The sequence below is a fragment of the Flavobacterium hibernum genome (genome assembly GCF_000832125.1).
Lineage (GTDB): Bacteria > Bacteroidota > Bacteroidia > Flavobacteriales > Flavobacteriaceae > Flavobacterium > Flavobacterium hibernum.
On the sequence record NZ_JPRK01000007.1, the window covers coordinates 115344 to 346029 of the forward strand.

206 protein-coding genes and 3 tRNA genes (2 of these 209 only partly in view) are annotated in these 230686 nt (G+C 32.8%); 90 read left to right on the forward strand and 119 right to left on the reverse strand.

The window, feature by feature from the left end:
- Positions 1–366, forward strand: the 3' end of a protein-coding gene (locus tag IW18_RS07780; RefSeq protein ID WP_041517031.1) for a Cof-type HAD-IIB family hydrolase. It extends 435 nt beyond the left edge of the window; only the last 366 of its 801 coding nucleotides appear in the window; its start codon lies beyond the left edge, outside the window; the stop codon is at positions 364–366.
- Positions 367–382: 16 nt separating this feature from the next.
- Positions 383–910, forward strand: a complete 528-nt coding sequence (locus IW18_RS07785; protein WP_041517032.1) for a GNAT family N-acetyltransferase — start codon at positions 383–385, stop codon at positions 908–910.
- A 101-nt stretch (positions 911–1011) separates the two neighbouring features.
- On the opposite strand, the gene IW18_RS07790 is transcribed toward IW18_RS07785, so the two are convergent.
- Positions 1012–1530, reverse strand: coding sequence for a hypothetical protein (locus IW18_RS07790; RefSeq protein WP_041517033.1), 519 nt, complete (start codon positions 1528–1530; stop codon positions 1012–1014).
- A 504-nt stretch (positions 1531–2034) separates the two neighbouring features.
- Here IW18_RS07790 and mtaB point away from each other — a divergent pair.
- Positions 2035–3369 (forward strand): tRNA (N(6)-L-threonylcarbamoyladenosine(37)-C(2))-methylthiotransferase MtaB, encoded by a 1335-nt coding sequence (gene mtaB, locus IW18_RS07795; RefSeq protein WP_041517034.1) that lies wholly within the window; start codon positions 2035–2037, stop codon positions 3367–3369.
- A 175-nt stretch (positions 3370–3544) separates the two neighbouring features.
- On the opposite strand, the gene IW18_RS07800 is transcribed toward mtaB, so the two are convergent.
- The 9 genes from IW18_RS07800 to IW18_RS07840 all read right to left on the reverse strand — a co-directional run bounded on the left by IW18_RS07800 (position 3545) and on the right by IW18_RS07840 (position 10431).
- Positions 3545–4054 (reverse strand): hypothetical protein, encoded by a 510-nt coding sequence (locus IW18_RS07800; RefSeq protein WP_041517035.1) that lies wholly within the window; start codon positions 4052–4054, stop codon positions 3545–3547.
- 128 nt (positions 4055–4182) lie between these two features.
- Positions 4183–4899 carry a 3-ketoacyl-ACP reductase gene (locus IW18_RS07805; protein ID WP_041517036.1) on the reverse strand — a complete coding sequence of 239 codons (717 nt, stop codon included), beginning with the start codon at positions 4897–4899 and terminating at the stop codon, positions 4183–4185.
- A gap of 112 nt (positions 4900–5011) precedes the next feature.
- Positions 5012–5599, reverse strand: a complete 588-nt coding sequence (locus IW18_RS07810) for an LURP-one-related/scramblase family protein (RefSeq protein ID WP_041517037.1) — start codon at positions 5597–5599, stop codon at positions 5012–5014.
- A gap of 134 nt (positions 5600–5733) precedes the next feature.
- The gene (locus IW18_RS07815) at positions 5734–6441 is read right to left on the reverse strand and encodes an SIMPL domain-containing protein (RefSeq protein ID WP_041517038.1); all 708 of its coding nucleotides are present in this window, start codon (positions 6439–6441) and stop codon (positions 5734–5736) included.
- 81 nt (positions 6442–6522) lie between these two features.
- Positions 6523–6933, reverse strand: coding sequence for a TonB-dependent receptor plug domain-containing protein (locus IW18_RS07820; protein ID WP_041517039.1), 411 nt, complete (start codon positions 6931–6933; stop codon positions 6523–6525).
- Positions 6934–7022: 89 nt separating this feature from the next.
- Positions 7023–7979 (reverse strand): hypothetical protein, encoded by a 957-nt coding sequence (locus tag IW18_RS07825; RefSeq protein WP_041517040.1) that lies wholly within the window; start codon positions 7977–7979, stop codon positions 7023–7025.
- 2 nt (positions 7980–7981) lie between these two features.
- Complete coding sequence (locus tag IW18_RS07830; protein WP_041517041.1) at positions 7982–8482, reverse strand: RNA polymerase sigma factor; 501 nt, start codon at positions 8480–8482, stop codon at positions 7982–7984.
- 372 nt (positions 8483–8854) lie between these two features.
- The gene (locus IW18_RS07835) at positions 8855–9691 is read right to left on the reverse strand and encodes a DUF6929 family protein (RefSeq protein ID WP_041517042.1); all 837 of its coding nucleotides are present in this window, start codon (positions 9689–9691) and stop codon (positions 8855–8857) included.
- 35 nt (positions 9692–9726) lie between these two features.
- Entirely contained in the window at positions 9727–10431 is a 705-nt protein-coding gene (locus IW18_RS07840) for a TPM domain-containing protein (RefSeq protein ID WP_041517043.1), read from the reverse strand.
- Positions 10432–10659: 228 nt separating this feature from the next.
- Between IW18_RS07840 and IW18_RS07845 the strand changes: the two genes are divergently transcribed.
- The 3 genes from IW18_RS07845 (at position 10660) to IW18_RS07855 (ending at position 15058) form a co-directional block, all read left to right on the forward strand.
- The gene (locus IW18_RS07845) at positions 10660–11541 is read left to right on the forward strand and encodes a PPK2 family polyphosphate kinase (protein WP_041517044.1); all 882 of its coding nucleotides are present in this window, start codon (positions 10660–10662) and stop codon (positions 11539–11541) included.
- 196 nt (positions 11542–11737) lie between these two features.
- Positions 11738–13189 carry a PhoX family protein gene (locus IW18_RS07850; protein ID WP_089081928.1) on the forward strand — a complete coding sequence of 484 codons (1452 nt, stop codon included), beginning with the start codon at positions 11738–11740 and terminating at the stop codon, positions 13187–13189.
- Positions 13190–13285: 96 nt separating this feature from the next.
- The gene (locus IW18_RS07855) at positions 13286–15058 is read left to right on the forward strand and encodes a cytochrome-c peroxidase (protein ID WP_041517045.1); all 1773 of its coding nucleotides are present in this window, start codon (positions 13286–13288) and stop codon (positions 15056–15058) included.
- 314 nt (positions 15059–15372) lie between these two features.
- Here the strand turns inward: IW18_RS07855 and IW18_RS07860 are convergent, their stop codons facing one another.
- A complete protein-coding gene (locus IW18_RS07860) occupies positions 15373–15888 on the reverse strand; it encodes a hypothetical protein (RefSeq protein WP_041517046.1) in 516 nt (171 codons plus the stop codon).
- Positions 15889–16077: 189 nt separating this feature from the next.
- Between IW18_RS07860 and IW18_RS07865 the strand changes: the two genes are divergently transcribed.
- From IW18_RS07865 to IW18_RS07875, 3 genes are all read left to right on the forward strand, one after another.
- Positions 16078–17463 (forward strand): MATE family efflux transporter, encoded by a 1386-nt coding sequence (locus IW18_RS07865; RefSeq protein ID WP_041517285.1) that lies wholly within the window; start codon positions 16078–16080, stop codon positions 17461–17463.
- Between the two features lie 97 nt (positions 17464–17560).
- A complete protein-coding gene (locus tag IW18_RS07870; RefSeq protein ID WP_041517047.1) occupies positions 17561–17788 on the forward strand; it encodes a hypothetical protein in 228 nt (75 codons plus the stop codon).
- A gap of 39 nt (positions 17789–17827) precedes the next feature.
- Positions 17828–19765 carry an LTA synthase family protein gene (locus IW18_RS07875; protein ID WP_041517048.1) on the forward strand — a complete coding sequence of 646 codons (1938 nt, stop codon included), beginning with the start codon at positions 17828–17830 and terminating at the stop codon, positions 19763–19765.
- Positions 19766–19928: 163 nt separating this feature from the next.
- Here IW18_RS07875 and meaB read toward each other — a convergent pair whose 3' ends face one another.
- The 3 genes from meaB to IW18_RS07890 form a co-directional block, all read right to left on the reverse strand.
- Positions 19929–21026, reverse strand: coding sequence for a methylmalonyl Co-A mutase-associated GTPase MeaB (gene meaB / locus IW18_RS07880; RefSeq protein ID WP_041517049.1), 1098 nt, complete (start codon positions 21024–21026; stop codon positions 19929–19931).
- 287 nt (positions 21027–21313) lie between these two features.
- Positions 21314–21955, reverse strand: a complete 642-nt coding sequence (locus tag IW18_RS07885; protein WP_041517050.1) for an NAD(P)-dependent oxidoreductase — start codon at positions 21953–21955, stop codon at positions 21314–21316.
- Between the two features lie 56 nt (positions 21956–22011).
- Positions 22012–22419, reverse strand: coding sequence for an Rrf2 family transcriptional regulator (locus IW18_RS07890; protein ID WP_041517051.1), 408 nt, complete (start codon positions 22417–22419; stop codon positions 22012–22014).
- Positions 22420–22536: 117 nt separating this feature from the next.
- Here IW18_RS07890 and IW18_RS07895 point away from each other — a divergent pair, with 117 nt between their 5' ends.
- Positions 22537–23448: an AEC family transporter gene (locus IW18_RS07895; protein WP_041517052.1), complete on the forward strand. Its 912-nt coding sequence runs from the start codon at positions 22537–22539 to the stop codon at positions 23446–23448.
- Between the two features lie 110 nt (positions 23449–23558).
- Positions 23559–24197 carry a peroxiredoxin gene (locus tag IW18_RS07900; protein ID WP_041517053.1) on the forward strand — a complete coding sequence of 213 codons (639 nt, stop codon included), beginning with the start codon at positions 23559–23561 and terminating at the stop codon, positions 24195–24197.
- 91 nt (positions 24198–24288) lie between these two features.
- On the opposite strand, the gene IW18_RS07905 is transcribed toward IW18_RS07900, so the two are convergent.
- From IW18_RS07905 to IW18_RS07920, 4 genes are all read right to left on the reverse strand, one after another.
- Positions 24289–26538, reverse strand: coding sequence for a cation:proton antiporter domain-containing protein (locus IW18_RS07905; RefSeq protein WP_041517054.1), 2250 nt, complete (start codon positions 26536–26538; stop codon positions 24289–24291).
- Positions 26539–26699: 161 nt separating this feature from the next.
- Positions 26700–28046 (reverse strand): adenylosuccinate lyase, encoded by a 1347-nt coding sequence (gene purB / locus IW18_RS07910; RefSeq protein WP_041517055.1) that lies wholly within the window; start codon positions 28044–28046, stop codon positions 26700–26702.
- Between the two features lie 78 nt (positions 28047–28124).
- Positions 28125–28814 carry an SIR2 family NAD-dependent protein deacylase gene (locus IW18_RS07915; RefSeq protein WP_041517056.1) on the reverse strand — a complete coding sequence of 230 codons (690 nt, stop codon included), beginning with the start codon at positions 28812–28814 and terminating at the stop codon, positions 28125–28127.
- 4 nt (positions 28815–28818) lie between these two features.
- Positions 28819–29340 (reverse strand): GNAT family N-acetyltransferase, encoded by a 522-nt coding sequence (locus IW18_RS07920; protein ID WP_041517057.1) that lies wholly within the window; start codon positions 29338–29340, stop codon positions 28819–28821.
- A gap of 94 nt (positions 29341–29434) precedes the next feature.
- Between IW18_RS07920 and IW18_RS07925 the strand changes: the two genes are divergently transcribed.
- Together IW18_RS07925 and IW18_RS07930 are read left to right on the forward strand one after the other, a co-directional pair.
- The gene (locus IW18_RS07925; protein WP_041517058.1) at positions 29435–30070 is read left to right on the forward strand and encodes a hypothetical protein; all 636 of its coding nucleotides are present in this window, start codon (positions 29435–29437) and stop codon (positions 30068–30070) included.
- Positions 30063–30725 carry a TrmH family RNA methyltransferase gene (locus IW18_RS07930; RefSeq protein WP_041517059.1) on the forward strand — a complete coding sequence of 221 codons (663 nt, stop codon included), beginning with the start codon at positions 30063–30065 and terminating at the stop codon, positions 30723–30725. The genes IW18_RS07925 and IW18_RS07930 overlap by 8 nt, the downstream gene beginning before the upstream one ends.
- Positions 30726–30837: 112 nt before the next feature.
- On the opposite strand, the gene IW18_RS07935 is transcribed toward IW18_RS07930, so the two are convergent.
- The 9 genes from IW18_RS07935 to IW18_RS07975 form a co-directional block, all read right to left on the reverse strand.
- Positions 30838–31797 carry a transporter family protein gene (locus tag IW18_RS07935; protein ID WP_041517060.1) on the reverse strand — a complete coding sequence of 320 codons (960 nt, stop codon included), beginning with the start codon at positions 31795–31797 and terminating at the stop codon, positions 30838–30840.
- A 271-nt stretch (positions 31798–32068) separates the two neighbouring features.
- Positions 32069–33109: a cytochrome-c peroxidase gene (locus IW18_RS07940; protein WP_041517061.1), complete on the reverse strand. Its 1041-nt coding sequence runs from the start codon at positions 33107–33109 to the stop codon at positions 32069–32071.
- A gap of 104 nt (positions 33110–33213) precedes the next feature.
- Complete coding sequence (locus tag IW18_RS07945) at positions 33214–34014, reverse strand: MbnP family protein (RefSeq protein ID WP_041517062.1); 801 nt, start codon at positions 34012–34014, stop codon at positions 33214–33216.
- Between the two features lie 117 nt (positions 34015–34131).
- A complete protein-coding gene (locus IW18_RS07950) occupies positions 34132–34509 on the reverse strand; it encodes a hypothetical protein (RefSeq protein ID WP_240475541.1) in 378 nt (125 codons plus the stop codon).
- Between the two features lie 256 nt (positions 34510–34765).
- Positions 34766–38110 (reverse strand): preprotein translocase subunit SecA, encoded by a 3345-nt coding sequence (gene secA / locus IW18_RS07955; RefSeq protein ID WP_041517064.1) that lies wholly within the window; start codon positions 38108–38110, stop codon positions 34766–34768.
- A gap of 87 nt (positions 38111–38197) precedes the next feature.
- Complete coding sequence (locus IW18_RS07960; protein WP_007138072.1) at positions 38198–38419, reverse strand: DUF2795 domain-containing protein; 222 nt, start codon at positions 38417–38419, stop codon at positions 38198–38200.
- Positions 38420–38636: 217 nt separating this feature from the next.
- On the reverse strand, positions 38637–39206 hold the full coding sequence (locus IW18_RS07965) for a cob(I)yrinic acid a,c-diamide adenosyltransferase (protein WP_041517065.1): 570 nt from the start codon (positions 39204–39206) through the stop codon (positions 38637–38639).
- Positions 39207–39237: 31 nt separating this feature from the next.
- The gene (locus tag IW18_RS07970) at positions 39238–39567 is read right to left on the reverse strand and encodes a hypothetical protein (protein WP_041517067.1); all 330 of its coding nucleotides are present in this window, start codon (positions 39565–39567) and stop codon (positions 39238–39240) included.
- Between the two features lie 71 nt (positions 39568–39638).
- On the reverse strand, positions 39639–40325 hold the full coding sequence (locus tag IW18_RS07975; RefSeq protein ID WP_041517068.1) for an ABC transporter ATP-binding protein: 687 nt from the start codon (positions 40323–40325) through the stop codon (positions 39639–39641).
- 304 nt (positions 40326–40629) lie between these two features.
- Between IW18_RS07975 and IW18_RS07980 the strand changes: the two genes are divergently transcribed.
- A complete protein-coding gene (locus tag IW18_RS07980; protein WP_041517069.1) occupies positions 40630–41289 on the forward strand; it encodes a DUF6565 domain-containing protein in 660 nt (219 codons plus the stop codon).
- 53 nt (positions 41290–41342) lie between these two features.
- Here the strand turns inward: IW18_RS07980 and IW18_RS07985 are convergent, their stop codons facing one another.
- Positions 41343–42122, reverse strand: a complete 780-nt coding sequence (locus IW18_RS07985; protein ID WP_041517070.1) for an O-methyltransferase — start codon at positions 42120–42122, stop codon at positions 41343–41345.
- Positions 42123–42275: 153 nt separating this feature from the next.
- Here IW18_RS07985 and IW18_RS07990 point away from each other — a divergent pair, with 153 nt between their 5' ends.
- Together IW18_RS07990 and IW18_RS07995 are read left to right on the forward strand one after the other, a co-directional pair.
- Positions 42276–43367 carry a PD-(D/E)XK nuclease family protein gene (locus IW18_RS07990; RefSeq protein WP_041517071.1) on the forward strand — a complete coding sequence of 364 codons (1092 nt, stop codon included), beginning with the start codon at positions 42276–42278 and terminating at the stop codon, positions 43365–43367.
- 2 nt (positions 43368–43369) lie between these two features.
- Positions 43370–44911 carry an SDR family NAD(P)-dependent oxidoreductase gene (locus IW18_RS07995; RefSeq protein ID WP_041517072.1) on the forward strand — a complete coding sequence of 514 codons (1542 nt, stop codon included), beginning with the start codon at positions 43370–43372 and terminating at the stop codon, positions 44909–44911.
- A gap of 99 nt (positions 44912–45010) precedes the next feature.
- Here IW18_RS07995 and IW18_RS08000 read toward each other — a convergent pair whose 3' ends face one another.
- The 4 genes from IW18_RS08000 to IW18_RS08015 all read right to left on the reverse strand — a co-directional run bounded on the left by IW18_RS08000 (position 45011) and on the right by IW18_RS08015 (position 48984).
- Positions 45011–45487 (reverse strand): FKBP-type peptidyl-prolyl cis-trans isomerase, encoded by a 477-nt coding sequence (locus IW18_RS08000; RefSeq protein ID WP_041517073.1) that lies wholly within the window; start codon positions 45485–45487, stop codon positions 45011–45013.
- 89 nt (positions 45488–45576) lie between these two features.
- Positions 45577–45945, reverse strand: coding sequence for a four helix bundle protein (locus IW18_RS08005; RefSeq protein WP_041517074.1), 369 nt, complete (start codon positions 45943–45945; stop codon positions 45577–45579).
- A 117-nt stretch (positions 45946–46062) separates the two neighbouring features.
- A complete protein-coding gene (locus tag IW18_RS08010) occupies positions 46063–47925 on the reverse strand; it encodes an ABC-F family ATP-binding cassette domain-containing protein (RefSeq protein WP_041517075.1) in 1863 nt (620 codons plus the stop codon).
- Positions 47926–48018: 93 nt separating this feature from the next.
- Positions 48019–48984, reverse strand: coding sequence for a hypothetical protein (locus tag IW18_RS08015; RefSeq protein ID WP_041517076.1), 966 nt, complete (start codon positions 48982–48984; stop codon positions 48019–48021).
- Positions 48985–49130: 146 nt separating this feature from the next.
- Between IW18_RS08015 and IW18_RS08020 the strand changes: the two genes are divergently transcribed.
- A complete protein-coding gene (locus tag IW18_RS08020; protein WP_041517077.1) occupies positions 49131–50549 on the forward strand; it encodes an undecaprenyl-phosphate glucose phosphotransferase in 1419 nt (472 codons plus the stop codon).
- Between the two features lie 5 nt (positions 50550–50554).
- On the opposite strand, the gene IW18_RS08025 is transcribed toward IW18_RS08020, so the two are convergent.
- Complete coding sequence (locus IW18_RS08025) at positions 50555–51292, reverse strand: tyrosine-protein phosphatase (RefSeq protein WP_041517286.1); 738 nt, start codon at positions 51290–51292, stop codon at positions 50555–50557.
- A gap of 116 nt (positions 51293–51408) precedes the next feature.
- Between IW18_RS08025 and IW18_RS08030 the strand changes: the two genes are divergently transcribed.
- Entirely contained in the window at positions 51409–52602 is a 1194-nt protein-coding gene (locus tag IW18_RS08030; RefSeq protein ID WP_041517078.1) for a DUF5009 domain-containing protein, read from the forward strand.
- Between the two features lie 111 nt (positions 52603–52713).
- Here IW18_RS08030 and IW18_RS08035 read toward each other — a convergent pair whose 3' ends face one another.
- Positions 52714–53115: a hypothetical protein gene (locus IW18_RS08035; RefSeq protein ID WP_041517079.1), complete on the reverse strand. Its 402-nt coding sequence runs from the start codon at positions 53113–53115 to the stop codon at positions 52714–52716.
- Between the two features lie 4 nt (positions 53116–53119).
- Positions 53120–53716, reverse strand: coding sequence for a hypothetical protein (locus tag IW18_RS08040; protein WP_084607929.1), 597 nt, complete (start codon positions 53714–53716; stop codon positions 53120–53122).
- 148 nt (positions 53717–53864) lie between these two features.
- Here IW18_RS08040 and IW18_RS08045 point away from each other — a divergent pair, with 148 nt between their 5' ends.
- The 11 genes from IW18_RS08045 (at position 53865) to ftsY (ending at position 63011) form a co-directional block, all read left to right on the forward strand.
- The gene (locus IW18_RS08045; protein ID WP_052480114.1) at positions 53865–55040 is read left to right on the forward strand and encodes a BamA/TamA family outer membrane protein; all 1176 of its coding nucleotides are present in this window, start codon (positions 53865–53867) and stop codon (positions 55038–55040) included.
- 30 nt (positions 55041–55070) lie between these two features.
- Positions 55071–56234 carry a glycosyltransferase family 2 protein gene (locus IW18_RS08050; protein ID WP_041517081.1) on the forward strand — a complete coding sequence of 388 codons (1164 nt, stop codon included), beginning with the start codon at positions 55071–55073 and terminating at the stop codon, positions 56232–56234.
- An 84-nt stretch (positions 56235–56318) separates the two neighbouring features.
- The gene (locus IW18_RS08055; protein WP_041517082.1) at positions 56319–57632 is read left to right on the forward strand and encodes a dihydrolipoamide acetyltransferase family protein; all 1314 of its coding nucleotides are present in this window, start codon (positions 56319–56321) and stop codon (positions 57630–57632) included.
- Between the two features lie 216 nt (positions 57633–57848).
- Positions 57849–58619 carry a 3'-5' exonuclease gene (locus IW18_RS08060; RefSeq protein WP_041517083.1) on the forward strand — a complete coding sequence of 257 codons (771 nt, stop codon included), beginning with the start codon at positions 57849–57851 and terminating at the stop codon, positions 58617–58619.
- Between the two features lie 93 nt (positions 58620–58712).
- On the forward strand, positions 58713–59324 hold the full coding sequence (locus tag IW18_RS08065; protein ID WP_041517084.1) for a fumarylacetoacetate hydrolase family protein: 612 nt from the start codon (positions 58713–58715) through the stop codon (positions 59322–59324).
- Complete coding sequence (locus IW18_RS08070) at positions 59324–59668, forward strand: Hpt domain-containing protein (protein ID WP_041517085.1); 345 nt, start codon at positions 59324–59326, stop codon at positions 59666–59668. Before IW18_RS08065 ends, IW18_RS08070 begins: the two co-directional genes overlap by 1 nt.
- Positions 59669–59889: 221 nt before the next feature.
- Positions 59890–61143, forward strand: coding sequence for a CinA family nicotinamide mononucleotide deamidase-related protein (locus IW18_RS08075; RefSeq protein ID WP_041517086.1), 1254 nt, complete (start codon positions 59890–59892; stop codon positions 61141–61143).
- Positions 61144–61214: 71 nt separating this feature from the next.
- Positions 61215–61451, forward strand: a complete 237-nt coding sequence (gene rpmB, locus IW18_RS08080; protein ID WP_007805815.1) for a 50S ribosomal protein L28 — start codon at positions 61215–61217, stop codon at positions 61449–61451.
- Between the two features lie 27 nt (positions 61452–61478).
- Positions 61479–61661, forward strand: coding sequence for a 50S ribosomal protein L33 (gene rpmG / locus IW18_RS08085; protein WP_008253902.1), 183 nt, complete (start codon positions 61479–61481; stop codon positions 61659–61661).
- Between the two features lie 75 nt (positions 61662–61736).
- Positions 61737–61889 carry a DUF4295 domain-containing protein gene (locus tag IW18_RS22915; protein WP_007805819.1) on the forward strand — a complete coding sequence of 51 codons (153 nt, stop codon included), beginning with the start codon at positions 61737–61739 and terminating at the stop codon, positions 61887–61889.
- A 168-nt stretch (positions 61890–62057) separates the two neighbouring features.
- Positions 62058–63011, forward strand: coding sequence for a signal recognition particle-docking protein FtsY (gene ftsY, locus IW18_RS08090; protein ID WP_041517087.1), 954 nt, complete (start codon positions 62058–62060; stop codon positions 63009–63011).
- A 259-nt stretch (positions 63012–63270) separates the two neighbouring features.
- On the opposite strand, the gene IW18_RS08095 is transcribed toward ftsY, so the two are convergent.
- The gene (locus tag IW18_RS08095) at positions 63271–63801 is read right to left on the reverse strand and encodes a hypothetical protein (RefSeq protein ID WP_041517088.1); all 531 of its coding nucleotides are present in this window, start codon (positions 63799–63801) and stop codon (positions 63271–63273) included.
- A gap of 512 nt (positions 63802–64313) precedes the next feature.
- On the opposite strand from IW18_RS08095, the gene IW18_RS08100 reads away from it, so the two are divergent.
- Genes IW18_RS08100 through IW18_RS08110 form a run of 3 tightly spaced genes read left to right on the forward strand, consistent with a single transcriptional unit; the run spans position 64314 to position 65529 of the window.
- Positions 64314–64754: a hypothetical protein gene (locus IW18_RS08100; RefSeq protein WP_041517089.1), complete on the forward strand. Its 441-nt coding sequence runs from the start codon at positions 64314–64316 to the stop codon at positions 64752–64754.
- On the forward strand, positions 64735–65031 hold the full coding sequence (locus tag IW18_RS08105; RefSeq protein ID WP_041517090.1) for a DUF721 domain-containing protein: 297 nt from the start codon (positions 64735–64737) through the stop codon (positions 65029–65031). Before IW18_RS08100 ends, IW18_RS08105 begins: the two co-directional genes overlap by 20 nt.
- Positions 65032–65055: 24 nt before the next feature.
- Positions 65056–65529, forward strand: coding sequence for a hypothetical protein (locus IW18_RS08110; protein ID WP_041517091.1), 474 nt, complete (start codon positions 65056–65058; stop codon positions 65527–65529).
- 84 nt (positions 65530–65613) lie between these two features.
- On the opposite strand, the gene IW18_RS08115 is transcribed toward IW18_RS08110, so the two are convergent.
- The 3 genes from IW18_RS08115 to bshC form a co-directional block, all read right to left on the reverse strand.
- On the reverse strand, positions 65614–66033 hold the full coding sequence (locus IW18_RS08115) for a nucleoside-diphosphate kinase (RefSeq protein ID WP_041517092.1): 420 nt from the start codon (positions 66031–66033) through the stop codon (positions 65614–65616).
- Between the two features lie 238 nt (positions 66034–66271).
- Positions 66272–67543 (reverse strand): acyltransferase family protein, encoded by a 1272-nt coding sequence (locus tag IW18_RS08120; protein ID WP_041517093.1) that lies wholly within the window; start codon positions 67541–67543, stop codon positions 66272–66274.
- 197 nt (positions 67544–67740) lie between these two features.
- Complete coding sequence (gene bshC, locus IW18_RS08125) at positions 67741–69330, reverse strand: bacillithiol biosynthesis cysteine-adding enzyme BshC (RefSeq protein ID WP_041517094.1); 1590 nt, start codon at positions 69328–69330, stop codon at positions 67741–67743.
- Positions 69331–69598: 268 nt separating this feature from the next.
- Here bshC and IW18_RS08130 point away from each other — a divergent pair, with 268 nt between their 5' ends.
- From IW18_RS08130 to IW18_RS08145, 4 genes are all read left to right on the forward strand, one after another.
- Positions 69599–70876 (forward strand): MFS transporter, encoded by a 1278-nt coding sequence (locus IW18_RS08130; protein ID WP_041517095.1) that lies wholly within the window; start codon positions 69599–69601, stop codon positions 70874–70876.
- A 107-nt stretch (positions 70877–70983) separates the two neighbouring features.
- The gene (locus tag IW18_RS08135; protein WP_026984867.1) at positions 70984–71238 is read left to right on the forward strand and encodes an autorepressor SdpR family transcription factor; all 255 of its coding nucleotides are present in this window, start codon (positions 70984–70986) and stop codon (positions 71236–71238) included.
- A 3-nt stretch (positions 71239–71241) separates the two neighbouring features.
- Entirely contained in the window at positions 71242–71904 is a 663-nt protein-coding gene (locus tag IW18_RS08140; RefSeq protein WP_041517096.1) for an SdpI family protein, read from the forward strand.
- 41 nt (positions 71905–71945) lie between these two features.
- Positions 71946–73325: an alpha/beta hydrolase family protein gene (locus IW18_RS08145; protein ID WP_041517097.1), complete on the forward strand. Its 1380-nt coding sequence runs from the start codon at positions 71946–71948 to the stop codon at positions 73323–73325.
- 57 nt (positions 73326–73382) lie between these two features.
- Here IW18_RS08145 and IW18_RS08150 read toward each other — a convergent pair whose 3' ends face one another.
- A complete protein-coding gene (locus IW18_RS08150; RefSeq protein ID WP_041517098.1) occupies positions 73383–78089 on the reverse strand; it encodes a T9SS type B sorting domain-containing protein in 4707 nt (1568 codons plus the stop codon).
- 122 nt (positions 78090–78211) lie between these two features.
- On the opposite strand from IW18_RS08150, the gene IW18_RS08155 reads away from it, so the two are divergent.
- On the forward strand, positions 78212–80410 hold the full coding sequence (locus IW18_RS08155) for a B12-binding domain-containing radical SAM protein (protein ID WP_041517099.1): 2199 nt from the start codon (positions 78212–78214) through the stop codon (positions 80408–80410).
- A gap of 9 nt (positions 80411–80419) precedes the next feature.
- Here IW18_RS08155 and IW18_RS08160 read toward each other — a convergent pair whose 3' ends face one another.
- From IW18_RS08160 to IW18_RS08175, 4 genes are all read right to left on the reverse strand, one after another.
- Entirely contained in the window at positions 80420–80956 is a 537-nt protein-coding gene (locus tag IW18_RS08160; protein WP_041517100.1) for a hypothetical protein, read from the reverse strand.
- 99 nt (positions 80957–81055) lie between these two features.
- The gene (locus IW18_RS08165; RefSeq protein WP_041517101.1) at positions 81056–81820 is read right to left on the reverse strand and encodes an MBL fold metallo-hydrolase; all 765 of its coding nucleotides are present in this window, start codon (positions 81818–81820) and stop codon (positions 81056–81058) included.
- A 56-nt stretch (positions 81821–81876) separates the two neighbouring features.
- A complete protein-coding gene (locus IW18_RS08170; RefSeq protein WP_041517102.1) occupies positions 81877–82560 on the reverse strand; it encodes a response regulator transcription factor in 684 nt (227 codons plus the stop codon).
- Positions 82557–83819 (reverse strand): sensor histidine kinase, encoded by a 1263-nt coding sequence (locus IW18_RS08175; protein ID WP_041517103.1) that lies wholly within the window; start codon positions 83817–83819, stop codon positions 82557–82559. Before IW18_RS08175 ends, IW18_RS08170 begins: the two co-directional genes overlap by 4 nt.
- A gap of 163 nt (positions 83820–83982) precedes the next feature.
- On the opposite strand from IW18_RS08175, the gene IW18_RS08180 reads away from it, so the two are divergent.
- On the forward strand, positions 83983–84399 hold the full coding sequence (locus IW18_RS08180) for a DUF1573 domain-containing protein (protein ID WP_041517104.1): 417 nt from the start codon (positions 83983–83985) through the stop codon (positions 84397–84399).
- A gap of 174 nt (positions 84400–84573) precedes the next feature.
- Positions 84574–86154 (forward strand): L,D-transpeptidase family protein, encoded by a 1581-nt coding sequence (locus tag IW18_RS08185; protein WP_041517105.1) that lies wholly within the window; start codon positions 84574–84576, stop codon positions 86152–86154.
- A gap of 100 nt (positions 86155–86254) precedes the next feature.
- On the opposite strand, the gene IW18_RS08190 is transcribed toward IW18_RS08185, so the two are convergent.
- Positions 86255–86761 (reverse strand): C40 family peptidase, encoded by a 507-nt coding sequence (locus tag IW18_RS08190; RefSeq protein WP_041517106.1) that lies wholly within the window; start codon positions 86759–86761, stop codon positions 86255–86257.
- 229 nt (positions 86762–86990) lie between these two features.
- Between IW18_RS08190 and IW18_RS08195 the strand changes: the two genes are divergently transcribed.
- The 5 genes from IW18_RS08195 to IW18_RS08215 all read left to right on the forward strand — a co-directional run bounded on the left by IW18_RS08195 (position 86991) and on the right by IW18_RS08215 (position 94335).
- Positions 86991–88085 (forward strand): SGNH/GDSL hydrolase family protein, encoded by a 1095-nt coding sequence (locus IW18_RS08195; RefSeq protein ID WP_041517107.1) that lies wholly within the window; start codon positions 86991–86993, stop codon positions 88083–88085.
- Complete coding sequence (locus tag IW18_RS08200) at positions 88075–89466, forward strand: sialate O-acetylesterase (RefSeq protein ID WP_041517108.1); 1392 nt, start codon at positions 88075–88077, stop codon at positions 89464–89466. The genes IW18_RS08195 and IW18_RS08200 overlap by 11 nt, the downstream gene beginning before the upstream one ends.
- A gap of 440 nt (positions 89467–89906) precedes the next feature.
- Positions 89907–92201: a beta-glucosidase BglX gene (bglX, locus tag IW18_RS08205; protein ID WP_041517109.1), complete on the forward strand. Its 2295-nt coding sequence runs from the start codon at positions 89907–89909 to the stop codon at positions 92199–92201.
- 449 nt (positions 92202–92650) lie between these two features.
- Entirely contained in the window at positions 92651–93217 is a 567-nt protein-coding gene (locus IW18_RS08210; protein WP_041517110.1) for an HdeD family acid-resistance protein, read from the forward strand.
- Between the two features lie 161 nt (positions 93218–93378).
- Complete coding sequence (locus IW18_RS08215; RefSeq protein WP_041517111.1) at positions 93379–94335, forward strand: aldo/keto reductase; 957 nt, start codon at positions 93379–93381, stop codon at positions 94333–94335.
- Between the two features lie 77 nt (positions 94336–94412).
- Here the strand turns inward: IW18_RS08215 and IW18_RS08220 are convergent, their stop codons facing one another.
- The 8 genes from IW18_RS08220 to IW18_RS08255 form a co-directional block, all read right to left on the reverse strand.
- Positions 94413–96392 (reverse strand): glycoside hydrolase family 97 protein, encoded by a 1980-nt coding sequence (locus tag IW18_RS08220; protein WP_041517112.1) that lies wholly within the window; start codon positions 96390–96392, stop codon positions 94413–94415.
- 126 nt (positions 96393–96518) lie between these two features.
- The gene (locus IW18_RS08225) at positions 96519–97805 is read right to left on the reverse strand and encodes a glycoside hydrolase 5 family protein (protein WP_041517113.1); all 1287 of its coding nucleotides are present in this window, start codon (positions 97803–97805) and stop codon (positions 96519–96521) included.
- A gap of 318 nt (positions 97806–98123) precedes the next feature.
- Positions 98124–99347 (reverse strand): glycoside hydrolase family 26 protein, encoded by a 1224-nt coding sequence (locus IW18_RS08230; protein WP_041517114.1) that lies wholly within the window; start codon positions 99345–99347, stop codon positions 98124–98126.
- A gap of 1 nt (position 99348) precedes the next feature.
- Positions 99349–99897 carry a carbohydrate binding domain-containing protein gene (locus IW18_RS08235; protein WP_160113195.1) on the reverse strand — a complete coding sequence of 183 codons (549 nt, stop codon included), beginning with the start codon at positions 99895–99897 and terminating at the stop codon, positions 99349–99351.
- 46 nt (positions 99898–99943) lie between these two features.
- The gene (locus tag IW18_RS08240) at positions 99944–101134 is read right to left on the reverse strand and encodes an AGE family epimerase/isomerase (RefSeq protein ID WP_041517116.1); all 1191 of its coding nucleotides are present in this window, start codon (positions 101132–101134) and stop codon (positions 99944–99946) included.
- Between the two features lie 6 nt (positions 101135–101140).
- Positions 101141–102331, reverse strand: a complete 1191-nt coding sequence (locus IW18_RS08245) for a glycoside hydrolase family 130 protein (protein WP_041517117.1) — start codon at positions 102329–102331, stop codon at positions 101141–101143.
- Positions 102332–102359: 28 nt separating this feature from the next.
- Positions 102360–103751 (reverse strand): MFS transporter, encoded by a 1392-nt coding sequence (locus tag IW18_RS08250; protein ID WP_041517118.1) that lies wholly within the window; start codon positions 103749–103751, stop codon positions 102360–102362.
- A 37-nt stretch (positions 103752–103788) separates the two neighbouring features.
- Positions 103789–104925, reverse strand: a complete 1137-nt coding sequence (locus IW18_RS08255) for a glycoside hydrolase family 26 protein (RefSeq protein ID WP_041517119.1) — start codon at positions 104923–104925, stop codon at positions 103789–103791.
- Positions 104926–105231: 306 nt separating this feature from the next.
- Between IW18_RS08255 and IW18_RS08260 the strand changes: the two genes are divergently transcribed.
- The 7 genes from IW18_RS08260 (at position 105232) to IW18_RS08290 (ending at position 116499) form a co-directional block, all read left to right on the forward strand.
- On the forward strand, positions 105232–106110 hold the full coding sequence (locus IW18_RS08260) for a helix-turn-helix domain-containing protein (RefSeq protein ID WP_041517120.1): 879 nt from the start codon (positions 105232–105234) through the stop codon (positions 106108–106110).
- Positions 106111–106425: 315 nt separating this feature from the next.
- The gene (locus IW18_RS08265; RefSeq protein WP_041517121.1) at positions 106426–109617 is read left to right on the forward strand and encodes a SusC/RagA family TonB-linked outer membrane protein; all 3192 of its coding nucleotides are present in this window, start codon (positions 106426–106428) and stop codon (positions 109615–109617) included.
- 11 nt (positions 109618–109628) lie between these two features.
- On the forward strand, positions 109629–111227 hold the full coding sequence (locus tag IW18_RS08270; protein ID WP_052480115.1) for a RagB/SusD family nutrient uptake outer membrane protein: 1599 nt from the start codon (positions 109629–109631) through the stop codon (positions 111225–111227).
- Between the two features lie 17 nt (positions 111228–111244).
- Positions 111245–112324, forward strand: coding sequence for a hypothetical protein (locus IW18_RS08275; RefSeq protein WP_041517123.1), 1080 nt, complete (start codon positions 111245–111247; stop codon positions 112322–112324).
- 292 nt (positions 112325–112616) lie between these two features.
- Entirely contained in the window at positions 112617–113852 is a 1236-nt protein-coding gene (locus IW18_RS08280; RefSeq protein ID WP_041517124.1) for a glycoside hydrolase family 27 protein, read from the forward strand.
- A gap of 12 nt (positions 113853–113864) precedes the next feature.
- Positions 113865–114830 (forward strand): glycoside hydrolase family 5 protein, encoded by a 966-nt coding sequence (locus IW18_RS08285; protein ID WP_041517125.1) that lies wholly within the window; start codon positions 113865–113867, stop codon positions 114828–114830.
- Positions 114831–115425: 595 nt separating this feature from the next.
- Positions 115426–116499, forward strand: a complete 1074-nt coding sequence (locus IW18_RS08290; RefSeq protein WP_041517126.1) for an outer membrane beta-barrel protein — start codon at positions 115426–115428, stop codon at positions 116497–116499.
- 486 nt (positions 116500–116985) lie between these two features.
- Here the strand turns inward: IW18_RS08290 and IW18_RS08295 are convergent, their stop codons facing one another.
- The 5 genes from IW18_RS08295 to IW18_RS08315 all read right to left on the reverse strand — a co-directional run bounded on the left by IW18_RS08295 (position 116986) and on the right by IW18_RS08315 (position 122662).
- A complete protein-coding gene (locus tag IW18_RS08295; protein WP_041517127.1) occupies positions 116986–117891 on the reverse strand; it encodes an N-acetylmuramoyl-L-alanine amidase in 906 nt (301 codons plus the stop codon).
- A gap of 35 nt (positions 117892–117926) precedes the next feature.
- Positions 117927–118526 carry a hypothetical protein gene (locus tag IW18_RS08300; RefSeq protein WP_041517128.1) on the reverse strand — a complete coding sequence of 200 codons (600 nt, stop codon included), beginning with the start codon at positions 118524–118526 and terminating at the stop codon, positions 117927–117929.
- A gap of 42 nt (positions 118527–118568) precedes the next feature.
- Complete coding sequence (gene rimO, locus IW18_RS08305; protein WP_041517129.1) at positions 118569–119882, reverse strand: 30S ribosomal protein S12 methylthiotransferase RimO; 1314 nt, start codon at positions 119880–119882, stop codon at positions 118569–118571.
- Between the two features lie 221 nt (positions 119883–120103).
- Positions 120104–121609 (reverse strand): OmpP1/FadL family transporter, encoded by a 1506-nt coding sequence (locus tag IW18_RS08310; protein ID WP_041517130.1) that lies wholly within the window; start codon positions 121607–121609, stop codon positions 120104–120106.
- 45 nt (positions 121610–121654) lie between these two features.
- Positions 121655–122662 carry a hypothetical protein gene (locus IW18_RS08315; protein WP_041517131.1) on the reverse strand — a complete coding sequence of 336 codons (1008 nt, stop codon included), beginning with the start codon at positions 122660–122662 and terminating at the stop codon, positions 121655–121657.
- Positions 122663–122764: 102 nt separating this feature from the next.
- On the opposite strand from IW18_RS08315, the gene proS reads away from it, so the two are divergent.
- The 5 genes from proS to rpsT all read left to right on the forward strand — a co-directional run bounded on the left by proS (position 122765) and on the right by rpsT (position 125034).
- A complete protein-coding gene (gene proS, locus IW18_RS08320) occupies positions 122765–124243 on the forward strand; it encodes a proline--tRNA ligase (protein ID WP_041517132.1) in 1479 nt (492 codons plus the stop codon).
- A 76-nt stretch (positions 124244–124319) separates the two neighbouring features.
- Positions 124320–124391 (forward strand) — tRNA-Glu (locus IW18_RS08325).
- 46 nt (positions 124392–124437) lie between these two features.
- Positions 124438–124509: transfer RNA gene (locus tag IW18_RS08330), tRNA-Glu, on the forward strand.
- A 45-nt stretch (positions 124510–124554) separates the two neighbouring features.
- A tRNA-Glu gene (locus IW18_RS08335) sits at positions 124555–124626 on the forward strand.
- A 156-nt stretch (positions 124627–124782) separates the two neighbouring features.
- Positions 124783–125034 (forward strand): 30S ribosomal protein S20, encoded by a 252-nt coding sequence (gene rpsT, locus IW18_RS08340; RefSeq protein ID WP_041517133.1) that lies wholly within the window; start codon positions 124783–124785, stop codon positions 125032–125034.
- Between the two features lie 433 nt (positions 125035–125467).
- Here the strand turns inward: rpsT and IW18_RS08345 are convergent, their stop codons facing one another.
- Both IW18_RS08345 and IW18_RS08350 read right to left on the reverse strand, forming a co-directional pair.
- Positions 125468–125881, reverse strand: a complete 414-nt coding sequence (locus tag IW18_RS08345; protein ID WP_041517134.1) for a response regulator — start codon at positions 125879–125881, stop codon at positions 125468–125470.
- 4 nt (positions 125882–125885) lie between these two features.
- Positions 125886–127544, reverse strand: a complete 1659-nt coding sequence (locus IW18_RS08350; protein ID WP_240475542.1) for a PAS domain-containing sensor histidine kinase — start codon at positions 127542–127544, stop codon at positions 125886–125888.
- 222 nt (positions 127545–127766) lie between these two features.
- Here IW18_RS08350 and typA point away from each other — a divergent pair, with 222 nt between their 5' ends.
- Positions 127767–129563, forward strand: coding sequence for a translational GTPase TypA (gene typA / locus IW18_RS08355; protein ID WP_041517136.1), 1797 nt, complete (start codon positions 127767–127769; stop codon positions 129561–129563).
- Positions 129564–129690: 127 nt separating this feature from the next.
- Here the strand turns inward: typA and IW18_RS08360 are convergent, their stop codons facing one another.
- The 4 genes from IW18_RS08360 to IW18_RS08375 all read right to left on the reverse strand — a co-directional run bounded on the left by IW18_RS08360 (position 129691) and on the right by IW18_RS08375 (position 138447).
- Positions 129691–134190: a T9SS type B sorting domain-containing protein gene (locus IW18_RS08360; RefSeq protein WP_041517137.1), complete on the reverse strand. Its 4500-nt coding sequence runs from the start codon at positions 134188–134190 to the stop codon at positions 129691–129693.
- A 159-nt stretch (positions 134191–134349) separates the two neighbouring features.
- Positions 134350–136695: a T9SS type B sorting domain-containing protein gene (locus tag IW18_RS08365; protein WP_041517138.1), complete on the reverse strand. Its 2346-nt coding sequence runs from the start codon at positions 136693–136695 to the stop codon at positions 134350–134352.
- 15 nt (positions 136696–136710) lie between these two features.
- A complete protein-coding gene (locus IW18_RS08370) occupies positions 136711–137547 on the reverse strand; it encodes an ABC transporter permease (protein WP_041517139.1) in 837 nt (278 codons plus the stop codon).
- Between the two features lie 3 nt (positions 137548–137550).
- A complete protein-coding gene (locus IW18_RS08375) occupies positions 137551–138447 on the reverse strand; it encodes an ABC transporter ATP-binding protein (protein WP_041517140.1) in 897 nt (298 codons plus the stop codon).
- 109 nt (positions 138448–138556) lie between these two features.
- Here IW18_RS08375 and IW18_RS08380 point away from each other — a divergent pair, with 109 nt between their 5' ends.
- From IW18_RS08380 to IW18_RS08390, 3 genes are all read left to right on the forward strand, one after another.
- A complete protein-coding gene (locus IW18_RS08380) occupies positions 138557–139609 on the forward strand; it encodes a hypothetical protein (protein WP_041517141.1) in 1053 nt (350 codons plus the stop codon).
- A 100-nt stretch (positions 139610–139709) separates the two neighbouring features.
- A complete protein-coding gene (locus IW18_RS08385; protein ID WP_041517142.1) occupies positions 139710–140570 on the forward strand; it encodes an SdiA-regulated/phytase-like domain-containing protein in 861 nt (286 codons plus the stop codon).
- A gap of 62 nt (positions 140571–140632) precedes the next feature.
- The gene (locus IW18_RS08390) at positions 140633–141655 is read left to right on the forward strand and encodes an alpha/beta hydrolase family protein (protein WP_041517143.1); all 1023 of its coding nucleotides are present in this window, start codon (positions 140633–140635) and stop codon (positions 141653–141655) included.
- Positions 141656–141792: 137 nt separating this feature from the next.
- Here IW18_RS08390 and IW18_RS08395 read toward each other — a convergent pair whose 3' ends face one another.
- Positions 141793–145527 (reverse strand): metallophosphoesterase, encoded by a 3735-nt coding sequence (locus IW18_RS08395; protein WP_041517144.1) that lies wholly within the window; start codon positions 145525–145527, stop codon positions 141793–141795.
- Between the two features lie 26 nt (positions 145528–145553).
- Between IW18_RS08395 and IW18_RS08400 the strand changes: the two genes are divergently transcribed.
- Entirely contained in the window at positions 145554–146732 is a 1179-nt protein-coding gene (locus IW18_RS08400; protein WP_041517145.1) for a Pycsar system effector family protein, read from the forward strand.
- Between the two features lie 338 nt (positions 146733–147070).
- Here IW18_RS08400 and IW18_RS08405 read toward each other — a convergent pair whose 3' ends face one another.
- Positions 147071–149440, reverse strand: a complete 2370-nt coding sequence (locus tag IW18_RS08405) for a GAF domain-containing protein (RefSeq protein ID WP_041517146.1) — start codon at positions 149438–149440, stop codon at positions 147071–147073.
- A gap of 228 nt (positions 149441–149668) precedes the next feature.
- On the opposite strand from IW18_RS08405, the gene IW18_RS08410 reads away from it, so the two are divergent.
- Together IW18_RS08410 and IW18_RS08415 are read left to right on the forward strand one after the other, a co-directional pair.
- A complete protein-coding gene (locus tag IW18_RS08410; RefSeq protein WP_041517147.1) occupies positions 149669–150421 on the forward strand; it encodes a glucose 1-dehydrogenase in 753 nt (250 codons plus the stop codon).
- 77 nt (positions 150422–150498) lie between these two features.
- A complete protein-coding gene (locus IW18_RS08415) occupies positions 150499–151080 on the forward strand; it encodes a TetR/AcrR family transcriptional regulator (RefSeq protein ID WP_041517148.1) in 582 nt (193 codons plus the stop codon).
- A gap of 87 nt (positions 151081–151167) precedes the next feature.
- Here the strand turns inward: IW18_RS08415 and IW18_RS08420 are convergent, their stop codons facing one another.
- From IW18_RS08420 to IW18_RS08465, 10 genes are all read right to left on the reverse strand, one after another.
- A complete protein-coding gene (locus IW18_RS08420; protein WP_041517149.1) occupies positions 151168–152226 on the reverse strand; it encodes a nucleoid-associated protein in 1059 nt (352 codons plus the stop codon).
- Positions 152227–152271: 45 nt separating this feature from the next.
- On the reverse strand, positions 152272–152631 hold the full coding sequence (locus tag IW18_RS08425) for a four helix bundle protein (protein ID WP_041517150.1): 360 nt from the start codon (positions 152629–152631) through the stop codon (positions 152272–152274).
- Positions 152632–152749: 118 nt separating this feature from the next.
- Positions 152750–153289, reverse strand: coding sequence for an IS1096 element passenger TnpR family protein (locus IW18_RS08430; protein ID WP_041517151.1), 540 nt, complete (start codon positions 153287–153289; stop codon positions 152750–152752).
- A 228-nt stretch (positions 153290–153517) separates the two neighbouring features.
- A complete protein-coding gene (locus IW18_RS08435; RefSeq protein WP_041517152.1) occupies positions 153518–154117 on the reverse strand; it encodes an HPP family protein in 600 nt (199 codons plus the stop codon).
- Positions 154118–154198: 81 nt separating this feature from the next.
- Positions 154199–155476: a chloride channel protein gene (locus tag IW18_RS08440; protein ID WP_041517153.1), complete on the reverse strand. Its 1278-nt coding sequence runs from the start codon at positions 155474–155476 to the stop codon at positions 154199–154201.
- Between the two features lie 331 nt (positions 155477–155807).
- A complete protein-coding gene (gene gloA2, locus IW18_RS08445; protein ID WP_041517154.1) occupies positions 155808–156197 on the reverse strand; it encodes an SMU1112c/YaeR family gloxylase I-like metalloprotein in 390 nt (129 codons plus the stop codon).
- 2 nt (positions 156198–156199) lie between these two features.
- The gene (locus IW18_RS08450; protein ID WP_041517155.1) at positions 156200–156772 is read right to left on the reverse strand and encodes a sugar O-acetyltransferase; all 573 of its coding nucleotides are present in this window, start codon (positions 156770–156772) and stop codon (positions 156200–156202) included.
- Positions 156773–156799: 27 nt separating this feature from the next.
- Positions 156800–158284, reverse strand: a complete 1485-nt coding sequence (locus IW18_RS08455) for a hypothetical protein (protein ID WP_041517156.1) — start codon at positions 158282–158284, stop codon at positions 156800–156802.
- 45 nt (positions 158285–158329) lie between these two features.
- Positions 158330–158788 carry a YciI family protein gene (locus IW18_RS08460; RefSeq protein WP_041517157.1) on the reverse strand — a complete coding sequence of 153 codons (459 nt, stop codon included), beginning with the start codon at positions 158786–158788 and terminating at the stop codon, positions 158330–158332.
- A 12-nt stretch (positions 158789–158800) separates the two neighbouring features.
- Positions 158801–159259 (reverse strand): DinB family protein, encoded by a 459-nt coding sequence (locus IW18_RS08465; protein ID WP_041517158.1) that lies wholly within the window; start codon positions 159257–159259, stop codon positions 158801–158803.
- A gap of 155 nt (positions 159260–159414) precedes the next feature.
- Here IW18_RS08465 and IW18_RS08470 point away from each other — a divergent pair, with 155 nt between their 5' ends.
- The 8 genes from IW18_RS08470 (at position 159415) to IW18_RS08505 (ending at position 166216) form a co-directional block, all read left to right on the forward strand.
- Positions 159415–161580, forward strand: a complete 2166-nt coding sequence (locus IW18_RS08470; protein ID WP_041517159.1) for a TonB-dependent receptor — start codon at positions 159415–159417, stop codon at positions 161578–161580.
- A 441-nt stretch (positions 161581–162021) separates the two neighbouring features.
- The gene (locus tag IW18_RS08475) at positions 162022–162645 is read left to right on the forward strand and encodes a hypothetical protein (RefSeq protein WP_041517160.1); all 624 of its coding nucleotides are present in this window, start codon (positions 162022–162024) and stop codon (positions 162643–162645) included.
- 21 nt (positions 162646–162666) lie between these two features.
- On the forward strand, positions 162667–164025 hold the full coding sequence (locus tag IW18_RS08480) for a 2TM domain-containing protein (protein ID WP_041517161.1): 1359 nt from the start codon (positions 162667–162669) through the stop codon (positions 164023–164025).
- Entirely contained in the window at positions 164025–164327 is a 303-nt protein-coding gene (locus IW18_RS08485) for a 2TM domain-containing protein (RefSeq protein WP_041517162.1), read from the forward strand. The genes IW18_RS08480 and IW18_RS08485 overlap by 1 nt, the downstream gene beginning before the upstream one ends.
- 2 nt (positions 164328–164329) lie before the next feature.
- Positions 164330–164635, forward strand: coding sequence for a 2TM domain-containing protein (locus IW18_RS08490; protein WP_041517288.1), 306 nt, complete (start codon positions 164330–164332; stop codon positions 164633–164635).
- Positions 164636–164651: 16 nt separating this feature from the next.
- Positions 164652–165020 carry a 2TM domain-containing protein gene (locus IW18_RS08495; protein WP_041517163.1) on the forward strand — a complete coding sequence of 123 codons (369 nt, stop codon included), beginning with the start codon at positions 164652–164654 and terminating at the stop codon, positions 165018–165020.
- Between the two features lie 16 nt (positions 165021–165036).
- Positions 165037–165411, forward strand: coding sequence for a 2TM domain-containing protein (locus tag IW18_RS08500; RefSeq protein ID WP_041517289.1), 375 nt, complete (start codon positions 165037–165039; stop codon positions 165409–165411).
- Positions 165412–165448: 37 nt separating this feature from the next.
- Positions 165449–166216: a LytR/AlgR family response regulator transcription factor gene (locus IW18_RS08505; RefSeq protein WP_041517164.1), complete on the forward strand. Its 768-nt coding sequence runs from the start codon at positions 165449–165451 to the stop codon at positions 166214–166216.
- A 1-nt stretch (position 166217) separates the two neighbouring features.
- Here the strand turns inward: IW18_RS08505 and IW18_RS08510 are convergent, their stop codons facing one another.
- The 3 genes from IW18_RS08510 to IW18_RS08525 form a co-directional block, all read right to left on the reverse strand.
- Positions 166218–166631, reverse strand: coding sequence for a hypothetical protein (locus tag IW18_RS08510; RefSeq protein ID WP_123902524.1), 414 nt, complete (start codon positions 166629–166631; stop codon positions 166218–166220).
- Between the two features lie 128 nt (positions 166632–166759).
- A complete protein-coding gene (locus IW18_RS08515; protein ID WP_041517166.1) occupies positions 166760–167785 on the reverse strand; it encodes a COX15/CtaA family protein in 1026 nt (341 codons plus the stop codon).
- Positions 167786–168143: 358 nt separating this feature from the next.
- Positions 168144–169574 carry a CCA tRNA nucleotidyltransferase gene (locus tag IW18_RS08525; RefSeq protein WP_041517168.1) on the reverse strand — a complete coding sequence of 477 codons (1431 nt, stop codon included), beginning with the start codon at positions 169572–169574 and terminating at the stop codon, positions 168144–168146.
- A gap of 410 nt (positions 169575–169984) precedes the next feature.
- Between IW18_RS08525 and yaaA the strand changes: the two genes are divergently transcribed.
- Complete coding sequence (gene yaaA, locus IW18_RS08530) at positions 169985–170743, forward strand: peroxide stress protein YaaA (RefSeq protein ID WP_041517169.1); 759 nt, start codon at positions 169985–169987, stop codon at positions 170741–170743.
- A gap of 224 nt (positions 170744–170967) precedes the next feature.
- On the opposite strand, the gene IW18_RS08535 is transcribed toward yaaA, so the two are convergent.
- From IW18_RS08535 to IW18_RS08665, 27 genes are all read right to left on the reverse strand, one after another.
- The gene (locus IW18_RS08535) at positions 170968–172557 is read right to left on the reverse strand and encodes an MDR family MFS transporter (RefSeq protein ID WP_041517170.1); all 1590 of its coding nucleotides are present in this window, start codon (positions 172555–172557) and stop codon (positions 170968–170970) included.
- A 4-nt stretch (positions 172558–172561) separates the two neighbouring features.
- Positions 172562–173641, reverse strand: coding sequence for an HlyD family secretion protein (locus IW18_RS08540; protein WP_041517171.1), 1080 nt, complete (start codon positions 173639–173641; stop codon positions 172562–172564).
- A gap of 12 nt (positions 173642–173653) precedes the next feature.
- Positions 173654–174973, reverse strand: coding sequence for a TolC family protein (locus IW18_RS08545; RefSeq protein WP_041517172.1), 1320 nt, complete (start codon positions 174971–174973; stop codon positions 173654–173656).
- A complete protein-coding gene (locus IW18_RS08550) occupies positions 174963–175592 on the reverse strand; it encodes a TetR/AcrR family transcriptional regulator (protein ID WP_041517173.1) in 630 nt (209 codons plus the stop codon). The genes IW18_RS08545 and IW18_RS08550 overlap by 11 nt, the downstream gene beginning before the upstream one ends.
- 360 nt (positions 175593–175952) lie before the next feature.
- Complete coding sequence (gene trpA / locus IW18_RS08555; RefSeq protein WP_041517174.1) at positions 175953–176714, reverse strand: tryptophan synthase subunit alpha; 762 nt, start codon at positions 176712–176714, stop codon at positions 175953–175955.
- A gap of 188 nt (positions 176715–176902) precedes the next feature.
- The gene (locus tag IW18_RS08560) at positions 176903–177640 is read right to left on the reverse strand and encodes a carbon-nitrogen hydrolase family protein (protein ID WP_041517175.1); all 738 of its coding nucleotides are present in this window, start codon (positions 177638–177640) and stop codon (positions 176903–176905) included.
- A 6-nt stretch (positions 177641–177646) separates the two neighbouring features.
- The gene (locus IW18_RS08565; RefSeq protein WP_041517176.1) at positions 177647–178282 is read right to left on the reverse strand and encodes a LysE family translocator; all 636 of its coding nucleotides are present in this window, start codon (positions 178280–178282) and stop codon (positions 177647–177649) included.
- A 63-nt stretch (positions 178283–178345) separates the two neighbouring features.
- Positions 178346–178663 carry a gamma-glutamylcyclotransferase family protein gene (locus tag IW18_RS08570; protein WP_041517177.1) on the reverse strand — a complete coding sequence of 106 codons (318 nt, stop codon included), beginning with the start codon at positions 178661–178663 and terminating at the stop codon, positions 178346–178348.
- Between the two features lie 18 nt (positions 178664–178681).
- Positions 178682–179863, reverse strand: a complete 1182-nt coding sequence (gene trpB, locus IW18_RS08575) for a tryptophan synthase subunit beta (protein WP_041517178.1) — start codon at positions 179861–179863, stop codon at positions 178682–178684.
- 12 nt (positions 179864–179875) lie between these two features.
- The gene (locus tag IW18_RS08580; protein WP_041517179.1) at positions 179876–180508 is read right to left on the reverse strand and encodes a phosphoribosylanthranilate isomerase; all 633 of its coding nucleotides are present in this window, start codon (positions 180506–180508) and stop codon (positions 179876–179878) included.
- 171 nt (positions 180509–180679) lie between these two features.
- Positions 180680–181465, reverse strand: a complete 786-nt coding sequence (gene trpC / locus IW18_RS08585; protein WP_041517180.1) for an indole-3-glycerol phosphate synthase TrpC — start codon at positions 181463–181465, stop codon at positions 180680–180682.
- A 48-nt stretch (positions 181466–181513) separates the two neighbouring features.
- Positions 181514–182506 carry an anthranilate phosphoribosyltransferase gene (gene trpD, locus IW18_RS08590; protein WP_041517181.1) on the reverse strand — a complete coding sequence of 331 codons (993 nt, stop codon included), beginning with the start codon at positions 182504–182506 and terminating at the stop codon, positions 181514–181516.
- A gap of 89 nt (positions 182507–182595) precedes the next feature.
- The gene (locus IW18_RS08595) at positions 182596–183162 is read right to left on the reverse strand and encodes an anthranilate synthase component II (RefSeq protein WP_041517182.1); all 567 of its coding nucleotides are present in this window, start codon (positions 183160–183162) and stop codon (positions 182596–182598) included.
- 87 nt (positions 183163–183249) lie between these two features.
- The gene (locus IW18_RS08600; protein ID WP_041517183.1) at positions 183250–183693 is read right to left on the reverse strand and encodes a hypothetical protein; all 444 of its coding nucleotides are present in this window, start codon (positions 183691–183693) and stop codon (positions 183250–183252) included.
- A gap of 66 nt (positions 183694–183759) precedes the next feature.
- Positions 183760–185160, reverse strand: coding sequence for an anthranilate synthase component I family protein (locus tag IW18_RS08605; protein WP_041517184.1), 1401 nt, complete (start codon positions 185158–185160; stop codon positions 183760–183762).
- Between the two features lie 299 nt (positions 185161–185459).
- On the reverse strand, positions 185460–186740 hold the full coding sequence (locus IW18_RS08610; RefSeq protein ID WP_041517185.1) for a hypothetical protein: 1281 nt from the start codon (positions 186738–186740) through the stop codon (positions 185460–185462).
- Between the two features lie 209 nt (positions 186741–186949).
- Positions 186950–187516: a YceI family protein gene (locus IW18_RS08615; RefSeq protein WP_041517186.1), complete on the reverse strand. Its 567-nt coding sequence runs from the start codon at positions 187514–187516 to the stop codon at positions 186950–186952.
- Between the two features lie 31 nt (positions 187517–187547).
- Positions 187548–188180: an NAD(P)H-dependent oxidoreductase gene (locus IW18_RS08620; RefSeq protein ID WP_041517187.1), complete on the reverse strand. Its 633-nt coding sequence runs from the start codon at positions 188178–188180 to the stop codon at positions 187548–187550.
- Positions 188181–188184: 4 nt separating this feature from the next.
- Positions 188185–188646, reverse strand: coding sequence for a MarR family winged helix-turn-helix transcriptional regulator (locus tag IW18_RS08625; RefSeq protein WP_041517188.1), 462 nt, complete (start codon positions 188644–188646; stop codon positions 188185–188187).
- A gap of 315 nt (positions 188647–188961) precedes the next feature.
- A complete protein-coding gene (locus tag IW18_RS08630) occupies positions 188962–189693 on the reverse strand; it encodes an MIP/aquaporin family protein (protein ID WP_041517189.1) in 732 nt (243 codons plus the stop codon).
- 22 nt (positions 189694–189715) lie between these two features.
- Positions 189716–191212, reverse strand: coding sequence for a glycerol kinase GlpK (gene glpK / locus IW18_RS08635; RefSeq protein ID WP_041517190.1), 1497 nt, complete (start codon positions 191210–191212; stop codon positions 189716–189718).
- A 26-nt stretch (positions 191213–191238) separates the two neighbouring features.
- Entirely contained in the window at positions 191239–192816 is a 1578-nt protein-coding gene (locus IW18_RS08640) for a glycerol-3-phosphate dehydrogenase/oxidase (RefSeq protein WP_041517191.1), read from the reverse strand.
- Positions 192817–193133: 317 nt separating this feature from the next.
- Positions 193134–193655, reverse strand: a complete 522-nt coding sequence (locus IW18_RS08645; RefSeq protein WP_041517192.1) for a GNAT family N-acetyltransferase — start codon at positions 193653–193655, stop codon at positions 193134–193136.
- 110 nt (positions 193656–193765) lie between these two features.
- Positions 193766–194539: an alpha/beta hydrolase family protein gene (locus tag IW18_RS08650; protein WP_041517193.1), complete on the reverse strand. Its 774-nt coding sequence runs from the start codon at positions 194537–194539 to the stop codon at positions 193766–193768.
- Between the two features lie 82 nt (positions 194540–194621).
- On the reverse strand, positions 194622–195101 hold the full coding sequence (locus IW18_RS08655; RefSeq protein ID WP_041517194.1) for a DUF6691 family protein: 480 nt from the start codon (positions 195099–195101) through the stop codon (positions 194622–194624).
- A 10-nt stretch (positions 195102–195111) separates the two neighbouring features.
- Positions 195112–195675 (reverse strand): YeeE/YedE family protein, encoded by a 564-nt coding sequence (locus tag IW18_RS08660; RefSeq protein ID WP_041517195.1) that lies wholly within the window; start codon positions 195673–195675, stop codon positions 195112–195114.
- 101 nt (positions 195676–195776) lie between these two features.
- Positions 195777–197192, reverse strand: a complete 1416-nt coding sequence (locus tag IW18_RS08665) for an MBL fold metallo-hydrolase (RefSeq protein WP_041517196.1) — start codon at positions 197190–197192, stop codon at positions 195777–195779.
- A 203-nt stretch (positions 197193–197395) separates the two neighbouring features.
- On the opposite strand from IW18_RS08665, the gene IW18_RS08670 reads away from it, so the two are divergent.
- From IW18_RS08670 to cydB, 3 genes are all read left to right on the forward strand, one after another.
- On the forward strand, positions 197396–197989 hold the full coding sequence (locus IW18_RS08670; RefSeq protein WP_041517197.1) for an HD domain-containing protein: 594 nt from the start codon (positions 197396–197398) through the stop codon (positions 197987–197989).
- Positions 197990–198254: 265 nt separating this feature from the next.
- Positions 198255–199601, forward strand: coding sequence for a cytochrome ubiquinol oxidase subunit I (locus tag IW18_RS08675; protein WP_041517198.1), 1347 nt, complete (start codon positions 198255–198257; stop codon positions 199599–199601).
- Between the two features lie 2 nt (positions 199602–199603).
- Entirely contained in the window at positions 199604–200680 is a 1077-nt protein-coding gene (gene cydB / locus IW18_RS08680) for a cytochrome d ubiquinol oxidase subunit II (RefSeq protein ID WP_041517199.1), read from the forward strand.
- A gap of 131 nt (positions 200681–200811) precedes the next feature.
- Here the strand turns inward: cydB and IW18_RS08685 are convergent, their stop codons facing one another.
- Positions 200812–201606, reverse strand: coding sequence for a hypothetical protein (locus IW18_RS08685; protein ID WP_052480116.1), 795 nt, complete (start codon positions 201604–201606; stop codon positions 200812–200814).
- A gap of 479 nt (positions 201607–202085) precedes the next feature.
- Between IW18_RS08685 and IW18_RS08690 the strand changes: the two genes are divergently transcribed.
- The 4 genes from IW18_RS08690 (at position 202086) to IW18_RS08705 (ending at position 204861) form a co-directional block, all read left to right on the forward strand.
- Complete coding sequence (locus IW18_RS08690) at positions 202086–203063, forward strand: hypothetical protein (protein ID WP_041517200.1); 978 nt, start codon at positions 202086–202088, stop codon at positions 203061–203063.
- 45 nt (positions 203064–203108) lie between these two features.
- The gene (locus tag IW18_RS08695; protein ID WP_041517201.1) at positions 203109–203495 is read left to right on the forward strand and encodes a hypothetical protein; all 387 of its coding nucleotides are present in this window, start codon (positions 203109–203111) and stop codon (positions 203493–203495) included.
- A gap of 147 nt (positions 203496–203642) precedes the next feature.
- Entirely contained in the window at positions 203643–204056 is a 414-nt protein-coding gene (locus IW18_RS08700) for a helix-turn-helix transcriptional regulator (RefSeq protein ID WP_041517202.1), read from the forward strand.
- Positions 204057–204414: 358 nt separating this feature from the next.
- Entirely contained in the window at positions 204415–204861 is a 447-nt protein-coding gene (locus tag IW18_RS08705) for a GNAT family N-acetyltransferase (protein ID WP_041517203.1), read from the forward strand.
- Positions 204862–204993: 132 nt separating this feature from the next.
- Here IW18_RS08705 and IW18_RS08710 read toward each other — a convergent pair whose 3' ends face one another.
- Together IW18_RS08710 and IW18_RS08715 are read right to left on the reverse strand one after the other, a co-directional pair.
- Positions 204994–205779: a sulfite exporter TauE/SafE family protein gene (locus IW18_RS08710; RefSeq protein ID WP_041517204.1), complete on the reverse strand. Its 786-nt coding sequence runs from the start codon at positions 205777–205779 to the stop codon at positions 204994–204996.
- Between the two features lie 220 nt (positions 205780–205999).
- Positions 206000–206626, reverse strand: coding sequence for a Crp/Fnr family transcriptional regulator (locus IW18_RS08715; protein WP_041517205.1), 627 nt, complete (start codon positions 206624–206626; stop codon positions 206000–206002).
- 690 nt (positions 206627–207316) lie between these two features.
- Here IW18_RS08715 and IW18_RS08720 point away from each other — a divergent pair.
- The 5 genes from IW18_RS08720 to IW18_RS08740 all read left to right on the forward strand — a co-directional run bounded on the left by IW18_RS08720 (position 207317) and on the right by IW18_RS08740 (position 212723).
- Positions 207317–207628 carry a rhodanese-like domain-containing protein gene (locus IW18_RS08720; RefSeq protein WP_041517206.1) on the forward strand — a complete coding sequence of 104 codons (312 nt, stop codon included), beginning with the start codon at positions 207317–207319 and terminating at the stop codon, positions 207626–207628.
- Positions 207629–207706: 78 nt separating this feature from the next.
- The gene (locus IW18_RS08725) at positions 207707–209287 is read left to right on the forward strand and encodes an NADP-dependent glyceraldehyde-3-phosphate dehydrogenase (RefSeq protein ID WP_041517207.1); all 1581 of its coding nucleotides are present in this window, start codon (positions 207707–207709) and stop codon (positions 209285–209287) included.
- A 372-nt stretch (positions 209288–209659) separates the two neighbouring features.
- Positions 209660–211531, forward strand: coding sequence for a M1 family metallopeptidase (locus IW18_RS08730; protein ID WP_041517208.1), 1872 nt, complete (start codon positions 209660–209662; stop codon positions 211529–211531).
- Positions 211532–211538: 7 nt separating this feature from the next.
- On the forward strand, positions 211539–211931 hold the full coding sequence (locus IW18_RS08735) for an ACT domain-containing protein (protein WP_041517209.1): 393 nt from the start codon (positions 211539–211541) through the stop codon (positions 211929–211931).
- Between the two features lie 174 nt (positions 211932–212105).
- The gene (locus tag IW18_RS08740) at positions 212106–212723 is read left to right on the forward strand and encodes a hypothetical protein (protein ID WP_041517210.1); all 618 of its coding nucleotides are present in this window, start codon (positions 212106–212108) and stop codon (positions 212721–212723) included.
- A 58-nt stretch (positions 212724–212781) separates the two neighbouring features.
- On the opposite strand, the gene IW18_RS08745 is transcribed toward IW18_RS08740, so the two are convergent.
- A complete protein-coding gene (locus IW18_RS08745; RefSeq protein ID WP_041517211.1) occupies positions 212782–213342 on the reverse strand; it encodes a porin family protein in 561 nt (186 codons plus the stop codon).
- A 181-nt stretch (positions 213343–213523) separates the two neighbouring features.
- On the opposite strand from IW18_RS08745, the gene IW18_RS08750 reads away from it, so the two are divergent.
- The 5 genes from IW18_RS08750 to IW18_RS08770 all read left to right on the forward strand — a co-directional run bounded on the left by IW18_RS08750 (position 213524) and on the right by IW18_RS08770 (position 220473).
- Positions 213524–213934, forward strand: a complete 411-nt coding sequence (locus IW18_RS08750; protein WP_240475543.1) for a GNAT family N-acetyltransferase — start codon at positions 213524–213526, stop codon at positions 213932–213934.
- A 256-nt stretch (positions 213935–214190) separates the two neighbouring features.
- On the forward strand, positions 214191–214571 hold the full coding sequence (locus IW18_RS08755) for a hypothetical protein (RefSeq protein ID WP_041517212.1): 381 nt from the start codon (positions 214191–214193) through the stop codon (positions 214569–214571).
- A 174-nt stretch (positions 214572–214745) separates the two neighbouring features.
- Positions 214746–215828 carry an efflux RND transporter periplasmic adaptor subunit gene (locus IW18_RS08760; protein WP_041517213.1) on the forward strand — a complete coding sequence of 361 codons (1083 nt, stop codon included), beginning with the start codon at positions 214746–214748 and terminating at the stop codon, positions 215826–215828.
- A 33-nt stretch (positions 215829–215861) separates the two neighbouring features.
- Entirely contained in the window at positions 215862–219029 is a 3168-nt protein-coding gene (locus IW18_RS08765) for an efflux RND transporter permease subunit (protein WP_041517214.1), read from the forward strand.
- Positions 219022–220473, forward strand: a complete 1452-nt coding sequence (locus IW18_RS08770; protein WP_041517215.1) for a TolC family protein — start codon at positions 219022–219024, stop codon at positions 220471–220473. The genes IW18_RS08765 and IW18_RS08770 overlap by 8 nt, the downstream gene beginning before the upstream one ends.
- Positions 220474–220537: 64 nt before the next feature.
- On the opposite strand, the gene IW18_RS08775 is transcribed toward IW18_RS08770, so the two are convergent.
- The 3 genes from IW18_RS08775 to IW18_RS08785 all read right to left on the reverse strand — a co-directional run bounded on the left by IW18_RS08775 (position 220538) and on the right by IW18_RS08785 (position 224307).
- Entirely contained in the window at positions 220538–222247 is a 1710-nt protein-coding gene (locus tag IW18_RS08775) for a tetratricopeptide repeat-containing sensor histidine kinase (RefSeq protein ID WP_041517216.1), read from the reverse strand.
- 53 nt (positions 222248–222300) lie between these two features.
- Entirely contained in the window at positions 222301–222498 is a 198-nt protein-coding gene (locus IW18_RS08780; protein WP_041517217.1) for a hypothetical protein, read from the reverse strand.
- 1059 nt (positions 222499–223557) lie between these two features.
- On the reverse strand, positions 223558–224307 hold the full coding sequence (locus IW18_RS08785; RefSeq protein WP_041517292.1) for a DeoR/GlpR family DNA-binding transcription regulator: 750 nt from the start codon (positions 224305–224307) through the stop codon (positions 223558–223560).
- A gap of 85 nt (positions 224308–224392) precedes the next feature.
- Here IW18_RS08785 and IW18_RS08790 point away from each other — a divergent pair, with 85 nt between their 5' ends.
- Positions 224393–224926: a 5' nucleotidase, NT5C type gene (locus tag IW18_RS08790; RefSeq protein ID WP_041517218.1), complete on the forward strand. Its 534-nt coding sequence runs from the start codon at positions 224393–224395 to the stop codon at positions 224924–224926.
- A 137-nt stretch (positions 224927–225063) separates the two neighbouring features.
- On the opposite strand, the gene IW18_RS08795 is transcribed toward IW18_RS08790, so the two are convergent.
- The 6 genes from IW18_RS08795 to IW18_RS08820 all read right to left on the reverse strand — a co-directional run.
- Positions 225064–226416, reverse strand: coding sequence for a GH1 family beta-glucosidase (locus IW18_RS08795; protein ID WP_041517219.1), 1353 nt, complete (start codon positions 226414–226416; stop codon positions 225064–225066).
- Between the two features lie 213 nt (positions 226417–226629).
- Positions 226630–226839 (reverse strand): hypothetical protein, encoded by a 210-nt coding sequence (locus IW18_RS08800; protein WP_041517220.1) that lies wholly within the window; start codon positions 226837–226839, stop codon positions 226630–226632.
- Positions 226840–226847: 8 nt separating this feature from the next.
- A complete protein-coding gene (locus IW18_RS08805; protein WP_041517221.1) occupies positions 226848–227258 on the reverse strand; it encodes a hypothetical protein in 411 nt (136 codons plus the stop codon).
- A gap of 84 nt (positions 227259–227342) precedes the next feature.
- Positions 227343–228398: a type I restriction endonuclease gene (locus IW18_RS08810; RefSeq protein ID WP_041517222.1), complete on the reverse strand. Its 1056-nt coding sequence runs from the start codon at positions 228396–228398 to the stop codon at positions 227343–227345.
- 151 nt (positions 228399–228549) lie between these two features.
- Positions 228550–229446: a hypothetical protein gene (locus tag IW18_RS08815; protein WP_052480117.1), complete on the reverse strand. Its 897-nt coding sequence runs from the start codon at positions 229444–229446 to the stop codon at positions 228550–228552.
- A 4-nt stretch (positions 229447–229450) separates the two neighbouring features.
- Positions 229451–230686 carry the 3' portion of an ABC transporter permease gene (locus tag IW18_RS08820; protein WP_041517223.1) on the reverse strand. 33 nt of this gene lie beyond the right edge of the window, so only the last 1236 of its 1269 coding nucleotides appear in the window; its start codon lies off the right edge, out of view — the gene reads right to left on this strand; its stop codon occupies positions 229451–229453.

The following is a 230686-nucleotide window of genomic DNA, read 5'->3' on the forward strand; positions in this document are numbered from 1 at the left end:
AATCGTCCAGCAGTAAAATGTATTTTGTTGGCAGAACCATCTTATTTAAAAAGTCTGGAAGAAGATTTAAAACAAACAATGCCAGATTTGAGTATTGCAATGTCAAAACCATTTTTTCTAGAGGCAGCGCAACACGGAATTGATAAAGCAGCAAGTTTAAAACTTTTGGCTGAAAAGCTAAATATTCATCAAAGCGAAATTATTGCTGTAGGAAACGCAGGAAATGACCTGACAATGATAGAATATGCCGGACTTGGAGTTTGGGTTGATAATGTTACGCCAGAATTACGAGACAGAGCAGATGTAATTGTTGCGTCTAATAATGATAATGGAGTTGCTGAGGTAGTACAACGCTATATTCTCTAAACTAAATTAATTTAAGATGAAAGAACCAATAGAAACGGACCGTTTATTACTAAGAGAATTTATCCCAACAGATGATTTAGGACTGTTTGAATTGGAATCAAATCCGAATGTGCATGTTTATGTAGGGAAAAAACCAATCACGCATATTGACGAAGGTCGTGCCTATATTGATTTTCTTCATCAGCAATACAAAGATTTTGGTATTGGTCGTTGGGCTGTTATTCTAAAAGATACCAATGAATTTTTAGGATGGTCAGGAATAAAATTCATCACAAATGAAATTAACAATCATAAAGGTTTTTATGAAATTGGATATCGTTTTATCGAAAAACATTGGGGAAAAGGATATGCAACTGAAGCTGGAAAAGCTTTTATCGATTATGCTTTTAATGTAATGAAAGTAGAAGCGCTGTATGCTTATGCAGATGCAGGAAATGAAAATTCAAGAAAAATTTTAGAGAAAATAGGTATGCAATTGGTGAATTCTTTTGAATACGAAGGAGATTTACAAGTTTGGTTCGAACTGCGAAATCCAAACTTATAAGAAAATTCTAAGAAATGCGTTCCAAATCTTTGTAAACTCATCTCGTTTAAGATTTGCAAAGATTTGGAAAACAACTCGAAGGTTCTAATAAAATATTAGAATTATTTTTTAGCTACAGAAACAAAATATTTATTTCCGTCACCCATTGTTAATTTTACACGTTCGTCACAAAGATCGATAGCAAAATTAGCACTTTCATAACAGCTGCAAGTAGTGTTTTTGTCTTTAGACATTTCAGTTTTACAGTTATTGTTTTTGAAAGTTGCCAATTGAGGCGTGTATAAACTTACTAAATCAGTAGAAGCAGTTACTAATGAAATAATACTTGCTGAATTATTATTGGTAATTCTGTAAACAATTCTATCAGTATAATTTACTTCATTTACTGTTACTTTACGAATATAAGTATAAGCTGTAGATCCCTCACCTGGTTCTTTTACTTCAAATTTAAATCCAACCGCACGAACTGCAATATCAAATTGAGATTGAGAGTTTAAGCTTGCCCAAGTTGTCAAGGTGCTAATAGTAGGAAACGGATTAGCAGCCGGAGTATTAGTTTGCGCTTGCGCACTAAAAAGAGTTAAGAACATCAAGCAGATTGTGGGTAAAAATGCCTTCATATGGAGTTTTAATTTTTAATTTGTGCCTACTCTTTCTGGTTTTCGGCCTGCCCATTTTTTACTGCAACAAAACAACAACATAACAAGGGAAAATCAAAATTGTTACGAGTGAATTATTGTTTAAATAATACAATTTTAGTTAATGCTTTTTTGGAGGAACTGAATGACTTCGAAAAAAGAATATTAACAGAGTTAAATGTAAGAAATTTTGAATTTAAACCGTTAAAAAACGCACTTAATCGATGAAAAATGCACTTAATCGATTAATTTGTCGTTTTATTCTTATTGAAATTAAATCGAATTTTTAAATAGTTGAAATTTTGTGATAGAATATTTGGCTCTATTTATGGTTTTTTAAGATGTATTAAAATGTAGGCTTGCTACAAAATATTGATATATAGTGTGTTATTGATTTTATTTTAAAGAATATTGTACGTAAATTTGCAAACTCTTTAAAAGAGATATAATTATAATATCCTACTACTTAAAACGTAGTTCATTCCTATGGAAAATAGAAAAAAAGTTGCCTTTTATACGCTTGGTTGTAAACTGAATTTTTCAGAAACTTCTACGATTGCCAGAAACTTTAATGACGAAGGTTTTGATCGTGTTGATTTTGAAGAAATCGCCGATATTTATGTGATTAATACTTGCTCAGTTACTGAAAATGCTGATAAGCAGTTTAAGCAGGTTGTAAAAAAAGCAATGAAACTTAATGATAAGGCATTTGTTGCCGCAGTAGGTTGTTATGCACAATTAAAACCAGAAGAATTAGCAGCTGTTGATGGTGTTGATTTGGTTTTGGGAGCAACTGAAAAATTTAAAATTACCGACTATATTAATGACTTAAGCAAAAATGATATGGGTGAAGTACACTCATGCGAAATTGCCGAAGCTGATTTTTATGTTGGAAGTTATTCTATTGGCGATCGTACTCGTGCATTCTTGAAAGTTCAGGACGGTTGCGATTATAAATGTACCTATTGTACCATTCCGTTGGCAAGAGGAATTTCCAGAAGTGATGCATTAGAAAATGTCTTGCAAAATGCAAAAGAAATATCTGCTCAAAATATTAAAGAAATTGTTTTGACAGGAGTAAATATTGGAGATTACGGAAAAGGTGAATTTGGGAATAAAAAACACGAACACACTTTTCTTGATTTAGTTCAGGCTTTAGATAAAGTAGATGGAATTGAGCGTTTGCGTATTTCATCAATTGAACCCAATTTATTGAAAAATGAAACAATTGATTTCGTGTCGAAAAGCAGAACTTTTGTACCTCATTTTCATATCCCGTTACAATCTGGAAGTAATGACATTTTAAAATTAATGAAACGTCGTTACTTACGTGAAGTTTATACAGAACGTGTTAACAAGATTCGTGAAGTAATGCCACACGCTTGCATTGGTGTTGACGTTATTGTTGGTTTTCCTGGAGAAACAGATGAACACTTTTTAGAAACTTACCATTTCCTAAACGAAATGGATATATCATATTTACACGTATTCACGTATTCAGAAAGAGATAATACTGAAGCTGCAAATATGCCAGGAATTGTTTCTGCAAACGTAAGAGCAAAACGTAGTAAAATGTTACGTGGATTATCGGTTAAAAAGCGTCGAGCATTTTACGAAAGTCAATTAGGATCAAACAGAACAGTTTTGTTCGAAAGTGAAAATAAAGAAGGATATATTCACGGTTTTACCGAAAATTACGTAAAAGTAAAAACCCCTTGGAATCCTGAATTGGTAAATACATTACAAGAAATTAACTTGACAAAAATAGATGAAGACGGAAGCGTTCGTTTAGAGTTTATAAATAAATTAGCGGAAGCATAGAAAATTACAACATAGTTTGTCATTCCGAGGAACGAGGAATCACACTAGAAACTCCAGTAGAAATTGTTGTCAATCTTTGTCGAATTTCTATTGTGATTTCTCCCTTCGCTCGAAATGACAATAAAACAAGAAAGCCCTTTAGATAAAGGGCTTTCTTGTTTTTAAAGTATGAATTTTATTTCTGAGCTTCCGGAATAACCAATTTCAAAGAATTAATATAATCCGTATCAAACTCAATCACTCTGATTTTTTCAGGATTAAAACTCAATTCGCCGCCAAACTGACCTTTTATATCTAGAAAGTCAATTGTAAGCTCTTCGTCGTTTAATTCGAGTAGTTTTCCTAGATAAGCCGATTTGGCCGATTTTTTTGAAATTTGAAAAATACCGTATTTATTATCAATAAAGTTAAGAATCGAACTCAAATCTCTAATTGGTATAATATCTTCGGCATTGGTTTTTAAGCCCTTTAAGCGAATTACTTTCTCTGTAAAAGCAAGATCCTGATCGCGATGAATCTCTTCAATATTCTTATTTTTCAGAATCACAAAACCATCTAATATAAAATCTTCGGGATTGTTTCTTAGTAAAATCCAATCGTCAGAATAGTCAATTAAAAATCCGGTAAAAATCTCTTTTTTATCCGTAAATTCTATTGCTATTAATTGTCTTAAGTATTGTTCCATTTGATGTGTTTTGAAAAAATCCAACTAAAAAATTCCAAATTCCAATGCTAGTTGAAATTTTACGAAAAAGCCAAGAATTGGAATTTGGAATTTATCCCGAAGCCTCGGGATTGGAAATTTATTTATATTTAAGGATTAGTAGACCAAATACTGCTGTTTTTTATAAAAACTCTGCGATTTAGTTTAAGTTGTGCAATGATTAACTCCGCAATATCTTCAGATTGCATCACTTTTTCAGGATTACCATCAGTAAGATTTAAATCTTTTGCCATGTCTGTAGCAACTGTACTTGGCGTTAATGCAGTAACACGAATATTGTGTTTTCTCATTTCCTGCATCAAAGAATCAGTCAATCCTAAAACCGCAAATTTAGAGGCACTGTAAGCACTTGTCAAAGCATTTCCGTTTAATCCGGCTGTTGACGAGATATTGATAATATCACCAATTTGTCTTTCGATCATATTAGGTATAACGGCGCGAGTTGTATAATAAGTTCCCATTAGGTTTACCTGAATGATTTTCTCCCAAGCGTTTGGTTCTAATTCTAAGAATTTTCCAAAAGCAGCAATTCCGGCACTATTAATTAAAATATCAATCGTTTTAAATTCAGCTAAAGCTTTCTCAACTGCTGAATTAATGGAGTTCATGTCCGAAACATCAGCAGATAAAGCCAAAGATTTTACACCTAAGTTGTTCGTTTGGTTTGCCAATTGATCAACATCTGCCTGAGTTCTTGAAACTAAAATTACATTTACACCTTCTTTGGCAAGTGCAATAGCAATTGCTTTTCCTATTCCTTTTCCTGCACCTGTAATTAGGGCATTTTTATTTTTTAAGTCTGTCATGATTTATTTTTTAGAAATGCAAAAAGCATCATTTTAGTAACACAAAAATAATGCTTTTGCTTGCTAAAACGATGCTTTGAGTTGTTTTCTTAATCTAAGTTTAACAACCTTTTTACTCTTTTAATACCATATCGATGCACATTACGGCTGCAAGAATCAATTGTCTTTGTGGACTGTCTTGTGCAACAGTATCTTCGATTTGAAGGACATAATTATCGGCACTTGTAAAAAACTCTTTACCCATTCCTGCCCATTTTTTACTTACCTGAGCCAGTTGTTTATTTTCATGGCTAAATTTAAAATCCCAGCCAGTCCATTTTCCCTGAAGCGTAGCCAGAGGTTTTTCGTTTTTATCTAAAATTTCGAATTTTCCTCCAAAAGAAAAAAACTTTTGTTTAAACGTTCCTACCAATCGATCTTTTTCGTCAAAGACTTCAACAGTTGAGCGAAGCCAAGCAATACCACGTTTTACTGAAATAATTTTTTCGCCAGATTCAGCAGTAATTTCAATATCAAAAGGAGTCATTCTTTTGTAATCTGTAAAGCGAAGCATTTTGGTAAAAAATCCCAAATTGTTCTCTCTGCAATTCATAGTAATTTGATTGCTTTCCGGATGGTAAATATCGTAGTTGTTAGCTGCTTTAAACATTCCAACATGTTCTTTTACAAGAAATAAATTCTGATTTAAAATAGGATTCATTTTATTTTATTTGATATTGATTTGTAACTTTTTTTCTTGAATACGTTTTGCAATGTATTTTCAAAAGGATGTCAAATGTAATAAAATGTGTGTTAATAATTCTAATTTCAGATTAATTTTATAGGAGATTTAAATTATTCTAATAAAAATCGAGCTTGAACGGATGTAGATATTTTTATTTTTTCAAATTCAATATTAGTATCATTATTAGAGCTTCTGTCTTCATCTGATTTTGAAGAATATCCTGTTACCGCTATGCCCCTAAGCATTCCTGTTGATAGCTTTGTGATATCGTCAAGATTGCTTATTTGTATGGCATTTCCAATTTTTTGATTTAAAGGTTTAGCAAAGCTTTCTGCAATTTTTTTAGCATTTAGTATTGCCTTTGCATTGATTAAAAGTTTAATCTTTTTTTCTTCCGTATTTTCTATTTTGTCAATTCGAACATTTGAAATTCCAATTTCTTCTAACCCTATAAAAACCTTTGCAGTCATTTTGGCATTAGTAACTAGGATTGAATATGATTTTGATTTGAAAATGTCAGTTTGCTTCAAAAGATAATTTTTAAAATTACTTGACATATAGTTTAGAGTAAGATCTTTTTGAGTATTAATTCCAATTGATTCTAATTTTTGAATCATTTCTTGTTCTAATTCTTCGACAGATTTTTTTCCTTTAAAATCTTTTTCCGTTACTAAAACATTAATCCAAATTTTATCAGGCATTACTAATGTATCCGCCTTACCTGAAGTTTCAATAAAAGGTTTGTCAATTAGATTTTTGTCTTGAGAAAATGAATGTATTGAAAAAAGTAAAAACAGGGTTAAAAGTAATTCTTTCATGAGATAAAATTTTAGTAATATTTAAATTAATAATTTGTTTTTAGTAAGTAATTGCAAGAAGAAGTTTACTGTTATTTCAGATTAATCTTTGTCTTTTGTAGTAATGATTACAACTCCATTTACGCCTTGACTTCCGTATAGCGAAGTTGCTTCGATTCCTTTTAAAACCTTAATGCTTTCAATATCATTTGGGTTGACTTTAGAAAATTGCTTTGAGTTTACTATAACTTCGTCAATAATATATAAGGGTTCTTCTTGATTGGTTATCGTTCTGGCACAAATTATTCGAAAATTTTGTGGTGTTTTAGGTTGTACAAAATTGGATGAAACCTTAACAGTACAAATTGTGTCTTTAGTTTTAGCGAAAGATTTGACAGGGAGTTCGATAGGTTCCTTTCCAGTATATACTTTAGAAACGGTTTTTTCTTGTGCTTTGATTACGAAAGATATAAGCATAGAAAATCCAAATGAAATAAGTTTTACTTTTTTCATGACATAAATTTTAGATAAGCGTTAGATTTTATCTTTGTCAAATGTATAGTCTTTGACAAAGATTTTAAGATTCTACGTTGAGTTTTTTGTTAGTTTTTAGGAGTTGGTTTTCCGTATTTTGTGGTAATAATTACAACACCTTTTTTACCTCTTTCGCCATATTTTGATGTAGCTTCTAAATCCTGAAGAACCGTAATTGTTTTAATTTCCTGTTTATTTAATGGCGCATAAGGACTTGTTGGATTTTTGCCAAATAAATCATTTTCAGAATAATAATTTCCATCAATAATATACAAAGGAGCATCTAAAACTACTAGAGAGTCTAAATTTTCTGGCTGAAAATTAGGCATTTCATCCTGCATCATTTGATCTCTCTTTTTGTCGTTGCTATGCGACAAAGCACTTCCGTTTATAACAATTAACGGAGCACTTTTTTTAGCCGTTTGCGATTGTTTATCGGCAAAAGCAAGTTTTGTAGATTCCCTTTCTGCTTTTCTTAAGTATCCGGAATTTTCATTCACTTTTTCTTTTGCTATAAGATTGTCTTCTTCAGCATAACTTGGTTGTATGGGTGCAGCAACTACAACTTCAGCAGGAGGACTGATAGTGGCAATTCCAGCTCCTGCAGCTTTGTTAACCTTAATGCTGTCATAATTCATTGCTACTTCTTGTTGCTGTTTAATTTGTTTGTCTAAAATTTTAGCAGCTTCAGATTTTGAAATTATTGGAGATTCTGAAGAAACAACTGCATCACTTTTCTCTAAAATAGATTTGTCATCACTATCTTTTTCGTTTACAACAACTTTTGATACTGGAATTACGGTTGCTTTATCTGATTTTAAAAACTGAGATCCTATAGAAATTACTAACAATAGAGAAGCTGCAACAGCAATTTTTTTCCATAACGAAATTGCCTTTTTATCTTCTTTCTTATCGAGTTTGTCTTCTACACGCGCCCAGACTTTGTCCATTCCGGGGAAATCTTTTTGCTCCGAGTTTTGCGCGGCGTCTTTAAATTTATCGAATATTTTATCTTGATTGTCCATGACTACTTTGCTTTTTGGTAATACAATTTATTTACTAAATCCTTTAGCTTGGTTTTTGCGGCATTCAATTGTGATTTGGATGTGCCTTCAGAAATGTTAAGCATCGCGGCTATTTCTTTATGTCCAAAACCTTCGATAACAAAAAGGTTAAAAACAGTTTTACAGCCGTCTGGAATGTGGTTTAATAAATTGAGTAAATCTTCTTCTTCTAACGAATTAATTTCTTCTGTAAAAGGCTGAGAAAGTAATTTGACATCATCGAGATACATATTAAAATTAGTATTCTTCTTGATGGTTGCCAAACAATGGTTAACGGTTATTTTTCGTGCCCAAGCTTCAAAAGCCAGAACTTCTTTTAGTTGTTCCAGTTTTGTAAATATGGTATAGAAAGCGTCGGCCAGAGCTTCTTCTATTTCCTCTTCCTTTTTAAGGTACCGTTTGCAAAGGCGATACAATTTTGGAGCCATATGCTCATAAACCTGACGCTGAGCATCTCGGTTCATTTTTTTGCAGTTAGAAATTAGCGTTTCGTTTATCACAATTGTTGTCTTTATACTAAAGAGGGTTAAAAAGATAAAAAGGTTGGGAAGAGCATTAAAAAAAGTTTTTTTGAGGTTCAAAGTTACATAGGTTTTATCGTAGAGGCGCACAGCAGTGCGTCTTCGTCAACTGTATCTTCGTTTTATTGGCGGATATTCTTTGCTTGAGACGCACTGCTGTCCGTCTCTACATTATTTTGTGTGTCTTCAATTTTGTCATTTCGATCGAAGGGAGAAATCGCACTAGAAATGCCGCAAAGAAATTCGCTAAACTTTGTAGAGTTACTTGTGTGATTTCTCCCTTCGATCGAAATGACAAAGAATGAGGTTAAATTTTTACTTAACCGACAAACTCAATTTAAAAATCTTAGTTTCTAAAACTTCCGTATCATTATCCTCGCAAAGCAAAAACTCAATTTTGTTGTTTTCTTTTTTATAGAAAGTCAAACCTTCAAATTTATTAGTTGAAGTAATTTTTTGAGTAAAATCTATTTTCATGGTTTTAAGATCGATTCGGCCAATGAAACTTCCCAGGATTTCGCCATCGTCGTAAGTTGATTTTGTGTCTTCGACGGTTGAAAGGAAATAGATTTTGTCTTCGACCAAAATGGCATCGGTAAAACTCGAGCGAATGCCTTTTATTTTTGGCAATTTATAATTGGTTGCCACCAATGCAAATTCTTCTCCCAAATTTTTAGCGTGAATGGTAAAAATGGTGTTTTTGTTCGAAATTCCGTTTCCGCGATTGAATAAATACCAGTTTTCGCCATCAAAAATGGCACCTTCTAGATTAAAATCTTCGGGTTTTATCGAACCGAAATTTTGCATTACAGCATATAAATCGACTAAATTATTTTTTTGTAAAACGGTTTTGTTTTTAAGATCAAACTCAATCATTTTGTTTCGGTTCTCGGTTGAACCTGAGCCAAAAACATAAAGTGTATCGTTGTGATGCGTTAAAGATTCAAAATCAGGTTTTAAGTTTTTGGCAATATTGAGTGTTGGATTATCAATTAAAGCGTGTTGATTTAATTGCTGATTTTGCATATTGTATTCATATAAATACCCGCTATTATCGCCAATAACATAAAGTGAATTGTTATTAAGAAATAATCCTGATGCTGAACCGATTCCGATGATTTGAAATAATATTTCTAATGTGAATTTTTCCATGAATTTTGTTTTGAACGAATGTTGTGAAAATTACGTTATTTAATTATGCTTTTTATCTCAATTAACGACTGATATATTCCATCATAATAGTTGTTGTTTTTAAAATTCGGAATCATAATTTCCGCAATTAGTTTATCGCAATCTTTGTTTGTTAAATATTTCATAGAAATTTCAGTTGTTGATATTGCGACCTTTCTTAATTTTTTACTGAAAACGATAATTGTACCGCTTTTTTGAAAAACTCCGCCAATGTTCCAATCAATAAGTTTATTATATGCAAATTCGCTAATATCTGTGTTTGGATTCAATTCGTCAATTGATAGAATTAGAATTTCCATTCTATTTTTGGTTCTAATTTCTTTAGTTAGATCATTAATTTTTTTTCTTTGTTCAGTTGAAAAGACTGAATCAATTTCTATCAGATTTGTAAGTGGCAAAATAACAGAATTCTTGATTTTAAAATTATCACAAGTTTTATTTAATTCTCTAGTTAGTTTATAATTGATAGAATTAAAATCATTGTTTAAATTTTCAATTTTTAAGTTATTTTGTTTTTGAACATATTTAGATAAAAAGCTTATATATATTTCTGTTTGCTGGAGTGCGATTGTGTCAGAATTTTTAAATTGGCGAGATTTTATCGAATCACATATTTTTATTGAAAGATCTGAAATAGATTGTCCATTGGATTTTAAGCTAATAAAAATTAGAAAGGATAAAATTAAAATTCTTTTGGTCATATATGTTCTTAAGTTTTGTGATGTTTCTTTTAAAAACCAATGCCTAGCCCCGATAGCAATGGAAATACTTTGAGAAGAAATTGTAATTTTTTCTTAACAGAACAAAGCGACCAGCGGAAGCTCTTGTTGTGTTTTAGAAAAATACAATTTATTGAAAAAGTATTGCAATGAATAGCAGGAATATGCTTCGTAAAATTAGTATATTTATATTACAAAAAATTCAGAAATATGAAATCGATAGACCCGAAGGATTTTAAAGTTACAGATAAAATAAAATTATCAAAGATTCCTACTTTGCTCGACCTGGATGTAGACAGTGACGAAAAAGAGGCTAAACTCGATAAAGTACAGGCCAAATTGAGTAAGCAGCAAGATGTAATGTATGCTCATAACAGATATGGAGTTTTGATTTGTTTGCAAGGAATGGATACTTCCGGCAAGGACAGTTTGATTCGGGAAGTTTTTAAAGAATTTAACCCGCGTGGAGTAGTGGTGCATAGTTTTAAAACACCAACTTCGGCAGAGCTAGAACACGATTATTTATGGAGACATTATGTGGTTTTACCAGAGAAAGGGAAATATGCAATTTTTAATCGTACGCATTACGAGAATATTTTGGTTACTCGTGTGCATCCTGAGTATATATTGAGTGAAAACTTGCCCGGAATTGAAACTGTTGACGATATTCCTAAGGATTTTTGGAAAGACAGAATTGAACAAATCAATAATTTTGAAAAGCATATTACGCAAAACGGAACTATTGTACTAAAGTTTTTCCTGCATTTGAGTAAGGAGGAACAACGTAAACGTTTATTAAGACGATTGGAAGAGGAAAAACACAATTGGAAATTTTCTGTTGGAGATTTAAAAGAACGTGCGCATTGGGACGAATATCAGGAATATTATGAAGAGGCAATTAATAAAACTTCGACAAAAGATGCTCCGTGGTATGTAATTCCTGCCGATGATAAAGAAATGGCACGTTACATTGTAGCCAAAACTATTTGGGAAGAAATGCAGAAGCATACAGACATTAAAGAACCTGAATTACCAGAGGATATAAAGGATAATATTAAAATATATAAAGAGCAACTAGAAAACGAGTCTTAGAAATAAGGCTCTTTTTTTTGCTTTGATGTTACTACAAGTTTATGAGTGTTTTGTAGTACTAATTTAATGTTAATTTTTTTAACAGTTTTGGTCTGTTTTAGGTGTGACTATTGTTTTTTTGATAATATCAAAGTCATTTTAAGTTAAAGAGTGAGGATTTACTTTGTAAAAAAAATAAAAACCAATTTTTAGCAAAATGAAACGAATTATTCTACCTCTATTTATTCTAGGTTCGTTGATTACTTCTTGTAATAACGATTCTAAAGACGAAATGCAACCAACTAGTGTTGTTTTGAAAGACCAATCTGTAACGCCAAGTTTATTGAAGGCAAAGTCAGGATTTGAGAGTTTACAAATTTATTCTCTTTTTAGTTCAGATGATGTTTTTGCAGATAGTCCAAAATTTGTTTTTGGTGGTTCTGCAGATGGTTCTGGTTTATTGAAAAATACTGACGGAACTTTTACTTTTTTGGTAAACAACGAAGATAACTTTGCTGTTTCGAGAATTACATTAGACAAAACATTCAAACCTACTAAAGGAGAATATTTGTTGAATTCTAGTGGAGGAACGTGGAGATTATGTGGTGCTACAATGGCAACGCCAGAAGAACACGGTTTTGGACCTGTTTATTTAACTTGTGGAGAATCTGGAGAAGAGTCTCGTACACATGCTTTGGATCCTTACGGAAGTGCAGGTTCTGCATCTGCATCTAAAGAATTGGCTGGTTTTGGACGTTTAAGCGCCGAGAATGCTTTACCATTACGTACTTCTGCTTACAAAGGAAAAACAGTTGTTGTAATTGGCGATGACGATTCTGGAACTTACGGAGGTCAGGTTTTTATGTATGTATCAAATTCAGTTGGAGATTTAACAGGAGGTTCTTTGTACATGCTAAAAAGAAACGACGACAATCAAAGAGAGAAAGACATGGAAGTTAGTAAAACGTATCCGGTTTCTTTCGTAAAAATTGACAATCATACAACTTTAACAGGTGCTCAAATCAATGCATCTGTAAATACACTTAAAGCGATTAAATTTGGTCGTGTTGAGGATTTAGATTACCGTAAAGGTGGTGGTACAGCAGATCGTGAATTGTATTTTAACGTAACTGGACAAAATACTACAGGAACAAATGCTGATGCTTCAAGAACTAAATATGGTAGAGTTTATAGATTAAATCTTGATGCTGTAGATCCTTTAAAAGGTACTCTTGAAGTAATTCTTGACGGAGATAATCGTTCTGGAGTTGCAGGTAAATTCCAGAATCCAGATAACGTTTGTGTAACTAAAAACTATGTTTACGTTCAGGAAGATGCAAACGGATACGGAGACGAAACTCACGATGCTTACATTTATCAATACAATATTGCTACAAAAGAATTAAAAGTTGTAGTAGAATTAGATCACCGTCGTACTGCTGCTGATGCTGCAAAATATAACGTAGGTGGAATTTCTAAATTTGGAGATTGGGAATACGGTGCTTTAATCGACGTGTCTGATCAGGTTGGTATTGCAGATACTTTTATGTTAAGCGTACAACCACATACCTGGACTGGTGATAAATACAAAGGTGTTGATGGAGGAACTAATCGTCCTAATGAGCAACAAGCAAGTCAAATAGTTGTAATAAAAGGTTTAGCGAGATAATTTTTTTAAAACATTACAAAACAGATGTCCACTATTTCAATTTGAGATAGTGGTTTCTGTTTTTCAGAATATTCCTCTTTTAATCGTTAATAGATCATGAAAAAAATATATTGTTTGTTGTTCTTAATAGCATTTGTTGCTTGTCAGAAAAAAAACAAACATCAGGAAGTAAATAAAATGTTTCAATCTGATATTACTTTATTGATTGAAAAAGTTGCCAAACTTAAATATTCAATACAAGAAGATTCTACCGAAGCTCAAATTCAGAGACAATTTTTAGAGGCACATCAAGCTTATAAAAAAGTCGAAATAATAAGTGAGTATTATTCGCCTTCAGTTTCTAAAGCAATTAACGGCCCTGCAATACCAGAGTTTGAAGAAAATGATAAAGTAACGGTTGCGCCCGAAGGATTTCAGGTTATAGAAGAATTGGTTTTTCCGAAATATAATAAAGAAACCAAGAAAGAACTCATTCAGGAATTGGGCGTTTTATCGGCAAATTTAATTCGGTTAGAAAAAGTTTCAAATTCTAATGAATTAACAGACGCACATGTTTTTGATGCCATGCGATTAGAGGTTTATAGAATTATCACTTTAGGAATTACAGGATTTGATTCGCCAATTGCATTCAATTCACTTCCCGAAGCTTTGGTATCTTTGGAAACGGTCGAAAAATATTATCGTGTATATCTTAAAGATAAATCAGCTTCAAGTTCCAAGCAAGTACTTCAGATTCTAGAAAAAGGTAAAAAGTATTTAAAAACCAATACCAATTTTAATGCATTTGATCGTGCCTATTTTATTCGAGAAATTGCAAATCCATTGAGTAGAGGACTTCATGAAACTCAAACAGAATTAGGAATTCCGTTTATGAAAGAGAATAGAGCGTTAAAAGTAACTGCTCAAACTTTATTTGATAAAGACGCTTTTGATCCCGAAGCGTTTTCAGGTTTTCCTGATTATAAAACCACGCCCGAAAAAATTGCTTTGGGCAAAAAGTTATTCAATGATCCTATTTTGTCCGGAAACAATACCCGTTCTTGTGCATCTTGTCATCATGAAGATAAAGCTTTTACAGATGGCTTTGAAAGAGCCGTTTCACTAGACGGAAAATCAATGATTCAGCGCAATACACCAACATTAAATAATATCGCTTTTCAGCGTGTATTTTTTGCAGATTCAAGAGTAAGTTATCTCGAAGATCAGGCAGTTGCTGTTATTAAAAATGAAAACGAAATGCACGGATCCTTAGAGAAATCAGCATTGGCGATTCAAAAAAATACCAACTATGTAAAAGAGTTTAAAAAAGCTTTTCCGAAAGGAGAAATAAACGAATTTGCGATCAAAAATGCTTTAGCATCCTATATTCGTTCCTTAAGTCATTACGATTCAAAATTTGATGCTTATATGCAAAACAAAACGTCATTTACTGCAGATGAAAAAGCAGGATTTAATTTATTTGCCGGAAAAGCCAAATGTGCAACATGTCATTTTATTCCGCTTACAAACGGGACTGTTCCACCAAACTTTGACAGATCTGAAAGTGAAATTTTAGGAACTCCAAACAAAAACAAAAAGCTAGATGGAGATTTGGGCAAATTTGTGATTACGGGAGCGGCAATTCATAAAAATTCGTTTAAAACACCAACCATTAGAAATATAGAACTTACAGCTCCTTATATGCACAATGGTGTTTATAAAACTCTTGAAGAAGTTGTAGATTTTTATAACGAAGGCGGAGGAGTAGGTTTAGGATTTGATGTTCCAAATCAAACATTACCGGGAGATAAACTGAATTTGTCAGATTTAGAAAAAAAGCAATTAATTGCTTTTATGAGAACGCTTACGGATAAAAAATATTCGAAATAATAATATAATGCTTTTTGCGTGTTAAACCCGACAGGTTTCAAAAACCTGTCGGGTTTGCTATGTAGCCACAGATTAAAAAGATTAGAATGATTTTTTAGACTTCGTATTTCAAAAATTAATTTGTGTTAATTCGTGAAATTTGTGGCGGAAAAAGAGCATTAATGATATAGAATCTCGAAACCCGACAGGTTTTTAAAACCTGTCGGGTTTGCGTTAAAATAAAAACTAAAATTGTTATAAAATAACAAAACCCGGTAGACTGTGCGATCTACCGGGTTCATACCAAAAACAAAACAATAAATTAAACCTTTCTCTTATAATTTAAAACCATATGCGAGACGTAAAGCCACTTGGTTGGTATTAAATTTGTTATAGTCCTCATAACGAACACTTATATCAATATATTTGTTGGCATATCCAATTCCTGGTGCCCATAAAAAAGTAGTCTGATCGTAACCATTTGTAACAGCAAAACCAGCACCAACTTCTCCTAAAACGTAAAATTGATCTTCCCAGATAAAAGCTTTAAAACCAGCTTTTGCTGGAATAAATCCAAGATCTTTTACTTCAATTCCATTTTGATCTTTCATAAACAAGTTTGTAAAACCTGTAGTTAATGTCAACGATGTCTTTTTTGTCAAGTCATATTGCAAACGAACATCTCCACCAAGCGCCCATCTGTAATCATTGTCAGTTGGTATTCCGCCATTTACACCAAAGCCTAATCTAAAACCCTGATCGTAATTTTTAACTTCACTGTCTTGAGCGAAAGTAGTATTGGCATATAAAAAAGCGAAGGCGCATAAGCATAACATTTGTAATTTTTTCATGGCTAGTATTTTTGAATTATTAATGTTGTAAAAGTAGGAGAGAGGTCTTTTGAGCTTGTTATATAATTTTTAATTATTGTTATATAATATTAGGGTTCTCGAAAAAACGACTTAATGTTTGCTTATGTTTTTAATAATATCAAAGAATCCAAAGCTTCTGATTATCTTTGCCGACTAAAAAGAGTAAAAGTGAATTTAAAGCAATACACAAAAGAATTTTCATATAATTTAAGATTAGCATACCCTATTATTTTAGGAATGGTTGGCCATACCTTAATTGGTATTGTCGATAATATAATGGTAGGTAAATTAGGAAGTACAGAATTGGCAGCGGTTTCATTAGGAAATAGTATGATTTTTATCGCAATGTCGTTAGGGATTGGTTTTTCGACAGCGATTACACCAATTGTAGCTGAGGGTGATGCTGAGAAAAATGATAACAAAATTCGTTCTGCTTTTCATCATGGATTGTTTTTGTGTATCATTTTAGGACTAATACTTTTTGGCGTAATTGTTTTAGCAAAGCCAATAATGGAATTATTGGAACAACCGGCAGATGTTATTGCATTAGCAAAGCCTTACCTGGATTGGGTTGCTTTTTCATTAATACCTTTAATTGTATATCAGGGATACAAACAATTTGCCGATGGACTTTCGTTGACAAAATACTCCATGTATGCCATGATTATGGCAAATGTTCTGCATGTTGGTATGAATTATGTTTTAATTTACGGTATCTGGATTTTTCCTAAAATGGGAATTGTTGGCGCAGCACTTGGAACTGTAATTTCGAGAATATTTCTGGTAATGTTCATGCACATAATGCTTTCAAGAAGAGATGATTTAAAACGTTATTTTAAAAACTTCAGTTTTGCCGAAATTAAAAAAGAAACACTTAAAAAAATTATAAGTATAGGATTTCCATCAGCAATGCAAATGCTTTTTGAGGTAGTATTGTTTACGGCGTCAATTTGGCTTTGTGGAAATATTGGAAAAACCAGTCAGGCAGCCAATCAAATTGCATTAAGTTTAGCCTCAATGACATTTATGTTTGCCATGGGATTAAGTGTAACTTCGATGATAAGAGTTAGTAATCAAAGAGGATTGCAAGATTTTAAGCAATTAGTTATTGTTGCTCGTTCAATATTTTTACTGGCAATTATAATAGAAACCGTGTTTGCAATTCTGTTTGTCGCTTTTCACGACTTTTTACCACATATCTTTTTGAATATGGAAAATGGAGGACAAGTTTTAGACAATACCGAAGTAATAGCCATAGCATCAAAATTACTTTTAATAGCAGCAGTTTTCCAAATTTCTGATGGAATTCAGGTTGTGGTTCTTGGAGCATTGCGTGGATTGCAAGATGTAAAAGTCCCAATGTACATAACCTTTGTTGCCTATTGGATTATTGGTTTTCCAATTTCATATTATCTTGCCGAATATACACCTTGGAAAGCCGAGGGTGTTTGGATTGGACTTTTGGCAGGATTAACAGTGGCAGCAATATTCCTGTACATTCGCTTTCATTACCTGACAAAAAAATTAATTAATAATTCAGTTTCAAATACTTAAATTTGAAAAACTAAAACAGTAAGCTACAGATTAAAAAGATTGAAAGAATCGGCGAAATCAGTGGCAAAAAAAGAATCAAAACAAAAAAATAAATAATATGGAATTACCTAAATTTTTACTCGGAGACAATACTGATTTTGCAGATGATATTTTTATCATTCACCTTGATTATCCAAGATTTATAATCAACTTAAAAGATGATGAGGTTGAGTTTATGGAAGAAGCCGAAGATCTTGATGAGGCCGAATTAAATGCTGAAATGGAAGGTTTGATTGTTTTAGCAAATGAGTTTTACGATAGAGAAATAAAACGTTACGAAGAGTAATATTCCCCAAAGATTTTTTACGTTAAATACCACATATTGATGAAGAAACTAAGTTATTTAAAACCCATTTTTAACTTTATAGCAATTGGATTGCTAATAACTACTTTAAGCCGAATATTTTTGTTTTTTCTTTTTAAAGAAAGAGTAGTAGAAACACCAAATTTCTGGTACATTTTTCCAATCGGTCTTCGAATGGATTTAATTTTACTGTGTTATATGTCCTTTCTACCGGCAGTTTTAATTACTTTTTTACCTGCCAAATGGCTAAAATTCACCAATAAATTCCTTGTAGTTTATAGCTTTTTGTTTTTGTTTCTGATTCTTTTTGTAGAATTGGCAACGCCAGATTTTGTAAAACAATACGATACGCGTCCAAACAAAATATTTTTAGATTATCTAATATATCCTAAAGAAGTAGTTGGAATGCTTTTAAAAAGCTATTTAACTTCTATTATTGTAACTTTTTTAATCTTGGGAGTTGTAGTTTATTTTGCTTTCAAAAAAGGAAAAAAATACTTTCATACCACTAGTGTAGAGTATAAGTTTAAATTAATGTTTTTTCCGTTAGTTGCTTTTTTATTGTTTTTTGGAGCACGTTCAAGTCTTACTTCAAAACGCCCAATTAACGCAAGTAATGCAGTTTTCTCGACAGATCAATTAACGAACACTTTAGGATTAAATTCATTTTATACAGTAGCTTTTGCTGCTTACTCGATTAAAAATGAAGGAAATACTAAAATGTATGGTAAAATGGAGGAAGCCGAAGCATTTGCTCGTGTAAAAAAATACATGATTGCCGGACCAAATGACTTTACAGATGCAGAGATTCCGTTTCTACATGTTCAACAACCAGATACAGTTTTACAAAAGCCATATAACTTAGTGATCTTTTTGCAAGAAAGTTTAGGGGCAGAATATGTTGGTATTTTAGGCGGAAAACCATTAACACCAGAATTTGATAAATTATCAAAGGAAGGTTTATTGTTTACTAATTTATACTGTACAGGAACAAGAAGTGTTCGCGGAATTGAAGCTGTTGTAACTGGATTTTTACCATCGCCATCAGAAAGTGTAGTGAAATTAGGGAACTCTCAACAAGGATTTTTTACCCTTGCTGATGCTTTAAAACAAAAAGGATACGACACTAGTTTTATTTATGGTGGAATGGCAAATTTTGATAACATGGCTTCATTTTTCAACGGAAATGGTTTTGAAGATATTGTAGATCAGGAAGATTTTGAATCAGATGGAAACAAATATGCTTTTAAGGGTACTTGGGGTTATTCTGATGAAGATTTAGTTACAAAAGCTAACAGTTATTTTAAAGCAAAAGGAGATAAACCATTCTTCTCATTAATGTTTTCGACATCGAATCATGAACCATTCGAATATCCAGAAGGAAGAATTAAGCCATACGATAAGAAACCGGCGACAGTAAATAATGCGATGAAATATGCAGATTTTTCGATTGGAAAATTCTTCGAAATGGCTAAGAAAGAGCCTTACTTCAAAAACACTATTTTTATTGTCATTGCAGATCACAATACCAGAACTTACGGAAAGAATTTGGTACCAATTAATAAGTTTCACATTCCTGCTTTAATAATGGGACCTGGAGTTCAAAAAGGAGCAGTTTACAGTAAATTGGCAAGTCAGATAGATATTCCGCCAACATTATTGGGTTATTTAGGAATTCCTTTTGAAACGCCAATGGTAGGAAGAAATTTGAATAAATTAGATCCAAAAGTTCAAGGAAGATCAATAATGCAGTTTAATGATATCAACGCGTTTAGAGTCGAAAATCAGGTTGTAATTATGCAGCCAAATTTAAAACCATTACAATTCGAAATCAAAAACGATACAACTTTAGTTCCGGTTAAATTAAATGAAGAATTAGCAAAAGATGCTTTGGCGCATGTAATTACAGCAGGAAATTTATATAAAGAGAATAAGTATAAGTTGAGAAAGAAGAATTAGGTTCAGAGGAACAAAGTGGCAAAGGTTCAAAGAAACAGAGTGTAAAACTTTGTCTCTTTGAACCTTTGTTGTTTGGGGTACTTTAAAAATTTGATAAGTTCTCGATTCTGCTAAGAATGATAAGATTGAAGAGAATCTTAGAACCTTTATAAAAAAAGCTTTGTCACTTTGAACCTTTATTAAAATATAACGCTAATAACTTCTGAGCAGCTGCAAAAGGTGAAATTTCATCATTTTGTACTGCTTTTTTGTTTTGTTCAAGTTGTGAAATAATCTCGGGCTGATTGTAAAAGTTCAGTTTTAGTTGCTCATTAATCGTTTCCATCATCCAGAAATGATTCTGTTCTTTTCGTTTTTCCAAGAAGAAACCAGTTTCATTAGTCATTTCGAAATAAGAAGAAATAGTATCCCAAATTTCTGAAACACCATCTTTTGTAATGGCACTGCAAGTCGTAACTTTTGGCTGCCAATTCGATTTTTTTGGAGGGAATAAATGCAAAGCCCTATTAAATTCCAGTTTTGCCTGATTTGCTTTCTTGATATTATCGCCATCTGCTTTATTAATCACAATAGCATCAGCCATTTCCATAATACCGCGTTTAATACCTTGAAGTTCATCGCCCGCACCAGAAATTTTTAGCAATAAAAAAAAGTCCACCATACTATGAACAGCAGTTTCGCTTTGACCAACACCAACGGTTTCAATAATGATTGTGTCAAAACCGGCAGCTTCGCACAGAATAATAGATTCTCGGGTTTTACGTGCCACACCACCAAGAGTTTCACCCGAAGCGCTTGGTCTGATAAAAGCATTTTCATCTTTAACCAATTCTTCCATACGAGTTTTATCGCCCAAAATACTTCCATGCGAAAGGGAGCTACTTGGATCAACTGCCAAAACGGCAACCTTTTTCCCTATTTGAGTAAGGAAACTTCCAAAAGCCTCTATAAAAGTACTTTTTCCAACACCAGGAACTCCAGTTATTCCAATTCGTATTGATTTATTGGCATAAGGTAAACAGCCATTTATAACTTCATTTGCTTTTTCGGCATGTTCCAGATTTGTACTTTCGATTAAAGTAATCGAACGACTTAAAGCGGTTCGGTTACCACTTAAAATTCCGTCAATTAATTCAGTAGAAGAAGGTTGTAATCTTCTATTTTTCTTAATTTGATCAATAGCAGAAACGTTGGTGATTTCAGGAGGCGAAATTCCAGCTTTTTCTTTTAAATTGCTTGATTGTTTTTTTGTAGTCGACAAAGTACACTTTTTGATAATGTAAAAGTACTTAAAACAAAAACAGTTTCAAAAAGGCAATTAGTCCTTTTGAAACTGTTTAATTGGTTTGTCACAAATTTCACGAATTAGCACAATTTTTTACCGATTTTGTGTCATCCCGAGGAACGAGGGATCTCCGCGAGAAATTCCGCCATCAAAATCTCCAATCTTTATCGAGCTACTTGTAGAGATCCCTTGTTCCTCGGGATGACATATAGTATTTGATTTTATTCTTAGTAATCTAATTCGTGTAATTCGTGGAAGAAGGGTTAGTATGCCGCAGTAAAACGAACTTGGTGATGTTTTGGAGTTTCGGCTTCATCGGCAATTACAACAGCCAAATCTTCTACAGAAAGGATACTTCTTTGTTCATCATTAAAAACCGGATTATCTAACCCTAAACGGTATTTTCCCGTTCTTCCTGTTGTAATCCCTTGATGCATTTCGAAAGCTGGACTAAAAAATGCCCAATCCAATTCTTTTTCATCTTTCAAAATATTCAAATAATCTCTTGCTGCTGTAGCTCCTGCGTGATATTCTTTGGGGAAATCCGGAGTGTCAACAGCTTGTAAACCTGGTGCTACAAACAAACTTCCTGCGCCACCAATAGTAATAAAACGTTTAACGCCAGATTTTTTTACTGCTTCCTGAATTGCTTTAGATCCAGCAATAAAATCGTCGTAAATGTTTGGGTTCGTCCAACCAGAATTGTAAGCGTTAATGACAACATCATTTCCTTTTAAAACTTCTGCTAAAGCATCTACATTAAAAATGTCAGCTTTTTTCCAAGTTGCATTTGCGGTGTCTTTTGGATTTCTTGCAATAGCAGTAATGTCATGATTTCTGTTTGCTAATTCGTTTAAAATTGCTGAGCCTACAAATCCTGTTGCTCCAATAATTGCGATTTTCATAATATATAATTTTATTAGTAATAAAAAATGTTACAGTTTAGGGTAAAAAAATAGTTCTAGAATTGATTAGAAAAATCTTCTAATGTAATTCCTTCTAGTTGTAAACTAACTTTTTGATTCATATCAGCATATAAAGAACTTAAGTTTTGATTGATTTTTTTTCCAACCGGACAATCGGGATTAGGTTGATTTTTTGCGTAACCTAAATTAATGTTTTCAAAAGTCATTTCAAATATTTCTTTTAATGTAATTTTCGAGGCATCAACAGCCAGTTTTGTACCGCCATTTTTACCTTCTTTACTTTCTACAATATGATGTGCTTTTAAATTGGCAATTTCTTTTCTAACCAAAACAGGGTTCAAATTAATGCTTCCCGCAATAAACTCCGACGATAAATAATCGTTTGGGAATTTAGTGAGTAAAGTAAGAATGTGAGTCGTTATGGCAAATTTACCTGAAATCATACTGTAATAAAATATATTACAAATGTAGTTAGGTTAATGGAAATAAAAAAGTTTTTAACTAAAATTTAATTTTTTGAGGTATGCTATAAAAGTCTATTTTTGTTCTGAACCTTTGATATGAACAACTTTATACTAATATTTTTCTTTCTTGCGCTTGGATTAGTTTTACAAAGAGTAAAACGTTTTCCAACTCATATTTATAAGTATTTAAACAAGATTGTAATTTATTTGTGTTTACCTGCGATAACTTTATACCATATTCCAAAAATAAAATGGAGTAATGAATTACTGTTTCCAATTTTGGCCGGCTGGATTGCTTTTTTACTAGCCTGTGTGTTTTTTCATTTTTTAGGAAGAAGTTTAGGATGGTCAAATAGATTAATTGGCTGTCTAATTTTAACAGCAGGATTAAGTAATTCATCATTTTTAGGATATCCCATAATTGAAGCTTTATTTGGGAAGAAAGGATTAGAAACTGCCATTCTTGTTGACCAGCCTGGAACTTTTGTTGTTGTCTCGACTTTAGGTGTTTTTGTAGCAGCATTTTATTCAAAAGGAAGTCCGGACGCGTTAAGCATTTTTAAAAAGGTTATCTTTTTTCCTCCGTTTATCACGTTTGTAGTTGCGTGTTTATTGAATGTTTTTCAATATGATTTAGATGTAAATCTTCAGACGGTTTTATTAAAAATTGGAAGTTTTGTTACTCCACTAGCTTTATTGTCAGTAGGATTACAACTTACTTTTGATCGAAGAAGTCAGCATTGGAAATTTTTGCGACTAGGACTTTTCTTTCGATTAATTATTACTCCGTTTATAATTTTGGTTTTGTATGTTTTTGTTTTTAAACAACATTCAGAGGCTATAAAAATTACGATTATGGAAGTGGCTATGGCGCCCATGATTACAGGGGCAATCTTAGCTTCGACTTATGGTTTAAAACCAAAATTAAGCAGTATGATGATTGGTTTTGGAATTCCAATTTCTTTTGTAACCCTTGCGATTTGGTATTTTGTTGTGAGCTTTATTTAGTCAAAATAGTAATTCGATAGATAAAATAGAATTTTAACTTTTTTTTAGAATTTCGATGTTTTCCTTGTTCTTTTTTTGACTAATTTTAGATGAACTAAAAAAATATAATTATGTCAACATTGAGATTAGGCGATATAGCTCCAGATTTTCAAGCAGAAACAACCGAAGGAACAATTAAATTTCATGAATGGTTAGGCGATTCTTGGGGTGTTTTATTTTCGCATCCTGCAGATTTTACTCCTGTTTGTACAACTGAACTTGGAACGGTAGCTAATTATGTTCCGGAATTTAAAAAGAGAAATACAAAAGTAATAGCATTAAGTGTCGATGGTTTAGAATCTCATAAAGAGTGGATCAAGGACATTAATGAAACTCAAAATACAACGGTTAATTTTCCAATCATTGCAGATGAAGATAAAAAAGTAGCAACTTTATACGATATGCTACACCCAAATGCGAGCGATAAATTTACAGTGCGTTCTGTTTTTGTGATTGGTGCAGATAAAAAAATAAAACTTACGTTGACTTATCCAGCATCAACAGGAAGAAATTTTGACGAATTACTTCGCGTTATCGATAGTTTACAGCTTACTGCAAACTATAGTGTTGCAACTCCGGCAAACTGGAAAGATGGAGATGATGTAGTAATTGCACCTGCTATTCCTGATAGTGATATTCCGGCAAAATTTCCAAAAGGACATACGCGTATAAAACCATATTTGCGTACAACACCACAACCTAATAAGTAAAGTCTCTAAGTTGCTGAGTTACTAAGTTTCTAAGATTGCAGTTTTTATAAAAAAACTCAGTACCTCAGAAACTTAGTACCTTAGTAGCTTTTTATATTGGAATATTAACGCTCTTTTTAGTTAACTCGTTCATTCGTTTTTTGTCACCAACTACCCAAACAATATCATTGTTTTCTAGGATTAAATGCGATTCAGGATTTAAAATACGATTACCATTTCTTTCAATTCCTACCACAAGACCACCAGTTTTTGCTCTAAATTGTCCAATACTTTTTTGTACAAAATCTTCACCAGAAATTTCAAGCTGACGTAATACGATTTCAGATTCATCAACATTTTTTGCAGCTTCGACTTCATTCTGTAAATAAGTGGTGAATTGAGAAATTTGCTCATCTGTACCAATAACGCAAATCTCGTCGCCAGGAAATAAACGCTCATTTTTTGTTGGAATAGGAATCGTGATTTCGCCTCGTCTAATAAAGGCAATATTAATACCCAGATTTTCTCTAATGCGCAATTCCTCTAGGGTTTTGCCTGCAAGATTTGATTCTTTACCAATGTCAAAAATAGACATGTGACCATCCCAAGGCATTAGATTGGCATATCTTCTGTCTATTTTTTTGTTTTCACGATCGTTTAGATTCTTTAAAAAGTGATTTTCAATTTTATGATATTGCTCATTTAATTTCTTTGGAAACAATTGATAAGCCCCAATCGCAATAATTAAAGCCACAAAAGCAACCAAAGGAGAGAAGAAGATATTTAATAAAAATCCAACGAAAAACAAACCAAGGCTCATTCTAATTAAAATTAGCATTAAAAGCGCACCACGATATTTTCGTTCTTCCCATAATGTTTCGACTTCACTCACCTTAACGCGTCGTAAAGAAAGAGCCCATAAAAATGGCGCAATTATAACCAAAGTAATTAATGCAGCCAAAGTATTTCCAAAACGAGTCTCTGCTACTAAAGGAGCGACAAATTTTGATGACAATAGAATAATAGCCGTTATAATTATTGTGTGTAATATGATTTGCGTTATAGAAGCACGAAGTACAATTTGCCAAGTGCTAACAGATTTTATAGCTTGGGCATTCAAACTATAACGGTTGATGTTTTTAATCCATTTTTTGGGTAGTTTTCGTTCTAAATATCCTGAAAAAGGATCAGAGTATTTGATTAAAAATGGAGTTGTAAAAGTTGTTATTGCTGATACTGCCACAATTATTGGATATAAAAAATCACTCGTTACCTTTAACGTCATTCCAAGAGTAGCGATAATAAACGAGAACTCCCCAATTTGCGCCAAACTCATACCAGTTTGTACAGATTGTTTAAGTGGCTGTCCAGAAAGTAAAGCTCCAATTGATGAACTAAATGCTTTCCCGAAAATAGTTAGAAGCGTTATAAGTGCAACCGGCAACATATAAGTAATCAAAGTATCAGGGTTAATTAACATACCCACCGATACAAAGAAAACAGCACCAAATAAATCTTTTACTGGCTGAATTAAATGCTCTATTTTTTCGGCCTGAGTGGTTTCTGCAATAATAGATCCCATAATAAAAGCACCAAGAGCAGGCGAGAAGCCAACGTTTGCGGCAAACATAACCATCATTAAACATAATGCTAACGAGATAATAAGCAACATTTCGTCTGTTAATAGATGTTTTGCTTTTTTAAGGATTGTTGGAATAATAAAAATTCCGCCCAAAAACCATATAATCAAAAAGAATACTAATTTTAAAACCGACTGTAATAATGCACCGCCCGAAACCTGATCGCTAACTGCGATTGTCGATAATAAAACCAACATCAAAATAGCCACAATATCTTCGACGATTAAAGCACCAAATACAATTCCGGCAAACTTCTTTCCTTTTACACCAAGTTCATCAAAGGCCCGAATAATAATAGTGGTTGACGAAATCGAGAGCGTTGCTCCAAGAAATATACTATCCATTTTCGACCATCCCATCCATTGACCAACACAATAACCAATGAGTGTCATGAATAAAATCTGGGTTATGGCGGTTATCGAGGACGTTCCGCCTACTTTCATCAATTTCTTAAAACTAAATTCGAGTCCTAAACTAAACAGCAAAAAGATAACCCCAATTTCAGCCCAAACTTCAACACTTTTCATATCTGTTATAGACGGAAAAAAGTCAAAATGATTACCTGCTAAAAAACCTGCGATCAAATATCCTAAAACAAGAGGTTGTTTTAGCTTTTTAAATATTAAAACAGCTATTCCAGCGGTCATCAGGATTAATCCTAAGTCGCTAATAAGTGGTTGTAAATGGTGTGTAGTTTCTGCAGCGGCGTTTAAGGCAATCATAAAGTGGTATTTGTTGTTCAGTAGCTAATCCAGCTTTCTACTTCAAGCTTTTTCTTAAAAAGCTTTTCATTGCACTCTGGGGTAATTTCCTAACAAGATTTGTAAATAAAAAAAGCTATCGATAAAGATAGCTTTTTTTGAGAAAATATTTTAGGTTTTCTTTAAATTCCTACGTAATTACTAGGAGTTATTGCCATTAATTCGGCTCTAACAGCATCAGAAACTTCTAAAGTTGCAATAAAATTATGAATTGCTTTTTTATCAATAGCTTCATTAGTTCTTGTTAAACCTTTTAAAGCTTCGTAAGGGTTTGGATATGCTTCACGACGTAAGATGGTTTGAATTGCTTCTGCAACTACAGCCCAGTTTCTTTCTAAATCTTCGGCAAATTTAGCTTCGTTTAAAAGTAATTTATTCAATCCTTTTAAAGAAGCTTCAAAAGCAATAATAGTGTGTCCCATTGGAACTCCAATGTTACGTAAAACAGTACTGTCAGTTAAATCACGTTGTAATCTTGAAACTGGAAGTTTAGCCGAAAGGTGTTCGAAAATCGCATTAGCAATTCCTAAGTTGCCTTCAGAGTTTTCAAAATCAATTGGGTTAACTTTATGTGGCATTGCAGAGGAACCAATTTCTCCTGCTTTGATTTTTTGTTTAAAATAATCCATTGAAACATATGTCCAGATATCACGATCTAAATCGATGATAATGGTGTTGATTCTTTTTAAAGCATCAAAAAATGCTGCAAAGTGATCGTAATGTTCAATTTGTGTTGTAGGGAAAGAGTGGTGTAAACCAAGATCTGTTTCTACAAATTTATTACCAAACTGTTTCCAGTCGATTTGTGGATAAGCAACATGATGTGCATTGTAGTTTCCAGTTGCTCCACCAAATTTAGCTGCAAACGGAATGTTGAACAACAAACGCATTTGCTCTTCAAGACGCTCCACAAAAACCAAAATTTCTTTACCCAAACGAGTAGGAGATGCAGGTTGTCCGTGTGTACGTGCTAACATTGGAATGTCTTTCCATTCTACACTTAATTCTTTTAATTTAGAAATTAAAGTAATTAAAGAAGGCATATAAACTTGCTCAAACGCATCTTTTGTAGAAAGCGGAATTGCAGTGTTATTAATATCCTGAGATGTTAACCCGAAGTGAATGAATTCTTTGTATTGAGATAAACCCAATTTTTCGAAAGCATCTTTAATAAAGTACTCAACTGCTTTTACGTCATGGTTGGTTACTTTCTCAGTTTCTTTAATCCAAAGCGCATCTTCAGTCGAGAAATTTTTGTAAATGTTTCGTAAACTGTCGTATAAATTTGAATTTACGCCTTGAAGTTGTGGTAAAGGAACTTCGCACAAAGCAATAAAGTATTCAACTTCAACTAATACGCGGTATTTTATTAAGGCTTCTTCTGAGAAAAAAGGCGCCAAAGAAAGAGTTTTACTTCTATATCTTCCGTCAATAGGAGATATAGCATTCAATTCGTTTAAAGTAGTCATTGTTATGTTGTTTTTCGAAAGGTGCAAATATAAACAGAATTTAGCGATTAGAGGTCATCAAATAGTCAATTCGTAGTTTTAAATTGATTTTAATCGATCTCTTAAATCCGAAACTCCTTCTGAAGCAATTTTAGCAATAACTTCAACTTTGTTTTGAATGTTTGGAATCGCAATTGGCTTTGGATCAATGTAAAAAACAGGTGTAATACTGTAAGTATATGAAATTAATCCAGCCGCAGGATATACCTGTAGTGAAGTTCCAATAACGGCGAAATAATCTGCTTTTTCAACAATCGATATTGCTTCTTCAAGTGCCGGAACATCTTCGCCAAACCAAACAATATGTGGTCGTAATTGATGTCCGTTTTTGTCGAGATCGCCCGTATATAAATCGTCGTTCCAATCCAGAATCAAATCTCGATTTTGAGTACTTCGTACTTTTAGTAATTCTCCATGTAAATGCAAAACCTTTGTGCTTCCGGCACGTTCGTGTAAATCATCTACATTTTGAGTAATAATATGTACATCAAAATCTTGTTCTAATTCGGCTAAAATTTGATGTCCTAAATTTGGTTTTACTTCTTTGAGTTGTGCTCTGCGTTTGTTGTAAAAATCTAAAACCAATTCTTGATTTTTGCGCCAACCTTCGGGAGTTGCAACTTCCATAACATCATGACCTTCCCATAATCCGTCGCTGTCACGAAAAGTTTTAATGCCGCTTTCGGCGCTAATTCCTGCTCCGGTTAAAACTACTAATTTCTTCTTCATTTTATTATTTCAAAGTTAGTTTCATTAATAAATCGGTTTGTTTTTGATCGCCTAAAACAAAAATATGCTTGTCAAATGCTACAAAACCATTCTTTTTGTAGAAATTCTGCGCTCTTAAATTTTCTTCCCAAACGCCTAACCAAATATATTTTAAGTCAGCATCTTTGGTAATTTGTAAAGCTTTGTGGTATAAAAGCTGTCCCACTTTTAGTCCGTGAAATTCTTGTAAAACATAAATACGTTCTATTTCTAAGCCCTCTTTATCTTTCAATTCTGTTTGCGCTTCTCCAAAATTCACTTTTAGATATCCAAGAATTTGATCATCGATATGTGCAAAATAAAATTCAGAATCAGGATTTGATAATTCTGTTGTTAGTTTGCCAATTGCAAATTTTTCATCTAAATAGTCTTTCATATTTTCCTCAGAATTATCTCCGGCAAAAGTTTCATAAAATGTTTCTCTACCTATTTTCTGTAACTTGGAAATTTCAGAAAGTTCGATTTTTTTAATTGCTGGTATTTTCATATTCTGATATTTTATGGAATGAATTCAAAGATAATCAAATGCTAAATTTTTCAAACTAAATACTTATTTTAGCCAATATTAAATAACCTCAAAATTGGCTGCTGAACTTAAAGTAAAGATTAAAAGAAGTTTTTTAGATAATTATTACAGACCTTTGCATCTTCATCCTGAATTTATTCATTTTGAAGATAAAGATTTAGTAAATAATAGTTTTACATCTTTTAAAGCTTCTGATATCAAAGATTTTCGATGTGGTGTTAATTGGTTTAAGTACTACTTTGTTTTTGGTCGCGAATACCAATTCTACATTAGAAACTACAATAATGAAGTTTTAAAAATTAAGTTCAATTCTTATTTAGGAATAAAGAAAAAAGAAAAGCATAATCTATACGTCAGTATCATTAATACCCTTTGGGATTTATATTTTACCAAACAAGTCAATGACTTTTTGCAAGAATTTGAAGCAGGAGAATGTTTCTATATTGGAGATGTTGTTATTAATCCTGAAGGTGTTATAATAGCTGTTTCAAAATTGATGAAACAAGAAAAAGTACTAATTTCTTGGGATGATTTGAGATTTAGATTATTCAATTCATATTTTTCTATTTATTCTAAAGCAAACCCAATAGAAATTAATAGAGGATATTCATATAAAGAAGATTGGAATACTTTTGTATTATATGATGTAATAAAGAAAATACTTAGTAATAAAAAAATAAATAATGATTGATTTAGATTACCTCGCTTTTCTCGAAAATATACTAACAGATAATCGCAAGGAGAGATTCCTGAATGTACTCGGGAATCGTACCAAACATTTTACAATTGCAGTCGAAGATGTTTTTCAGATGCACAATACAAGCGCAGTTATGCGTAGCTGCGAAGTTTTTGGAATACAGGAATTAAATGTTGTCGAGCAGCGTTACGGAAAAAAAATTGACAAAGAAATTGCAATGGGTGCTCAAAAATGGGTCGATATTAACCAGTTTGACTCGGTTACCAATTGTATTTCGACTTTAAAAAATCAAGGATATCAAATTATTGCAACAACGCCACATGAAAATGATTGTTTGCTGGAGGATTTCGATATTACTAAACCAAGTGCACTATTTTTTGGGACAGAAAGAGATGGTTTATCTGAAGAAATTCTGGAAAAAGCCGATGGTTTTCTAAAAATACCAATGGTTGGTTTTACAGAGAGTTTAAATATTTCTGTTTCGGCAGCCATCATTATTCAGAACTTAACAAACCGATTACGCAATTCAGATATCGATTGGCATTTATCCAACGAAGAAATTTTGGAAAAACGTTTGTCTTGGGCAAGAAATTCAATTAAAGATATAAAACGAATTGAAGTTAGATATTACGAAGAAAATCCTAGATAAAAGTTAGCCACGAATTACACAAATTTTCACTAATTAAAATAGTTTAAAAATTTGTGTAATTCGTAACTAAAAAGCCTTTGTTACTTTGTGCCTTTGCAACTTTGAACCTTTTCTATAAAGTATAATTCAAATTTACACTCCATCTATAATTAGCTTCCATATTTCCGTTAGAAAGATTTTGACTAATAGGCAGCATAGCATTTATTCCAACCGAAAATTTATCTTTTCCGGCTTCAATACCAAATTTTCCAAACAAGATATCACCGGCAGTATTAGGTAAATCCAAATTATGTTGTCTGTTCGTTTGATACATTTCGCCAGCCAAACCAGCTTGCGGAACAATTTGAACCGATTTTAAATCGAACAAATAAAAGAATGTTCCAGCATAATTAAATTGATCACCGTATTGGTAATTTTTACTGTTTTCAGTTTTAAAAATGTAATTTAAAGTTGTGTTTAATCCTAGATTTTTGTGCTTAATTACATATTCAGAAATCAACGGAAAGTCCCAACTTCCGGTTCCTAACTGAAAACTCTGGTTGACACTTCCTAAATTATTCGCCTCTGTAAATTTTCCTGTCGGAAGTTTTACACCTCCACCAAGATTTACTTTATGCGTAAAAAAAGTGCTGTCTTTCTTTGTTTCAAAAACCGTATACAATGCCATTACGGTAATATCGCCCAAACCCTGAATACTTTCGGTTCCGGCAGTTAATTTTCGGTCATTAAAATGATATGGAACTAATGCCGAAATTTGAATTTTATCTGTCACAGGAATTCTTGCCCAAGCCTGAATTGTATTAAAATTTTCGTCAATCCACGGAGAGTTGGCAAAGATTCCGTCGCGACTCGTATAACTTTGTTTCATGTATCGTAAGCCTACAAAATTATTGTTTAGCATCGAACCAAAACCCATACTTCCGCCACTTGCAGAGCAACCGCAAGCATCGCAGTCAAAATCTTCCATCATTGCCAAACGCTGAAAAGTAAAAGTCGAAATACTATCTTTTACTGTAGAACTAAAGGCCGAAAAACCAATGAATAAAGTGCAGATAACTATTATTTTTTTCATTTTAATTATTTTTTTTAGAAGCTAATCCCGCTTTCGGCTATATCTTTTTTAAGGCGAAGAAAAATCGCCTCAAAAAAGGATACCGCCTCTATCGGGGCTAGGACTTCAGTTTTCATTATAAATTTATTTTTTACTACTCATGATAACACAATCTTGTCATTTCGACGAAGGAGAAATCACACTTGTTGGTCGACAAAGATTGGCACTTTTTTTAAAGAGTTTCTAGTGTGATTTCTCCTTCGTCGAAATGACAAATTTTAGTGATGTTTTTTTAAAACTCAGAAAAACGTTTATCAGTCAAATACTGATTATCTGTCAGTGTTTTTAGAAAAGCAATTATTTGTTGTTTTTCGCTTGCTGAAAGAGTAATTCCAAATTTTCCATTTTGTTTCAAGATTGGATCTAAAGTCGGAGAATCCTCAATTCCGCTAGCATAATGATCTAAAACTCCTTCAAGAGTTCCAAATCGTCCATCGTGCATATAAGGACCAGTAACTTCTACATTTCGCAAACTTGGCACTTTAAATTTATAATAATCACTCGCCAGTTCTGTTACTCTATAACGTCCAATATCATTAACCATTGGGTTTACAGCCAAACCATTATTGCGAAACGAATTATCAGTTTGTAAATCTGTTGCGTGACATGAGGCACATTTAGATTTAAATAAATCGTATCCAGCCAATTCATCGGTTGATAAACTTCCGCCAGTTTCATTTCGCCTGAATTTGTCAAATCTTGAGTTAGATGAGGTAACCATAACCATAAATTGCGAAAGCGCTTTCAGCATATTTTCGGTTGTAATTGCGCCATCGTCAAAGGCCTGGCCAAATAGTTTTTTATAGTCTTTGTCTGCTTTCATCATTTTTAAAATAGCATTCAAATCGCCATTCATTTCAATAATACTTTTAAGCGGAATAAGTGGTTGCAAGTCTAAATGATCTGAGGCTCCGTCGTACATAAAGACACTTTGGTAAGCCAGATTTTGAATTGATGGTGTATTTCTAGTTCCTTGAGCGTTGTCTACACCATGACTTACAGTGTGTCCGTGGTGTGTAAAAGCATTGGCTTGAATGTGGCAAAAGCCGCAGGAAACTACTCCGTCAGAGGCTAAACGTCCGTCATAAAACAGTTTTTTTCCCAGTTCAAACCCTTTTTCTGTTGGCGGATTCTGTGTAATGTTATACGCTAAAGCAGGAAAATTTGACGGAACAGTAAATTCTAAAGGAATATTTACATATTCGTCGTCCTGATCAGAGCAACTCCACAACAACGGAATCATCAACCATAGAAAATATTTTATTTTCAGCATGATTTCTTTGATTTTTTTAGAAGCACAAAAGGTATTTAATCTAAATACTTATAGAAGGAATTGTTGTTTTTGCTAAAACATAACTTTTGTGCTCCTGAAAATAATTAGTCGTTGTGTACGTGATCTACTCTAAACATAGCGCTGATGTTTTGGGTAATTAAAGGCAAATTTGCTCCACCCATAATCATAGCGCCCATTCCGCCCATGTTGTTGTCTGAAAGTTTGATCTTGTTTTTACCATCAATGATTTTAGAAAGATCTGTAATCAAGTGAACTTCTGGAGTAATTGTAGTACGTACCAAAGCTTTTGTTGGCATATCTACAGTAACTTCGGTGTAATTATAATCTGTTCCGGTTTTTCCGGTATGAATCATAAAAGATGTTGGAGTAGTAACGGTTGGCGAAGTAAAAGTACCTTCGAAAGCCAGAAATTTGTAGCCCGCAGCCCAAGACCACATCATACCTGCAGCATCTGCTTTAGCAAGAAAATCTCCCTGACCCGAAGCGCCTAATTTCCATTGATCTTCATCAACTCCAATTCCAAATTTTACTTTTACATAATCTCCGGCAGGAACATCTGTAAGTTCAAATTCGCGTCCGGCAGCAGTTGCTTCGTCAGCAATAAAATAGCTTTTGCTTTTTGGATACGTAAAAGTAGTTCCGTCAGCTTTAGTTAAAACCACATTGCTAATAATGTATTTTACTAAACTAATTTTAAGTACTTCGTTATTAGAAGTTGTATTTCCTTGAGTGTTTAAAATAAGATCGTTTGAGCCGTAAGCATTATCGAACTCTAAAATTAGTTTTCCGTTTCCTGAAACTTCTTGATTATCGTCGTTTGAACATGAAACTAGAGCGATAGAAAGTGTTACAATAGCAAATGCTCTGTATAAAGTATTTTTCATTTTATGAATTTTATATAATTTAATTTTTAAATGTAAAAGGTGCGTAAACGCTTTTTCATTGATTTTAAAACAATGAAAAATGATTTCAGTTATGAAAATGAAATCTGATTTAAAAAATTATATAAAATAGGATGGAGGACGAAAAGTAGCGATAGAAACTGCAATTGGTTTTGCATCTAATGAAGCAAAAAGATTTGCTTTAGATTGAATAGGTGCTACTAATTTGTATTCTGTTGTGAAGGTATTTTGAATGTAAACAATCTCTGCTTTTTCTTTCAGGTTGTTTTGCATTTTCTTTTCGTTATCGGCGTATTTTTTTAAACTTTTTTGAAGTTCACAACGGCCGTTACATGTATTAAAAACCATTTTTCGTTGTACACAAATGGTTTTTGTAATTTCATCCTGATTTATTTTGAATGAAGTATAAACAAAGAAACTGCCAAATGATGGCACTAATAGCATACATGAAAGTAATATGATAAAAAACTTCTTCAAGAGTTGTTTCGTTGTTTCGAATGCAAAAGTACATTTTATTCTTTTTAAATATTATGATTTTTGTCATTTAACATAAAAGTTTTTTAGTCGCAGTTTACAGTATTCAGTCGCATTCTCAGTATTCAGTGTGCAAACTATTTAAAAAAAGAAACCCGACAGATCTTTAAGACCTGTCGGGTTTGATATGTAATATTAAGTATTTCAGCATTAATGTAAACTGTCACTGCGACTGAATACTGTAAACTAAAAAAAAATATTATTTAACAAGAACCCAAGCGCCAGAGGCGATTAAAGATTCTGCTTTTTTAAATTTCATTTCTTCAGTTTTGCCAGTTGCAACTTCCTGAACTGTTACAGTATCATTACGGTTAATTTTTGGCATATCTCTCACAATGGTTTCTGTAACCTGACGTTGTTGTGTTTCTCCAGCTTCGCGGTTGATTTCTTCGCTGTTTACAATTTCATCTTTACTTAACTTGAAGTTTTCTTTTTGACGAACTTCTTTTGCTTCGTGAATTTCAGAAGTAACGTTTTGAGCTGGTAAATCACCTTTAAACAAGAATGAAATAACTTCTTTATTAACGTTGTCTAACATTCCTCTAAACAAATTAAATGCTTCTAATTTGTAGATAAGTAATGGATCTTTTTGTTCGTGAACGGCTAATTGAACAGATTGTTTCAATTCGTCCATTTTACGTAAATGTTTTTTCCAAGCTTCATCAACAATCGATAAAGTAATGTTTTTCTCGAAATCAGCAATTAATTGAGCACCTTGGCTTTCATAAGCTTTTTTCAAATCTGTAACAACATTCAAAGTTTTGATTCCGTCAGTAAATGGAACTACGATACGTTCAAAATGATTGTTTGGCTCTTCGTAAACTCCTTTAATAATTGGGAAAGCTTCTCTCGCACTACGTTCAGTTTTTTCTGTGTAGAATGCTAAAGTTTCTTTGTATATTTTTCCAGTAATTTCGTTATCAGATAATTTCAAGAAATCAGCTTCTGCAATTGGAGAGGTGATAGAGAAATAACGAATCAAATCAAATTCGAAATTTTTGAAATCATTTGTTGGTTTAGTTTGACTCACGATTAACTCGCAAGTATCATACAACATATTTGCAATATCCAGTTTCAAACGCTCACCAAATAATGCGTGACGACGACGTTTGTACACTACTTCACGTTGAGAGTTCATTACGTCATCATATTCTAATAAACGTTTACGAACACCAAAGTTGTTTTCTTCTACTTTTTTCTGAGCACGCTCGATAGATTTAGTCATCATTGAATGTTGAATAACTTCACCTTCCTGAAGTCCCATTCTGTCCATAACTTTAGCCACTCTTTCAGAACCAAATAAACGCATTAAGTTATCTTCAAGAGAAACATAAAATTGAGAACTTCCCGGATCTCCCTGACGTCCTGCACGACCACGTAACTGTCTGTCTACACGACGAGAATCATGACGCTCTGTACCAACGATTGCTAAACCTCCGGCAGCTTTTACTTCTGGAGATAATTTAATATCGGTACCACGACCAGCCATGTTTGTTGCAATAGTTACAACTCCGGCTTTACCTGCTTCTTCTACAATTTGAGCCTCTTGTTTGTGCATTTTAGCATTCAAAACGTTGTGTGTAACGCCTCTCATTTTCAACATACGGCTTAATAATTCTGAAATCTCCACAGAAGTTGTTCCAATTAATACTGGTCTTCCTGCGTTTGATAATTCAGTTACATCTTCAATTACAGCATTAAATTTCTCTCTTGTTGTTTTGTATATATAATCTTCTTTATCTATTCTTGAAATCGGACGGTTAGTTGGAATTTCAACAACGTCTAATTTATAAATCTGCCATAACTCTCCAGCTTCTGTAACCGCTGTACCAGTCATACCACCTAATTTGCTGTACATTCTGAAATAATTCTGTAATGTAACGGTTGCAAAAGTTTGTGTAGCAGCTTCGATTTTTACATTTTCTTTAGCTTCGATCGCTTGGTGTAAACCGTCAGAGTAACGACGGCCATCCATGATACGACCAGTTTGCTCATCGACAATCATAATTTTGTTGTCCATGATAACGTATTCTACATCTTTTTCAAAAAGAGCATACGCTTTTAAAAGTTGAGTAAGTGTGTGGATACGCTCGCTTTTTACTCCAAAATCCTGGAACAATCTTTCTTTAGCTTCTGCTTCAGCGTCTTTATCCAATTTTTGTTTTTCGATCGCAGCAATTTCAGTTCCAATATCAGGAAGTACGAAAAAGTCAGCATCAGTATCTCCTGAAAGGTATTGGATACCGTTGTCAGTCAATTCAACTTGATTGTTTTTTTCTTCAATTACAAAATACAAAGCTTCATCCACTTTATGCATTTCGCGATTGTTATCTTGCATGTATTGATTTTCAGTTTTTTGAAGCAATTGTTTGATTCCTTCTTCACTTAAAAATTTAATTAATGCTTTATTTTTAGGTAAACTTCTGTAAGCTCTCAATAATAAGAAACCACCTTCTTTAGTGTTTCCTTCTTTGATTAACTTTTTAGCTTCAGATAAGAAACCATTTGCTAATTGACGTTGTTGAGCAACTAAGTTTTCGATTTTTGGTTTTAACTCATTAAATTCATGACGATCTCCTTGAGGAACCGGACCTGAAATGATAAGTGGTGTTCTAGCATCATCAATTAATACAGAATCGACCTCATCGACAATTGCATAATTGTGTTTTCTTTGCACTAAATCGCTAGGAGAGTGTGCCATGTTATCTCTTAGATAGTCAAAACCAAATTCGTTATTGGTTCCGTAAGTGATATCGGCGTCGTATGCTTTTTTTCTTTGTTCAGTACTTGGTTGGTGATTATCGATACAATCAACAGTTAAACCGTGAAATTCGAATAAAGGCGCTTTCCATGTACTATCACGTTTTGCTAAGTAATCATTCACAGTTACTAAGTGAACTCCGTTTCCAGTTAAAGCGTTTAAGTAAAGAGGTAGTGTAGCAACCAAAGTTTTACCTTCACCTGTTTGCATTTCGGCAACTTTACCTTCGTGCAAAACCATACCACCAATCAACTGAACATCATAATGAATCATGTCCCAAGTGATTTCTTTACCAGCAGCATTCCATTTGTTTGCCCAAGTAGCTTTCTCACCTTCAATAGTAACGTAAGTTTTTGAAGCCGAAAATTCTCTGTCTTTTGGAGTTGCAGTAACTTCAATAAAAGAATTGTCTTTAAAACGACGAGCTGTTTCTTTAACAACAGAAAAAGCTTCAGGAAGAATGTCTAATAAAGTTTTTTCTGAGATTTCGTATGCTTCTTTTTCAAGAGAGTCAATAGCATCATAAAGATCTTCTCTTTTGTCGATGTCTTCAATATTTTCTACTTCTGCTTTAAGCGAAGCGATTTTAGCATCTTTATCAGCTCTTGATTCTTTTATTTTTTCTTTAAAATATACGGTTCTAGCTCTTAGTTCGTCGTGAGACAAAGCCATTAAGCTGGTTTCGAATGTTTTAATTTTATTTAAATAGGGCTGTAAAGCTTTGACATCTTTCTGTGATTTATCACCTACAAAGACTTTAATAATACTGTTTATGAAACTCATGATTTATTGTATTTCTATTTTATGTAAATGTGTATTTGAACCAAAAAAAAAGCCTCTATGATGAGACTTTTTTCTTTGGTTTATTTTTTAATATTCATCCTCGTTCCAAAGATAATCTTCGTCTGTTGGATAATCTGGCCAAATTTCTTCCATTGATTCATATATCTCTCCTTCATCTTCGATTGACTGAAGGTTTTCTACTACTTCTAATGGAGCACCAGCTCTAATAGCGTAGTCAATAAGTTCGTCTTTGTTAGCAGGCCATGGGGCATCACTTAAATAAGATGCTAATTCTAATGTCCAATACATCTGTTATCTGTTTAGTTTGTGCAAAAATAAATTTTTTACTGAAAAAGACAAGTAAATTTTGATTTATTTTAAGAAAATTTAAGAACGTCTTTACTAGTATTCAGTTTTCAGTGCCAGTTTTCAGTCCTAAAACTGAAATTTGTTACTAATTGCTGTGTTTTTTTGTATTCAGTTTTTAGTGCTGGCTTGCAGTTTGAAAACTGAAAACTGCGACTGTTTACTTTCGTGGAATCCATTTCACTTCATCCGCTTTTAAGTCAGAGGACAACTTTCGTGCCAAGACAAAAAGGTAGTCAGAAAGTCGGTTTAAGTATTTGATTGCTATTTCGGGAACATGCTCATTATGGCTTAAATGGACTGCCAAACGTTCGGCACGACGACAAATACAGCGTGCAATATGACAATGTGACACAGTTGGATGTCCTCCAGGTAAAACAAAATGAGTCATTTGCGGAAGATTTTCTTCCATTTTATCAATTTCATTCTCTAATAATTCAATATCAGAATCGATTATTCCGAGGTTTTTCAATCGAAGTTCCCCATTTTTTAAAACTTCTTTTTCTGCAGGTGTTGCCAAAATAGCACCCACGGTAAAAAGACGATCTTGAATTTCGATTAAAATAGTTTTATAATGCGCATCCATTTCCTGGTCGCGAATAAGTCCTATATAGGAATTCAGTTCGTCAACAGTTCCATAACTGTCAATCCTAATATGATCTTTAGGAACGCGAGTGCCTCCAAAAAGAGCCGTTGTTCCTTTATCTCCTGTTTTTGTATATACTTTCATTTTTTTTTGAGATGCTAAGGCGCTAAGTTTTTTAGATTTTCAAAATAAAATCAATTAAAATTAAGATGATAATAATCGCAAGCGCAACTTTTATATAAATTAGTTGTAGTTTTTTTTCTTGATTAAAATCATTTATAAGAAGAGATTCGATATTTGCAACTATATTATTCCTTTTAAGAATAAAATCTATTTTTTCTGAATCATCATAAAGGAAAAAATATCTATAATTTATTATACTTGTCTCGTCTTTATAATAATAGATGTTTTTATTAATTAATTCTTGTTCAAAAATAATGTTGTCTTTGAATTGAATAATTAATTTATAATTATTGTGATCTAAAACTTTAATGTCATTGAGCATTTTTATTTTTGATTAGATAATTTAAAAAAAAATAGAAGGCTAGCATTAGGCAAGAAATCAGAAATCTAAAATTACTTCCTAGTGTCACTTTCTATCAAACCATCTCGCAAACGAATAACGCGATGCGCATAAGCAGCGATATCTTCTTCGTGAGTTACCAGAATTACAGTATTTCCTTGTGCATGAATGTCACCAAAAAGTTTCATGATTTCTACAGACGTTTTACTGTCTAAGTTTCCGGTTGGTTCATCGGCAAGAATAATCGAAGGTTTATTAACCAAAGCTCTTGCAATAGCCACACGCTGGCGTTGTCCTCCTGAGAGTTGATTGGGTTGGTGATCCATTCTATCGGCAAGGTTTACTTGTTCTAAAACTTCGACAGCTCTTGTGTTACGTTCAGATTTTGAATATCCGGCATAAATCATGGGTAATGCCACATTCTCTAAGGCCGTTGTTCTGGGTAATAGGTTAAAGGTTTGAAATACAAAACCAATTTCTTTGTTTCGAATTCCTGCTAATTCATCGTCTTTCATTTGACTGACATCTTTTCCGTTCAAAATATAACGTCCAGATGTTGGTGTATCCAAACAACCTAAAAGATTCATTAAAGTCGATTTTCCGGATCCTGAAGGTCCCATTAAAGCTACATATTCACCTTTGTTGATTTCTAAATCGATACCTTTTAAAACATAAACAATTTCGTTTCCTAAAACAAAATCTCGTTTGATGTTGGTTATTTTAATTAATGGATCTGCCATTTTGATTTACAATTTTGGATTTAAAAGTACAAAACACTTTTCAATAAACGATAAGTAGTTTTAAATTGAATTATGTTACAAATTGAAGTTTTTTATATCGAATGGACTTTTCTTGGGCTTCTATAATATTAAAATCTTAATTGAAAATAGTGTTGTGTAATTTTGAATTGTTTTTACATAATTGCAATGTTTTTGCGTTTTTGTTGAATTATCATGTTTTAAATATTGTGAAAGTGATAATTGTGTAAAATTACATGCTGATTTCTGACTTATATTTGTTATCTAATCTTAAATAATCAGAATTATGAAAAACATATCATTATTATCAGGACTTGCAGTAATTGCATTAGGTTTTACATCATGTAAAGATGAAAAACAAGAAAAAGCTCAAAAAACAATCGATTCATACGTTTCTTACGTCGATTCTATTAAAAATGTTAAAGCCGACGATTTGAAAGCGGATTGGAAAGATGTTGAAGCAGAATATGATAGACGAGTAACAGATGCACAAGTAGCACTTGCGGATATTAAAGATAATAAAGCCGATATAGAGAAAATCAACACAAGTAAAGTAAAATACGAAGAGTTTAGAAATGAAATGGTCAAAGTTCTGGCTCCTCCGGCTCCAAGCCCAAAACAACAATTGCGTAATGCTTTATTTGGTGAAGGTAAAATTGGCGACGATATGAGTTTTGCTTGGGTAAATGCAAAAAATATTCATAGCGTTTATCAGCAATTTGTTCATACGGTAGAGAATAATAAAGATAGTTATTCTCGTGAAGACTGGGACGAAATCAAACTAATGTATGAAGCACTTGATAGCCGAAAAAATACGGTTGAGAAAGAAGGTCTTACTTCATCAGATAATAGAAAAATTGCAGGTTTGAAATTGAAATTTGCGCCTATGTATACCTTAAATAGAATGGGAGCGAAGTCTAAAGAAACTGCCGAAGCTAAAAAATAATTTAGAAATTAAATAAGTATAAAAAAAGGCAATCAGAAATGATTGTCTTTTTTTTATGCCCTAATAACAAAGTGTTCTTTTTCCTGTTCGTATCTAAAAAAAACAAAACCCCACTGAAAAGTATCTATTGTTACCCTAACCTTTGGGTGGTTTTTTATTTCGTTCCAAGCTTCTTCCATTTCTATAGACCAATGAATATCATCAAAAATCCAAACTGAATCGTTTGTGATAGTGGTCAATAGAAGATCAAAATACGCTAAAGTCGCTTTTTTAGAATGATTCCCATCAAAATATATTAAATCATAATCCGTAGATTGAAGATTTGTAGAAACTAAAAAGTTTTCAAATTCAGTTATAATGGTATCAACATTTTTGCAATCAAAATTTTCTAAATGATTTTTAGCAACAGTTGCCGTTTGAGGACAACCTTCAAGAGTGATTATTTTTGCTTTTGGGTTGCCTAAAGCTAAAGCAGAAGTAGCCAAACCTAAAGAAGTTCCTATTTCAAGAATGTTTTTTGGCTGAAAATAATTAGTAACTCTAAAAAGTAATTCGGCATGGTTTGGAGAAATTCCTGCTGTCGAAGCAATTTTAGAAATTTGTCTCCTGTTTGATTTAAAAACTTTTGATCCGGCACCAAAATCAGTTACATCGATGAATTTTTTGTTTTCTAGAAGCGATTTTCGATACTTTTTCAGAATCAAATATTCGGGTTTTGATTTTTTATCATAAAAACATTTCGTCAACAAATTAAATACAAAAGGCGAATGTACTCCGTGTTCGTTTTTTGAATTCCAAAGGAATTTTAAATAAGATTTTATCTGAAATAGCATAGAAAGAAATAGATCTGGCTGCGAAGATAGTGAGATAATAACCGAATGTCAAAAGTTTAAAAATCAAAAAGCAAGACTTTATGGTTCGCTAGGTTAAAATTTTAAGCCAGCAAAAAGACTATATTTGCTGGCTTGCAAATAAATCGATTTTATATGAATATTTTTAGAATCCTATCATCAAATGACGGCTCAATAAATGAACCCAATGTTAGTTCATTTTTAGCATATTTGCTTGATCCAAATGAAGATCATGGTATTTCGAGTTTTTTATTACAAGCTTTTTTAAATAGTATTTTAGCAATTGATAATGATTTTCTTAAAAAGATTCAGTTTGGAGGTAAAATAACTGATTTGTCTAAGTATTCTGGGTATTCAATTAATATCAAGCCTGAGTTGACTGTGAATATTGAGAGCAAGAAAAAACGAAGAGATATAGATATTGTTTTGGAAATTATTGAAGATAAAACAAAAGAGATTCTGTACTCAATTTGTTTGGAGAATAAAATTACAGATCTATCGATTAGCAAAAATGATTCTCAATTAGAAGATGAATTAATTGGTTTGGAAGCGTATTATAATGAAATGGGAGTACAGCCAGAGATTTATGTAATTTATTTAACTCCTTCTCCTTCTTATATTGCTTTACAATCGTTTGAAAGATTACAATATAAAAGGAAATGTCATTTGTTTTGGAATAAACATGATAACTCTGTTTTTAATCTATTGCTTGAAATATTTAATGAGGAGAATAAAGGATTAATCGATCCAATTAATAACCAGTCTTCTTACTTGATAAAATCTTTTCTTTCGTTTATAAATACAGATTTTAAAAGTTATGTTCAAGAGAAAAAAGAAAAATTTGAAAAGAAAAATTATGGGAAACCTGTAATAGATATTTTAAATGATTTTGCTGATACATTAAGTTTTAATGATATTTATGACTTAAGTGAAATTAAAATAGGATTTTCTGCTTTTGTTAAGAATTTTTCAGGTGCAGATCTAAAGGGGAACACTAGACTAGCTCATATTTATACAGCTATTGTGAATGAAAAAAATAGAATTCATTACAATGTAAATAAGCCAGATGACAATAGAAAGAACATCTTTTATTATACTGATAAATCTAGAAAATTTGTAAAACGATTCAAATTAGAAAATTATTTAGACGTGGAGATATATTTTAATGATGAAGGAGAAATAAAGCATATAAATTCGGAAGAATTGAGGATTAAAAATTTAGAGTAATAATGGAAATAGAAAATAAAAAGACAATAACCTCTGAAGAGATTAATCGTTGCATTGCTATTTTGGCACAATTGAATACCAATACAGATCAAATATTTGAAATCCCGAAGGAACAAAGAATTGCTTTGATTAAAGAAGCTGGTATGTTTTCGAGGCCAGATCGAGATGAATTTTCGAGAAGAGTTAAAGATGGAGTGCTGGCAGCCAAACGAAAGAAAGAGAAGAAAGATAAAACGGCTCGTAAAGAAACCGGAATTCGTCATGCTCGCGAAGCAAGTGTTTTTGTTGCGCCTAAATTATTAGCATTTCATGATCTTGCTCATAAAGAACAATTGGAACTGGAAACACCCAGAAATTGCTACGTGTGTAAAACGGAGTTTACTAAAATGCATCATTTTTATGATACAATGTGTACAGATTGTGGTGATTTTAATTATGCCAAACGTTTTCAAACAGCCAATGTAAAAGGACAAGTAGCGGTTATTACCGGTTCTCGTTTAAAAATTGGATATCATATTACATTAATGCTTTTGCGTGGCGGAGCAACTGTTATTGCAACAACACGTTTTCCTGTCGATTCGGCATTGCGTTTCTCTAAAGAGCCCGATTTTATGGATTGGGGACATCGCTTAAAAATTCACGGTTTAGACTTAAGACATATTCCGAGCGTAGAGATATTCTGTAATTTTATCGAACAAAAATACGAGCGATTAGATATTTTAATTAATAATGCCGCACAAACCGTTCGTCGTCCTGCCGGATTTTACACACATTTAATGGAGAATGAAGAACTTTCGTTGTCTTCATTACCAAAACAAGCGCAGGAATTATTATTAGATCATATTAATTGTTTAGATGAATTAAAGATTTTGACAAGTGGAGCTTCTTCTAACGAAAATATGCCGGTAACTTGGCATGGGCCAGAACCTGGAATTGGTTTGAGAGCTTCGGCAAAATTATCTCAAATTCCGTATTCTTTTGATAATGCATTAGTAGCAAATGAAGTTTTTCCGGAAGGAGAGCTCGATGCCGATTTGCAACAGGTAGATTTAAGAAAAACAAACAGCTGGCGTTTGCGATTGGGTCAAATCGAAACTACCGAAATGATCGAAGTACAATTGGTAAATTCTGTTGCACCTTTTGTTTTGTGTAATCGACTTTCAGAAATAATGAAGAAAGATAATACAGGGCAAAAACATATTATAAATGTTTCGGCTATGGAAGGAAAGTTTCATCGCTTTTTTAAAGAAGATCGTCATCCGCATACTAATATGGCAAAGGCAGCTTTAAATATGTTAACGCATACATCATCCGGAACTTTGGCAAAGCATGGTATTTTTATGAATGCAGTCGATACAGGTTGGGTAACCGATGAAGATCCTGCTGAATTGGCCAAAAAGAAACAAGAATTAGAAGATTTTCAACCGCCACTTGATATCGTAGATGGAGCGGCAAGAGTTATGGATCCATTATTTGACGGAATCAATACCGGAAAACACTGGTGCGGAAAATTCCTAAAAGATTACAATCCGATTCCTTGGTAAGATTAGTTTTTAGTCTCGGTGTCATTTTGGATAAAAATAAAAAGCCACAACAAAACTATATTTGTTGTGGCTTTTTTTATGAGATGATGTGGCTTTAACCTAGTTAACTTTAATTAATTTAACGTCAAAAAGCAGTACTGAACCTCCAGGAATTCTTGAGTTACTTTCACTTCCGTAACCTAAGTGCGAAGGAATTAATAAAAGTCCGCTTCCACCTTCTTTGAAAAAAGGAATACCTTCAGTCCAACCTGGAATAACTCTATTTAGTGGAAAAGAAATTCCGGCAGCATCACTTTGGTCGAATACTTTACCATCCGTAAAATAACCTTTGTAAGCTACAGTAACATTTGAAGTTGACGTAGGTTTTACACCTGTTCCCGGCTCTTTGATAATATAATATAGTCCAGAAGCAGATTTTTGTGCTGTTAAGTTGTTCTTAGCGATATAGTCTGTTATCTCTTTTTCGTTTTCAGCTGTGTAATCTGTTTTTTGAGGTTCTTTGATTGTTTCTTTTTCACTATTATTACAGGAAATAAAAAGCGTTAAAGCTAATAGAGAAGATAATAAGTATTTCATGTTTTTTTAAATATGGGTTATTATTAAGTTACAATATAATAAAAATTAGTTTTCAGTCTCAGTTTTTAGTCTCAGTCTCGGTTTTAGTGCTAGACAGAACATCCAAATTTAGATGGATTATTTATCATATAATTTATTAGTTTGCCAATTTCAAAACTTTTAGTATTTAAACTTTCAAATTTTTCTTGATTTATATATTCGCATTTTAGTGCAAATTCTAACCAAACATTGGTTTCTGAATTTTCAGCATCACTGTCGGTTAACTTACTTATAAAATGATTTGTATATCTTCTTTTTCTGTAAGATTCAGCAATGTTTGCAGAAACACTTCTTGATGAACGCCTAATTTGATCTGTCAATGAATATTTTTCTTCTTGTGGAAAAAATTTTGAAATTTCAAAAATCTCCATTGCCAGCTCAAATGACTTTTTATATGCTAATAATTCTTTAAAATCCATTTTTATTTTTTCACAAGAATAGTAAAAATAATAAAGAAAAATCTTATTTTTTTTATAAAAAGAACATTCCCGTCATAACAACTGAAAACCGAGACTGCGACTAAAAACTAAAAAAAACTATCCTTCCATTTTAGCCGAAAGTTCAAACCAACGTTCTTCTTTCTGATCTATTTTTTTTATGATGTTTTGTAGTTCGTTTGCTTTTTTCTCAATGTCAGCATCAGCAACTTTTCCATCAGAGAATAATTGTTCGATTTTAGTTTTATCAATTTCTAAATCTTTAATTTCTCTCTCAAGTTTTTGATACTCTTTTTGCTCATTGAAAGTTAAATTTCCTGTCGGATTATTTTGTTTCCAATCTTTCTTTTCGGCTTTGTTTTCTTCTTTTAGAGCAACATCGGCGCTATCTTCATACGCTCTGAAATCTGAGTAGTTTCCTGGAAAACTTTCGATTTCACCTTGTCCTCTAAAAACAAATAAATGATCGACAATTTTGTCCATAAAATAACGGTCGTGCGATACAACAAGTAAACAACCCGGATAATCTAAAAGGAAACTTTCGAGTACATTTAGTGTTACAATATCCAAATCGTTTGTTGGCTCATCCAGAATCAAGAAGTTAGGATTCTGAATTAAAACCGTACATAAGTACAAACGTTTCAATTCTCCTCCACTTAATTTTTCAACAAAATCGTATTGTTTCTTGGCGTCAAAAAGAAAACGTTCTAATAATTGTGAAGCCGAGATCATTCTGCCTTTTGATAGCGGAATAAATTCTCCGTATTCTTTAATAATATCAATTACACGTTGATTTGGTTTCGGGTTGATTCCGGATTGTGTGTAATAACCAATTTTAATAGTATCTCCTTTTACAACGCGACCAGTATCTGGCGGAATAGTTCCGGTAAGTAAATTCAAGAAAGTAGATTTTCCAGTTCCGTTTTTACCAATAATTCCAATTCTTTCACCACGCTGAAAATCAAAACTAAAATTATCAAGAATAACTTTGTCTTTGAATTTTTTAGAAAGTTTGTGAAGCTCAATAATCTTGCTTCCCATACGTTCCATATTAATTTCAAGCTCAACCTTGTTTTCTTTACGTCGGCTTTGTGCTTTTTCTTTAATTACATAAAAATCATCTTGACGTGATTTTGATTTCGTAGTTCTCGCTTTGGGCTGACGGCGCATCCATTCTAATTCTTTTGTGAATAGATTTTTTGCTTTGTCAACACTTGCATTTTCAGACGTAATTCGCTCTTCTTTTTTCTCTAAATAGTAAGAGTAATTTCCTTTGTATTGGTATAATTTTCCATTGTCAAGCTCGATAATTTCATTACAAACGCGCTCCAAAAAGAAACGGTCGTGAGTTACCATAAACAACGTAATGTTTTCTTTTGCAAAATAACTTTCTAACCATTCGATCATTTCAAGATCTAAGTGGTTGGTAGGCTCATCAAGAATTAACAAATCAGGACGATTGATTAATATGATAGCCAAAGAAAGACGCTTTTTTTGTCCACCCGAAAGATTTTTCACTTTAAGCTTAAAATCTTCAAGTTTTAATTTGAATAAAATTTGTTTGTATTGCGTTTCAAAATCCCATGCATTATGTTGGTCCATTCCGTCAAAAGCTTTTTGGTAAGCCTCTTCGTCATTGGGATTTTCGAGTGCTTTTTCATAGGCCTCAATAATTTTAAGCGTTTCATTGTCAGAAGCAAAAATGCTTTCTTCAATAGTTAACTCATCTTGTAAATTATTGTCTTGCGAAAGAAAAGCCATTTTAATTCCTTTTCTCAAAACAACTTGACCAGTATCAGGTTCGTCCAAACCATTGATAATACTCATTATCGTTGTTTTTCCTGAACCATTTTTAGCAATAAAAGCAATTTTTTGGTCCTTGTTGATTCCGAATGAGATGTTGTCAAAAAGAGTTCTTTCTCCAAACGACTTCGATATATTTTCTACAGATAAATAATTCACTATAAACTAGGTGTTATAAATTATAAGTTTTGAATCTTTAATAAAAAACAGAACTTTTTTGCAAAAGTAAACTATTATATTGCTATTTGCGAATTAATTATGGAGATAGGAATTCAAGATTGAACTTAAGTCAATACAGTGTATTTGTTGCAGCACATTTAAAATTGGTTTTCGAACCAAAGCCTCATTAGTTAAATAATAATGTAAGCCATCTTTAGTCGCAATTCCTTCAATTTGATGAAATGGGAGTTTTAAATCGATTCGGCGTTTATTTCCCGATAAAAAATCATTGTTTTTATAATCGTACAAAAGATATAGAAAAGGTTTTCCTAATTTAGAATATCCACAAAGAACAATTAGTTTTTTTGACTCCAAATAAGTCGCGCCCGTTACCAAACCTTTTGTGTCAAGTGTATGTGCTAGTTGTGCAACGTGATTTCCGGATTGATTAGGTAATGCATAAATGCTGGTTTTAGACGATTTCCATTGTTTGGTAAACAAGTAAATGCTGTCTTTTGAAACGATAAAAGCCTCGCAATCAAAATTAGTGGTATTGGGTTTTTTAGCAGATAAATCAGTTTGATCTGCATAACGAAATGAAATCGTTTCAATAATTGGATTTCCTTCTAAGAATGATTTTTTGTCAATTTTCAAAATGTTTAAATCCGTTCGGTTTCCATAAGCATTATTCCCAAAATCACCAATATACAAGTGCGTGCTGTCCTGCGAGATTTCTTCCCAATCATGATTGACAACTTTCTCCAGAATTATTTTTTTTCGAATTATTCCTAATGAATCCAGACCATAAATTGTTTTGTCATGATCGTCATTGTGAGTCCAAAGTAAATTGTCAAAAGCTATTAGTCCAGATGTTTCCCTAATAGAATCACTTAGATTTCTTGAATATTGTGGTTTTACTTTGATGTTCTTATAAGTACAACTTCCGTCATTTTCAGTAGCATTGCGATTGTAATTTTTAGAAACAGGATCAGTACAGCCTAATATTTGTGCATTAGCAGATGATACAATGAGGCAAAAGAATAAAATTGATTTAATCATGGTCTGCAATATTAAATTTGCATAACATAAAAGTAAACTTTTAAAGAATAGATTGTAAATAGTATCAAAAAATATAATAAAAATACTATTTTGCGGTACCAAATTTAGTTAGACTTTTGTTTTAAGATTAAGGACAAAACCCCCGTATGAAGATTTTACAAAAACTGTCACATTATCGTTTTTCGCGCTATTTTAAACTTTTGTTTGTTTTAGTTGATGTGGTATTGTTGAATTTGGCAATCATTTTATCGACTTTGGCGAGATTTGGAAGTTTAGACAGACTTTTGTCAAGAGAAGAAAGAACAGTTTCATTGTTGTCTATTTTAATTTGGGTGGCATTATTACTTCAAAATGATTCCAACAGAAGTATTAGGGTTGAACCTATTGAATCGATATTGGTAAGGACAATCAGAAAATTATTAATTCATGCAGCCTTAATATCAATTTTTGTCGTTTATTTAAATTTTTACGACATTTCGAGGCTTAGATTATGTTCTTTTTATTTAATATTCTTTGCTTTATTAATGGTTTCGAGATTTGTCTCGATGACACTTTTAAAATATATAAGAGCTCAAGGTTATAATTTTAAAACTTTTATAATTGTTGGAGCTAATGAATCTGGCGAAAAAATCCGTAAAATACTGGCAAAAGATCTGACATACGGATATAAGTTTTTAGGTTTTTTTGATGAAAAAATCGATTCAGAACTTGTGAATCCTAATTCGGTTTTAGGAGGTTTTGATGAAATTAGTGAATTTGTTATCGATAAAAAAGTCGATGAAATGTATGTAGCCTTGCATATTGATAATATTGAAATAATTAACAAACTGATTGTAATTTGCGAACAAAACATGGTACGTATTAAATTTATTCCGGATTTTCAGCTTTATACAAAATCAAGCAAAGTAGAGGTTACTTTTTATGAAAATACACCAGTATTGATGTTTCGTACGGAGCCTTTGGAATTTGCTGTAAACAGACTTGCGAAAAAAGTATTTGATGTTGTTTTCTCGGCAGCCGTTATTTTGTTAATATTCCCGTGGTTATTTCCTATTATCATGCTAATTATAAAAATCGAATCGCCAGGACCAATTTTTTTTAAACAAGAAAGATCCGGTCGCGATAATCGATCGTTTATGTGTTTTAAATTTAGAAGCATGCATGTAAACGGATTGGCACATAAAAAACAAGCCGAAAAAGGTGATAGTCGTATAACCAAATTTGGAGCTTTTATTCGTAAAACCAGTATCGACGAATTGCCGCAGTTTTTTAATGTTCTATTAGGCGATATGTCTGTTGTTGGACCAAGACCTCATATGGTGCATCTTGCAAAAGAATATAGCGATTTAATTAGTAATTACTTAGTACGTCAATATGCTAAACCTGGAATTACGGGTTGGGCGCAAGTCAATGGCTTTAGAGGAGAAACTAAAGAATTGGTTGATATGGAAAATAGAGTAGAATATGATATTTGGTATATTGAAAACTGGAGTTTAGCGCTAGATATAAAAATCGTTATAAAAACAATTATCAACATATTCAAAGGCGAAGAGAACGCGTATTAAAGCAACTAGAATTTAAAAAATTGATTGTTTGCAATGACTTCCTTAAGATTAGAAGTATTCTTAATTTTTAATTTTTGGTCAAAAGCTTTAATATGGTGCATATGATGAACATCTGTTCCAGTAAAATTATACATCCCTTTTTTTAGAAGTTCATCCGAAGCTTTGCGAATTCTTTCGCCATAATAACCCACCGTAGCCAATAAATTTAATTGGAATAAACAGCCCGCTTTTTTTAGTTTTTCGTACTCATTAAAATTTTTATGAAAATACAAATAACGTTCCGGATGTGCTAAAACTGGTATATATCCTGCAACTTGTATCTCAAAAAGAGTTTTGTACAAATGAATAGGTGCACTTTGATATGAAATTTCGACCAAAACGTAATTGTCTTTCAGCGTTAGAAGCTTTTCATTTTTTAAGTGATTTTCAAACCAATCATCAATGAAATACTCGGCAGCCACTCTAAGCGGAACTATTGCGTTGTTTTCTTTTAGTTGAATTTTTGTGTCTTCATATTTATTATTGATTGTCTCAATAGAATTATTCCAAACATAATGACTTATATGTGGTGTAGTAACAAATTGAGATATTCCAAAATCCTCGAGCGCATTGACAAGTTTTACCGTGTCGTTTATTGTTTTTGCACCATCATCAATTCCAGGCAATAAATGCGAGTGAATATCAATGTAATTTTCTGAAATTAGATCTTTTAAAAAGGGTTTAGGGGATAAGAATGATAACATATAGGCAAAAGTATAAAAAAACAAATCTAATTTATGGATATTAAATTTAATGTAACAAATGTAACCAGTCATTTCAGAATTATGCTATATTTGAAATGCTAAAAATATAATGATTTATGAAAATTAAAGAAAATTTATACAATCAGAGGATTATTTCGATAGATGCTTTACGCGGAATCACCATTTTTGTTATGATTTTTGTAAATGAATTGGCAAGTATAGTAAATGTACCGCAATGGATGAAACATATGCCTGCCGATGCTGATGCGATGACTTTTGTCGATGCTGTGTTTCCTGCTTTTTTATTCATAGTTGGAATGTCAATTCCATTCGCGTTTAACGCCCGATTACTGAAAGGCGATAGTGCAAAAACGATTTGGACACATACATTAAAACGAGCTTTGGCTTTAATAATAATAGGTGTTTTTATGGTTAACGCCGCCGAAGGTTATGATGCTTCAAAAATGATAATAACACCCGCTTTGTGGGGACTTTTTGCTTATGCAATGCCAATTCTAATTTGGAATAAATACGCCAAGGATTTCCCTATTTGGCTAAAGAATACCTTGCAATATGGCGGAGTTTTGGTTTTAATAATTCTTTATTTTTTATATGTTCAGGAAGATACCGGCAAAATAGGAATCACACCAAAATGGTGGGGAATTCTAGGTTTAATTGGTTGGGCATACCTTGTTACAGTAGTATATTATTGGATTGTTGGAGGTAAGTTATGGGCAATGATTGCTTTTTTAGTAATTGCAGTTGGAGCAAATATTATAAATCTTACCGAAGGTGCGGCATTAAAAGAAATGTCCTGGTTTAGTTTTATTGCCGGACATTTAACACATGCTTCAATAGTTGCGGCTGGAGTTGTAATTTCGTTATTGTTTTTTGATCGAAAAGTACCGGCAAAAATCAATTGGGGAGTAATAGGTTTTGCAATTTTGTTTTTTGCGACAGGATATTTTTTAAGACCTTATTTTGGAATCTCAAAAATAAAAGGAACTCCAAGTTGGACCATGTTTTCGGCCGCAATTTGTACTGTATTATTTTATTTTCTGTATTGGTTAATAGAAATTAAAAAGCATACCAAATGGAGTAATTTTTTCATGCCGGCAGCCGCAAATCCATTATTGATTTACATTTTGCCGGGCGTTGTTTATTATTTATGTAAAGTTTCTGGAATTCATATAATTCCGGGCTATTTTAGAGAAGGAATTCCGGGAATCATTTGGGCACTAGTTTTCTCTGTTATAATGCTGTACGTAATGAGAATCTGTAATAAGTTTAAAATTCAATTACACTTGTAGATATTGTTTTATCGCAAACAGCACTAAGGTTTATATAAAGTTAGCAAAGCTATAACATAAAGCTTTGCTAACTTTGTGTTTGATATTTTCATTTCAGCATGAAACAAATTTTTACCTCACACGTTTAAACGCAATCGGTCCAGTTCTTTTTTTGTTGTCTACAAAAGTTCCTTCCAGCGTATTACCATCTTCAGATAATGTTAAAGTGTGAGTGCCTGCCGTTGCCCAGCCCTTAATAGGTAAAGTAACATCTACAGTATAACCAATTGTGTTTCCTATTCGTTTTCCTGTACCGCTTTCTACAAATTTTTGTCCTTTCCATTCTAAGTAATGTGAAAAAACAACTTTTCCGTTTTGTTCTGAGATAATAACAATTGCATTCTTAACATCAGGATTAATATCTTCCCAAACGCCATTAATGTCTATTTTTTGAGTTGCTGATTTTTTTTGGCTATAGCCAAAATTTGAAAATAATATACTTGCGAAAAGTAAATAAAAAAGTCTTTTTTTCATATTTTTAGATCTGAACTATTACTGATTTAATTTCTAATGTTGCGCCGGAAACAGGATTGTAATTCACAAAATTGAATTTACAAAGATTATGAATATTTAAGATTTTGCCACTAACTAAACCATCTTGTTTAAAATCTGACCAGGGAATTTTAATCGTTGTGAATTTTTTTGGCGAAGGCAAAATATCAACTCTTGGGTGCGAACCACCATGCATACAACCAGTTCCTTCTTCATTTCCTTCACGGGCTTGCAGTTTTATTAAATGGGAAGATTTATAAGTAATACTTACGAATTTTGATTGATCAGATAAATTAGTAGGCGCACCATCATTTGAGTCTGAAGACGTAATTAAAACATTCAATTCAATCTCCCCAATCGGATTATTGTTTGCTGTAACTTTAATTATGCCTTCATTTTTGCGAGCAGCATTAATCATTTCCTGAGTTTCAACAGCTGGACCTGCAATATACCAAGTTGAGGTTTTTATGAGGTCTTTATTAGAATCCGTTTTTTGTGAAATAGGAATAAAACCAAATATAAAAAATCCCATAGTTAATATTAAAAGCAATAATCTACTTTGAATAAATATTGTGTTTTTCATGAAAATTTAATTTTGTTCAAAATCAAAAATAGGATTTTTTAGAGTTGAAAATGTTTTCGCTTTTTATTATTTGCAAAATGAGGTTTATTTTAAATTAAATTTTAAATTTGTAAGAAGTTGTTTCTTAAATTTTTATAATATAAAGATTATGAGGTATCTATTTGTTTTGTTTTTCTTTTTTCTAACCCCATTTTGTTATGCGCAAAATGATACTATTAGTAATGAGAATAAAAAAGATATTCTAGACGTATTATATAAGCTTTTTCATAAAAATGATTCCATACGAATAAATCCAGATAAAAAAGTAGCCTTTTCTTTGTTGCCTGTTCCAATAGATGCTAATAAAAGTGCAGGATTAGTTGTTTCTTTTCTGACAACATTTTACCTTGGAGACAGTAAAACTACAAAAATGTCTCAAGTTACATTTTCGCCTTATTTTAGTTTTACAAAGCAATACGTTTTCCCGATTCAAAGTTATATTTATACAAAAGACAATAGCTGGAATTTTATTGGAGACTATCGTTATATGATTTATCCACAACCAACTTACGGATTAGGCGGACACAACACAGATCAAAAAATGTCAACTTTAGATTATCAACAGTGGCGCTTTTATCAATTTGCAACTCGAAGAATAGTTGGTAATTTTCGATTAGGCTTAGGTGTATTATTAGATGATTATCAAAATATTTCGGAAGAGTCATATATAGACGACGAAACAGATTACTCCAAATATATGAATGGAGATTACTCTGATAAAAATTCTTTTGGAGTTGCGCTGCAAGGATTGTACGATTCCAGAGAAAACAATGTCAATCCTGAGCAAGGTTTATATGTTGAAGCCGATTATAGAATCAATACAAGTGGAGTAAATGGCGAAAAGTGGAAATCGATTTATTTTGACGCTCGAAAATACCACTCTTTCAGTAAATATAAACACAGAGTTTTGGCTTATCGGGCTTTTTACTGGTCAACTTTTGGCGGAAAACCTCATTATCTTGATTTACCAAGTATTGGTTGGGATCGCGATGGTAAAACAGGTCGCGGCTTTACCCGAAATAGATTTAGAAGCAATGCATTGATTTATTTTGAAACAGAATACAGAACGGATATTACTAGAAATGGATTTATAGGAGCCGTGTTTTTTACCAATATATCGTCAGTTTCAAAGTTAGATACCTACGATTTTAAAAAGTGGAATCCTGCCGTAGGAACCGGTTTACGCATTAAATGGAACAAGCAAAATAATAGTAATTTAGTGCTCGATTTTGGAGTTAGTAAAAACGATTGGTCATTACGATTAGGTTTGGCCGAAAATTTCTAACTTTCCAAAAAATCAATTCCTTTATTTTTCATGCAATTATCGGTAATTATTCTTAATTATAACGTACGTTACTTTCTGGAACAATGTGTTTTAAGTGTTCAGGAAGCACTTTCGACACTTGATGCAGAAATTATTGTAGTCGACAATCATTCGTCCGACGAGAGTTGTTTGATGATGAAAAATAAGTTTCCAAACATAAAATTGATAGAAAATAAAAGCAATTTTGGTTTTCCAAAAGGAAATAATATAGGAGTAGAACAAGCTAGCGGAAAGTATGTTTGTATTTTAAATCCCGATACAGTTGTTGCCGAAGATACCTTCACTAAAATTTTGGCTTTCGCCGAAAAACAAACGGATTTAGGAATTGCGGGCTGTAAATTAATTGACGGAACAGGAAGTTTTTTACCCGAAAGTAAACGCGGAATTCCAACGCCTTGGGTTGCTTTTACCAAAGTTTTTGGATTGTATAAAATTTTTCCAAATTGGAATCTTTTTAATCAATATTATGCGCAGCATTTAGAACAAGAACAAACTGGTAAAGTTGAGATTTTAGTTGGTGCTTTTATGTTGCTGAAACGCGAATTTTATCTTGAATTAGAAGGATTTGATGAAAATTGTTTCATGTATGCCGATGATATTGATTTGTCCTATCGCTCATTGCAACAAAAGAAATCAAACTACTATTTTCATGATACAACAGTTTTACATTATAAAGGAGAAAGTACTTTAAAAGATGAAAAGTATATGAAACACTTTCAAAATGCTATGAATTTTTTCTATCAAAAGCATTTTAAGAAATCATTCTTTTTTACATTTTTTATCCAGATAGGCACTTGGTTTTTCTCTTTTGTAAAAATGTTTCAGGGAAAAACGAAAGCAAAACCACGACCTGAAAGTGTTGTTTTTTACTCTTCAAATAAAATTTTGTCTGAAAAATTACCTCATATTTTAAAAAATAAAGTAGAGTTTTTAGATTTCAAAAAAGAAAAAATGGTAAATTCGTGCCAGGTTTTTAAGGGTAAAAGAGTTGAGATTATTTTGGATAATCAGTATGTTTCGTTCAAAAAATGTATCAAAATCATAGAAACTCTTAAAGATAAGAACATTACTTTTAAGATTTTACCCAAAAATACAAATTTTATTATTGGAAGCAATTCAAGAAATGATAGAGGGCAAATTGTAAAAATTGAGTAAAAAATTATATTAAGTGTAATTTATATCCAAAATATTCAGTAATTTCGCAATCAGAAAATCAAAATCATCCTTTAGATTAACAATATGGCAAGATTTGAATTAAAACTTCCAAAGATGGGAGAGAGTGTCGCTGAAGCAACTATTACCAACTGGTTGAAAGAAGTAGGAGACAAAATTGAAGCTGACGAAGCTGTACTTGAAATTGCGACTGATAAGGTTGATAGTGAAGTGCCTAGTGAAGTTTCAGGGATTTTAGTTGAACAATTGTTTGGTAAAGATGATTTAGTTCAGGTGGGACAAACTATTGCGATTATTGAAACAGAAGGTGATTCGCCGGTTGCAAAAGCAAGTGAAGAAACTGTAGTTTCTGTAGAAGTTGCTGAAATTGAAAAAACAATAGAAACAACTAAGGAGACAATTGCAGCTCCACAAGATTTTTCAGGATCGGATAAATTCTTTTCACCATTAGTAAAAAATATTGCTAAAGAAGAAGGGATTTCTGTTGCAGAACTTGAAGTTATGCAAGGTTCAGGAAAAGACGGTCGCGTAACAAAAGAAGATATTTTAAAATATATTGAAGATCGTAAATCTGGTGTTGTTGAAACTCCAAAAGTTGCTGCTGTCACTCCGAAAGTTGCAGAACCAGTAGTTCAAAAAAGTCAACAAGCAGTTCCGGTTTCTGTAAATGGAGGTGATGAAATCATCGAAATGGACAGAATGCGTAAACTGATTTCAGGATATATGACGGCTTCAGTGCAAACTTCGGCTCACGTACAATCGTTTATTGAGGTGGATGTAACAAATATCGTAAAATGGAGAGAAAAGGTTAAAACCGCTTTTGAGAAAAGAGAAGGTGAGAAATTGACTTTTACGCCAATTATGATGGAAGCTGTTGCGAAAGCATTAAAAGATTTCCCGGGAATGAATATATCTGTTGATGGTGATTACATTATCAAAAAGAAAAATATAAACTTAGGAATGGCTGCTGCTTTACCAAACGGAAATTTGATTGTACCTGTAATTAAAAATGCAGATCAGTTAAATTTGGTTGGAATGGCAAAAGCGGTTAATGATTTAGGAAACCGCGCAAAAGCAGGAAAATTAAAACCAGACGACACGCAAGGAGGGACTTACACAGTTACAAATGTGGGGACTTTTGGAAGTGTTTTTGGAACGCCAATTATTAATCAGCCTCAAGTTGGAATTCTAGCTCTTGGTGCAATTCGTAAAGTGCCAGCGGTTATCGAAACTCCTGAAGGTGATTTTATCGGAATCCGTCAAAAAATGTTCCTTTCACATTCATATGATCACAGAGTTGTGGATGGTGCATTAGGTGGAAGCTTTGTAAAAAGAGTAGCAGAGTATTTAGAAGCTTTTGATGTAGATAGAGATTTCTAAAATATTTAAAAATATAATCAAACCCGAAGAATTTTAATAATTTTTCGGGTTTTTTGTTTTGTAAGAAAAGGTTAAAGAAACGAACAGTAGCTTTCTGTAAGAACCGTTTTAAAAGTTAAAATCGCAAAATTGCCCCTGTTTTTGTTTAAAAAAATCAAGAATAAAAGAGGAAATTCGGCTTTAAAAATTACATTTGTAATCTTATAAAAATTTAAAATGGAACTCAAACTCAACAAACCAATTTGCTTTTTTGATCTTGAAACAACCGGAATTGATATCGGTAAAGATCGAATTGTAGAAATTTCGATATTCAAAGTTTTTCCAAACGGAAATAAAGAAAGTAAAACCTGGTTAGTGAATCCTACAATTCCAATTCCTCCACAAACTACAGCTGTGCATGGTATTACAGATGAAAAAGTGGCCAATGAACCAACTTTTGTAGAATTGGCACCTCAGGTTTATAATATGATTAAAGATAGTGATTTGGGAGGATTCAATTCAGATCGTTTCGATATTCCGTTATTAGCCGAAGAATTGCTTCGTGCCGGAGTTGATTTTGATATGAAAAATAAAGTTTCAGTAGACGTGCAAACTATTTTTCATAAAATGGAAGAACGTACCTTAAGTGCGGCTCTAAAATTTTATTGTGGAAAAAGTCTTGAAAATGCACACTCTGCAGAAGCGGATACAATGGCGACTTACGAAATCTTAAAAGCGCAATTAGATCGTTATCCTGAATTGGAAAATGATATGAAATCATTGTCTGAATTTACAACTAGAAAAAAAATAGCTGATTTTGCCGGAATGATTGCCTTTGATAAAGATAACGAAGAGATTTTTACTTTCGGAAAACATAAAGGAGCGAAAGTGGATAAAATTCTGGAAACTGAGCCGGGCTATTTCAGCTGGATTCAAAATGCCGATTTTCCATTGTATACTAAAAAGGTGCTAACGGCAATTAAATTAAGAAAGTTAAATACAAAATAAGGTTCTGAGCTACTAAGGTTCTAAGATGTTAAGTTTTTCTGCATAGTTTCTTAGAATCTTAATGACTTAGCAACTTAGCAACTTATATAAGAAATGAAAATCATTTGTATCGGTAGAAATTACAGCAATCATATTGAAGAATTGCAGAACGAGCGACCAACGGATCCGGTGGTTTTTATGAAACCGGATTCGGCGGTTTTATTGAAGCAACATCCGTTTGTAATTCCGGAATTTTCTGAAGAGATTCATCATGAATTAGAGGTAATTATTAAGATTAACAAGGTGGGTAAGTATATTGAGCCTAAATTTGCACACAAATACTACGATGAAATAAGCGTAGGTATCGATTTTACGGCCAGAGATTTGCAAGAAAAATTAAAAGCTAAAGGGTTGCCATGGGAAAAAGCTAAATCATTTGATGGTTCTGCGGTAATAGGAGATTTTTTACCAAAAAGTGATTATGTTTCTATGGAAAATCTTACATTTGAGTTGACTAATAATTCTGAAACAGTTCAAAAAGGAAATACAAGCTTAATGCTTTGGAAAATTGATGAACTTATTTCGTACGTATCGCAATTCTTTACGTTGAAGATTGGAGATATTATTTTTACAGGAACGCCTGCGGGAGTTGCCTCGGTCAAGCCAAATGATATTTTAGAGGGCTTTTTAGAAGATAAAAAATTATTCAGAATACAAGTAAAATAATGGCTTTAAAATACAACCTTTCGAAAGTTTATGCGCTTTCAGATAATGATCCCGAATTTGTAAACGAAATTCTAAAATTATTTGTTACAGAAGTTCCTGAAGATTTAAAACAAATCAAAGAAGGAATTAAGAAAAGAGATCATAAGTATGCTTATTCATATGCGCACAAAATAAAACCTACATTGGATTTAATGGGGTTAAATGTAGCTTTTGAGGAAATTCTGCAAGTCGAAGCTTGGACAAAAGCAGAAGGCAAGAAAAAAGATATTATCGAAACTTTTAAAAGTATAAAAGTGCAGGTAAAAGAAGCTATCAAAGAAATTAAAAAAGATTTTGATTTATAAAATCTAAACAAGGTTCAATTCTTGTCTTTTTATTTAAAGATAAGAATAGAGTAGTCTTGATAATTCAGGAAACAAATCTTTTTGCTTTAGAAAATTTCGTAAAACGTCTCCTTATATTTTGATAAGAAAGGCGTTTTTTTACTTCTTACGAAAATCAAAGCGATGACAACCTACTTTCTAATAAAGTCTTACGAATTAAGTAAGCGAAAAATTTTATTACTATGAAAGCAACTATTATTACAATTGGAGATGAAATTTTAATTGGTCAAATTGTAGATACAAATTCCGGATTTATTGCAAAATCGCTCGATCGTATTGGGGTCGAAGTTCATGAAATGATTTCAATAAGCGATGATAAAAAACACATTTTAGATACTTTTGCACAGTTGCAAAATAGGGTAGATGTTGTGATCGTAACAGGTGGTTTAGGGCCAACAAAAGACGATGTTACTAAGAAAACATTCTGCGAATATTTTGATGATGTATTAGTTGTAAATCCAGAAGTTTTGGCTCATGTAACCGAGATGATTGAAGGTTTTTATAAGCGACCAATTTCTCAATTAAATAAAGATCAGGCGCTTGTTCCGTCAACTTGTACTGTGTTGCATAATCAAGTGGGTACGGCGCCGGGAATGTGGATGAAGAAAGAAAATACTGTATTTATCTCGCTTCCGGGAGTTCCGTACGAGATGAAATATTTAGTAGAAGAAGAAATAATACCAAAGATAGTTCGAGAGTATAAACGTCCTTATATCATTCATAAAACTATTTTGACCTATGGGCAAGGAGAGAGTTTGGTTGCGGAACGTATTGAAGATTGGGAGAATAATTTGCCTGATTTCATCAAATTGGCTTATTTGCCAAATCCGGGTCGGGTACGTTTACGATTAACGGCTAGAGGAACTAATAAAGAAGACTTAGAAGAAGCTATTGAAGAAAATGTAAAATCTTTAGATGCTATAATTCATGATATTATAGTAGGTTATGAGGAGAATGAAACAATAGAATCTGTAGTTGGAAAAATTCTAACCAAACAAAATAAGACAATTTCAACAGCCGAAAGTTTTACGGGAGGTAAAATAGCTTCGATTTTGTCTGCTGTTCCTGGGGCTTCGAGTTATTTTAAAGGTAGTGTGGTTTCTTATGCAACTGAGGCGAAGGTTAATGTTCTCGGTATCTCGCAAGATTTAGTCGATCAATTTTCGGTAGTTAGTGCAGAGGTTGCCTCGGCTATGGCTTTGAATGTGAAAGAGATACTTAAAACAGACTATGCAATTGCGACAACTGGTAACGCCGGACCTACAAAAGGGGACTCAGATGCTGAAATTGGAGCAGTTTTTATTGCATTGGCTACTCCAAATGGTATTATTGTGGAAGAATTTAACTTTGGCCAACCACGTGAAAAAGTGATAGATAGAGCGACGATTAAGAGTTTAGAAATATTACAGAAAGAAATTTTAAAAAATGTGCAATAATTTTTTGCTACAATGGTTTATTTTTCTTTTCTTTGCACCCTGATTTTGAATAACGATAAAAGTAAAGTATAATGTCAAGAGTTTGTGACCTTACAGGTAAAAGAGCGATGGTAGGAAATAACGTTTCTCACGCTATGAACAAAACTAAGAGAAAATTTTCTGTAAACTTAGTTAAAAAGCGTTTTTATCTTCCAGAAGAAGATAGATGGATTACTCTTAGAGTAGCAGCATCTACGATAAAAACAATTAATAAAAATGGAATTTCTGCTGTTTTGAAAAAAGCGCAGTCAGAAGGATTTATCAAATAATCTTTTCCTAAATAAATATATAGCAAGATGGCAAAGAAAGGTAATAGAATCCAGGTAATTTTAGAATGTACTGAGCACAAGACTTCTGGTGTTCCAGGTACTTCAAGATACATTACAACTAAGAACAAAAAAAATACTCCGGATAGATTAGAGATTAAAAAATTTAATCCAATCTTGAAACGCGTAACTGTTCACAAAGAAATTAAGTAATAATTAGAGATTTTTATGAGTCTCAAATGGTATTGCCATTCGAGTTTTATAAAAGCTTCAAATAACATTTGAATCATGGCAAAGAAAACCGTAGCATCGTTACAAACATCTTCTAAGAGATTATCAAAAGCCATCAAAATGGTGAAATCTCCTAAAACTGGTGCATATACATTCGTAGAATCTATTATGGCTCCTGAAGAAGTTGATACTTTCTTGAAAAAGAAATAATTACAATCACATTATATAGAAAAGCTACTTTCATTCGGAAGTAGCTTTTTTATTTTTTATATTTGTCTAAAATTTAAAGAAACATTGCTAATTTTAAGTTTCTTTAAATATTAAGGATTATTTAGATTGTAAAATTGTATAATCTAAAAAACTAACAACCTATAAAAAATGAGTTTTTTTAAAAAATTATTTTCTACTGATAAAAAAGAGACTTTAGACAAAGGTCTTGAAAAATCAAAAACTACTTTTTTCTCAAAGTTAAGTAAAGCCGTTGCCGGAAAATCAAAAGTTGACGACGATGTTCTGGATAATCTCGAAGAAATTCTTGTGGCATCAGACGTTGGGGTGAATACTACGCTGAAAGTAATTTCAAGAATAGAAAAACGTGTTGCTGAAGATAAGTATTTAGGGACAGATGAATTAAACCAAATTCTGCGTGAAGAAATTGGTGCTTTATTATCTGAAACGAATACTGGTGAGGCAACCGAATTTGAAATTCCTAAAGATAAAAAACCATACGTTTTGATGGTAGTTGGAGTTAATGGAGTTGGAAAAACAACAACGATTGGTAAACTTGCTTATCAATTTAAAAAAGCGGGTTATAAAGTGGTTTTAGGTGCTGCTGATACTTTTCGTGCCGCAGCTATCGATCAGTTGCAAGTTTGGGCAGATCGTGTAGATGTGCCAATCGTGAGACAAAATATGGGTAGTGATCCAGCTTCTGTAGCATTTGATACTTTGCAATCAGCCGTAGCGCAAAATGCCGATGTGGTTATTATTGATACCGCCGGGCGTTTGCATAATAAGATCAATTTGATGAACGAACTTACAAAGGTAAAACGTGTTATGCAGAAGGTTGTTGCCGATGCTCCTCATGATGTACTTTTGGTTTTAGATGGTTCAACAGGTCAAAATGCTTTTGAGCAAGCTAAACAATTTACAGCTGCAACAGAAGTAACTTCTCTTGCTGTTACAAAATTAGACGGTACAGCAAAAGGTGGTGTTGTAATTGGTATTTCAGATCAGTTTCAAATTCCTGTAAAATACATTGGTGTTGGTGAAGGAATTGAAGATTTACAAGTCTTTAATAAGTATGAATTTGTAGATAGCTTTTTTAAATAATAGTATGAATTTTTCTTCTTTAAAAAATATAACGCCACTAACTTTTTATTTTGGCAGTATCATATGTTTTGTTTTGGCTAATGTAACAAAGGATAGTAGTTTGTCTTCTTACTATGTTTTGCTGGTTTTGGGTGTAATTCTTTTTTTTGTTGGAGTTCTAAAAAGACTAAGTTCAAAATAGAAATTGCTCTTTTGAATGGATTGTTTGTTAGGGTAGTTGTGTTCTGTGGTTGAAAGGTTTTGACTAAATGAAATAAATTTATTTGTTAAGTTCCCATTTTGTTCCATTTGAGAACATTACAAAGTATACTCTTGCTTTGATTATTTTATCGGCGTCTGTTGAGAAGTCTTCCCAAACTTGAGATCTTGTTTCTTTAGGTTTTAATAATATATTTGAGATGCCTCCACTTTTGCCTTTAATGAAAAAATTTCGACCACTCGCTGGTTTTTCGAATACATTTTCGCAATACCACTCAAATTTAATAGCTTTAATTTTTTTTGTGCTTACGTTTTTGTATATCAACTGAATGTCTTTGTGGTCTGAATATTCTGTATTCGATAGTTTGGATAAAATGATTTGTACTGGTGATTCTTTGGTGTTTAAAGTATCTAAAAAGCTTTTTTTTATGGAATCTGTGGTGGATAGCTTTTCCTCTTCTTTAATATGTTTTTGATCGAATTTTTTGAGAGTGATAAGATTATCTTTTTTTCTTGTATTGGTGTATGAAGCTGTTAGAAATAATACGATTAGAGTTATTTTTACTTTTTGAATTATTTGTATTGCGTTCATTTCAATTTTTTTAGGTGCCTGTTTTTTTTGCTTTTAGATTGTTTTTTAGGAAACTTATAATTTATTAATGGATTGTAAGTTGAATTCTAAAATGGTATTTAATAGTGGAAAAATAGACTTGATTAACTTGAAGTTAATTTTTGCGCAAAAGTCTTTTTTTTTAATCTATCTTATGGTCTTAAAAAGTTATAAAAGTATTATGATAGGTTTTTTATTTTTTTTATTTAGTTAAAGATTAGGTTGTTAGGGTTTTGTGTTTTGTGAAGGAAAGAATAATAGTTTATGTAAAAAGAATAATATTTTTTATTGTAGCGAAACATTTGTAAAAATGTTTAGATGGTTTTGCAATTTTTTTTTCTTTTGAATATTATAAGGTTAACTTTGTGTCACAAAATATTCTGTTGAAAAAGGGAGTTCTAGCCCTGATGGAACGATATCTTTTTTCTGGCTTCTTTAGACAGAAAAAGATAAAGTGGACAGCAGGTTTTAGCTCCTAATAAAAATTATTACTTATGAAAAACACTTTTATGATTTTGGTCTTATCACTTTTGATGGTGAGCTGTAAACAGAATATTAAACCTGAGGATATTGCAAAGTTAAATGGTTATTGGGAAATAGAAAAAGTGGTGTTTGACAAAGGTGAAGAAAAGGATTATGGAATGAATGAGAGCTATGATTTTTTTGAGATTAAGAATAATAAAGGAATTCGAAAGAAAGTAATGCCTCAATTTGATGGAACATTTTTGACTAGTGATTCTTTTGAAAATGTTTCGATTCGATTTAAAGACGATCATGTTTTTCTGGATTATAAAACGAATTACGCAAAATGGAGTGAGGAATTAATTTCGATTTCTGATAAAGAATTAGTTGTTAAAAACGATCAAAAAAAAGAATATCATTATAAAAAAGCGGAAGCAATAAACTTAATAAACAATGGCAAAAAGACTAAATAATCAAAGTACGATTGGGGCTGTTTTGCAACAGATTATTCAAGTGAATAAGCTAGGTGCAGGAATGGATCAGATTGATGTAAAAGAGGCCTGGAGACAGTTGATGGGGAATGGAGTAAACACGTATACAAAAAATGTGATATTGAAGGGGAGTACGTTGTATGTAGAATTGGGTTCGGCAGTTCTAAGAGAAGAATTAAGCCACGGAAAATCTAAAATCGTGAAGATGATTAATGAAGAGTTAGGTCGTGAGGTGGTGAAAGACGTTGTTTTACGTTAATATTTTTTTAAGTATTAAAAAAACATGATAACATTGAAATCCAGATTTAAATTTCTGCCAATTTTGTTAGTTTCCATTTTAAGTTTTTTTCCATTTTTAGCTCTTTACATATATACTATCACGCCAGGAGAAAGTGTGGCTTTTCCTTTATTAGTATTTATTATGATTGCTTATTTTTGGTTTGCTTTAATAAGAACTAGGGTTCATAAAGTATTAATTGAAAAAGACAATATAATAGTTAAACGTTATTATGGATTAGGTAAGTCTATAACTTATGACTTTAGCAAATTAGATGGATTTGTAGTTTTAGTCGAAAGTGGAAAACTTGGTGATTCTGAGTCTATTTTCATTCTTGAAAAAGGAAAAAGAGTTGCTTGTGTTTGTAGTTGTTATCTAAGTAATTTTAATAATTTAAAATTGGTTTTAAAAGAAAATTTAACTGATCTAGGGGGAATAAAAGGGCATGATAATGTTTGTGACTTTTTGAAAAACACATAAAAAAAATCCTGTTTGTATAAACAAACAGGATTTTTTTTATGTGTTTCTGTGACTGAAAACTGCCACTGAGACTGAAAACTGATATTAGAATTGCTCTCTTCCAGCAAAGTGAAATGCACCTTCGATAGCAGCGTTCTCGTCGCTATCTGAACCGTGTACTGCATTTTCTCCAATAGAAGTTGCGTATGCTTTACGAATAGTTCCTTCAGCAGCTTCAGCAGGATTTGTAGCTCCAATTAAAGTTCTGAAATCTTCTACTGCGTTATCTTTTTCTAAAATTGCAGCAACAATTGGTCCACGAGACATGAATTCAACTAATTCTCCGTAGAATGGTCTTGCAGCGTGTACTGCATAAAATTCTTGAGCGTCAGCTACAGTTAATTGAGTTAATTTTAATGAAACGATTTTGAAACCTCCATTAGTAATCATTGCTAAAATGTTACCGATGTGTCCGTTTTGAACAGCATCTGGCTTAATCATTGTAAAAGTTCTATTTGTTGCCATTTTATTGCTTATTTTTAATTTTGTGCAAAAGTATACTTTTTTTATGAATTGATTTTAATAAATTCATAATTAAAACGATTGAAATTGACTTTTACTGAAGAAAAATATAAACTTTTCTCACTATATAAGTGATATAAGTTCATTTTAGCCAAGCTATTGGTTAACATAATTTGCCAAAAAAGAAGTAGAGATACCAGCGGGGGTATCTCTACTTTTATATCTTATATGTTAAAAACTTCTAAACCTTAAAAATGAGTTTGTTTTTATAGAAAATCCATAAAATAAAGGTCCATATAGCAACATAAACCAGTGCTCCGGCAAGTGATGCTGTCATTGGGTTACTGAAAAATGGTGCAATTCCAAAATGGTACAAATAATTTAATAGATTGATTTGAGTTTCGGGATTTTCGGGATTTTTTAGCTGAACCATTACTAAGGCTTGGGGGATAATCTGCGAAAAGAAAAATACAATCATAGGATTTACTCCCCAAATTAGAAACAACTTGAATCCTTTTTTGTATTCTGCAATATCAATTACATAGTATAAAAAAGCTAAACAAGTAGTAGCTAATCCGGTTGTATATAGAACATAACTGCTAGTCCAAAGGGCTTTGTTTATAGGGAAAACAATATCCCAAAGTAAGCCAAAAAAGATAAGTATCGTACCAATGATACCCATTTTTTGTGCTTTTTGAATTTTGATTGTGTCCGCTTGTAAAACCTGACCAATTAGTAAGCCAATGATTCCATTTACGATTGACGGAATGGTACTTAAGATTCCTTCGGGATCCCAGGTGATACTTTCGCGATACATGTGCCCTCTAAGTAAAATGCTGTCTACGTAAGAAGCCAGATTGGTTCCTTTATCTAAATTAGCAGCTCCAATTCCTGGAACTGGAATTAAAGTTATTATTGCCCAATAACCCAATAATAAAACTATTCCAGTTATAATTTGAGTTTTACGTGTAGTTTTTAAATACAATAGTGAAACTACAAAATATACAATTGCAATTCGCTGTAGAACCCCTGGAAGGCGAACATCGTGATAAGCTTCGATACCACTATAAGCTAAAAATAGATAAATAAAGAGAATTGAAAAAGCGAGAATGTTTTTGACTTTTGAACTAAAATTTCCCATTAAGGCATAACCAACTGCAATGGTAATGATTAATCGGCCGACAAGAAGTGGTATTCCGTCAAGTCCAAAAAGTTGTATTTTTGCAAAATAGTTAAAGAAAATCCCCAAACAGAACATTCGTAACGAACGAACGAGAATTTTGTTAAAAGTGGTACTTTCCCAAGTTTTGGTTGGCATTGCCAAAGGAACGGCGACCCCCATAATAAAAATAAAAAACGGAAAAACTAAATCGGTTGGTGTACAACCATGCCATTCTGAGTGTAATAAAGGTGCGTAAACATGTCCCCAATCTCCAGGATTGTTTACAATAGTCATTAATAAAATCGTTAATCCTCTAAAGACATCTAATGATATCAAGCGCTCTCTAATCATAATTTTGATAAATAGGTTAATTTTTGTTTTAAAATGTTGCTATTTGGTTTAGAGAGGCAATAATTTCAGAAGGAGGTGGTTATTTGTTTCTGAAGATTATTGCTTTATTGTTTTTTTTTGTGACGAATTGCACTAATTTACACGAATTCTTTTACTTGTTGAAAGTAGTGAAAATTTGAGTAATTCGTGGCAGATACTTATATGGTTATGATGTTAAAAATATTTTCTAATGGTCTTAAATTTTGAATTAAAAGCGGAATCAATTGTTCGCCTTTTTCTAAATAAAATTCTGAAAAATTAGTTTGGCGTTCTTGTAAACTTTGATTTGGAAACAATTCTCCTTGTAAATCAACAACACGCTGCAGCTCATTTTCTAATTTTCGCTTTTGTGCTTTTAATAATCTTTTCTCCAGATTGTCTAAACCTTTTTTCTGTTTAACTTCTTGTGCTTTTACAGCTCCGGTAAATGATTTATCCGTTTGTGCTGCTAATTCGTAAAGGTATTCAAATTGTTTTTCTAACGCTTCTTTTTGAGGTGTTAAATCAATCGGGAATGAGGATAATTTATGTGTGATCTCGTTTATTAAATTTGCTCGTTTTGTAAATAAATCTTTCCAGTTCAAACCCAATTTGTCAGCTTTTTTTGCTTGCTTTTCTGTGTTTAAAAGTACAGAATTGCGAACTAAAAGTATTGGGAAAGTAATGTTTACGGCATCAAAAAAAGATTTTAATTCTAACCAATAGGCAATTTCTCCGCCTCCGCCAATATAACATAAATTAGGCAGAATGATTTCCTGATACAGCGGACGCATTATTACGTTCGGACTAAATTTCTCTGGGTTACTTTCTAATAATTTTAGAATTTCATCTTTAGAAAATGATGTTTTAGTATTGTTAACGTAGTATTTATCGTTTTCAAAAATAATTCGTTCACGCAAATTATCTTCGATATAGAATAAATTGATTTCGCGTGGATTTACTTGAATGGTATAATTACTTAATTGTTCAATAGTTTTTTGAACCGTTTTAAATGAAGTTTGATGCTCTAATTCTTCTTTTATAAAAGGAACAAAGGCACGTTTCAAGTTAGCGTCATCAGCATCAAGAATTACTAAACCATAATTTGTAAACAAATTATTGGCTAGATAACGAGTTGCATCAGCAAGATTATCGTGTTTTAAATAAGCATCTTTAAAAAAGTTTTTTAGAACATTGGCATTGGTGCTTGATCCTAATTCTAATGAATATATTTCAAAGAATTCGTCTAAACCTTCGGTAGAAAGTCTTCCAACCGGACCAGAACTTTCCTTGTTCCATCTGAATTTTTTTCCTTTAAAATTAAAGTAATTGATCTCTTCAAAATCATGGTCTTCTGTTGCCATCCAATAAATTGGAACAAAATTATTAGCAGGATATTTTAATTTTAATTCCTTAGTCAGATTTATGGTCGAAATGATTTTATACAAAAAATACAAAGGGCCACTAAATAAATTTAATTGATGACCTGTTGTAATTGTAAATGTATTAGGAAGCGATAGCAACTCAATGTTTTGCTTGGTCGAGTCAGAAATTTCGATATTTTGGTATTGTTTTTTTAATGTTTCAACCAGCGGAATACGGTTTTCATTATCAAAGTTTGCCTGTTTTTCGTTAATCTGTTTTTCAAAGTTTTCCAAAGTTGGAAAATGATTGTATAGCGATTTTAATTCTGGTTTTTGATCTAAATAATCTTGCATTAACTTAGAAAAATACCCTGAGGTTTGATAGCTGATACAGTCGGTAGGCATAATTTTGAATTTATTTTTAGTAGCTGTAAATTTAATGAAAATATGGAGTTAAAAATGTTTTTAACGATTGCTTATGATTTGATTTTTAAATTTTATTTTAAAGTTCGTGTAATCAAGTTTTTAATGTTGATTTGTTTAGGGATGAAAATAAAATGAAAATTTGGAAAAGTTGTTAAAAATACGTCATCATTTAAAAGTATTTATTCTAAAGATGAATTATTATCAATGAAACTCTATTTTTGCAATTAAAAAAGATATATCTATTTACATGGAAACTAACCCGAAAAAGAAGAACTCATTAAAACATGTTCTTTTTGGCTCCTTAATAGGGACTACAATTGAATTTTTTGACTTTTATATTTATGCCAATGCTGCAGTATTGGTTTTTCCGCAATTATTTTTCCCTGGTTCTAATTCTACTATAGCGACTTTAGAATCTTTGGCTACTTTTTCAATAGCTTTTTTATCACGTCCTTTAGGTTCTGCTTTTTTTGGACATTATGGAGACAAAATTGGACGTAAATTTACTTTAGTTGCTGCTTTATTAACGATGGGTATTTCTACCGTTACCATTGGTTTTTTACCAAGTTATGCTAGTATTGGCGTTGCTGCGCCATTATTATTAATGCTTTGCCGTTTTGGTCAGGGAGTTGGTCTGGGAGGCGAGTGGGGAGGAGCTGTTTTGCTTGCTATAGAAAATGCTCCACCTAATAAACGTGCCTGGTATGGAATGTTTCCGCAATTGGGTGCTCCAATTGGATTATTACTTTCTGGCGGAACTTTTTTATTGTTAACTGATTCGATGAGCAATGAAGATTTTATGAATTACGGATGGAGAATTCCGTTTATTGCCAGTTCACTTTTGGTAATTATTGGATTTTATATTCGAACAAAAATTACCGAAACGCCTTCTTTCGAAAATTCTAAAAAAGAACAGGAAGAAGTGAAAGTTCCTTTTTTAGAACTTGTAAAATCGTATAAGAATCAACTGATTTTTGGGACGTTTGCTGCGATTACAACTTTTTTGGTTTTTTATTTAATGACTGTTTTTACTTTGAGTTGGGCAACGTCAGATTTAGGAATTGTTAAAAGAGACGGGCTATTAATACAATTATTTTCGGTATTGTTTTTTGCTATTTTTATTCCGGTTTCGGCTGTTGTTGCTGATAAAATAGGACGTCGCAAAATGCTAATTATAGCTACAGTGGCTATCGGGATTTTTGGATTTTTCTTCTCTTACTTTTTAAGTTCAGGAAATATTGTTTTAGTGACCACTTTTGCCTGTATAGGAATGGCTTTAATGGGATTTACTTATGGGCCATTAGGAACTTTTTTATCAGAGCTGTTTCCAACAAATGTTCGTTATTCCGGAGCATCCTTAACTTTTAATATGGCAGGAATTCTTGGTGCGGCATTTGCACCAATGATCGCAATTTGGTTAGCTTCAACTTACAGTGTAAGCTACGTAGGTTTGTATTTAACCATTGCTGCATGTATCTCTTTATTTGCATTTTTAGTAATTAGCAAAGAGGAGCATAAGTTTTAAAGTTTTGGTTTAAAATAAATTTTCTGAGAGGCTTTAATTTAAAATTAGAGCCTCTTTTTTTTTGCTAATTAAAAAAGTATTTAGATATTTGTCTAAATATATAAATGATGAATGATATTTTTAAAGCCTTAAACGATGCAACCCGAAGAGAAATTCTAGAACTTTTAAAAGAGAAGGATTTATCTGCGGGAGAAATTGCTGATGCTTTTAATATTTCGAAACCCAGTATTTCGCATCATTTGGATATTTTGAAACGTGCCGATTTAATTACTTCAGAAAAAAACGGGCAATTCATCATTTACTCCATCAATACCACCATAATGGAAGATGTTTTGCAGTGGATACTAACCTTTAAAAAATAAAAAATGAATTTAGAATTAAAAAAAGAGCTTCCGATTATCGGAATTGTTATGATTCCGTTTGCGTATTTGGCATTTATCTGGAACAGTCTTCCAGAAAGAGTTCCCATTCACTGGAATAGTAATGGACAAATTGATGATTGGGGTAGTAAGGCTTTCTTAGTTGTATTGGTATTTCTATTACCGGTTTTGACTTATGTAGTAATGTTTGTAGCTTCAAAATTTGATCCTAAAAATAGGATTTCTTTAATGGGAAGTAAGTTTTACCAACTGAAGTTTTTTATGGTATTGTTTATGTCTTTACTGGCGTTGTTTATTTTGTATGTTTCAAAAAATCAATCAGTATCAAATCCTAATTTAATGTATGTTTTGGCAGGGATTTTAATAACAGTTTTGGGGAATTATTTTAAAGTGATTCAGCCTAATTATTTTATCGGTATCAGAACACCTTGGACATTAGAAAGTAAGGAAGTATGGAAGGCTACACATGCATTTGCAGGCAAGCTTTGGTTTTTTGGAGGTTTGTTAATTATTCTTGGAGGACTAATTTTTTCAGGTTTTATTTTTGCAAAAGCTTTTGTTGTTATTGGAATTACTTTGGCGTTTGTTCCGGTTGCATATTCCTTTATTAAATTTAAACAATTAGAGAAAAAACAAGATAAATTGTAATTCTCAATCATCACTAAATAATATTATTTATTTCAATAAAAATGATAAAAACAATACTTATTATAATAGCGGTTCTAACGTCTTATTTTGCAAGCGGACAAGAAATTTTAGGACAATGGAATGGAACTTTGAATGTGTCCGGCACTTCACTAAGAGTAGTGTATCATATTAATAAAGCAGAAAATGGCTATACAGCAACTATGGACAGTCCAGATCAGAATGCCGTGGGAATTCCGATTCAAAAAACGACTTTTGAAAATTCAGTTTTAAAATTAGAAATTCCAAATGCTCAAATTTCTTATGAAGGGACATTAAATAAAGACAATATTATTGTTGGGAAATTTACGCAAGGCGGAAGATCTCTAGAACTTAATTTAGCTAAAGAAAACTTATCTAAAGAAAGTAGTGCAAAACAAGTTTATGTAAGACCTCAAGAACCACAAAAACCATATCCGTATTACACAGAAGATGTGAAATTTGAAAACAAAACAGATAAAGTTGTTTTGGCAGGAACGCTATCGTTACCCAAAAAAGAGGGTAATTTTCCTGCTGTAATTTTAATAACAGGAAGTGGCAAACAAAATAGAGATGAAGAAATGTTGGGGCATAAAGCATTTCTGGTTTTAGCTGATTATTTGACACGAAAAGGAATAGCAGTATTACGTTTTGATGATCGTGGTGCTGGCGAATCTACCGGAGATTTTTCAAAAGCAACTACTCTTGACTTTGCAAAAGATGTTCAGGCTGGAGTTGATTATTTAAAAACGAGAAAAGAAATTAATAAAAATAAAATTGGTTTAATTGGTCATAGCGAAGGTGGTCTAATTGCTCCAATTGTTGCAGGAAATTCTACCGCAATTAACTTCATTGTGTTATTGGCAGGGCCGGGAATTCGCGGAGATAAATTGTTATTATTGCAAAAAGAATTATTAGAAAAACAATATGGAGCTGCCGAAAGTGACATTCAGCAAGGGCAGGAAAATTTTAAGGGTGCCTACGATATTATTATCGCTTCGGCTGCAAATGATGAAAATTTAAAAAATAAAGTAGATAATTACTTTAAGTCAAAATACGATGAGAATGTTTCAAAATCATTAACGGCACAAATTACAAATAACTGGATGTATACTTTTTTAAGATTAGACCCTGCAACGATTTTACCCAAAGTAAAATGTCCGGTTTTAGCCCTTAACGGAAGTAAAGATTTACAAGTACCGGCAGAAATTAATCTGGAAGCAATTAAAAAAACGTTACTTCAAGCTGGAAACAAAAAGGTAACAATAAAAGAACTTCCTAATTTAAATCATTTGTTTCAAGAATGTAAAACAGGTTCGCCTTTAGAATATGAAAAAATTGAACAAACTTTTTCGCCCATAGCTTTAGAACAAATATCCAATTGGGTTTTATTACAAACCAAATAAGATTTAGAAATGATATAAAAAAAAATAACCGCAAAATTTACTTTTGCGGTTATTTTTTTATCGTTTCAAACTAAAATGACCTCTAAATTCGGTTCCATTTGCTCGAGTAACCGTAAACCAATAATCGGATGCAGGTAAATCCTGTCCAGTATAAGTTCCGTTCCAAGAAGTATTTTTGCTTAGTTGTTTAAGGAGTTTTCCATAACGATCATATATCCTGATAGTGCTATTTGGTGCCAAATAATCAAAATTAATAGACCAAGTGTCGTTGTAACCATCATCATTTGGAGTGAAAAATTTAGGAAAAGGAAGTTCATCAACTAAGTTAATACAATCTTTATGTGTAGCATCAAGAATATTTATGGTAACAGGAATTCTGTCGCTTTCGCAGTTATTTAAGGTTTGAGTACCATAATACGTAATTCCGTTTTCTAGCGGAGTTGATTCCGACAGAGCAATTGTCGAAGAAGCACTTTCGAACCACTTTATATTTTGCCCTATAATATCTATATCATTAATGGAAACATTTTTCTGAATACAAAATGCTTGCGGTGAATCGGCAATTGGAATTTGAGTATCCTGAATTTTTACAGTAATGGCAAATCGTGGGCTTTCGCAATTATTTAGTGTTTGCGACGCGTAATAAATGTTGTTCTGCAATAAAGTTGTTTCAGGTAATATATTCCCGTTTGTTGGCGCATCGTACCATTTAATAGCTGTTCCGGTCAAAACAATGTTTTCTAAAGATGCAATTTCGTCAATACAAAATTGTTGTGTTTTTGAACCTGTTGGTAATGGCGGGAAATTTGTGAATGGATTTATTATAGCTCTAGTAGGATCAGAAATACATCCGTCTGAGTTTTTTACTCTAATGTCGTAATCACCAGGGATTAAATAATCGGAAATTTTTGCTGTTGTCCAAGTCAAACCGTTATCAAAACTGTAATTTGAAGAATTTGAAGATATTGTTATTTGCCCCTTTAAATTGGAACAATCGGGTTGTGAAATACTTATTTCCGGAGGATTTGGATAATCCAGAGGCGATTCAATTTTAATGCTAACAGCATTTGATTCGCATCCTGCAGCGTTTTTAGCCTTTAAAGAATACGTTCCAACCGCCAAATTATCTGCAAAAGTATTCGTTGTCCAAGTTTTTCCCCCATCAAAACTATATTCAGAAGCCAATGATGTTATTTTAATTGAACCAAAAGGATTTACACAACTTAGAGGTTGTGCAACCGTAGTAACAGGCGATTGTGGCGCATTAGGTGGATTGTTAATAATGGTTTGTGTCGCATCAGAAATACAAAGGCTTCCAACTTCTTTTGTTCGTACAAAATAAGTTCCTGGAATTAAAGGTTGTGATGTTGCATTTTTACTCCATGTTTTACCATCGTCAAAGCTATATTCTCCTTTGCTTGCATTTACAATAATAGATCCTGTAAGATCACAGCCAGAAGGTTGTTTTGTTGTAATTTGAGGTGCAGTTGGAATCGCAACTTGCTTAATAGTGGTCATACAGCTTGGTTCAGAAATACAGTCTTCAGAATTTTTAATCCTTAAACAATATTCTGTGTTTTCTTTTAAGTTAGTCGCAACAGGATCATTAGTCCAGGTAAGCCCGTTGTCAAAACTATAAGCAGATGCCGGAGTATCAATTTTAATGACTAAACCTCGTGGTGAACCGCCCTCGCACAATGGTTGCTCTGAACTATATGAACTAATTTTGAAAGACACATAGGTATTGATTTTTACAGAAGAAGCATTAGAAATACATCCTTTATCATTCTTTATTTTAACTAAATAATCACCAGGTAAAAAATTACTTTTTGAATTTTCTGCCTGCCAAGTCAAGCCGTTATCAAAACTATATTGTGAAGCAGTTGTGTTTATCGTTATTGTTCCCGTTGATGTAGCACAAGTAGGCTGAACAGATGTAAATGATGGTGCATTTAAAATATTTGTAGAGTTTAAAACCACTTCTGTGGCTTCTGACGGGCAAGCAAGTGCACTTTCTTTTATTCTAACAAGATATGTGCCTGCCTCTAAATCTGGTGACTTTGAGTTTGTTCCCCAAGTTAATCCGTCGTCAAAACTATACAATACTGCAGAAGTAGTTATGGTAATGCTAGCATCTTTTGTACCACAATTACTTGGCGATACAGATGTAATAGTTGGTTTAGATGGAATTCTAGGAGCAGATTCAATGTAAATAGAAGTACTGCTTGATTCACAACCTTTATTATTTTTGATCTTAATATAATAGTAATAATTGTTTTTGATTAAGTCTGAAAGTACAGGATTAGTGGTCCACGTACTTCCATTGTCAAAGCTATACAAATCAGATTTTGTCGTTATTGTAATACTTCCCTTGGTTTTGCAGCTAGGTTGAATAACTTCATAGTTGGGCGATGCCAGATAACTTGAGTTAAGATAAACCCAAGTACCTCTAGATTCACAGCCAAAACTGTTTTTAATTTTTATATTATAACTATCAGTTGATAAGTTAGATTTTATAGGATTTGTTGTCCAGGATTGGCCTCCATTAAAACTATAAAAATCAGCTTTAGTAGTTATTTCAATACTACCAATATTTCCACAATATGGATTTACAGTATTAAATTTCGGATCAGGCAAATAAAAGTTATCCAAATTCACATAATGATATGTAGAAGAAGTACATCCTATTTCATTTTTTATCATGATATAGTAAGTTCCAGCTTTTAAATTGGATGCTGTCGCATTTGTTGACCAGGTTTTTCCATTGTCAAAACTATATTCAGTAGCACTAGTAGTAATTGTTATAGATCCACCAGTTTCGCATGTAGGCTTTGTAGAAGTGAATGAAGGGTTTGGCAAATAAAAATAATCAAGGCTAACAAATTGAGTGTATGAAATACAACCGGAATCATTTTTAATGATAATTTCGTAAACTCCCGGTAAAAGATTTGATGCAACAGGATCTTTAGTCCAAGTTTTACCTCCATCAAAACTAAAATCAGAAGCCGTCGATGTTATTTTTATTGTTCCGCCTGTACCACACAAAGGTTGCGAACTTGTATACGAAGGATAAATAGGAATACGGTAAGGTTCAACACTAGCATAAGCAGTATTTGACTCGCAACCATTATTGTTTTTTATTTTTATTCTGTAATAACCACCTGATAAATTTGGAAGAACAGGATCATTAGTCCAAGTATCACCATTGTCAAAACTATATTGATCGGCAACAGTAGTTACAGATATCTGTCCAGCTTTTCCGCAGGTTGGTTGAATGATTTTAAAGACCGGATTATCTAAATATTTTTGATAAATCGAAGAATACTGTCCTGAAGACTGACATTCAGTAGCATCTTTTATCTTAATTAAATAATTACCCGGTTCTACATTGTCTTTCACAGGATTTGTTGTCCAAGTCATTCCGTCATCAAAACTGTATTGAGTAGCAATAGCAGATTTTATTGTTATAGAGCCTTTTCCATCACAAGTTAAAGGTTGAGTTGCAATTACTTCAGGATAATCAAGCATTTTTGGAGGTAAAAGACTAACCCCGCTAGATAAAGAAATACATCCATTAAGAGTTTTTATTTTAATACCATATTCGCCTACTTTTAGGGCACTTTTAGAAGCATCATTTTGCCAGGTTAATCCATTGTCAAAACTATATTCAGAGCCAGGAGTTGTTATGGTAATAGTTCCGCTTGGTGTTACACAATTGGGCTGAATAGTGGTATAAGTTGGACTCGGAATTATATTGTTTATAGTAAAATTTCGGCTAATCAAACAATTACTATCATCAGTTAGTTTAACAGAATATTGCCCTAGATTAGTATCAACAGAAGCAACTTTGTAGAAATCATTAGTAGCTCCAACAATTGCGATTCCGTTATGATACCATTGGTAGGTTTTAGTAGGATCTGCAGCTGTTGTTAAATTAGCTTTTAGAACCAAAGTATTGTCACAAAAATTTCCGTTTTGAGTAATATTTATACCAAAAGATTCCGTCGTGTTTAAAAGTAAATTATCATATAAGAAATAAGGAAAAAGCCCACTGCCAGACTCCGGATAAGAAGCAGGTAATTTGTCTGGAGCTCCCAAAATTATGGCATTTATATCTGTTTTAGGAGTAAAAAATATAGTAATTTCCCCCCAATTAGGAGATGAGCTATAAGTAGTATGACCAAGTTCTACCCAAGTTGGATCAGCTGAAGTTGGACCTCCACTTGTTTGAATAGGCAAATTATCCCCATTTATACAACCAAAAAGTGTCAAATTAACCGGTTCATATTTATCATTTGTTAATTTATACTCTCCATTTAGAGATAACGCGGCGATATTAAGAGTAAGCTGATAATTTACTCCCGCCTTCATAGGAGATAACAATGTAGACCCAACATATTCCTGGAAATCTTTTTTAAAAATAGCCCCAACTATTCCGTTTCCATCAGGAAAATTATCCAATCCGGCAGTTTTGATACCCGGTGCAATTAAACCACATTTATTAAAGTAATCTGTAGTTGCGCCACTAGCTTGAATCCAGGGAGTTGCAAGATTTAATTCAGAATAACTTTTAGGGCACTTAGCATATACTTCAAAAGATGGATTTGGAATTATAGAATTTATTGTAGAATTATTACAAATGCAATCCTCGTCATTTAAGTCAATTTTTCCATCGCCATCATCATCTATTCCATTATTACAATTTTCTTGGGAATAGCTAAATACAGAAAATAATAAAAAAAGAATAAATAAAGTTTGCTTCATATACTTGTTTTGGATTGTAGCAAAAGTAATTAATTATCTATAAAATAAGGCGAAAATTGCCAGTTGAATCTTTTCCTAAAAAGTCCCTAAATATCCCGTATTTTTGCAAAAAATAATTTCTGTTGAAAACTAAACTCTTCGTCATAACGCCACCTTTTACGCAACTGAATACACCGTATCCAGCAACCGCATATATAAAAGGGTTTCTAAATACAAAAAATATCGAATCTGTTCAGGCAGATTTAGGTATCGATGTGATATTAGAATTGTTTTCGAAAAAGGGATTGATTGATTTGTTTCAATCTATCAACCAACAACCAATTACTGACAACTGCAAAAGAATTTTTGCTTTGCAAGACGAATACATCAAAACAATTGATGCAGTAATTCAGTTTTTACAAGGAAAAAATCCGACATTAGCATTACAAATTTGTCAGGAAGATTTTCTGCCCGAAGCTTCTCGTTTCGCACAATTAGAAGAACTTGATTGGGCTTTTGGAACCATGGGAACTCAGGATAAAGGAAAACACTTAGCTACTTTATACCTCGAAGATATTTCGGATTTTATTGTAGAATGTATCGACGAGAATTTTGGCTTTAGCCGATATGCCGAACGTTTAGGCCGAAGCGCCAATTCTTTTGACGAATTGTACGAAGCTTTACAACAAGAACCAACTTACATTGATTCGATTTTAATTTCACTTTTAAAAGATAAAATTGAAACAGTAAATCCTACTTTATTTTTAATTTCAGTTCCCTTTCCGGGGAATTTATATAGCGCTTTTCGATGTGCACAATGGGTAAAACAACATCATCCTGAAATTAAGATTTCGATGGGTGGAGGTTTTCCAAATACCGAATTACGTTCACTTTCGGACGCACGCGTTTTTGAGTTTTTCGATTTTATTACTTTAGATGATGGAGAAGTTCCAATAGAGGAACTTATTGAAAGTTTGTCATCTCGAGCGGAGTCGAGAGACGAGAAGCGTTATAAAAGAACTTTTTTATTAGAAGACGGAAAAGTAGTTTACAAAAACAATTCGTTAAAACACGATTACAAACAAGCTTACGTTGGAACACCTGATTATTCTGATTTGCCTTTGGACAAATACATTTCGGTTATCGAAATCGTAAATCCAATGCATCGAATGTGGAGCGACGGACGCTGGAATAAACTCACGATGGCACATGGTTGTTATTGGGGAAAATGTACATTTTGCGATATTTCATTAGATTATATAAAAGTTTACGAACCCGTTGCGGCCAATTTACTTTGTGATCGAATGGAAGATATGATGCAGCAAACCGGTCAAAATGGTTTTCATTTTGTCGACGAAGCAGCACCGCCAGCCTTAATGCGTGCTTTGGCGCTAGAGATTTTACGCCGAAAACTAGCAGTAACCTGGTGGACAAATATTCGTTTTGAGAAAAGCTTTTCAAAAGATTTATGTTTATTGTTAAAAGCTTCTGGTTGTATAGCTGTTTCAGGAGGTTTAGAAGTAGCTTCAGACCGATTATTAAAATTAATTGACAAGGGTGTAACGGTCGAACAAGTAGCAAAAGTAACCCGAAATTTTACCGAAGCCGGAATTATGGTTCATGCTTATTTAATGTACGGATATCCAACACAAACTATTCAGGAAACTGTAGATAGTCTTGAAATGGTACGTCAGTTGTTTGAAGCCGGAATTTTGCAATCTGGTTTTTGGCATCAATTTGCCATGACAGCACATAGCCCGGTTGGATTATATCCGGAGAAATTTGGCGTAACAAAAAAAACAGAGAAAATTGGAACTTTTGCCAATAATGATATTGATTATACTGATTCTACAGGAATCAATCACGACAAATTTAGTTTCGGATTAAAGAAATCACTCTTTAATTTCATGCACGGAATTTGTTTTGATTACGAACTACAAGATTGGTTCGATTTTAAAATTCCGAAAACAAAAATAGATCCCGATTTTATTTTTAATGCTCTTGAAGAAGGAAATGATTTCAGTACAAAGCCAAATGCCAAAGTAGTTTGGTTAGGAGGAAAACCTTCGGTTGAGGCTTTTACAAAATCTAAAAAAGGAAATACTTGGGAAATGATGAGTTTTACTTTTCATGATAAAAAAGAAAGTTTCAACATTCAGACCAATAAAAATGAAGGCGAATGGTTAGTTGATATTTTAACCAAAATAACAATTTCAAATGCTAAAAATTATACATTTCAAGAAGTCAAAACTGATTTTGAAACAAATTTAGATGACTTTGAATTGTTTTGGTATTCAAAACCTGTAAATACTTTGCGAGAATTTGGGTTGTTGGTTCTTTAAAAAATTAAATTAGTTTTTTGTTACCCAATAATGAAGATCTCTTTCTAAATCGTAAACCATTCTTTTGACACTTCTTCGGATAATAAAATAAGGAACTCCTAACATTATGAACATGTGAACTAGCATGAAAGGAAGGACAAAGAATGGAACAGGATTAGGATTGCTGTCAACAGAAAGAAGGGATCCGAAAATAAAGATAGAATAGAAAATGATCATTATTGCTAAAAAGAAAATCATTCTTTTTTTAAAACCATTAATTTCAGCATTTATGTTTAGCAGGTTATTATTTTCAGATAAGTGGCCTGTTACTTTTGCAAATGAATAATTGGTATCAAATAGTTTTCTTCTTTTTTTAAGCTCAAATTCGTTATTAGAGATGTTGCCTTTATATTCATTGTTACTTGATTGAAAAACTTCAAAAGGAACAAAACTTAAATCAGATTCATCGACATTGTTTCTAAATTTTTGAATGAAATCTATTTTTGAGACCGGCAATTGTATGTTAATATCTTTAATTAACTGTATTTTTCGTAAAAAAGCGTCCATATATTTTGGTTTGATTTGGAAACCAAATATAATATTATAATTGAAAAAGTAATTGTAATTTAAAAGAATTAATAGCTAAGCAGTATTGCAAAAAAAAACTTAATATTCGACATAAGTTCCATCGTTAGGAATTGCAGTTTTAGACAAAAGATTACTATCTGCCAATGCGTTTTTTAGTTCTTCGCGAGTTGTTGGACAATGATTTAAAGCTTCTAAATGATTGGCAAAAACTTTCCCAGGAGCAAGTGCTGTAAATTTTAAAATATCATTCATTCGCATTAACAAAGGCTGACCAAAATCTAATCTTGCTGTTCCACAAGCTACAACAGCAATGTCAGGTTTTAATTCGATTAAAGCTTTCTGAACATCTTCTGTGAAAATGGTATCAGAACTTACATAAACAGATTTCTGGTTAGGTAATTCAATATGAAAACCCATAACGTTACCCATAAATTTTGCAATAAATCCGTAACCGTGAAGAGCAGGAATTCCTGTGATTTTACCACCTAAAAAATCTTGCTGTTCCCAATAATTTAAACTTTGAATAATGTTCAAACCTCGTTTAGACAAAGCATTTTTATCTTTTATATTACAAATTACTGGAATACTTTTTCGTCTCAAAAAAACTTCACCCGCTTTATCGATATGATCAGGATGCAAATGAGTAATCAAACAAAGCGTTACTTTGCTCAAAATATCTCTACTGTTTTTAGGCAAAGCTACAAGCGGATTTCTTTTGGGTTTATAACGAAAAATGGTAAAGGGAGGAATCGTTTTTCTTTTTCCCAACATTGGATCAACCAATATAACATCGGTTTCAGTTTCAATAACTAAAGTGGCGTTGCGTAAATGATGTAATTTCATATTGAAGAAATTTAGATATTAAAAATACAAAGTTTTTTGTGATTAAGTACAATAAATTACATCGTAAATCGAAACCCAATTCCGTGTAAATTTTCTATAGAAATGCCTTTTTCGTTAATTAGAATTTTACGCAAACGCGAAATAAAAACATCCAAACTACGTCCCATAAAATAATCATCAGTTCCCCAAAGCGAAGTTAAAATTTGCTCTCTTTTTAAAACCGAATTTTTATTGTCTAGAAATAATTTCAAAAGTTCGGCCTCGCGTTGTGTAAGGCTAATTTTTTCATTTTCATTAAAAAGAATAAAATTGTCAAGATCAAATTGATATTTTCCAATTTCATAAAATGATTTTTCTATCGGAATATTTTTCTGAGAACGCTTTAGGAAAATCTCAATTTTTAAAAGTAATTCTTCAATACTAAAAGGTTTAACCAAATAATCATCGGCACCCAAACGCAATCCTTTAATTCGATCTTCTTTTAGTGTTTTGGCCGAAAGAAAAATAATAGGAATATCGATGTTCTTTTTTCTAATTTCAGTAGCCAATTCAAAACCATCCATTTTTGGCATCATAATATCCAGAATACAAATGTCAAAATCATCCGCTTTAAAAGTATCTAAACCAAGTTTTCCGTCACAGCAATGAATCACTTCATAATTATTTTGTTCCAAATTATCTTTGGTCAAAAATGCTAAAGTTTCGTCGTCTTCAGTATAAAGTATTTTGATTTTTTTCATTTTTTAAAAGGAATTAACAAAGTTATAGTAATACCATTTTTAGAATTATTCTCGGCTTTAATTTTCCAGTTGTGCAAGTTGCAAATCTCTTTAACATAATACAAGCCAAGTCCAAAACCATTTACTTCGTTGCTTTTTTCGTTTTGAGCACGATAAAATTTATCAAATATAAAAGAAATATTTTTAGGAGAAATTCCTATTCCATTATCAATGAAAGCCAATTTTAAGGTCGAATTTTCTGCTGAAATTCCAATTGTGATTTCGGGTGTTTTAGAACAATATTTTACAGCATTATCCAGTAGATTATAAACTAAATTAGAAAAATGAAAAACATCAGTTTCAATTTTATAATCATTAGATAACGTTTCGATTTTAATTACAGCTTCAGGATATTTCAACTGAATATTTTCTATCGTTTCTTCAATAATCGGAACAATTAAAACAGATTCCTTTTTTATTTCCAAAGGCGTATAATCTGACTTTGCAATGTTTAAAATCTTCTCGATATGATGATTCAGTTTATTACTTTGATTGATAATAATATCAGTATAAGTATAAAGCTTCTTATCTTCTTTAATCGGATTCTGTTCAATTAAATATTTTGAAGCAATTAAAATAGAAGACAAAGGCGTTTTGAATTCATGCGTCATATTATTGATAAAATCACGTTGCAATTCAGAGTATTTTTTTTGCTGCAAAAGCGTAAAAATCGAATACACATAAATCAATAAAATAAGAATCAATGCAATCGAAAGTACAAACCAAAAACGCATTGAGCTGAACAAATAAGTAGTTTCATTTGGAAAACGAACTGCAAAATAATAGACTAAATTTTTATGCTTAGGGAAAGAAACTGTTTTTTTCTCTTTTTCTTTTTCAGAAAATGAGATGTACTTTCCATAAACCATTTCGTCGCTTTGGCAATTGTACACAGCGTATTCAAAATCAGTAGTAATATTCATTTTTTTAAACTCAGATCTAAGATAAAATTCTAAGATATCCGGTTCAAAAGAATTTTGAATATTTACTATATAATAATCGTTTGAAATTTTTTGAACAGGATTCTGACAAGATGATTCGTGATCCTTTCCTTCGTATAATTTTCTGGCGACTTCGAGTAAAGCAATATTGGCCTTTTGATTTAGTTTTTTTTGTTCTAAAGTAAAAGCCTCTTTAGTCCAAAGTAATTGCGCCACCAATATGCTAATAATGGCAACAAGTCCCAGAAGGATAATACTATTAAGTTTATTTATTTTCAAGAAAGCGGTATTTTAAAAATGTAATATTAATCAAATTTAGGATTAAAAACGCCTATTAACAAGTCGTTAACAAAGATTTGAAAGCGGTTAACAGCGATTATGATTTGTCTGAAATATCTTTGTAAAACAAAATTTGAACTATAAACCATTAAATAATATAACTATGAAAATGATCAAAATTTCGATGTTAGCTTTAGCTTTAGGACTAATGTCTTTTTCTGCAATTGCACCAATAAAATCAATAAGTTCTGAAAATAAAATTGTTGCTGATGCAGCTTCTACAATTGTTTGGAAAGCAGAAACAATTGACGTAGGTCAAATTCCACAAGGAACACCAAAAGCAATTGTTTACGAATTTAAAAATACAGGAAAAACAGCTGTTGTAATTACAAGTGTTCAAGGATCTTGTGGTTGTACAGCAACAGATTATACAAAAGAGCCAATTTTACCTGGTAAATCGGCTAAAGTAACAGCAACATACAACGCTGCCAACAAAGGTGGTTTTACAAAAACAGTTACAGTAACAACAAGTGCAGAAACTACTCCAAAAGTTCTGACACTAAAAGGTACAGTAATTTAAAAATAAAGGTTGGTTATAAAGTAAAAACTCCGGATAAGCCATTTGTCCGGAGTTTTTTTATGCTTTTAAATCAGCGATTTTTAGATTTAGTTTAAGAATATAAAACGCTTGGATATTTTTAAGTATTGATTTTGTTTTTAGTAAAACTTTTCTAATTTTATTAAAAATATTATTATGAAAATTTTGTATCCGCTTGTTGCCGTAGTCATTCTTTTTAGTGTTATTTCATGTAATAAAAAGGCTGAAAAGAAAGAAGAAGAGATTAAAAAAACTTCGGAAGTGGTGGTGCCAGAACTTAAAATCAAAATAGATAGTTCTGCAATAGCAACTTTTTATCAAACTTATCCAAAATTAGAGAAATTTCAGAATGAGGTACTCGCCCTATATAAAAAGAAGAATTCTACTCAACTTTGGTTAGATAATAAAGGAATAGTAGAATTTGCAAATACATTGTTTGATAAATATAAAAGATTAGATCAGGAAGGTTTGAAAGCAAATTTCCCGTACAACGATAAGATCAATCCTATTTTCGAACATACTTCAGAAAACAAATTATCTCAGATCGAAACAGATTTGATGGTAACCAACTTATATTTTTATTATGTTCAGAAAGTTTCTGGCGTAGACGAAAAAACAACCAAATCGTTAGAATGGCTTTTACCTCGAAAAAAAGTTAACTATCAAGTGTTTTCAGATTCTATTTATAAAAAAGCAACTATAAATGACGATAAGAAAAGTAAAATGTTCAGTCAATATTATAAGCTTCGCGATGCATTACATCAATATAGAGAAATTGAAAAAAAAGGAAGATGGAAAACAATTGAAGTTAGAGAAGATTTTAAAAGTCTAAAAATTGGAGATTCTGTTGGGACAGTTGGGCAAATAAGAGAAAGACTTTATATTACTGGAGATCTAAAAGAAAATAGTAAAAGCAATATTTGCGATTCAACCTTAATAGCATCCGCGAAAAAATTTGAGTCTCATCACGGATTAACTCCAAAAAATACAATCCTACCGGAGCATATTGCCGAAATGAATATTCCTGTTTCTGACAGAATAAAAACTCTTATTGCCAATATGGAGCGTTGCCGCTGGATTGATCCTGAACTTGAAAAAGGAAAAGAATACATAGAAGTTAATATTCCGGAATTTAGATTGTATTTAATTCGCGACGGTAAAATTGCTTTTGTATCGCCAGTTGTCGTTGGTAAAATGATGACACAAACCGTTATTTTTAGCGGAATGATGAATAATATTGTTTTTAGCCCGTATTGGAATGTTCCCACAAGTATTATCAATAAAGAGATCAAACCCGGAATGGCGAAAAACAAAAACTATTTAGCACAAAAAAATCTTGAGTGGAATAATGGCGCCGTTCGACAATTACCCGGGAAAAATAATTCACTTGGTTTGGTGAAGTTTTTATTTCCAAATTCAAATAACATTTACTTGCATGATACACCGGCAAAAAGTTTATTCGAAAGAGAAAACAGAGCTTTTAGTCATGGATGTGTTCGTGTGGGAAAACCTAGAGAATTGGCAATCGAATTGCTAAAACAAGATCCTAGTTGGACTCCGGAACGCATTGATAAAGCCATGCATGCCGGAAAAGAAAATTGGGTTAGTTTAAAAAAGAAAATTCCCGTTTATATTGGATATTTTACCGCTTGGGTAGATCGTGACGGAAATCTTAATTTTTATAAAGATGTTTATAAAAGAGACGAAAGTTTGATAAAACTATTGACTGAAGAATAAAAGAGTTTTAGCCACGAATTACACGAATTTATGCGAATGATATTGAAAATCTAACATAAAAAAAATAGTGTAAATCATTGTAATTCGTGGCTAAAAAAAATTAAGGCATTACATCTACACATTTATAAAAGCGTTTACTATAATGTTCAGAATCTAAATCGCTAATCGTTACACTTCCAGCTTTTCCAGAAGAAGCATGAATAAATTTAGAATGCATTCCGTTGGCTTCACAAATAATTCCAACGTGTCCAACAATAGTTTTATTCTTATAACCGTAAAAAACTAATACATCACCAATTTTAAAATCTTCGGGTAATTTTGATTTACCTAAATTTTTATATCCGCTAGAACTTCTGGGAACTGTAATATCAAAGTGTTGAAAAACGTAATTGACAAAACCTGAACAGTCAAAACCTTTTTTTGGATTATTCCCTGCATATAAATAAGGTGTTCCTAAATATTGTTTCGAATAGGTAATGACAGAATCTCGATCGATTGTGTTTTGTATTTTATGTATTGGATTTACGGTTGTTTTATTTTCCTTTTTTGAAACAAAAGAGGAGAATAAAAATGTCGCTGCAATTACTATATATAAAGGTGATTTCATTTAGAGATTAAATTGTAAGATTAATTTGTAAGATTAATTTGTAAAAATAAGCCGTTGCTTTTGAATATCAAAAGAATGTTGTACAATGCGGTTTATAAAGGAGTAAAAAACAATAAAAAGAATAACGCATTTTGGTGTTTTTTTATTGCTTTTTGATGTTTTAGTATCTTTATCTCTATTCCTTTTCAAATATATTTGTGAATTATATTTATATTTTAACAAATAAATTATGTTTCTCAAAAAAATATCATTTTTAATTTCGTTTTTGTTGATTTCGTTTTTGGTGAGCTCACAAAACAAAACAAATACTTTTCTATATGAAGGGCGAGTAGAAAAACTTCCAAATAATAATGTGGTTTTAATAGGAACGGCTTCATCAGTGTCTTTTAATTTTACAGGAAGCGAATGTAAAATTACGTTGCAAAGCGTTGATTCGTGGGAACATCATAATTATGTGTCTTTAGTTCTTGACGGAAAATATATTGGTAAATTAAGAATTGAAAAAGGAGCAGCGCAATCTTTTCCGATAAAAGTAACTTCTGACAAAAAGGAACATACACTAGAGATTTATAAAACAACAGAAGCGCATAGTGGTGGAATTTTATTTGCAGGAACAACTGCAAAACTGACTTCGATTACTTCCAAAAAGAAAAAGAAAATTGAGTTCATTGGAGATTCTATTACATGCGGTGCAGCGAGTGATCCGTCTGACGTTCCTTGTGATAAAGGAGAATATTTTGATCATCATAACGGATATTATGCTTACGGGCCTGTTCTTTCAAGAGAAATTGGTGTCGATTACTTAATGAGTTCCGTTTCGGGAATTGGGATGTATCGTAATTGGAATGATGAAAACAAAGACGAAGCAATCATGCCAGATGTTTATGAGAATTTATATTTAACAAAAGACAATTCTAAGCCCAAATATGATTTTGCTTTTCAGCCAGACATTATCAGTATTGCATTAGGAACCAATGATTTTTCGGGGGGAGACGGTAAGAAAGAACGTTTGCTTTTTAATCCAGAAAAGTATGTTACGAATTACATCAACTTCATTAAAATGTTATACAAACACAATCCGAATGCACAAATTGTAATTACAAATAGTCCAATGGTTGGCGGAGAAAGAGGAGTTGTTTTTGAAGATTGTTTGAATAAAGTCAAAGCAGCTTTTGCATCAGATAAAACACATAAAGAAATTCAAATTTTCAAGTTTAAACCCATGACTCCAAAAGGTTGCTCAGGACATCCGGATGTTGCAGATCATAAAGTGTTGGCAGATGAATATGCTCCGTTTTTAAAAAAGTTACTAAATGAGAAATAATATATTTAAGTTTGTTTTCATTCTGATGATTTCCAGTACTATGATGGCAAACGTTTCCCTTCCGAATATTTTTAGCGATAATATGGTTTTGCAACGCAATTCTGAAGTTAAAATTTGGGGTTGGGCAAATCCGAAAGAAGAAATCAAATTGGTTTCAAGTTGGAACAATCAGGAATATAAAGTAGTTGCGAACAACCAGGCGCAATGGGAATTGCATATAAAAACTCCCGAAGCCGGAGGACCTTTTACTATCTCAATAAAAGGATACAATGAAGTTGTGCTTAAAAATATTTTAATTGGCGAAGTTTGGGTTTGCGCCGGACAATCAAACATGGAAATGTCTGCAAGTTGGGGAATCGAAAATGGCGAGGAAGAAATGAAAAATGCTACAAATCCTAATATTCGTTTTTTTACAGTTCCAAAATTAACCGCTACAACACCACAAAATAATTTACTTGGAAACTGGGTCGAATCGACTCCGGAAACCATGAAATATTTTAGCGCAATTGGTTACTTTTTTGCCAAGCGTTTGAGAGAAGATTTAAAAAATGTCCCGATAGGATTAATATCTTCAAACTGGGGCGGAACTCCTGCCGAAATCTGGATGCCGGAAGAAGTGGTTCAAGCCGATCCAGTTTTATTAGAAAATGCTAAAAAACTCAATGAGCAAGAATATGGTCCACGCCAACCCGGACGTGCTTACAATGCCATGATTTATCCTTTTGTAGGTTTTAAAATTGCTGGAACACTTTGGTATCAAGGCGAATCAAATGTTGGTTCGTTAGTTTACGACAAAACTTTATCGGCTTTAATAATGTCATGGAGAAAGGCTTGGAAAGATGAGTTCCCTTTTTATTTCGTTCAAATTGCACCTTATAAAACAGGCAGTAATAATTTCTCAAATGTTACTGTTAGAAACTCTCAAAGAAAAATTTTAACTGAAATTCCTAAAACCGGAATGGTTCTAACTTCGGATATTTCAGATACGATTGATATTCATCCAAAAAACAAAAAATCAGTTGGAATTCGTTTGGCGAATTTGGCTTTAGCAGATATTTATCCCGAAGCTTCGGGACTAAACTCTAATTTGGTAAATAGTCCGCTTTTTAAAGATTTTAAAGTAGATAAAAACAAGATAATCGTTTCGTTCGATTATGCTGACGGATTGTATTTTAAAAACAAAAAATCGAATCAATTTGAAGTAGCTGGTGCCGATGGAATATTTTATCCGGCAGAAGCATCGATCAAAAATAATGAAGTGATTTTAGAAAGTAAAAAAGTCTCAAGTCCTGTAAAAGTTCGATTTGCGTGGGGAAATACAGTTCAATCAGATTTGTTTAATAAAGCAAATTTGCCCGCTTCTTGTTTTATTACAGAGTAAGGGATTTTTGATTTTAGTCCCGAAGCTTCGGGATAGATTTTAGATTTTTTGCCCACAGATTTTACGGATTGAACAGATTGACTCGGATTTTTTGTTTTATGTCATTTTATGTCAGACTGAGCGAAGTCGAAGTCACGTGTTACGAGTAATTTAAGCTCATTTTTTGTCATTTCGACGGAGGAGAAATCATACTAGAAGCTCCGCAATCAAAGTTGCCATTCTTTGTCGAGTTACGTTTGTGATTTGCTTCGCCTGTTCGCTGTTGCTCGGGTCTCCTCCGTCGAAATGACAAGATTGTCTAAAAAAATAAAAAGTTCTCATTAACCGTTTGCGTGAGGGATAGCAGCGAAAAGCCCACAGCCTGACGAAGGAAGTGCGAGGACTTGCAGCGGACAGCCCGACCCGAAGGGACACGCCAAAAATTTGAAACTTACGAACCAATGAAAAATAAAAAAATAATAACTTTTGGGTTTTTTGCCCTGTTTACGATTGGAAATATGAATGCACAGAAAAAGCCTTATTTGGATAAAAAGAAAACCATTGAGGAACGAATTGAATTGCTTTTGCCATTGATGACTTTGGAGGAAAAAGTGGGGCAAATGAACCAATACAACGGATTTTGGGATGTTACGGGACCAGCTCCAAAAGGTGGAACTGCGGAACTGAAATATGAACATTTACGAAAAGGTTGGGTCGGATCAATGCTTACAGTTCGTGGTGTTAAGGAAGTTCGTGCTGTGCAGAAAATAGCAGTCGAAGAAACCCGATTGGGAATACCGTTGATAATTGGCTTTGATGTAATTCACGGTTATAAAACGTTGAGTCCAATTCCGTTGGCAGAAGCTGCAAGTTGGGACTTAGAAGCCATTGAAAAATCGGCGGCAATTGCGGCAGATGAAGCTTCGGCATCTGGAATTAACTGGACTTTTGGGCCAAATGTAGATGTTGCAAACGATGCGCGTTGGGGACGTGTGATGGAAGGCGCCGGAGAAGATCCGTATTTAGGCAGTAAAATTGCGATTGCAAGAGTTCACGGTTTTCAGGGTGAAACCATTGCAGATTTGCAAAAAGTAAATAAAATTGCGGCTTGTGCAAAACACTTTGCTGCTTATGGTTATGTTGAAGCGGGACTAGAATACAACATTGTAGATATTAGTAATTCTAAGTTGTATAATTCGGTTTTGCCTCCTTTTAAAGCGACTGTTGATGCTGGAGTTCGTACGTTTATGAATTCATTTAATACTTTGAATGGTGTTCCGGCAACGGGAAATGTGTTTTTGCAAAGAGACATCTTAAAAGGAAAATGGAAGTTTGATGGTTTTGTGATTTCAGATTATGCTTCGATTCGCGAAATGATTGCACACGGTTATGCAAAAGATGAAGATGATGCAACGGCAAAAGCTGTAATTGCAGGTTCAGATATGGATATGGAATCGTATTTGTATGTGGCAAAATTAGTGGCTTTGGTAAAAGAAGGAAAAGTAAAAGAAGCTTTGGTTGATGATGCGGTTCGAAGAATTTTACGCGTAAAATTTGAATTAGGATTGTTTGATGATCCTTATAAAAATTGTGACGAAAAACGAGAAAAAGCGACGATTGGAAATAAAGCCAATATTGACGGTGTTTTGGATATGGCGAAGAAATCAATTGTATTATTGAAAAATGACAAAGGTTTGCTTCCGTTAAAGAAATCCGGACAAAAAATTGCTTTGATTGGCGCTTTGGCAAATGATAAAAATAGTCCTTTGGGAAGTTGGAGAATTGCTTCTGATGACAATACTGCAGTTTCGGTTTTAGAGGGAATGCAGCAATACAAAGACAATCAGCTAACTTTTGAAAAAGGCGCAGATTTAATTGTTGGTAAAACAAGTTTCCTTAATGAAGTTATTTTTAATACAACAGATAAAAGTGGATTTGAAGCTGCTAAAACGGCTGCCAAAAATGCTGATGTAGTGGTAATGGTTTTAGGAGAACACGGCTTTCAGAGCGGTGAGGGCAGAAGCAGAACCGATCTTAATTTGCCTGGTTTGCAACAAGAACTGTTAGAAGAAATTTATAAAGTAAATCCAAATATTGTTTTGGTTTTAAACAATGGTCGTCCGCTGAGTATTCCTTGGGCGGCAGAGCATGTTCCGTCAATTGTTGAAGCCTGGCATTTAGGAACTCAAACAGGAAATGCTGTTGCACAGGTTTTATACGGAGATTATAACCCGAGTGGGAAATTGCCAATGTCTTTCCCAAGAAACGTAGGTCAGGTTCCTATTTATTATAACAAATACAGTACGGGAAGGCCAATAGATAGCGACAAGAATGTTTTTTGGTCACATTATACAGATGTAGAGAAAACGCCTCAATTTCCGTTTGGTTTTGGTTTGAGTTACACGAAGTATGATTATAAAAATTTGAAATTAAATAAAACTGTTTTCGCAAAAGGGGAAAATGTACAAATTAGTGTTGAGGTAACAAACTCAGGAAATTACAACGGAAAAGAAGTCGTACAATTGTATATTCACGATCAATTTGCCAGTATTATTCGACCAATAAAAGAATTGAAAGGTTTTGAATTAATCAATTTGAAAAAAGGCGAAACTAAAACAGTAAATTTTACTTTGACGGATAAAGAATTAGGTTTTTATGACAACGACGGAAATTATTTAGTCGAGCCCGGAACTTTTAAAATTATGGTTGGAGGAAGCTCTGACAAAGGTTTAGAAAGTGGTTTTGAATTGAATTAGCAAAGTAATAATCTCGCAGACGTTGAGACGCGAAGTTTTTATTGTCGCAAGATTACGTTTTTTTTAGCCACGAATTCACGAATTATTAAACAATTAATTCGTGAATTCGTGGCTTTTTTTTTTGCATAGCCCCTAGCTTCAGCTAGGGGGAATTATATTTGAATAGAAAAGGGCTTTAGCCAAACTTTGTAGGTTTGGCTAAAGCCCTTTTGTTTGTATTTATATTTGCATCCACTAAAGCTGGACGCTATTAAGGTTAAAAATTTCAAAGTTAACTATGAACAAATCACAAAAGTTTTTTTGTAAGTTATTAATTATAAATATTATTTTTAATCGTTATCTTTGAGATAACTTCGTCTGAAAAAGAATTCTTTATAGATGTTTTTAAGAAGAAGAATTTAAGGTAAGCTGAAAACTTTATAGAGTAGGCATGATTTTAAAATACACTTATGGAGAATTCTTTATTTAAAAAGGTAAAAATTGCAATTGATTACTGGTACATTCCATTGATATTGGGAATCCTCTTTGTTGGAATCGGAATTTGGTCTTTTATTACGCCTTTAGCCGCTTATTTAACGCTCACATTTCTTTTTAGTGTTTCATTCCTGGTGAGTGGAATTTTTGAAATTGTTTTTGCATTATCCAACAGAAAAAAAATTGACCATTGGGGCTGGACATTGGCATCAGGAATTGTAGGTTTCGTAGTGGGAATTTTGTTAGTTTCAAATCCATTAATCTCAATTACGCTGCTTCCGCTTTACGTAGGATTTGTTGTTTTATTCCGTTCTGTCATGGCCATAATAATTGCTTTTAATTTAAAAAGTTATTCGGTGCCAGATTGGAAAAATCTTTTATTTTTAGGAATATTAGGAACTATTTTTTCATTCCTGTTGTTATGGAATCCTATTTTTGCAGGTCTTTCGTTAGTTTATTGGACCGCTTTTGCTTTTATAGCAATTGGAATTTTTTACATTTATTTTTCTTTCAAACTAAAGAAAATACACGATATGCATTAAATATCAGTACTCAAAAAAGAAACTGATTATTGATTTCAAACCCGATAGGTTTTTCAAACCTGTCGGGTTTATTTTTTTGAGTCAAAACAAAAAATAAGTATCTTTCGATGATCAAACCTGTTAGGTTTACACAACGAACTATTTAATCTCAATTTTAGATAATGAAATACAACAGATGCGGAAAAAGCGGTTTATTATTACCGCAAATTTCTTTAGGATTATGGCATAATTTTGGATCAGTAGATAATTTTGAAAATGCTGAATGTATTGCTGTAGAAGCTTTTGATAAAGGAATAACTCATTTTGATTTGGCCAATAATTACGGACCAGTTCCGGGTTCTGCAGAGACGAATTTTGGTAAAATTCTATGGCATAATTTTCAAGGAAATTTACGCGACGAAATTATTATTTCGACCAAAGCTGGATATACAATGTGGGACGGACCTTATGGAGATTGGGGTTCCAGAAAGTATTTGTTATCGAGTTTAGATCAGAGTTTAAAAAGAATGAAAGTCGATTATGTTGATATTTTCTATTCGCATCGTCCTGACCCGGAAACTCCTATTGAAGAAACCATGATGGCTTTGGATTATGCTGTAAGAAGCGGGAAAGCTTTGTATGTTGGAATCAGTAATTACTCGGCAGAACAAACCAGAGTTGCTGTTGATGTTTTGAAACAATTAGGAACGCCTTGCTTGATTCATCAGGCAAAATATTCGATGTTAGAGCGTTGGGTAGAAAATGGATTATTAGATGTTCTGGAAGAAAAAGGAGTAGGCTGTATAGCGTTTTCGCCTTTGGCACAAGGACTTTTGACCGATAAATATTTAAGCGGAATTCCGGAAAATTCGAGAGCACATAATCCAAACGGACATTTAAAAGAAGATGAGGTTACGCAAGAACGCACTCAGAAATTAATTCAACTGAATGAGATTGCTCAAAATAGAAATCAATCTTTGGCACAAATGGCTTTGGCTTGGTTGCAAAAAGACAAACGAATTACATCGGTTTTAATTGGTGCAAGTTCTGTGAGACAATTGAATAACAATATTGATTGTTTACAAAGTTTAGAATTTACACAAGATGAGTTGAATGCGATTGAAAAGATTTTATCTTAGTTTATCGTATTTAAACCCGACAGGTTTTAAAAACCTGTCGGGTTTGGAAACGCAAAGGATGTGAACTTTTTTCCTTTTTATTTTATAATCATTGCCAATCCGCCACCGCTTGCTAATCTATATTTTAATTTAGTTGTAGAATCGACAGCGATTTTTTCTCTTTTATAATCCACCGCAGCTTTGTCAGCATTTATTCCATCGGAGAAAATTTCCGCTTCGAATTTTTTACCTTTTTCAAGAAAAGAAAAATCAATAGTAATTTCTCTTGAGTCCCAATTGGTGATTGCGCCTAAATACCAGATATTTGCCTTCTTACGTGCAATTGTAACAAATTTACCTACTTCGCCATCTAGCGCAACTGTTTCATCAAAAGTCGTAGGGATTTTGGCGATAAAATCAGTACTTTCTTGTTCCTTAATATAAGCAGTTGGACTATCGGCCATCATTTGTAAAGGCGCTTCGAAAATGGTATAAAGTGCCAATTGGTGGCATCTTGTTCCTTGACTTTCGGGATTCGAGTGACTTGGTTTGAATTCGCTTTTTGTAGCATTTCGCATTGCGCCTGGCGTGTAATCCATTGGGCCAGCCATCATTCTGATAAACGGAATCGAACAATCATAAAGAGGAACATCGTCATTTGGCGTCCATTTATTGTTTTCTAAACCTTTCACGCCTTCAAAATTCAAGATGTTCGGAAAAGTACGCTGAATTCCCGTCGGTTTGTACATACTGTGAAAATCTAAAAGTAACTTACTGTCAGCGGCCTTTTGCGCAATATCATAAACCGATTTTACCATTTTAGCATCGTCACGATCCAAGAAATCAACCTTAAAACCTTTGATGCCTAAATTGGCATAATTTTTAAAAATACCCAAAGTGTTTTTGGTCAAAGCCATCCAAGAGCTCCATAAAATAATACCAACATTACGCTCTTTTCCGTACGCGATTAAAGCTTCGAGATCTACATTTGGATTATGCTTCATAATATCATCTTCCAAACTCCAGCCTTCATCAAGAACCACATATTCGACTTTGTTTTTTGAGGCAAAATCAATGTAATATTTATACGTTTGAGTATTGATTCCGGCTTTAAAATCGATATTATAAATATTCCAATCGTTCCACCAATCCCAAGCTACTTTTCCGGGTTTTATCCACGAAATATCTTTTATTTTAGTTGGTTCAGATAATTTCTGAACCATATCGTTATTTGCTAAATCAGCATCATTTTTAGAAATAACAATAATCCTCCACGGAAAACTTCGCGTTCCTTTTGTTTGAACTAAATAATTAGCCCTTTCGGTAATTAGGCGATTGATGTTGTTGAATCCGCCATTTTTTTCCTGTAAAGGATATTTAGAAAAGCGAGATTCAAACCCAGATTTAGAATTGTTATTGGTTACAAATAATCCCGGATAATCTTCAAGATTGGCTTCTAAAAAAACTGCTTTTTTGTTGTTTTTAAAATCAATTAAAAAAGGTAAAAATGCCAAAGTATCTTTGGCAAATTCGCTAATTTTTTTGTTTTCGTATTGTGCTTCAAAAGAAGAAATGTAAGGATCTTTGGGATTTCGTAAATCGCGAACATAAGGCATTAAAGTATTGTAATCCCTGTCAAAATTTAACTGAACTTCCTCCCATTTTACAGTAATGTCTTTTTTCTTTTTAGTTATAAATCGATATGCAGCACCATCATTAAAAACACGATATTCAATACTAAAATCATTTTTAAAGTTTATAACAAGCTGATTGTATTTGTCCTGAACGGATTTCTTTTTGTAAAACGGTGTTTCGAATGATGTATCAACGCTTTCTTTTTTAGAATTAACAACAATTGGATTTTTTCCTAAAACAATGTTTTCATCTATTGTTAAAGACATTTCAGACGGAGATAAAATCAGATCTTTTTCATGAAAAATAGTCCATGAAGTTTTATCGCTTACTTCGATTTTTACTTCAATTTTTCCGTCAGGAGATTTCAAAATATAATCTTGTTTTTTCTGAGAAAAAGAAAAATTAACGAGTAACAAATAAAAAATAATAAGTGTTTTTTTCATGCTGTATTTTTTTATTCTGTAGAGACGCACTGCAGTGCGTCTACGTCCAATTTGCGTTCGGAATATTCTTTGCGCATAAGACGCACTGCAGTGCGTCTCTACGGAAAACAGGAATGAATTCTATTCTTATTTTTTCAATTGTAAATTGTATTTTTTTGCAATATCCAAAGTCGATTTATCCGATGAAAAAACAGAATTTAATCCTTGTGGTTCCTGTGGTGGATCAGTTGTCAACGGATCGCCGGGATTCCATTTTCCGTTTTCATTAACCGCTTTTCCTTCTCCGCCAAAACCCCAGAAATTGGCAGCTTGTAACGGTCCGTTATTTTTATGACTTTCGGCAACTCTGCTAAAAATATAGTCGTAAAAAATATCTCTGTTGGTTACAGATGAGGTTGCTAGTAAACTTTCATTTTCTCTTCCTAAACCAAATTCTTCGATAATAATGGGTCGTTTTAGATTATTAGCTACTTTTATGTGATCGTCGATATATTTACCTGCATTTTCTAGAGTTGTAGGCAAAGTCTTTTCGGCATCATTAGCTTTAAACCAATTCCAGTTTTTGGGCCAAATGTGCATGGTTAAATAATCGATATTTGGGTTTTGATGCGTTCGTTCGAAAATTTCCATACTATCATTCGAGCTGTTCTTTCCTTCAGACCCTGTAGAGATTAGGTGTTTTTTATCTAAGCTATCCATCAAGTTTACAATATTGTTGAGCCAAAGCGTAAATTTTGCCTCATTTTCTGGAGTAAAAGTTCGGGGTTCATTTCCTACTTGCCAAGACATAATAGTATTATCGTCTGTATATTTTTTATGCGAATAAGCATTTGTTCTTCCCATAATAAATTTTACATGATTCTCTAAACCTTTCATGCAAGGTTCACAGCTATGAAATTGTTCTGTATACGCCATAAATTGTGGCCAAGTATTTGGGGCAATATTAGGAACCGGAATTGCACCTTTGCCATTCCACTCCAGATATTGGGACATTCCGCCAGACCATTCCCAATTATTGGTCAAATACAAAACAGCATACATTTTTCGTTTGCTCATTTCGTAAATCAAAAAATCCAGTCCGTCCAGCAAATCTTTATCGTATTTTCCTTGTTCGTATTGCAAAGCGGGACGAACAGTAAAATCATATTTTCCGCCATCGCCACCAACCAGAATACGTAAATTGTCGATTCCGTTTTTTTGCATTAAATCTAGTTCGCGGAGTAGTCTTTTTCGATCGCCTACTTTTTTCGAAGCCAATAAACTTCCATACCAATAATTCGTTCCAATATACGAGTACGGTTTGTCTCCTTTAAAAAATTGTGTTCCTTTGACTGTAATTCTTTCTTGCGCCTGACTAGCGATTGCCGAAAAAATTAAAGCTAATCCGAGAGTTTTAAGAAATCTATTTTTCATGATTTATTTTTTTAGGAGCTAATCCTGCTATGCGTTTCAATCTTTTTATTTTTAAAGAAAAAATAAAAAGGATTTTCACTTCTATCAGGGCTAGGGCTTTGGGTTTTAGAGATGTTTTTTAGTTTTCACAATCTTGTCATTTCGACGAAGGAGAAATCGCACTAGAAACTTATATACCGTATGTCGCTCAGCGAGTGTGATTTGCTTCGCCTGTTCGCTTTTGCTCGGGTCTCCTTCGTCGAAATCACAAACAAATATAAAGGTGCTCTTTACAAGTGCGATTACTTCGTTCCTCGCAATGACAAAGTAGGCGACTATTTATTTCGGTAATTCGTACATCTTTGGTAAGGAATTTACCAATGCTGATTTTGGTTTTGCAGCAAATGTTTTAAAATCCGAGGCATTCGAAACAGCACCATTCGGGACATAATATCCATCTTTGGTATTACTCCAAAGCATAACATAACTCACTTCTATGCTGTTACTTGTTAAAGCATTGTATAAATATGTCGAAAACCAGTCTGTTATTGGGGCTTTTGCGCTTGTAACCTGATAACCGGTTTCTGTCAAAGCAGTGATTTTTACTTTGGTTTTAGCCAAATCAGATAAAATTTTTAGTTTAGAATTGGCTTTTGTGGCGCCAGCTAGACCTTGATTATCAAAATCACCATAATTATCCATTCCTAAAACATCAACATATTGATCGCCGGGATAACGGCTTAAATAATTGGCTTCGGTTGTATAAGAGTTGTCCGGAGAAAAGGCGTATAAAATATTGTGAACGCCTTTGGTGTTTTTTAAATAATTTACGGTAAACTGATAGGCTGTTTTGTATTCTTCCGGAGAACAAAAATTAGCTCCCCACCAAAACCAACTTCCATCAAATTCGTGAAAGGGTCTGAAAATAATTGGAATCAATTCACCATTTGAACCTTTTAAATTCAAAATAACACTTGCTATTTTGTCGAGTTTTTTCTTGTACCATTCGTGATTTGCTCCGCCAGGCAATATACTTTTAAAAGCAGTGGTTTTTTGTTCCGATGTCATATCGGCAGCATAAAAAGAATCCTCTTTATTGGGTTCTCTCAAATGCCAGCTAAAAGTATTTATTATGCCTTTGGCGTAAGCAATTTTCACATTATTAATGGTGTTCAGCTCTTGCTGATAAAACCAGTTTCCAGCTTGAGTATTATTGTTTTTGTCAGTAATAAATATAAAATCCGAACCTAAAATTGCGGGGTCGTAACCTGTATTTTTCTTAATGTCAGCGTCGTTGCCATTATCTTGATAAAAGCTGGTAAATGCATCTTGCTGGCCAATTGCCACTTTAGTTTTGGCAAGTTTTTTTAAATTATAAAATAGGGCTACGGTTTCTTTGGTGGCACTTGCGTCGACCATATAATTAGTAACATTTTGTGTGGTCAATGGATCAGATGGAACTGTGGGATCAATTATGATTTGATTTTGTGGCTCTTTGTCGGACGAACAACTTATAACTAAAAAAGATAGACTTATGAAGAGAAATTTTATAGATAGTTTCATTTTAATTTTCGGGATTTTGTTTAAGGTAATCTGCTTCAGAAATTACGATTGCTGATACATCATCAAAATAAATAGAACCACTAGTTTGTGCCAGCGCTAACATAATGCGTACTTTTTTTGCTCCCGACGGAGTTTTGATCGCTTTTTTGTAAAATGTCCAAGGAGTTGTTCCTCTTATTTGTGTTATAGGTTCAGAGACAATAGATTTTTCACTTTCGTCTAGGAATTCTGCAATCATCACGCCTGCTTTGTAGGCTTCCTTTTGTTCTTCAATGCTTGCTGTTTTAATCCATATACTAAATTCTATAGCATAAGTTCCTTTCGCAACCAGAAAAATTTGATCGATTCCTTTCCAGTCTGTCCCAACATATTGGTTGATTAATACACTGTTTTTTCCCGATTTTTTATCATAAGGACTAATTGTAGATATGTCGTCGCCACCACGCCAGTTTGCAGCTTCTCGTTCAAATCCGCCATTTTTAATCAGGTTAATTTGAGCGTTTGTTATGGTATTTAGAAATAGTAAACTAAAAAAAAGAAATTGTTTCATAATCATTATTTTTAATACGATAAATTAAATTTTTCAGCGAAAATGTTTAGTCTTGTATTCTATGTATAAGCTCTAAACATGCTCTGCCATTATGATAAGGACATTTCCAAAAACCGGCTTTGTCTTTTTCTATTAGAGAATAATCTCGATTTACTCCCCAAAACCATTCTCCGTTTTGTTTGTCTAAAATATGCTTTTTTATAAACTTCCAATTTTTATAAACGATGTTTAAATACTTTTCATTGTTTGTTAATTGATACGCGTTGTAAAATCCAATTAAAGCTTCGGCTTGAACCCACCAATGTTTTTCGGCAATCAATTCGTTCTTTTCGGGATCAAATTCGTACCATAAGCCTCCATCAGAATCTAAACCTTCTTGTGTAACTTCGGCAATATGAATGGCGTGTTTTTTATAATTGGCAATCAGATTTTCATCTCCTGAAATTTCGGCACATTGTAGTAAAAGCCAAGCCGCTTCGATATCGTGTCCGTATGAGATAACATCTGGTTTTTCGATCCAGTTTTCATTAAAAAACAAACGTAAATGTCCTGTTTCAATATTAATGAAATGTTTTTCTATAGTTTGTAATAACTCGACAATATCGCTTTGAAGCTTTTTATTTTTCCAAACCTTAAACAAATTGGCATACGCTTCTACAATATGCAAATGGGTATTCATGGTTTTTTTTTCGTTGGCATCTTTATCGCTTAGGCGTAAGTCTTCGATAGGTTGCCAATCGCGTGTAAAAGCTTCAAAATAACCTTTGTTTAGAGTGTCGTAACTGTGTTTTTGTATTTTGTGATATAAATTTACGGCTATTTCGAGTGCTTTTTCATCTTTAGAAATAACATAATATTCTGATAATCCATAAATAGCAAAAGCTAAAGCATATATTTGGTTTTTGGTGTCTTTTGGCGTTTTATTGGCATTGATACTCCAAAATAATCCTCCAAATTTAGCGTCGTAAAAATGATCTGAAAGAAATTCAAAGGCACGTTTCGCTATTGTTTTATGATTTTCGTTTTGAGTTACTTTATAACTACATGAAAATGTCCATAAAATTCTGGCGTTTAAAACAGCCCCTTTTTCAGTATTGGCAATAATATGATCATTGAAATCAATTTGTCCAACAAAACCCCCATTTTGATTGTCGATGGTATGTTTTGACCAATATTTTAAAATTGAATCAAGTTCAGCTGATAACTCAGATTTAAGTTGCTTTTGTTTTACTGACACGACGATTTATATTGTTTTGTTTTTTTCTATTTGATTAATGATGGTTTTTACTGAACCTGCCGAAATAAAAGTATCTGCTGGTGCATTGGTAACATAATCGACTAATTTTTCGACAGACGAAACAGCAACGTGCATTCTTGTGTCTGATGAAGCATAGTATACGTAAACGGTTCCGTTAGCATCTTCAATCCATCCGTTCGAGAATAAGACATTCGATACGTCGCCAACTCTTTCAATTCCTTCCGGTCCCATGAAATGTCCGGCGGGAACGTGTGTTACTTTTGAGATATCCTGCAAATCAGTCATGAACATATAAAGTGTATAGCGCAAACCAGCTGCAGTATTGCGAACTCCGTGTGCTAAGTGCAGCCAACCTTTTTCGGTTTTAATAGGAGCAGGACCAAGACCATTTTTTAATTCATAAATGGTATGATATTGTTTTCCGAAAATGATTTTTTCCTCTTTTACAATAGGATTTGTCATGTCTTCAATATAGCCTAAACCAATTCCGCCACCGGCTCCAACATCAATAAAACCATCTTGAGGGCGTGTGTATATAGCATATTTTCCGTCAACAAATTCCGGATGTAAAACTACATTACGCTGCTGGCCAGTATTGGAGATTAAATCTGGGAGTCTTTCCCAGTTTATTAAATCTTTTGAACGAACGATTCCTGCATTTGCAACTGCTGAGCTTGTGTCGCTTTTTGGAGCTTTCGGATCTTTTCTTTCGGTACAAAAAATACCGTAAACCCAACCGTCTTCGTGGTTAATCAAGCGCATGTCGTAAACATTGGTGTCTGGTTCTGCAGTTTGCGGAATCACACATGGTTTTTCCCAAAACTTAAAGTTGTCTACACCGTTTGGACTTTCTGCAATTGCAAAAAATGATTTTCTGTCAATTCCTTCAACACGAACTGCAAGCAAATATTTTCCGTTCCATTTTATGGCACCGGCATTAAAAGCTGCATTCATTCCAATTCTTTCCTGTAAAAAGGGATTTGTTTTTTCGTTAAGGTCAAAACGCCAGTTTAAAGGTACGTGAGCGGCCGTAACGACAGGATTTTTATAGCGTTCATATATGCCGTTTCCAGCAGTATCCTGTGGAGTATTTGTTTTCTCTATCAGTATTTTATGTTCTTTTTCTAATGCTACTTTTCTGTCTTGAAATGTAGTCGAAGGTGCTATTGTTGTCATGTAAATAAGTTTCTGGATCTATATAATTTTAATTGCTCTGGTCTCGTTTTTCGTTTAAATCCTGTTCTATTATTTGAAGTTTTTCTTCGGATAGTGGATAGAATAAAATAAAAACGACTGATATTACGGCTGCTATTGCAGGTAGTATGCTTAACATTAATTGAATTCCGTTTTGAGCGGTGGAAGTTTGTTCGACATTGGCCTGAAAACCGTAATAACCCAAAAGCCATCCAGCTCCTGCGCCACCAATTGTCCATCCAAATTTTTGTGACATTGACGATGCTGAGAAAACCAATCCTGTTGCTCTGCGCCCTTGTTTCCATTCTGAATAATCGGCACTATCAGCATACATGGACCAGATTAATGGAAAAACGCAACCGGCGCAAATACTTATTAAAAGTTGAAAACTCATGATTAAAAAGACATCTTCTTTTCCGAAGAAATAGAAAATCAAACTCAAAATTGCTGCGAAAGACATTGCGCCAAAAAAGGTTTTCTTTTTTCCAATTCTATTAGCAATTGGTGTAGCGGCAATAACTCCAATTATATTTGCGGCTTGTCCTAAAACCAAATAAATGGAGGTTGGTGTCATGTGAAAATCTGTTCCAAAAAGTGAGAAATCAAAGTTTACACTGCCGCTTACATAATATTTAAAGTAATAAACTGCGGCACCGTCTCTGATGGAATTGAATATTAAGGCACCAATTCCTGCTCCTAATAAAATCCACCAAGGTTTGTTTTTTAATAAATCTTTTAAATCTTCTTTTAGATTGGTTTGTTCGTCTGAGATTGGTTTTACTCTTTCTTTTGTAAAGAAAAAACACGCCCAGAAAAAAACGGTTGTAATAACTCCAAATACTGCAATTGTTGCCAACCAACCTGTTTTAGAGTTTAAGCTTCCGCCAAAGTAATTGACTAAAGGTTCAATTAACCAAAGTGCTAATAAACTTCCTCCAAAGGCAAAAACCATTCGGTATGACGACAATGTGTTTCTTTCTTTTCGATCTGACGACATGACGCCCAAAAGAGAAGCGTATGGTACATTGATTAAAGAATAAATCATCATCATGGCGGAGTAGGTCACGTAAGCATAAATTATTTTTCCTTTTTCATCAAAATCAGGAGTGTAAAAAGTTAATACACCAATCACGGCAAAAGGTATCGCAACCCAAAGTAGGTAAGGTCTAAATTTTCCCCATTTGCTTTTAGTTCTATCGGCAATGATTCCAACAATTGGATCAAAACAAGAATCCCAGATTCGGGTAATTAAAAACATTGTTCCAACTACGGCAGGTGCCAATCCGAAAACATCGGTATAGAAAAATAGAAGATACATGCTGAAAATTTTCCAGAACATTGACGATGCTGCGTCTCCAAGACCGTAACCTATTTTTTCTTTTAAACTAATTTTGTCGTGCATTAGGCTTTTTTTAATGGTTGTAATTTTATTTGGTTAATTATTTTAATGCTTTTTTGATATCTTTTTCGAATAAGGTTTTGTCGAGTTTATAAAAATCAACAAAATCTTTGGCACTTATTTGACCAGGATATGGCGCGTAATAATGCATTTTTTGCTCTTTCTCCTGCCAGCCGTGGTTTCTCCATAATAACACATATGAAATTTTATACTCTCCAATGGCTTTAGTTAAAGTTCCAGTCCACCATTTTGGATCTGGAATTGCTTCATAACCTGCTTCGGCTATAGCGATTAGTTTGTTTTGTTTTTTACCAATTTCGTTTATAATTTTAAGTTGGTTCTGAACTTCTTCGATAAACTTTTTACCTTCTTTATCATCATTATTCTGATATGAGTCGAAACTTAAAATATCTGCATAATCATCTCCGGGATATTTCTCTAAAAAGTCTTCTTTTGAGTTAAAACTCCCTGTATTGTAAATATAAATTAAATTATGGACTCCTTTTTTTTGTAAATAATCAAAAGTAAATTTCCATAAGGTTTTAAATTCTTCGGGAGTCCCGTTTCCTTTTCCCCACCAAAACCAGCCTCCGGTAAGTTCGTGATAAGGTCGAAAAAGTATGGGAATGTTTTTTCCTTTTTTATCTTTTAAGGACAAGAAGAACTCAGCGGCTTTGTCGAGCCAAATTGTAAATTTTTGATGATTTTCGGCTCCTGGTAATATCGATTTTAATGTATTTGGCGAATTGTCCCAAGCACTTTTTCCAGTTGCAGGATTGTCAAAATGCATGCTTATTGTCGAAATTCCGCCTCTTTCATTTGCTTCTTCTATATATTGTTTCATTTTGGTAAAAGGAATGCCATCGATATTATTTGCGTCATTTCTTTCTAAGCCCGCAATGTCCCAACCATAAACAGCAGGATAATCGCCAACAACATCTTTTACATCGCTTCGACCGTTCTCATATTTCCAGTTTACACCATATGCAAGATCATCCTGATGACCAAATAAATACCCTTTTTGGGCTAATAGGTTTAGTTTTTTATATAGAGAAACTGTTTCTGATGTTGCTTTTTTATCTGATAATGACAAATTAGTATCAGACACAATACTTTTAGAAAAGCATGAAGTTCCTGTTAATACTGCTATTGTTATGGCTAAAACGATTTTTTTCATTTGAAATATAGTTGTTTTTCAGTGTAGTAAGATTAAAAATAAGAATTAGCGATACTACTTTGAAATCTTTGCTTTTGTTGTTTGTAATTTGATATTATTTTTTGACTAAAATTATCAAAACTATAAAAAGATATTACATTAAAAATGATTAATGTTTATTATTAATGTCGTTTTTGTAAAAATGATAATTCTATTTTTCAAAGATAATCGGATGTTTATCGTGTATTTAATATTATTTTATCAATTATATATCATATTATTGCAAATAAAAAAAACAAATATTACTTCTTAAAATAGAATTAAAAGATGAGTAGTGCTAAAAATTTTTATAGAGAAATCGCTCCGCTATCAGCAGGCGATAGTTTTTTGGTTTTCGATAGAGTAAAAGATAGCTTTGATTTTCCGGTACATTATCATCCGGAGTTTGAGATCAATTTTATATTAAACGGGAAAGGGGTAAAGCGCGTTGTGGGCGATAATATAGAAGAAATTGATAATGTTGAATTGGTTTTAATTGGTCCAAATTTATACCACGGTTGGGAATTGAGTAAATGTACCAGTAAAAAAATACATGAAATTACGATTCAGTTTCATAATGATTTATTTCATGAATCTTTGTTGTCAAGACGAATTATGAATCCGATTCGAGATATGTTCAATCGTTCGATTCACGGAATTTTATTTTCTAAGAAAGTTGCCGAAGAGTTAACTCCTAGACTTGTAAAGCTTTCTAAATTAGATGGTATGGATTATTTTTTAGAAATAACTTCTTTGTTGTATGATTTGGCTAATTCTAGAAATCAGCGTTTGCTTTCGACTTATACAGTAGATTACGATACGTTTGATGATTATGATAAAATGAAGTTGGTTTACGAATATGTGCAGAAACATTTTGCGGAAAAAATTACTTTAGAAGATGTAGCAAATATTGCCAGTATGTCAATTATCTCGTTTAACCGATTTATTAAAAAACGTACCGGAAAAACGTTTGTCAATTATATTAATGATATTAGAATTGGTTACGCGGCTCGTTGGCTTGTTGAGAAAGATATGAGTGTTTCTGAAGTGGCTTTTAAATCAGGATTTAATAACATAGCCAACTTTAATCGTAGTTTTAAAGCTATTAAAAATTGTACGCCTAGCCAGTATAGAGAAGATTTTTCTGGATTAAAACGTATTTTGTAGTGATACTTTTTTTGCACAAACAAATATTATTTTTAACGAAATCGTTTGCTTTTTGACCAATTCGTTAATTTTTATTTATAGTTCTGGCTTGTTTAGGGGAGGTGATTTGAGAATAATGTAATTTTTTACTGTTTTTATTTTTAAATATGTTTTTTTAAAGCGGTATAGTAAAAATATTATCATTAAATGATATAATACTATCGATTTAATGTTTTCTTGTGTTATAGATTTGTTAAATAATTTGAGGAAATAAATACCACTCTTTTTTACGACTTGAATTGTGAACAACAAATTTAAACTAACCAAACATTTATTATGAAAAAACTAATGACTAACTTTATTCATTGGAACGCTAACCACAGAACAGTTCCTTTGATTTTATTTTTGTTACTGACAAGTAATTTTATTACTGCTCAGGTAAAAGTATCGGGAACGGTCTCTGATGAAAAAGGATTATCGATTCCGGGAGCAAATATTACGGTTGTTGGATTAAAAACAACGGTTTCTACAGATTTTGATGGTAAATATACAATTGACGTTCCTGCGAATTCTACTTTGGTATTTTCGTTTATTGGATTTGTTACACAAAAAATCACGGTTTCAGGAAAATCTACGCTAAACGTTGTATTAAAAACCAACGCAGAGGACTTAAAAGATGTTGTTGTAATTGGATACGGTACTCAAAAACGTAAAGATTTAAATAGTGCAATTTCTAGTATTGGGTCAAAAGATATCGAGAATTTAAAAGTAGTTTCGTTTGACCAAATGATGCAAGGTAAAGCGGCAGGGGTTGTGGTAAATAGTAATTCTGGTGAGCCTGGAAGTAATGTTTCTGTTAGGATTAGAGGTGTTTCGTCTTTAACTGGAACAAACGAGCCTTTATATGTAATTGATGGTGTGCCTATATCTGGAGATGCAAGAAATTCATCAACTTCTGGACGTAATGCTTCGGGTGATTCTAATTTTGCCAACAATGGTAATATTACCGTAAGTCCATTGGCATTGATTAATCCTAATGATATTGAATCTATTGATATTTTAAAAGATGCATCTGCAACCGCTATTTATGGATCTCGTGGTGCAAATGGAGTTGTTATTGTAACGACAAAATCTGGTAGAAAAGGTACTGGAAAATTAACTTTTGAGAATTCTTACTCTATTAGCAATCTTCCTAAAAAACTGCATTCTATGAATTTGCAGCAATATGCAACACATCAAAATGCTTTATCGAATGTTTTTGATCCGTCGTCTAAACGTCCTGAATTTGCTCATCCGGAGCTTTTAGGAAAAGGTACTGATTGGCAGGATGCCATTTATGAAACTGGAATCATGACTTCAAACCAGTTGTCTTTCTCAGGAGGTAAAGAAGGAATTAATTATTATATCTCTGGAGGTGTTTTAAATCAGGATGGTATTGTAATTGAATCTGGATTTAAAAGATATAATGTGAGAGCTAATGTAGATGCCAGAGTAAATAAGTTTATAAAAGTTGGTATTAATGTTAGTGGTGCAATCACAGATGAAAAACTGACGCTAAATGGGCAGTTTAATGGTGTAGTTGCTACTTCATTATTGGCTACTCCAGATGTTGCTGTTAGAGAATTATCTGGAGCTTTTGCCGGGCCTACAAGTGGTCTTTCGTTTGTAAATCCTGTAGCAACTTCTTTGTTAGGTTCTAATACTTTAGTTAGAAAAAATTATTCGGGAAGTTTCTATACTCAAATCGATTTGTTTAAAGGATTAGAATATCGTTTTGAGGCGGGTGGTTATATTTATGATAATCTAGGACAACGTTTTGACCCAATGTATTCTCTAGGGAATGCCGTAAAAAGTTTTGCTACTTTAAATTACAATCCATCTTCTGGAAATTCTTGGAACTTAAAAAACATGCTTACGTATAGAAATACTATCGGAAAGCACAACTTTACGGTTCTGGCGGTTCAAGAGTCAAACAGAGCACATTGGGAAGGTTATTCTATGGTTGGTAATGGCTATAAAGACAATAATGACCATACACTTGCTGGATCAGATTTAACAAAGGCAGAGTTAAAAAGTACTTATTCAGGAACGCAAACTTTATCTTCATACTTAGGAAGGGTTGTGTATGATTATGGTGATAAATACGGTCTTTCGGCTGCAATTAGAGCAGATGGATCTTCTAAATTTTTCGTAGGCAACAAATGGGGAGTTTTTAGCTCTGTTGGAGCTTCTTGGAAAATTTCGAACGAATCTTTTATGGAAAGTACAAAGAAGTATGTTGACAATATCAAGATAAGATTTGGTTGGGGACAAACAGGAAATAATCAAATTGGAAATAATTTATACGATTCTAATCTTCACGTAGTGGTTAGTTCAATGGGGACATCTTATCTTCCTTCAAATACGCCAAATAAAGATTTGAAATGGGAAACTCAAGATCAAACCAATTTAGGGTTGGATTTTACAATGTTTAAATCGAAGCTTACAGCATCTGTAGATTTATATAAAAAAGTTTCTAAAAACTTCTTGTATCAAGTTCCGTTGCCAAACTTTCTTTCTGGTGGTGGCGATTACGAAGGTGGTGTGAATCCTCCTTATTTTAATCTTGGAAGCATGGAAAATAAAGGTATCGAGATTACACTGGGCTATCACGCTAAATTCTCAGAAAACTTCTCTTGGGATTCCAGTTTAAACTTCACCAAATATGAAAACAGAGTTACAGATATGGCCGGTTTAAATATTGTTAAAACAACTGGTACACTTGCTTATAATGTAGTTAGCGTTTCAAGAACTCAGGAAGGTTTGCCAATAGGTTCGTTTTTAGGATATGAAGCTTTGGGAATTTATAGAACAGATGATGATCTTTTAAAATACGGATATACTGATGCTGCTGGTAATAAAGTGGTGTTGAAAAACGGAACAAACTCTTTGTTACCAAACTTTGTAAAAGGAGATGTTATTTATAAAGATTTGAATAATGATGGTAAAATCGATCAAAATGATTTAAAAGCAATTGGTAATCCAAATCCAAAATTCACATACGGTTTTACCAATAACTTTAAATATAAAAATGTTGATTTGTCCATTTTTGTTCAGGGAACGGCTGGAAATAAATTATTGAATTTAACGCGCTCATCTGGTACAATGAATAGTGGTTTGGGAGCTAATTATTTAACAGAAGCTGCTGATTTTTATTCGGCTAGTAATATTAATGGTTCTTTACCTACACCATCGAGCTACGATCATATTAACAATGCAGTTTCTAGTCGTATGGTTGAGGATGGCTCTTATTTAAGAATCCAGAATGTAACTTTAGGATATTCTTTACCGGCAGATATGATTTCTAAGATTAAATTGAGCAGATTAAGGCTTTATGCTTCAGGACAAAATTTATTCACTTTTACTAAATATACAGGTTATGACCCTGAGGTAGGTGCTTACAATCAAGATGCTCTGATGTCAGGGATTGACAATGGACGCTATCCTGTGCCAAGATTGATTTCTTTTGGTTTTAACGTTGAATTTTAATTAAAAAAGATATGAAAAATATATTTCAAAAAAGTAGTGTTGGTTTCATGGCGCTATTAATGTTATTCTCGTCGTCATGTTCTCAGGATTTTATCGATGTTCCTGCTGAAGGTACTCCTACGATTGGAGATTATTACGACTCTGATCAAAAAGTAGATAATGCAACTAACGGGCTTTATGGTTTAGTTTGGTTCAACATGAATAAGGAAGGTTTTTATGGAATTACCGATGTGATTTCGGGTAATATGTATGCCGATATTTATAACGACTTTGGTAAGTTTACTGACTTAAGTTTTACAAATACATCAAGATACATATCTGATTCTTGGAGATCTTGTTTTGGTGCAATTGCAAATTCTAACGCCTATATTAGTAATTTACCACAAAGTGTGGGGCCAAATGTTAGTAAAGCATCTTTAAATAATGCTTTGGGAGAATGTCATTTTATAAGAGCATTTTCTTATTTCTTCTTAGTAAGATTATGGGGTAATGTGCCTATTATCGAAAACAATGCAGACTATTCTAAAAACTTTGTAATTCCAAGTAATCCAACAGAAGATGTATACAAATTCATCGAGAATGATTTAAAATTTGCAATAGCAAATTTAAAAACCAAAAACAGAGGGTCGGATTATACTTCAAACGCTCACGTATCGAGTGGTTCTGCAAAAGCATTGCTTGCAAAAGTGTATTTATATCAAAAGAAATATGACTTAGCAAGACAAATGGCACAAGAAGTAATTAATAGTGGAGAGTTTAAATTGTTAGGTGGAGAAGAATTGCCAACCAGATCTTTTGCTGATTTGTTTTTACAAAAAAACAATAATAACGAAGAGTCAATTTTTGCTTGGCAATGGACAGGAACTGGTGGTTATTTTGATGGTAATTTTACCAATACATTATTTGCTCCAGAGAACAGATTGGTAGAAACAACTTATTCTGGTCAAATTGCTCCATCTCAAGATTTAATTAATAATGTTTTTGAAAACGGAGATAAAAGAAGAATTGAAACTTTTATGCTTCCGGGAGATTTTTATCCTAATTTAACGTATGCTGCTACATTAGATATTGGAGCTCCGAAAATTTTAGGATACACTTTTGATATTAAATACGAAGCACAAAAATCTGGCGCAGGATTGAAGAAATATGTAATTGGAAAAGAAAATCTTCCAATAACCGGAGCATTCAATCCCGTAAATAATGGAGAAAGCAGTATGAATAGTTATATGATGCGTTATGCAGAGTTATTATTAATTCATGCCGAAGCAATTTTAGGTTCGCAAACAGGTACTACATCAGATGCTAACGCACTTAAGTCATTCAATGCCGTTCGTAAAAGAGCTGGATTAGCAGCAAAAGCAGTTATATCTTTTGATGATATTTTTAGAGAAAGACGTGCTGAGCTAGCTTGCGAAGGAGATTATTATTTTGATCTTGGACGTTTGCCTTTTGCTAAAGCCAAAGCAATTCTGGAAGCGCAAAATAGAGGAAATAGAGAAGCTGAAAAACATATCACTATTACGGCATCAAGTCTTTTGCTTCCTTATCCTGCCGATGATTTGACAAAAAATCCAAAATTGACAGAGGTGGCACCGTATACTTTTAAATAATTTTTAAAAATAAAAATATGAAAAATATAAAAAAGATAAAAATTGTTTCGTTAGCAGCGTGCATGGCATTGATGTTATCCGTAATTCTTTTTAGTTCATGCTCAAACGATGACAGTGCTTCTTCTTCTTCTTCTTCTTCTGCGGGAGGAGCGCCAGTAATAGAATCTGTAATGCCGTCAGGTTATTTTGCCGATGGTACACTTAAACCTTTAGTACCGGTAACATTAGTAGATCCAAAAAACTATTATGTTATTCATGGAAAAGGATTTTTGACTACAAAAAAAATATACTTTAATGATTTTGATACCTATTTTAGAACAACTTTTGTAACAGATACTGATATCGTAGTATTAGTTGATGAAGCGACACCTTTTGCAAATGCTTCAAATCAGTTAAAAGTTGTAACCGATTTTGGAACGGCTGTTTTTAATTTAACAGTTGCACCACCTGTACCAACATTCTCAGGATATAATTTGATCAATAGTGTGGCGGGAGATTTGGTTACTATAAAAGGTAAGTATTTTTTAAATCCTGTAGTTAACCTTACAAAAACAGATACACAACCTGCTGTGCCAGTTACAGTAGTATCGTCGACTTTAGAGCAAGTAGTGGTAAAAATACCAGCAAATGCAGATCATAGATATCTTAGTGTATCTAATATATCAGGAACAGCAGTTTCTAAAGAGGCGATTGGAACGGCTTTGTATGATGATCAATTGTACGGAGTGCAGTGGGGAGGTCCTTGGTCAGGAAAAGGTGTGAATTTTGACTTTGGTGGAGATTCTTATCAAGGTGAAAAATCATGGAAATGGGATTTTGCGCAATGGGATGGAGGAAACTGGGGTTTTAATGTCGACATGACGCCTTATAAAGCATTAAGAATGGCGATAAAAGGCTCTAAGAATGGACAAGTTAATTTTAGTGTAAATGGAGGACCAAATTATGTGCTTCCAGTAACAACTACATGGGTTTATTTAGAAATTCCACTTAGTAAATTAGGAAGTCCCGCAAGTGTAACAATGTTAACATTTCAAGAATCAAACAGCGACGGAGGTAATATCGTTTTGTTTGATGACATAGGATTTGTTCTGAAATAAAATAAATTGGTTTTTATATTTGAGTTTTGTTTAAAGTATTCCCTAATCTACTCAATTAGGGAATATTTTTTTTGAATATAATTACTTGTCGGTAAAATTATTTTAACACATAGAAACATAGATATTACACTCTCAAAAAGACGTTTCACTTATTTTAAATACACATAGTTTAGTTATGTGTGAGAAATGAATTCCTCTTTTGTATTCTTTATTTCCAAAAAAAACTATGTTTCTATGTGTTGAATATTTTTTTATGAATTGCATTAAACGAGTTATAATAAATTTTTAAACAATGAAAAAAATCATCTTAGCATTTGCTTTAATTGCCACGGCTTTAGGTTTTGGTCAGGGAAATACACATAAACAAACCGCAGGAAAATTTGAAGGACTTGCAATGACACCTCCAATGGGTTGGAATTCCTGGAATACTTTTGAAACTAATATCGACGAAAAATTAGTAAAAGAAACGGCCGATATTATGGTTTCATCTGGCATGGCAGCAGCAGGATATAATTATATTGTGCTAGATGATGGCTGGATGGCAAGAGAACGTGATGCAAACGGAGATTTGGTTCCTGATCCCGTTAAATTTCCAAACGGAATGAAAGCTGTAATTGATTATGTACATAGCAAAGGTTTAAAATTTGGTTTGTACAATTGTGCAGGTACTCAAACTTGTGCAGGTTATCCGGGAACGCGTGGTTATGAATATCAGGATGCGCGTTTTTATGCTAAACTCGGTATAGATTTTTTAAAATACGATTGGTGTAATACGCAAGGGATTACGGCAAAAGAAGCTTACACAACAATGAGCAATGCGCTTAAAACTGCCGGAAGACCTATTGTTTTTAGCCTTTGCGAGTGGGGAGATAATCAGCCGTGGGAATGGGGGAAACCAGTTGGTAATCTTTGGCGAATTTCGGGAGATATTTACCCGTGTTTTGATTGTGAATTTAAACATGAAGAAGGAAACTGGTCATCTTGGGGATTCATGAAAATTATTGAAATGCGTAAAGATATTCGTAAATACTCGGGTCCAGATCATTGGAATGATTTTGATATGATGGAAGTTGGTGATGGAATGACAGATATTGAGGATAAAACTCATTTTACGATGTGGTCAATGATGGCGTCGCCTCTTATTGCGGGAAATGATTTTAGGAAAATGTCCAAAGAAACATTAGCAATTTTAACCAACAAAGAACTGATTGCTGTTAATCAGGATAAATTAGGAATTCAAGGTTTTAAATATTCTGCCGAAGATGGATTAGAAGTTTGGGTCAAACCTTTATCAGATGGAAATTGGGCAGTCACTTTCTTAAATAGGAGTGAAGTGGTTAAAAAAGTCAACTTCGATTGGAAAAAGCATACGATTAAAGATGCTGATTTTGGTTATGAAGTTAACTTTGACAAAACGATTTATAAATTAAAAGATCTTTGGAGAAACAAAAAAAATGGAAACACAAAAAAGAATTTTGTTGCCGATCTTGCTCCTCATGATGTAATTACACTTCGGTTAATTCCTTAATTCTAATTGATTATGAAAATAAAAACAAATATTATAAGTGCGATTTTCTTATTGTTTTTTTATGTGTCTAACGCACAATTTGTAAAAGAGCATGGACAATTAGGGGTTCTTGGAACTCAGTTAGTCGATAAAAATAATAATCCCGTTGTTTTGCGCGGAATGAGTTTTGGGTGGCATAGTATGTGGCCAAGATTTTATAATGAAAAAGCAGTGAGTTGGCTAAAAAAGGATTTTAAATGTAATGTTGTACGAGCTGCAATGGGTATTGAGTTAGGTGAGAAGTCCTATATGAAAGACCCACAATTCTCCAAAGATAAAATTGATGCAGTTGTAAAAGGAGCGATAAAATCTGATATTTATGTAATAATTGATTGGCACAGTCATAATATCAATTTAAAAGAAGCAAAAGAGTTTTTTGCTGAGGTATCAAAAAAATACTCAAAGTATCCTAATATAATATATGAGATATTCAATGAGCCTGATTATGAATCGTGGTCAGAGGTTAAAGTTTATGCCGAAGAAGTAATCTCCGTAATAAGAGCGAATGATCCCAAGAATATTATTTTGGTTGGTTCTCCGCATTGGGATCAGGACGTCGATCTTGCGGCCGCAGACCCAGTTAGAGGATTTGATAATATAATGTACACCATGCATTTTTATGCCGCAACTCACGGCAAGGATTTAAGAGATAAAACAGATGATGCAATAAAAAGTGGTTTGCCTATTTTTATTTCAGAATCGGCAGGAATGGAAGCATCCGGCGATGGACCATTAAATATAAAAGCATGGCAAGAATATATAGACTGGATGGAATCTCGAAAATTGAGTTGGATAACATGGTCAGTTTCAGATAAAGATGAAACATGTTCTATTCTGAAAAAATCTGCAAATTCAGAAGGGAAATGGAAAGACGAAGATCTTAAGGAGTCAGGAATTAAAGTTCGTGAGTTTTTAATAAAATACAATGCGGAAGATTAGAGTTAGTTGCGGTATTTAGCTTTAAGCCTGTTCAGTTTTGAGCAGGCTTTTTTTTTGTTTAAAATTTTAAAAATATCAACTCGTTTTTTGAATCTGATTTTGGTTTTTTCGATTCGTTTTTGTAAGAATTTAGAGTTTCTTGTTTTGTTGGCGAAGATTTACAGGTATGCTTTGTTTTTTGTAATCTATTTTTGTTGTTTTGTTTCGCTACCCCTATTTTTTATAGGGTGTGAAATAGAAATAGTGTTGTTTTTGTAGTTTTAGCATTTGTTTTTGTGGGTATTATTTTATTTTTATTCGCAAAAGTGGTTTTTTTATTCAAAAATCCGTTATTGAATTTTCAAAAATAAATAAGTATAAATGTCAAATCACGATTATAGGCAAGTTAATTTTTGTAATCCATAATTCTCGCTTCAAAACATCAAAAAAACAGATTTCGATTCTTGTACTGATACAAAAGTTAATAAATTCGCTAATGAAAATGAAGATGTTTAAGGGCGAGAATAGGAGGTTTTAAAAGTGGATTATAGTATTACATACTTATATAAAAGATTAACTAACCAAAATCAATTAATAACCAAAAACCAATTAAAACATGAAAAAAGTATTACACATTTTTGCCGCGATGTTAACGAGTTCTTTTGCCTTTGCTCAAGATGATACCGAAACTGCAACTTCGCCAGCAACCACTTGGGGAGGATCAGCAGATGCGTATTATAAATATGATTTTTCAAAACAAATGAATGGATTAACGAGCTTTACCAACTCTCAAGATTCATTCGAATTAGGAATGGCCTCAATTCAGGCAGGTCATACTTTCGGAAAAGCCTCAGTATTCGTAGACTTAGGTTTCGGAAAAAGAGCAGGAGAGTTTTCATATAATGAAACAACAGATAAAGATATAAATGCAAAATTTTTAATTAAACAGTTGTTCTTTACTTATCAGCTTACAGAGAAATTTAAAGTAGTTGCGGGTAGCTTTGGTACACATATAGGATACGAAGTAGTAGACGCAATAGGAAATAAAAACTATAGTATGTCGTATGCGTTTTCTTATGGTCCATTCTTTAATACTGGAGTAAAAGCGCAATATACATCAGGTAAATTTACTGCGATGTTTGGTATTACAAACCCAACCGATTTTAAATCGGCTATGGATGCAGGTTCATCACAAAAAACATATATCGGACAATTAGGATATATAGGTGAAACCGGAAGTGTGTATTTAAACTTTACATCAGGAAGTAGTAATCCGTCTTCATTAGATAACAAAACACAATTTGATTTTGTTGCTTCAAAAACAATAAGTGACAGTTTTGGACTTGGATTTAATGCAACTTATGCTAAAACAAAAAACGACATTTCAAGTGTCGATGATGGCGAATGGTTTTCATTAGTTGGATATGCTAATTATTCATTTAAACCATCTTTGTTAATAGCATACAGAATGGAATATTTTGATGCTAAAGATGCAGCTCCAAGTTTTGGTACGCTAACAGGATCTAGTGTTTTTGCAAACACAGTTTCATTAAATTACAAAGTTGGGAAACTTACAATAATTCCTGAGTTAAGATACGATGCTGCTTCAGAAGATATCTTTTTGAATAAAGATGCAGCGCCAACAGGAGGATCTTTCTTCGGATTAATTGCTACAACATACTCTTTCTAGAGATAAAGATTGATATTTTTTTTTTTTTTTTGGAACTGTCGAAACATACTAATGTTTCGGCAGTTTTTTATTTAAATGCTATTTTGATTTGCTTCACTGTAGTTTTTTTCTGCCACAGATTTAAAGGATTAGAAAGATTTAGAAATATGGAATTAATTGTTTCTCTCAAAGGTATATAATTACAAATATATGACTTTGTGTTTCTGAGATTTTTTTGCCGCAGATTCTAAGGATTAAAAAGATTTAGAAATAAAGGAATAATTGTTTCTCGCAAAGTCACCAAGTTGAAGATATTACTTGGCGACTTTGCGAGATTTTTATGAAGTATGAATGAATCAACTTTTTTAGGTTAGCTCACGTAATCTAATATAGACCAAAACAAGAGCAAATCTTTTTAATCCTTCAAATCTGTGGCTAAACGTTTAAACAAAAAAAGGGCATTTCTGAATCAATCAGAAATGCCCTTTCATGTATTTATTAAAGATTTTACTGTACTTGCTTTTTGTAAATAGAGTAAATAGTATCTATTGTTTTTCGATCTAAAACCGATGTTACATCAGTTTGAATATAGTGTAATTTGAAAGCTTGAATTGCTGCCGAAAGATTCTTGGTGTTATAACCAATGATTCTCAAAGCAGGTTCGATTTTAAAGTCAAAAGGTGCTTCTTCTAAAACTTCATCAGGCCAAATTCCAAAACCTTTTTCAGCCAACGTTTTCCATGGGAATAAAGCGCTTGGATCTTGTTTTCTGCCTGGAGCAATATCAGCATGTCCTAATATGTTTTGGGTTGGAATGTTGTAGTCTTTCTTTAGTTTTGTTAAAAGAGCGACCAAACTGCTAATTTGAGCTTCTGTAAAAGGTTTAAAACCATTATTGTCAAGTTCTATCCCAATAGATGACGAATTAATATCTGTGTTTTTTCCCCATGTCGAAGCACCTGCGTGCCACGCTCTTAAATAGTCGTTTAGCATTTGCACCACTTTTCCGTTTTCTGAGATAACATAATGTGCGCTTACCTGAGTTTTGGTCTTAGTAAACGTTTTTATCGTTTGCTGAATAGAATCTTGTGCCGTATGATGAATGATAATGAAACTTGGTTTTCTTAAATTAAAGTTTACAGTTCCTATCCATTCTGTATTAATACCATTTAACAAATAAGTAGATCCGGTTTTAGATAAAGTATCTTTTACAATCCCAAGTTGTTGTGCATAAGAAGTGTCAATAATCACAGGACTAACCGGTGGAATCGTTTGAGGTTCTTTGCTTGTAATTTGGTTTTCTAAAGTTTTGAGCTGTTGATCGTAAACTTTTTCAGTTGTTTTATACGGATTTGTTGAGCAAGAAGTAATTATAATTGCTAAAATTAGATAACAAAAATGTTTTTTTGCCATGGTTACTTACATTTTTTAGAATGTGGTTGAAACAATTATTCTTGAATTTTTGCTGCTTGAGGATCTTCTTTAACTTCTTTTGAATCTTGATCTTTTGAGTCTTTAGAGTCTTTTTTCTTTTTTGATTTAGAAGGTTTTTTTACGTCCTTAAAAGTTTCCATAAACGTTGTGTATTTAGGGATTTGATCAGGATTTAAAAAAGCAGTTATTTTTTTAGTAGTACTTTCTCTTAAAGCTTTAATTTGCTCCATTTTTTGATCTTGACTACTGCTTTCATTTTTTAACAAAATCCCTTGTTCTTTCATGCTATCAGTAAAAACATTTGTAATAGCAATTGCTTGAAGTTCATCAAGATTTACAACAGGTTTCATTTGTTCAACAATTCTGGCAGCTATTTCTTCAGGAGGAGTTTCTTTAGGTTTGCTGGTGTTACCTTGTGGGCCTCCCATCATGCTTCTGTCCATTCCCATTCCGTTACCCATTCCGCTACCTCTTCCACCATATCCGCCACCGCCGTAGCCGTTTCCGTAACCACCGCCGTAACCATTATTATAACCATTTCCGTATTGTGCTGAAACAGAGTTAAAGCAACATACAGTAAAAACCAAAAGAAATAAAGATTGTATAGGTTTCATAAAAATGTATTTATCTAAAATTGACAATTGTTTAGCGTAAATTTAAGCAGGTTCTCCGTATAAATCAAATTCTGTTGCCTCTATTATTTTTATATTAACAAATTCACCTGTTTTTACATAATGCTTAGAGGCGTCAATTAAAACTTCGTTATCAACATCTGGGCTATCAAATTCGGTTCTGCCTACAAAATGAGCACCTTCTTTTCGGTCGATAATACATCTAAAAACCTGACCAACTTTTTCCTGATTTAAATCCCATGAAATTTGAGATTGTAATTCCATTATTTCGTTTGCTCTGGCTTGTTTTACATCATCTGGTACATCGTCTTCTAGTAAATAAGCATGAGTATTTTCTTCATGAGAATAAGCGAAACATCCCATTCTGTCAAATTTCATTTCTTGAACAAAATCTTTCAAAATTTCAAAATCTTCCTGTGTTTCACCCGGATATCCAACAATCAAAGTAGTTCTAATTGCCATTCCGGGAACTGCAGCGCGGAAATCTTTTAGTAATTGAGTTGTTTTAGCTTGGGTAGTACCACGACGCATCGATTTTAAAATGGAATCTGAAATGTGTTGTAACGGAATATCGATATAATTACAAATCTTAGGTTCGCGTTTCATTAATTCCAAAACATCCATCGGGAAACCAGTAGGGTAGGCATAATGCAAACGAATCCATTCAATACCTTCTACTTTTGCTAATTCTTCTAAAAGTTCAGCAAGATTTCTCTTTTTGTAGATGTCAAGACCATAATAAGTTAAATCCTGAGCAATTAATATTAATTCTTTAACGCCATTTTTAGCTAAACCTTGTGCTTCCTTAACTAATTTTTCAATTGGTTGCGAAACGTGAGAACCTCTCATTAATGGAATTGCACAAAAACTACAAGGTCTATCACAACCTTCAGCAATTTTTAGGTAAGCATAGTTTTTAGGAGTTGTCGTTAAACGTTCTCCTAATAATTCATGTTTATAATCGGCTCCTAAAGCTTTTAATAATTGAGGTAGTTCAGTTGTACCAAAATATTGATCAACATTAGGGATTTCTTTTTCTAAGTCTGGTCTGTATCTTTCAGATAAGCATCCGGTAACGAAAACCTTATCAACTAAGCCTTTGTCTTTTTTGTCAGCATATTCCAAAATCATGTTTACAGACTCTGCTTTGGCATTGTCGATAAAACCACAAGTGTTAATTACGATAATGTTTCCTTCTCTTTCTGCTGGTGCTTCGTGTTCAACTTCTTTTCCGTTTGCACGAAGTTGTCCCATTAACACTTCACTATCATATACATTTTTCGAACACCCAAGAGTGATTACGTTAATTTTGTTCTTTTTTAAAGACTTGGTTCTCATACTTTTATAAATTGGAGTGCAAAATTACACTTTTTTATTCAAACACCGCCTGTTTCCTTTTCATTTAGATGTTTTTTGTGAAGCTTCTTGTTGATTTTTGTGGTGTTTTTTTGTTTTTCTATCAAAACTATTGTGAAAGAAGATTGTTTTTATTGGGAGTAAAAAAAAAACCGTTGAGTACGAACCCAACGGAAATTTAAATTCAATCTATTTATTCTTAATTACAATTCAAATAATAAAGTCATCGTAACGTTGTTTAGCTTCGATGTAATGTTTGATCCATCGGTAAAACCAGTGGCAAAAAATCCTGGATTAGATTTTCTTTCTAAGTAAGAATATGCTAAATCTATTTTAGTTCCTCCAAAATTATATCCTAAACCTCCAGAATAGCTGTTTAAATCTCCAATTGTAGTTCCGTTTTTATAAGGACTTCCTTCAAAACGGTATCCTCCACGTAAACTCAATTGTTTTATTTTATACTCAGCACCAACTCTTAATTCTCCAGTGTTGGTTAATTGATTGCTAATATCACTGTTTACGCCTCTAAAGCCTGCATCATTTGTTGGCTTGTATTTAGTGTTTCCGTAATCTTTAATAGCGTAATCTACACTAATCAAACCTGATTTTCCAAATACATAAGCAGCACTAAATGTTGTTTTTCCAGGAGTTTGTAAGGTATAAGAATCGTATACATTTATAATGTTTGGGTTAACAGTGGCATTAATATCTTGCCCTCCCATAGCTTTTCTTGTTGAGTAAAGACTTTGTGAGGTTTCATCATAAAGATCGTACCAAGTATTAGATTCATAAGCTAAACCAAGTCTAAAAGAATCTGTAACTTTTGCAATGGCACCAAGTTGAAAAGAGAATCCGTTACCGTAAGTATATAGATTGTTGTTAAAGCGTATGCTAGAAATAGTTTCTCTTGCTTCAAGCGGATTGTCGTTGTCTTCGTAGAAACTGCTAGATCTTCTGTAATCTGTGATGTGTACGTTTAAGTTAGCTCCAAAATAGATTCTGTCTTTGTAAGATGTCGCAATATTAAAGCTTAGTTTGCTATTGTATCCACTAGTGTAAACTTCGTTTTCTTGATAGTAGTTGCCACCAGCAGGAACATTGCTAATATATTGAGTATTGTCAGGGTTGTTTTGATTAACAGGGTCAATAACATGTCCCCAATATCCCATGTATGCTTGTTGCTCGTCGTAAAATAAATCTCGATAAGCGATACCGTCTATTACATTTAAGGGGATTCCGTTTGCAAATGTTAAAAAGTACTTGTCAATAGAGTTTGTTGGATTTGTTCCTACTGATACAACACTATTGTTGAAGTTGTTTGTGTTTTCGTAAGATGCTCCAATGGCAATTTTTTTCCAATTGTTATTTGGATTATGATCTTTAAAAACAAAAACAGCTCCAGCTTGATTTAATAAAAAGGAGTTGTCTTTGTCGTTCATTTGAGTGCCAAAATAATTAGAATTATTTTTAATACTTTGATTGCTAAAAGTTACTCCGGCTTGGTTGTTAGAAAAAATTGCAGATCCAGCAGGATTGACAGTTATTGAAGATAAATCTCCACCAACAGCTCCAAAAGCACCACTCATAGCTCTAAATCTTGCCGTTCCTGTTAAATTGTCTTGTGCGTAACGAACAGCGTCGGATACTTCTTGTGAATGTGAGACGCTAACAGTTAGTCCTGTAATAAGTAGGAAGAATATTTTTTTCATTTGGATAGTTTTTATAAAATATTTGTAGATTAGTGAGAGAAGAGATTATCTTCTTCCGCCTCCGCCTCCGCCGTAAGATCTTCCACCGCCACCACCGCCGCTGCTACCAGATGATGATCTCATGCTTCCACCGCCACTACCACTATTGTTGTATGAACGAGATGGGCTAGGAGAGTAAGATCTGTTAGAGTTGCTGTTGTCGTAACTTCTGGTTGTTGTTGTACTGCTTGATCTTCTGTTAGAATAATCGTAGCTGTTGTTTTGACCTTGAGTTGTACTTCTTCTATTGGTAAAATTAGGACTAGATGGATTGTAAGTTCTTCCGTTTACGTTAGAACTTCTTCTGTAATCTGTAAATCCGTTCTGTCTATTAGTGTTGTAATTACCTCTGTTTGTACTGTAATCTCTGTTTGTAGTATAATTTCTGTTTGAATTAAAGTTTCTGCCGGTGCTGTAATTTCTGTTTGAAGCATAGTTTCTGTTAGAATTATAATTTCTTCCTCCGTAATAAGCGGCAGATCCTCTTCTTCCATAATTATAAGAGTAATTGTTGTATCCGTAACCAGGTCCCCAATATCCAGGGTATCCCCAACCTGGGTATCCCCATCCTGGTCCCCAGTATCCAGGGTAGCCCCAGCCGCCGTAACCCCAACCGTAGTATGGGTATCCAAAACCAAAACCGAAGCCTAATGACCATGAAGGATCAGAGTATACGTTTACCGAAACATCGGTAGTGGCGCTTCCCCAAGCCGGATAAGCTACGCTTGCAGTTTGTGTACTGTCGTTATCTGAGTAATTGCCATAATTGTCGACATCCGTAAAAATTTCGGTTGGCTGATTATCGTCTTGTAAAGATTTAAAGTAATCTTTATATTGATTATTTGCGTTTGAGGTATTTGTTTGAGCATACGTTCTAGTTGAGCCGCCATATACTCCGTCATTATCGTGATACGAAGTGTTTTGGTAGGAACCACACGATGCTAATAGAAAACTCAATAATCCAATTGCGTAGAAATAACTTGAGTTTTGGCGGAGAGAAATAGAAGTTTTCATATTCTGTGGTGTTTTTTATTGTTGCACATTACAAAAATAGTTAGTTTTGTCAAACTATTTAGTTAAAATTAATAAAACAAAATTTGTGCCAAACTATTCAATATGAGTAAGAACCTCACTACAAGATCAGAAGATTATTCGAAATGGTATAACGAGCTGGTTGTAAAAGCAGATCTAGCCGAAAATTCAGGAGTTAGAGGATGTATGGTAATTAAGCCGTACGGATATGCGATTTGGGAAAAAATGCAGGCAGAGTTAGATCGAATGTTTAAGGAAACTGGACATCAAAATGCATATTTCCCTTTATTTGTGCCTAAGAGCATGTTTGAAGCGGAAGAGAAAAATGCCGAAGGATTTGCAAAAGAATGTGCAATTGTAACGCATTACAGATTAAAAAATGACCCGGATAAACCCGGAAAATTAATGGTTGATCCAAATGCTAAATTAGAGGAGGAGCTTATTGTTCGACCTACAAGTGAAGCTATTATTTGGTCTACATATAAAGGATGGGTACAATCTTATAGAGATTTACCTTTGTTAATTAATCAATGGGCTAATGTAGTTCGTTGGGAAATGCGTACGCGTTTGTTTTTAAGAACTGCTGAATTTTTGTGGCAAGAAGGTCATACGGCACATGCTACAAAAGCAGAAGCATTGGAAGAGTCTGAAAAAATGATGAATGTTTATGCAGATTTTGCAGAAAACTTTATGGCGATTCCAGTTGTAAAAGGTATTAAAACAGAAACAGAACGTTTTGCCGGTGCTGATGAAACATATTGTATTGAAGCTTTGATGCAAGACGGAAAAGCATTACAAGCAGGGACATCTCACTTCTTAGGGCAAAATTTTGCAAAAGCTTTTGATGTGAAGTTTGCTAATGCAGAAGGAAAACAAGAGCATGTTTGGGGAACTTCTTGGGGAGTTTCAACACGTTTGATGGGAGCTTTGGTGATGACTCATTCTGATGATCAGGGATTAGTTTTGCCTCCAAATTTAGCGCCTATACAAGTTGTAATTGTGCCTATTTATAAAACAGATGAGCAATTAGCTGAAATTACTGCTGCGGTTAAAGAATTAACTGTAAAATTAAGAAAGTTAAAGATCTCGGTTAAGTTTGATGACAGAACAACTCAAAAGCCAGGATTTAAATTTGCAGAATGGGAGTTGAAAGGAGTTCCTGTTAGAATTGCTGTTGGGCCAAAAGATCTTGAAAATGGAACTTTTGAAGTTGCAAGACGTGATAAATTGACAAAAGAGGTAGTTTCTGCTGAAGGAATTGTAAATTATGTTAATGATTTGTTAGAGCAAATTCAAGCTGATTTATTTAGTAAAGCATTAGACTATCGTAATACTCATATTACGGAAGTAAATAGTTTTGAGGAATTTAAAGAAGTTTTAGACGGAAAAGCAGGATTTGTATCGGCTCATTGGGATGGTACTGCTGCGACTGAAGAGAAAATAAAAGACTTGACAAAAGCAACGATTCGTTGTATTCCTTTGGATGCTGTTGAGGAAGCGGGAGTCTGCGTGTTTACTGGGAATCCGTCTTCTAAAAGAGTGCTTTTTGCTAAGGCATATTAAAAAAATATATTTTTTTTGCTTCAACTATTGCGCATATTAAAAAGAGTTGTATCTTTGCAACCGCAATAACAAAGCAGGCCCGTTCGTCTATCGGTTAGGACGCATGGTTTTCATCCATGTAAGAGCGGTTCGATTCCGCTACGGGCTACTACTTTTTATTGTGAAATTGTTCTTAAAATATTGAGAATTAAAATGGCCCGTTCGTCTATCGGTTAGGACGCATGGTTTTCATCCATGTAAGAGCGGTTCGATTCCGCTACGGGCTACAATAATACCTCTATATTAAATATAGAAAAACTTAGAACGATACTGGTCTGTTCGTCTAGGGGTTAGGACTCCAGGCTTTCGTCCTGGTAACAGGGGTTCGATTCCCTTACAGACTACTAAAATTAGTTGTGAATAAGTTTTATAAAATAAAAGTTGGTGTCTCGATTTTTGTTTTATTAGTTAAAACCAAAGTGATTGTTTTGCAATTGTGGGAGGTTTTTCTTTTTTAACTAGTATCTATAATAAATTATTACATCTAAAATTAAAACAAAATGGCAAATCATAAGTCAGCATTAAAAAGAATCAGAAGTAACGAAAAAAGAAGAGTTCTTAACAGATATCAGCATAAAACTACTCGTAATGCTATTAAAGCGTTAAGATTAGCGACTGATAAATCTGATGCAGCTTCAAAATTATCAACTGTAATCTCTATGATTGATAAGTTAGCTAAAAAGAACATCATCCATGATAATAAAGCTTCTAACTTGAAGTCTAAATTAACTAAACATGTTGCTAAATTGTAATTAATTACAATTTCCTAAAGATATAAAAAGCCCTCTTTTAGAGGGCTTTTTTTTGTTTATGAAAGAATGGTTTTTAAAATTTTAAAATCAAATTTTGCACGAAATAATGATATCGGTGAGGTTAACGATGAAACTTATAGAGAGTAAAGAAAAGAATACTGCAGTGAGTATTGAGTTTTTTTATTACTGTTAGCTTTTGTAAAAAGGTAAAGTTCGCAAAGCTTTGTATTGACTTAGCTTGGCGAATTTTAAGCTTTTAGAAGTATTTCTTAGGTGAAAATATTTGCGTTTTGTGCGGCATAAAAATGAGGAATACGTTTTTTATGTTTCTCCACAATATTTAGCGTCGGTTCGTTTTGATGGTTGTTTGGTGGTATTTCTTAATGAATGGTTTCGGTTGTTGTGATTTAGGGATTTGGTAGGGAGATGTTATTTAAAAGTCAATTTTCTTTTTAAGGTATTCTAGCATAGGTTGAGTGATAGGCTTTGAAAGAAAGTCTATTATAATAGGGTATTTTTTTGCTTTGGCTAGATCCTCAGGATCAATAGTAGAGGATAGAACAATAACATTTACTTTGTTAAACTCGGCATAATCTGGTGATGTAAAATGATCCAGAAACTCCCATCCGCCCATAACAGGCATGTTTAAGTCTAAGAAAATTAATTCTGGTTTTTTGTTTACTTTGTTTTTATTGTTGGTATATTTTAAGGTGTTGAAGTGATGAAGTGCTTCTTCTCCGTTTTGAGCTGTAATAATTTCGTTCGAAAACTCGGATTTTGAAATTACTTTTTTGCATAACATCAACGTGATTGGGTCATCGTCAATGCAAAGAATTTGCTCGAGCATAATGTTAATTTTTAAATGTTATGGTAAATGTGGTGCCTTTGTTAACTTCGCTATCGATGCTGATAGTTCCTCCCATGGTTTCTACTTGTGATTTTACAAGGTATAATCCTAGTCCTTTGCTGTCAGGATAATTATGGAATCTTTGATATAATCCAAATACTTTGTCGCGATTTCTTTCCAAATCAATTCCAATTCCGTTGTCTTTAAACGTAAGGACTGCTTTATGGTTTTCTTGCTCGGCAGTAATGGATATTTTTAATTTCCTATTTTCAGATTTGTACTTTATTGAGTTGGTAAGTAAATTCAGTAAAATACTTTCGATATAAGCTTTGTTTGTATTTAGTAATGGAACTTTGTCGAATTTGAGTTTGATAATTGGTTTGTGTAATTCGATTTGAAAAGACAATTGACTAAATACGTTCTCGAATACTTCTTGCAATGAAACTTCTTCTTTTTGCATCGAAGGATTGTCTTTTATGATAATTACCTTTACCAGATCGTTTATAGTTTCATTTAATAAATGAGTAGATTTAGTAAAGCCGGCCAAAATTTCTTCTAATTCCGGATTTTCAAGAGGAATATCATCAATAAGATTCAAAAGTCCAATTAAATTAGACAATGGGGCTCTAAGATTATGCGAGGTGATGTATGAAAATTGTTTTAAATCTTTGTTGTTTTGAGTTAGTTCGCGAATAAGTTGCTCTTTTTCTGTTTCTAATTTCTTTTCGTCGGTAATGTCTCTTTGAATTGAAATCCAGTGTGAAATGACACCTTCGTTATTGAAAATTGGAATCATAGAAAAACGAACCCAATATTCTTCTTTTTGTTTTGTGTAGCTTATGGTTTCAATTAAGCACTCTTCTTCATTTTTAATAGCAGTTAAGAGTTTTTTTAATTCATCTGAATCTGAATTTGGTCCTTTGTTGAAAATGTTTGTTGATTTTCCAACAATTTCTTTCGGAAGATATCCTGACATTAATGAGAATGCAGGATTTACATATACTATTTTTGGAATTCTTCCGCTGATAGAATTAGCTTCGGTGATTAAAATGGAATCTTTAGATTGTGTAATTACGGTTTCTAAAAGTTTTAATCTTTGTTCTTCTTGTTTTTGTTTGGTGATATCTTGAATTGCTCCAATCATTCTGATAGCTCTTCCGTTCTCATCTTTTAATAAAAAACCTCTGTCTAAAACATATTTATAGCTTCCATCTGCACATCTAAAACGGTATTGATCTTGCCATTTTTCAGTTTTTTGCTCTATAAAGGAGTATAATTTTATAGACATTCTAATGCTGTCTTCCGGATGAATTTTGTCAAACCACCATTTTGATGTTTTTCCAACTTCTAGAGGATTGTAGCCAAAAACGCTTTCGATTCCTTTGTTCCAATTTATGCTATCTTCTTGAATTTTCCAATCCCAAATTGTGTCGCTGGTAGCTTTTGCAACAATGTCATATTTTTCGTTCGATTCTTTAATTTCTTCGTTGGTTTCTTTTAATTTTTTGAAAATTGCTATATTCTTTTTCTCATTTTTAGATAGTATATATTTGAAGAATAGAGCAGTAGTTAAAATGAAAAAAATGTCTTTTAGAAGAAAAATAAGAGAAGGTTCAGTGTCAGAAAAGTAAGTAGTAAGTAATTTATGACAGATGATTGCCATAAATAACGATATGATAATATAAACTAGAGTAATTTGGAGAGTTTTACTTTTCATTACTCAAATATAGTTAAATTAAGTATAATTAAACAATAAGAAAAGTTCAATTTACACTTAAATTTGTGTTGTTTTTAATGAACTAATTACTTGTCTAGACGCAAACTATCGCAGAAACGTTTTTTATATCAAAATAAAGTGTACCTTTGCACCCATTAAAAATCTCAGATGGAATCTATTAGAAATATTGCAATTATTGCCCACGTCGATCACGGTAAAACCACTTTGGTTGATAAAATTATGTATCACTGTCAATTATTTCGTGACAACGAAAACACAGGTGATTTAATTCTTGATAATAACGATTTAGAGCGTGAGAGAGGTATTACTATTACTTCTAAGAACGTTTCTGTTCAATATAAAGGAACAAAAATCAACATTATCGATACTCCTGGCCACGCGGATTTTGGAGGTGAAGTAGAACGTGTATTAAACATGGCCGATGGTGTATGTTTGCTAGTGGATGCTTTTGAAGGACCAATGCCACAAACTCGTTTTGTATTACAAAAAGCTATTGACTTAGGTCTTAAGCCATGTGTAGTTATCAATAAAGTTGATAAAGAAAACTGTACTCCTGAAGAAGTTCATGAGAAAGTTTTTGATTTAATGTTTGAATTAGGTGCTGAAGAATGGCAGTTGGATTTCCCAACAGTTTATGGTTCTGCTAAAAATAACTGGATGTCTGATCATTGGGAAAACGTAACTGATAATGTTGAAGCATTATTGGATATGGTTGTTGCAAATGTACCAGCTCCTAAAGTTTCTGAAGGAACACCACAAATGTTGATTACTTCTTTAGATTTCTCTGCATTTACAGGTCGTATCGCTATTGGTCGTCTTGAAAGAGGAGTTCTTAAAGAAGGTATGCCAATCTCATTAGTAAAAAGAGATGGTACTGTATCAAAATCTCGTATCAAAGAACTTCATACATTTGAAGGACTTGGTCGTAAAAAAGTACAAGAAGTTGTTGCTGGAGATATTTGTGCAATCATTGGAGTTGAAGGTTTTGAAATTGGTGATACTATTGCTGATTTTGAAAATCCAGAAGGTTTAAAAACGATTGATATCGATGAGCCTACTATGAGTATGTTGTTTACAATTAATGACTCTCCTTTCTTTGGTAAAGAGGGTAAATTTGTAACATCTCGTCATATTAGAGAAAGATTGACAAAAGAATTAGAGAAAAACTTAGCGATGAAGTTAGGTGAAACTGATTCTGCTGATAAATTCATGGTTTTTGGTCGTGGAGTACTTCACTTATCTGTTCTTATTGAAACAATGAGAAGAGAAGGTTATGAATTGCAAATTGGTCAACCACAAGTTATTATCAAAGAAATTGACGGTAAAAAATGTGAGCCAATTGAGGAATTAACAATCGATTTACCAGAATCACTTTCAGGTAGAGCAGTAGAATTCGTTACTTTGCGTAAAGGAGAAATGCTAAGCATGGAAACTAAAGGGGAACGTATGATTGTGAAATTTAATATTCCATCTCGTGGAATTATTGGATTACGTAACCAATTGCTTACTGCAACAGCTGGTGAAGCTATTATGGCACACCGTTTTATTGGATATGAGCCTTACAAAGGAGAAATTGCTGGACGTAACAAAGGTTCATTAATTTCTATGGAAAAAGGAAAAGCAATTCCTTATTCTATCGATAAATTGCAAGATCGTGGTAAGTTTTTTGTTGAACCAAATACCGAAATTTACGAAGGTCAGGTAATTGGAGAAAACTCTCGTGCTGATGATATGTGTGTAAACGTAACGAAAGAGAAAAAACAATCTAACGTTCGTTCTTCTGGAAATGATGAAAAAGCTAGAATTATCCCTCCAATTATTTTCTCTTTAGAGGAAGCATTAGAGTACATTCAAAAAGATGAATATGTAGAGGTTACACCAAAATCTATTCGTTTGAGAAAAATCTATTTGACAGAAACTGATAGAAAAAGATTTAAAATCTAATTAGATTTTAATTTTAATATAAAAATCCCAAATTCCAATTAGGAGTTTGGGATTTTTTTTGGTCTTTACTTTCGTGAATTGGAATTTGGAATCAATCCCGAAGCCTCGGGATTGAAATTTTTTAAAGCTATCTTTTCAAACTAAAATGTCCTTTTGCTTCTCGTCCATCTTCAAGCTTTATCGTATACCAGTAGTCGTCTGAGGGCATTTGATTACCAGCATAAGTTCCGTCCCAACCATTGGACGATGCAGTAATTTGTTTGATTAGTTTTCCATATCTATCGAAGATAAGAATTTTTGCAGTTGAATTAAAAGTATCATTTGCTCCTTTTATATTCCAATAATCATTATAACCATCATTATTTGGAGTGAAAAAATTTGGAATTCCCAGTACCGCTATAGTTTTTGAAATTGTTCCACAGCCATTTTTATCATAAACATAAAGATCGTGTATTCCAGGGCGAACATTCTCGAAGATATTTGATTCTTGAAAAGGGCCTTTGGGATCATCAATACTATATTCATAGTCTCCTGTTCCCGATACATTTGCTTCAACAGTATTAGAATCTGATAAATCTGAAATAGAAACAGAATCTAGGCGTGCAACATCAGAAGCAGTTACCATAATGGTCCTGATTCTGCTACAGCTATTTTCATCTTTAGTAAAAACTTCGACAGTATATTTTCCTTCTTCATTTACATCTAAAGTTTCATTTGTTTCTCCCGGAATTATGCTTCCGTCTTTTGACCAAACATAAGTATAAGTGCTAGCGGGAATATTGCCTAAAATTCCGGCATCGAGTTTGACGTAAAAGGTTGGTAAATTTGAACATACTAATTCATCAGCGCTCTTATTATTGTTGATGTCAATATCGGGTCTTGGATTTACTTTAAGTGTAATGTAAGCTCCTAATCCAAAACAAGCATTGTCGATATTGCTATCTACACGAACCCAAATTTCTTGTTGATTTGGTGTTGTGTTTCTAAAATTTGAAGGATTTTTAATTACATTAATTTCTGCCAAAGCATCAGCTTGATTTGTATAATATTTGATGGAATAATTAGTACTTGCACTAGGAAGCATCGCTTGAATGTCAGTTGTTACACTGCTAAAATCAAAAGCCGCAATTCCGTCTTTGTCATTAGTAGCAACATCAATAAAATCATCACAAACATTAAAAGATCTTTTAAAATTAGGATCGATTTGTGTTGTTGAAACTCTCAAGTTTAATTGTACGGTTGAAAAACATCCGTTTGAGTTTTCTACTCTTGACCAAATAGGTTTAGTATTACTTGTAAATACAAGAGGGTTTGAAATTAATACTGAAGGATCTTTTAAGGTCGCTCCTTGCAAAGTAGAATAATAAGTGAATGTTTCGTTTGCGTAATTTGCTGAAATAAAACTATTTTTCTCCGTTAAATTAAAGTTTGAAATTCCATCAGTATCATCATCACATTGAACGATATCAATTGGCGAGTTTAAAACTGGTAAGGCAAGAATAATTAATTTAATTGAGTTGGCAGAGGTTAGTCCGCAAGCATTATTATTTCGATTTAATAATACACGATACTCATAATTATTCATGGTCAGACTTGTTTTTTGTACCGTAACAGAAGCAGTCTTTGTTCCAGAATAAATTGAATTGTCGGTTAGTGCATTCCAAGTATTTCCATTATCTGTGGAAAGTTGCCATTGAAAAGTATCGGCGTTGGACTCAATACTGAAAGTTGCTTTTTGTAATTCACAAACTGTCTGATTTTCGGGTTGTTTAGTAATTATAATAGGAGTAGCAATAATGTAATTGCCATTTGGAGTGGTGTAACCATCAATTCTGCTGGTTACAATACCATTTGAGTTTATAATTACTGGCACATTTCCTAATTGCCCGTCAAAATTTGGATCTGTAAATCCTGCTTCTATCACATCATTACAACCATCGTTGTCACTGTCAAGTTCTGTGTAGTTTTTTATACCATCTCCATCAGAATCTGAAACAGTATAATTTAAAATACCGCTATCAGGATTTGTTTCTAAAGAATCCGATAATCCATTTATTCCAAAAGAAGTTGTGTCAATAATTCCATCTTTGTTGACGTCTGGCGCATTGCTGCCTGACTCAACCAAATCATATATACCATCATTGTCGCTATCCAAATCAAGATAATTTGGAATACCATCATTATCAGTATCAATTGGTGTTGCATTGGCGTCAAAAATGTCGTCCAGTCCATCTAAATTAGTGTCAATATTAGATAAAGGCATTGGTTTTATTTGTGATTCGATTACATCCGGAATTCCGTCATTGTCTGAATCTAAATCTAGTTGGTCTGGAATCCCATCTCCGTCTGTATCTTTTGGAACACAAGTAGCGACAAGTCTAAATGTTGATCTGTTTCCAGCTGCATCCGACAGGTTTTTATGTGTGATTTTTAGAGATTTGGTTTGATAAGATTGGAATTTAAAGGTGCCTGTTCCAGGCTGTAAAGGGATGTTTCCGTTTAATCTAAATCGAATTTCGAAAGAAGAAAATTGTGTAACACCACTTTCGTAAATTCCATCGTAATTTGTATCAATTAACAATTGATTAGTTGGATTTAGCACCGTGATTGTTTTATCAATGTCTGAATTAATAATATATTCCGAATCAGGATTTAGTAAATCAGTTGTATTTGCGGTATTGCTGTATTCTAATCTAAGATTTACAGGTTTTGCAAAATTTAAAGTATAACTTACAGATGAACCTTTTCCAGCCATAACTTCGGTAACAAAAGTACCATCTGAAGTTCCTGAAAAAGGAACAGTTGCAGCTGGTGTTGTATTTGTAACTGTACCGGAAAATGAATTGGAATAAGTTCCTGTTTGAATTAAACCTGAATTTGAATTGGAGATATTTAAGGCTAAATCTCCGTAAGATTCCTGACAGTTTGTTAATCCATCATTGTCATAATCAATATCAATATTGTCGTTTGCCAAATCATTGTCAATATTAATTGGACATTCGCTTACCGGAATTTTGTCTGAGAAAACATCACTTACACAACCCGAAATACTTCCTCTTACTTGATAAAAACCAGGTTGAGTAGGGCTGAAATTGTTATTCGTTTCACCAGGAATAAGCACATCATTTTTGTACCACTGGAAAGTATCATAAGACGATAAGGAATTAATTTTTAAAGATACATTTGGAATACATGATGAACTATTTAAAGCAATTTTAGCAGTTACAATCTCGGGTTTAAGGTCGAAACCTGAATAATAACCTCCATAAGTTGCCGCACCATTAGTGCCAAAATAAGATACATAAACTTGCTTGGTTGATTTTACAGCAATGTTTCCAGATAAATTTGCCACAATATAGCGTACAAATTCTGTTGTTCCTTCGATTTCAACAGGAACGGCTGTGATTGGATTGTTATTTACTAAAACGGTAGCACCCGTTTCAGTAACAATGTTTAGAAATCCGTTAAAAGTATTGTTTCCAATAGATTGAATTTGCGGAATATTGTCTACGGAATTTGGTGTAGCACAATTTAAAGGTGGAACAAAAAATAAGTTTTGGTTGGCAGGACTTGTTGTTCCTCCAATACTTTGATATGCAAATACATTTGCTGATGTTTTTACGTATAAACTTCCAATATTAAATTGGCTTCCATCAATAGCAATGTATTCGCCACTATTTAGAGTTTTAAATGGAGTTGGTGAACCATTCAAAAGTATTTCTGTATTATCATAATGCGCTACTATTAAAACGCGTTCCAATTCATCGGATCCAAGACCTCTAATAAAAATATATTCTTTTCCTGTTTTTTCTAACGAAACAATTTGGTCAAAACCAACATCTCTTCCTATGGGAGTTAAAGCACCATTTTGAGTTGCTGCAACTAATGTGCTATTGCTTCCTCCAAATGAACCTGAATTAACTACTACGGGTTTGTCAGACGTTACAAGTGCTCCAATTATTTTAGAGCTATTTGATGGGATTTGTGCAGTAGTAGTATTATTTAGACCCAGTACATAGCTTTCGTTTTTATTTAAAGTTGCCGTTATTGGCCCAGAAACAATTGTTCCGTTTGGAAGTCTGGTTCCATTTTCAATATTTGAAATCGTAATTTTTGTTCCGTTTTCTGTTGCCATGATAGAAGCAAAATTACTTAGGGTTATATCAGCAAGCGGGTTTAACATGGCGCCTAATCTAAAGGTAGTACCTAGAGCACTATTTCCTTTAGATACTAATCCTCCGGCATGATTATAACTTCCATTCTGACCAAGTCCGGCATTGACTCTCGCGCTTACATAAATAAGATCTTCAGCTTCTATAATATAGCCGCGGTTGGCTACGATCCCAGTGCTAGAAAGAGGTACAAATAATTGAGTATTAGAACCCGTTCCAATATAATAGCGATAAGGATTATTACTATTTACGGTTCCATTAATTACACTTCCTCCATTGGCGATGATTTTGAAATTGACATTTGCAGCACTCGGAGTTGAGATATATAGATATTGATCTTCGGCTGGTAATGCATCGGCACAAGTCAATGGTGGTATGTAATGTGTTTTACTAAATTGTGAGAAACAATTTATTGAGCAGAACAGAAATAACAGGAATAGTAAATTTTTTTTCATTGGCTTGGTTAGTGTAATGAATTGAGTCAACCAAACCAAAAATAAGATTTATTTTAGTTTCTGTGAGAAAGAGAGTATCTTTTATTTATTAAATATTTGAAAATTAATGTTTACAGAATTTCGAGAAAAAAATAATTGAATTATAATCTTGGTTAAAAATTATCTTTTCAAGCTAAAATGACCTTTAATCGTTTTTCCGTTGTCAAAAAGTAAGCTAAACCAATAATCATCTGAAGGTAATTGTTGACCATTAAATTGTCCGTTCCAACCAGTATTATTTTGATTCATTTGTTTTAGTAATTTTCCGTAACGATCAAAAATGTAAATTTTACAATCAGGAAATTGATCTAAATTCTGAATAAACCATAAATCATTATAACCGTCGCCGTTTGGAGTAAAAAAGCGAGGATAATCTAATACATATAATAAAAATAAATTTGATAACCCGCAACCATTTTTGTCTCTGACTCTGGCATTATAAGTTCCCGGATTTACACCAGTGAACAATGGATTATCTTGGAAAAACTCGCCGTCTAATGAAAATTCATAATTTCCAGCTCCAGTAAACTCTATTAGAACAGAGTTGTCAGTTCCTGAAAAATCTTTTATTACAGCATTAGTTATAATTGCAGGTTCAGATAAAATTACTTTGAATTTTTTCGTTTTTTCGCAACCATTTACATCTTTTACCGTTACGGAATAATCTCCTACAGTATTAACTGGGATAGAATTAGAAGTATCTCCTGTATTCCACAAATAACTACTAAAGCCTGAATCTATAGTTAGTGTTATTTGATCACCTTTGCATAAATAAACTGATTCATCTTCAAAATTTGGTGGGTCAAAAGTGTTTACAGCAAGTTCAACAGGAACAACATCATAACAATCAGGACCATTAACAACTCGTGCAAAAATAGTTTGATTAAATGCAATTGTATTATTGAAAATATTTGGGAGCGGATTTGTTTCGGTTAAGGCATTATTGGCTGTTAAATAATAAATTGCTGTAAGACCACTCGGAAGTCCCGCTGTAATTTTTGGAGTAACTTCGGTATCTAGATTGAAATGATATAATCCGTCCTGAAGAGCATCTCCATCGCAAGTACTTATTGGGTTTGGATCTGCGATTGACGTATTGGCTATTTGGAGTGTCACTTCGGCTATTTTATAACATCCATATGTATTTTCAAGACGTGCATATACAATCTGAGGATTACTTTCATTGATATAATTTCCAGGTGTGGCAATTCTATTTGTTTTGTTTTGCGCGTCGTTTAATGTTTTATAATATCCTGCATTAGAAATGTCAGCTACATTATTTTTAACAATATTATTTACTTTATTCAAATCAAAAATTGAAATTCCATCTGAATTATCATCGCATTGAAAAAGAGAAGTATTAGTAGAAAGAATTTCTGGAGCATATTCAACTTTAATTTCTCCGGATAATATACATCCCGTTCCATTTACAGTAGCTTCAACTTTGTAAGTTCCAGCTTCTACAACATCAAAAGTCGAATTTGTACCTAGAATGACAGTCGGATCATTTTTCTTAAACCATTTAAAAGTAAAATCAGCAGGATCTAATTTGGTGTCTAAAGTAATATTTTCTCCAAAACATACAGGATTATTTGCTGCAATTGTACGATCTTCTCCGAGTACAATTTTTGAGGCAAAACTTCCGGCTTCCAGAAAAATTGCCGAATTTTGATATCTAACATCGGCATCACCAATTACCAGTTTTACATGATATTTTTTTCCAGTAGTTACTGTACCTTGAGCAGTCATAACAACCGTTTGTCCTGCATAATTTACCGGACTCGTATTTGTATTAAGACCGTTAAAGTAATTTTCATTTGAAGCAGCACAACCTACATATGGAATGCCTCCAACACTTGTTCCGGGTTCAATTTTTGGGTGAATATTAACAGAAGAAACAGGTGTAGTTGTATTGGGTAATACCGCTAAATTTTTATAAGGATCAGTAGTTCCAGCTTCTTTGATTAAAAAAGCAAATCCATCAGAGTATAGACAAGGAAAATTATATTGATATTCATTTGAAGCAAAAATATAATTAAAACTCAGCGAACTTGTATAAGCAACAAAATCAAATTCTAAGACAGTTGTATTTAGCGACCTAATACCTAGAATTTGATCAAGATCATTATCGCGACCCCATAACGGGCTATCATCGGCACCTTCGTTTACAACACTAACGAATGGACCAACAGCACTTTGAGCTGTTGATGTTGCTAATATTATTCCTTCCCTAAAAGGGAAACTACTTCCGTTACCATTAAAATAAGCAAAACTTTGTTTCCCCGCTCTAAAAGTATCTCCGCTCCCCGTAGCATTTGATGCAACAGCACAAGAACTATTGATTAAAACATTTTCAATAAGGTACTGTGGTGTTCTCTGATCATCAATAGTTATAAATTGCGCATTAACCCTTGCTGGAATGCAATAAATAAAGAGGAGGAAAATAAAACTTTTAAAATAATTCATAGTAAAACAAATATACTATAAATCTCTATTCTTTAATAATTTGTAAGAAAAATACACAAATAAAAAAGTCCAAATCAAAACAATCAAAACAGAAAGATAATGAACGCCATAATCTTTAGTGTTTTCTACGCCAATTTGTGTTCCAATGCTTCTTATTACGGATAATCTTGAAAAAGGTTCAATAATTAAGTTTGACATTGCCTCTAAAGGAAAAAATTGTGTAATGTAATGACCAGTATTACTATCTGGAAAAATTTTAAAAACTAAAATTCCTTTTAAAATTCCTTCAATTATACTCCAAACTAAAAGAAAGCCTAAAGCAAAAGCGGAACGTTTCACCAAAATTCCTAAAAATAAACAGAAAGAAAAGAAACCTGTTAGTTTTACAAAAAAGGCGAGAAGGTAATCAAGATCTGTAAAAATAATACCAAATTCTGTATACGATGAAAAGCATAATCCAAGAATTAAACTCATCACAAAAACAAAAATAGTGGAGCAGAAAGCAAAAAGTACAACAGTTAAAAATTTAGACAAAATGAATTCTTTTTTGCTCAATCCATCAATTAAATTTTGTTTTAATGTTCCGTAACTGTATTCATTAGCCATCATGGATACAATCACAATTGCAAGAAAAAGTTTGAGTAAAGCGGCAACATAAGTATTAAAGTGCCAGATATATGGGAAATTAAAAATTCCCATTTCGGCCAAATGAAATTTAAAAACTCCAAGATCAAATTTGATTGAAGCAATTAAAGCTATAAATGAAAGTAAAACAAAATAGGTTAAAGTAAGGACGCGACTGGCTTTGTTTTTCCAGATTTTTTGTAATTCTATAGAGAGAAGTCTGTTCATGGTTTAGTTGTTTTTGGTTAATTCTAAAAATTGTGCTTCTAAACTATTTTTTCGTTTTACTAAATGACTCAAAGCAATATTTTTAGAAAATAAAAATAGATTTAGTTCCGAGGCTGATAAATCTGATTTTAAGTAAACCAAAATTTTTCCGTCTTCGTCAACAATTCTATCAATGTTTGGATGATCTTGTAAGACTAATTTTAGAGCTGCATTATCATTGGCCATAAGTTCAAAAAAACCTTCGTTTGCCGCCATTGCATCAACAGAACCCGAATATAGAATTTCGCCTTTTCTTAAAACAATAACATGCGAACATACTTTTTCGACTTCATCCAGTAAATGTGATGCAAGCAAAATTGTAGTTCCTTGCGAGGCAATTTTTTTTATAATATCTCTAATTTGATGAATTCCCTGCGGATCTAAACCATTAGTAGGTTCATCGAGAATTAAAATTTCTGGATCGTTTAATAATGCAGATGCAATCGCGAGACGTTGTTTCATTCCTAAAGAAAAAGTACTAAACTTGCTGTTTTTTCTTTCCGTTAAACCAACCAAATCTAGCTTTTCATTGATTTTAGAGTAATCGATGCTTTTTATTTTACAAACCAATTTCAAATTTTCTTCCGCTGTCATGTACGGGTAAAAGTTGGGTCTTTCTATAATAGCGCCAACCTTTTTTAAGGCTTCATGCGTTTGTATTTTTCCTCCAAACCAGCTGTAATTGCCCGAAGTTTTGTTTACAACATTTAGTACAATACCTAAAGTTGTCGATTTTCCGCTTCCGTTTGGGCCCAAGATGCCGTAAACTCGTCCTTTTTGTATTTCAAAAGATACATTTTTTAAGGCCTGAATGCGCCCGTATCTTTTATGAAGATTCTCAATAGTAAGTATGGTTTCCAAATTTATTTCGGTTTTAGTTTTAAGTATGACGATTGAACCTGTATATTGTTACGCAAAATTTATTAATATCAATGGTATTGATGTAAATTTGTAATTAAGATATTCAAAAATGAGTGAACCTTTAATGGTTTTAAAAAAACCTTCATATCCTTTAATACCATCTCTTTTAAGTTATTTAGAACGATACGAGCGTATTTCGAAAGTATCAGTGTTCTACGATGATTTGTTACGTTTTTCAGGTTCAATAAATGTGTATGATAAAAATGATACAGATACATTGTGGATTCGGGTTTATTACAGTGAATTTGAGCGAAATGAAATCGATTTGAATCTAAAAAAAATCTATTCGCTTTTACACTCTGATGGAAATAGCGAGATCATTCAGTTCTTAAATATTGATGCTATAGATTATTGTACTTTTGGAAATTCGAAACCTTTTAGAATAAAAGTTCGTAATATTCTCAACGATAATTACGTCCATTTTTATATAAAAAAAGCAGACGCTTCCAGAATTTACGGGCTGGAACTTGAAGATATTCTTTCGCCGGACAAGATTAACTTTTTGGTTTATAAAGACACTTTAATCGAAGAGCATATTATTGGAATTCCCGGAGATGTTTTCATGGATACATTATTAGATAGTTGTACCGAGATGGAAAAATCGCAAATTGCAAAAGAGTTTGTTAAGTTTAATGAACGTTGTATGATTCGACTTTTGGGCGATATGCGAGCATATAATTATGTAATAGTTCCAATTCACGATTTTGATCAAGTAGTCTATAAAATTCGTCCAATCGATTTTGATCAACAATGTTACGAGGGGAACTTTAAAGTCTATCGTCCGCAGTTTTTTAAAGAAAACTACCCAATGATTAAATTGATCAAGGAGAAATTAGAAGATCGATCAATCATTCAATACAAAGATGAAGAAAGAGCAATTTTGGCAAAACGTATACATTCTGCCGAAAATCGAATTAAGAAACTTTTGAATATTATGTGTCACGATACCATTTCGACAGAAGAACATTTGAATCAACTAAAAATGGAATTATACCGTTATACCAATGATATGAAATTTAAAAATGCCAAATCGATGGGACATATTATGTTTGCCGCTTTTGAATTTATTACGCGTAACTTTAAAAATACAAATTTGATTTAATTTTTTACCATATAAGCGATATAAGTCAATTTAAGAAGTTGCTTTTACATGAACTTATATGACTTACATGGTTTAAATTGAACTTAAAGATTTAAAAATTATGAAAAAGTTTTTTTTATTCGGAATTTCTATCGCTTTATTGGCTTGTCAGGAAAAATCTAATAGTGATTTAAAGACACTTTATTCGCTTCCTAAAAAATTAAAAGAAGTCTCTGGAATTACATATTTTCCCGAAACGAATTTGATATATACTTTAGAAGACAGCGGAAACAAAAACGCTATTTATGCCTTAAATTCTGAAGGAAAAATTGCCAAAACAATTACAGTTTCTAACGCGACAAATGTAGATTGGGAAGATATTACAAAAGATAAAAGCGGTAATATTTACATTGGCGATTTTGGAAATAACGATAATGAACGCAGAGATTTATGTATTTACAAAGTCAATAAAAATCAACTGAATAAAGATGTGGCTGTAGCCGAATATAAAGTTTCATTTTCATATCCGGAACAAACAGAATTTCCTCCAAAGAAAAAAGAAATGTTCTTTGATGTTGAAGGATTTTTTGAGTACGGAAATTACTTCTATCTCTTTACCAAGAACCGTAGTAAAAACTTTGACGGAACAGCATTTATTTATAAAATACTAAATGCTCCGGGAACTCAAAAAGCGACTAAAATAGGAGAGTTTAAAACCTGTAATAATTATAATCATTGTGTTTTAACAAGCGCAACCATTAGCCCTGACGGAAAAAAAGTGGTGCTTTTAAGCCATGATAAAATTGTTTTGTTTAAAGGTTACAAAGGCGATTTATTTCATAAAGGTTCTCAAACCGAAATAAAACTAAATGACTTTTCACAAAAAGAAGCCATAGTTTTTAAAGACAATAATACGTTGCTTATAGCCGATGAAAAAACAAATAAAGTAGGAGGCAAGCTTTATGAATTTAAATTGAAGTAGTTTTTTTAGAGATTTTTACTACATTTGGCATGCTTCACTAAAAATATTGGAGATATTGCTTTATGAAAAATACGCTGCTTTTAATTGCCTTTCATTTCTTATTTCATTTCTCTTTTGCTCAAAATGGCGAAGTAATCAACAAAGAGGCTATTCATTTTAATTTAAAAAGTAATAACGATAGTATCGATTTTATTGTAATTGATACTGTTTTGAAAACTAAGAAACCAATTTTTTTGTTTTGTCAGGGATCAATGCCATTACCACTTTTTGTAAAATCCAAAGATGAACCAATGTGGATGATTGGTGGAGGCGTTGCTAATTTTAATATCGAAGAAATTAGAAAAAACTATCATTTAGTTGTGATTTCAATGCCAAAAACACCCGTAATTGTTGATGAAAAAAACTTAAACGAATCGTATTGCTATATTCCAGATCCAACTAAACCAACAGAATTTGCTTTAGAATATGAATTGGCTGATTACTTAGAGAATTATCAAAAACGAGCAAACACAGTTTTAAAATATCTACAGAAACAAAAATGGGTAGACAACTCAAAATTGATTGTTGCAGGTCATTCGCAAGGTTCAAAAGTAGCCTCGGCAATTGCAGTCAGTAACAAAAAAGTAACCAAACTGGGTTTGTTTGGTGCAAATCCTTTTGGAAGAATCGACCAAATGATTCGAAATTATAGAAAAGAAGCGGAGGCAAAAAAAATAACCTGGCAAGAAGCGGAAGAAAAAATCAACGACAAATACGATATGTTGCGCGAATCGTACAATGCCGATTCTATAAAAGTAAAACCGTATTTATTAGCTTGGAAATCTTTTTCTAAGCCACAAATAAATGATTGGTTAAAAATCGAAATCCCAACATATCTTGCCTACGGAACAAATGATATAGCTTCAGATTTATGTGATATTGTACCTTTATTTTACATTCAAAATGCTAAGAACAATTTGACCTTAAAACGTTATCCAAAGTTAGAACATAACTTTTTTGAAGTTAACGACGATGGCCGAGCAAATCACGATAAAGAACACTGGCCAGAAGTCATGAGCGAATTCGTAAAATGGACTTTAAATTAAAAAAGTAAGCCACGAATTACACAAATTTTTACGAATTAAAACTTTAAATAAAATTTTAAAAATTAGTGCTAATTTGTGTAATTCGTGGCTAAAAAAACTTTGTCCCTTTGAGCCTTTGTTACATTGAACCTTAAGAGCTAAAAACTATAAGCAGCCCCAAAAATAACCCTTCCGGTTTCGTCAGGAGATTTAAAATAAGAGATTCTTGCCGTTATAACATTAACAGCATTCACCCAAAGTCCGCCACCGTAATCCTGATGCCATTTATGCGAAGTTTCACCATCAAGCCAGATTCTTCCGTAGTCAAATCCACCTAAAATTCCGTAAGTAAAAGGAACAATTGTTCGTTGAATTTTTCCAATAGAAAAGCGTAAATCTGTACTTTGCGAGAAATAAGAATTTCCTAAAAAACGATCATTTCTATAACCACGCAAATCAGTATCTCCACCCAAAGCTGCACCTTGGTAAAACTCATAATTGTTGTTCAAAATAGCTTTTCCTTTTAAAAGAGTTGCCAAAACTAATTTTCCGTTATGATCAATCTTATGCGTAATTCCTAAGTAACTTTCGATAGTTGGAAAGTTTTGTTTCGTGTCATTCAAATTCGTTATCCAGGTTGCTGCGGCCATAAAAGCAATTCCTAAAGTTGGTTTCGCCACAAAATCAGAATTTTTAAAATGATACTTAATTTTTGCACCACCATAAACCTGACTTTCAAAAACATTTGGATTTATAATGTTTGGAGTGTCAATAAACCTATTCTCCGTTTCTTCAACTCTCAATTGTTGTAACATTGGTTGAATACTAAATTCACTTCCATATCTGCCAACATGTCTAATAGCCCCGGAAACATTAAATTTCTGAATACGAACACGATTATAATCCATTCCAAATGTGTCCGTATTATTTGCAGTTTCATTTCCGTAGCCAAAATAATTCACCGTAAAACTTGGAGTAGTATATTGCGATTCAACATCAATAACCCATTTGCCTAATAATCCAGGAAAATGAGCAGCATAATTAAACTCTAAACCACCAGTTGCAAAGTAGTAAAAACCATTTAAAATGTGTTTTTGAGTATACGGATTCTGTTTGAAATTGTTAACCGTATAATTTAAGTTAAAACCAAATTTTACACCATCATCAGGATTATAACCAATATTAGGCAATCCGGATACCACATTATATTTTGGTTTTTCGTAATTGTATAAGTTTACATCATAATCATCAGTAAGCTGTTTTTGAGCTTTTGAGTCCAAATTATAAGTATTCTCTTTTGATTTAAAATCATAAACAATTACCCTTTTTCCGTTTTCAATATTATAAGTATCATTGTTTTGTCCGCCAATCAAGCGAATTTTTGTTTTCGATTTGTGATTGCCGGTTACCTGAAAAACATCATTATCGTCTAAACCATAAATCCAAAGATTTTTAGTTTTATCATCGTTTATGTTTTTAGAGTACACCAATTCTTCACCTTCTTTCTTAATACGGAAAACTTGAATTTCGATACTATTTTTAGCATTATGATTGATAACGAATTTGTCTTTTTTATCCGTTCCCGCAATCATTACAGTATGACTTAAAACATCAAAATATTCTGAAGCATATTTTTGAAGATCTCCTTTTCTGCTTCTTAATTTTTGTTTGATATCTTCAATTGTTCCATCCTGAACTTCTTTAGGCAAACTTTTAAAAGCATTATCGATATCACGATCAGTTAAATTCTCCTGAATATATTTGGCTTGTGTAATCCAGTCCTTTCTATCAGATGTTTTCAAGAAAGCCAAATCAAGCGGATAAGGTTCTCTGTTCAGCCATTTTACATTGTCGATTTTAGCCTTAAAAGTTCGCATATGACGAAGTGCCGGAATATTCATTAATAGCGAAAGCAACGTTCCGTCATATTTAGAAAAAGCCTGATCGCGATCGCGGGGAATTGGTTTGTAAACAATTTTATTTTCCTGTTTATACTCGCCCCAACGCCATTGATCGTCGTGCCTGTCCCAATCGCCAATAAGCATATCAAACAAACGAGCTTTTATATATTCATTTTCGTCAACCGTATATTTTTCATCTTTATGAAGATTCTTCATCATGTCCGAAGTACTAATAATATCGGTAGGATTACCAAAGCTTTTAGCATCCAAATGATTATCTGCGGGTCTTTCTTCAACCATATACAATCCATCGCCAAAATTCGAATTAAATTCCTTTAAAGCATTTTGTTTCGGTATATAATACAAAACAGGATTAGTATGCGGAAGTCCTAGTTTATCAGCCAAATTTCCAACAGCAAATGGAGTATAAGGATGACTTGTAGTATAGAAATCCAGTAAAAAGTTCTCGGCATAAGTATCTTCAAAATCATTTACAATGTATTGATCCTTAAAAGCTACAGATTGTAAAAACTGAGTAGCACTTTTTTTCATGGCGCGCATAACATATTCACGTCCTTTAGAATCTGACAATCGTAAAGAAATTGATTGATGTCCGCCACCTTCTCGAATAGGTTTTAAACCACCCATCAAAGTATCTAATGTAGCCGTTTTGGCTTCGATAGGTAAGCTGTAATATTTTCTGTAATGATTCCCAAATAAGAATTTATGAACAAGACTTTTTTGGGTCATTTTTTCAGAATAAATTGAAGTAGTAATTTTTTGCGGAAAATTATTTGGAATATCTGAAGCCCAGTTTATTTCTTTAGCTTTTATAATTTCTTGTTCATAAAGCTTTTTTTCGTGATTATTTTCATTTCCAAAGTAAGTCACTTTTGCATCTCCACTTTTAAACAAGGTCAATGTCGCATAGCCATTTCCTCCATAAGAGAATTCAGTTGAATTTATGGCTCTTGCTGCTTCAGATTTAGATCCTGCACCACTAATAATTTGCTTGATATTTTCCTTGTTTACATATTGTAAATTGTGATCATGTCCAGAAACTACAATTACATTTTTCTGTTTTTGCAAAAGTGTTTTAATACGCTTGGCATAAATCGTGTATTGCTTATTTTGAATGTCTTGCGGACTTGCTCCAGATGTTTTTCGCAATAAATTAATAATCGAACCAATTACCGGAAGCGGTATTTTTTGTTCTAAAGGGAATAATTGTTTTTCTAAAGAATATTGACCACCGTGTGAACCATTACTCATTAATGGATGATGAATAGCAAGAATTACTGTTTTTTCCTGATTTTTATTTAAGATACTTTCTAATTCATCAAAAAAGTCTTCCCTTGTTTTAATATCACAATTATCATTGATCGTAGGATGATTGTTCCAGTCTTCTAGAAACCATTCACTGTCAATTGTTACCAACGTTGCAGTACTGTCAATTTTTACATCTTCAATAGCACAACTTTTTCGGGGTAAAAAAGCTTTTTTATCGTTAAGATATTTATTCACAAAATCAGCCTGAAGTTCCAAGCCTTTTATGCCACTATACCAATCGTGATTTCCCGGAATAACAATTGTTTTTCCCTTAAAGCCTTTTGTTAGTTTTAATTGATTTGTAAGTTTTGTTTCTGCCAAAGTTTTCTCTTCAGCATTATTATCACTAGGAAAACCCTTAGGGTAAATATTGTCTCCAAGAAAAAGTAAAGTAGATTTTTTACTGGCTTTTTTTAGTTTTTGGTGCAGTAATTCTAAAGTTTCCTGAGCTTGTTTTTCGTCTGCATTTCCGGCATCGCCCACTAAATAAAAAGTGTGAGCAATTTTTATAGTATCAGTTGCGTTTTCTGTATCGACAGCACTAACATCTTTTCCGTATTGTGCCTTGTGCGTTGCGCAGGAATAAAAGAGCAGTAGTAGTGCTATTGTTAAAGAAAAGGTTTTAATTTTCGCAATAAAATGATTATCCAAAAACAATTTCATAATTTAGTGGTATAAAAATATTCTTTATGAATCTAATAGAACAATCCGAGGATTTCGTCAGTAATTTACTCAAAGATAAACTTTCTAATCTATATTCTTACCATAATTTCAACCATACTTTAACAGTTGTAAATGCGGTTAAAGAGCTTTGCAAAAAAGAGGAAGTAAACGATGATGAAAAAGAAATGCTTTTGATTGCCGCTTGGTTTCATGATACGGGCTACATTACAGGTTATGAAAATCACGAAAAAGAGAGCGTGAAAATTGCAACCGCTTTTTTGAAAGAGAAAGAACAATCTGATGAATTTATTGCCAAAGTTTCGAATTTGATAATGGCAACTGTTAAAGAATATATTCCAAAAACACATTTAGAAAAAATAATTAAAGATGCCGATTTTGCTCATTTAATGGGAACAGAGTACGCAACTACTTGTGAACTATTGCGCATTGAATTGAAAAACACTTGGAATTTAAATTTTTCTAATGAAGAGTGGGCAAAAGAGAATTTGAATTTTTTACTGAATAAACACCGTTTTTATACGGATTATGCGCAACGAAAGTGGCAACCTTTAAAAGAGAAAAACCTACTTCTGGTACAAAAGAAAATCAAGAAACAAGCAAAGAAAGCCGCAGATGCCGTTGAAGCCGAGAACAAAAAGAATAATAAAATCGAAAAACCAGATCGTGGTGTCGATACTTTGTTTCGTGTCACTCTAGGAAATCATACACGCTTAAGCGGAATTGCTGATAGTAAAGCTAATATCTTACTTTCTGTAAATGCTATTATTATTTCGATTGCACTATCTTCTATTATTCCAAAATTAGACAGTCCTAAAAATGCCCATTTAGTAATTCCAACTTTCATAATGTTGATGTCTAGCGTTATTACTATAATTTTTGCTATTCTTTCGACAAGACCAAAAGTAACAACCGGCGTTTTTACCCGCGAAGACATTGAGGCAAAGAAAATAAACTTATTGTTTTTTGGAAATTTCTACAAAATGCCGCTCGAAGAATATGATTGGGCAATGAACGAAATGATGAAAGATCGCGATTATTTATATTCAACCATGATCAAAGATTTATATTATCTGGGATTGGTTTTACAGCGCAAATATAAATTGCTACGAATTGCGTATAACTTTTTTATGATTGGAATTATCATAACCGTAATCTCTTTTGTTATCGCTTTTAAATCGATTTAATTTTTGGTTGAGTAAGTTAAAAGCTTTGTCAAAATAAACATGATTAAGCAGTTATAACCGCATTTTTGTCATTCCGAGGGACGAGGAATCTCCGCAAGAAACTAACACAAAGTTTTTCCTAAATTGTCGAGCTACTCGTGAAGATTCCTCGTTCCTCGGAATGACAAGACTATATAATATACTATATTTCAAGTTTACGTTTTTTTTTGTAAAAAGTTCCGAAGGAACGATCTATTTTGTAGCAACGGATTTTAATCCGTTGAAAAGAATAAAAAAAATAGTTTTGTCATTCGAAATCGAGATAACAAAAATGCGGATACTAAATCTGCATGCATTAATTAGTTAAGTTCATCTAATAAATCCTGATACGTAATTTTTTGCGCCACAGGATTAGCATTATTATTTATTACTTTCACACGAATTGCTCTTAAACCAGAAACACCTTGTAGATCTTCGACTTCAAATTGTTCAATTGATGGTTCGAGAATTTTCTTGTGTTGCAAGTATTTAATATATTTTAAATATTCAGTTTCTTCGCTATTTTGCGAATACACAATCGTTATTTTTTCCTTTTCAGTAATACGTTCGCTACTTCCTTTAATGTTCGATTTATCAATACGTTTTTTTACAACCTCATATCTTGCGTTGTAAGTTCCGTCAACATCAAAACGTTTTTCATCCATTCTAAAACGAATCGAAAGCGGAGCACTAAAAACCAAAATCAACGAAGTAACATCCAGTTCATAAGGCAAAGAAGCTTTAAGCTGATGATGTTCCAATTCCATTTCGCATAACGTTTGCAATTGCCACAAACGCAAGTTGTGCAAATACATAATATCAAAAGGTTTCGTTGGAGCGATCGATGCTCCTATATAGAGATTATGTTCTACACCATCTGTTTTAAAACGTTCGTAATAATGCGGATAAATTTGTTGTGCTTCAATTTGTTTTTTGTCCAAAACCGAAGCCAGTTTTTTATTTATAATAGACATTGCATTATCAAATTTCTTGCGCTCTTGATAAAACAATCCGCTTTTTTCATCCAAGCTTTCAAAATACAAACGTTCCAGTTTTTCGCTTTTTTCAGTCTCTTTCGTATTCTTTAACAGCGGATGAATTTCTTCTTCGATATAACGTTGAATATGCTGTTCTGTATCAGCTTTTAAAGGAAAATTCAATTCATCTCGGAATGATTCCAATTCAAATTTTCTTTGCTCCAGTAACACCAAATTAGTATTAGGATCTTGCGATTCAAATATCTTTAATAAAGCCGTTAATTGGTTTTGAAGATCTTTTTTTACCGTTTCATTTCTATGTTCAGATGAACCTTTAATGTCTATTTGTCCATATAAAGGGTAAACATTTTTAAACACAATTTCCTTAAAAATATAATCTTTAGTATGATTAATATTCTGAAAGTAATTTTGAGATTCACGTTTAAATTTCCAATACACACTTGGGTGAATCGTAGTATATTCACGTTGAATAATAGCTTCAATTTGATGTTGCATATCCGTATTGTAACGATCAATAGTATCCGTTAAATACGGTAAAACCAATTCCAGTTTAGTTGCGTTAACACTATTTAAACCTCTTAGAGTTGAAGAAACCAGTTCTACAACGCCCAGTAAATGTCCGTCCTTTATAATTGGAGCAAAGACACAACTCATAATACCTTGCTTTAATAAATGTTCGCCAAGCTTTTTATTGTCTGATTCTTCAATGAATTTTTTTACATTAGAAATAACCAAAGGTTCTTTTTTGTCTAATAATTTTTCGAAAGAACATCCAAAAAGAGCATTCTTACAATCGACTTCCTGATCTTTTGAAAGTAAGAAACTTTGCAGTTGAGTTTCAAATTTTATAGGTCTAATAAACTTTTCTTCTTCAGGATTGTAAACAATAAAACCAACTCTTAAATCAGGAATTTTAAAAATCGATTTAAAAATATTAGCTATAATTTCATCTGTTGCAACAGATTTTGAATCAGGTTTTAATAAGTTACTTTTCAGATTAGAAATAGCACTTTCTGTAGTAGCATCAAATAATGAAACAATTCCAAAACCTTTTAAAGTCCAGCTTCCTTTAGGAAATTTTGTTTTCCAAAGTTCAATATCGTTGTAATTGTCAAGCAACAAATCAATATCATCTTGAGTTAAATGCAAGGAATTTTCAGTTGGAATAATTTCCATGAAATCTGCATTATACAAAATGCGATAATGTTTTTCTACACCCTCTTCGTCCGGAATATCATAGAAAAAAGGTTTATTAAAGTCAATATGCTGTTTATAATAACTACTTAAAATTAAACAACAATTATTGATATAGAATTGATGATCATCAAAGTCTCGAATTTCCATGTCGAACTCAGAGCCCGCGTTACTTAGGATTTTTTTGAAACGTTCTGTATAATTAAATGATAGATTTTGAAATGGAATGGTAACCGCTTTAATTTCATTGTTAGTCAAAGCCGTTGGAAATAAATCTGCCAAAAGATATTTAATCACGGCTTCATTATTTTTAATAATATCAAAATTTTCAATTCCGGTTCGTAATTCCGGAATTGGTTCTATTTGTTTTAAAATTGCTTTTGCGTAGTTCGCTCTGTAATCAACATTTGATAAAGCAATTTCTTCAAAAGATTCAATTAGTTTATGAAATGAAATTATGGTTTTAAAGGGACTTTCGTTGTATAAATGAATATCCATCTGAATTTGTTTTTAGACTACAAAATTAAGCATAAATTAAGAATCAACAGCATTTTGCAGTTTCTTTCGCTGGATATAATAGCGCTGTAAGCCTTTATAAATGGGGATATTTTGTGTAAGTTTTGTATTTTAACTAAATATTAACATTAATAATAACGGAACGATCGTTCCGTTATTATATCTTTGTAGTGTAATAATTGAATAATCAATAACTTAAAAAATAATAAAATGAAAAATTTAGAAAACAAAGTAGCAATTGTAACAGGTGGAAATAGTGGAATTGGTTACGCAGCGGCAGCAGAATTTGTGGCACAAGGAGCGAAAGTAATTGTAACAGGTAGAAACAAAGAAGCCTTGGCAAAAGCTGAGACAGAATTAAAAGTAACAGGAATTGTAGCAGATCAATCAGATTTAAAATCTATTGACAGTTTAGTAGAGCAAGTTGCAGCGCAATTTGGTAAAGTAGATATTCTATTTCTTAATGCTGGAACTGCTGCTTTTGCTCCGGTAGATTTTGCTTCAGAAGAGCATTATGACAGTATTATGAATGTAAACGTAAAAGGGGTTTATTTTACCGTTCAAAAAGTATTACCAATCTTAAATGATGGAGGTTCAATTATTTTTAATACTTCAATAAATGCTCATGTTGGTATGCCAAATTCAAGTGTTTATGCTGCAAGTAAAGCTGCGGTTCTATCATTAAATCGTGTTTTTGCTACAGAATTAGCGCCTAGAAAAATTAGAGTTAATGCCGTTTCTCCTGGTCCTATCGAAACTCCGCTTTATGGAAAATTAGGTTTAGAAAAAGAAGAAGTAGAAGGTTTTGGATCAGTTTTGGGAGAAAAAATTCTATTGAAACGTTTTGGACAAGCTTCAGAAGTTGCTAAAACAGTTAGATTCCTTGCTTCAGACGATGCGTCATTTATAACTGGAACTGAAATTGTTGTAGATGGTGGACTTACTGTTAACGCTGTAGTTTAATTATATTTTTTTTGAGCAAATTCAGGAACGATTGTTCCGTATTTTATATCTTTGCAAAGTAATTTAATAAAGTAATCATGGCTAGAACAAAGGAGTTTAAAGAAGATCAGGTTTTAGATAAAGCTATTGAGATTTTTTGGCACAAAGGGTACAACGGAACTTCGGCGCAGGATTTAGTAATGCATTTAGGTTTAAGCCGTTCTAGTTTGTACGACACTTTTGGAGACAAGCAGAAGCTTTTTGCCCAATCGTTGCGACGTTATCAGAAAAATGCACAAGATCAAATTATTGAGCTTTTTGACAAATCGGAGAATATCAAAGAAACTTTACACGATATTTTTAAACAAGCTGTTGTAGAAAGTCTCGACGATAGAATTACAAAAGGTTGTTTTATGGTAAATTCGTCTATAGAACTTGCGATGCATGATGAAGAAATAGCCAAAATAGTAAAGAGCAACAGTCAGAAAATGGAAGAGGTTTTTACAAATGCGGTACAAAAAGGCCAAGATTTAGATCAGATTTCTAAAAGTAATGAAGCAAAAGTTTTGGCTAGATTTATTTTTAACAATTATTCTGGAATTCGGGTTTTGGCGCGTACTGGCGAAAGAGATAAACAAGTTTACGATGATATTATAAAAGCTTTATTTTCTGTATTATAATTTAACGAATAATTAAAATAAAAAACGGCAATTACTAATGTAGTTGCCGTTTTTTGTTTTAAGTAAGTAATAGAAAATGAATGACTTCTAGCTTTTTTCTTCTTTGTTGAAGTAAACTAGGTAGTAATACATTTGTTTTTCTTCATCCCAACCTTTTTCAACAAATTTTTCTGCACTTTCAGGATTGATAAAATCCATTTTAATCTGAATGTGAGTATCTAGATTAATAACGTTTTTAATCGATTTTCTGGCGTCAGAAACTGCTGCGTTTGCAATAGGGAATGAGGTTACATCTTCGATGCTATATTTTTCTCCTTTATCAACTTTGTAATTTTTGAATTCAGGAATTAAGTCTGGATTGTCTAATACTTCATTTAAGAAATTTTGTTCTTCAAACTGATCGTTTTTTGCAAAATAATTTACAGAACGGTTCATAAACATTACTTCTTCTTTTTTGTCTTCTGCCGGTAAAACAACATCTTTTGCGAAGTTCTGGCAGAATTTTAAGTATTTTTTAGTGATGAAGTTTTCATCTTCAAAAGCATCAACAGATAAAAAGTGCTCTAACCAGTAACGTGCATCATAACGGTTACTGTCTACAGTTAGAATTTTATAACCTTCTTCTTTTTTGTAATTAAAAATCAAACAACCTTTATCCAATTTGCTCAGGTTAATACCTTGTTGCAAAATCATTTCCAGGTTACTGTCTTTCTCTTCAAATTGTAAAAAGTCGGCTTGTAACTCACTTTTAAAAATTCCGATAGCATCAACAACATTATTGTCGATACTTAAATTTGTTAAATACGTTACATAAACCTCTCCGTTTTTAATGTGCGGGTGATTAGACTGTTCGAATAAATGTGTAGTGATTCTTTTTGAAATCTCCTGTAAATTCGCAGGATTATCAAAAATCTCTGTAGCATATTTAAACATGTCGTTGTAATCCAAATCGACTTCGTGCGCAAACTGATAATAGTTTTCTTCTTTCTCTCTAAAAGGCTTAAAGAAGTATTCTTTTACCAAGGGAACAATTTCATCATTTAAGTTAAAAGGTTGTTCCGATAAAAAAATTGCTTCGTTTCTGCTTTTGTTTCCTACGCGGTGTATCGCAAGCGTCTCGATGTGGGTGTTGAAAAGATTTATCATGTATTTATTTAGGTTCAGAGTGGCAGAGGATCAAAGGGACAAAGGTTAGTTACGGGCTTTTATTTTTCTAATAAAAGCACTTAACATTCGTTCTATTTCTCTGCTTTCTCCATTTATTTTATTAAATTGATTCTCGTTTATATACTTTAAATTGAATGAGATTTCAAGTTGCGTTTGCATTTCGAATAATGACGAAATTGAAATGTTTAAAAATCGTAAATAATCATTATTTCCATCTCTGCCATAACCTTCTGCAATATTACTGGGTATTGATATTGAACATCTTCTGATTTGTGAAGATAGTCCATAAATTTCTTCTTTAGGAAATGAATTTGTTATTTGGTAAATCTCGGTAACTAAGTTCATTGATTTTTGCCAAATCAAAAGGTCACGAAAAGTATTCATATTGTTTGTATTTAAAAAAATAAATACAAAAATAAAAATATTCCTACTTTTTAAATCAAAGATTTAAAATAAAAACCTCTAAACCTTTGTAACTCTAAACCTCTGTACCTCTAAAAGACTAATTCCAATTTTCTTCAAATCCGTAATCTTCAAAACTGTCATCGCCTTCGAACATGTCTAGATCTTCTTCGTCTAAATCATCTTCAAACTCGCCGTAGATGTCGTCGTGCATATCAGCTTCAAAGCTTTTTTCTCCAGAATCATCAGGCATTTCTCCATGCGAAAATAAAGTTTCAGGATAAGGAGCTCCTGCGATTTGATCTTCAATAGCAGCCAATTCAACTAAGAAAGTCCACATATTGATAAAATCGTAAACGTAGATAATTTTAGTGTTTTCCTTGTCTAAGATAGAAGATAATGGATAATCGCCCATAGTTCGTTGTTCACCCGGAACATCACCTGTATCAAAAAGCGGAATTTCATCTTCTTGATTCCAAGTTTCATCGCAAGTATAAAACGAAGCTACTTCCATTCCGTCAAAACCAAAAGCGTTGAAGATTGCATTGTGTAAATCCTCAAGAGTATCGTCTTCAAGAATTGCAATGTCTCTAAAAATATCTTCTTCGGCGTCTAGAATTACTCTAAATTTATAAACCATAATCTTTGTTTTTATTGAAAGCTCAAAGGTAAAATATAAAAAACGAAATACGAATTAGGAATTGAGATTTGTTGAAAAGATTTTAGATTATTTAGAAGTCGATGTAGTTTGTCATTTCGAGGAACGAGAAATCACACTAGATAACAGGCAAAGCTTATCGACAATTATTCGCTTAGTTTGATGTGGGATTTCTCGTTCTTCGAAATGACAAGTAAAACTGAATAATTTCTATTTCCTAACCAAACGTTTTCTAATCTTGTGATAGTGTTTATGGTAAGTACTATGACTAGGATATGACCTGCTTGAAGTCATATTGTTGAATATTAATGCTGTTATAAACAGAATTAACACACCAATTAAAACGGGAGAAATAACATACATATATCCTAAATCTTTTATTTGGCTAGAAGCCGTAACAGCAATAAGTGCAGTTGCTCCTCCCGGCGGATGTAAAGTTTTGGTAATTTGCATAAATATAATGGAAAGTGAAACGGCCAATGGAGCGGCTATCCAAACAATATCCGGAACCAATTTATTTACAGTTACGCCAATAAATGCAGAGATTAAATGACCACCAATTAAGTTTCGTGGTTGTGAAAATGGACTTTGGATAATACCATAAATTAATACACTTGAGGCTCCAAAAGATCCAATTAAATACACCATATCATTTCCTGAAAAGTGTATGGATTGAAGGTATGATAAAATTCCAATTCCAACGAATGATCCTAAAAATGACCAAAAGTGCTCTTTGTAATCGACTAAAGTTTCTTTGTAAAGTATGTAACGAGTTTTACGATAGCCTCTTTTTATTTTGGGAGTTGGCATAAATGCGAAATATTTATTGTGGTATTATTCATTGCAGATTTAATGAATGTTTAAAAAATCTGCACAATCTGAATTGAAAAATTATTTAATTAAACTAGGAGAATAAGTATAAACGGTATGCGGATAAATCATTTTGGCCGTGTATTTTGAAATCAAACAAACTACCAGAATAGGTAAGAACAATGTATAATCGTTCGTTAAACCGCATACTAAAAATATTGCTGTAAAAGGCGCGTGAATACTGGCACTTAATACAGCTGCCATTCCAATAATCATGAAGTTAACCGGAATTACATTTACATGAAAAAAGGTATTTAGTATAGAAGCCAGTAATAATCCTAAAAATGCTCCAATAAACAAACTAGGAGCAAAAACTCCACCATCACCTCCAGAAGCTAGAGTTATAGAAGTTACGATAGGTTTAAGAATCAATATTCCTATAAAAGTTAAAGCTAATGTTACAGTTAATGGAATTTGTGATGAGTTACTAAAAATTGCTTTTATAGCGTGATATCCTTCTCCATATAATTGAGGAAAAATGAAAAGAGAAACGCTCAATACTACTGACCCAATTAATATTTTATAATAATGTGTATCGATTTTTCCAAATTGAGATTTAAAAAATAAAACACAACGTGTTAAATAAACCGAGTTCATTCCGGCTAAAATTCCTAAAAGAATAAAATAAGGAATCGCTTTTAAATGCCAAGTTGTTATTGAAACCGCAAACAACGGTTCTTCTTTTAAAATTGAAAGTAAACCAAAAGCAATAGAAACGGCAATAACATTTGAGATGATAAACGCACGTGTTACTTTTCTGGAAATAACCTCAAGAGCAAATAAAATACCTGCAATTGGGCTGCTAAAAAGTGCCGTAACTCCGGCTGCAACTCCCGCGCAAATTAACTCCGTTTTGTATTTGCGAAAAACATTTTCTTTCTCGTGTGCAACAGAACCAATTGTAGCAGTTGCAACAACAGTCGAAACTTCGATTCCTGTTGAACCTCCAAAAATAACAGTAAGTAAGCCGTTTATAAAATGAGATGGAATTTTATAAGAGGGAAGATTTTTTTTAGTTTTTGTACTTTCAAAAACCTCTTTGATTCCTTTGTTTTCTTTTTTCTTGAAAAGATATTGTCTCAGAAAATAAATTACCGATAATCCGAATGCTGGAAAAATGACATAATAAATAGGATTTACCGAAACTTCATGAAAGAAGATTTCCTCGTAATATTCCGTAATTTTTTTAAGAGAAATTCCTAAGAAAGCAGATAAAAATCCAATTAAAATAGAGACAATAACTAATTTTTGAAAGACAATAAATTGATGATTCTTTTTGATTTTCGCCGTTTTGTTCATCAGAAGTAAATTTGTAAATCGCGGGATTTTGTTTGCGATTTCACAAAATTAGAGAATCAAATTGGTTTTTTAGTGAAAAAGACTCAATATATTGTGTTAAAACTTATTAAATAGGATAATTCTTTCAATGATTTTTTTAGGAATATTGCGATATAAAGCCCTTAATAAAGTATGGGTTTTTACTCATTGACTCCAGCTTTAGCTGGAGATATTAGATGGTAAAATTTTAAAATAAAAGGGCTTTAGCCAAACTCATAACTATAGTTTGGCTAAAGCCTTTTATTATTTTAACTATTCCACCAGCTAAAGCTGGCGGCAATTTACAAGATTATTACCTTTCATAAAATTCAATAGGCAATTCGTCCGGATCAGCAATAAAAGTGAATCTTTTTTCGGTCGTTTCGTCAATTCGTATAGGTTCTGACTCCACATTTTTTGTGTCTAAAAAAGCAATTGTTTCTTCTAAATTAATTACTTCAAAAGCCAAATGACGCAAACCAACTGCTTCTGGCCTTGAAGGACGCTTGGGCGGATTTGGGAAAGAGAATAGTTCTACAACATAAATACCATTTAAAGCCAAATCAAGTTTATAAGATTGACGTTCCTCTCGATAAATTTCTCTAATAATGGTCAAGCCCAAAACCTCTGTATAAAAAGTTTTAGATTTTTGATAATCGGAGCATAAAATGGCGATATGATGTACTTTATTTAAGGTAAGCATTTTTATTTTTGTTGTGATTCTTGATTTAATTTTCTAATTACTTTTGCCGGATTTCCAACGGCCAATGAGTTGTCTGGAATATCTTTTGTGACAACAGATCCAGCTCCAATAACACAGCCTTTCCCGATGGTAACACCTGGACAAATTACAGAATTTCCGCCAATCCAGCAATCATCTCCAATAGAAATTGGCAAAGCGCTTTCTAATGTTTTCCTTAACTCAGCGTCAAGCGGATGAGTTGCCGTATAAATTTGAACATTTGGTGCAAAAAATACATTTGAGCCAATAGTGACAGGCGCACAATCTAAAACGACACAATTTACATTAAAATAAACATTGTCTCCGCACGAAATATTATAACCATAATCGCAATGAAATGGAGGTTCGATATAAAAATTGCTGCCCGTATTAGGAATTAATTCTTTTAAAATTTCCTTTGCCTTTTTAGTTAAGCGATATTCAGTTACGTTTAAACGGTGCAAGTAATTTTTAGCTTTTCGGCGGTCTTTTACTAAAGTGGGGTCACCAGCGAGGTAATATTCTCCTGCGATCATTTTTTCTTTTTCTGTTTTCATATTGTTTCAGCTAGAATAATTTTGTCTTTACTTGATGTTATTTTTTTTAAGAATTTCGTTTAGAGAATCACTTCCCCAATCTTCGTTCATATTTTTGTTTTTCTTTCTTGTATCCAGAATTCTTTTATTAATGGATTGATCTTTAAAAGAAATTAACGTTTCGACAATTTGTAAATATACATGAGGATTATCTTCTGTTTTTAATCTTTTAAAAAGCGTTTCAGTAAAAGAAGCGTCTTTTAACTCTAATACTTTTGTACAATACATTTCAAAATCATTCACATAAGCATTAGTGATTTTGTCTTTGATTATATCGTATGCTAACGATTTATCATTTAGTAAAATGAAATTTAGCATCGTTTCATCTAGATTTTCAGAAAACATGCTTTTGCTTATCTTGGGAATTACTTTTGTCTGTTTTATTTGATAATTTGACAACAGCTCTTTTTTACTTAACTCAAGGGTTTTAGCACTATTAAGCTTTAAAAAATAATCAAAACCGTCTATCGTAATAATATGCTCATTCTGCCAAATTTTCCATAATAGATCGTCATACAATTCACATTTGTTGGCTAAAATAGCTTCGTAAACAAATTCGATATGATACTTTTTAATATCATGATGCTGAACTTTTGTAAATGGAATTGTTAGTAATTCTAATGCCTTTTGGTTTTTATATGCGGCAATTGCTTTATATAATTCTTTCCATTCATGAGAAAAATGATCGTTATCTAAAGTTAGATATAATTTTTTTTCTAAAAGTGGAAAAAAATGAGAATCTGGAAAATTTTGTATGGCTTGATAAGTGAAATAATATCCGCTTTCCCTATCTTCATCGCGTTCTCTATTTTTAAGAATCAGTTCTATGTCTTGTGGGTTTTTATACTTAGAAAGTGTAATTAAAGCACTTTGATTATGATGTTTTAGGACCATTTCTCTCACTTTAGGATATAAATACTCCGTTGGAACTGCATTTTCGATTGCATCATATCCAGCATAAAGATTATTTTCCTTGTCAATTAAAAGACTTTGCAGCTTTTTAAATTCCGTTTGATTTAATTGTTGAACATCGGTATTTTCGTATTTTGGATTAACAAGGTTGATAAAAAAATCACCCACTTTTTCCATTGACCCAATGCACCCAAATTGAGTTTTTACAGTTGTGCTATCTGTAATATGATCTTTAACTATCGAAAACAAATTGGTATTTTTATTAGATGCTAACGCCCAGAAAGAATAGCATCTTACAACTCCATTTGAATGATTGATAAGTGTTAATAGTTCTTGCTTTGATGCATTCTTTTTTAATTCTTCAAAGTTTTCATATTGTTTTGGTTTAATCCCAGCAGAACCCACTGCAGAACCCATAAGAACATTTATTTTTTCTATTTTTTTAACGATTAGATTGGTCTCATTTGATATTTCGGAACTCGTTTTTCCGGAACAACCAAATACCAGAAATACCAATATTAAAGATGTAATTATAGAAGTCTGTAAAATAAATTTATTCATATTGATTAAAATGGGGATTTCATTAAAAATTAGAAACGGTCGCTGTTATATCTTTTTCTTAGCAATTTTTTCGTGAATTTTTAATGTTTCCTGTAAAGCGGCGGTTGCATACCAAGGTGTTAATTCCGCTTCTAGTAATTTGGCATTTATTGCAGGATCTGTGGTAACGAGAGCTTGCGCTTCTTCGATAGTTTCAACATTAAAAATATAAATTCCTCTATAATTTCGATCATTTTTCATAAAAGGCCCTGCTACAACCAATTTTCCTTCTTTGGCTAATTTTCCAATATTTGCCATATGACCTTCAAACAATTTTTTTGTTTCTTCTTTTGAAGCAGTTGTATTTGTACCGGATTTCAATAGGCAGAAAACATATTTTTTCATTCCATATTCATCAGCTTTTAGAGATTTTGCCAGACTCTCGTCATATTTGGTGTCGGTTTCTTGCGAAAATCCAATCGAGGTAATCAATAAAAATGCTAGTATTTGAAGTGAATTTTTCATGAGAAAATGTTTTTAAAGTAACTTTTTCAAAATAACAATTTGCCCTAAATGATAAACATCATGCTGAATGATACCGTGAAGATGTTCGTAATAAGTGTGATTATTATTTGCGTAAATTTTATCTAAATCGGCATCATTAAAATCAACAAAAAAGGCATTCCATGATTCTTGCGATTTTTCCAGATTTTGAAGTGATTGTTCCCACGCAGCTTCAGATGGATCTATAACAGGTACAAAATAATTGTGGTCAGGAGTTATAATCGTTTCTCCCTGAACACGTCTTAAAATGTTTCTTCTCCATTGTATTAAGTGGTTGACAATTTCCCAAATAGTGTTTAGTTTAGGATTTATTTTCCTGTAAGCTTGTTCTGCATTAACATCTTTTAAAGTCTTTGCTAAAGTCACCTCCAGCCAAGGTTCTCCATTATAAACGGACTGATATAGATTCGAAATTCTTTTGTTTTCTGACATAATCGATAGTTTTTAAATCCTGATAGCTAATATACAAATAAGTATTTTACAACTCATCCACGAAATTCTACAATTGGGTTATTTAATATTTTTTAACAAGAATTGTTAAAATATATTTGCCTCATCAAAACCAAAGACCACCAAAAATTAATACCATGAAAACCAAGTTACTTTTTACAATTTCCTTTTTATTTTTAACCGCTTTTACTTTTGCCCAAAATACTATTTCGGGAAAAGTATTGGATCAAAAAGGAAAACCAGTTCCGGGAGCCAATATTTATTTAGACGGAACTTATGACGGAGCTACAAGTTCTGAAACAGGAGATTTTTCGTTTGAAACTACTACAACAGGAAATCAAACTTTGGTGATTAGCTTTTTATTGTATGAAACTTTTAAAAAAGAAATTGATGTCACTAATTTTAAAGATCAATCGGTAAAACTAAGAGAAAATGTAAATGCGCTTGACGCGGTTGTTATTACAGCTGGAAATTTAGATTCTGGCGATAAAGCAAGAGTTTCGGTATTAAAACCTTTAGATATTGTTACTACGGCTGGTTCAGCCGGAAATATTATTGCTGCTTTGCAAACATTGCCCGGAACACAAAATGTTGGAGAAGATGGACGTTTGTTTGTTCGTGGAGGGGAAGCTAGCGAAACGCAGACATTTGTAGATGGAATTCGCGTAGCACAACCCTATGGCGCAACAACCAATAATTTGCCAACGCGTAGTAGATTTTCACCTTTTTTGTTTAGTGGAATGTCTTTTTCGACAGGAGGTTATTCTGCAGAATATGGAGAAGCTTTATCTAGTGTTTTACTTTTGAATACAAAAGATGAAGCCGATCAGAATAAAACAGATATTTCTTTTATGACCGTTGGTTTGGGAGTTGGAAATACGCAAAAATGGAAAAAAAGTTCGTTAAGTGTTAATACCAGTTATATAAATTTAGCGCCTTATCAAGCCGTAATTCCGCAAAATGTAGAGTGGAACAATCCGTATCAATCTTTTGGTGGCGAGGCAGTTTATCGTTACAGCTTAGAAAGGGGGATTTTTAAGTTCTATGCCGCTTTTGATGCTGAGAAATTTGACTTAAATCAAAAAAATGTCAATTTTAAAGATCCAATTAGAACAGATTTAGACAATAACAACTTTTATTTGAACGCCTCTTACAAAGGAGATTTTGGAACAGGCTGGCAGCTTACATCAGGAATTAGTTATGGCTACAGCAAAAATAAAGTCAAATACGATATTAACGATATAGACAGTAACGAAAATGCTGCTCAGTTAAAATTGAAGCTGAGAAAAAACATTTCAAACTATTTTAAATTATCATTTGGAGCAGATTATTTTATCACAAAATTTAATGAGAATTTCGATAATAACATTTCTATAAAAACAGCAAATGGTTACGATTCTAATATTGCCGCTTTTTATACGGAAGGAGATATTTTATTCTCGAAAAATCTGGCTGCAAAAGTAGGTTTTAGACTTTCGAACAATAGTTTACTAGACGAAACGAAACTTGCGCCAAGAGCTTCAATTGCGTATAAGTTTTCAAAAACCAGTCAACTTTCATTTGCTTACGGAGATTTTAGTCAAACGCCTGTTGTCGATTATATTAAATTTTCAAGATACCATCAGTTTGAAAGTGAGAAAGCACAACATTATATCCTGAATTATCAGTTTACAAAACCGGGTCAAATTTTTAGAGCCGATTTATATTATAAAGATTATAGTAATTTGGTTCAATACAATACAAGAGATATTCAGTACAATTCAGTATTCAATAATAACGGTTCAGGTTATGCAAAAGGTTTAGAATTGTATTGGAGAGATAGTAATTTGTACAAAAACTTAGAATACTGGATTTCATATTCTTATATTGATTCTGAAAGACTTTACAAGAATTTTCCAACTATGGCAACTCCAAATTTTATTGCCAATCACAGTTTGTCAATTGTAACGAAGTATTTTATTACGGATTGGAAATCACAAGTTGGTTTTACTAATAGCTACAGTTCAGGACGTCCGTATAATGATCCCAACCAAACGCAATTCATGAACGGAAAAACAAAATCATACAATAGTTTGAGTTTTAACTGGGCCTATTTATTAACAACTCAAAAAATATTGTACTTCTCGGTTTCAAATATTTTAGGAACTCAAAATGTTTACGGTTACGATTACGCCAAATTACCAGACCCAAATGGAGTTTATCAAAGACAAGCTGTTGTGCCAACCGCAGATAGATTCTTTTTCGTAGGTTTCTTTTGGACAATCAGCCAGAATAAAAGTGAGAATCAATTGAAGAATTTATAGAGGAAGGTACAAAGTGGCAAAGGTTCAAAGGGACAAAGTTTTTTATGAAAATAGATTAAATAGTTTAAAATATTTAAGTAAACCTTTGTCTTTATTCTGCACTTTGTCAGGTAACTAAAAAGAAAACCTATGAGCCTTTGCAACTCTGAACCTTTGAACCTCAAGAAAAAAAAACAATTCAGTAACCAAATTCAACAACTCAGTATTATTTAATTTTAAAACAGTAAAAAGCAACATACTTTTGAAGTATAAATTAAAAGGAACAAAGTAGCAAAGCTTCAAAGGGACAAAGTTTTTTGTGAAAATAGATCAAAAAAATAAAGCATTGAATTAGACCTCTGAACCTTTGCAACTCTGAACCTTAAAAAAAGAAGTTTTAATCATCAATCAAAAATTATAAAATCAAAATCCTAGTAATTAATCAATTAAAAAAAAGAAATCATGACCAAGATTATTACAATTATCACATTATTTATTTGCAGTTTATTATCTGCACAAACACAGTTTGAACAAGGAATGGGAAAAGCTTTTGGGCTTTGGAAAGAAGGGAAAAATACAGAAGCTTCGGCATTATTTGAAAGAATTGCAGCAGCCGAAAAAACAAGTTATTTGCCAAATTACTATGTAGCTTTAATTAATACTACATCGGCATTTTCTGAAAAAGATAAAACTAAACTTAATTTGATGTTGACAAAAGCACAAGACGCATTGGATATCGAATTGATTAAAGATCAAAATAATGCCGAATTATATGCTTTGCAAGCTCTAATTTATACGGCTTGGGTTGTAGCTGACCCAATGACAAACGGAATGAAGTATTCGGCTAAAGTGATGGAAGCTTATGCAAAAGGAAAAGCGATCGACCCAAATAATCCAAGAATTGTTTTTGGCGAAGCCGATTATCAAATTGGAGGAGCAAAATGGTCAGGAGTAGACACAAAACCATTGTGTGCACAAGTTGACAAAGCTGTTGAACTTTTTGCTACTTTTAAGCCAGAAACTCCTTTTTCGCCAAAATGGGGATTAGAAAGAGCACTAGAAGTTCAGAAGAACTGCAAAAAATAAATTTAATATATACTGAATAGAATGAAAGACTATAGAAGCTCGTTTGGGGATTTAAAAAGTGGAACAATTACCTGTTTCAAGATATCTATGGTCTTTGCAGTAATATTTATAGCGCTTCTGGGAGATGATTTAAGTGTAAAAAGCGTTCTGGTTACATTTGGTGTAAGTTGCCTTTATTCTTTTGGATTGGGTTTTGGTAACGGATATATAAGTGTTTATCTGGATAAAAAATGGGATTGGCTGGAGCAAACAAATCTTAGGGTTTATTTTGGAATCATAATGACTGTTTTATATACCATTCCAGTAGTTCTAGGTATAAATTACTTCATTTTTGTGATCCTGCAAGGTGTTACTTTAGACGTTTTTTTTGGTCCAAAAATGATTTGGATACATATTTTTTATATCATTCTCTCATTAGGAGTTTCCACTTTTATGCAAGCCAGAAGTTTTATGGTAAAATGGAAACAGGCTTCAAAATTTGAAATAACACAACAAAAAATAATTGCCGGTACTGCAAATGCCAAATTTGAAAGTTTAAAAAATCAAATCGACCCGCATTTTCTTTTTAATAGTTTAAATGTTCTTAGTTCTTTAATCGAAGAAAATCCGGATAATGCACAACGATTTACCACTTCATTATCTAAAATTTATCGTTACGTTTTAGAACAAAAAGATAAAGAACTGGTATCGGTAGAAGACGAATTGTCGTTTGCAAAAACATATATGAATTTGCTGAAGATGCGTTTCGAAAATAGTTTGTTTTACGAATTACCAACAACAGGTATAAATCCAGAGGCAAAAGTAGTTCCGTTATCGTTACAGCTTTTACTCGAAAATACCGTAAAGCATAATGTTGTAAGTGAGCAAAAACCGCTTCATATCAGGATTTTTGTAGATGGAGATTATTTGGCAGTACAAAATGATTTTCAGAAAAAAGAAGTTTTACAAGACAGGCAAGGAGTAGGGTTGCAAAATATTGTTAATCGATATTCTATTATAACAAACAGAAAAGTACTGATTGAACAAAACGAAGAAAATTTCACCGTTAAAATTCCAATTTTGACCAAACAAATTTCAGTTATGGAAACAAGTGCAGATTACAGTGATGAAAATAAAGCTTATTTCAGAGCTAAAAAAAGAGTAGAAGAACTAAAGGGATTTTACGGAAACGTAATTTCATATTGTTGTGTAATACCATTTTTAATATTTATTAATTTAAGGTATTCGCCAGGATTTCAATGGTTTTGGTTTTCGGCTTTAGGATGGGGATTTGGAGTTGTAATGCATGCGTTTAAAGTGTTTGGTTACAGTTCTGATTGGGAAGAACGAAAAATCCGCGAGATTTTAGAAAAAGAAAACAAGCAAAAAACCTGGAAATAATGGAACCTAATTTTACAGAAACGGAACGCTATTATCAGGCTCAGAAAAGAGTAAAAGAAATTAGAGGATTTTATGAGCATTTAATAGTTTTTATTCTTGTTACCATAATTTTAATTGTAATAAACCTTATGACATCACCAGAATATTTATGGTTTTTATGGTGTATAATGGGTTGGGGTGTAGGGGTGGTTTTTCATGGATTGAAGGTTTTCGCAATTTCGCCCTTTTTTAATAAAGAATGGGAAGAACGAAAAATTAAAGAGTTTTTAGAGAAAGATAAAAATAAACCAACTTGGCAATGATCATGGAAGTAAATTTGAATGAAGAGGATAGATACTATTTGGCAAAAAAGAAAGTCGAGAGTATTAAGGGGTTTTATGGAAATTTAACCTCGTATATAGGTGTAAATGCGATTCTGATTTTTATTAATCTTTATACATCGCCGGAGTATTTATGGTTTTTTTGGCCATTAATATGGTGGGGAGTTGGAGTTGTTTTTCATGGATTAAAAGTTTTTGAAGTATTTCCGGTTCTGGGAAAAGACTGGGAAGAAAAAAAGATTAAAGAATTTATGGAGAAAGAGAAAGAAAGCAGAGATAAATGGCAATAATTTAATAAAAACTGAGATGGGACGATATAGAAGACAGATGTACGAAGAGTACGGACACGAATTTAGTAATGACGAAAGTTTTAATTTGGCATATAAAAAAGTAAAAAGAATAAAAGGATTTTATTCGCATTTAAAAGTTTATATCATTGTTAATGCAATTATCATTATATCAAATTTGAACAGACATTATATTGGGAATCACTTTGAGTTAAGAGGTTTTCAAGATTGGGAAACTTATTCGACTGCATTTTATTGGGGAATTGCATTGGTAATTCATGCTTTTACAGTATTTGGACCTGATATTTTTTTCGGGAAAGATTGGGAACAAAAGGAAATCCAAAAGTACATGGATAAAGATGCCCAGAATAAAAATAAATGGGAGTAATGTAATTAAGAAATATATGAAACAATTTGCAAGAAATGTGTACGAGCATTATACAAAAGAATTTAGTGCCGATGAAGAATTTAATTTGGCATACAAAAAAGTAAGAGAGATTAAACGTTTTTATTGGCGTCTAATGATTTATTTAATTGTTAATGTTGCTATCATCGTTTCAAATCTAAATAATGATTTTTTCCAAATAGGAAACAAAGGTGCACATTATGGAATTTTTGATCTGAAAACTTATACCATTGCCATAATATGGGGGATCGCTGTATTGGTTGACGCATTTAAAGTTTTTGGACCTAATATTTTTTTTAGTAAAAATTGGGAGCAAAAGAAAATCCAAAAATATATGGATAGAGAAGCTCAGAATACCAATAAATGGGAGTAATTTTATATTAAATTTTCAATTTTTGCATCGTATTTAAATGACCACATTAATAATAGAAGACGAAAAACCAGCTGCAAGATTATTGCAACGAAAACTAGAAAAGTTAGATATTGCTGTCGAAACCATGTTACATTCTGTAGAAGAATCAATTCATTGGTTTACAAATAATGATCATCCAGATCTTATATTTCTGGATATCCAATTATCTGATGGTTTGTCGTTTGAAATTTTCGAAAAAATAAACATTCAAAGCGCCATTATTTTTACAACGGCTTACGATGAATATGCTTTAAAAGCATTCAAATTAAACAGTATTGATTATCTTTTAAAACCAATAGACGAAGATGATCTTGAAGTTGCTGTCGCAAAATTTAAAACAAGATTACCAAAAGCAAGTACAGAAACTTCAAACCTGCAACTTGATTTTGAGCAAATACGTCAAATGTTATCAAACCCATTCGAAAAGAGTTACAAAAAACGTTTTACAGTAAAAATTGGGCAACATTTAAAAGTTATTACTACAGATGAGATCGAATGTTTTTTTAGCGAAAACAAAGGAACTTATATTCATACGTTCGATAATCGAAATTATTTAATCGATTCGACTTTAGAAATCTTAGAGCAAGAACTGAATATGAAAGATTTCTTTCGCGTAAGCAGAAAATATATTGTTCCGCTTACAGCCATTAAAGAAATTCAGGTTTATACCAATTCTCGACTTAAAGTAATTTTACCAACTTACAAAGAAGATGAGGTAATTGTGAGTCGAGAAAAAGTACAAGATTTTAAAGCTTGGTTGGGTTAAATTATCGGTCTAATGTGGACATAATTTCGATAGCTCCAAATTTCCAATCCGGATTCATTTGCTGAGCATCCGAAGGTTTTATAAAAGTAATAGATGAAATTTTAAGCACCGTATCATTAGCTGTATTAGTATAAATATACTTTATAAGTTCATCATATGGTAGGTTTTTACTATCTGCTTTACTACCAAAAACGCCAATTTTAGCTAACATTTCGGTTGATGGAATCTCATTTTTTAGAGAAGAATTTTCAATATTATTTTTGTAAAAAGTATCTAAAATATATTTTTTGGTCGTAATTATGATCACGCCACTCTTCGAATCATATTTTTGCGAAGCATCATCACCTTTGTAAACCGACATTGTCGAAATATCATTTGGATTTAGTGGTTCTAGAATAGATTGTACCTCATTCATAAAACCAATTTTTTTGGAATCCAATATAACCAACGGATTTTCTTTATTTTGCCCAGAAACAAGGCAAGTGAAAAGAATTGCAAACAAAAAGCAGAATTTTTTCATAAATATTTTTTACGAAAGTTAGTTTATTTACTCAACCTGTGCAACGTATACGTCATTGCGCTTAAAAGGAAAAAAGCCATAATTTGGTGAATTAATCCTAATGCCAACGGAACGCTGTATAAAAGTGTAAAAACACCCAACGCAAATTGAATAAAAACAAAAACTACCAAAGTTTTTACTCCATGCGATTGGTTTCTTGTAAGCGAAAATTTAGTGCTCTTGTAGTATAGAAAAAGAATAAGTGCTACAACAACATAAGCAAAAGTTCTATGTACGAACTGAACACCACTTTTTCCTTCTATTAAATTTTTAACCAAAGTCGATTGTTCGATAAATACAGAATCGTGTATAAATTGCCCATCGCTCATTAAAGGCCAATGATTGTGAATTAATCCTGCATTTAAACCAGCCACAAAACCACCATAAATAATTTGAATTAATAAAGCTACCAAAGCAAATCTGGCAATATTACGAAGCGGAATAACTTTAGTGATGCTGCGTTCCGGATAAATTAAATCTAATGCAACCCATAAAGTATATGCAAAAGTGATAAAGGCAAAAGTTAAGTGCAACGAAAGTCTAAAATGACTTACATCTGGATTGTCAATTAATCCGCTGCGAACCATAAACCAACCCAAGAAACCTTGAAATCCTCCCATTGCCAAAAGAACGATACACTTTTTGATAGTAGAACGATCCAGTTTTTTTCTGATTAAGAAATAAACAAAAGGAACAAAGAAAACTAACCCAATGATTCGACCAATAAAACGGTGAAACCATTCCCAGAAGTAAATAAATTTATAATCTGAAAGTTGAAAGTCATTGTGAATATTGATTTTTTGATACTCAGGGAATTTCTTGTATTGCTCAAAAGCTTCATTCCATTTGGCTTCCGTTAAGGGCGGGAAAGTATCTGTAACCAAATGCCAGTCTGTCATTGATAAACCTGAGTTAGTCAAGCGCGTAATTCCGCCAACAACAACCATTAAAAATAATAAAACACAACCTGATAGTAACCAGAAGATTACTGATTTATTCTCTTTTTTCATTCTTTTCCGATTAATTCGATTTCATTCTTTGTTTTGGAAATTCTTTTTAAATAGAACTTCGTAAAATATATATTTATTATAATGCTTAAAGGAAATATAATAATTCCAATGATGATTCTGTACGTATAAGTTGATGTGTCAATGTCAAGATTCAACAAATCAATAAAAGCGGGGCTTGACAAAATAGCAGCAACAATAAAAATTATAGAACAGGGAAAAATCAGACACATTAAAAAATGAATTAATTTGTATTTGAAATGATTCTTTTCAATTTTCTTTAATTCTTTAAAAAAAGTAAAATTAGGATACACAATTATAGTAAAAAGTATTACTAAAAAAATCACGCCCAATTCGTCCATTACTTTTTAAGCGTTAGATTTAATTTTGCGGCTCTTTTAATTACAAAATCGTAAGCTGCTTGATATTCGTTTGGAATATCACCTTCTAAAATGGCTTCTTTAACAGCTTCTTTTAAAACTCCAATTTCACGTGAAGGTTTTAAATCGAACATCTCCATAATTTCTTCCCCTGAAATTGGCGGTTGAAAATTACGAACATGATCGCGCTCTTCAACTTCAACAATTTTCTTGCGAACGATTTCAAAGTTCTTGTGATACTTCTTAAATTTCGACGGATTTTTGGTTGTAATATCGGCTTCGCACAAAGTCATTAAATTCTCTACATCTTCACCTGCATCAAAAACTAAACGACGAACAGCACTATCAGTTACAATGTCTTCAGCCAAAACAATTGGACGCGAACTCATAATAACCATTTTTTGCACAAATTTCATTTTGTGATTCAATGGCATATGAAGGCGTTCGAATATTTTTTTAGCCATTTTTCCACCCAGAAATTCATGTCCGTGAAAAGTCCAGCCTTGTTTTTTATTAAAACGTTTTGTTGGAGCTTTCCCAATATCATGTAATAATGCCGACCAGCGTAACCAAACATCATCTGTATTTGGGCAAATGTTGTCGACAACTTCCAGAGTGTGGTAAAAGTTGTTTTTGTGCGTATGACCTTCAATTTCTTCTACCTGATTTAAAGCTGTTAATTCAGGTAAAATAAGATCTAAAAGTCCTGTTTTGTATAAAAGTAAAAAACCGATAGAAGGTTTGTCAGTCGATAGAATTTTGTTCAATTCATCGACAATTCGTTCTCCGGAAATGATTTTGATTCTTTCGGCATTCTTAGTAATGGCATCAAGAGAATTTTTTTCGATTTCAAAATTCAATTGATTAGCAAAACGAATCGCACGTAACATTCGCAAAGGATCATCAGAATAAGTAATATCTGGATCTAAAGGCGTTTTTATTGTTTTATTCTCTAAATCTGCTAAACCATTAAATGGATCAGAAAGATCACCAAATGTTTTTTCGTTTAATGATAAGGCCAAAGCATTAATGGTGAAATCACGACGATTTTGATCATCTTCCAGCGTTCCGTTTTCAACAATAGGATTTCTGCTGTCAAAATTATAAGACTCTTTTCTGGCGCCAACAAATTCAATATCGGTGTCTTCAAAACGTAACATTGCTGTTCCGTAAGTTTTGAAAACTTGTACTTTAGGTTTTTTAGGAAGTAATTCAGAAACTTTCAAGGCCAATTCGATTCCGCTTCCAACGGCAACAACATCAATATCTTTTTTAGAACCTCGATTTAAAAGTAAATCCCGAACAAAACCACCAATAACATAACTGTCTACGTTAAGTTCCTGAGATGCTTTCGAAATAACTCCGAAGATTTTGTGTTGTAAAGCTGTTTTATAGTTTGTTTGTATCGCCACGAATTCCTTAGTTTATAAATAATAGGTTTCTTTTATTGAAGAAAAAGAAACGTGCGCAAATTTACAACATAGAAAATGCCTATTATAATGTATCGCTCACTTTTTTGAATAAATTCACAGTTTGAGACATCAATTTTTTTAGAATTGAGAATGTGGTGCCACGAATTACACTAATTTCCACGAATTTATTTTTTTCTGCCACAGATTAAAAGATTATCAAGGATTTTAATTTGTGCAAATTCATGCAATTCGTGGCGAAAAATATAGTAATGTTTTAAGGAATAAAAAGAATCTATCTAATCCTGTAATCTGTGGCAAAAAAAGATTTATAGCGATATAAAACAAATCAATTGCAATAATATTTTTTTAGAAATTCAATTTGTATTTTTGAATCATACAAAAACGTACACATGAAAATTGTTATATCGCCAGCGAAGTCATTAAATTTCGAAAAAGAATTACCTACTACTCAATATACTGAACCGTCATTTTTAAAAGAAGCACGCCAGGTTCACAAAGTTTTAAAAGAAAAAAAGCCGACTGAATTATCTGAGCTAATGTCGATTTCAGAGAAATTAGCCGATTTAAATTGGGAACGCAATCAAAAATGGAAAACGCCTTTTACACCAGAAAATGCACGTCCGGCAATTTATACTTTTGATGGAGATGTTTATACTGGTTTAGATGCCTATACAATTCCGCTAGAAAAATTAGAAGTTTTGCAAAGTAAACTTAGAATTTTATCTGGACTTTACGGAGTTTTGAAACCACTTGATTTAATGCAGGCTTACCGTTTAGAAATGGGGACCAAATTGCCAATTGGCGAATACAAAAATCTACATGAATTTTGGAAACCAACTGTTACCAAAGCTTTGAATAAGGAATTGACAAAAGGAGAATTATTTGTGAATTTAGCCAGTAACGAATATTTTTCGGCAGTTGATGTAAAAGCTTTAAAAGTTCCTGTAATTACACCGGATTTTAAAGATTACAAAGATGGAAAATTAAAAATGATTAGTTTCTTTGCCAAAAAGGCGAGAGGTATGATGGTACGCTACATTATCGATACCAATGCCGAAACGATTGATGATTTAAAAGGTTTTAACTACGAAGGATATCAGTTTGATTCGAATCTCTCTAAGGGAAATCATTTGGTTTTTACAAGGTAAATTTTGAGGAACAAAGGTTCAAAGGTTCAGAGGTTTTTTTAAAAGGTTCTGAGTAGCTAAGGCGCTAAGGTTCTGAGGTTTTTTTTGTTAGAGAGTCGGAGACTCGGGACATATTGTAGGCAGGGATTTCAATCCCTGAAAATTAAGGATATAAATAACATCAAATAAAAAAGCCGAGTTACAGGAATGAACTCGGCTTTTTTCGTATTATAAATCAATTATTATTAATGCATTGCATCAGCAGGATTAATCTTGTTTTTTCCTTTTTTGATAAAAAGAATAATCGGAATACAACATAAGAACATAATTCCTAGATACATGAAAATATCCATGTAAGCCATTACGGTGCTTTGTTTCATTACAGAGTATTCAATTGCTTGATATGCTTTTTTCAAGGCAACATCGGCACTATAACCTTTCGCCATAAAGGCATGTTGCATTCCTGCAATACGTTGTTGAACATCGTATTTTGCAGGATCTAAATTGGTTAATAAGTCAACTCTATGTTCCTGACTAAAACGAGTGATAAAAGTGGTAATAATTGCAATACCAAATGAACCACCTAATTGTCTCATCATTCCCGTAAAAGCAGCACCTTCACCAATATGTTTACCTTTTAAAGTCGAAAGCGAAAGTGTCGTAATAGGTACAAATAGTAATCCTAAACCAATTCCTCTTAAAATTAAAGGCCAATACATATGTTCTACACCAGTATCAGGCGTCATGCGACTGTACATCATAAAGGTAAATAAGAAGAAGACAAAAAATCCAACTCCAACCATATATCCTTGCGGAACTCCTTTTTGAATCATATTACCCACAAATGGCATCATGATCGCTGTAGTAATCGAACCCGGAATCAATAATAATCCTGCATCAGTTGCAGTCCATCCTAAAATAGATTGCGTGTAAATTGGGATAATCAAAGTTGATCCGTATAAACCGAAACCAAGAATAAAACACATTATAGTTCCTATTCGAAGATTTCCATCTTTTAAAACGCTCAAGTTTACAATTGGGTATTTATAGGTTAGCTCTCTCCAAATGAATAAAACTAATCCAAGAACAGTTACAACACTTAGAGTTATAATTGTCGAATCGTTAAACCAGTCATCTTGTTGTCCGTGTTCTAAAACGAATTGTAAAGAACCAATAAAAGCGGCTAATAATATAATTCCCCACCAGTCAACCTGATTTGCTTTTAATTTTTCTCCGTATTTAGGACTTCTTACAAATGTAATTGCCAAAATAGTAGCGATAATTCCTAACGGAATATTAATATAGAAAATATAAGGCCAAGAGTAATTGTCTACTAAATATCCTCCCAAAGGTGGACCTAAAGTTGGACCAACAATTACACCCATTCCGTAAATAGCTTGCGCCATACCACGTTTTGCTACAGGATAACTTTCGGTAATAATAGTTTGGGCAGTAACCAATAAAGCTCCTCCACCCATACCTTGTACAAACCTAAAAGCAACTAGTTCCCATATATTACTGGCGTTACCACACAAAAAGGAGCAGACTGTAAATAGAATGATAGAGGCCACAAAATAATTACGTCTTCCAAATTGTTGCGATAGCCAGCTCGTCATCGGAATTACAATAACATTCGCAATTGCGTATGCTGTAATTACCCAAGCCACATCAGTTAAAGTAGCACCAAGGCTACCTCGCATGTCTGTTAGCGCTACGTTTACGATAGTAGTATCTACAATTTCTAACAGTGCACAAAGTACCGCAGTAATCGTAATGATAACTCGTCTAAAACCGTATTCTACTAAATCGTCGTCTGCTTGTACTGCTGTTGCCATTCTTTTATTTTAAATGTACGTCTACATCAACATTCATTCCTGGTCTTAGTAATTTTACTTTTTCTGGATCGTTAGATTCGTCTAAACTAATTTTTACTGGTAATCTCTGAATTGTTTTTACGAAGTTACCTGTTGCGTTATCAGGAGGTAATAATGAAAAACGAGATCCTGTTGCTGGCGAAAATGATGTTACAGTTCCTTTAAATTCGTAGTTTGGATAAGCATCAACTTTTAAGCTAACTTTTTGTCCAATAATCATTTTGTTTAATTGAGTTTCTTTAAAGTTAGCAACAACCCAAGCTTCATTGTTATTAATGATATAAAATAAAGATTGTCCAGGTTGAACCAATTGTCCAGGCTGAATATCAACTTTAGAAACCTGACCATCAATTGCAGCAGTTACAACAGTATAGCTAAGATTTAAATGTGCTACATCCAGCATTGTTTTTGCTTTCTTGATATTTGCAGAAGCTACTTCAGTTTGTTTATCAGAAACTTTTGATTTCGATTGAATTACTGATTTTTGGTAAGAACTTGCTCTTTGTTGATCTTGTAAAACACGTACTTGGTTTTCAGCTTCTTCTTTTGCAGATAAAGCTTGCTCGTATTGTTGTTTTGTAATTGTATGTGTTTTGTACAAATTATTGTAACGGTTGTAATCGTTTGTAATTTGTCTTAATCTAATTTTTGCACTTTCGATAGAACCGGTTGCAGATCTCATTTGAGCATCAGAAACCGAAATACTTGCACTTGCACTTCCAATATCAGCTTTTGCAGCTTCATATTGACCTTCTGCACCTAATAATGCAGCATTTGCTTCGTCAATTTTTAATTGGTAATCTCTTTTGTCAATTGTAAATAAAGTATCTCCTTTTTTTACAAAATCGTTATCTTTTACATATACTTTACTAATATATCCAGATACCCTAGGAATAATTGGATTCATTTTTTTCTCGATTTGAGCATCATCCGTTTCTTCGTGAGCTTGTGAGTGTAAGTATTTTGAGATTCCGTATGTTCCGCCCACTAAAACCAAAACGGTTAGTATGATGATGAATTTAGTATTTGTCTTTTTCTTTTCCATGAGAGGTATCGATTATATTTTAGAAAGATTGAATGATTGTGATAATTGTCCTGATACTGAAAGTAATTCGTAATATTTTTGAATTATTGTAGCTTTTGATACAGCCGTATTGATTTTTGCGCTTAATTGTTCAACATCAGCCTCAACCAAATCATTAGTATCTGATAAACCATTGTCAAACTTATCTTTTACAAGTCTGTAATTTTCGCTTGCTTGTTGAAGAGCTTCATCATAAACAACACTTTGATTAATAGCCAAGTCATAATCTTCGATAGATTTTTGAACTTCAACTTTAATACGATCCGTCATTACAGCTTCAGTATTTTTAACTTCAAGAGCTTTACTTTCAGCCACTTTTACGTGAGCACTATTTTTGTAAATTCCAGATAAGTCATAACTTAAACCTAATCCAAAGTTCATTGCATATTTTACCGTTATAATGTCTTTAAGATCTAGAGCAGTATAACCACCAAGTAAAGCTAATGTTGGATAATAAGCTGCTTTTGCCACTTTGATATTCGACTCAGAAGCTTTTTGTTGCAAACGAATTGCCTCCAAATCTTTTCTGTTTTCAAGAGCTACTACATCAGATGTTGGTGCATTACTAGTTTTTAAGTTAAAGAAATCATCTTCGTTAACTTGAAGTTTAGTATTAGGATCTAACTTTAGTAAAGTAGTTAAATAGAAGTTGATATTATTAAGATTGTTAGTAGCTTCATCAATAGATAATTGTGTTTTTGAAACCAATAATTGAGACTTTAATAAATCATTTCTAGGAATAATTCCGTTTTTCTCTAATTCTGTAAAATCAGTAACACGTTGTTTCGCGCTTTTTTGATTTTCAATCAAAACATCCAATGTTTTTTGAGCTTTGTACAAAGCAGTGTAATATGTAATTACTCTTAAAGCAACATCTTCTTTTGTTTTTGCAGCATTAGCATTTTCCGCTTCGTACAAATTGTCGTAAGCATCAATACTATTTTGGATTTTGAAACCTGCAAATAGAGGCAGGCTTAAATTTGCCATTCCAAGCATTGCTCTGTCCGGAGATGCTAGAGATGCATTTTCGCCTTGATTTGGCATACTAATCGATGCTTTTGTAAGACGTTGGTATTGACCAGAAACTTTAATGTCTGGATATTGATTGTCTTTTACGGTTTTTAATTCGTATTTTTTTGTGTTTACCTTAGTATTGGCAAGTGTAACTTCGTTACTTTTTTCCCAAGCCATCTTAACGGCTTCGCCTAAGGTTAAACTTGTTTTTTCTTGTGCTTCGATTGATGAAATTCCGATAAAGAAAATCCCAAAGAGCATTAATTGATTAATTTTCATAAACAAGAAGAGCTTTTATAGTTTGTTGAATGTGCTTTGTAAGACTAGTTTTTATATAATTATTATACAATTCTTCGGTATCTAAGTTTAATAACTCTTCAAAGAAAGGTTTATTCATGTGAAAGTGAAAAAAGGTTCCAATAATAGTTGGAGTAATGAGCGGAATGATAACATCTTTCCTGAATACTCCCTTTTCCTGACCTTGTTTGATAATACTTTCAACAGATTTTAGATTTCCTTTTTTAAGTTCTGTGAAGGCAATAAAACTCTTTTCTCTTTTTTTTGCGTTTATTTCAAAATGCAAAACCCTGAAAATCCCTTTGTTACAACTGATTCTGTGAATGTAAATTTCGATTAATTTATTGACTTTTTCGATAGGTTCGAGATTTTCCTGTAATAAATTTTCTAGTTTTAATTTTAGATCAGAAGTTTTGTAAATAATTAAAGATTCAAGTAGTCTTTCTTTTGAACCAAAATAATACGAAACCATGGCAATGTTAATCTTGGCATGTTTTGAGATATCCCGTATCGATGTACCTTCAAATCCTTTTTCAGAAAATAGCTTTTCAGCAACCTCAAGAATCTGAATTTTTTTATCGTTTAATTCGATGTTTGACATGGTATTGTTTCTAATCGGGTACAAAATTAAACAAGCGTTTAAATTAAACAGGCGTTTAATTTTATTTTAACATAATATTAACATAAAACGGTGTAGTTGTTTTTTAACTAAAACAAGCTTTAAAGCCAATGCTTATAAGCAAAAAAACTAAAATAATATTATGCGTAATATTATTTTAGCTTTTGTACTTTCTTTCTTTTGTCATTTCGAGGAACGAGAAATCACAAAAGAAACTCCTTATAAAAAGTCAAATATCTTTGTCGAATTGCGAGTGTGATTTGCTTCGCCTGTTCGCTATCGCTCGAGTCTCGTTCCTCGAAATGACAAACTAGATATTATAATGTATTTAGTAGAAATTAATTATCTAATTTCCCCAACAAATTCATCAATTTTCCCAGAACCCTTTTCACTCAAATGCTTAATAAAAGCACTTCCAATAATAGCACCTTTTGCATATTTAGTCGCTTGATTAAAAGTTTCTTTATTTGAAATTCCGAAACCAATAATTTGTGGATTTTTAAGATTCATGTTTGAAATTCTTTCGAAATAATCTTCCTGAACGTTTCCAAAACCAGATTGCGAACCTGTAACACTTGCAGAACTTACCATATAAATGAACCCGTTTGAAACGCTGTCGATAAAACGAATACGTTCGTCTGAAGTTTGAGGCGTGATTAGGAAAACATTGATTAACCCGTATTTTTCGAAAATTGCTTTGTATTCGTCAGCATAAACATCAACCGGTAAATCTGGAATAATTAAACCGTCGATACCAATTTCGGCACATTTTTTACAAAAAGCTTCAACTCCATATTGTAACATAGGGTTGAAATATCCCATTATAATCAACGGAATTTTTACGCTTTCGCGGATATTCTTCAGTTGATCAAACAGAATTTGAGTCGTCATTCCGTTATGAAGTGCTTGCGTAGAACTCGCCTGAATTGTTGGTCCATCTGCCAACGGATCACTAAAAGGTAAACCAATTTCGATTAAATCAACACCGTTTTTTTCTAAATCCTGAATGATTTGAACCGTATCGTTTAAGTTTGGATATCCAGCTGAAAAATAAATAGAAAGGATCTTTTTATCTTCTTGTAATTTTTGAGTTATTCTGTTCATTTTATTATGTTTTTTTGTGCCACAGATTTCCAAAACCTGTTAGGTATGTTATTAAGTTTTGCCATTGATTAAATGATTTTCACTGATTAGTTATAAATTTATTTCACTCAGATTTAAATTGATTTAGGCCGATTTGCATAGATTCTTAAAAATAATTAAATCTGTTTTAATCTGTGAAATCTGTGGCATTATATTTTTAAAATTTTACTTGTCCAATTCTCATTCAGTTCTTCGACTAATAATATTCCCGAATCTGAATCATTCATTTGTGCCATTAGTTCTCCTTTATTATTCCAAAAGGCACTTTGTCCTGCTGATGGTGATCCCCATGATTTTCCACTGAAATTAGACATTAAAACATTCATTTTATGTTTCTGAGCATAACTTTGTAAATCTCGATAAGCATTCAGAATCCCGTTTGGCGAAAAGAAAATACTTGCGATATAAATATCAGTTTCTCTTTTGCAAGCATTTTCAGGATGTAACGGATTATCAATATCCGCACAAATGGCAAACGAAATCTTTTTGTTTTCAATATCAATCATCGGATTATAATCGAATGAAGATTGAAAAAACTCATCTTCGCCTTTATGTAAAAATTGCTTGGTATAGATTTGAACTGAATGATCAGGAGAAATGATAAATTCTCCAATGAACATTTCCGATTCGATTTGAATGGGTGCGCCGGCAATAATTACAATGTTGTTATCGGCTGCCAATTTTTTGAAATGTTCCAAACGAGAATCATCTTTTTTAAAAGATAGTTGCGAAGCATTTTCTCTTTCATAACCTGTAATAGACATTTCAGGAAATGAGATTAATTGGGCTCCGTTTTGCGCGGCCAATTCTATAAGACGATAATGATCTAATAAATTAGCATCGATATCTCCTCGTGTTGGTTTTGTTTGTGCAGCAGCTAGAATCATCCGGTTTTACTTTTTAGTAGTCAATGCTATTTTTATTCCTAACGCAATTAAAACTCCTCCACAGGTTTTGTTGACATAATTTGAGAGTTTTTTATTCTGATTTAATTTTGAGAAAATAACCGAAGCAAAATTTGCCAAAATTAAACACCATATTGTTCCCGTAATTGTAAATGTTACCCCCAGTTTAATAAATGGAACAATTGTATTTGTTGTGTGAGGATTAATAAATTGAGGAAGAAAAGAAATGAAAAATAAAGCAACTTTTGGATTTAGAACGTTTGTAAGAACTCCATCGCGATATATTTTTTTTAAATTAATTAAATTTTCAGAAATTGATGTATCTGTATTAATTTTGGTTTTGTCTGTCAACATTTTATATCCAACATACAATAAATAAGCTGCACCTGCATATTTTATAATATTGAAAGCCAATATAGATTTAGCAATAATAATAGAAAGACCAAAAGCAGCCAGTACCGTATGAATTAAAGAACCAGTTGCAATACCCAATACAGACATGATTCCAGCTCTTTTTCCTTGTGCCATACTTCTGCTTAATATAAAAATGGTATCATTACCAGGCGTAATATTTAGTAAAAGGCCTGTTAAAAGAAAAGTTTCATAATTAATTATCCCAGTCATTTTTTATTTTTTATTTACCAGATTTCAAAACCTTACAGACATTTGCTTTTAAGTAGATTATAATTAGTTTTCCATATAAATCCAGGCAACTGCTCCAGATTCTAAAGTTACCTGAACCCTTTTATAAGCATTAGATTCAAATAAATCTACTTTAGCTAAATCGGTATCCGAAATAGTGAAAACTACACCGTGTATAATATCCGATGGATCTTTACTGGGTACCACCACGACATAATCTGCCATTCCAAATTCTTCTTCGATTTGCAAACTTTTTAGTTTGTGTCCTAAAAGCTGATCTGGAGTTCCAGTTAATACTTTATTGAAAATCTGCCTTTGAATTTCTTTCGATCTTAATGTTCCGTAAGAGAATAACTGTTCCATAATGGTACTATTTTTCTATTATAATTTAAAATAATCAATATAAGTATCTAAATCTTTATCACCACGACCAGAAAGACTGATTACGACAATATCTGTAGGTTTAAATTTCTTTTGGTCTAAAACGGCAAAGGCATGTGCACTTTCTATCGCAGGAATAATTCCTTCTAGTTTTGTAAGTTCTAAACCTGCTTTCATAGCATCATCATCTGTTACAGAGAAGAATTCTCCACGTCCTGTTTGTGCCAAATGCGCGTGCATTGGTCCAACTCCAGGATAATCAAGTCCTGCAGAAATTGAATATGGTTCCGTAATTTGTCCGTCAGGAGTTTGCATTAAAAGGGTTTTGCAACCGTGAATAACGCCTACTTTTCCTAATTTACTTGTTGCAGCACTATGACCACTATTGACACCTTTTCCGGCAGCTTCAACCGCTATGATTCCAACTCCTGGCTCGTGCAGAAAGTGATAATAAGTTCCCGCAGCATTACTTCCGCCACCAATACAAGCAACAACGTAATCAGGATTTTCGCGTCCTTCTTTTTCTTTTAATTGCCATTTTATTTCTTCGGAAATTACACTTTGAAAACGCGTCACCATATCCGGATAAGGATGCGGTCCAATTGCAGATCCGATGATATAATGTGTATCAACAGGATTATTAATCCAATCGCGAATGGCTTCGTTTGTAGCATCTTTTAAAGTTCTGGAACCCGAAAGTGCGGGACGAACTTCAGCGCCTAGCATTTTCATACGTGCCACGTTTGGAGCCTGACGTGCAATGTCAATTTCGCCCATATAAACAATACATTGCAATCCCATAAGAGCACAAACAGTTGCAGTTGCTACACCGTGCTGACCCGCTCCGGTTTCGGCAATAATTCGTTTTTTGCCCAAACGTTTTGCAACTAATATTTGACCAATTGTATTGTTAACCTTATGTGCGCCTGTATGATTTAAATCTTCTCTTTTTAAGTAGATTTTGGTATTGTATTTTTCAGATAAACGCTTTGCAAAATAAAGCGGACTTGGGCGTCCAACGTAATCTTTTAATAACTGATCGAACTCTGCTTTAAAATCGGGCTCGCTGGTTATTTTTAAATAGTTTTGACGTAATTCTTCTACATTTGGATATAACATTTCCGGAATGTAAGCTCCTCCAAATTCTCCGTAATATCCTTTTTCGTTAACGTTAAAATTCATTTTATTCCAATTTTAAAAGTTGGCAACATCAAATTTTCGTTTGAAATTGCTAAATAGATTTCTGTTTTTTAGCCCCGGTTCGATTTCAAATTTACTATTTATATCGACTGCATATATAGGAAGATTTGTTTTTGAAATTTCTTCGATCGCTTTTAATTCGTTAATTCCGATTCCGCCACTCAAAAAGAAAGGTTTATCGGACTTGTATTTTTTTAATATTGTCCAGTCAAAAGTAGTTCCATTTCCTCCGGGTAATTTCCCTTTTGTATCAAACAGAAAGAAATCAGAAACCATTTCGAATGGTTTTATAACTTCAAAATCAAAATTTTCATCGGCTGAAAACACTTTAATGATTTCGATTTTTTTTGGTAGCTGTTTTTTTAATTCTGATAAAAATTCAACCGATTCATTTCCGTGTAACTGAACGGCTTGTAAATTGTATGTTGTTACTTTTTCCAGAATTTCTTCCTGACTTTGATTGACAAAAACGCCCACTTTTTTGATTGTTTTGACCAATTCAGGAATTGTTCCGTTAAAATATCGTGCGGATTTTTCCCAGAAAATAAATCCCATATAATCGGGTAGGAGTGCACCTACTTCGAGTATGTTTTCTGGATATTTCATGCCGCATATTTTGAGTTTCATTTCGTTGTGTTTTTTAATCTATGTTTTTTTACCGCAAAGCGCGCTAAGTTTTTTTCTTTTATGTTTAAAATGCGAAAAAGTTCGCAAAGCTTTGTGTTTAGTTTTGCCTCGAATTTCACGAATTAGCACGAATTTAATTAGTGAAAATTAGTGTAATTCGCGGCAAACTTTTTATAGACTTAGATTTTTAATAAATTCCGTTGCGGCTTGCCCTGCGTTGTCTGTTTTCATGAAGTTTTCTCCAATTAAGAAACCTTTGTAACCATAAGGTTTTAGTTCCTGAATGGCTTCGATGGATGAAATACCGCTTTCGGATACTTTTACAAAATCATCTGGAATTTGAGATGCTAGTTGTTTACTGAAATCCAGACTTACTTCGAATGTTTTTAAGTTTCTGTTGTTCACACCAATCATATCTAAAGTTGGCATGATTGATTTTTCAAGCTCTTCTTGATTGTGAACTTCTAGCAGAACTTCTAAACCTAATTTCTTAGCAAATTCAGATAATAATTTGATTTCTTCGCGAGTTAAAACCGCAGCGATTAATAGAATTAAATCGGCACCAAAAGCTTTTGCTTCCAGAATTTGATATTCGTCGACAATAAATTCTTTTCGCAAAAGCGGAATATTTACACTTGCTCTGGCTAAAAGTAAATCGTCTAAAGAACCTCCAAAATATTTTCCATCGGTTAAAACCGAGATTCCGCAAGCTCCGGCACTTTCATAACCTTTTGCAACTTCTTCAACTGTAAAATTTTGATTGATTATTGATTTTGAAGGAGAACGACGTTTGTGTTCGGCAATAATTCCCGTTGAACTTGTTTTTAGTTTCTGACTTAAAGAAATTGTTTCTCTTCCAAAAAAGACTGAACTTTCCAATTGCGAAACTGGAATGATCGATTTTTTAAGAACAACTTCTCTTTTTTTGTCAAATATTATTTTATCGAGTATGTTCATTTTTAAGGTGCTAAGTTTCTATGGTACTGAGGTACTAAGTTTTTAATTTTAAAGAGATAATTCTTGTAGTTTTTTGAGAGCTTGATGTCCTTTTCCGGAGAATAAGCTTTCTTTGGCTAGTTCAAATCCTTCTAGCGGAGAACATTTTGTAACGGTTGCAATTGCCATTGCGGCGTTTGCACAAACTACATTATTCTGAGCTTCGGTTCCTTTTCCTGAAATGATATTCGTAAACATTTCAGCCGATTCTTCGATGGTTTTTCCGCCTTCGATTTCGCTTTGTAATAAAAGACGAACTCCAAAATCTTCTGGTTTCAACATCCCTTCCATGTGCGATGTTATGGTTTTGGTTGGTCCTGTTAAGGAGATTTCGTCATATCCGTCAAGCGAATGTAAAATAGTGAAATTGATATCTGTATTTTGATATAAATAAGCATACATTCTCGCCAATTCAAGATTAAAAACTCCAACCAATTGATTCTGTGGGAACGACGGATTTACCATTGGTCCCAACATATTAAAGAAGGTTTTTACGGCTAATTCTTTACGAATTGGTCCAACGTTTTTCATTGCTGGGTGGAATAGGGGAGCGTGCAAAACGCAAATTCCTGCTTTATCAATACATTTCTCTAAAAATGATGGGTCATTGCTAAATTTAATCCCCATTTTTTCCATTACGTTGCTCGATCCCGAAATAGATGAAACACCGTAATTTCCGTGTTTAGCTACTTTTATTCCTGCTCCGGCAGCTATAAATGACGCCAGAGTCGAGATGTTAAAAGTGTCTTTTCCGTCGCCACCAGTTCCGCATAAATCGATGGTATTGTAAGCCGATAAATCGACACGGATACATAATTCTAATAAAGCTTCACGAAAACCCGAAAGTTCATCGATCGTAATGCTTCGCATCATAAATACGGTCAAAAATGCCGAAATCTGACTTGGGTTATATTGACCACTTGAAATATTAATCAATACGTTTTTGGCTTCTTCTTTTGTAAGCACTTCGTGATTAATTAATTTATTTAATATATTTTTCATTTTTTTTTATTCTAAGGTTCTGAGTTGCTGAGACTCTAAGTTGCTAAGACTGTAAACTGAAACTGTAAACTGAGACTGAATACGGTAAACTAACTATTTATCCAATTCTCTAAAATCCTTTTTCCGTTTGGAGTCAATACACTTTCCGGGTGAAACTGAACGCCTCTTACATCAAATGTTTTGTGTCTTAGTGACATAATTTGTCCATTTTCGTCTATCGACGTGGCTTCAAGAACATCAGGTAAATTACTGTCAACAACCCAAGAATGGTAACGTCCCACTTCGAACTCGTTTTCTAAACCGTCGAACAAAATTTCATCCGAAACTACCTTTTTTACATTTGTTGCAACTCCGTGGTATACTTTGTCAAGGTTCGAAAGTGTTCCTCCAAAAACTTCTCCAATTGCTTGTTGTCCTAAACAAACTCCCAGAATACTTTTTGTTGGAGCATATTTTGCGATTACTGCTTTTAATAAACCTGCTTCATCTGGAATTCCAGGTCCTGGAGAAAGTAATATTTTATCGAAAGAAGCGATTTCGTCAATTTCGAATTCGTCGTTTCTGTATACGGTAACTTCGCAATTTAAATCTTCTAAATAGTGCACTAAATTATAAGTGAAACTATCGTAATTGTCTATAACTAATATTTTTTTCATTTTTTCTTGAGGTTCTAAGTTGCTTAGTGACTAAGATTCTAAGTTTTTTAAACTGTGACTGAATACTGAGACTGACAACTAAATTTTCTATTTTTCTCTAACGTATTTTTCGATGATAACACGATCAACGCCTAATTTTTCTATTTTTTCGATTCCTTTTTGAATTAGGGTATCGTTTTTAATTTTTACTGTAAATTCAAACTTGTTGTTTTCCCATTGTCTGTTGTTGAAAAACTCTAAATTCTCGGTATATGTACTATCCTTTAAAGTGTATTTTCCGCCACCGCCAAAGAATACTGCATTTGTTGAATCTTTTCCATTATTTAAATCATGATTGAAAAAAGCAAAATGAGTATCATTTATAATTTTAATCATTTTTGTTTTTGGATTGAAAGTAGAGAACGTTGAATCTTTTTCTGTCGTTTCTGCTGATATAAGTCGCCAGGTTCCTTCAATTGGATTTTCTTTTTTCTCCGAATTACAAGAAGTTAGCGTAATGATTAAAATAAAAATTGATACTGCTTTTTTCATAATTTATGGTTTTTTGTGTTTTTTGTTTCAAGTTCTGCGACTGCGACTGAAAACTGTAACTGAATACTATATTTTCTCCGCCATTTCCAGTGCTGTGTTCAATGCTCTTAATTTGTTATAAACTTCCTGCATTTCGCTTTCTTCGTCAGAACTGGCAACGATTCCGGCTCCGGCTTGACAATGTAATTGATGATTTTTGCTCAGGAAAGTTCGAATCATAATGGCGTGATTAAAATTTCCTTCAAAATCCATGAAGCCAATTGCTCCTCCGTAAAAATTACGATTTGTTTTTTCGTAATCTTCAATCAATTGCATTGCTCGGTGTTTTGGTGCTCCACTTAAAGTTCCTGCCGGAAAAGTATCTGCAACAACTTGCATCGTTGTTGCTTTTTCATGTAAATGACCAGTAACTTTAGAAACCAAGTGAATTACATGCGAGAAAAACTGAACTTCTCTATATTTTTCTACGTTTACATCGTGACCGTTTCGACTTAAATCATTTCTTGCCAAATCGACTAACATTACGTGTTCGCTATTTTCTTTTTTATCTTCAGAAAGTTCTTTGGCTAAAAGCGCATCACGTTCGTCATTTCCGGTTCTTTTAAAAGTTCCTGCGATAGGATGAATTTCGGCTTTCCTATTTTTTACGATAATTTGTGCCTCGGGTGAAGACCCAAATATTTTGAAATCTCCATAATCAAAAAAGAATAAATAAGGAGATGGATTAATACTTCTTAAAGCTCTATAAACATTGAATTCGTCGCCTTTAAAACCTTGTGTAAAACGACGTGATAATACCAATTGAAAAACGTCTCCCCTAAAACAATGCTTCTTTGCCAAAGCTACATTGTGCTTGAATTCATCATCTGTTAAGTTTGAAAATCCTTCGCCTTCTTTGGTGAATTTGTATGAAGCAATATTTCGAGATTGTAATAATTGTTCAATTTCCGAAATGTTGTTTCTTCCGTCAACGCTGTGGCAGAAAATATACGCTTCATTTTTAAAGTGATTGATAGCGATTATGTTTTGATAAACTGCGTAAAATACATCTGGAATTGAAGTCGCATTGTCTTTTTTTGCAATAGAAACTTTCTCGAAATAACGAACAGCATCGTAAGAAATGTATCCGAATAATCCATTATTGATGAATTTAAAATCGTTTTTCTCTGATTTAAATTGGCTTGAAAATTCCTGAATTACTTCGGGAATATTGGTCGAAGCATCAATCTTAATTTGCTCAGTTGTTCCGTCAGGAAAAGTTTTAGAGATAATTTCGTTTTCAATTTTGATTGTTGCAATCGGGTTACAGCAAACGTAAGAGAAGCTATTATCATTTCCGTGATAGTCGCTACTTTCAAGTAACAAACTATTTGGGAATTTATCTCTTATTTTAAAATAAATACTAACTGGCGTAATTGTGTCTGCCAGAATTTGTTTGTAGTGTGTGTTGAGTATAAAAGGTTTCAAAGTATGTTGTTTTTTATTTTTAATAATTTTTCGCTTGAGTTTCGACCAAAAAAAAAGGCTTGTCGTGATGACAAGCCTTTTATATTTATAGTTTTGAAAATACCATAGGAAGCTTAGTTCACGACGTTTGACGTAAATTGTTCCACCACCAAGTATTGTTCATTAATGTTTTCATTTTCTTATTTTGATATGGCAAATATATAAATGTAATTTGGATTAAAAGACATAAAATTTCAAAAAAAACTTTTCTTAATCTTTAAATTTGTTAAATTTTATCGAAATAAAAGGGCTTTATTAGCTTAATTTCCAATAGCTATCGTGTTGTTTACGTTCATTCTAAAATCTGGATTTCCTTTGATATTGGGCGTTGTAAATAATTGACTATTTTTGAAAGTGGTGTAGTTAATATCAAAAGCTGGATTGCTATAAAATTGCTGAATTGTTGCATTTGCACCTCCGGCTTCGCTTGTAATTGCGCCGTTACAATTATTTACGATTAGATTTTTGAATGAAATTTTAGATAAATTTACATCTCCATTTCCAATATTTCCTTCTAGTAATACAAAAGGAGCAAAGCCTGAAACGATACTATTTGTTAGATTAAAAAATGTGTTTTCTTTTACGTAGATAGATTCTCGTACAAGTCCTTGATTATTTTCTTCCATATTGACTAAAGTAATGTTGTTCGCATTTATTTTAGTTAATTTCTTAGACATATCAGTGTTTCCAATTTTATCATAAGAATCTACTTCAAAACATCTGGAACCCGAAACATCTGATGAAAATGGATGACGAATGGCAATACTGTTATTGATGTTGATTTGTGCACCTTGTGTAAAGTCAAAATCATCATCAGTAGTTCTATATGAAATAAGGTTGTTTAGGTTTAAATCGCCACCATAACACTCGAAAGAATCATCGTTAGAATAGCTAATTTGTATGTTGCTAAAAATTGTTTTTCTGCCAACACCTGCTAAAGAAAGTCCGTTAAGTTCCTTTGCAGCGCTTAGTTTTCGACCAGAATATTCAATACGAACATATTTAAGAATTCCAGAATTATCTTCGGCATCCTGACCTCCATAATGGTTTAGCATTGGTTCTAAGTCAAAAGGCAAAATATGGATACCGCCAATAGTGTTTATAGGTGCTTTACCAAGAATAATAATTCCGCCCCAGTCGCCAGGTCTTCTTTCCGTAACTTCTTTGTTTGAAGTAAAAACGATAGGATCAGTTTCTAAACCTTCGGCTATAATTTTAGAACCATTTGTAATCACAAGAGTTCCACAAGTTTTATCGTCGCCGCGAATAACAGTTCCAGGTTCTATGGTCAAAGTTGCATTATTGGTTACATAAACAACTCCAACTAATTGATAAGTGTTGCGTTTAGAAAGTTTAGTATCCTTGTCTATAGTTCCTGCAATTATATTTGTTGCTTCGTTATATTCTATTTTAGCCGGATTAAAATTGGTCCAATTGTTCATCCAGTTTGTGTTGCCAATAATTCCTTTTGGTTGTTGTTGTGCATTTGATAAAACGGCACTAAGAAGACAAATAAGTGTAATACGTAATTTTGTTTTCATAACTGATTTTGATTTCTAGTTTTTGCTTTTTTAATTAGGCCAAATTTAGAAGCCGAATGTTAATCAAAACGTTGAAAGTCATTATGAAAGCGTTAGTTTAGTATTAAGAATGTTATCTTTTTGAAAATAATTAAAAAAAGAAACCCCAATAGTTTTAAACTATTGGGGTTTTTCTTATGATTTTATTAGAATCAGTAAGTCTTAAAATATTAGAATTTTAAAGCTACAGTTAATTCGAAATCGTCATTGATAGTTTTGTCTCCTAAGTTTTCGAAGAAGTTACCAGAGTTGTATTTGATATCGTATTTAGTTCTGTCAACTTTGAATGCAGTAGTTGCAGTGTTTCCAGCTATAGTAATATCAAAAGTTACTGGTTTAGTAATTCCTTTGATAGTTAAATCTGCAGTTACAGTATAAACGTCAGTTGCTTTAGCACCAATTTTTTTGAAAACTAATTTTGCAGTTGGGAATTTGTCAGTTCCAAAGAAATCGTCAGCTTTTAAGTGACCATTCAATTTTCCTTGGTATTCTCCAGTTAAATCAGTTGCAGTTAATGAAGTCATATCAACAGTAAAAGAACCACCAACTAATTTTTTTCCTTTGAAAACTACAGCTCCATCTTTAAAGTTTACAGTTCCAGAGTGTTCTCCAGTTACTTTTTTACCTACCCATTTGATAGTAGATGCTTTTACGTCGATTTTTTTAGATTGTGCGTTAACTGAGATACTAGCTACTGCTACGAATAATGCTATTGCAATTGTTTTTAAATTTTTCATGTTGTTAAAATTGATTTTAGATTAATAATAATTATATAGTGATAAATAATTCTTCTTGAGATTTTCTTACTTTTTTGTAATGTTGAGCGTCGTCCTCATCATGTCTGTATCCTACAGTTGCGATAACTGATGCATTTAAACCTAATTTGTCTAAACCTAAGATTTCATTAAAACTTGCCGGACTAAAACCTTCCATAGGAGTTGCATCGATTTTTAATTCGGCAGCAGCACTTAATAAAGTTCCTAAAGCAATGTAAGTTTGTTTTGCTGTCCAGATATTTTTAGCTTCTTGAGATAAGTTTGCAATTGTACCTTTCATCATATCGCTAAATCCAGCTAAAGCTTCAGTTGGAAGACCTCTTGTTTCGCTAATGTTTTTAATGTAAGCATCTACAGATTCTGGTCCTGCATTTAAGTCATTTGCAAAAATAATTAGGTGCGAAGCGTCAGTAATTTGAGTTTGTCCCCAAGCTGCGGCTTTTAATTGCTCTCTAATTTCTGGGTTTTCTACGATTATAACTTTAAATGGTTGTAAACCGTATGAAGAAGCGCTTAATCTAATAGCTTCTTTTAAAGTGTTTAAATCTTCAGTAGAGATTTTTTTTGTTGCATCAAATTTTTTAGTTGCATATCTCCAATTTAAATTTTCTAATAATGTGCTCATAATATTAATTTTGTTGAGTTCGGTATTTTTCTAATAGTTGATTTAATAATTCTAATTCTTCAGTACTTATATTCTCCGCAAATGTGCGCTCGTGCTCATCTATCTTCGGATCTAATTCTCTTAGCACGTCTAATCCTTTTTGAGTAATTAGAACCTCTATTTTTCGTCTATTATTAGGACAAACATTTCGTGTAACAAAATCCTTCAATAATAATTTGTCTACTAATCGTGTTGTGTTACTTGTTTTAGCAAGCATACGTTCTTGTATGACACACATATTAGCAGGATTTCCTTTTTGTCCTCTTAATATACGTAGTACATTATATTGTTCTCCGGATAAATCATACGGTTTTATTAACTCGTTGAAATGATCCTGAATCACATTCTGTGTGTACATGATATTCAGAATAACTTTTTTCGCATTATCCAGCTTAACTGTACTTTTTATAACCTCTTCAATTGTCATAGTCGTAAGTGTATAATTTGTATATACAAATGTATGCACTTTTAACTGTTGTATATACAAATGTCATGTTAAATTTTTGTTAATTGAAATAACGTGTCTTTATTAGTTATACAAACCCTGTAGAGTTACAGTAAAAATACTATAATTTTTATTTGAAAAATGGATTTTCTAAAGTTTAATGATTTTTTAAAGATGGGATTAACTGTGTTTTTTTAATTCAGTAAACCCGAAAGTTCCAAAGCCTCGGGACTGTCGCGTTTCTTATGTTGTTAGTTTACTTATCGACATATAATTTCTACATTAAAATCAAAAGAGTTAATTAAGTATAAGATATAATAATGCTGCTAAACTTGATCCAATTACTGGGCCTACAATGGGAATCCAGGCATAACTCCAATTACTGCTTCCTTTTATAGGAAGGACTGCGTGCATGATTCTTGGTCCAAGATCTCTGGCAGGATTAATAGCGTAACCAGTTGTACCTCCTAATGATAAACCAATTACCCATACAACTATTGCCACAGGAAGTGCACCAATAGTTCCTAAACCTATTGTTGCATTTGCATCAGCGGCTATTTGCAGGCTTGGTCCAGCAATATAAAAAATAGAAAAGATCAAGACAAAAGTTGCAATTATCTCACTGATTAGGTTTGATAAATTATTTTTGATGGCTGGAGATGTAGAGAAGCAAGCAAATTTTGCTCCTTCATCATCAGTTGCGGCAAAATGGTCTTTGTGAGATAACCACACAAGGAAAGCACCTAACATCGCTCCAATCATTTGAGCCAATATATAGGTAGGAACTAAGTTCCAATTGAATTTTCCTATCAGAGCCAAACCAAGTGTAACAATTGGATTTAAGTGTGCTCCACTAATTGGTCCTGCAATAAGTACACCTGTAAAAACAGCAAACGCCCAGGCTGTAGTGATAACAATCCATCCAGAGTTGTTTCCTTTTGTATCTTTCAGTACGACATTTGCAACGACGCCATTACCTAATAAAATCATTACCATAGTGCCTAAAATTTCTGCTGTAAAAGGTGTCATATTCAACTATGTATTAATTGTTTTATTCTTCAATCCAGTCTGATGCGCGTCCAATGGCTTTATTCCAGTTTTTTACCAGTTTGTTTACTTCTGGTTTTGGCATATCTGGAGAAAATACACGATCTATAGACCATTGTTCTTTTAAATCGTCTAAACTTGACCAGTATCCTACAGCAAGTCCAGCTAAATATGCGGCGCCCAAAGCTGTTGTTTCGAGTGTTTTTGGTCTTGTAACGGTTTTTCCATAAATGTCGGACTGAAATTGCATTAGTAAATTATTGGTTGCAGCACCGCCATCGACCCTTAATTCTTTTCCTTTTCCTCCAAAATCTGCTTCCATAGCTTTTAGCAAATCATTAACCTGATAAGCAATTCCTTCTAAAGTTGCTCGTGCGATATGTGCATTGGTAGTTCCTCTTGTTATTCCAAAAATGGCACCTCTGGCATATTGATCCCAATGCGGAGCTCCTAAACCAGTTAGAGCAGGAACAAAATAAACTCCGCCATTATCAGGAACACTGGCTGCTAGAGTCTCAATTTCTTCAGATGCGTTAATCATTTTTGCACCATCTCTTAACCATTGTACCGCTGCACCTCCAACAAAAACGCTGCCTTCTAAAGCATAGGTCGTTTTGCCATTAATTTTCCAGGCTATAGTAGTTAATAAATTATTGGTTGAACGAATTGGCTTTGTACCTGTATTCATTAACACAAAACAACCTGTTCCGTAAGTGTTCTTTATCATTCCAGAAGTTGTGCATAACTGACCAAACAGCGCCGCTTGCTGATCTCCTGCAACGCCGGCAATTGGAATTTTTGTTGAAAATAGGGTAGTAGAGCTTTCGCCATAAATGGTCGAACTTTCTTTTACTTCAGGAAGCATGGCTCTTGGAATATCAAAAAGTTCTAATAATTCGTCATCCCATTCTAAAGTATTGATATTAAATAATAAAGTTCTGCTCGCATTAGAAACATCGGTCATGAATAATTTACCTCTAGTTAGTTTCCAAATGAGCCAAGTGTCTACCGTTCCAAAACAAAGTTTTCCTTGTTCTGCTTTTTTTCGTGCTCCAGGCACGTTATCTAAAATCCATTTTACTTTGGTTCCAGAAAAATAGGCATCCAGAATTAATCCCGTTTTTGTCTGAATCATTTCGGCATATCCTTGAGCTTTTAGTTTGTCACAATATTTTGCTGTTCTACGATCTTGCCAAACAATAGCATTATAAATAGGTTCACTTGTTTCTCTGTCCCAAATAATAGTAGTTTCTCGCTGATTGGTTATTCCAATTGCGGCTATTTCTCTACCAGAGATTCCCACTTTAGCAATTGCTTCTGCGGCTACACTTATTTGAGAAGACCAAATTTCGTTTGGGTTATGTTCGACCCATCCCGGTTTTGGAAAAATTTGCTTAAAAGTTTTTTGCGAGATGCTTACAATTTCTCCTCCATGATTAAAGACTATAGCTCTCGAGGAAGTGGTTCCTTGATCAAGCGCCAGAATTAATTTATCTTGCATGACTTATATACTTAAGTTAATAAATTCTATTGAAATTCTTTTAGAAGAAAACCTCTTGCAATTCCGTGGAAGTTTGTAATTTCTCTATGTATCCAGGTTTCGTCATGTCCCAGTTCCTTTGCAATTAATCGTGCTACTTTTTCAGATGATTGAATTGCAGCTCTGGCATCTAAGAATAATAATCGAACACGTCTTGCTAAAACGTCGTCTACAGTTCTAGCCATTTCATATCGAATAGCCCAAGCTACTTCTGCCATTACAAATTCGTGATCCGGGTGGAGTTTTTCTTTTAATTCAGGCTCATTTTGTTGCAACTCGAGTATTTTTGGAATATCTGAACCATAGATATACAAATGATTCATTCTGTCTAAATCTGTAGTAGTTTGGTTTCCATGAATAGGAAGATGTTCTGTATTACAGACTTTTTGGGGTAATTTGCCTACTTTGATAGCTTTGTCGATAATATCTTCGGCAATTTTTCTGTAAGTCGTCCACTTTCCTCCAGTGATTGTTATTAAGCCAGTTTCCGAAACTATAATTTTATGACTTCTCGAAACTTCCTTGGTACTTTTCCCTTCTTCTTCGGGGGCTGCCAAAGGGCGTAAACCTGCAAAAACAGAAAGAACGTCAGCTCTTGTTGGTTTTTTTGCCAAGAAGCGTTGAGCAGTTTCCAGAACAAATTCGATTTCACTTTCGAGCGCAATAGGTTCAAGACTGTGTTTTCTAATTAAAGTATCTGTTGTTCCTACTACAATTCGATTATGCCAAGGCACCGCAAATAAAACTCGTCCATCACTAGTTTTAGGAATCATCAAGGCTTGATTACTTGGCAAAAAAGATTTATCAAATACTAGATGAATTCCCTGACTAGGTACAATGTATTTCTTGTAAACCGTGTCGTTTAGTTTCATAATGGCATTTGTAAAAACTCCAGTTGCATTAATAATTGCGGCACCTTTAATATCATACTGGTGACCTGTTTCATGATCTATTGCCTCAACACCAATGATTTGGTTTTTGTCATCTTTTAATAAGCCTACAACTTTAGAATAATTTAAAAGGCAAGCTCCTTTTTCTACCGCTGTTTGAGCAATGTTTATTGCCATACGCGAATCATCAAATTGTCCGTCATGATAAATAACGCCACTTACCAAACCTTTTTCTTCGACGGTAGGAAGCATTTCAATTGTTTTTTTCTTCGAAATATATTTTGAGGCTCCTAAACTTAAACGTCCCGCCAGTAAATCATAAATGGTTAACCCGATAGTATAAAAGTAACCGCCCCACCAGTTGTAATTGGGGATTACAAAAGATTGATTTTTGACCAAATGCCCTGCGTTTTTCGCCATCAAGCCTCGCTCTTTTAAGGCCTCTCTAACTAAGTGAATATCACCTTGCTCTAAATATCGAACTCCGCCATGAACTAATTTGGTACTTCTGCTCGAGGTTCCTTTTGCAAAATCTACAGCTTCAAGCAAGATCGTTTTATAGTCTCTGCTTGCGGCATCAAGAGCAGTTCCAAGACCGCTTGCGCCACCACCAATTATAATTACATCCCACTTTTCAGTGTTTTTTAATCTTGATAACTGTTCTGAACGTTTCATATTGTAGTACTTTGTTTTCTTTTGGCGTTATATACGGTCACTAATAATATAGTTTTAGAACTGTTAAGTTACAAAATAGATTGATAATGTAGTACTTAAATTCTGGGTATAAAAATTAGCAGAAACCTATTCCGTCCTGAAGTTTCGTGATCGGACTAAAATCTAAAATACTGTCGGGTTATCCGCTCCGCCTCGGCAGATAACTTCTATCTCGCACGTAAACATACAAAACGACAAAACCCGACAGTCCCGAAGTCTCGGGATAAAACCTGTCGGGTTTGGATATTTTATCAAATAAATTTAGAAGTTCTATTCTATTAAGCTAGTTTTTTTTCAAATGCTTTTCTTGCAGCACCTCTAAAAAAAACTTCGCCACAATAGTTATAATTTAATCTGTCTAAAATTTTAAGCATTGGAACATTGTCAAAATTGGTGTCAACTTTTATACTTTGGATATTGTTTGCAAGAGCCAAATCTTCTATGCTTTTAAAAAGTTTTGTAGCAATACCTTTGCCTTTTGCTAATTTTGAAACCGCTACACGATGAACAACTGTATAATCGCCATTAGTAAGCCATTTTCCTTCTATGTCCTCATATGCAGGTTCCTTGTCGAACATAATGGCGGCATAACACAGAATAATTTCATTTTCTGTAAACACATAAGCATGGCCATTTTTTATATCGTTTTCTACAGTAGTTTCATTAGGATATCCGTCTTGCCATTGCGAACTTCCGTCCAGACGTCTTTGCTCAATAGCATCTTGTAGGATATTCCATATTTGAGATATTTCAGAAACATCAGCTTTTCTTAAAATTAAATTTTCTTTTACGTTGCTCATTTTTTTTAGTATTAAACTATTAATGAAAAATTTATGAACTTGCCTTTAGGGAAACTATAAATTAAGATCCAGCAAATCTGTCGGGTTAAATTTATAATTTACGAAAGTTATTATTCCCTTAAATACTTTTCAATGTACGTATTTATTATTTTTCGTTCTTCGATTGTTGCGTCATTATCCATATCACTATGGTTGATAGGGGTCAATTGAACTATCATTTCGTATTTTTTTTGTTCTTGTTCAGTTGGTAATACACCTTCGTCTGCAGAATAGTTTTTAGAACGTAACGTATATACTTTTGGTTGGTTAAATCTTGGAAGGGGCATTCTTCGATTGTCCATCGTTATTATTTTGTAAACCAATTTAGGATATTTTGTAGCAAATAAGGCAGTCATATCTCCACCATTTGAATGACCAATTAATGTTAAATGCTTAAAATCTAATTCAGGTTTTATAATTTTATACTCATTTAAAACATAAAGAATGTTATCGGTGCCTCTTTCCCAATTTGGTTTTCTTGTAACTTTAAAATCTCCTTCCATTGCCAAAAGGTCGTCAGTAGGTAATTCGTGCTGAATACTAATAACAAAATATCCTTTTGAAGCTAAATTTTCTGTTAAATAAGAATAAATCATATTGTCTCCACCTTTATTCTCTCCGTATCCATGACTAAAAATTATTATCTGCTGATTACTAATTTTGAAGTCTGTTTTTGGGTAAAAAATGGCAATCGGAACTTTACGATTTCTTGATTTGTCAAATAACTCTAAGGTATCAAGTTTAACGGGATACGTATTATTTGATATTTGAGAGTTTGTTTTTTTGCTATTCGAACAACTTATTAATAGTAAACAAATTAAAAGTTGAGATAATATTTTGGTCATTTTGGTTTATTTGGTAGAATTATGAAACCCGACAGGTTTTTAAAACCTGTCGGGTTTGATATGTATAATAACATTAAGAATATTAATGAGGCAGTTTGTCTTTAATCAAACCATAAACCCAAGTTCCAAAAATAGCACTTACTAAAGTCACTACAATTACAGTAACTCCAGTTCCAATTTGTGCAAAAAGTGGTCCGGGACAAGCTCCAGTAATTGCCCATCCAAAACCAAACATTAATCCGCCATAGATTTGTCCTTTGTTGAAAGTCTTTGGCTGAATTTCGATTTTTTCTCCTTGCAGCGTTTTAATATTGAACTTTTTAATCAATTGAACAGATATTAGTCCAACTACAACTGCACTTCCAATTACGCCATACATAAAGAAAGATTGCAGGTGAAACATTTCCTGAATGCGAAACCAACTTATGATTTCGGCTTTTACGAATACAATCCCAAAAAAGATCCCGACAACAAGATATTTTAAGTTTGAGAAACCCGAATCTTTAATTTGACTTCCGTTGATTCCTTCTGTATCTGTATTTTTATTTTCTAAATTACTCATTTTTGAAATTTTAAAGTGAAAGAATATAAGGTAAAATCAAAAGCGACATTACAAAACCGCCAATCATAAAACAGATTGTTGCGACTAATGAAGGCCATTGTAAATTTGAAATTCCCATAATCGCATGACCACTCGTGCATCCGCCAGCGTAACGTGTACCAAAACCAACTAAAAATCCACCAACCACAATCATGATAAATCCACGAAGCGTTAATAAACTTTCCCAAGAGAAAAGTTGTGTTGGCACTAATCCAGAATGATCTGTAATGCCGTAAGTGGCTAATTGCGCAGAAAGTTCTGGCGCAATTTCAACCGGATTTGGATTGGCTAAGAAATAAGCAGAGATAACTCCGCCAAGAAAAATTCCGAAAACGAAAAATAAATTCCAGCTTTCTTTTTTCCAATCGTATTTAAAAAACGAAATATTTGCCGGAATACAAGCCGCACAAATATGACGAAGTGAAGAACTAATTCCAAAAGATTTATTCCCAATAATCAATAAAATAGGAACAGTTAATCCAATGAGCGGACCTGCAACGTACCAAGGCCAAGGTTCTTTTATAATTTCTAACATATTTTTTTAGGTTCAAAGGTTCAAAGGAGTAGAGGTTCAAAGGTTTGATTCGAAAAGGAAGAACTTTGTCCCTTTGAACCTTTGCGTCTCTGTGCCTTAAATTATTTTAATACTTTACTCTGACAAACAAAATCTGATTTTGGAATGTTAGTTTTTGAAATTGCTCCAAAACCACCTTCAATTTCCGTGAAGTTTCTAAAACCACGAGCTTGCAAAATCGAAGATGCGATCATACTTCTATATCCTGCTGCGCAGTGCAAATAAAAATGCTCATTTGGATTAATGTCTTTTACCCAGTCATTAATAAATGCCAATGGTTTATTGTAAGCTTCCTCAATATGTTCAGCACTATATTCAGTTTCTTTACGAATATCGATTACTTTATCTTCTTTAATATTAAGTTGATTCGCAAATTGTTCAGCCGAAATTCGGTTTACCGTATCGACTTCAAAACCTGCTTTTTGCCAAGCTTCAAAACCACCTTCAAGATGTCCAACAATAGAGTCAAAACCTACACGGCTTAAACGAGTTACAGTTTCTTCTTCAAGACCAGCTTCTGTAACTAATATAATAGGTTGCTTTACATCGGCAATCAAAGTTCCAACCCACGGTGCAAAATCTCCGTTAATACCAATATTAATAGATTGCGGAATAAATCCTTTATAAAAATCTACATTTTTTCGAGTATCCAGAATCAAAGCTCCAGTTTCTTCAACTACAGCCTCAAAATCTTCTGCTTTAATGGCTTTCATTCCGTTATGCAATACAGTTTCAAAACTCTCGTATCCACCTTTATTCATAGCAACATTCATACTGAAATAAGCTGGCGGAGGTAATAAACCATCAGTAACTTCTTCAATAAATTCAGCTTCCGTCATGTTAGCGCGCAAAGCATAATTTGTCGCTTTTTGATTTCCAATAGTCGAAACCGTTTCTTTGCTCATGTTTTTTCCGCAAGCGCTTCCTGCACCATGTGCCGGATAAACAATTACCTCATCGGCCAAAGTCATAATTTTATCTCTTAACGAGTGAAATAAAATTCCTGCCAATTGATCTTGTGTCATTCCAGCTGCTTTTTGAGCTAAATCCGGACGACCAACATCGCCAATAAATAAAGTGTCTCCAGAGAAAATAGCGTGATCTTTTCCGTTTTCGTCAATCAATAAATACGTTGTACTTTCCATAGTATGACCAGGAGTATGCAACGCTTTAATTGTGATGTTTCCAACTTTAAATTCTTGTCCGTCTTTAGCAGAAATGCAATCAAACTCGCAAGCCGCATTTGGTCCGTACACAATTGGAGCTCCAGTTTCTTTACTTAAATCGATATGACCCGAAACGAAATCAGCATGAAAATGCGTTTCAAAAATATATTTCAATTTTACCTGATCGCGTTCTAAACGATCCAAATAAGGCTGAATTTCTCTAAGAGGGTCAATAATTGCGGCTTCGCCGTTTGAAGTTATATAGTATGCACCTTGCGCTAGGCATCCGGTGTAAATTTGTTCTATTTTCATGATATGAATTGAAAAATGATGGGTTACAAAGATAACTTTGTTTTCTTTTAAAATAGGTGACTAATGTTACAGAAATTAGGTTTTTGTGTAAAAAAATATAGTTTTAGACATTTGGTTTGATTTAAAGTGAAGCAATTAAGCTTTTACTTATAATTTTGCATATGACGAATGTCATTTTAAAAAATATTTAAACTGCTATAGAAATGAACACAGAAGATTTATTGAATCAGATTGCTTTTATTAAAGAAATTGATAAGGTTAAATACATTCAGCGAAAAACGAAATTGTTTAATAGTGAACGAAATGAAAACGATGCAGAACACAGCTGGCATTTGGCTTTAATGGCGATTGTTTTGGCCGACCATTCAAATGAACCAATTGATGTTTTAAAAGTGGTGAAAATGGTTTTGATACATGATATTGTCGAAATCGATGCCGGAGATATTTTTTTATACGATTCAGAACTGAATCACGATAATACTGATGAAGAACGATTGGCGGCAAATCGAATCTTCGGTTTACTTCCACAAAAACAAGCTCAGGATTTTATTGCCATTTGGGAAGAATTTGAAGCCGGTGAAACCAACGAAGCAAAATTTGCCAGATCGATGGACAGATTGGAACCTTTATTGCAAAACACCTCAAATAATGGCGGAACCTGGAAAGAGTTTGATGTAAAATATAATAAGGTTTACGAAAAAAAGAGCGTTATAAAAGAAGGTTCAGCAACTTTATGGAACTACGCCGAAGGTTTGATTAATGAAAGTGTAGAAAAGGGAATTTTGAAGAAAGAATAAAGATATACTTGTGTCATTTCGAGGAACGAGAAATCGCACGCGCTGATCAACATAGATTGTTAATTTTGTATGTGTCCCGAGGCTTTGGGAAAGTGTGATTTCTCCCTCTGGTCGAAATGACAAAAATATCGCACATAAAAGTATTATTTACACATCAGGAATTGTTGAAAAGTTTAACAAATATCAGATGATAAACTTTTTTTAAAGGCAGGAATTTCGGGTTTTAATGGGTAAATTTGTGGGACTTCATAAATAAAATACCACTATGGAAGAAATGCTTTTTTATGACCGAATGCAATTCGCCTTCACAATTACTTTTCATTATCTTTTTCCGCAACTTACAATGGGTCTTTCTTTGATCATTGTTTACTTTAAGTGGAAATATCTACGAACTAAAGACGACCAATACAATCACGCAACTCATTTCTGGATGAAAATCTTTGCTTTGAATTTTGCAATGGGTGTTGTAACCGGAATCCCAATGGAGTTTCAGTTTGGAACCAATTGGGCGAAATTCTCTGAGTTAACTGGCGGAATCATCGGTCAGACTTTGGCAATGGAAGGAATGTTTTCCTTTTTCTTAGAATCCTCTTTTTTAGGAATATTTTTGTTTGGAGAAAAAATCCTGGGACATAAATGGCATTTTGTAACCGGATTATTGATTTGCATTGGTTCTTGGGCCAGCGGATATTTAATTATAGCAACACATTCGTGGATGCAAAATCCTGTGGGATATGAAATTCTTGAAAACGGAAAATTTGTGCTTACAAATTTCAAAGCTTTATTTCTGAACCCGTGGTTATGGCCATCTTATTTACACAATCAAGCGGCGTCGTTAGTGACGAGTTCATTTGTTGTAGCCGGAATTGGTGCTTTTTATATTTTGAGTAAAAAGAATATTTCTTTCGGGAGATTGTTTGTTAAAACAGGTGTAATCTTCGGATTGATTTCGTGTGTTATCGTTGCAGTTCCTACCGGAGATTTATTGGCAAAAAATGTGGTTAAATACCAACCGGTAACTTTTGCAGCAATGGAAGGAATTTTTCATACAGAAAAGAAAGGTTCTGAAATTGTTTTAATTGGACAACCCGATGTAAAAGACAAAAAATTGGACAATAAAATTGCTGTACCTAATATATTGAGTTTCTTAACTTACGGAAGTTGGCATCAGGAAATAAAAGGATTAGATCAGTTTGAAGAAGATGTTCATCCAACCAATATTTCAGGGTTGTATTATGCGTATCATATTATGGTAGGACTTGGAACCATATTTATAGGTTTGATGTCTTTTGCAGTTTTTCAGCTTTTTAGAAAAAAATTATTCGAAACCAAATGGATTTTGTGGTCATTAATGTTCATGATGCCATTTCCGTACATCGCCAATACAACAGGTTGGTACACGGCCGAATTAGGAAGACAACCTTGGCTGGTTTATAATTTAATGAGAACTTCGGCAGGAGCATCGCCAACGGTTTCATCTGGAAATACGCTATTTACTTTACTAGGATTTATTGGATTGTATCTTTTATTGGGAATGTTGTTTTTGCTTTTGGTTGGAAAAATCATCAATAAAGGACCTCATCATGTTGAACTGAATTCAGAAAAAATATAATTATGGAATTTTTTTGGTACGTTGTTTTAATGGGAATTCTGGCCGTTTATATTGTATTAGACGGTTATGATTTTGGCGCAGGAATTATTCATTTATTTTTTGCTAAAAACGAGAAAGATAAAAAAGCAATTACGAGCGCAATTGGTCCATTTTGGGATGCAAACGAAGTTTGGATTATTGCTGCCGGAGGTGTTTTGTTTTTTGCTTTCCCAACGTTATATGCATCTTCTTTTAGCGGATTTTATTTGCCTTTAATCATGATTTTATGGCTTCTAATTTTCCGTGCAATTGGTTTAGAAATGCGTGGACAAGTGCATCACCCAATGTGGGAAGCCATTTGGGACAAAGCTTTTGGAATCGCAAGTTTGCTCTTAGCACTTTTCTTTGGGATTGCTTTGGGAAATATTGTTCGTGGCGTTAATTTAGGAATGGTAACCAATGGGGTTTCGACCCAAGAAGCACATTATTTCTTTTTGCCTTTATGGAATCCAACTTTTAGTCCGCAAGCAAATGAATTGGGAATTATAGATTGGTTTACACTCTTCTTAGGAATTGTAAGCGTTGTTGCCTTAACGATTCATGGCGCAAATTGGATTATTTTTAAAACCAATTCGTCTTTAAATACGCAACTTAAAAATGTGGTTTTTAAATTGAATATTGTTTTACTGGTTTTGGTTTTTATATCGCTTCAAATTTGGCATTTTATTGAACCTCAACCGTTTCATAATTTTATAGAAAATCCGATACTTTGGTTTTTTCCTCTAATGACTTTTGTTGGAATTGCGGGATTGTTTAAAGTGCGATCTTTTAAAAAAGACGGTCATGGATTTATATTTTCTACCTTATTTTTAGTTGGTGGATTTGCCTCAACAGCGGTTTCGATTTTTCCGAATGTTTTGCCTTCAACTAATAATGTAAATCCGTCTTTAACGATTTACAATACTGCTGCAGGAGAATATGGTTTAAATGCCGGAATGAGTTGGTTTTTTATCGCTTTGTTTCTGGTGATTGTTTATCTAATTGTTCAGTACCGCGTTTTTAGTGGTAAAATGGATGAGGTTGGATATGGGGAACATTGATTTTTTATTTGCCACTAATTCACGAATTTTTGCAAATCATTATATAAAGCCGTTGGTTCTAACCAACGGTTTTTTTGTTTTAAAGAATATGGCTTTAGCCAAAATGTTAGTTGTATAAAAACTTCAATTTATTAAAAATTAGTTTTGCCATTAATATAAGAAGTAAAGACTTTTTGAAAAGCCGTTAAATCGATGGCACCAGATTTGATTATTTTTCCGTCACTGTATATTTGATATTGACCAATGTTGGGAGATTTTTTGGCCCATAAAATACCACTTTTAATTTTACCCAATTCGTCAGTTGTTAAATAGGCAGTTATCTTTTCTTCCGATTCAGATTGTATTTTATCTCTATACTTGCTTAAATAAATTCTTAGAAGCGCATCTTCCTGAGAGAAAAAATCTGCAATTTCATTAAAAAGCAAATCAATAGTTACATTGTTTTCTGAAGTTTTTAGGAAAAGATATAATTTATAGCTTTTTTCATAATCGCCTTCGGGGAGTTTGGGTGAATAATTTTTAGATGAATAACTGTAATTTTCGTTGTCTAATATTTTACCGTAGATCAAGCTATTTGAGGGTAAACTGCCCATTTTAAAATCGAAAAGTTCTACAGAGGAAATAAGGACACCTTTGTAAAAAAAATCACTAACCTTTTTTTGATCCTTAACATATATCTTTATTACGGCGTCGTTTTCTACAGTATTCTTAATAACGATCGTGTCTTTTTCTTTGGTAAAAAATATTGAATTACCATAATAAGCAGCGGAAACGTCGACTGAGAAACTTTCAAGTTTACCATCCCTATTATATTTTTTTGTGATTGCTCCGCTTTCAATATCAATTTTTTCGGTTTTCAAACTATCTGTTTCTTGTGCGAAAACGGAGAAGGTGAATAATAAAAGTATTATTATTTGTTTTTTCATTCTTTATAAGATTATTCTTTGTAATACCAAAAGTAGTTTATCTCGATGATAAAAAAGTTTCGATACCGGAAATTTCTTTTTTTGCTCGAGTACACGTTAGAGACCACTTTTTTTCTTTACCGGAGTTCAGTAAACTTTGTTTGAAACGACATTCTTTTCCTTGCATCTTAGACAAAGAAAAGATAATTTAGATATTGTAGTTATACGAATTAATTATATCAATAAATGCTGGTTTTAACCAATAATTATTTTGTTTTTAAGAGATGTGACTTTAGTTAAATTGTTATGTATATTTGGCTAAAGCCAAGACATTTTATTAAAACGGCTATTGAAATATCAATAATGATTAATTTTTCAAATGTAGTTACTTCGTTCCTAGCAATGACTTTGCATGTGTCCTTCCGAGGAACAAAGCAATCTCATCTAGGATGGTTTTGTTCATCACTAATTCACAAATATTTAAACAGTTATATTCAAATATGAAAAAATATTTTTTGATAATATTTATTGTTTTAATTCTGATTTCTTGTAAAAAGACCAATTCGCATATTGATGTGGTCAATTTAAAGAAAGAGAAGTTGTCTGAGTTTAATGTAAAAATTGATACTCTTACGCAAACTAAAAATGGAGATTTGACTAAAGTCGTTTTGTTTAGGAATAATTTTTATTGCATGTTTGAAACATCAAGAAAAAACACTACTAAACAATTTATTAAAATGATAGTTTTTAATCAGAAAGGTAAATTCATCGAAGATGCGTTTGTACCTGAAGAAATTCAAAATATGTCGCACTATGATTTAATAGTTGAAAATGACAGTTTATATGTGAAAGAAAATCAGTTTGAAAAAGAAAATTTTGTTTTGGGAGAATATATTGCAGATTTAAATAAAATCAAAACAAGAAATTTTCCCATCTTTAAGGATGAAACTTATAGTATTTATTCAGATTATAAAGGAGAGTGGGGCGGAACAATTTTTTTTGAAAATAACAAGACAAAAGAAGTTTTTGAAACTTACTCGAGTTGTCCGATAGTTGTAAATAAAATTAAAAAAGATTATTACGTAACAAATAATGGTATGTTTTCCTCAAATATTTTGAAAATATCTGACCCAACCAAACTCCATAAAAGCAAGCTAAATTTTAATGAAAATGTAGGAAGTAAATATGATGAAGGTGTTGATGAAATTTTAAATATAGATGACATAAGTATTACAACTTCATTTGTAAATGAATATAAATTGTATCATTTATATTCTGATAAAAAGAATGTATTTATTGGAGTTATTGAGAATGGAAAAATGAAACCTCAGTTTAAATTTGCTTTTAATTTTTATCCTCATTTTAATCAAAAACTTGATAATGAAAAACAATTATTAACTTTTTATATTCCATCAAATAAAGAAAATGGAATATTAATTATTGATAAAAAAAATATTTACTTTCATGTACTAAAATGAGAAATTGTTCAAATCAGACATTAGTGAAAAATATTTTTGAAATCTATGAAAAGTAAAGGTTTTGAAGTAACAAATGGGCAATGGAAAATAATTCTGAATATTGGAATAATTATTTTCGCCGTTTTTCTTTTTGTGAAGTCATTTATCATGGATACAAGTAGGAGTAGATATGAGAAAGCATTGAAGAATATTCAAGAACAAAGTTTTCAAGGAATTGTAGTTGATAAAGGATTTGAAAAATTTAATCATAATGCTGCAATGATATATTTAAGCGATGAAACTAAATTTTCGCCCTTTGGTCAATTTTGGGCGAAAATTAAAATTGGAGATTCAATTGTAAAGAAAAAAGGAGAAACAATCATCACAGTTTATAGAAAAAATAAAAAAACGATATTAGATAATAAAGAAATACTTGATTCTTGGAAAAAATAAATCCGTACTATTTTTGCGTTTTTATCTTTTTCAAAGTTTAAAACTTTGAAAAAGATTATCGACCACATGTAAAATGTATCTTACAAAAAAGAAGATGTGTTTTATGGTATTAATAAATTTTTAAAGAATTTTAAATATCTTTGAATTATGGATACAATAAACAGACCTAGAAATATTGGCCGAAATATCAGCCGAATTAGAGAGCTTCGTGGTATGAAACAAGGAGCACTTGCTGATGCTATTGGTACAAGCCAGCAAACTATTTCAAGCATTGAAACCAGTGAAACTGTCGAATTTGAAAAATTGGTGCAAATTGCAAAAGCACTTGGTGTGACGGTAGAAGCTATTGAAAATTTCACGGAAGAATCCGTTTTTAATTTTTTTAATAATTTTTACGATAATAGTGCAAGTAATGGTCAAGGTGCATCTGGACCTATTTTTACTTTTAATCCTTTAGATAAAGTAGTCGAACTTTACGAACGTTTGGTTCTTGCTGAAAAAGAATTGGTTAAGGCCGAAAAAGAGAAAGTTGAATATCTTGAAAAACTTTTGAAAAAATAGAACTAAAAAATATTTTAAGAGACGTGTGTTTGCGTTAGGGATAGGAGCGGTATCTTCCGACTTAGAAAAACAAGGCTTTTTAGCCGTAGTTTTTGTTAATCGGGAATATAGCGGATAGCCCGACCGCAGGGAACGCCCAAAATATAAAAATCCGTTTATTCCCGAGAGTAAACGGATTTTTTGTTTGTAATACGTGTAAGAATTAATTTATATAAAAAATTATACTAGAAATTCATTTACTACTGAAGGCTTTTTTAAGCGTCTTAAACGCTGGATGATCTTGTTTTATATAAACTGGACTGTAAATAAATTTGGTCTTTGAAATACTTTCGTTTTTTAATTAAAATATTTAAAAACAATGGATTACCAAATCAAAAAAGCAAGTATTGAAGATCTTGACCAAGCAGCAATACTTTTTAATCTTTATCGTGTTTTTTACCGTCAGGAATCTGATGTCGAAAAAGGAAAAGCATTTCTTAAGGAACGATTATTAAACAATGAATCGGATATTTTTTTAGCAATTGTAAACGAAAAAGCTGTTGGCTTTGTACAGTTGTACAAATTATTTCATTACACAAAGTTGCAAAAACAATGGTTGTTGAGTGATCTTTTTGTGCATCCTGATTTTAGAGGCAAAGGACTTTCGGTAGCTTTAATTGACCGAAGTAAACAATGGTGTGAGGAAACAAATGCTTGTGGTTTGATGCTGGAAACTGAAAAAACAAATGATATAGGAAACAAGTTATATCCGCGTTGTGGATTTGAATATGATGGATTACACAACTATTATCATTGGTGGAAATAAAATAAAGAATGGGGAAAAAGCAATGTTTCTCCATTTCTTTTTTAATACCATTACAATTGCTGTGTTTTCATCTTTGTCAAAGTTTTAAACCCTGACAAAGACTACTCTACAAGTTAAACTACTAAATTCAAATTAAAATAAAACTTCTTTTGTAATAATATAAAAGCCCATTACGAGTACAAACCAACCAAAAAGAGGTTTTAGTTTTGCTCCGTCGATTTTTTTAGAAAGCTGGCTTCCAATTAACATTCCTAAAAGTGCCATTGCCGAAACGCCTAATAAAAAGGTATAATTTATGGGTATGCCAATGTATAAATCGCCTCCAAAACCTATAGAGGAATTTATAGTTATAATTAATAATGATGTACCAACGGCTTGTTTCATTGGTAAATTGGCAAAAAAGAGCAGGGCAGGAATAATTAGGAATCCTCCGCCAGCACCAAGAAATACGGTTATAATTCCAACTATAAAACCTATTATGCTTAATTGAATATAATTGGTTTCAGTTGTTTTTACTTCGGGTTTGTTTTTTCGAATCATTGATATCGCTGCCGTAATCATCAATATAGAAAAGACGAACATAATAAGAAAGTCTTTGGAAACTGAATATGATGCTATAGAAAAGAGTGTATTGGCAATTTTTGGAAAAATTACTTCACGAATTATCAGAATCGAAATTACAGATGGAATTGCAAAATACAAAGCCGATTTTAGTTTTAAATTTCCCATTTTGTAATGGCTGTAACTTCCAAACATGGCTGTTAATCCCACAATAAATAAGGAGTATGATGTGGCTTGCTCTGGATTGACCTTGAATAAATATACTAAAATAGGAATGGTCAATATCGAGCCGCCGCCGCCAATTAAGCCTAGTGAAATCCCGATAATGATTGAAGCAAAATAGCCTGCGTATTCCATTGTATTTATTTTCTACAAAGGTGCTTCGTTAATTAGAAACGCACAGTAACATTTATCACAGAAGATTTATTAAACACGAATTTCGCTAATTAACACGGATTTTTTTGGCTATCACATCGAGCGGAGTCGAGATGCTTTGTGGGTTCTCGACTCCGCTCGAACTGACATTAGTTCATGAACAATAAATTTGTCTAATCCTTCAAATCTGTGGCTGAAAAAACTATTTTAAAAGCTCGATTTGATTTCGGTTGAGTTTGACTAAACCTCTTTGTTCCATTTTTTTGAGTAATCTTGAAACGACTTCTCGTGAAGTATTTAATTCGGATGCGATTTCTTGGTGCGATAAATTTACTTCCTGACATCCACAGGTATCAGAATGGCGTTTTAAGTAAAATTCCAAACGTTCGTCCATTGAGCGGAAAGCAATATTGTCGACAACTTCCAGAACTTCTTCAAAACGGCTTCTATAAGTATCGATTACAAATTCGTACCAGGTTCTGTGTTCCATCATCCATTTGTCCATCATTTGTAGCGGAATCATCATAACAGTTACATCTTCGACTACTTTTGCCATAATCTGACTTTTTTCGCTTTTGGCAGTACAAATCATCGAAATAGCGCAGGCTTGTCCTGGTTGTAAATAATACATTAAAAACTCGCCACCGTCTTCTCCTTCGCGGTAAATTTTAATTTTTCCTTTGGTAATCAAAACAGTATTTTTGATGTATTGTCCGGTTCGCATTAATATTGTTCCGGTTTCAAAATCTTGCAAGCTTCCGTTTTCTTCTATTGTAGAAATAAGTTCGTTGGAGAAATTTGGAAAAATATTTTTTAATGAATTTTGCATTGTTAATAGGTGGGATTTTATAGCCCACGGATTTTACGGTTTGAACTGGTTTGCACAGGTTTTTTTGCCACGACCCGAGCGATAGCGAACAGGCGAAGCAATTTCACGAATTAATTTGTGATAAATAATTCTTTTTTAACACATAGAGACATAGCTTTTTGTTGCTCAAAAAAAGACGTTTCACTTTATCTTAAATCATATAGCTATGTATAAATAATGTGTTATTTTATTTTGCTCTAAACTTAGAAAATAAACCTATGTTTCTATGTGTTTAAATTTTATTTTTTTCGTCACAATTTTCACGAATCAACACGATTTAATTTATGAAAATTAGTGCAATTCGTGGCGACCAATTTTAATCGTTTTAATCGTTTTAATCTTTGGTGAAAAAAATATTCGTGTCGTTTAGTTTTATCAAAATAATATTAAAACTTATAATTTGTTACAAAGATAGTAGATTGTTGTGGTATAAATTGTGAGAAAACTATATTTAAGATGCATTTTATGCAAATGAAAAAATCCTATTTTCTATCGAGTTTATAGAGTATATTTTTAAAAATAGTAAGTAAATTTGTCTTTCACTGATTATAATACTTTCTCTAAAACGTTTTCTGAGAATAATAATCGAAATCGCATTTGGCACGTTTTTAATTAATAGAAACGTCGTAATTTTACAAAAACACATTTATTATGAATTTATCACAAGAAGATTGGGTTGCGCAATTAGCTGCTGACGAGAATGCAGTTATACTTGACGTAAGAACTGAAGACGAATTTAATGACGGTTATATCGAGAATGCCTTAAATATCGATATTAACAAAGGTCAGGGTTTTATTTATGAAATCGAAGAATTAGATAAAAACAAAAATTATTATGTGTATTGCCGTTCTGGAGCCAGAAGTGCGAAAGCATGCCAAATTATGAATGAATTAGGTATCGAAAATGCCTATAATTTACTTGGCGGAATTCTGGATTGGGAAGGTGAAACTGTGAATCCATAAAAAAAGTAAAAAAGAGGCACAAAAAGCCTCTTTTTTCTTTAATGCGCTATTAAATAACCAAATAAAAATAACCAGATTATGAGTTTAATACCCGAAGAATTTCAAATTAAAACCCTTATCAATCAAGACACTTATCTTGTAAATGGAGAATTAAAACATTGGGCAGGACAAACTACGCCTGTGTTTTCGACAATTTCGTCTACAGAGAAATATACACCAACATTATTAGGATCGATTCCGTTTATGGGAGAAAAAGAAGCGCACGAAGTTGTCGACGCTGCTTGTGCTGCCTATGATATGGGACAAGGTTTATGGCCAACTATGAAAGTAGCTGATCGTATAAAATGTATGGAGAATTTCGTGAAGCAAATGAAAGAAACTCGCGAAGAAGTGGTTAAACTTTTGATGTGGGAAATTGGAAAATCGTTGGGAGATTCTCAAAAAGAATTTGATAGAACTGTCGAATATATATATGACACCATTACCAGCTACAAGGAATTAAACGGACGTAGTTCACATTTTGAAAAAGTACAAGGTGTAAATGCTATGATTCGTCGTGGTCCTTTAGGAGTTGTTCTGTGTCTAGGGCCTTACAATTATCCTCTAAACGAAACATTTTCATTATTAATTCCGGCTTTGATTATGGGGAACGCCGTAATCTTTAAACCTGCCAAACATGGTGTTTTATGTATTTCGCCATTGTTGGAAGCGTTTAGAAGTAGTTTCCCAAAAGGAGTAATTAATATCGTTTATGGACGTGGTCGTGAAGTAGCTTCGCCAATTATGAAATCCGGAAAAATTGATGTTTTGGCATTAATTGGAAACAGTAAATCGGCGATTGCTTTACAAGATCAGCATCCAAATAAAAACAGATTGCGTTTGATTTTAGGTCTTGAAGCCAAAAATCCAGCGATTATTTTGCCAGACGCCGATTTAGATTTGACTATTCAGGAATGTATTGCAGGAACTTTATCGTTTAATGGACAACGTTGTACGGCTTTAAAAGTATTGTATGTGCATGAATCTATTATAGAAGAATTTAATAAACGTTTTGCCGAAAAAGTTGATGAATTAGCGTTTGGAAATCCTTGGGAAAAAGGAGTTTCGTTAACGCCGCTTCCAGAATCAGATAAGCCACATTATATTCAGGGATTAATTGATGACGCTAAACACAAAGGTGCAAAAATCTTGAATGAAAAAGGTGGAAAACATACCGATAACTTTATTTTTCCAGCAGTTTTATATCCGGTAAATAAAGAAATGCGTGTATATCATGAAGAGCAATTTGGACCCGTTATTCCGGTAATTGCTTTTAAGGATATCAAAGAACCACTAAACGATATGGCCGAATCAAACTACGGACAACAAGTAAGTTTATTTGGTAAAGACATTAAAACTTTGGCACCACTTATCGATGCTTTGGTAAATTTAGTTTGCAGAGTAAACCTCAACAGTTCTTGCCAAAGAGGTCCGGATGCTTTTCCGTTTACAGGTCGTAAAGATTCTGCTGTAGGTACTTTAAGTATTCCAGATGCTTTGCGTTCATTCTCAATTCGTACGTTCGTAGCCTCAAAAGATATCGCTTATAACAATGAAATTTTGCAGGAATTGCTAAACAGCAAGGAATCGAATTTTATTAACACCGATTATATTTTGTAGTTATCAAGGTTATATATTAATTGTAGATACCGTCTTTTTCTTTTTAGAATTAGGCGGTTTTTATTTTTAGAGTTGCTAAGTTGGTGAGATTTTGAGTTACTAAGGTTTTTTACGATCTTCTTTTTTTGTCATCTCGATTTCTATAACAAAAACAAATCTTTTATTCTTTTCAACGGATTTTAATCCGTCAGATGGTTCGACAATTAGAGAAAAGCGACGTTTTTTTTTATTTATTAAACTCATAGAAAACTATTAAAATTTTTTACTTTCTTACTATGCCAGATTATTTTTTAAAAAGAAATGTAACTTTAAGTTAAAAAAATCCACTAATATTATAACCTTAATTTAATCATTAAAAAATATAATGACTTTATGAAAAAAAAGACATTTCAATTTGTACTTGTTGCTTTTGTGTTTTTGGCTCAAACCAGTTTTGCACAAGAACTTTATATGCCAAGAAACATAAAAGACGCTTATGCTAAAGGTACGCGTTCGATGGACGGAAAACCAGGTAAAAACTATTGGCAAAATCATGGAAAATATGCCATGGAAATTACTGTAGATCCAAAAACAAAACTTGTAAGCGGAACAGAAACTATTGTTTATGAAAATAATAGTAACGAGACTTTAAAAGATTTAGTAATTAGATTTGTAAATAATTTGCACAAACCTTCAGCTCCCAGAAGTGGGAATGTTAGTCCGGACTTTTTGAGTGAAGGCTTAACTATTACTTCTTTGAAAATTGGTGATGATATTTATAAAGAAGATGCTAAAAGCTGGGGAACTGTTGGGAACGTAAAACTGAATAAGCCAATACTTCCGCATACAAAAGTTTCAATTGCTATAGATTGGAATTATCCATTGTCTAAAGAGAGTGGAAGAGAAGGGCAAATAGACGAAACTACTTTTTTTGTGGCTTACAGTTATCCGCGTGTAAGTGTTTACGATGATTACAACGCATGGGACAGGCTGCCGCATACAGATCGTCAGGAGTTTTACAATGATTTTAATGATTATACCTTTTCTGTAAAAGCACCTAAAAATTATGTTGTTTACGCAACAGGAGATTTTTTAAATCCCGATGAGGTTTTGCAACCCGAGTTTTCGGCTCGTTTGAAAAAATCGTATCTAACAGATGAAATTTTACATGTTGCAAACGAGCAAGAATTGAAAAACGGATTAGTAACAAAACAAAATGACTGGAATATTTGGAAATTTGAAGCCAATAATATTTCAGATGTTTGTTTTGGTTTAAGCGATCATTATTTATGGGATGCAAGCAGTGTATTAGTAGATAAAAAAACAAATCGTCGCGCAAGTGTTCAGGCGGCATATGATATTAAAGCAACCGATTTTGTAAATTCGGTAAAAAACAATCAATATGCTTTAGATTATTTTTCTAACAAGTGGCCAGGAGTTCCATATCCGTTTTCTAAAATGACCGCTTTTCAGGGTTTTGCAGACATGGAATATCCAATGATGTGTAATGACTCACAAATGGGAGATCCTATTTTTGCTCAACTAGTTCAAGATCATGAAGTCGCACATACTTATTTTCCTTTTTATATGGGAATCAACGAAACGCGTTATGCCTTTATGGATGAAGGATGGGCAACTACTTTTGAATATTTAATTGGAATTGCAGAACACGGTAAAGAATCCGCAGATAAATTCTACAAAGAGTTTAGAGTTAAAAAATATATTACAGATACCTCAACAGAAGAAGATCAGCCCATAATCTCAATGTCTACCCAAGTTTCGGCAGCCGGATATGGAAATAATTCATACGGAAAAGCCTCTCTTTCTTACTTAGCATTAAAAGACATGCTTGGCGATGATTTGTTCAAAAAGTCTCTTCATGCTTACATGGATAATTGGAATGGGAAACATCCTATTCCGTGGGATTATTTTAATTCTATCAATACTGCTTCTGGGAAAAATTTAAATTGGTTCTTTAATAATTGGTTCTTTACCAATAATTATATTGACATTGCAGTAAAGAATGTTTCGAAGAATATAATTTTTGTACAAAATGTGGGAGGTTTTGCTATTCCGTTTGATGTAATTGTAACCTATTCTGATAATACGACTGAAACTTTGCATCAAACACCAGCAGTTTGGGAAACCAATCAAAAACATATTAGAATTGCAGTAAAAAGTAAAAAACAAGTTAAACAAGTAATTCTTGATGGAGGCATTTTTATGGATGCAACACCAAGCGACAATACTTTGACAATACAATAAAGCATATATGTCTGGAGAAAAAGATTTACAAGTTTTACTAAAAAGTATGAAACCGGAGCATGTTTCGGGAGATTACGTATTTTGTAAAGTCGAGAATGTAAAAGATATTAATCTCGATAAGATTGAAATGTTTTTTAAAGAAAAAGAAGCAGTTACCGTCATTCTTAAAAAAGAAATTGCCGATGTTTTACAACTCGAATATTCGACTATAATGTCTTGGATAACGCTTACCGTACATTCTTCTCTGGAAGCAGTTGGGTTAACAGCGGCGTTTTCAAAAGCATTATCAGAACATCAAATTAGTTGTAATGTGGTAGCAGCTTTTTACCACGATCATATTTTTGTAAACAAGAAAGATACACAAAAAGCAATGGAGATCTTGAATTCATTTTCGCTTTAATTGTTACTTTTTTAATTTTCAGTTTATTATAATCACATAAAAAAGGAATCTAAATTTTTAGATTCCTTTTTTTATTTGTTAATTTTTTTATTCTATAAAATAAATTTGTGGAATAATAAAGAACAATGAAATTAAAAAAGTACGTTTGCAAAAATTTGAAAACCTACTATATAAATGAAAAAAGCCCTACTTTTTATTTTTTTAGTGATTGCTACTAAGACAATTGCCCAGAATGCCTCGAAAACTGCGTTTCAAAAAAGCAGATACGAACTAGCCGTTTCGTGTTACGAAAAGGCTGATTATAAAAATGCCCTTGAGTTATTTCATGTTGCCTATAAAATGAAACCAGATACAAAAATAGGCGAGGAATCGATTAAAAAAATTGATACAATAAAGACAGTTTTAAGAGAAACTGCTTTAAATCAAGTATTAGGAACTTGGAAAATGGCTGGAGACAAGCCAGTTTGGGCAGTTAGCCAAACACAGAGCAATCCGCAAAAAGATTTCGATGAACTGGTTGAAATTACTGAAAAAGAGATTTTGTTTTATGAGAGAAATAAAAAAACTCAGGAGAAAAAAATGGTTAAATCAGAGGATTTAGTGTATTATAACAAAGAAGAATCAGATGCTTTGTTCTCGGATATAATTTTATCAGATGGCACAATTTGGAACTGTTCAGTTAATGAAAATGCTGATGAACTGCGTGCTATTAATGTTGGTAAAAAAGATGAGAATGGTGTAGTTAAAATTGAAAGCGATAACGACGAAATATATTACGTTAAAGTAAAATAACAAAAAAGGGAATCTAATTATTTAGATTCCCTTTTTTATTGAATATAATTCTTGTTTCTTAAAATTTAAATCCTAACGAGATATTAGAAACAGCAGTTTTAATACTCCTATCCGATGCATCTATATCTGTAACTCCTGCAAGATATCTATAATCTAAAGTTAGTTTCCATAAATCTACTCCGACTCCCCCAAGAATACTACTATTGTTTTTCTCGATAGCAATAGGATTCAGATTGTTATTTGCACTTATATCTGAATAGTTTTTCCAGTTGTATCCTCCAAAAATGCGTACGTTTCCAAGTTTTCCTAACGGGATTACTTTAAAACCAACAATTAAAGTAGCATCTGTTCCAGATAATTCATATTCAGTTTCTCCAAGTCCCGTTTGAGAAACGTTGAATTTTGATTTTGCATATCCAAATTCACCTTGTCCATAAAAAAGCAATAAATTTACACGCGCAAATCCTGCAACTCCCATGCCGGTTCCAGAACTCTTTGAACTGAAATCGTTTGTGAGTGGAGAAGTTATGTTGTAAGAAAACTGAGGTCCAAATTGTATTAGTTGTGCAAAACCATTTACACTAATACATAATAATGCTGCTAAAAGGAATTTTTTCATGTTTTTTTCTTTAGATGATATGTAAAAGTAGGTATTGTCTGTAATTATTTAGAAAAAAATCGTATTTATTTTTCTTTAAATTTTAATTTTTGAGTTGTATGTTGTTGGTTTTTAATATTTTGGTGTTTTGTATTAGATTAAAATCTGATAACCGTAAATTGGAATTTAGAAAAAGAATTAAATGATGAGTATTAAAAGAATAAAACCTTCAGAAACCTGGCAAATTAGGCATGATGTAATGTGGCCAGATCAGCCTTTTGAATTTGTACAATTAGAAGAAGATAATGATGGTTTACATTTTGGTTATTTTGTTGAGGAAAAATTGGTTTCGATTGTTTCCTGTTTTATTGAAGGTGACGAAATGCAGTTTAGAAAATTGGCAACCTTAAATGAATATCAAGGAAAAGGAATTGCTTCTGAACTTTTAGAATATATCTTTAAACTAGCAAAAGAGAAAGATTTGAAAAAAGTTTGGTGCAATGCCAGAACTGAAAAAAAATCATTTTATGAAAAATTTAATATGAAAGATACCCATAAAATCTTCAGTAAAGCAGGACAGGAATTTACCATAATGGAACTTTTGTGGCAATAATTGAAATGAAAATTATTGTATAAAATATACAGCATCAAATCATTGCGAAATTGGTTGTTTTTGCTTTGTTCAAATAGTATTATTAATCTTATTCTGATTCGAAATTATTTTTTTATGATTTTTCAATAAAAAAGCACAATATTTTATTAGAATTCCCCGATTATAAAATAATGAAAACGTTTTCGTTTTTTTTAAATGTTAAAGCTTACAAAAAAATCTTTTTTTGTTTCGATACTTTCCTTACTTTCGCACCCAAATGAGAAAGTTAATAGTATTTTTAGTATTCATGAATTTGCTTCTGCTAGGCGGAGGGCAATATCTTAATGCTGGTACTCCTAAAAATCCTCATCTACATAATCTTGAGAAAAAGCACCGAGTAAAATTCACTAATCAAGAGCAAGGCAGTTCAATAATTGAAGATGCCGATGTTGATCTTGAAGAAGAATATCTTGGAAATGATGATCTTGATGGACTTACGAATAAATTTTTTGCAACAAACTACAGTTTACTTGACAATTGGTACCTTTCCTTTTCAAGTCAAACCATTGTAAATGATTATAATCGTTTTAAATTCTTCGTGCCATTTTGTGGCAATTCAAATCCTATTTACATTACCCAACAGGTTTTAAGAATTTGATTCAACAGTATACATCGGTTACCTAAGTTGTGATCTGCATATCTTGTTGATGTAATTTTTTCTACTTCTTCTTATATGAAAGTTAAGTTCTGACTAAGGCTACCTGATGCATTTTTTCATCTAAAGGAATCACTGTATTCCAAGCATTCAATCGCTTAATTTCCAAACTAAATCATGAAAAGAATTATCTTGTTCACAGGCTTAATTGCCCTAGTGTGCCTTACTAGTTGTTCAACTAAAAAAGAAGAAAAAGAAGAAGCGGAAAAATTTACCGCAACAAATCCTGTCGTATTAGACACTTCATTTGTAAAAGAATACGTTTCTCAGATTAAATCTGTACGTAACATCGAAATCCGTGCTCAGGAAAAAGGGTTTCTACAAAACATTTATGTTGATGAAGGACAATTTGTAAAAAAAGGACAACTGTTGTTTAAAATTATGCCAAACATGTATCAGGCAGAATTACTTAAAGCACAGGCAGAACAAAAATCAGTAGAAATCGAATTACAAAATTCAAAATTATTAGCAGATAAAAATATCGTTTCTAAAAACGAATTAAGTGTAGCGCAGGCAAAACTTCAATCTGCAAAAGCCGAGGTTGCATTAGCAAAACTTCACTTGTCATTTACAGAAATCAGAGCGCCGTTTGACGGAACAATTGACCGTATTCCATTAAAATTAGGAAGTCTTATTGACGAAGGTGAATTAATGACAAGTCTTTCAGACAACAGTCAGATGTTTGTTTACTTCAATGTTTCAGAGCCAGAGTATATTCAATATCAAACAGATATAAAAGACCGTGCAGATAGTAACGTTAGTTTAGTTTTGGCCAATGGAGATACTTTTAAAGAAAAAGGAAAAGTAGAACTTATCGAAAGTGAATTTAATAATGAAACCGGAAATATCGCTTTTAGAGCAAGATTCCCAAATTCAGGAAAATTACTTAGAAATGGTGAAACAGGTCAAGTTCAAATGTTAGTACCGCTTAAAAACGCTATTATAATTCCACAAAAAGCGACTTACGAAATTCAGGATAAAAAATACGTTTTTGTTATTGATAAAAACAATAAAGTAAATTCAAGAGAAATTACAATTACAGGCGAAATCCCTGATTTGTATGTGGTTAAAACCGGAGTTACTCAAAATGACAAAATCTTACTTGAAGGAGTTCAGAAAGTAAAAGAGAATGACAAAATTAAATATGAGTTCCAATCTCCAAAAGAGGTAATGAATCATTTACGCGTAAAAGCCGAATAGATTTAACTGGTTTAATCATTAAAAAAATATACAATGTTTAATAAATTTATTCAAAGACCTGTACTGTCGATAGTAATATCGCTTATAATTGTCTTTTTAGGGATATTGTCGGTATTGAATTTACCTATTACACAATTCCCTACAATCTCACCACCAATGGTGAATGTTACTGCAGATTATCCAGGATCTAATGGTGAATTGATGATCAAGGCCGTTGTAATTCCGTTAGAAAGAGCCTTAAATGGAGTTCCAGGAATGAAATACATGGCTTCTGATGCTGGAAATGATGGTGAAGCTACTATAAAAGTGGTGTTTAACTTAGGAACAGATCCTAATCAGGCTGCAATTAACGTTCAAAACCGTGTAGCTTCGGTTACCAATAAATTACCACCTTTAGTAATTAGAGAAGGTATCAAAATCACTCGAGAAGTGCCAAGTATGTTGATGTACGTGAATCTTTACAGTACAGACAAAAATACCGACATGAAGTTCTTGTACAACTATGCAGACATCAACGTTTTATCTGAATTAAAAAGGGTAAACGGTATTGGTTCCGGAGATATCTTAGGAACACGTGAATATGCAATGCGTATTTGGTTGAAACCTGATCGTATGTTGGCTTACAAAATTTCTGCCGATGAGATCATGGAAGCTTTATCTAGCCAAAGTTTGGAGGCTTCTCCTGGTAAAACTGGAGAAAGTTCAGGTAAACGTTCTCAAGCTTTTGAATATGTATTAAAATACTCTGGACGTTTTACAACAAAAGAGCAATATGAGAATATTGTTGTAAAATCAAATGCAAACGGAGAGCTTTTACGTTTAAAAGACGTTGCTAAAGTTGAATTTGGTAGCTCGATGTATGATATCTATTCTAATTTAAATGGTAGACCATCTGCGGCTATTGTATTAAAACAATCTTTCGGAAGTAATGCAAATCAGGTTATTGAAGAAGTAAAGGCTAAACTGGAAAAAATCAAACAAAGATTTCCAAAAGGAATGGATTACGAAATTTCGTATGACGTTTCTAAATTTCTTGATGCTTCTATCGAAAAAGTAATCCATACACTTGTTGAAGCATTTATTCTGGTAGGTATCGTAGTATTCCTTTTCTTAGGAGACTGGCGTTCGACAGTTATTCCGGCAATTGCAGTACCAGTATCATTAATTGGAACGTTTGTGTTCATGACTTTCTTTGATATTTCATTGAACTTAATTACATTATTTGCTTTAGTTCTTGCAATTGGAGTCGTCGTCGATGATGCCATTGTAGTAATCGAGGCCGTTCACGCCAAGATGGAGGAAGAGCATCTCTCGCCACTTAAAGCGACTAAAAAAGCAATGCACGAAATTGCAGGAGCAATTATAGCAATTACATTCTTAATGGCTGCTGTATTTATTCCGGTTGCGTTTATGTCTGGTCCGGTTGGGGTATTTTACAGACAGTTCTCTGTAACTATGGCAACTGCGATTATCCTTTCTGGTATTGTGGCTTTGACTTTGACACCTGCACTTTGTGCGATGATGTTAAAAAACAATCATGGAGAAGTTAAAAAGAAAACGCCAGTAAATGTATTTATAGATGGATTCAACAACAAGTTCAATTTAGCACAAGGTAAATATCAAAATCTATTAGCTAAAATTGTAAACAGAAGAGCGGTTACCATTATTGCACTTCTAGGTTTTTGCGCCGGAACATGGTTAATTAGTAGTACAGTTCCTTCTGGGTTTATCCCGAATGAGGATCAGGGTATGTTTTATGCTGTAATTCAAACGCCACCGGGTTCATCATTGGAAAGAACCAATAATATTGCCGAAAGACTGCAAAAAATTGCGGAGAAAATTGATGGAGTAAAATCTGTTTCATCATTAGCAGGTTACGAAATTCTGTCTGAAGGTACAGGTTCGAACTCAGGAACTTGTTTGGTCAACCTTAAAGACTGGAGCGACAGAAAGCATTCCGTTTTGGAGATTATGGCCGAAATGGAAGAAAAATCTAAAGATATTGCAGGTGCTAATATCGAATTCTTTCAACCGCCTGCTGTACCTGGATATGGTGCTGCCGGAGGATTTGAGCTTCGTTTGTTAGACAAAACAGGTTCTAACGATTACAAAAAAATGGAGCAGGTTAACAATGATTTCGTTAAAGAGTTAAATACTCATCCGGAATTATCTAACGTGTTTAGTTTTTACAGTTCTAGTTTCCCTCAGTACATGATGAAAGTAGACAACGACATGGCACAGCAAAAAGGAGTTTCTATCGAAAACGCGATGAATACCTTGTCAACTCTTGTGGGAAGTAACTACGAAATTAGTTTTATTAAATACGGAATTAACTATAAAGTAATCGTTCAGGCTTCGCCGGAATATCGCGCACAGCCAGACGATATCCTAAAGTTGTATGTAAAAAACAATCGTGATGAAATGGTTCCTTTTTCTGCTTTTATGAGATTAGAAAAAGTATACGGACTATCTGAGATTACAAGACATAACATGTACACTTCTACACAAATTAGTGGTTCTGCAGCGGCAGGTTATAGCTCTGGTACGGCGATTAAAGTAATTCAGGAAGTTGCCGCTAAAAAATTACCTAGAGGTTACGATATTGACTGGGCAGGTATTTCTGCCGATGAGGTTGCTCAAGGAAATCAGGCAATTTGGGTATTCTTGATCTGTTTAGGATTCGTATACTTAGTTTTGGCTGCCCAATACGAAAGTTTTATTTTACCATTATCTGTAATTCTTTCTTTACCGGCAGGTATTTTTGGAGCTTTCTTATTGTTGAAATTAACAGGATTAGAAAACAACATTTATGCTCAGGTTGCAATGGTAATGCTTATTGGTTTACTAGGTAAAAATGCTGTGTTAATTGTAGAGTTTGCAATACAGCGACATGCCGCAGGAAGATCAGTACTTGAAGCAGCAATGGAAGGAGCTAAAGCGAGGTTCCGTCCAATTTTGATGACTTCATTTGCTTTTATTGCTGGATTATTACCACTTGCTTTTGCAACTGGTCCGGGTAAAATTGGTAACAGAACCATTGGTACTGCTGCTGCCGGAGGTATGCTTATAGGAACCATTTGTGGTGTATTTGTAATTCCGGGCTTGTATTTCATTTTTGCTAAAATTGCCGAAAAGCATAAACTGGTAAAACATGAAGAAGAGAATCCATTAACAGAAGAAATTGATAACAATCATGTATAAATTCAAATCATATCAATATGGTATTGCATTAGGTATTTGTCTTACGGTTGCAGGTTGTAAAGCCCCTGCGCCTGAGGCACCAATAACGCCAAGTGCAGCAGTTCCTGAGTCGTTTGGTGCATCGGCTCCAGCTCAGGATGCAAACAATAATACATCAACATTAGCTTGGAAAGATTACTTTAAAGATCAAAACCTTGTAGACTTAATTGATGTTGCCTTAAAAAACAATCAGGAATTAAATATCACTTTACAGGAAATTGAAATTGCTAAGAATGATATTCGTGTAAAAAAAGGACTTTTATTACCAACAGTTGGTGTTCGCGCCGGAGCTGGTGTTGAAAAAGTAGGTAGATATACCAGCCAAGGTGCCGGTGATGCTACTACAGAAATTAAACCCGGTAAAGAAACTCCAGATCCGTTGGGAGATTTTACAATATCTGCTTACGCAAACTGGGAAGTAGATATCTGGAAAAAACTACGCAATTCTAAAAAAGCAGCTTTAAACAGATATTTGGCTACCGTTGAAGGTAAAAACTTTGTAATTACAAATCTTATTGCCGAAGTTGCTGACTCGTATTATGAGTTAATGGCTTTAGACAATCAGCTTGATATTGTGAAGCAAACGATCAAGTTGCAGACAAATGCATTGGAAATTGTAAAGATTCAAAAACAAGCTGCAAGAGCTACAGAACTTGGTGTTAAAAAGTTTGAAGCTGAGGTTTTAACTTCAAGAAGTATGGAGTTTGATATTTTGCAACAAATAAAAGAAGCTGAGAATAAGATCAATTTTTTATTGGGTAGATATCCACAGGAAATTAAGAGAACAAATAATAATAACTTCTTGAGTTTATTGCCTGCCGCTGTGAGTTCTGGAATACCGTCTCAATTATTGGCGAATCGTCCAGATATTAAACAAGCAGAATTAGAGTTAGTTGCAGCAAAATTAGATGTAAAAGTTGCTCGTGCTGAATTTTATCCGTCATTGAATATCACGGCTGCAATAGGAGTAGATGCTTTTAAACCATCGTATTTGCTTACTATGCCAGAATCACTTTTGTATTCATTAGCGGGAGAGCTTGCAGCGCCATTGATTAACAGAAATGCTATCAAGGCCGAATTTGCTAGTGCAAATGCAAGACAACTTCAGGCGTTGTACAATTATGATCGTACGGTTTTGAATGCTTATTTAGAAGTATCAAACCAGCTTTCTAAAATCGAAAACCTACAAAAAGGTTACGATCTTAAATCGCAACAAGTTGATGCGTTAAACACCTCAATTGATGTTTCTAATGATTTGTTTAAATCAGCTAGAGTTGATTATTTTGAAGTTTTAATGACGCAACGTGATGCATTAGAAGCAAAATTAGAATTAGTAGATACTAAAAAAGAACAATTGAATGCTGCTGTCCATGTTTATAGAGACTTAGGCGGCGGTTGGAAATAATATTGCCTGTTAATTTGTAGAAAAAAAGCCTTTCAAGAGTTAAATCTTTGAAAGGCTTTTTTGTTTATTTAGGTATAGATATTTTGGCTTTAAACCCTTTATCAGGTTCTGTGTCAAAGTTAATAGATCCTTTAACGGCTTCAATTCGGCTTTCCATGTTTTTAAGGCCGTTTTTTACCATCGTCATTTTTTCGCAGCCCTTACCGTTATCCGTATAATTTATTAAGATTGATTTTTGATCATTTTCAAATTTTATAACGACCAAATTTGCCTTACTGTGTTTCTTCATATTTACCATTAATTCCTGTAAAACTCGGCTAATAGTGATTTTTTTTATGTCATCGATAGTTTCCCAGTTCACATCTTCCAGGTTCGTAACGATGATATTTCTTCCGTTGGTATTGTAAGTCGAAAGCATTTCTTTGATGCTGGAGGTAAAATTGATACCCGTATCAATTTTATTATTTTCTTTTGAAATTCCTCTTACACGCCCGTAAATATCATCTAATTTTTGAAGAAGATTTTCTTTAGTGTTTTCCTGAGATAAAGTTTGAGATTCGGCAAAAGCAATTACATGATAGACATCGTTTGCCAACTCATCATGGATTTTTTTAGCAATTCGAGCTTCTGTATTGTACGAAGTCTTAAATTCTATAGCTTTGTTTTTGTTTTTATAATAACGTATTAAAATCGCTATTAGAATGACCAAAAAGATAAAAACAATAACAAACCCAATTCGTAGATAAGTGGCTTTTTGAAGCGCTAATTCATTTTCAGCTTTTTCTAAACGAAGTTTTGCATTTTCGTCTTTTTCTTTTTTAGCGTCGTATTTAATTTTAGCAAACTTGTTTTTAAAGTTGTTTCTAACTTTAATAATACTGTCATTTAAGGTAAAATACCTTTGTACATATTTGCCGGTTTGGTTACTGTTGTTATTAGAGATTAAAATTTGCAGCGCTTCTAATCTTTCGTCAACACTATTTAGTTTTGTGGCTGTGTTGTATGCTGCATGAGCATTTTCATCTGACTTCTGAAGATCTTTTTTGGCATAATAATCGGCAAGATGAAGATAACTTTGAATACTTCCGTAAGTATCTTTAAATTTAGTCCTTGTTTGGAGCGCATCCTTCATTAAACCGAATCCTTTTTCATCTATTCCTTTTTTAAAATAGGCAAAACCCAAATTGTCCAGAAGTCTGGACTCATTAACTTCCTGACCTTTCTCTTTTAATAATTTTTTGCTTAAAAGAGATTCTAAAAGATTGATTGCATTATCATATTTTTTTTGTTGGATATAAACAGCAGCAATATTGCTTAAAGGGAATTGCTTAATAAGAGGATCTTTAAATTCATTGGCTGCTTCTTTATAATAGTGGATAGCATCATCATAAAGAGAAAGTTCTTTGTCAGCAATGCCTAATATGTTTTTTATAGCTGCTTTATCCTCATTCCTTTTCGTTACATATAGTAATGCTTCGGTAACTGTTTCCTTACTGCCATAGTAGTCTCCGTTGACTTGCTGAATTGTTGCCATTTGAATGAGTATGTATCCAATATTAGCACTGTCTTTTAATTTTTCGAAAAGTAGTTTTGATTTATTATATTCGTCAAATGCGATATTGAAGTTTTGTTTGCTGTGATCTTCAATTGCTTTATCTCGTATACGAAATGCTTCATCACGTATAGGATCTGTTTTAGTATGATTGATCTTTTTGTCTTTACATGCAAGGAGAAAAAGTAGTATAATAAAATAAAAAAACGGGGACCGTAACATATAAATTTACTTTCCCCGAAAATAGTAATTAATTAGACACTAAAAATATTTATTTATTCATCACCACCAGGTGTTTTAATTGGTGGTTTCCCAGGAGGAGTACCATCACCCGGACCATCAGCGTAAGTTGGTTTTTGATGATTAATAACCTTTTCAGTTTCCTTTTTTGGTTGTGTTTCATACTCATCAGGAGTACAAGAAAATATAGTGAATAATGACGCAAAAGCGACAAATAGTATTAGTTTTTTCATTTTGATTTAATTTAGAAATTAGACATAGGTATGGCCGTCCGGAGTTTATCCGAAGAATTTTGGCGGCGATACCAAATTGGTTTTTGGGAAGTAAACGGTGTAGAACAGTAAGACGTTTTTTATACTTCCCGAATAAATTCGGTCTTACGGTTTTTTACACTGTTAATTAGAACTAGTTTTTTATTTTCGTTTTAGTCTGCAGACAAAACTTGAACTAATTTCTGAGGCAAAGGAAAGGCGCTTTCAGCCCATTGTTTATAGGAGATTCCCAGAATTCCCGCGTTTTCCCGAGATTCCTGAAAATTCCTTAAAACAAAATATATTGCGCGCCAGATTTAGGCTCGTTAGAACGTGTTGTGTGAATTTAAAACCAAACTTGACCTTTATTTAATAGAGGCAAAAAGCGCTAAAAAGGTTGTATTGGATTATTGAAAAAAAGTTAAAAATGTAACATTGAAGAAATCAGACCAATTGAAAGTGCTAATAAAGTTGCGACGATTGTTGAAATTGGGAATAATGGCATATAGATAGAGATTTTGGTGAATAATAAACATGAAGCGTCAAAAGAAGATCCTAAGAAGGGAAATCTTTTGTTTAAAAGGAGCAATATATTTTCTAAAAAAAAAAGCTTAGAAAGTATATCCGTGATAAATAATTATGATTGAAATTGGAGCGATTGCTCTGGTGTCTTCAGCATGTTTATACTTGCGGAAGAAAAGAGATTAGAAAGAATAGTTTCTAAATGAAATTGTAAAGCATTTAGAAAAATTAAATGCTTAGAGGAGTAAAAAAAATAATTTTTAGAGAAGTAATTAAGGAGTTTAAAAAGTCTGTTTTTCGGCATATATTTACTGTTATTTACACTATAAAGATAAGAAAAACTTATCGGAAAACCTAATAAATACAGGAGAAAATGTCGTTTTTTTTGCTTTTTTTACGATTTTTTTTTTCGCGCAGATTTAAAATAATTTATGCAGATACACGCCCATTTTATTAGTTTTAATTTACTTAAATCTGTAAAATTTGCGTGAAATAAAAGTCTTTTTAGCGCTGGTATAATTAAACAATTATTACACCGGAATCTTTGTAAGCTTTTAGAATTTCTTCTTCAGGTGAAGCATTCGTTACCAAAACATCAATATTGCTAATTGGACCAATAAAATAAGATTCTGCTGTTTCTACTTTTTCAATAGAACTTAATGCTATGACATAATTAGAATTTTGAATCATAGTTTTTTTAATCTGAGAGTCTTCGTGTATAACGCCTGTAAGTCCGCGATCGTGATGTATACTGCAAACACCCAGAATACAAATATCAGCTCTAAAATTTCTGAAGAAATCTATAGTATCGATACTGGCTGTTGTAAAGGAAGTTTTGCACATTTTTCCGCCGGCAAAAATTAGATCAATATTGGGTAAATCTTCGACTAATGCTGCAACAGGAAAACTATTGGTAATTACCGTAATTTTTAGATCGTAAGGAAAACTTGCAACTAATGCCACTGATGTTGTTCCGCCATCAATAAATACAACTTGACCATCTTTGAGATATGAAATGGCTTTTTCGGCAATAATTTTTTTGTTTTCAATATCGTGTTTTTCCCTTTTTCTATAATGATGCGGAATTGGAGAAGGAGCAACTGCACCTCCGCGAACGGCCTTTAGTAAACCTTGATCCGAAAGTTCTTTTATATCTCGTCTTACCGTGTCTTCAGATACATTTAAATACTCGCTGAGCTCGAGTAAAGTAACTCTGTGCTCTTTTGATAAGTATTCTAAAATTACTTTTTGGCGTTCTTCCTTTTTCATGTGTTGCAAATTTATATTGCAAAAATAAGTTAAAATTGCAATATTTTGCAATATTTGCGTAAATTTGTTGCAAAATAAATTTATCATGAAAAAGAAAACAATTGCAATCGATATGGATGGTGTACTTGCCGACATCGAAGTTCAACTTATTGAACATTATAATAAAGCACACGGAACTACATTATCTAAAGAAAGTATTCAGGGATTGGCCGAAGATGATGCTTTCGACAGACCTCTTTTGCGTAGTGTTTTAAACGCCGATAATTTTTTTAGAACTTTACCTGTTATGGATGATGCTGTAGAAAGTTTACTTCGTTTACAGGAGAATTTTGAAATTTTTATTGTTTCTGCTGCTACAGAATTTCCAGTTTCTTTGGCTGAAAAAGTGGATTGGCTAGGAGAACATTTCCCGTTTATTAAATGGGAAAATATTATTTTATGCGGAAGCAAAAGAATCATCAATACCGATTTTATGATTGACGATCACAGCAAAAATCTGGATTATTGTATGGGAAAACCAATTATGTTTACGGCATCTCATAATATAAACCAAACGCATCATTTAAGAGTGAATAATTGGAAAGAAGCTGTCGAAGTTTTAGAAAAAACTTTGAATTAATTTAGGTTTAACCGCAAAGCGCGCAAAGATTTACGCAAAGTTCGCAAAGTTTTTTAAATAAAAACTTTGCGAACTTTGCGTTTTATAAAGCAGTCTAAATAGAAAAAAACTTTGCGCCCTTTGCGGTTAGAAACAAATCAGGATAAGAAATCCCTAAACCACAATCCAGAGTGTTTAATAGTTCTTTGTTGAGTTTCGAAATCAACATGAATTAACCCAAATCGGGCGTTGTAGCCCTCGGCCCATTCAAAGTTGTCTGTCAGAGTCCAAACAAAATAGCCTTCGACATTCAAACCATCTTCTTTGGCTTTAAGAATTTGTTCTAAGTGATCCTGAATATAGTGAGTACGCTTAATGTCGTATACTTTTCCATTTTTGAGTGTATCTGGAAATGCAGCGCCATTCTCGGTGACAATAATTTTTTTGATTCCTTTGTAATTATTGAATTTTTTCAGCACATGATAAAGAGCCGGAGGATAAACTTCCCAACCCATATCAGTAGCAATTACATTCCTTTTTTCGGCACTTACTAACTCGGCACCTATGTAGGGAATTAACATAGAAGATTTTACAACTTCGCGTGTATAACATTGCAGACCAATAAAGTCAAAATCGAAAGAAAGATTGTTTAAATCGTCTTCTAAAATATAGTTGTTAAGCTTTTTTAGTACCGATAAATCGGCTTGCGGATAACCCAAACCTAAAATTGGCTCAATAAAAGTTCTGTTGAGTAAAGTATCTACACGTTTTGCGGCTTCAATGTCTTTTGAGCTTTCAGTAGCAGGTTCAATATGCGTGCAGGAAAAAGTAGTTCCAATGTTTGCATCTGGAATTTTGTTTCGTACTATTTTTGCACCAGCAGCAGTTGCCAGCGTAACATGATGCATGGCTTTAAGATAATTCGTAATACCTTTTTTGCCCGGAGCATGAATTCCTAAAAAATATCCCGCACCTGTAAAAACAGAAGGTTCATTAATAACCATCCAATTTTTTACCCGATCGCCAAAATATTGTGTACAAACTTCGACATATTCTGAAAACCACTTAACAGATTCTCTGTTTGTCCATCCGCCTTTTACTTCTAAATCATGTGGCAGATCCCAATGATAAAGTGTAATCCAGGGTTCTATTCCTGAAGCTAGTAACGAATCAATGATTTTGTTATAGTAGTCTATTCCGGCTTGATTAACAGGATGGATTCCTGTTGGCATAATTCTGGGCCAACTGATCGAAAACCTGAAATTAGGTATGTTTAATTCGCGGATTAAGTCAATATCGGTTTGATAAGAATTATAAAAATCGCAGGCAATTGCGGCATGATGTCCGTTTTTTATTTTTCCTTTTTGCGATGTAAAAACATCCCAAATAGACGAACCTTTACCATCGGCATCATGTGCCCCTTCAATTTGGAAAGCGGCGGTTGACACACCCCACAAGAAATCATCTCCAAATTGGTCTTTGTTTAAAAATGAGTTCTCAGCTTTATTCATTCAAATGAGTTTTCCTTTATTTTTTGGTGTAATTTATTAATGAAGGAAAGACGATTGCATAGCTCTTAAAAAAAGCCATTCTTTGAATGAAACCAGAAAATTTAGATTGAAGAATTTCATAACATTTAGTTTTAATCAAATTAATAAAACTAATGTGAATTAGTTGTAAAGTGTATGTTATCAAATGATTAAGTATGGAAAGATGGAAAGGTTTTAATCTTCCCATCCACAAAGCGTTAAACCATAACCCTGCGCTTGTTTAAGCGATGTTTTTACAGTTTCACTACGACAGCTTTTTAAACCACGGCAATTTTCATTAAAATGATATTTTTTTGCACCGGTAGAACCACAAATAAATACACTTTTTTCCGGAGGATGAAAAGAAGTTAGAAAAACAAATAGAAGAAGTAAACTATATTTCATTAGATATTTTATTTGGCGATTAAATCGTATTTATTTCCTTTTTTATCGACAGCTTTTAATTTTCCGTACGAAACCCATTCTGTACTAATCTCAATATCTGCAACAGTATCGAGAATTAAAATTCCCGCCCCATATTTGCCAAGAACATTAATATTCCCGCAAACTGAGTCGCCTTTGGCATTTATTCCCTTTACATCATAATTATATTCATAATGCCCGGGATTTCCAGTTCTGTATTCGTATTGATACTTGGTGTTTACATGATATGTTTTTGCCTCTTCAGGTGTAATAGTTTTTCTATCATCTGCTGTAATTACTTCTTTATAAAAAGTATTGATTTGGTCGGGAGGTGGAGCCGAAGCTTTTTTACAGGATATTATAAATAATAGAAAAAGTAAAATAGAGTAGTTTTTTTGCATAGGCTTTAGGATAAGTTACTTTAAATGAGTCGAGTTAAATCTAATTAGAATTGCCTTTTTTAAAATACGTATTTACACCTGATTTTATTCCGTTTCATAAAGTGCCGCAGTTTCTAATAATTCTTTTTCAAATTGATAAATATCATCGATTGAAGTAATAGCAGTTTTAGATTCTGTTTTATTATCATAAAACAAGCTAATATATTTTTTTCCTCCATTTAAATGAAGTCTGCACAAAGGTTTACGGTTATTATCATCGAGTAAAATTCCAAAATATGACTGTGTATCACGATGAACAATTCGATTCGTTGGTAATTTTCGTCGCAAAATGGCAACTACAATGCGATAACCTTCTAATTCTTCTTCAGTAGTATTAACTTTATTTTCATCTTCCACAGTTATGATCTCTTCATCCTGTTGTTTGATTGTTTCTTTTGTAAGAGCAGCATTGAGGCGATCATTAATTTTATCATTAATAAATTGATTTACTGATTTCTGAACCAAATCTTTAAATTCATCAACAACTTTTTCGGTAAGTCGACCAGCATACACTTTATTAGCAAAAAGTTTTGTAAAATCATTCGATGGATTTTCTAACTCCGCATTAATTTGTTTTTTAATTTCTTTAATGTATTTTAAAGAACTTGCGTTACTAACAATATTATTGATGTCAAAATTAGCCTTATGGAATTTTGCAATTTCATTAATGGTGTTTTCTTTTAGATTAGTAATATCAAACTCTAAAAAAGGTTTTTCATCCATTTTATTCTGATCATCCAGGTCTGTGAAAAACTGATAATTAATACCATTTGTTAGAAGAGCAAAACGAGTCTTTGTAACATGAAAATACCTAAACAGCTGTGAATTATGTATAGTCAGTTTTTCTTTCCAGCTTTTGCATTCTACAATCAAAATTGGTTCATTATTCTGAAAAATAGCATAATCTACTTTTTCTCCTTTTTTCAAACCAAGATCTGCTGTAAACTCAGGAACTACCTCAAGCGGATTAAATGCATCATAGCCAAGAATGTTTATAAATGGTAATACAAAAGCATGTTTCGTAGATTCTTCAGTTTCAATTCTGCTTTTTAGCTGGTTTATTTTATCTGCTAACGATTTAAGTTGAATGTTAATTTCCATGAGATTGTGATTTAGATTATTTACTCAAATGTAAAACCAATCAAAATCAATATTTTATGGAAATCCGTAATTGGGGCATTTTAGTAAGTGCTTTAAATAGAAAAAAGAGGACGTCGAAACTCCTCTTTTAAAATTTTGTTATGCATTAAGGCTAATTTTTCGAAATAAAATCTTTAATAATTTTATCCATATTCGAGGGTAGATCTGCATTTTTGATTTCAAAATGTTTTATTTTCATTTCAGTAAGCCATTTAGTCCAATATGCCTTAATAACTTTTTCTTCATAAGGATTGTTTTTGCTTGGATTAATCCCTAAAATGAGAACCTCGAGGTCTGATAAATCTGTGTCAATTTTAATAAAACCAAAATCCTGATCTTTAAAATTTTTCTCCCAATCGTTATTGTTTAAACTATTTTTCCGAATCAATTCTGGCGTGATATACGATGTTCTATTGCGATCTTTCATTATAGTACTTTCATAAAACATATAACCATCTGTCAAAATAACAAGAATATTTCGTGCCTTATTTTCGATACATTGATCTTTTACTTTAGTATCAAAAAAACGCCATATATCTGATCCGATATAATTATCGTCTTTTATGGCAGACTCATATATTTTTAAGGTTTGTGAGGCATAATTAGAGTTTATAGAATTCAGTAAGTCTTTTGAAGCATTATTTTGATCAATAACTATTTTTAGCTTTTGTGAAATTGAATTGATAGCTGGATCAAGAGGTTCGGGATTAAAAAACAATTGCATTTTATCATTAATTTGCCTTATTCTTTTTGCCTTTAAATGTTGTGTAAAAGCTTCCGAAACTGATTTTATATATCCTAAATCTCTTTGATAAAATTCCATCGTTGGATTTGGATTTTTTTTAATGCTTATTCGGTCAGATAAATCAACAAGAATGCTGATATTATAATTTTCTGAAACGGCACTTTTTACGGCTGTTTCTTTATGTTCTTTTTTTTCATCGTCTTTGCACGAAAAAAACAAAACGAGTAGTAATGGCGCTAAATATTTAAGTAAAGTTTTTTTCATTTTATTAGTTTTTAGAATATACTAAATGCTGAAAGTCAGGATCGGTTAAATTTAATTTACTCAAATGTTCTTCAGAAAAAAGTTCACAGCTTTGCAAAAGTTCTTCTTTCTCTTTGTAAGGAAGCGCTATTTCAGTACCAATGGCTTGATACCATCCTTCTTTGTATTGATGATGATAATGTAGATACTCTTTTACTGGGAACACAAAACCATCAATTTTAGATTGAAGTTCAGAAATCTTACCTGTTATAGTAACTATTTGCTGTTTGAAATCATTGATCTTATTAATGTATTCTGCTTTTAGTTTTTCTAAATCAATCATGTTTTCTTTTTTACCTCTAATAAAAGCTCTGATTTTATCAATGTTTTCGAATTCTTTCATTACAAAATCAAAAACAAGACCCCAAATAATATACACGACAAATCCCGCAAATATGATCATCCAAAACTCTGCTTCACCCAATGCAATATTTAAATTATAAGGAGCAGAATCAGTTGTTTTATTAAATTCATAAATCTTTTTTTCGATTTGATAAGCCAATAAAGCATCAAAGAGAAACGTAGTAACAAATAAGGCAATCATTCTTAAGATGTTTTTAATACCTTTTCCTTTTTGAACCATATGAATTACATAACCCAATCCCATAAATACAAACGGAATTGTTATAACCAAAACACCTTCGAGCCAGCTTGCTTTAAAAGAATTTGTCAATGCATCGGCATCAAAAATGGCGGCGGTTAAACTATCATTCGAAAATTCCTTGAAAAAAGCAGAATAAGAGGCCGATATATAAAACACTAAAACGTAAAGTGTAATAGGAAGTAGTAAAAACAAACCAATATAAAACTGAGCTTTTAAACCCTTACCATCCTCAATTCCGTATTTATCAGGATTGCGTTTTACTTCGATAATTTCATTTTTTATCACGTCGATATTGTCGTTAATATCCTGTTCTTTCTTTTCGTAAATACCAATTGCGGTTTCAGATTTTTTAAGTTCAGTTCTGTTTTTTTCCTGTTCTTCGCGATAAGGCTGTTTTAATTTGTCTTGCTCTAATTTTTGTTTTCGGCACTGATCTTCAAAACTCATATATAAATTCTGTAGACATGCTTTTAAAACAATTGGTTTTCCAGTCGCTTTTATCGAGGCGGCAAAACCACTTTGGTAATAAGTTATTCTAATTTGTTCTCTGTCCTCTTCATTTTCTTCTAAAGATTTAAAAGTAGAATCGTCAGACTT

Excerpts from the sequence above, each read along its gene's own strand:
- rpmG (WP_008253902.1), top strand. The coding sequence starts at position 61,479 with ATGGCAAAGAAAGGTAATAGAATCCAGGTAATTTTAGAATGTACTGAG.
- IW18_RS07840 (WP_041517043.1), bottom strand. The coding sequence starts at position 10,431 with ATGACCAAAAGAATTTTAATTTTATCCTTTCTAATTTTTATTAGCTTA.
- IW18_RS07820 (WP_041517039.1), bottom strand. The coding sequence starts at position 6,933 with ATGAAAAAAGTAAAACTTATTTCATTTGGATTTTCTATGCTTATATCT.
- trpD (WP_041517181.1), bottom strand. The coding sequence starts at position 182,506 with ATGAAAAATATATTAAATAAATTAATTAATCACGAAGTGCTTACAAAA.
- IW18_RS08565 (WP_041517176.1), bottom strand. The coding sequence starts at position 178,282 with ATGACTGGGATAATTAATTATGAAACTTTTCTTTTAACAGGCCTTTTA.
- IW18_RS08725 (WP_041517207.1), top strand. The coding sequence starts at position 207,707 with ATGAGTTTAATACCCGAAGAATTTCAAATTAAAACCCTTATCAATCAA.
- IW18_RS08120 (WP_041517093.1), bottom strand. The coding sequence starts at position 67,543 with ATGATTAGAGAGCGCTTGATATCATTAGATGTCTTTAGAGGATTAACG.
- IW18_RS07960 (WP_007138072.1), bottom strand. The coding sequence starts at position 38,419 with ATGTATTGGACATTAGAATTAGCATCTTATTTAAGTGATGCCCCATGG.
- IW18_RS08415 (WP_041517148.1), top strand. The coding sequence starts at position 150,499 with ATGGCTAGAACAAAGGAGTTTAAAGAAGATCAGGTTTTAGATAAAGCT.
- IW18_RS08160 (WP_041517100.1), bottom strand. The coding sequence starts at position 80,956 with ATGGACGCTTTTTTACGAAAAATACAGTTAATTAAAGATATTAACATA.
- IW18_RS08710 (WP_041517204.1), bottom strand. The coding sequence starts at position 205,779 with ATGGAATACGCAGGCTATTTTGCTTCAATCATTATCGGGATTTCACTA.
- yaaA (WP_041517169.1), top strand. The coding sequence starts at position 169,985 with ATGAAAATTGTTATATCGCCAGCGAAGTCATTAAATTTCGAAAAAGAA.
- IW18_RS08420 (WP_041517149.1), bottom strand. The coding sequence starts at position 152,226 with ATGATAAATCTTTTCAACACCCACATCGAGACGCTTGCGATACACCGC.
- IW18_RS08235 (WP_160113195.1), bottom strand. The coding sequence starts at position 99,897 with ATGAAACAATTTCTTTTTTTTAGTTTACTATTTCTAAATACCATAACA.
- IW18_RS08370 (WP_041517139.1), bottom strand. The coding sequence starts at position 137,547 with ATGAACAGACTTCTCTCTATAGAATTACAAAAAATCTGGAAAAACAAA.
- purB (WP_041517055.1), bottom strand. The coding sequence starts at position 28,046 with ATGACTACTTTAAACGAATTGAATGCTATATCTCCTATTGACGGAAGA.
- IW18_RS08185 (WP_041517105.1), top strand. The coding sequence starts at position 84,574 with ATGAAAATTTTGTATCCGCTTGTTGCCGTAGTCATTCTTTTTAGTGTT.
- IW18_RS08560 (WP_041517175.1), bottom strand. The coding sequence starts at position 177,640 with ATGATTCTAGCTGCTGCACAAACAAAACCAACACGAGGAGATATCGAT.
- IW18_RS08745 (WP_041517211.1), bottom strand. The coding sequence starts at position 213,342 with ATGAAAAAATTCCTTTTAGCAGCATTATTATGTATTAGTGTAAATGGT.
- IW18_RS08025 (WP_041517286.1), bottom strand. The coding sequence starts at position 51,292 with ATGTTATCATTCTTATCCCCTAAACCCTTTTTAAAAGATCTAATTTCA.
- IW18_RS08270 (WP_052480115.1), top strand. The coding sequence starts at position 109,629 with ATGAAAAATATATTTCAAAAAAGTAGTGTTGGTTTCATGGCGCTATTA.
- IW18_RS08260 (WP_041517120.1), top strand. The coding sequence starts at position 105,232 with ATGAGTAGTGCTAAAAATTTTTATAGAGAAATCGCTCCGCTATCAGCA.
- IW18_RS08410 (WP_041517147.1), top strand. The coding sequence starts at position 149,669 with ATGAAAAATTTAGAAAACAAAGTAGCAATTGTAACAGGTGGAAATAGT.
- IW18_RS07785 (WP_041517032.1), top strand. The coding sequence starts at position 383 with ATGAAAGAACCAATAGAAACGGACCGTTTATTACTAAGAGAATTTATC.
- IW18_RS08510 (WP_123902524.1), bottom strand. The coding sequence starts at position 166,631 with ATGAATGAGGTACAATCTATTCTAGAACCACTAAATCCAAATGATATT.
- IW18_RS08435 (WP_041517152.1), bottom strand. The coding sequence starts at position 154,117 with ATGCCAACTCCCAAAATAAAAAGAGGCTATCGTAAAACTCGTTACATA.
- IW18_RS08030 (WP_041517078.1), top strand. The coding sequence starts at position 51,409 with ATGAAAATTAAAGAAAATTTATACAATCAGAGGATTATTTCGATAGAT.
- IW18_RS08550 (WP_041517173.1), bottom strand. The coding sequence starts at position 175,592 with ATGTCAAACATCGAATTAAACGATAAAAAAATTCAGATTCTTGAGGTT.
- ftsY (WP_041517087.1), top strand. The coding sequence starts at position 62,058 with ATGAGTTTTTTTAAAAAATTATTTTCTACTGATAAAAAAGAGACTTTA.
- IW18_RS08015 (WP_041517076.1), bottom strand. The coding sequence starts at position 48,984 with ATGATTAAATCAATTTTATTCTTTTGCCTCATTGTATCATCTGCTAAT.
- IW18_RS08775 (WP_041517216.1), bottom strand. The coding sequence starts at position 222,247 with ATGTTACGGTCCCCGTTTTTTTATTTTATTATACTACTTTTTCTCCTT.
- IW18_RS08065 (WP_041517084.1), top strand. The coding sequence starts at position 58,713 with ATGAAAATCATTTGTATCGGTAGAAATTACAGCAATCATATTGAAGAA.
- IW18_RS07850 (WP_089081928.1), top strand. The coding sequence starts at position 11,738 with ATGAAACGAATTATTCTACCTCTATTTATTCTAGGTTCGTTGATTACT.
- IW18_RS08035 (WP_041517079.1), bottom strand. The coding sequence starts at position 53,115 with ATGAAAAAAAGACTTTTTTATTTACTTTTCGCAAGTATATTATTTTCA.
- IW18_RS08385 (WP_041517142.1), top strand. The coding sequence starts at position 139,710 with ATGAAAAAGTTTTTTTTATTCGGAATTTCTATCGCTTTATTGGCTTGT.
- IW18_RS08190 (WP_041517106.1), bottom strand. The coding sequence starts at position 86,761 with ATGAAATCACCTTTATATATAGTAATTGCAGCGACATTTTTATTCTCC.
- IW18_RS08180 (WP_041517104.1), top strand. The coding sequence starts at position 83,983 with ATGAAAATGATCAAAATTTCGATGTTAGCTTTAGCTTTAGGACTAATG.
- IW18_RS08360 (WP_041517137.1), bottom strand. The coding sequence starts at position 134,190 with ATGAAAAAAAATTTACTATTCCTGTTATTTCTGTTCTGCTCAATAAAT.
- IW18_RS08075 (WP_041517086.1), top strand. The coding sequence starts at position 59,890 with ATGAAAGCAACTATTATTACAATTGGAGATGAAATTTTAATTGGTCAA.
- IW18_RS07875 (WP_041517048.1), top strand. The coding sequence starts at position 17,828 with ATGAAGAAACTAAGTTATTTAAAACCCATTTTTAACTTTATAGCAATT.
- IW18_RS08200 (WP_041517108.1), top strand. The coding sequence starts at position 88,075 with ATGAGAAATAATATATTTAAGTTTGTTTTCATTCTGATGATTTCCAGT.
- IW18_RS08795 (WP_041517219.1), bottom strand. The coding sequence starts at position 226,416 with ATGAATAAAGCTGAGAACTCATTTTTAAACAAAGACCAATTTGGAGAT.
- IW18_RS07815 (WP_041517038.1), bottom strand. The coding sequence starts at position 6,441 with ATGAAAGAATTACTTTTAACCCTGTTTTTACTTTTTTCAATACATTCA.
- IW18_RS08515 (WP_041517166.1), bottom strand. The coding sequence starts at position 167,785 with ATGAAAAAAGAGAATAAATCAGTAATCTTCTGGTTACTATCAGGTTGT.
- IW18_RS08655 (WP_041517194.1), bottom strand. The coding sequence starts at position 195,101 with ATGAGTAATTTAGAAAATAAAAATACAGATACAGAAGGAATCAACGGA.
- IW18_RS08230 (WP_041517114.1), bottom strand. The coding sequence starts at position 99,347 with ATGAAACTATCTATAAAATTTCTCTTCATAAGTCTATCTTTTTTAGTT.
- IW18_RS08210 (WP_041517110.1), top strand. The coding sequence starts at position 92,651 with ATGGAGAATTCTTTATTTAAAAAGGTAAAAATTGCAATTGATTACTGG.
- typA (WP_041517136.1), top strand. The coding sequence starts at position 127,767 with ATGGAATCTATTAGAAATATTGCAATTATTGCCCACGTCGATCACGGT.
- IW18_RS07985 (WP_041517070.1), bottom strand. The coding sequence starts at position 42,122 with ATGCTATTTCAGATAAAATCTTATTTAAAATTCCTTTGGAATTCAAAA.
- IW18_RS08280 (WP_041517124.1), top strand. The coding sequence starts at position 112,617 with ATGAAAAAAATCATCTTAGCATTTGCTTTAATTGCCACGGCTTTAGGT.
- glpK (WP_041517190.1), bottom strand. The coding sequence starts at position 191,212 with ATGCAAGATAAATTAATTCTGGCGCTTGATCAAGGAACCACTTCCTCG.
- gloA2 (WP_041517154.1), bottom strand. The coding sequence starts at position 156,197 with ATGCTTACCTTAAATAAAGTACATCATATCGCCATTTTATGCTCCGAT.
- IW18_RS08545 (WP_041517172.1), bottom strand. The coding sequence starts at position 174,973 with ATGAAAATTAATCAATTAATGCTCTTTGGGATTTTCTTTATCGGAATT.
- IW18_RS08150 (WP_041517098.1), bottom strand. The coding sequence starts at position 78,089 with ATGAAGCAAACTTTATTTATTCTTTTTTTATTATTTTCTGTATTTAGC.
- IW18_RS07915 (WP_041517056.1), bottom strand. The coding sequence starts at position 28,814 with ATGAAGAAGAAATTAGTAGTTTTAACCGGAGCAGGAATTAGCGCCGAA.
- IW18_RS08365 (WP_041517138.1), bottom strand. The coding sequence starts at position 136,695 with ATGAATTATTTTAAAAGTTTTATTTTCCTCCTCTTTATTTATTGCATT.
- bshC (WP_041517094.1), bottom strand. The coding sequence starts at position 69,330 with ATGCCTACCGACTGTATCAGCTATCAAACCTCAGGGTATTTTTCTAAG.
- rpsT (WP_041517133.1), top strand. The coding sequence starts at position 124,783 with ATGGCAAATCATAAGTCAGCATTAAAAAGAATCAGAAGTAACGAAAAA.
- IW18_RS08465 (WP_041517158.1), bottom strand. The coding sequence starts at position 159,259 with ATGTCAGAAAACAAAAGAATTTCGAATCTATATCAGTCCGTTTATAAT.
- IW18_RS08145 (WP_041517097.1), top strand. The coding sequence starts at position 71,946 with ATGATAAAAACAATACTTATTATAATAGCGGTTCTAACGTCTTATTTT.
- IW18_RS08295 (WP_041517127.1), bottom strand. The coding sequence starts at position 117,891 with ATGGCAAAAAAACATTTTTGTTATCTAATTTTAGCAATTATAATTACT.
- IW18_RS08715 (WP_041517205.1), bottom strand. The coding sequence starts at position 206,626 with ATGCAAAATTCATTAAAAAATATTTTTCCAAATTTCTCCAACGAACTT.
- IW18_RS07800 (WP_041517035.1), bottom strand. The coding sequence starts at position 4,054 with ATGGAACAATACTTAAGACAATTAATAGCAATAGAATTTACGGATAAA.
- IW18_RS08315 (WP_041517131.1), bottom strand. The coding sequence starts at position 122,662 with ATGAAAACTTCTATTTCTCTCCGCCAAAACTCAAGTTATTTCTACGCA.
- IW18_RS07935 (WP_041517060.1), bottom strand. The coding sequence starts at position 31,797 with ATGAAAAAAATAATAGTTATCTGCACTTTATTCATTGGTTTTTCGGCC.
- IW18_RS08005 (WP_041517074.1), bottom strand. The coding sequence starts at position 45,945 with ATGGATTTTAAAGAATTATTAGCATATAAAAAGTCATTTGAGCTGGCA.
- IW18_RS08760 (WP_041517213.1), top strand. The coding sequence starts at position 214,746 with ATGAAAAGAATTATCTTGTTCACAGGCTTAATTGCCCTAGTGTGCCTT.
- IW18_RS08220 (WP_041517112.1), bottom strand. The coding sequence starts at position 96,392 with ATGAAAAAAACACTTATTATTTTTTATTTGTTACTCGTTAATTTTTCT.
- IW18_RS08405 (WP_041517146.1), bottom strand. The coding sequence starts at position 149,440 with ATGGATATTCATTTATACAACGAAAGTCCCTTTAAAACCATAATTTCA.
- IW18_RS08640 (WP_041517191.1), bottom strand. The coding sequence starts at position 192,816 with ATGAAACGTTCAGAACAGTTATCAAGATTAAAAAACACTGAAAAGTGG.
- IW18_RS07945 (WP_041517062.1), bottom strand. The coding sequence starts at position 34,014 with ATGAAAAATACTTTATACAGAGCATTTGCTATTGTAACACTTTCTATC.
- IW18_RS08250 (WP_041517118.1), bottom strand. The coding sequence starts at position 103,751 with ATGCACGACAAAATTAGTTTAAAAGAAAAAATAGGTTACGGTCTTGGA.
- IW18_RS08285 (WP_041517125.1), top strand. The coding sequence starts at position 113,865 with ATGAAAATAAAAACAAATATTATAAGTGCGATTTTCTTATTGTTTTTT.
- IW18_RS07930 (WP_041517059.1), top strand. The coding sequence starts at position 30,063 with ATGATTGATTTAGATTACCTCGCTTTTCTCGAAAATATACTAACAGAT.
- IW18_RS08170 (WP_041517102.1), bottom strand. The coding sequence starts at position 82,560 with ATGAAAAAAATCAAAATACTTTATACTGAAGACGACGAAACTTTAGCA.
- IW18_RS08485 (WP_041517162.1), top strand. The coding sequence starts at position 164,025 with ATGGAACCTAATTTTACAGAAACGGAACGCTATTATCAGGCTCAGAAA.
- IW18_RS08290 (WP_041517126.1), top strand. The coding sequence starts at position 115,426 with ATGAAAAAAGTATTACACATTTTTGCCGCGATGTTAACGAGTTCTTTT.
- IW18_RS08480 (WP_041517161.1), top strand. The coding sequence starts at position 162,667 with ATGAAAGACTATAGAAGCTCGTTTGGGGATTTAAAAAGTGGAACAATT.
- IW18_RS08675 (WP_041517198.1), top strand. The coding sequence starts at position 198,255 with ATGGAAGAAATGCTTTTTTATGACCGAATGCAATTCGCCTTCACAATT.
- IW18_RS08000 (WP_041517073.1), bottom strand. The coding sequence starts at position 45,487 with ATGAAATACTTATTATCTTCTCTATTAGCTTTAACGCTTTTTATTTCC.
- IW18_RS08610 (WP_041517185.1), bottom strand. The coding sequence starts at position 186,740 with ATGAAAACAAAATTACGTATTACACTTATTTGTCTTCTTAGTGCCGTT.
- IW18_RS08095 (WP_041517088.1), bottom strand. The coding sequence starts at position 63,801 with ATGAACGCAATACAAATAATTCAAAAAGTAAAAATAACTCTAATCGTA.
- IW18_RS08195 (WP_041517107.1), top strand. The coding sequence starts at position 86,991 with ATGTTTCTCAAAAAAATATCATTTTTAATTTCGTTTTTGTTGATTTCG.
- IW18_RS08475 (WP_041517160.1), top strand. The coding sequence starts at position 162,022 with ATGACCAAGATTATTACAATTATCACATTATTTATTTGCAGTTTATTA.
- IW18_RS07860 (WP_041517046.1), bottom strand. The coding sequence starts at position 15,888 with ATGAAAAAATTACAAATGTTATGCTTATGCGCCTTCGCTTTTTTATAT.
- IW18_RS07895 (WP_041517052.1), top strand. The coding sequence starts at position 22,537 with ATGAACAACTTTATACTAATATTTTTCTTTCTTGCGCTTGGATTAGTT.
- IW18_RS08765 (WP_041517214.1), top strand. The coding sequence starts at position 215,862 with ATGTTTAATAAATTTATTCAAAGACCTGTACTGTCGATAGTAATATCG.
- IW18_RS08395 (WP_041517144.1), bottom strand. The coding sequence starts at position 145,527 with ATGAAATTGTTTTTGGATAATCATTTTATTGCGAAAATTAAAACCTTT.
- IW18_RS08500 (WP_041517289.1), top strand. The coding sequence starts at position 165,037 with ATGAAACAATTTGCAAGAAATGTGTACGAGCATTATACAAAAGAATTT.
- IW18_RS08495 (WP_041517163.1), top strand. The coding sequence starts at position 164,652 with ATGGGACGATATAGAAGACAGATGTACGAAGAGTACGGACACGAATTT.
- IW18_RS08040 (WP_084607929.1), bottom strand. The coding sequence starts at position 53,716 with ATGAAAAACACAATATTTATTCAAAGTAGATTATTGCTTTTAATATTA.
- IW18_RS08400 (WP_041517145.1), top strand. The coding sequence starts at position 145,554 with ATGAATCTAATAGAACAATCCGAGGATTTCGTCAGTAATTTACTCAAA.
- IW18_RS07965 (WP_041517065.1), bottom strand. The coding sequence starts at position 39,206 with ATGAAAGTATATACAAAAACAGGAGATAAAGGAACAACGGCTCTTTTT.
- IW18_RS08350 (WP_240475542.1), bottom strand. The coding sequence starts at position 127,544 with ATGGCAATCATCTGTCATAAATTACTTACTACTTACTTTTCTGACACT.
- IW18_RS08450 (WP_041517155.1), bottom strand. The coding sequence starts at position 156,772 with ATGAAAACAGAAAAAGAAAAAATGATCGCAGGAGAATATTACCTCGCT.
- IW18_RS08740 (WP_041517210.1), top strand. The coding sequence starts at position 212,106 with ATGAAAAAAGCCCTACTTTTTATTTTTTTAGTGATTGCTACTAAGACA.
- IW18_RS08785 (WP_041517292.1), bottom strand. The coding sequence starts at position 224,307 with ATGAAAAAGGAAGAACGCCAAAAAGTAATTTTAGAATACTTATCAAAA.
- IW18_RS08100 (WP_041517089.1), top strand. The coding sequence starts at position 64,314 with ATGAAAAACACTTTTATGATTTTGGTCTTATCACTTTTGATGGTGAGC.
- IW18_RS07900 (WP_041517053.1), top strand. The coding sequence starts at position 23,559 with ATGTCAACATTGAGATTAGGCGATATAGCTCCAGATTTTCAAGCAGAA.
- IW18_RS08430 (WP_041517151.1), bottom strand. The coding sequence starts at position 153,289 with ATGGTTTATAAATTTAGAGTAATTCTAGACGCCGAAGAAGATATTTTT.
- bglX (WP_041517109.1), top strand. The coding sequence starts at position 89,907 with ATGAAAAATAAAAAAATAATAACTTTTGGGTTTTTTGCCCTGTTTACG.
- IW18_RS08060 (WP_041517083.1), top strand. The coding sequence starts at position 57,849 with ATGGAACTCAAACTCAACAAACCAATTTGCTTTTTTGATCTTGAAACA.
- IW18_RS08045 (WP_052480114.1), top strand. The coding sequence starts at position 53,865 with ATGAGGTATCTATTTGTTTTGTTTTTCTTTTTTCTAACCCCATTTTGT.
- IW18_RS08625 (WP_041517188.1), bottom strand. The coding sequence starts at position 188,646 with ATGACAATTGAAGAGGTTATAAAAAGTACAGTTAAGCTGGATAATGCG.
- IW18_RS08130 (WP_041517095.1), top strand. The coding sequence starts at position 69,599 with ATGGAAACTAACCCGAAAAAGAAGAACTCATTAAAACATGTTCTTTTT.
- IW18_RS08390 (WP_041517143.1), top strand. The coding sequence starts at position 140,633 with ATGAAAAATACGCTGCTTTTAATTGCCTTTCATTTCTTATTTCATTTC.
- IW18_RS08490 (WP_041517288.1), top strand. The coding sequence starts at position 164,330 with ATGGAAGTAAATTTGAATGAAGAGGATAGATACTATTTGGCAAAAAAG.
- trpB (WP_041517178.1), bottom strand. The coding sequence starts at position 179,863 with ATGAATTTTAACGTTAACGAAAAAGGATATTACGGAGAATTTGGAGGA.
- IW18_RS07810 (WP_041517037.1), bottom strand. The coding sequence starts at position 5,599 with ATGAATCCTATTTTAAATCAGAATTTATTTCTTGTAAAAGAACATGTT.
- IW18_RS08300 (WP_041517128.1), bottom strand. The coding sequence starts at position 118,526 with ATGAAACCTATACAATCTTTATTTCTTTTGGTTTTTACTGTATGTTGC.
- IW18_RS08470 (WP_041517159.1), top strand. The coding sequence starts at position 159,415 with ATGAAAACCAAGTTACTTTTTACAATTTCCTTTTTATTTTTAACCGCT.
- IW18_RS08630 (WP_041517189.1), bottom strand. The coding sequence starts at position 189,693 with ATGACACCTTTTACAGCAGAAATTTTAGGCACTATGGTAATGATTTTA.
- IW18_RS07885 (WP_041517050.1), bottom strand. The coding sequence starts at position 21,955 with ATGAAAATCGCAATTATTGGAGCAACAGGATTTGTAGGCTCAGCAATT.
- IW18_RS08595 (WP_041517182.1), bottom strand. The coding sequence starts at position 183,162 with ATGAAAAAAATATTAGTTATAGACAATTACGATAGTTTCACTTATAAT.
- IW18_RS08600 (WP_041517183.1), bottom strand. The coding sequence starts at position 183,693 with ATGAAAAAAGCAGTATCAATTTTTATTTTAATCATTACGCTAACTTCT.
- IW18_RS07825 (WP_041517040.1), bottom strand. The coding sequence starts at position 7,979 with ATGGACAATCAAGATAAAATATTCGATAAATTTAAAGACGCCGCGCAA.
- proS (WP_041517132.1), top strand. The coding sequence starts at position 122,765 with ATGAGTAAGAACCTCACTACAAGATCAGAAGATTATTCGAAATGGTAT.
- IW18_RS08805 (WP_041517221.1), bottom strand. The coding sequence starts at position 227,258 with ATGCAAAAAAACTACTCTATTTTACTTTTTCTATTATTTATAATATCC.
- IW18_RS07970 (WP_041517067.1), bottom strand. The coding sequence starts at position 39,567 with ATGCTCAATGACATTAAAGTTTTAGATCACAATAATTATAAATTAATT.
- IW18_RS08535 (WP_041517170.1), bottom strand. The coding sequence starts at position 172,557 with ATGGCAACAGCAGTACAAGCAGACGACGATTTAGTAGAATACGGTTTT.
- IW18_RS08540 (WP_041517171.1), bottom strand. The coding sequence starts at position 173,641 with ATGGAAAAGAAAAAGACAAATACTAAATTCATCATCATACTAACCGTT.
- IW18_RS07990 (WP_041517071.1), top strand. The coding sequence starts at position 42,276 with ATGAATATTTTTAGAATCCTATCATCAAATGACGGCTCAATAAATGAA.
- IW18_RS08310 (WP_041517130.1), bottom strand. The coding sequence starts at position 121,609 with ATGAAAAAAATATTCTTCCTACTTATTACAGGACTAACTGTTAGCGTC.
- cydB (WP_041517199.1), top strand. The coding sequence starts at position 199,604 with ATGGAATTTTTTTGGTACGTTGTTTTAATGGGAATTCTGGCCGTTTAT.
- IW18_RS07855 (WP_041517045.1), top strand. The coding sequence starts at position 13,286 with ATGAAAAAAATATATTGTTTGTTGTTCTTAATAGCATTTGTTGCTTGT.
- IW18_RS08730 (WP_041517208.1), top strand. The coding sequence starts at position 209,660 with ATGAAAAAAAAGACATTTCAATTTGTACTTGTTGCTTTTGTGTTTTTG.
- IW18_RS08645 (WP_041517192.1), bottom strand. The coding sequence starts at position 193,655 with ATGAGCAACGTAAAAGAAAATTTAATTTTAAGAAAAGCTGATGTTTCT.
- IW18_RS08810 (WP_041517222.1), bottom strand. The coding sequence starts at position 228,398 with ATGGAAATTAACATTCAACTTAAATCGTTAGCAGATAAAATAAACCAG.
- IW18_RS08800 (WP_041517220.1), bottom strand. The coding sequence starts at position 226,839 with ATGAAATATAGTTTACTTCTTCTATTTGTTTTTCTAACTTCTTTTCAT.
- mtaB (WP_041517034.1), top strand. The coding sequence starts at position 2,035 with ATGGAAAATAGAAAAAAAGTTGCCTTTTATACGCTTGGTTGTAAACTG.
- IW18_RS08755 (WP_041517212.1), top strand. The coding sequence starts at position 214,191 with ATGAGAAAGTTAATAGTATTTTTAGTATTCATGAATTTGCTTCTGCTA.
- IW18_RS08245 (WP_041517117.1), bottom strand. The coding sequence starts at position 102,331 with ATGACAACAATAGCACCTTCGACTACATTTCAAGACAGAAAAGTAGCA.
- IW18_RS08440 (WP_041517153.1), bottom strand. The coding sequence starts at position 155,476 with ATGAACAAAACGGCGAAAATCAAAAAGAATCATCAATTTATTGTCTTT.
- IW18_RS08455 (WP_041517156.1), bottom strand. The coding sequence starts at position 158,284 with ATGAATAAATTTATTTTACAGACTTCTATAATTACATCTTTAATATTG.
- IW18_RS08345 (WP_041517134.1), bottom strand. The coding sequence starts at position 125,881 with ATGCTCGAGCAAATTCTTTGCATTGACGATGACCCAATCACGTTGATG.
- IW18_RS08425 (WP_041517150.1), bottom strand. The coding sequence starts at position 152,631 with ATGAATACTTTTCGTGACCTTTTGATTTGGCAAAAATCAATGAACTTA.
- IW18_RS08020 (WP_041517077.1), top strand. The coding sequence starts at position 49,131 with ATGAAGATTTTACAAAAACTGTCACATTATCGTTTTTCGCGCTATTTT.
- IW18_RS08110 (WP_041517091.1), top strand. The coding sequence starts at position 65,056 with ATGATAACATTGAAATCCAGATTTAAATTTCTGCCAATTTTGTTAGTT.
- IW18_RS07870 (WP_041517047.1), top strand. The coding sequence starts at position 17,561 with ATGGAATTACCTAAATTTTTACTCGGAGACAATACTGATTTTGCAGAT.
- IW18_RS07940 (WP_041517061.1), bottom strand. The coding sequence starts at position 33,109 with ATGCTGAAAATAAAATATTTTCTATGGTTGATGATTCCGTTGTTGTGG.
- IW18_RS08720 (WP_041517206.1), top strand. The coding sequence starts at position 207,317 with ATGAATTTATCACAAGAAGATTGGGTTGCGCAATTAGCTGCTGACGAG.
- IW18_RS07845 (WP_041517044.1), top strand. The coding sequence starts at position 10,660 with ATGAAATCGATAGACCCGAAGGATTTTAAAGTTACAGATAAAATAAAA.
- IW18_RS22915 (WP_007805819.1), top strand. The coding sequence starts at position 61,737 with ATGGCAAAGAAAACCGTAGCATCGTTACAAACATCTTCTAAGAGATTA.
- rimO (WP_041517129.1), bottom strand. The coding sequence starts at position 119,882 with ATGAGAACCAAGTCTTTAAAAAAGAACAAAATTAACGTAATCACTCTT.
- IW18_RS08255 (WP_041517119.1), bottom strand. The coding sequence starts at position 104,925 with ATGAAAAAAATCGTTTTAGCCATAACAATAGCAGTATTAACAGGAACT.
- IW18_RS08790 (WP_041517218.1), top strand. The coding sequence starts at position 224,393 with ATGAAAAAGAAAACAATTGCAATCGATATGGATGGTGTACTTGCCGAC.
- IW18_RS07920 (WP_041517057.1), bottom strand. The coding sequence starts at position 29,340 with ATGAAAATACCAGCAATTAAAAAAATCGAACTTTCTGAAATTTCCAAG.
- IW18_RS07980 (WP_041517069.1), top strand. The coding sequence starts at position 40,630 with ATGAAAAACATATCATTATTATCAGGACTTGCAGTAATTGCATTAGGT.
- IW18_RS07890 (WP_041517051.1), bottom strand. The coding sequence starts at position 22,419 with ATGATTTCAGGTAAATTTGCCATAACGACTCACATTCTTACTTTACTC.
- IW18_RS08135 (WP_026984867.1), top strand. The coding sequence starts at position 70,984 with ATGAATGATATTTTTAAAGCCTTAAACGATGCAACCCGAAGAGAAATT.
- IW18_RS07905 (WP_041517054.1), bottom strand. The coding sequence starts at position 26,538 with ATGATTGCCTTAAACGCCGCTGCAGAAACTACACACCATTTACAACCA.
- IW18_RS08705 (WP_041517203.1), top strand. The coding sequence starts at position 204,415 with ATGGATTACCAAATCAAAAAAGCAAGTATTGAAGATCTTGACCAAGCA.
- IW18_RS07830 (WP_041517041.1), bottom strand. The coding sequence starts at position 8,482 with ATGAACCGAGATGCTCAGCGTCAGGTTTATGAGCATATGGCTCCAAAA.
- IW18_RS08165 (WP_041517101.1), bottom strand. The coding sequence starts at position 81,820 with ATGAAATTACATCATTTACGCAACGCCACTTTAGTTATTGAAACTGAA.
- IW18_RS08695 (WP_041517201.1), top strand. The coding sequence starts at position 203,109 with ATGAAAAGTAAAGGTTTTGAAGTAACAAATGGGCAATGGAAAATAATT.
- IW18_RS08750 (WP_240475543.1), top strand. The coding sequence starts at position 213,524 with ATGATGAGTATTAAAAGAATAAAACCTTCAGAAACCTGGCAAATTAGG.
- IW18_RS08105 (WP_041517090.1), top strand. The coding sequence starts at position 64,735 with ATGGCAAAAAGACTAAATAATCAAAGTACGATTGGGGCTGTTTTGCAA.
- IW18_RS08770 (WP_041517215.1), top strand. The coding sequence starts at position 219,022 with ATGTATAAATTCAAATCATATCAATATGGTATTGCATTAGGTATTTGT.
- IW18_RS08225 (WP_041517113.1), bottom strand. The coding sequence starts at position 97,805 with ATGAAAAATAGATTTCTTAAAACTCTCGGATTAGCTTTAATTTTTTCG.
- IW18_RS08690 (WP_041517200.1), top strand. The coding sequence starts at position 202,086 with ATGAAAAAATATTTTTTGATAATATTTATTGTTTTAATTCTGATTTCT.
- IW18_RS08115 (WP_041517092.1), bottom strand. The coding sequence starts at position 66,033 with ATGGCAACAAATAGAACTTTTACAATGATTAAGCCAGATGCTGTTCAA.
- IW18_RS07995 (WP_041517072.1), top strand. The coding sequence starts at position 43,370 with ATGGAAATAGAAAATAAAAAGACAATAACCTCTGAAGAGATTAATCGT.
- IW18_RS08780 (WP_041517217.1), bottom strand. The coding sequence starts at position 222,498 with ATGAAAAAACTAATACTATTTGTCGCTTTTGCGTCATTATTCACTATA.
- IW18_RS08050 (WP_041517081.1), top strand. The coding sequence starts at position 55,071 with ATGCAATTATCGGTAATTATTCTTAATTATAACGTACGTTACTTTCTG.
- IW18_RS08215 (WP_041517111.1), top strand. The coding sequence starts at position 93,379 with ATGAAATACAACAGATGCGGAAAAAGCGGTTTATTATTACCGCAAATT.
- IW18_RS07835 (WP_041517042.1), bottom strand. The coding sequence starts at position 9,691 with ATGGAAAAATTCACATTAGAAATATTATTTCAAATCATCGGAATCGGT.
- IW18_RS08660 (WP_041517195.1), bottom strand. The coding sequence starts at position 195,675 with ATGTTAGAAATTATAAAAGAACCTTGGCCTTGGTACGTTGCAGGTCCG.
- IW18_RS08735 (WP_041517209.1), top strand. The coding sequence starts at position 211,539 with ATGTCTGGAGAAAAAGATTTACAAGTTTTACTAAAAAGTATGAAACCG.
- IW18_RS08070 (WP_041517085.1), top strand. The coding sequence starts at position 59,324 with ATGGCTTTAAAATACAACCTTTCGAAAGTTTATGCGCTTTCAGATAAT.
- rpmB (WP_007805815.1), top strand. The coding sequence starts at position 61,215 with ATGTCAAGAGTTTGTGACCTTACAGGTAAAAGAGCGATGGTAGGAAAT.
- IW18_RS08275 (WP_041517123.1), top strand. The coding sequence starts at position 111,245 with ATGAAAAATATAAAAAAGATAAAAATTGTTTCGTTAGCAGCGTGCATG.
- IW18_RS08140 (WP_041517096.1), top strand. The coding sequence starts at position 71,242 with ATGAATTTAGAATTAAAAAAAGAGCTTCCGATTATCGGAATTGTTATG.
- IW18_RS08570 (WP_041517177.1), bottom strand. The coding sequence starts at position 178,663 with ATGGAACAGTTATTCTCTTACGGAACATTAAGATCGAAAGAAATTCAA.
- IW18_RS08685 (WP_052480116.1), bottom strand. The coding sequence starts at position 201,606 with ATGAAAAAACAAATAATAATACTTTTATTATTCACCTTCTCCGTTTTC.
- IW18_RS08665 (WP_041517196.1), bottom strand. The coding sequence starts at position 197,192 with ATGAAAATAGAACAAATTTACACCGGATGCCTAGCGCAAGGTGCATAC.
- secA (WP_041517064.1), bottom strand. The coding sequence starts at position 38,110 with ATGAGTTTCATAAACAGTATTATTAAAGTCTTTGTAGGTGATAAATCA.
- IW18_RS08055 (WP_041517082.1), top strand. The coding sequence starts at position 56,319 with ATGGCAAGATTTGAATTAAAACTTCCAAAGATGGGAGAGAGTGTCGCT.
- IW18_RS08700 (WP_041517202.1), top strand. The coding sequence starts at position 203,643 with ATGGATACAATAAACAGACCTAGAAATATTGGCCGAAATATCAGCCGA.
- IW18_RS08460 (WP_041517157.1), bottom strand. The coding sequence starts at position 158,788 with ATGAAAAATTCACTTCAAATACTAGCATTTTTATTGATTACCTCGATT.
- IW18_RS08505 (WP_041517164.1), top strand. The coding sequence starts at position 165,449 with ATGACCACATTAATAATAGAAGACGAAAAACCAGCTGCAAGATTATTG.
- IW18_RS08580 (WP_041517179.1), bottom strand. The coding sequence starts at position 180,508 with ATGAAACTCAAAATATGCGGCATGAAATATCCAGAAAACATACTCGAA.
- IW18_RS08615 (WP_041517186.1), bottom strand. The coding sequence starts at position 187,516 with ATGAAAAATTTAAAAACAATTGCAATAGCATTATTCGTAGCAGTAGCT.
- IW18_RS08265 (WP_041517121.1), top strand. The coding sequence starts at position 106,426 with ATGAAAAAACTAATGACTAACTTTATTCATTGGAACGCTAACCACAGA.
- IW18_RS08380 (WP_041517141.1), top strand. The coding sequence starts at position 138,557 with ATGAGTGAACCTTTAATGGTTTTAAAAAAACCTTCATATCCTTTAATA.
- IW18_RS08620 (WP_041517187.1), bottom strand. The coding sequence starts at position 188,180 with ATGAGCACATTATTAGAAAATTTAAATTGGAGATATGCAACTAAAAAA.
- IW18_RS08650 (WP_041517193.1), bottom strand. The coding sequence starts at position 194,539 with ATGACCAAAATATTATCTCAACTTTTAATTTGTTTACTATTAATAAGT.
- trpA (WP_041517174.1), bottom strand. The coding sequence starts at position 176,714 with ATGAACAGAATAACTCAAAAATTACAAGAAGATAAAAAGATCCTTTCT.
- IW18_RS07805 (WP_041517036.1), bottom strand. The coding sequence starts at position 4,899 with ATGACAGACTTAAAAAATAAAAATGCCCTAATTACAGGTGCAGGAAAA.
- IW18_RS07790 (WP_041517033.1), bottom strand. The coding sequence starts at position 1,530 with ATGAAGGCATTTTTACCCACAATCTGCTTGATGTTCTTAACTCTTTTT.
- IW18_RS08670 (WP_041517197.1), top strand. The coding sequence starts at position 197,396 with ATGAACACAGAAGATTTATTGAATCAGATTGCTTTTATTAAAGAAATT.
- trpC (WP_041517180.1), bottom strand. The coding sequence starts at position 181,465 with ATGAACATACTCGATAAAATAATATTTGACAAAAAAAGAGAAGTTGTT.
- IW18_RS08815 (WP_052480117.1), bottom strand. The coding sequence starts at position 229,446 with ATGAAAAAAACTTTACTTAAATATTTAGCGCCATTACTACTCGTTTTG.
- IW18_RS07975 (WP_041517068.1), bottom strand. The coding sequence starts at position 40,325 with ATGGCAGATCCATTAATTAAAATAACCAACATCAAACGAGATTTTGTT.